This window comes from Ewingella sp. AOP9-I1-14, from assembly GCF_052375995.1.
GTDB classification, from domain to species: domain Bacteria; phylum Pseudomonadota; class Gammaproteobacteria; order Enterobacterales; family Enterobacteriaceae; genus Ewingella; species Ewingella allii.
In genome coordinates this window covers 512,447-740,369 of record NZ_JBQSVA010000002.1, presented here as the reverse complement: position 1 = coordinate 740,369, position 227,923 = coordinate 512,447, and the positions used below count along the sequence as shown (strand labels likewise).

General features: G+C 54.6%; 214 protein-coding genes, 4 tRNA genes, 4 other RNA genes and 1 riboswitch (1 of these 223 only partly in view). Of the genes, 126 read left to right on the top strand and 96 right to left on the bottom strand.

What is annotated here, in order from left to right; genetic code table 11:
- From pgm to ACT3RT_RS08605, 3 genes are all read left to right on the top strand, one after another.
- Positions 1–49, top strand: the 3' portion of a protein-coding gene (gene pgm, locus ACT3RT_RS08615) for a phosphoglucomutase (alpha-D-glucose-1,6-bisphosphate-dependent) (protein ID WP_353501351.1). It extends 1,595 nt beyond the left edge of the window; only the last 49 of its 1,644 coding nucleotides appear in the window; its start codon lies off the left edge, out of view; it ends in the stop codon at positions 47–49.
- A gap of 199 nt (positions 50–248) precedes the next feature.
- Positions 249–950: a PadR family transcriptional regulator gene (locus tag ACT3RT_RS08610; protein ID WP_353501352.1), complete on the top strand. Its 702-nt coding sequence runs from the start codon at positions 249–251 to the stop codon at positions 948–950.
- Positions 950–1,261 (top strand): DUF3861 domain-containing protein, encoded by a 312-nt coding sequence (locus tag ACT3RT_RS08605; protein ID WP_034788422.1) that lies wholly within the window; start codon positions 950–952, stop codon positions 1,259–1,261. Before ACT3RT_RS08610 ends, ACT3RT_RS08605 begins: the two co-directional genes overlap by 1 nt.
- A gap of 6 nt (positions 1,262–1,267) precedes the next feature.
- On the opposite strand, the gene kdpE is transcribed toward ACT3RT_RS08605, so the two are convergent.
- The 6 genes from kdpE to ACT3RT_RS08575 form a co-directional block, all read right to left on the bottom strand.
- Positions 1,268–1,957, bottom strand: a complete 690-nt coding sequence (gene kdpE, locus ACT3RT_RS08600) for a two-component system response regulator KdpE (protein WP_034788424.1) — start codon at positions 1,955–1,957, stop codon at positions 1,268–1,270.
- Positions 1,954–4,647, bottom strand: coding sequence for a two-component system sensor histidine kinase KdpD (gene kdpD, locus ACT3RT_RS08595; RefSeq protein ID WP_353501354.1), 2,694 nt, complete (start codon positions 4,645–4,647; stop codon positions 1,954–1,956). The genes kdpE and kdpD overlap by 4 nt, the downstream gene beginning before the upstream one ends.
- A 136-nt stretch (positions 4,648–4,783) precedes the next feature.
- On the bottom strand, positions 4,784–5,359 hold the full coding sequence (gene kdpC, locus ACT3RT_RS08590; protein WP_353503924.1) for a potassium-transporting ATPase subunit KdpC: 576 nt from the start codon (positions 5,357–5,359) through the stop codon (positions 4,784–4,786).
- Between the two features lie 63 nt (positions 5,360–5,422).
- Positions 5,423–7,489 (bottom strand): potassium-transporting ATPase subunit KdpB, encoded by a 2,067-nt coding sequence (gene kdpB, locus ACT3RT_RS08585; RefSeq protein WP_353501355.1) that lies wholly within the window; start codon positions 7,487–7,489, stop codon positions 5,423–5,425.
- Positions 7,490–7,532: 43 nt separating this feature from the next.
- On the bottom strand, positions 7,533–9,236 hold the full coding sequence (gene kdpA / locus ACT3RT_RS08580) for a potassium-transporting ATPase subunit KdpA (protein ID WP_496202816.1): 1,704 nt from the start codon (positions 9,234–9,236) through the stop codon (positions 7,533–7,535).
- Positions 9,237–9,238: 2 nt separating this feature from the next.
- Entirely contained in the window at positions 9,239–9,328 is a 90-nt protein-coding gene (locus tag ACT3RT_RS08575; RefSeq protein WP_100937756.1) for a K(+)-transporting ATPase subunit F, read from the bottom strand.
- Positions 9,329–9,781: 453 nt separating this feature from the next.
- On the opposite strand from ACT3RT_RS08575, the gene ACT3RT_RS08570 reads away from it, so the two are divergent.
- The 5 genes from ACT3RT_RS08570 (at position 9,782) to ACT3RT_RS08550 (ending at position 14,423) form a co-directional block, all read left to right on the top strand.
- Positions 9,782–9,988, top strand: coding sequence for a YbfA family protein (locus tag ACT3RT_RS08570; protein WP_100937755.1), 207 nt, complete (start codon positions 9,782–9,784; stop codon positions 9,986–9,988).
- Positions 9,989–10,172: 184 nt separating this feature from the next.
- Positions 10,173–11,126: a YbgA family protein gene (locus tag ACT3RT_RS08565; RefSeq protein WP_496202815.1), complete on the top strand. Its 954-nt coding sequence runs from the start codon at positions 10,173–10,175 to the stop codon at positions 11,124–11,126.
- 12 nt (positions 11,127–11,138) lie between these two features.
- Positions 11,139–12,578 (top strand): deoxyribodipyrimidine photo-lyase, encoded by a 1,440-nt coding sequence (phrB, locus tag ACT3RT_RS08560; protein ID WP_496202814.1) that lies wholly within the window; start codon positions 11,139–11,141, stop codon positions 12,576–12,578.
- 38 nt (positions 12,579–12,616) lie between these two features.
- On the top strand, positions 12,617–13,597 hold the full coding sequence (locus ACT3RT_RS08555) for an MBL fold metallo-hydrolase (protein ID WP_485901560.1): 981 nt from the start codon (positions 12,617–12,619) through the stop codon (positions 13,595–13,597).
- A 79-nt stretch (positions 13,598–13,676) separates the two neighbouring features.
- Positions 13,677–14,423, top strand: a complete 747-nt coding sequence (locus tag ACT3RT_RS08550) for a type 2 GTP cyclohydrolase I (RefSeq protein WP_496202813.1) — start codon at positions 13,677–13,679, stop codon at positions 14,421–14,423.
- Between the two features lie 16 nt (positions 14,424–14,439).
- Here the strand turns inward: ACT3RT_RS08550 and ACT3RT_RS08545 are convergent, their stop codons facing one another.
- Complete coding sequence (locus ACT3RT_RS08545) at positions 14,440–15,891, bottom strand: MFS transporter (protein WP_353501360.1); 1,452 nt, start codon at positions 15,889–15,891, stop codon at positions 14,440–14,442.
- A 246-nt stretch (positions 15,892–16,137) separates the two neighbouring features.
- Between ACT3RT_RS08545 and pxpB the strand changes: the two genes are divergently transcribed.
- Genes pxpB through nei form a run of 5 tightly spaced genes read left to right on the top strand, consistent with a single transcriptional unit; the run spans position 16,138 to position 19,917 of the window.
- Positions 16,138–16,794, top strand: coding sequence for a 5-oxoprolinase subunit PxpB (gene pxpB, locus ACT3RT_RS08540; protein ID WP_353501361.1), 657 nt, complete (start codon positions 16,138–16,140; stop codon positions 16,792–16,794).
- A complete protein-coding gene (pxpC, locus tag ACT3RT_RS08535; RefSeq protein WP_496202812.1) occupies positions 16,788–17,717 on the top strand; it encodes a 5-oxoprolinase subunit PxpC in 930 nt (309 codons plus the stop codon). The genes pxpB and pxpC overlap by 7 nt, the downstream gene beginning before the upstream one ends.
- Entirely contained in the window at positions 17,707–18,453 is a 747-nt protein-coding gene (gene pxpA / locus ACT3RT_RS08530) for a 5-oxoprolinase subunit PxpA (RefSeq protein WP_485901555.1), read from the top strand. The genes pxpC and pxpA overlap by 11 nt, the downstream gene beginning before the upstream one ends.
- 19 nt (positions 18,454–18,472) lie before the next feature.
- On the top strand, positions 18,473–19,123 hold the full coding sequence (pcp, locus tag ACT3RT_RS08525) for a pyroglutamyl-peptidase I (protein WP_353501364.1): 651 nt from the start codon (positions 18,473–18,475) through the stop codon (positions 19,121–19,123).
- Positions 19,123–19,917, top strand: coding sequence for an endonuclease VIII (nei, locus tag ACT3RT_RS08520; protein WP_485901553.1), 795 nt, complete (start codon positions 19,123–19,125; stop codon positions 19,915–19,917). Before pcp ends, nei begins: the two co-directional genes overlap by 1 nt.
- Positions 19,918–19,974: 57 nt before the next feature.
- Here nei and ACT3RT_RS08515 read toward each other — a convergent pair whose 3' ends face one another.
- Entirely contained in the window at positions 19,975–21,261 is a 1,287-nt protein-coding gene (locus ACT3RT_RS08515) for a citrate synthase (RefSeq protein ID WP_353501366.1), read from the bottom strand.
- An 875-nt stretch (positions 21,262–22,136) separates the two neighbouring features.
- Here ACT3RT_RS08515 and sdhC point away from each other — a divergent pair.
- From sdhC to pnuC, 28 genes are all read left to right on the top strand, one after another.
- Positions 22,137–22,526, top strand: coding sequence for a succinate dehydrogenase cytochrome b556 subunit (sdhC, locus tag ACT3RT_RS08510; RefSeq protein WP_034788669.1), 390 nt, complete (start codon positions 22,137–22,139; stop codon positions 22,524–22,526).
- Positions 22,520–22,867: a succinate dehydrogenase membrane anchor subunit gene (gene sdhD / locus ACT3RT_RS08505; RefSeq protein ID WP_034788463.1), complete on the top strand. Its 348-nt coding sequence runs from the start codon at positions 22,520–22,522 to the stop codon at positions 22,865–22,867. The genes sdhC and sdhD overlap by 7 nt, the downstream gene beginning before the upstream one ends.
- A gap of 3 nt (positions 22,868–22,870) precedes the next feature.
- Positions 22,871–24,637 carry a succinate dehydrogenase flavoprotein subunit gene (sdhA, locus tag ACT3RT_RS08500; RefSeq protein WP_034788466.1) on the top strand — a complete coding sequence of 589 codons (1,767 nt, stop codon included), beginning with the start codon at positions 22,871–22,873 and terminating at the stop codon, positions 24,635–24,637.
- 19 nt (positions 24,638–24,656) lie between these two features.
- Positions 24,657–25,373: a succinate dehydrogenase iron-sulfur subunit gene (locus ACT3RT_RS08495; protein WP_034788470.1), complete on the top strand. Its 717-nt coding sequence runs from the start codon at positions 24,657–24,659 to the stop codon at positions 25,371–25,373.
- A gap of 333 nt (positions 25,374–25,706) precedes the next feature.
- Complete coding sequence (gene sucA / locus ACT3RT_RS08490) at positions 25,707–28,514, top strand: 2-oxoglutarate dehydrogenase E1 component (RefSeq protein ID WP_353501367.1); 2,808 nt, start codon at positions 25,707–25,709, stop codon at positions 28,512–28,514.
- Positions 28,515–28,535: 21 nt separating this feature from the next.
- A complete protein-coding gene (odhB, locus tag ACT3RT_RS08485) occupies positions 28,536–29,762 on the top strand; it encodes a 2-oxoglutarate dehydrogenase complex dihydrolipoyllysine-residue succinyltransferase (protein ID WP_034788475.1) in 1,227 nt (408 codons plus the stop codon).
- 89 nt (positions 29,763–29,851) lie between these two features.
- Positions 29,852–31,018 (top strand): ADP-forming succinate--CoA ligase subunit beta, encoded by a 1,167-nt coding sequence (gene sucC, locus ACT3RT_RS08480; RefSeq protein WP_034788478.1) that lies wholly within the window; start codon positions 29,852–29,854, stop codon positions 31,016–31,018.
- On the top strand, positions 31,018–31,890 hold the full coding sequence (gene sucD, locus ACT3RT_RS08475; protein ID WP_034788481.1) for a succinate--CoA ligase subunit alpha: 873 nt from the start codon (positions 31,018–31,020) through the stop codon (positions 31,888–31,890). Before sucC ends, sucD begins: the two co-directional genes overlap by 1 nt.
- A 692-nt stretch (positions 31,891–32,582) precedes the next feature.
- Positions 32,583–34,151, top strand: coding sequence for a cytochrome ubiquinol oxidase subunit I (gene cydA / locus ACT3RT_RS08470; RefSeq protein WP_496202811.1), 1,569 nt, complete (start codon positions 32,583–32,585; stop codon positions 34,149–34,151).
- 14 nt (positions 34,152–34,165) lie between these two features.
- A complete protein-coding gene (gene cydB, locus ACT3RT_RS08465) occupies positions 34,166–35,305 on the top strand; it encodes a cytochrome d ubiquinol oxidase subunit II (protein ID WP_353501368.1) in 1,140 nt (379 codons plus the stop codon).
- A 27-nt stretch (positions 35,306–35,332) separates the two neighbouring features.
- Entirely contained in the window at positions 35,333–35,452 is a 120-nt protein-coding gene (gene cydX / locus ACT3RT_RS08460) for a cytochrome bd-I oxidase subunit CydX (RefSeq protein ID WP_072009860.1), read from the top strand.
- Positions 35,452–35,745, top strand: coding sequence for a cyd operon protein YbgE (gene ybgE / locus ACT3RT_RS08455; protein ID WP_353501369.1), 294 nt, complete (start codon positions 35,452–35,454; stop codon positions 35,743–35,745). The genes cydX and ybgE overlap by 1 nt, the downstream gene beginning before the upstream one ends.
- Positions 35,746–35,895: 150 nt before the next feature.
- A complete protein-coding gene (gene ybgC / locus ACT3RT_RS08450; RefSeq protein WP_034788497.1) occupies positions 35,896–36,300 on the top strand; it encodes a tol-pal system-associated acyl-CoA thioesterase in 405 nt (134 codons plus the stop codon).
- Positions 36,297–36,986, top strand: coding sequence for a Tol-Pal system protein TolQ (gene tolQ / locus ACT3RT_RS08445; RefSeq protein ID WP_034788502.1), 690 nt, complete (start codon positions 36,297–36,299; stop codon positions 36,984–36,986). Before ybgC ends, tolQ begins: the two co-directional genes overlap by 4 nt.
- An 11-nt stretch (positions 36,987–36,997) precedes the next feature.
- Positions 36,998–37,426: a colicin uptake protein TolR gene (gene tolR, locus ACT3RT_RS08440; protein WP_034788505.1), complete on the top strand. Its 429-nt coding sequence runs from the start codon at positions 36,998–37,000 to the stop codon at positions 37,424–37,426.
- Positions 37,427–37,554: 128 nt separating this feature from the next.
- Positions 37,555–38,829, top strand: a complete 1,275-nt coding sequence (gene tolA / locus ACT3RT_RS08435; protein ID WP_496202810.1) for a cell envelope integrity protein TolA — start codon at positions 37,555–37,557, stop codon at positions 38,827–38,829.
- 132 nt (positions 38,830–38,961) lie between these two features.
- The gene (gene tolB / locus ACT3RT_RS08430) at positions 38,962–40,254 is read left to right on the top strand and encodes a Tol-Pal system beta propeller repeat protein TolB (RefSeq protein WP_353501371.1); all 1,293 of its coding nucleotides are present in this window, start codon (positions 38,962–38,964) and stop codon (positions 40,252–40,254) included.
- Positions 40,255–40,300: 46 nt separating this feature from the next.
- The gene (gene pal / locus ACT3RT_RS08425) at positions 40,301–40,810 is read left to right on the top strand and encodes a peptidoglycan-associated lipoprotein Pal (RefSeq protein WP_140470458.1); all 510 of its coding nucleotides are present in this window, start codon (positions 40,301–40,303) and stop codon (positions 40,808–40,810) included.
- Positions 40,811–40,819: 9 nt separating this feature from the next.
- Entirely contained in the window at positions 40,820–41,614 is a 795-nt protein-coding gene (cpoB, locus tag ACT3RT_RS08420; protein ID WP_496202809.1) for a cell division protein CpoB, read from the top strand.
- 184 nt (positions 41,615–41,798) lie between these two features.
- Positions 41,799–41,874, top strand: a tRNA-Lys gene (locus tag ACT3RT_RS08415).
- 14 nt (positions 41,875–41,888) lie between these two features.
- Positions 41,889–42,010, top strand: a non-coding RNA gene (locus ACT3RT_RS08410) — RtT sRNA.
- Between the two features lie 45 nt (positions 42,011–42,055).
- Positions 42,056–42,131, top strand: a tRNA-Lys gene (locus tag ACT3RT_RS08405).
- A gap of 14 nt (positions 42,132–42,145) precedes the next feature.
- Positions 42,146–42,267, top strand: a non-coding RNA gene (locus tag ACT3RT_RS08400) — RtT sRNA.
- 45 nt (positions 42,268–42,312) lie between these two features.
- Positions 42,313–42,388: transfer RNA gene (locus ACT3RT_RS08395), tRNA-Lys, on the top strand.
- 79 nt (positions 42,389–42,467) lie between these two features.
- Positions 42,468–42,543 (top strand) — tRNA-Lys (locus ACT3RT_RS08390).
- A 14-nt stretch (positions 42,544–42,557) separates the two neighbouring features.
- Positions 42,558–42,679: non-coding RNA, RtT sRNA (locus ACT3RT_RS08385), on the top strand.
- A gap of 255 nt (positions 42,680–42,934) precedes the next feature.
- A complete protein-coding gene (gene nadA, locus ACT3RT_RS08380; protein ID WP_353501373.1) occupies positions 42,935–43,996 on the top strand; it encodes a quinolinate synthase NadA in 1,062 nt (353 codons plus the stop codon).
- A gap of 37 nt (positions 43,997–44,033) precedes the next feature.
- Positions 44,034–44,756, top strand: coding sequence for a nicotinamide riboside transporter PnuC (gene pnuC, locus ACT3RT_RS08375; protein WP_485902883.1), 723 nt, complete (start codon positions 44,034–44,036; stop codon positions 44,754–44,756).
- Positions 44,757–44,821: 65 nt separating this feature from the next.
- Here pnuC and zitB read toward each other — a convergent pair whose 3' ends face one another.
- From zitB to ACT3RT_RS08355, 4 genes are all read right to left on the bottom strand, one after another.
- On the bottom strand, positions 44,822–45,766 hold the full coding sequence (gene zitB / locus ACT3RT_RS08370) for a CDF family zinc transporter ZitB (protein ID WP_396130232.1): 945 nt from the start codon (positions 45,764–45,766) through the stop codon (positions 44,822–44,824).
- A gap of 8 nt (positions 45,767–45,774) precedes the next feature.
- Positions 45,775–48,963, bottom strand: coding sequence for an ATP-binding protein (locus ACT3RT_RS08365; protein WP_496202808.1), 3,189 nt, complete (start codon positions 48,961–48,963; stop codon positions 45,775–45,777).
- The gene (locus ACT3RT_RS08360) at positions 48,960–49,568 is read right to left on the bottom strand and encodes a response regulator (RefSeq protein WP_353501377.1); all 609 of its coding nucleotides are present in this window, start codon (positions 49,566–49,568) and stop codon (positions 48,960–48,962) included. Before ACT3RT_RS08360 ends, ACT3RT_RS08365 begins: the two co-directional genes overlap by 4 nt.
- Positions 49,569–49,720: 152 nt before the next feature.
- Positions 49,721–50,059 carry a protein YbgS gene (locus ACT3RT_RS08355; protein WP_485902877.1) on the bottom strand — a complete coding sequence of 113 codons (339 nt, stop codon included), beginning with the start codon at positions 50,057–50,059 and terminating at the stop codon, positions 49,721–49,723.
- A gap of 226 nt (positions 50,060–50,285) precedes the next feature.
- Between ACT3RT_RS08355 and aroG the strand changes: the two genes are divergently transcribed.
- Entirely contained in the window at positions 50,286–51,338 is a 1,053-nt protein-coding gene (gene aroG / locus ACT3RT_RS08350; protein ID WP_485902875.1) for a 3-deoxy-7-phosphoheptulonate synthase AroG, read from the top strand.
- 87 nt (positions 51,339–51,425) lie between these two features.
- Here aroG and gpmA read toward each other — a convergent pair whose 3' ends face one another.
- The 8 genes from gpmA to modE form a co-directional block, all read right to left on the bottom strand.
- Positions 51,426–52,178: a 2,3-diphosphoglycerate-dependent phosphoglycerate mutase gene (gene gpmA / locus ACT3RT_RS08345; protein WP_185688281.1), complete on the bottom strand. Its 753-nt coding sequence runs from the start codon at positions 52,176–52,178 to the stop codon at positions 51,426–51,428.
- 154 nt (positions 52,179–52,332) lie between these two features.
- A complete protein-coding gene (locus tag ACT3RT_RS08340; protein ID WP_353501380.1) occupies positions 52,333–52,665 on the bottom strand; it encodes a PsiF family protein in 333 nt (110 codons plus the stop codon).
- A 171-nt stretch (positions 52,666–52,836) separates the two neighbouring features.
- On the bottom strand, positions 52,837–53,883 hold the full coding sequence (galM, locus tag ACT3RT_RS08335; RefSeq protein WP_496202807.1) for a galactose-1-epimerase: 1,047 nt from the start codon (positions 53,881–53,883) through the stop codon (positions 52,837–52,839).
- On the bottom strand, positions 53,877–55,025 hold the full coding sequence (gene galK / locus ACT3RT_RS08330) for a galactokinase (protein ID WP_353503926.1): 1,149 nt from the start codon (positions 55,023–55,025) through the stop codon (positions 53,877–53,879). The genes galM and galK overlap by 7 nt, the downstream gene beginning before the upstream one ends.
- Positions 55,025–56,074 carry a galactose-1-phosphate uridylyltransferase gene (gene galT / locus ACT3RT_RS08325; protein ID WP_185688278.1) on the bottom strand — a complete coding sequence of 350 codons (1,050 nt, stop codon included), beginning with the start codon at positions 56,072–56,074 and terminating at the stop codon, positions 55,025–55,027. Before galT ends, galK begins: the two co-directional genes overlap by 1 nt.
- Positions 56,075–56,104: 30 nt before the next feature.
- Positions 56,105–57,121 (bottom strand): UDP-glucose 4-epimerase GalE, encoded by a 1,017-nt coding sequence (gene galE / locus ACT3RT_RS08320; protein ID WP_353501382.1) that lies wholly within the window; start codon positions 57,119–57,121, stop codon positions 56,105–56,107.
- 242 nt (positions 57,122–57,363) lie between these two features.
- Positions 57,364–58,833 (bottom strand): molybdate ABC transporter ATP-binding protein ModF, encoded by a 1,470-nt coding sequence (modF, locus tag ACT3RT_RS08315; RefSeq protein ID WP_496202806.1) that lies wholly within the window; start codon positions 58,831–58,833, stop codon positions 57,364–57,366.
- 124 nt (positions 58,834–58,957) lie between these two features.
- Entirely contained in the window at positions 58,958–59,740 is a 783-nt protein-coding gene (gene modE / locus ACT3RT_RS08310) for a molybdenum-dependent transcriptional regulator (protein WP_485902866.1), read from the bottom strand.
- A 192-nt stretch (positions 59,741–59,932) separates the two neighbouring features.
- Between modE and ACT3RT_RS08305 the strand changes: the two genes are divergently transcribed.
- From ACT3RT_RS08305 to ACT3RT_RS08285, 5 genes are all read left to right on the top strand, one after another.
- The gene (locus ACT3RT_RS08305; protein ID WP_485902864.1) at positions 59,933–60,109 is read left to right on the top strand and encodes an AcrZ family multidrug efflux pump-associated protein; all 177 of its coding nucleotides are present in this window, start codon (positions 59,933–59,935) and stop codon (positions 60,107–60,109) included.
- Positions 60,110–60,323: 214 nt separating this feature from the next.
- Positions 60,324–61,097, top strand: a complete 774-nt coding sequence (gene modA / locus ACT3RT_RS08300; RefSeq protein ID WP_496202805.1) for a molybdate ABC transporter substrate-binding protein — start codon at positions 60,324–60,326, stop codon at positions 61,095–61,097.
- A complete protein-coding gene (gene modB / locus ACT3RT_RS08295) occupies positions 61,094–61,783 on the top strand; it encodes a molybdate ABC transporter permease subunit (protein ID WP_278880010.1) in 690 nt (229 codons plus the stop codon). Before modA ends, modB begins: the two co-directional genes overlap by 4 nt.
- Complete coding sequence (modC, locus tag ACT3RT_RS08290) at positions 61,783–62,844, top strand: molybdenum ABC transporter ATP-binding protein ModC (RefSeq protein WP_496199605.1); 1,062 nt, start codon at positions 61,783–61,785, stop codon at positions 62,842–62,844. Before modB ends, modC begins: the two co-directional genes overlap by 1 nt.
- Positions 62,845–62,918: 74 nt before the next feature.
- On the top strand, positions 62,919–64,283 hold the full coding sequence (locus tag ACT3RT_RS08285; RefSeq protein ID WP_485902858.1) for a Fic family protein: 1,365 nt from the start codon (positions 62,919–62,921) through the stop codon (positions 64,281–64,283).
- Positions 64,284–64,298: 15 nt separating this feature from the next.
- Here the strand turns inward: ACT3RT_RS08285 and ACT3RT_RS08280 are convergent, their stop codons facing one another.
- Positions 64,299–65,120 carry a pyridoxal phosphatase gene (locus ACT3RT_RS08280; RefSeq protein WP_353501388.1) on the bottom strand — a complete coding sequence of 274 codons (822 nt, stop codon included), beginning with the start codon at positions 65,118–65,120 and terminating at the stop codon, positions 64,299–64,301.
- A 193-nt stretch (positions 65,121–65,313) separates the two neighbouring features.
- Between ACT3RT_RS08280 and pgl the strand changes: the two genes are divergently transcribed.
- Together pgl and ACT3RT_RS08270 are read left to right on the top strand one after the other, a co-directional pair.
- Positions 65,314–66,315 carry a 6-phosphogluconolactonase gene (pgl, locus tag ACT3RT_RS08275; RefSeq protein ID WP_396130247.1) on the top strand — a complete coding sequence of 334 codons (1,002 nt, stop codon included), beginning with the start codon at positions 65,314–65,316 and terminating at the stop codon, positions 66,313–66,315.
- 271 nt (positions 66,316–66,586) lie between these two features.
- A complete protein-coding gene (locus ACT3RT_RS08270; RefSeq protein ID WP_353501390.1) occupies positions 66,587–68,107 on the top strand; it encodes a methyl-accepting chemotaxis protein in 1,521 nt (506 codons plus the stop codon).
- Between the two features lie 71 nt (positions 68,108–68,178).
- Here the strand turns inward: ACT3RT_RS08270 and ACT3RT_RS08265 are convergent, their stop codons facing one another.
- From ACT3RT_RS08265 to ACT3RT_RS08250, 4 genes are all read right to left on the bottom strand, one after another.
- Positions 68,179–69,492 carry a putative acyl-CoA thioester hydrolase gene (locus ACT3RT_RS08265; RefSeq protein ID WP_496202804.1) on the bottom strand — a complete coding sequence of 438 codons (1,314 nt, stop codon included), beginning with the start codon at positions 69,490–69,492 and terminating at the stop codon, positions 68,179–68,181.
- A gap of 106 nt (positions 69,493–69,598) precedes the next feature.
- A complete protein-coding gene (locus ACT3RT_RS08260; RefSeq protein WP_396130249.1) occupies positions 69,599–70,081 on the bottom strand; it encodes a kinase inhibitor in 483 nt (160 codons plus the stop codon).
- 57 nt (positions 70,082–70,138) lie between these two features.
- Positions 70,139–70,831 (bottom strand): type 1 glutamine amidotransferase domain-containing protein, encoded by a 693-nt coding sequence (locus ACT3RT_RS08255; RefSeq protein WP_353501393.1) that lies wholly within the window; start codon positions 70,829–70,831, stop codon positions 70,139–70,141.
- A 56-nt stretch (positions 70,832–70,887) separates the two neighbouring features.
- A complete protein-coding gene (locus tag ACT3RT_RS08250) occupies positions 70,888–71,931 on the bottom strand; it encodes an NADPH-dependent curcumin/dihydrocurcumin reductase (protein WP_485902850.1) in 1,044 nt (347 codons plus the stop codon).
- 233 nt (positions 71,932–72,164) lie between these two features.
- Between ACT3RT_RS08250 and aphA the strand changes: the two genes are divergently transcribed.
- Entirely contained in the window at positions 72,165–72,878 is a 714-nt protein-coding gene (aphA, locus tag ACT3RT_RS08245) for an acid phosphatase AphA (protein ID WP_353501395.1), read from the top strand.
- A gap of 147 nt (positions 72,879–73,025) precedes the next feature.
- Here aphA and ACT3RT_RS08240 read toward each other — a convergent pair whose 3' ends face one another.
- Both ACT3RT_RS08240 and ACT3RT_RS08235 read right to left on the bottom strand, forming a co-directional pair.
- Positions 73,026–73,805, bottom strand: a complete 780-nt coding sequence (locus ACT3RT_RS08240; protein ID WP_496202803.1) for an ABC transporter substrate-binding protein — start codon at positions 73,803–73,805, stop codon at positions 73,026–73,028.
- Positions 73,806–73,823: 18 nt separating this feature from the next.
- The gene (locus tag ACT3RT_RS08235; protein ID WP_441656078.1) at positions 73,824–74,978 is read right to left on the bottom strand and encodes a methionine aminotransferase; all 1,155 of its coding nucleotides are present in this window, start codon (positions 74,976–74,978) and stop codon (positions 73,824–73,826) included.
- A gap of 135 nt (positions 74,979–75,113) precedes the next feature.
- Here ACT3RT_RS08235 and ACT3RT_RS08230 point away from each other — a divergent pair, with 135 nt between their 5' ends.
- Positions 75,114–76,076 carry a LysR substrate-binding domain-containing protein gene (locus tag ACT3RT_RS08230; RefSeq protein WP_496202802.1) on the top strand — a complete coding sequence of 321 codons (963 nt, stop codon included), beginning with the start codon at positions 75,114–75,116 and terminating at the stop codon, positions 76,074–76,076.
- Positions 76,077–76,085: 9 nt separating this feature from the next.
- On the opposite strand, the gene bioA is transcribed toward ACT3RT_RS08230, so the two are convergent.
- Positions 76,086–77,363, bottom strand: coding sequence for an adenosylmethionine--8-amino-7-oxononanoate transaminase (bioA, locus tag ACT3RT_RS08225; RefSeq protein WP_353501399.1), 1,278 nt, complete (start codon positions 77,361–77,363; stop codon positions 76,086–76,088).
- Positions 77,364–77,492: 129 nt separating this feature from the next.
- Here bioA and bioB point away from each other — a divergent pair, with 129 nt between their 5' ends.
- From bioB to bioD, 4 genes are all read left to right on the top strand, one after another.
- Positions 77,493–78,530 carry a biotin synthase BioB gene (gene bioB / locus ACT3RT_RS08220; RefSeq protein WP_185690230.1) on the top strand — a complete coding sequence of 346 codons (1,038 nt, stop codon included), beginning with the start codon at positions 77,493–77,495 and terminating at the stop codon, positions 78,528–78,530.
- A 3-nt stretch (positions 78,531–78,533) separates the two neighbouring features.
- Entirely contained in the window at positions 78,534–79,685 is a 1,152-nt protein-coding gene (bioF, locus tag ACT3RT_RS08215; protein WP_496202801.1) for an 8-amino-7-oxononanoate synthase, read from the top strand.
- Positions 79,669–80,460 carry a malonyl-ACP O-methyltransferase BioC gene (bioC, locus tag ACT3RT_RS08210; protein ID WP_485902843.1) on the top strand — a complete coding sequence of 264 codons (792 nt, stop codon included), beginning with the start codon at positions 79,669–79,671 and terminating at the stop codon, positions 80,458–80,460. Before bioF ends, bioC begins: the two co-directional genes overlap by 17 nt.
- A 159-nt stretch (positions 80,461–80,619) precedes the next feature.
- Positions 80,620–81,300, top strand: a complete 681-nt coding sequence (gene bioD / locus ACT3RT_RS08205; RefSeq protein WP_485902841.1) for a dethiobiotin synthase — start codon at positions 80,620–80,622, stop codon at positions 81,298–81,300.
- Here bioD and ACT3RT_RS08200 read toward each other — a convergent pair.
- On the bottom strand, positions 81,290–82,000 hold the full coding sequence (locus ACT3RT_RS08200; RefSeq protein WP_485902839.1) for an ABC transporter ATP-binding protein: 711 nt from the start codon (positions 81,998–82,000) through the stop codon (positions 81,290–81,292). The two genes, bioD and ACT3RT_RS08200, sit on opposite strands and share 11 nt — an antisense overlap.
- 1,149 nt (positions 82,001–83,149) lie before the next feature.
- Here ACT3RT_RS08200 and uvrB point away from each other — a divergent pair.
- Positions 83,150–85,156, top strand: coding sequence for an excinuclease ABC subunit UvrB (uvrB, locus tag ACT3RT_RS08195; RefSeq protein WP_396130259.1), 2,007 nt, complete (start codon positions 83,150–83,152; stop codon positions 85,154–85,156).
- A gap of 83 nt (positions 85,157–85,239) precedes the next feature.
- Positions 85,240–85,617 carry a VF530 family protein gene (locus ACT3RT_RS08190; protein WP_353501405.1) on the top strand — a complete coding sequence of 126 codons (378 nt, stop codon included), beginning with the start codon at positions 85,240–85,242 and terminating at the stop codon, positions 85,615–85,617.
- On the opposite strand, the gene yvcK is transcribed toward ACT3RT_RS08190, so the two are convergent.
- Positions 85,614–86,522 carry a uridine diphosphate-N-acetylglucosamine-binding protein YvcK gene (gene yvcK, locus ACT3RT_RS08185; RefSeq protein ID WP_353501406.1) on the bottom strand — a complete coding sequence of 303 codons (909 nt, stop codon included), beginning with the start codon at positions 86,520–86,522 and terminating at the stop codon, positions 85,614–85,616. The two genes, ACT3RT_RS08190 and yvcK, sit on opposite strands and share 4 nt — an antisense overlap.
- Positions 86,523–86,824: 302 nt before the next feature.
- Positions 86,825–86,994: riboswitch (molybdenum cofactor riboswitch) on the top strand.
- Here yvcK and moaA point away from each other — a divergent pair.
- From moaA to ACT3RT_RS08155, 6 genes are all read left to right on the top strand, one after another.
- Positions 86,984–87,970 carry a GTP 3',8-cyclase MoaA gene (moaA, locus tag ACT3RT_RS08180; RefSeq protein WP_496202800.1) on the top strand — a complete coding sequence of 329 codons (987 nt, stop codon included), beginning with the start codon at positions 86,984–86,986 and terminating at the stop codon, positions 87,968–87,970. (Overlaps the previous riboswitch by 11 nt.)
- 21 nt (positions 87,971–87,991) lie before the next feature.
- Positions 87,992–88,504: a molybdenum cofactor biosynthesis protein B gene (moaB, locus tag ACT3RT_RS08175; RefSeq protein WP_396130261.1), complete on the top strand. Its 513-nt coding sequence runs from the start codon at positions 87,992–87,994 to the stop codon at positions 88,502–88,504.
- A 7-nt stretch (positions 88,505–88,511) separates the two neighbouring features.
- Complete coding sequence (moaC, locus tag ACT3RT_RS08170; RefSeq protein ID WP_353501409.1) at positions 88,512–88,991, top strand: cyclic pyranopterin monophosphate synthase MoaC; 480 nt, start codon at positions 88,512–88,514, stop codon at positions 88,989–88,991.
- Positions 88,988–89,233, top strand: coding sequence for a molybdopterin synthase sulfur carrier subunit (gene moaD, locus ACT3RT_RS08165; RefSeq protein WP_353501410.1), 246 nt, complete (start codon positions 88,988–88,990; stop codon positions 89,231–89,233). The genes moaC and moaD overlap by 4 nt, the downstream gene beginning before the upstream one ends.
- 1 nt (position 89,234) lies before the next feature.
- Positions 89,235–89,687 (top strand): molybdopterin synthase catalytic subunit MoaE, encoded by a 453-nt coding sequence (gene moaE, locus ACT3RT_RS08160; RefSeq protein ID WP_353501411.1) that lies wholly within the window; start codon positions 89,235–89,237, stop codon positions 89,685–89,687.
- A 119-nt stretch (positions 89,688–89,806) separates the two neighbouring features.
- On the top strand, positions 89,807–90,517 hold the full coding sequence (locus ACT3RT_RS08155) for a Bax inhibitor-1/YccA family protein (RefSeq protein ID WP_353501412.1): 711 nt from the start codon (positions 89,807–89,809) through the stop codon (positions 90,515–90,517).
- An 85-nt stretch (positions 90,518–90,602) separates the two neighbouring features.
- Here ACT3RT_RS08155 and ACT3RT_RS08150 read toward each other — a convergent pair whose 3' ends face one another.
- Positions 90,603–91,805, bottom strand: coding sequence for a multidrug efflux MFS transporter (locus ACT3RT_RS08150; RefSeq protein WP_396130264.1), 1,203 nt, complete (start codon positions 91,803–91,805; stop codon positions 90,603–90,605).
- A 393-nt stretch (positions 91,806–92,198) separates the two neighbouring features.
- Here ACT3RT_RS08150 and rhlE point away from each other — a divergent pair, with 393 nt between their 5' ends.
- Complete coding sequence (gene rhlE / locus ACT3RT_RS08145; protein ID WP_353501414.1) at positions 92,199–93,629, top strand: ATP-dependent RNA helicase RhlE; 1,431 nt, start codon at positions 92,199–92,201, stop codon at positions 93,627–93,629.
- A gap of 70 nt (positions 93,630–93,699) precedes the next feature.
- Here rhlE and ACT3RT_RS08140 read toward each other — a convergent pair whose 3' ends face one another.
- Positions 93,700–94,350, bottom strand: coding sequence for a helix-turn-helix transcriptional regulator (locus tag ACT3RT_RS08140; protein WP_353501415.1), 651 nt, complete (start codon positions 94,348–94,350; stop codon positions 93,700–93,702).
- A 107-nt stretch (positions 94,351–94,457) separates the two neighbouring features.
- Here ACT3RT_RS08140 and ACT3RT_RS08135 point away from each other — a divergent pair, with 107 nt between their 5' ends.
- The 4 genes from ACT3RT_RS08135 (at position 94,458) to pbpG (ending at position 98,577) form a co-directional block, all read left to right on the top strand.
- A complete protein-coding gene (locus ACT3RT_RS08135) occupies positions 94,458–95,888 on the top strand; it encodes an MFS transporter (protein ID WP_496202799.1) in 1,431 nt (476 codons plus the stop codon).
- Between the two features lie 64 nt (positions 95,889–95,952).
- Positions 95,953–96,882, top strand: coding sequence for a tRNA dihydrouridine(16) synthase DusC (gene dusC / locus ACT3RT_RS08130; RefSeq protein WP_034788633.1), 930 nt, complete (start codon positions 95,953–95,955; stop codon positions 96,880–96,882).
- A 60-nt stretch (positions 96,883–96,942) separates the two neighbouring features.
- On the top strand, positions 96,943–97,368 hold the full coding sequence (locus ACT3RT_RS08125) for a VOC family protein (RefSeq protein WP_496202798.1): 426 nt from the start codon (positions 96,943–96,945) through the stop codon (positions 97,366–97,368).
- 267 nt (positions 97,369–97,635) lie between these two features.
- A complete protein-coding gene (pbpG, locus tag ACT3RT_RS08120) occupies positions 97,636–98,577 on the top strand; it encodes a D-alanyl-D-alanine endopeptidase (RefSeq protein WP_485902825.1) in 942 nt (313 codons plus the stop codon).
- A 91-nt stretch (positions 98,578–98,668) separates the two neighbouring features.
- On the opposite strand, the gene ACT3RT_RS08115 is transcribed toward pbpG, so the two are convergent.
- The 3 genes from ACT3RT_RS08115 to ACT3RT_RS08105 form a co-directional block, all read right to left on the bottom strand.
- Positions 98,669–98,752 (bottom strand): small membrane protein YohP, encoded by an 84-nt coding sequence (locus tag ACT3RT_RS08115; RefSeq protein ID WP_019105993.1) that lies wholly within the window; start codon positions 98,750–98,752, stop codon positions 98,669–98,671.
- A 76-nt stretch (positions 98,753–98,828) separates the two neighbouring features.
- The gene (locus ACT3RT_RS08110) at positions 98,829–99,491 is read right to left on the bottom strand and encodes an aspartate/glutamate racemase family protein (RefSeq protein WP_485902823.1); all 663 of its coding nucleotides are present in this window, start codon (positions 99,489–99,491) and stop codon (positions 98,829–98,831) included.
- Positions 99,492–99,562: 71 nt separating this feature from the next.
- Positions 99,563–100,603, bottom strand: coding sequence for an aldo/keto reductase (locus tag ACT3RT_RS08105; RefSeq protein ID WP_496202797.1), 1,041 nt, complete (start codon positions 100,601–100,603; stop codon positions 99,563–99,565).
- Between the two features lie 287 nt (positions 100,604–100,890).
- On the opposite strand from ACT3RT_RS08105, the gene ACT3RT_RS08100 reads away from it, so the two are divergent.
- Positions 100,891–101,481 carry a Yip1 family protein gene (locus ACT3RT_RS08100; RefSeq protein ID WP_485902821.1) on the top strand — a complete coding sequence of 197 codons (591 nt, stop codon included), beginning with the start codon at positions 100,891–100,893 and terminating at the stop codon, positions 101,479–101,481.
- Between the two features lie 70 nt (positions 101,482–101,551).
- Here the strand turns inward: ACT3RT_RS08100 and dld are convergent, their stop codons facing one another.
- Positions 101,552–103,255: a D-lactate dehydrogenase gene (dld, locus tag ACT3RT_RS08095; RefSeq protein ID WP_496202796.1), complete on the bottom strand. Its 1,704-nt coding sequence runs from the start codon at positions 103,253–103,255 to the stop codon at positions 101,552–101,554.
- A gap of 185 nt (positions 103,256–103,440) precedes the next feature.
- Between dld and phnC the strand changes: the two genes are divergently transcribed.
- The 4 genes from phnC (at position 103,441) to phnE (ACT3RT_RS08075) (ending at position 107,245) form a co-directional block, all read left to right on the top strand.
- On the top strand, positions 103,441–104,274 hold the full coding sequence (gene phnC, locus ACT3RT_RS08090) for a phosphonate ABC transporter ATP-binding protein (RefSeq protein ID WP_034788717.1): 834 nt from the start codon (positions 103,441–103,443) through the stop codon (positions 104,272–104,274).
- 90 nt (positions 104,275–104,364) lie between these two features.
- Positions 104,365–105,297, top strand: coding sequence for a phosphonate ABC transporter substrate-binding protein (phnD, locus tag ACT3RT_RS08085; protein WP_496202795.1), 933 nt, complete (start codon positions 104,365–104,367; stop codon positions 105,295–105,297).
- A 164-nt stretch (positions 105,298–105,461) separates the two neighbouring features.
- A complete protein-coding gene (phnE, locus tag ACT3RT_RS08080) occupies positions 105,462–106,325 on the top strand; it encodes a phosphonate ABC transporter, permease protein PhnE (protein ID WP_100937705.1) in 864 nt (287 codons plus the stop codon).
- A complete protein-coding gene (gene phnE / locus ACT3RT_RS08075; protein ID WP_485902816.1) occupies positions 106,325–107,245 on the top strand; it encodes a phosphonate ABC transporter, permease protein PhnE in 921 nt (306 codons plus the stop codon). The genes phnE (ACT3RT_RS08080) and phnE (ACT3RT_RS08075) overlap by 1 nt, the downstream gene beginning before the upstream one ends.
- A gap of 82 nt (positions 107,246–107,327) precedes the next feature.
- On the opposite strand, the gene ACT3RT_RS08070 is transcribed toward phnE (ACT3RT_RS08075), so the two are convergent.
- The gene (locus ACT3RT_RS08070) at positions 107,328–108,707 is read right to left on the bottom strand and encodes an NAD-dependent succinate-semialdehyde dehydrogenase (protein ID WP_496202794.1); all 1,380 of its coding nucleotides are present in this window, start codon (positions 108,705–108,707) and stop codon (positions 107,328–107,330) included.
- A 320-nt stretch (positions 108,708–109,027) separates the two neighbouring features.
- On the opposite strand from ACT3RT_RS08070, the gene ACT3RT_RS08065 reads away from it, so the two are divergent.
- Both ACT3RT_RS08065 and ddlA read left to right on the top strand, forming a co-directional pair.
- Positions 109,028–109,357: a DHCW motif cupin fold protein gene (locus ACT3RT_RS08065; RefSeq protein WP_100937941.1), complete on the top strand. Its 330-nt coding sequence runs from the start codon at positions 109,028–109,030 to the stop codon at positions 109,355–109,357.
- Between the two features lie 47 nt (positions 109,358–109,404).
- Positions 109,405–110,502 carry a D-alanine--D-alanine ligase gene (gene ddlA / locus ACT3RT_RS08060; RefSeq protein ID WP_496202793.1) on the top strand — a complete coding sequence of 366 codons (1,098 nt, stop codon included), beginning with the start codon at positions 109,405–109,407 and terminating at the stop codon, positions 110,500–110,502.
- Between the two features lie 45 nt (positions 110,503–110,547).
- Here ddlA and ACT3RT_RS08055 read toward each other — a convergent pair whose 3' ends face one another.
- The 7 genes from ACT3RT_RS08055 to ACT3RT_RS08025 all read right to left on the bottom strand — a co-directional run bounded on the left by ACT3RT_RS08055 (position 110,548) and on the right by ACT3RT_RS08025 (position 114,448).
- On the bottom strand, positions 110,548–111,765 hold the full coding sequence (locus ACT3RT_RS08055; protein WP_496202792.1) for an MFS transporter: 1,218 nt from the start codon (positions 111,763–111,765) through the stop codon (positions 110,548–110,550).
- A 186-nt stretch (positions 111,766–111,951) separates the two neighbouring features.
- Positions 111,952–112,248: a TM2 domain-containing protein gene (locus ACT3RT_RS08050; RefSeq protein ID WP_353501428.1), complete on the bottom strand. Its 297-nt coding sequence runs from the start codon at positions 112,246–112,248 to the stop codon at positions 111,952–111,954.
- Positions 112,249–112,434: 186 nt separating this feature from the next.
- The gene (gene bhsA, locus ACT3RT_RS08045; protein ID WP_353501429.1) at positions 112,435–112,698 is read right to left on the bottom strand and encodes a multiple stress resistance protein BhsA; all 264 of its coding nucleotides are present in this window, start codon (positions 112,696–112,698) and stop codon (positions 112,435–112,437) included.
- Between the two features lie 36 nt (positions 112,699–112,734).
- Positions 112,735–112,992, bottom strand: a complete 258-nt coding sequence (bhsA, locus tag ACT3RT_RS08040; RefSeq protein ID WP_353501430.1) for a multiple stress resistance protein BhsA — start codon at positions 112,990–112,992, stop codon at positions 112,735–112,737.
- 128 nt (positions 112,993–113,120) lie between these two features.
- On the bottom strand, positions 113,121–113,378 hold the full coding sequence (bhsA, locus tag ACT3RT_RS08035; RefSeq protein ID WP_353501431.1) for a multiple stress resistance protein BhsA: 258 nt from the start codon (positions 113,376–113,378) through the stop codon (positions 113,121–113,123).
- An 80-nt stretch (positions 113,379–113,458) separates the two neighbouring features.
- Complete coding sequence (bhsA, locus tag ACT3RT_RS08030; RefSeq protein ID WP_353501432.1) at positions 113,459–113,716, bottom strand: multiple stress resistance protein BhsA; 258 nt, start codon at positions 113,714–113,716, stop codon at positions 113,459–113,461.
- 477 nt (positions 113,717–114,193) lie between these two features.
- Positions 114,194–114,448 carry a hypothetical protein gene (locus ACT3RT_RS08025; protein WP_353501433.1) on the bottom strand — a complete coding sequence of 85 codons (255 nt, stop codon included), beginning with the start codon at positions 114,446–114,448 and terminating at the stop codon, positions 114,194–114,196.
- A gap of 156 nt (positions 114,449–114,604) precedes the next feature.
- On the opposite strand from ACT3RT_RS08025, the gene ACT3RT_RS08020 reads away from it, so the two are divergent.
- The 3 genes from ACT3RT_RS08020 (at position 114,605) to ACT3RT_RS08010 (ending at position 117,701) form a co-directional block, all read left to right on the top strand.
- Entirely contained in the window at positions 114,605–115,264 is a 660-nt protein-coding gene (locus tag ACT3RT_RS08020) for a TetR/AcrR family transcriptional regulator (RefSeq protein ID WP_396130278.1), read from the top strand.
- A gap of 235 nt (positions 115,265–115,499) precedes the next feature.
- On the top strand, positions 115,500–116,609 hold the full coding sequence (locus tag ACT3RT_RS08015; protein ID WP_353501435.1) for a suppressor of fused domain protein: 1,110 nt from the start codon (positions 115,500–115,502) through the stop codon (positions 116,607–116,609).
- Between the two features lie 171 nt (positions 116,610–116,780).
- Complete coding sequence (locus ACT3RT_RS08010) at positions 116,781–117,701, top strand: chitinase (RefSeq protein ID WP_485902807.1); 921 nt, start codon at positions 116,781–116,783, stop codon at positions 117,699–117,701.
- Positions 117,702–117,996: 295 nt separating this feature from the next.
- Here ACT3RT_RS08010 and ACT3RT_RS08005 read toward each other — a convergent pair whose 3' ends face one another.
- The gene (locus tag ACT3RT_RS08005; protein WP_496202791.1) at positions 117,997–119,475 is read right to left on the bottom strand and encodes an MFS transporter; all 1,479 of its coding nucleotides are present in this window, start codon (positions 119,473–119,475) and stop codon (positions 117,997–117,999) included.
- Between the two features lie 346 nt (positions 119,476–119,821).
- Between ACT3RT_RS08005 and osmF the strand changes: the two genes are divergently transcribed.
- From osmF to ACT3RT_RS07985, 4 genes are all read left to right on the top strand, one after another.
- Complete coding sequence (osmF, locus tag ACT3RT_RS08000) at positions 119,822–120,766, top strand: glycine betaine ABC transporter substrate-binding protein OsmF (protein ID WP_396130280.1); 945 nt, start codon at positions 119,822–119,824, stop codon at positions 120,764–120,766.
- A gap of 82 nt (positions 120,767–120,848) precedes the next feature.
- Positions 120,849–122,015 (top strand): ABC transporter permease, encoded by a 1,167-nt coding sequence (locus tag ACT3RT_RS07995; RefSeq protein WP_496202790.1) that lies wholly within the window; start codon positions 120,849–120,851, stop codon positions 122,013–122,015.
- The gene (locus ACT3RT_RS07990; protein ID WP_496202789.1) at positions 122,012–122,956 is read left to right on the top strand and encodes an ABC transporter ATP-binding protein; all 945 of its coding nucleotides are present in this window, start codon (positions 122,012–122,014) and stop codon (positions 122,954–122,956) included. The genes ACT3RT_RS07995 and ACT3RT_RS07990 overlap by 4 nt, the downstream gene beginning before the upstream one ends.
- Complete coding sequence (locus ACT3RT_RS07985) at positions 122,953–123,705, top strand: ABC transporter permease (RefSeq protein WP_353501441.1); 753 nt, start codon at positions 122,953–122,955, stop codon at positions 123,703–123,705. The genes ACT3RT_RS07990 and ACT3RT_RS07985 overlap by 4 nt, the downstream gene beginning before the upstream one ends.
- A 40-nt stretch (positions 123,706–123,745) precedes the next feature.
- Here ACT3RT_RS07985 and ACT3RT_RS07980 read toward each other — a convergent pair whose 3' ends face one another.
- Positions 123,746–123,919 (bottom strand): YohO family small membrane protein, encoded by a 174-nt coding sequence (locus ACT3RT_RS07980; RefSeq protein WP_185688239.1) that lies wholly within the window; start codon positions 123,917–123,919, stop codon positions 123,746–123,748.
- A 224-nt stretch (positions 123,920–124,143) separates the two neighbouring features.
- Here ACT3RT_RS07980 and yedA point away from each other — a divergent pair, with 224 nt between their 5' ends.
- A complete protein-coding gene (gene yedA / locus ACT3RT_RS07975) occupies positions 124,144–125,067 on the top strand; it encodes a drug/metabolite exporter YedA (protein ID WP_496202788.1) in 924 nt (307 codons plus the stop codon).
- Positions 125,068–125,715: 648 nt separating this feature from the next.
- Here yedA and ACT3RT_RS07970 read toward each other — a convergent pair.
- From ACT3RT_RS07970 to ACT3RT_RS07935, 8 genes are all read right to left on the bottom strand, one after another.
- On the bottom strand, positions 125,716–126,252 hold the full coding sequence (locus ACT3RT_RS07970; RefSeq protein WP_496202787.1) for a DUF3833 domain-containing protein: 537 nt from the start codon (positions 126,250–126,252) through the stop codon (positions 125,716–125,718).
- Positions 126,253–126,267: 15 nt separating this feature from the next.
- The gene (locus ACT3RT_RS07965; RefSeq protein ID WP_496202786.1) at positions 126,268–126,789 is read right to left on the bottom strand and encodes a hypothetical protein; all 522 of its coding nucleotides are present in this window, start codon (positions 126,787–126,789) and stop codon (positions 126,268–126,270) included.
- A gap of 94 nt (positions 126,790–126,883) precedes the next feature.
- Positions 126,884–128,113 (bottom strand): class I SAM-dependent methyltransferase, encoded by a 1,230-nt coding sequence (locus tag ACT3RT_RS07960; protein ID WP_496199627.1) that lies wholly within the window; start codon positions 128,111–128,113, stop codon positions 126,884–126,886.
- 3 nt (positions 128,114–128,116) lie between these two features.
- Entirely contained in the window at positions 128,117–128,833 is a 717-nt protein-coding gene (locus ACT3RT_RS07955; RefSeq protein WP_496202785.1) for a DUF1365 domain-containing protein, read from the bottom strand.
- Positions 128,830–130,143: an NAD(P)/FAD-dependent oxidoreductase gene (locus ACT3RT_RS07950; protein WP_353501447.1), complete on the bottom strand. Its 1,314-nt coding sequence runs from the start codon at positions 130,141–130,143 to the stop codon at positions 128,830–128,832. Before ACT3RT_RS07950 ends, ACT3RT_RS07955 begins: the two co-directional genes overlap by 4 nt.
- 7 nt (positions 130,144–130,150) lie before the next feature.
- Positions 130,151–130,867, bottom strand: coding sequence for an SDR family NAD(P)-dependent oxidoreductase (locus ACT3RT_RS07945; RefSeq protein ID WP_353501448.1), 717 nt, complete (start codon positions 130,865–130,867; stop codon positions 130,151–130,153).
- Positions 130,864–131,319, bottom strand: coding sequence for a nuclear transport factor 2 family protein (locus ACT3RT_RS07940; RefSeq protein ID WP_353501449.1), 456 nt, complete (start codon positions 131,317–131,319; stop codon positions 130,864–130,866). The genes ACT3RT_RS07945 and ACT3RT_RS07940 overlap by 4 nt, the downstream gene beginning before the upstream one ends.
- Positions 131,300–132,079 carry a MerR family transcriptional regulator gene (locus tag ACT3RT_RS07935; protein ID WP_353501450.1) on the bottom strand — a complete coding sequence of 260 codons (780 nt, stop codon included), beginning with the start codon at positions 132,077–132,079 and terminating at the stop codon, positions 131,300–131,302. Before ACT3RT_RS07935 ends, ACT3RT_RS07940 begins: the two co-directional genes overlap by 20 nt.
- Before the next feature lie 444 nt (positions 132,080–132,523).
- On the opposite strand from ACT3RT_RS07935, the gene ACT3RT_RS07930 reads away from it, so the two are divergent.
- Positions 132,524–133,093 (top strand): helix-turn-helix domain-containing protein, encoded by a 570-nt coding sequence (locus ACT3RT_RS07930; RefSeq protein WP_496202784.1) that lies wholly within the window; start codon positions 132,524–132,526, stop codon positions 133,091–133,093.
- A 31-nt stretch (positions 133,094–133,124) separates the two neighbouring features.
- Positions 133,125–133,661, top strand: coding sequence for a GNAT family N-acetyltransferase (locus tag ACT3RT_RS07925; protein ID WP_496202783.1), 537 nt, complete (start codon positions 133,125–133,127; stop codon positions 133,659–133,661).
- A gap of 223 nt (positions 133,662–133,884) precedes the next feature.
- On the opposite strand, the gene ACT3RT_RS07920 is transcribed toward ACT3RT_RS07925, so the two are convergent.
- On the bottom strand, positions 133,885–134,691 hold the full coding sequence (locus ACT3RT_RS07920) for a 5'-nucleotidase, lipoprotein e(P4) family (RefSeq protein ID WP_396131939.1): 807 nt from the start codon (positions 134,689–134,691) through the stop codon (positions 133,885–133,887).
- A gap of 196 nt (positions 134,692–134,887) precedes the next feature.
- Positions 134,888–135,988 carry a porin OmpC gene (gene ompC, locus ACT3RT_RS07915; RefSeq protein WP_185688226.1) on the bottom strand — a complete coding sequence of 367 codons (1,101 nt, stop codon included), beginning with the start codon at positions 135,986–135,988 and terminating at the stop codon, positions 134,888–134,890.
- A 303-nt stretch (positions 135,989–136,291) separates the two neighbouring features.
- Here ompC and dinG point away from each other — a divergent pair, with 303 nt between their 5' ends.
- The 7 genes from dinG to ACT3RT_RS07880 all read left to right on the top strand — a co-directional run bounded on the left by dinG (position 136,292) and on the right by ACT3RT_RS07880 (position 145,484).
- On the top strand, positions 136,292–138,463 hold the full coding sequence (dinG, locus tag ACT3RT_RS07910) for an ATP-dependent DNA helicase DinG (protein WP_353501455.1): 2,172 nt from the start codon (positions 136,292–136,294) through the stop codon (positions 138,461–138,463).
- Positions 138,464–138,562: 99 nt separating this feature from the next.
- The gene (locus ACT3RT_RS07905) at positions 138,563–139,204 is read left to right on the top strand and encodes an FMN-binding negative transcriptional regulator (protein WP_496202782.1); all 642 of its coding nucleotides are present in this window, start codon (positions 138,563–138,565) and stop codon (positions 139,202–139,204) included.
- Positions 139,205–139,280: 76 nt separating this feature from the next.
- A complete protein-coding gene (gene ybiB / locus ACT3RT_RS07900; RefSeq protein WP_353501457.1) occupies positions 139,281–140,243 on the top strand; it encodes a DNA-binding protein YbiB in 963 nt (320 codons plus the stop codon).
- Between the two features lie 174 nt (positions 140,244–140,417).
- The gene (locus ACT3RT_RS07895) at positions 140,418–140,759 is read left to right on the top strand and encodes a zinc ribbon domain-containing protein YjdM (protein ID WP_353501458.1); all 342 of its coding nucleotides are present in this window, start codon (positions 140,418–140,420) and stop codon (positions 140,757–140,759) included.
- A 112-nt stretch (positions 140,760–140,871) separates the two neighbouring features.
- A complete protein-coding gene (locus tag ACT3RT_RS07890; RefSeq protein WP_496202781.1) occupies positions 140,872–142,734 on the top strand; it encodes a M3 family metallopeptidase in 1,863 nt (620 codons plus the stop codon).
- A 172-nt stretch (positions 142,735–142,906) separates the two neighbouring features.
- The gene (gene rlmF / locus ACT3RT_RS07885; RefSeq protein WP_353501460.1) at positions 142,907–143,875 is read left to right on the top strand and encodes a 23S rRNA (adenine(1618)-N(6))-methyltransferase RlmF; all 969 of its coding nucleotides are present in this window, start codon (positions 142,907–142,909) and stop codon (positions 143,873–143,875) included.
- A gap of 313 nt (positions 143,876–144,188) precedes the next feature.
- A complete protein-coding gene (locus tag ACT3RT_RS07880; RefSeq protein WP_353501461.1) occupies positions 144,189–145,484 on the top strand; it encodes a methyl-accepting chemotaxis protein in 1,296 nt (431 codons plus the stop codon).
- Between the two features lie 744 nt (positions 145,485–146,228).
- Here the strand turns inward: ACT3RT_RS07880 and ybiO are convergent.
- From ybiO to rhtA, 11 genes are all read right to left on the bottom strand, one after another.
- Positions 146,229–148,388 carry a mechanosensitive channel protein gene (ybiO, locus tag ACT3RT_RS07875; RefSeq protein ID WP_353501462.1) on the bottom strand — a complete coding sequence of 720 codons (2,160 nt, stop codon included), beginning with the start codon at positions 148,386–148,388 and terminating at the stop codon, positions 146,229–146,231.
- Between the two features lie 245 nt (positions 148,389–148,633).
- The gene (glnQ, locus tag ACT3RT_RS07870; RefSeq protein WP_353501463.1) at positions 148,634–149,356 is read right to left on the bottom strand and encodes a glutamine ABC transporter ATP-binding protein GlnQ; all 723 of its coding nucleotides are present in this window, start codon (positions 149,354–149,356) and stop codon (positions 148,634–148,636) included.
- Positions 149,353–150,012, bottom strand: a complete 660-nt coding sequence (gene glnP, locus ACT3RT_RS07865) for a glutamine ABC transporter permease GlnP (RefSeq protein WP_353501464.1) — start codon at positions 150,010–150,012, stop codon at positions 149,353–149,355. The genes glnQ and glnP overlap by 4 nt, the downstream gene beginning before the upstream one ends.
- 104 nt (positions 150,013–150,116) lie before the next feature.
- A complete protein-coding gene (gene glnH / locus ACT3RT_RS07860) occupies positions 150,117–150,860 on the bottom strand; it encodes a glutamine ABC transporter substrate-binding protein GlnH (protein WP_034788847.1) in 744 nt (247 codons plus the stop codon).
- Between the two features lie 409 nt (positions 150,861–151,269).
- Complete coding sequence (locus ACT3RT_RS07855; RefSeq protein ID WP_353501465.1) at positions 151,270–151,536, bottom strand: DksA/TraR family C4-type zinc finger protein; 267 nt, start codon at positions 151,534–151,536, stop codon at positions 151,270–151,272.
- A gap of 102 nt (positions 151,537–151,638) precedes the next feature.
- Entirely contained in the window at positions 151,639–152,142 is a 504-nt protein-coding gene (gene dps / locus ACT3RT_RS07850; protein ID WP_034788867.1) for a DNA starvation/stationary phase protection protein Dps, read from the bottom strand.
- A gap of 549 nt (positions 152,143–152,691) precedes the next feature.
- Positions 152,692–153,474 carry a trans-aconitate 2-methyltransferase gene (gene tam, locus ACT3RT_RS07845; RefSeq protein ID WP_485902781.1) on the bottom strand — a complete coding sequence of 261 codons (783 nt, stop codon included), beginning with the start codon at positions 153,472–153,474 and terminating at the stop codon, positions 152,692–152,694.
- A gap of 156 nt (positions 153,475–153,630) precedes the next feature.
- On the bottom strand, positions 153,631–154,323 hold the full coding sequence (locus tag ACT3RT_RS07840; RefSeq protein ID WP_353501467.1) for an anti-sigma factor: 693 nt from the start codon (positions 154,321–154,323) through the stop codon (positions 153,631–153,633).
- Positions 154,320–154,901, bottom strand: a complete 582-nt coding sequence (locus ACT3RT_RS07835; protein WP_353501468.1) for a sigma-70 family RNA polymerase sigma factor — start codon at positions 154,899–154,901, stop codon at positions 154,320–154,322. Before ACT3RT_RS07835 ends, ACT3RT_RS07840 begins: the two co-directional genes overlap by 4 nt.
- Positions 154,902–154,966: 65 nt before the next feature.
- Positions 154,967–155,527 carry a fasciclin domain-containing protein gene (locus ACT3RT_RS07830; protein WP_353501469.1) on the bottom strand — a complete coding sequence of 187 codons (561 nt, stop codon included), beginning with the start codon at positions 155,525–155,527 and terminating at the stop codon, positions 154,967–154,969.
- A gap of 177 nt (positions 155,528–155,704) precedes the next feature.
- Positions 155,705–156,691 (bottom strand): threonine/homoserine exporter RhtA, encoded by a 987-nt coding sequence (rhtA, locus tag ACT3RT_RS07825; RefSeq protein WP_485902778.1) that lies wholly within the window; start codon positions 156,689–156,691, stop codon positions 155,705–155,707.
- 402 nt (positions 156,692–157,093) lie between these two features.
- Between rhtA and ompX the strand changes: the two genes are divergently transcribed.
- Complete coding sequence (gene ompX, locus ACT3RT_RS07820; protein ID WP_353501471.1) at positions 157,094–157,621, top strand: outer membrane protein OmpX; 528 nt, start codon at positions 157,094–157,096, stop codon at positions 157,619–157,621.
- Between the two features lie 98 nt (positions 157,622–157,719).
- Here the strand turns inward: ompX and ACT3RT_RS07815 are convergent, their stop codons facing one another.
- The 3 genes from ACT3RT_RS07815 to ACT3RT_RS07805 all read right to left on the bottom strand — a co-directional run bounded on the left by ACT3RT_RS07815 (position 157,720) and on the right by ACT3RT_RS07805 (position 159,899).
- A complete protein-coding gene (locus tag ACT3RT_RS07815; protein ID WP_396131950.1) occupies positions 157,720–158,484 on the bottom strand; it encodes a molybdopterin-dependent oxidoreductase in 765 nt (254 codons plus the stop codon).
- Positions 158,477–159,124: a cytochrome b/b6 domain-containing protein gene (locus ACT3RT_RS07810; protein WP_396132074.1), complete on the bottom strand. Its 648-nt coding sequence runs from the start codon at positions 159,122–159,124 to the stop codon at positions 158,477–158,479. Before ACT3RT_RS07810 ends, ACT3RT_RS07815 begins: the two co-directional genes overlap by 8 nt.
- Positions 159,125–159,284: 160 nt before the next feature.
- A complete protein-coding gene (locus ACT3RT_RS07805) occupies positions 159,285–159,899 on the bottom strand; it encodes a hypothetical protein (RefSeq protein WP_353501473.1) in 615 nt (204 codons plus the stop codon).
- A 188-nt stretch (positions 159,900–160,087) separates the two neighbouring features.
- Between ACT3RT_RS07805 and ACT3RT_RS07800 the strand changes: the two genes are divergently transcribed.
- The 5 genes from ACT3RT_RS07800 (at position 160,088) to ACT3RT_RS07780 (ending at position 166,157) form a co-directional block, all read left to right on the top strand.
- Positions 160,088–160,759 (top strand): heavy metal response regulator transcription factor, encoded by a 672-nt coding sequence (locus ACT3RT_RS07800; RefSeq protein ID WP_353501474.1) that lies wholly within the window; start codon positions 160,088–160,090, stop codon positions 160,757–160,759.
- Complete coding sequence (locus tag ACT3RT_RS07795; protein ID WP_496202780.1) at positions 160,756–162,204, top strand: heavy metal sensor histidine kinase; 1,449 nt, start codon at positions 160,756–160,758, stop codon at positions 162,202–162,204. Before ACT3RT_RS07800 ends, ACT3RT_RS07795 begins: the two co-directional genes overlap by 4 nt.
- Positions 162,205–162,444: 240 nt before the next feature.
- Entirely contained in the window at positions 162,445–164,112 is a 1,668-nt protein-coding gene (eptB, locus tag ACT3RT_RS07790; protein ID WP_353501476.1) for a kdo(2)-lipid A phosphoethanolamine 7''-transferase, read from the top strand.
- Between the two features lie 6 nt (positions 164,113–164,118).
- The gene (locus ACT3RT_RS07785; RefSeq protein ID WP_496202779.1) at positions 164,119–165,246 is read left to right on the top strand and encodes an endonuclease/exonuclease/phosphatase family protein; all 1,128 of its coding nucleotides are present in this window, start codon (positions 164,119–164,121) and stop codon (positions 165,244–165,246) included.
- A complete protein-coding gene (locus ACT3RT_RS07780) occupies positions 165,243–166,157 on the top strand; it encodes a LysR substrate-binding domain-containing protein (RefSeq protein WP_485902770.1) in 915 nt (304 codons plus the stop codon). The genes ACT3RT_RS07785 and ACT3RT_RS07780 overlap by 4 nt, the downstream gene beginning before the upstream one ends.
- A 148-nt stretch (positions 166,158–166,305) precedes the next feature.
- On the opposite strand, the gene leuD is transcribed toward ACT3RT_RS07780, so the two are convergent.
- Both leuD and leuC read right to left on the bottom strand, forming a co-directional pair.
- Positions 166,306–166,914, bottom strand: a complete 609-nt coding sequence (gene leuD / locus ACT3RT_RS07775; RefSeq protein WP_485902768.1) for a 3-isopropylmalate dehydratase small subunit — start codon at positions 166,912–166,914, stop codon at positions 166,306–166,308.
- A gap of 10 nt (positions 166,915–166,924) precedes the next feature.
- Complete coding sequence (gene leuC, locus ACT3RT_RS07770; RefSeq protein WP_485902766.1) at positions 166,925–168,334, bottom strand: 3-isopropylmalate dehydratase large subunit; 1,410 nt, start codon at positions 168,332–168,334, stop codon at positions 166,925–166,927.
- Between the two features lie 187 nt (positions 168,335–168,521).
- Between leuC and ACT3RT_RS07765 the strand changes: the two genes are divergently transcribed.
- Positions 168,522–169,400, top strand: coding sequence for an alpha/beta fold hydrolase (locus ACT3RT_RS07765; protein ID WP_485902764.1), 879 nt, complete (start codon positions 168,522–168,524; stop codon positions 169,398–169,400).
- A 79-nt stretch (positions 169,401–169,479) separates the two neighbouring features.
- On the opposite strand, the gene ACT3RT_RS07760 is transcribed toward ACT3RT_RS07765, so the two are convergent.
- Complete coding sequence (locus ACT3RT_RS07760) at positions 169,480–171,537, bottom strand: choline transporter (RefSeq protein WP_353501482.1); 2,058 nt, start codon at positions 171,535–171,537, stop codon at positions 169,480–169,482.
- Positions 171,538–171,773: 236 nt separating this feature from the next.
- Between ACT3RT_RS07760 and betI the strand changes: the two genes are divergently transcribed.
- The 5 genes from betI to ACT3RT_RS07735 all read left to right on the top strand — a co-directional run bounded on the left by betI (position 171,774) and on the right by ACT3RT_RS07735 (position 176,654).
- On the top strand, positions 171,774–172,373 hold the full coding sequence (gene betI / locus ACT3RT_RS07755; protein ID WP_353501483.1) for a transcriptional regulator BetI: 600 nt from the start codon (positions 171,774–171,776) through the stop codon (positions 172,371–172,373).
- Between the two features lie 33 nt (positions 172,374–172,406).
- Entirely contained in the window at positions 172,407–173,879 is a 1,473-nt protein-coding gene (gene betB / locus ACT3RT_RS07750) for a betaine-aldehyde dehydrogenase (protein WP_353501484.1), read from the top strand.
- A gap of 24 nt (positions 173,880–173,903) precedes the next feature.
- A complete protein-coding gene (betA, locus tag ACT3RT_RS07745; RefSeq protein ID WP_353501485.1) occupies positions 173,904–175,589 on the top strand; it encodes a choline dehydrogenase in 1,686 nt (561 codons plus the stop codon).
- A gap of 105 nt (positions 175,590–175,694) precedes the next feature.
- Complete coding sequence (locus ACT3RT_RS07740; protein WP_485902760.1) at positions 175,695–176,162, top strand: GNAT family N-acetyltransferase; 468 nt, start codon at positions 175,695–175,697, stop codon at positions 176,160–176,162.
- Between the two features lie 410 nt (positions 176,163–176,572).
- Positions 176,573–176,654, top strand: a non-coding RNA gene (locus tag ACT3RT_RS07735) — RtT sRNA.
- 249 nt (positions 176,655–176,903) lie between these two features.
- On the opposite strand, the gene ACT3RT_RS07730 is transcribed toward ACT3RT_RS07735, so the two are convergent.
- Positions 176,904–177,860 carry a LysR family transcriptional regulator gene (locus ACT3RT_RS07730; protein WP_353501487.1) on the bottom strand — a complete coding sequence of 319 codons (957 nt, stop codon included), beginning with the start codon at positions 177,858–177,860 and terminating at the stop codon, positions 176,904–176,906.
- 101 nt (positions 177,861–177,961) lie between these two features.
- Between ACT3RT_RS07730 and ACT3RT_RS07725 the strand changes: the two genes are divergently transcribed.
- A complete protein-coding gene (locus ACT3RT_RS07725) occupies positions 177,962–178,396 on the top strand; it encodes a DMT family transporter (RefSeq protein ID WP_034788958.1) in 435 nt (144 codons plus the stop codon).
- Between the two features lie 2 nt (positions 178,397–178,398).
- On the top strand, positions 178,399–178,848 hold the full coding sequence (locus ACT3RT_RS07720) for a DMT family transporter (protein WP_353501488.1): 450 nt from the start codon (positions 178,399–178,401) through the stop codon (positions 178,846–178,848).
- A gap of 11 nt (positions 178,849–178,859) precedes the next feature.
- Here ACT3RT_RS07720 and ACT3RT_RS07715 read toward each other — a convergent pair whose 3' ends face one another.
- The gene (locus tag ACT3RT_RS07715) at positions 178,860–179,318 is read right to left on the bottom strand and encodes an RES family NAD+ phosphorylase (protein WP_353501489.1); all 459 of its coding nucleotides are present in this window, start codon (positions 179,316–179,318) and stop codon (positions 178,860–178,862) included.
- On the bottom strand, positions 179,315–179,776 hold the full coding sequence (gene parS / locus ACT3RT_RS07710; RefSeq protein WP_496202778.1) for a type II RES/Xre toxin-antitoxin system antitoxin: 462 nt from the start codon (positions 179,774–179,776) through the stop codon (positions 179,315–179,317). The genes ACT3RT_RS07715 and parS overlap by 4 nt, the downstream gene beginning before the upstream one ends.
- Positions 179,777–180,224: 448 nt before the next feature.
- Between parS and ACT3RT_RS07705 the strand changes: the two genes are divergently transcribed.
- Positions 180,225–181,112 (top strand): nucleoside-specific channel-forming protein Tsx, encoded by an 888-nt coding sequence (locus tag ACT3RT_RS07705; RefSeq protein WP_353501491.1) that lies wholly within the window; start codon positions 180,225–180,227, stop codon positions 181,110–181,112.
- Positions 181,113–181,171: 59 nt separating this feature from the next.
- Here ACT3RT_RS07705 and ACT3RT_RS07700 read toward each other — a convergent pair whose 3' ends face one another.
- From ACT3RT_RS07700 to ACT3RT_RS07675, 6 genes are all read right to left on the bottom strand, one after another.
- Entirely contained in the window at positions 181,172–181,528 is a 357-nt protein-coding gene (locus tag ACT3RT_RS07700) for a copper-binding protein (protein ID WP_496202777.1), read from the bottom strand.
- A gap of 1 nt (position 181,529) precedes the next feature.
- Positions 181,530–184,709, bottom strand: a complete 3,180-nt coding sequence (locus tag ACT3RT_RS07695) for an efflux RND transporter permease subunit (RefSeq protein ID WP_496202776.1) — start codon at positions 184,707–184,709, stop codon at positions 181,530–181,532.
- On the bottom strand, positions 184,706–185,965 hold the full coding sequence (locus ACT3RT_RS07690) for an efflux RND transporter periplasmic adaptor subunit (protein ID WP_485902750.1): 1,260 nt from the start codon (positions 185,963–185,965) through the stop codon (positions 184,706–184,708). The genes ACT3RT_RS07695 and ACT3RT_RS07690 overlap by 4 nt, the downstream gene beginning before the upstream one ends.
- Complete coding sequence (locus tag ACT3RT_RS07685; protein ID WP_496202775.1) at positions 185,962–187,203, bottom strand: TolC family protein; 1,242 nt, start codon at positions 187,201–187,203, stop codon at positions 185,962–185,964. Before ACT3RT_RS07685 ends, ACT3RT_RS07690 begins: the two co-directional genes overlap by 4 nt.
- Positions 187,204–187,292: 89 nt before the next feature.
- Entirely contained in the window at positions 187,293–187,682 is a 390-nt protein-coding gene (locus ACT3RT_RS07680; protein WP_496199650.1) for a hypothetical protein, read from the bottom strand.
- Positions 187,683–187,756: 74 nt separating this feature from the next.
- Positions 187,757–188,902, bottom strand: coding sequence for an ankyrin repeat domain-containing protein (locus ACT3RT_RS07675; RefSeq protein ID WP_496202774.1), 1,146 nt, complete (start codon positions 188,900–188,902; stop codon positions 187,757–187,759).
- A 351-nt stretch (positions 188,903–189,253) separates the two neighbouring features.
- Between ACT3RT_RS07675 and ACT3RT_RS07670 the strand changes: the two genes are divergently transcribed.
- The 3 genes from ACT3RT_RS07670 to ACT3RT_RS07660 all read left to right on the top strand — a co-directional run bounded on the left by ACT3RT_RS07670 (position 189,254) and on the right by ACT3RT_RS07660 (position 193,096).
- Positions 189,254–190,129 carry a hypothetical protein gene (locus tag ACT3RT_RS07670; RefSeq protein WP_496202773.1) on the top strand — a complete coding sequence of 292 codons (876 nt, stop codon included), beginning with the start codon at positions 189,254–189,256 and terminating at the stop codon, positions 190,127–190,129.
- Between the two features lie 80 nt (positions 190,130–190,209).
- Positions 190,210–191,352 (top strand): SIR2 family protein, encoded by a 1,143-nt coding sequence (locus ACT3RT_RS07665; protein ID WP_496202772.1) that lies wholly within the window; start codon positions 190,210–190,212, stop codon positions 191,350–191,352.
- A gap of 1 nt (position 191,353) precedes the next feature.
- The gene (locus ACT3RT_RS07660) at positions 191,354–193,096 is read left to right on the top strand and encodes an ATP-binding protein (protein WP_496202771.1); all 1,743 of its coding nucleotides are present in this window, start codon (positions 191,354–191,356) and stop codon (positions 193,094–193,096) included.
- 319 nt (positions 193,097–193,415) lie between these two features.
- Here ACT3RT_RS07660 and ACT3RT_RS07655 read toward each other — a convergent pair whose 3' ends face one another.
- The 4 genes from ACT3RT_RS07655 to ACT3RT_RS07640 form a co-directional block, all read right to left on the bottom strand.
- Positions 193,416–193,670, bottom strand: coding sequence for a hypothetical protein (locus ACT3RT_RS07655; RefSeq protein WP_496202770.1), 255 nt, complete (start codon positions 193,668–193,670; stop codon positions 193,416–193,418).
- Positions 193,671–193,807: 137 nt separating this feature from the next.
- On the bottom strand, positions 193,808–194,200 hold the full coding sequence (locus ACT3RT_RS07650; protein ID WP_496202769.1) for a hypothetical protein: 393 nt from the start codon (positions 194,198–194,200) through the stop codon (positions 193,808–193,810).
- Between the two features lie 21 nt (positions 194,201–194,221).
- Positions 194,222–194,455, bottom strand: a complete 234-nt coding sequence (locus ACT3RT_RS07645; RefSeq protein ID WP_496202768.1) for a hypothetical protein — start codon at positions 194,453–194,455, stop codon at positions 194,222–194,224.
- Between the two features lie 128 nt (positions 194,456–194,583).
- The gene (locus tag ACT3RT_RS07640; protein ID WP_496202767.1) at positions 194,584–194,874 is read right to left on the bottom strand and encodes a recombinase family protein; all 291 of its coding nucleotides are present in this window, start codon (positions 194,872–194,874) and stop codon (positions 194,584–194,586) included.
- Between the two features lie 40 nt (positions 194,875–194,914).
- Here ACT3RT_RS07640 and ACT3RT_RS07635 point away from each other — a divergent pair, with 40 nt between their 5' ends.
- Entirely contained in the window at positions 194,915–196,510 is a 1,596-nt protein-coding gene (locus ACT3RT_RS07635) for an ABC-F family ATPase (RefSeq protein WP_072009864.1), read from the top strand.
- Between the two features lie 190 nt (positions 196,511–196,700).
- Here ACT3RT_RS07635 and moeB read toward each other — a convergent pair whose 3' ends face one another.
- On the bottom strand, positions 196,701–197,462 hold the full coding sequence (gene moeB, locus ACT3RT_RS07630) for a molybdopterin-synthase adenylyltransferase MoeB (protein WP_396131971.1): 762 nt from the start codon (positions 197,460–197,462) through the stop codon (positions 196,701–196,703).
- A 2-nt stretch (positions 197,463–197,464) separates the two neighbouring features.
- Positions 197,465–198,709: a molybdopterin molybdotransferase MoeA gene (gene moeA / locus ACT3RT_RS07625; protein WP_496202766.1), complete on the bottom strand. Its 1,245-nt coding sequence runs from the start codon at positions 198,707–198,709 to the stop codon at positions 197,465–197,467.
- Between the two features lie 242 nt (positions 198,710–198,951).
- On the opposite strand from moeA, the gene ACT3RT_RS07620 reads away from it, so the two are divergent.
- Positions 198,952–199,182, top strand: a complete 231-nt coding sequence (locus ACT3RT_RS07620) for a DeoR family transcriptional regulator (protein WP_034788997.1) — start codon at positions 198,952–198,954, stop codon at positions 199,180–199,182.
- A gap of 90 nt (positions 199,183–199,272) precedes the next feature.
- Here the strand turns inward: ACT3RT_RS07620 and tsgA are convergent, their stop codons facing one another.
- Entirely contained in the window at positions 199,273–200,472 is a 1,200-nt protein-coding gene (tsgA, locus tag ACT3RT_RS07615) for an MFS transporter TsgA (RefSeq protein WP_154147479.1), read from the bottom strand.
- Between the two features lie 397 nt (positions 200,473–200,869).
- Here tsgA and ACT3RT_RS07610 point away from each other — a divergent pair, with 397 nt between their 5' ends.
- The 5 genes from ACT3RT_RS07610 (at position 200,870) to gsiD (ending at position 207,327) form a co-directional block, all read left to right on the top strand.
- Positions 200,870–201,871 carry an isoaspartyl peptidase/L-asparaginase family protein gene (locus ACT3RT_RS07610; protein ID WP_353501500.1) on the top strand — a complete coding sequence of 334 codons (1,002 nt, stop codon included), beginning with the start codon at positions 200,870–200,872 and terminating at the stop codon, positions 201,869–201,871.
- A complete protein-coding gene (gene gsiA, locus ACT3RT_RS07605) occupies positions 201,852–203,732 on the top strand; it encodes a glutathione ABC transporter ATP-binding protein GsiA (RefSeq protein ID WP_496202765.1) in 1,881 nt (626 codons plus the stop codon). Before ACT3RT_RS07610 ends, gsiA begins: the two co-directional genes overlap by 20 nt.
- 58 nt (positions 203,733–203,790) lie before the next feature.
- On the top strand, positions 203,791–205,341 hold the full coding sequence (gene gsiB / locus ACT3RT_RS07600; protein ID WP_496202764.1) for a glutathione ABC transporter substrate-binding protein GsiB: 1,551 nt from the start codon (positions 203,791–203,793) through the stop codon (positions 205,339–205,341).
- Between the two features lie 136 nt (positions 205,342–205,477).
- Positions 205,478–206,398, top strand: a complete 921-nt coding sequence (gsiC, locus tag ACT3RT_RS07595; RefSeq protein ID WP_100937647.1) for a glutathione ABC transporter permease GsiC — start codon at positions 205,478–205,480, stop codon at positions 206,396–206,398.
- 2 nt (positions 206,399–206,400) lie between these two features.
- Positions 206,401–207,327, top strand: coding sequence for a glutathione ABC transporter permease GsiD (gsiD, locus tag ACT3RT_RS07590; RefSeq protein WP_353501503.1), 927 nt, complete (start codon positions 206,401–206,403; stop codon positions 207,325–207,327).
- Between the two features lie 680 nt (positions 207,328–208,007).
- Here gsiD and ACT3RT_RS07585 read toward each other — a convergent pair.
- Positions 208,008–208,907, bottom strand: a complete 900-nt coding sequence (locus tag ACT3RT_RS07585; RefSeq protein ID WP_353501504.1) for an SDR family oxidoreductase — start codon at positions 208,905–208,907, stop codon at positions 208,008–208,010.
- 314 nt (positions 208,908–209,221) lie between these two features.
- On the opposite strand from ACT3RT_RS07585, the gene ACT3RT_RS07580 reads away from it, so the two are divergent.
- Positions 209,222–210,145, top strand: a complete 924-nt coding sequence (locus ACT3RT_RS07580; RefSeq protein WP_496202763.1) for a dienelactone hydrolase family protein — start codon at positions 209,222–209,224, stop codon at positions 210,143–210,145.
- 193 nt (positions 210,146–210,338) lie between these two features.
- Here ACT3RT_RS07580 and fghA read toward each other — a convergent pair whose 3' ends face one another.
- Genes fghA through ptrR form a run of 3 tightly spaced genes read right to left on the bottom strand, consistent with a single transcriptional unit; the run spans position 210,339 to position 213,305 of the window.
- Positions 210,339–211,190, bottom strand: coding sequence for an S-formylglutathione hydrolase (gene fghA, locus ACT3RT_RS07575; protein WP_496202762.1), 852 nt, complete (start codon positions 211,188–211,190; stop codon positions 210,339–210,341).
- Positions 211,191–211,202: 12 nt separating this feature from the next.
- Positions 211,203–212,327: an S-(hydroxymethyl)glutathione dehydrogenase/class III alcohol dehydrogenase gene (locus tag ACT3RT_RS07570; protein ID WP_353501507.1), complete on the bottom strand. Its 1,125-nt coding sequence runs from the start codon at positions 212,325–212,327 to the stop codon at positions 211,203–211,205.
- A 57-nt stretch (positions 212,328–212,384) separates the two neighbouring features.
- Positions 212,385–213,305 (bottom strand): putrescine utilization regulator PtrR, encoded by a 921-nt coding sequence (gene ptrR / locus ACT3RT_RS07565; protein WP_496202761.1) that lies wholly within the window; start codon positions 213,303–213,305, stop codon positions 212,385–212,387.
- A 229-nt stretch (positions 213,306–213,534) separates the two neighbouring features.
- Between ptrR and ACT3RT_RS07560 the strand changes: the two genes are divergently transcribed.
- From ACT3RT_RS07560 to mglC, 8 genes are all read left to right on the top strand, one after another.
- Entirely contained in the window at positions 213,535–214,686 is a 1,152-nt protein-coding gene (locus tag ACT3RT_RS07560) for a YbfB/YjiJ family MFS transporter (protein ID WP_353501509.1), read from the top strand.
- 427 nt (positions 214,687–215,113) lie between these two features.
- Complete coding sequence (locus ACT3RT_RS07555) at positions 215,114–216,016, top strand: omptin family outer membrane protease (protein ID WP_485902892.1); 903 nt, start codon at positions 215,114–215,116, stop codon at positions 216,014–216,016.
- A 211-nt stretch (positions 216,017–216,227) separates the two neighbouring features.
- Positions 216,228–216,893 carry a GTP cyclohydrolase I FolE gene (gene folE, locus ACT3RT_RS07550; protein ID WP_034789049.1) on the top strand — a complete coding sequence of 222 codons (666 nt, stop codon included), beginning with the start codon at positions 216,228–216,230 and terminating at the stop codon, positions 216,891–216,893.
- Positions 216,894–217,011: 118 nt separating this feature from the next.
- Entirely contained in the window at positions 217,012–218,187 is a 1,176-nt protein-coding gene (gene yeiB / locus ACT3RT_RS07545) for a DUF418 domain-containing protein YeiB (RefSeq protein ID WP_496202760.1), read from the top strand.
- Between the two features lie 294 nt (positions 218,188–218,481).
- Positions 218,482–219,528: an HTH-type transcriptional regulator GalS gene (gene galS / locus ACT3RT_RS07540; protein WP_396131983.1), complete on the top strand. Its 1,047-nt coding sequence runs from the start codon at positions 218,482–218,484 to the stop codon at positions 219,526–219,528.
- A gap of 254 nt (positions 219,529–219,782) precedes the next feature.
- Positions 219,783–220,781, top strand: coding sequence for a galactose/glucose ABC transporter substrate-binding protein MglB (mglB, locus tag ACT3RT_RS07535; protein ID WP_353501513.1), 999 nt, complete (start codon positions 219,783–219,785; stop codon positions 220,779–220,781).
- Between the two features lie 201 nt (positions 220,782–220,982).
- Positions 220,983–222,533: a galactose/methyl galactoside ABC transporter ATP-binding protein MglA gene (gene mglA, locus ACT3RT_RS07530; RefSeq protein WP_353501514.1), complete on the top strand. Its 1,551-nt coding sequence runs from the start codon at positions 220,983–220,985 to the stop codon at positions 222,531–222,533.
- Positions 222,534–222,551: 18 nt separating this feature from the next.
- The gene (mglC, locus tag ACT3RT_RS07525; protein WP_034789056.1) at positions 222,552–223,562 is read left to right on the top strand and encodes a galactose/methyl galactoside ABC transporter permease MglC; all 1,011 of its coding nucleotides are present in this window, start codon (positions 222,552–222,554) and stop codon (positions 223,560–223,562) included.
- Positions 223,563–223,657: 95 nt separating this feature from the next.
- On the opposite strand, the gene sanA is transcribed toward mglC, so the two are convergent.
- The 3 genes from sanA to cdd form a co-directional block, all read right to left on the bottom strand.
- The gene (sanA, locus tag ACT3RT_RS07520; protein ID WP_353501515.1) at positions 223,658–224,596 is read right to left on the bottom strand and encodes an outer membrane permeability protein SanA; all 939 of its coding nucleotides are present in this window, start codon (positions 224,594–224,596) and stop codon (positions 223,658–223,660) included.
- A 284-nt stretch (positions 224,597–224,880) separates the two neighbouring features.
- Complete coding sequence (locus tag ACT3RT_RS07515; RefSeq protein WP_353501516.1) at positions 224,881–226,578, bottom strand: NAD-dependent malic enzyme; 1,698 nt, start codon at positions 226,576–226,578, stop codon at positions 224,881–224,883.
- A 285-nt stretch (positions 226,579–226,863) separates the two neighbouring features.
- Positions 226,864–227,748, bottom strand: a complete 885-nt coding sequence (gene cdd / locus ACT3RT_RS07510) for a cytidine deaminase (RefSeq protein ID WP_496202759.1) — start codon at positions 227,746–227,748, stop codon at positions 226,864–226,866.
- Positions 227,749–227,923: the final 175 nt, after the last annotated feature.

The following is a 227,923-nucleotide window of genomic DNA, read 5'->3' as shown; positions in this document are numbered from 1 at the left end:
AAAAGAAGCCGTGGATATCGTCAGCAAAGTGCTCGCCGACGCCAAGTAATCCCGACCTCTGCTCCAAAACAAAGCGCTGAATCTTCAGCGCTTTTTTGCTTTCTGCACCTTCTGAAATTCCCCTCGTCATAAAAAAGATATATCGAAATTGCATTTTCGACTTGCTGACGGCTGAAATTCGATCTAGTTTAGATATATCGAAAACACTTCGATATATCTAAATAACCCTATTTTTAAGGATTGAATCTATGTTTAGCAAACTGTTCGAAGGCCGCCATCGCGGCCACGGATGCCGCGAAGAGGGGCACCACCGTCACGGTCATCGCGATATGCGTCGCGGCGGGCGTCATCATTTTGGCGATCGCGATGAGCGCGGCGAAGGCCGTCGCGGTGGTCGTGGGGAAGGCCGCCACGGCGAGCGCGTACAGCGCCTGTTTGAGCACGGCGACCTGCGCCGCGTGCTGCTGGCGCTGGTGGCGAAAAAACCAAGCCACGGCTATGAGCTTATCAAAGCGATTGAAGAAGCCTCGTCTGGCCTCTACGTGCCAAGCCCTGGAGTGATTTACCCGACGCTGACCCTGCTGGAAGAGCAAGACTTTCTGGAAGCCGTCGCTACCGGCAATGGCCGCAAAAGCTACCAAATTACCGAAGCCGGTAAAGTCGAGTTGGCGCAGCATCAGGAAGTGGTCGACATCATCTTCGCCCGTCTGGCCGGGGCAACGCGTCCGCGCGGTGGCAACTTGGCGGAAGGCATTTCCGACGCCATGCATCGCCTGAAACGCGTGCTGCGCGGCAACATGATGCGCGGCGACTTGAGCGCCGAGCAGGTGGCCCGCGTTAATGCCACGCTGGTCAAAGCGGTAGAAAGTATTGAAGCCGAATTCGCCGCCATCGACGCCGAGCTGGCCGCTGCGTCTTCTAAAAATACTCATTCTGAGGAGAAAAAATAATGCCGGGTTACCGTTATCGCATCACCGTTGAACCATTAACTGACAAGCGCGGCGAGCCGCTGGAAGCCGAAACGCTGGTGTTTGAAGCTGAGAACCACGATGAGATTTTGGGCATTGTGAAGCGTTTGCAGGCGCGAGAAGATTTGGGCTTTGGCGAAGAGAAAACGGCGGCTTTTGCCGTGGGCTTGAAGCTGTTCTCAGAAACCATGATGGAGAACCGCAAGCATCCGCTGTTCGACCCTCTGCGCACCGCCTTTAAAGATTTTATGATGCTGCTGAAAACCGGCAAAGTGCGCGAGCGGGAAGAGTAAAGCAGGTTAGGGCAGGAATCGGTAGCCGACGCCCGTTTCAGTCAACAGATGGCGTGGACGGGTGGCATCGACTTCCAGCTTCTGCCGCAAATGGCCCATATAGATGCGCAGATAGTGGCTGTGCTCGACATAGTTTGGCCCCCAGACGTGGCTCAGTAATTGCCGCTGGGTGATCACTTTTCCGCTGTTAGCCAGCAGCTCCGCCAGCAGGCGAAACTCAATCGGCGTCAGGTGTAAATCTTCGCCATTACGCTGCACGCGCCGATTGACCAAATCCACGCTGACATCAGAGAAACTCACCAACGGGCTTTCCTGATGGCTTCCGGCATGGCGTCGCAACGCCACGCGCACGCGCGCCAACAGCTCGCCAACGCCAAACGGCTTGGTCAGGAAGTCATCGGCACCCGCGTCCAGCGCGGCAATTTTATCTTCTTCACTGGTTCTGGCTGAAAGCACAATCACCGGGATACTGCTCCAATGGCGCAAATCGCGGATATAATCCAGCCCGTCGCCATCCGGCAAACCGAGATCAAGAATAATCAGGTCAGGCTTGCGCGTACCGGCCTCAATCAGCCCGCGTTGCAGCGTATCGCTCTCGAAAACGCGCAAACCTTCCCCCTCCAGCGCGGTTCGAACAAAGCGCCGGATCTCTTTCTCATCTTCAACAATCAAAATATTAATGGGAGATGAAGTCACATTTCCTCAATTATGTCAGTGTCCATTTCTGGCAGTGATTCCAAAGGTAAGCGGAAGCGGAAGCGTGCGCCGCCGTTAGGGCCATTTTCCGCCCAGATCTCGCCGTCGTGTACCTCAATAATGGCACGACAAATGGCTAATCCCAAGCCCACGCCGGGGATTGCTGACTCTTTATTACCGCGAGAGAATTTGTCGAAGATGGCGCGCTCGCCGCCGGACATAATTCCCGGCCCGTTATCCCACACTTCCATCTCCAGCCACTCCTGCTGCGGCGTGGCGCGAATGCCAATGGTTGCCCCCGAACCGGCGTATTTATGAGCATTTTCCAGCAGGTTGATAAACACTCGCTCAATCAGGCTGCCGTCGCAATTGACCAGCAATAGCTCTTCCGGCAGCTCGATTTTGATTTCGTGGCTGCTGAGCACGGTTTCCAACATGCGCAGCGCGCTGCCGATGATCTCTTCCACCGACTGCCACTCTTTGCGCAGGTTAAAGCCGCCGGACTGAATGCGCGCCATATCCAGCAAATTGTTCACCAGCCGGGTGGTGCTGAGGACTTGTTGGCGAATCTGATTAGCCTGCGGCGCGTGTTTCGAGCCTTCTGACGCTAAATCTAACGTCAGGATTTCTGCCTGACCGAACAGCACGGTGAGCGGCGTGCGCAGGTCGTGGGAGAGGGCGGAGAGCAGCGAGTTGCGCAGCTGTTCGCGCTCGGCGTCCAGCCGGGCACTTTCGGCGCTGGCGGCTAAATCTAAACGCTCGAGGGCATTGGCGACCAGCACGGTGAAGGTTTGCAGCAGTCGCTGCTGCTCCGGCACCATCAGTTGTCGGGCGTTGGTCGGCTCAACCGCCAGCAGGCCGCGCGACTGGCCTGAGGCCACCAGAGGCAGCAGTTGGTAAGGCACGCCCGCCAGCGTGTCGGTGCCTGCTCCGGCGGGCATCTGCTTGTCAAAACTCCAGCGCGCAATGGCGTCATCCACCACGATGCTGGCGCCTTCATCGCTGGCCGCCGGAGCCAGACCGCCATTTTCCTGCGGCAGTAAAACCGCGGTTTTGGCGTGCAGGCTGGAAGAGATAAAGTGGCGGCTGGTTTGGGCAATGGCGTCTGGCGTCAGTGCCTGACTTAAACCTTTCGACATTTCATACAGATGCTGAGCGCGCTGTTCGCGGTGACGGGCAATGCGCGCCTGATAGCGCACCCCGGCGGTGAGATTGCCAATCAGAATGCCGACAATCAGCATCACCGCGAAGGTCACCAGATACTGCGCGTCGGTGACCGCCAGCGAACCTCGGGGTTGGACGAAGAACAGGTCGAAGCTGGCGACGTTAATCACCGCGGCCAGCGCCGACGGCCAGCGGCCATAAAATAGCGCGACGATCACCACGCCGAGCAGGTAAACCATCACCAGGTTGGCCTGATCGAAGGCCGGGATCAGCCATTGTGAGAATAGGGTGATCAGCGTACAGAGCGCCACGGCCACGGCGCAGCCCTGAAGCTGGCGGCGGAATTTCTCGGCGAAGGTGCGGGCGTCGTGCTCTTTGCGGCTCGGGATCGCCGGAGCATCTTCCAGCCCGATGATCATCAAATCTAAATCTGGCCCGATGCGCGCCAGGCGGTCGGCGAAGCTGCCGCCAAGCTTCCAGCGCTGCTCTTTGCGCCGCCCCATCAGCACTTTGCCCAGGCGGTGCTCGCGGGCATAGCGCAGAATGGCTTTCTCTTCCTGCGGGTCGGAGAGGGTGGCGGTTTCGGCGCCCAGCTCCTGCGCAAGTTTTAACGAGCGCAAAATCGCCCGCCGCTGGCCTTCTGGCAGACGATGCAGGCGCGGGGTTTCGACATACACCGCGTGCCAGATGCAGCCCAGCCGCGCCGCCAGCCGCGAGGCGACGCGCACTAATTTCTCATTGCCGCCGCCGTGACCGATGCACAGCAGCAGGGCGTCGCGAGTGTGCCAGACGCGGTGGACGCCCTGGTCATCGCGGTATTCGCGCATCTGGTCATCAACCCGGTCGGCGGTGCGGCGCAGGGCTAATTCGCGCAGCGCAATCAGATTGCCTTTGCGGAAGAAATGCTCGATGGCGCGCTCGGCCTGGCCGGGAATATAGACTTTGCCCTCTTTCAGACGCTGGCGCAGCGAGTCCGGCGGCAGGTCCACCAGCACCACTTCGGTGGCGTCATCAAATAGCCGGTCAGGGACGGTTTCACGAATAATAATCCCCGTCACGCCGCTGACCACGTCGTTCAAACTCTCCAGATGCTGCACGTTGACGGTGGTAAACACGTCGATTCCGGCATCTAAAAGCTCATCAATATCTTGCCAGCGCTTCGGGTGGCGGGAGCCGGTGGCGTTGCTGTGCGCCAGTTCATCCATCAGGATCAGGGCAGGGTGGCGGGCGAGGGCGGCGTCGAGATCAAACTCCTGCACCAGACGACCACGGTGCTGAATGCGTTTTGGCGGCAGCAGGCTCAGGCCGGGCAGCAGGGCCTCAGTCTCTTTACGCCCGTGGGTTTCCACCACGCCGACCAAAACATCGAGGCCCGTGGCGCGTAAACGCTGGGCCTCTTGTAACATGGCAAAGGTTTTTCCAACGCCCGCACAGGCACCGAAAAAGACTTTTAATTGACCGCGCGGCTTCTCATTAGCGAGCGCCAGAAGACTATCGGGGTCGGGGCGTTGTGATTCTTCCACCATGTGTTTTCCCATCATAATTTAGAAAGCCGAACGGGCGCAGCATGTTGCATTTTCCGAGGGGGAATCTCGAAAGGTGCAGCGTGTTGCGCCCTAATCACTGATCCTCTTTATCTAGAGGACATCTTTATTCGAACCCTTACTGCGCTTTCAGGTTGTCCAGCGCATGGTTTAATTCAAGCACGTTGACTACGGTTGGGCCGATAAAGCTCGCCAGCGGCGACGAGGTATTATCATCAATCAGTTTATTGACTTGCGCCAGCGTTAAGCCACGCGCCGTTGCCACGCGCTGGGCCTGCCACTGTGCGGCTTCCACCGAAATTTGTGGGTCAAGGCCGCTGCCCGATGCGGTGACTAAATCCACCGGAACCTGTGGCGAACTTTGTGGGTTCGCTTTACGCAGTGCCGCCACGCGATCCGCCACGGCTTTGTCCAGCGCCGGATTGCTCGCCGCCATGTTGCTGCCGCCGGACGCCATTGGATTATAGGGGGTATCGGACGTCGCCGACGGACGCCCCCAGAAATAGTTGTCGCGAGTGAAGTTCTGGCCAATCAGCTCAGAACCGACAATCACGCCATTGTCACGGATCAGCGAACCTTCAGCGCGGTAGTTGAATACCGCGGTGGAGATCCCAGTGGTGACGAACGGGTAGACCACCCCGGTCGCCAGCGTCAGCAGCACCGTCATCACAATCGCAGGGCGCAGATAGCTCATGCGGGTTGGCGCTGGAGCTTGGTTAGCAGACTGAGCACGTAAAACAGACATAGTCTTTATCCCTTAACTTAAGTGTAAAACGGTGAGGATCACGTCGATAATCTTGATACCGATAAACGGCACCACCAGACCACCCACGCCATAAATCCACAGGTTGCGACGCAGCAGCGACGCGGCGCTCATGGCTTTATAACTCACACCGCGTAACGCCAGTGGGATCAGGAACACAATCACCAAGGCGTTGAAAATCACTGCTGACATAATCGCCGAAGCAGGGGAGGTCAGGTGCATCACGTTCAGCGCGTTCAGCTGCGGATAGGTCGCCGCGAACGCCGCCGGGATAATGGCGAAGTACTTCGCCACGTCGTTGGCGATACTGAAGGTGGTCAGCGAGCCGCGCGTCATCAGCATCTGCTTACCGATATGCACCACTTCAATCAGCTTGGTCGGGTTGGAATCCAGGTCCACCATGTTGCCGGCTTCTTTCGCCGCTTGGGTACCTGAGTTCATCGCCACCGCCACGTCAGCCTGTGCCAGAGCAGGGGCGTCGTTGGTACCGTCGCCGGTCATCGCCACCAGACGGCCTTCTGACTGGTATTGGCGAATCAGCGCCAGCTTGGCTTCCGGCGTGGCTTCGGACAGGAAGTCATCCACCCCGGCTTCGGCGGCGATAGCGGCGGCGGTCAGACGGTTGTCACCGGTGATCATCACCGTTTTGATCCCCATCTTACGCAGCTCGGCAAAGCGCTCTTTGATGCCGCCTTTGACGATGTCCTTCAGCTCAACCACGCCCAGAACGCGCGCACCTTCAGCCACGACCAGCGGCGTACCGCCTTTACGAGCCACGTTTTCCACCAGGCCTTCGATAGCCTGCGGGAAGCTGCCGCCGTTGGTTTCCACGTGGCGACGAATGGCGTCCACCGAGCCTTTACGAATGCTGCGGTCGCCGATGTTCACGCCGCTCATACGGGTTTGCGCAGAGAACGGAACAAAGGTGGCGTTCAGCGAATGAATATCGCGTTCGCGCAGGTTAAAGCGTTGTTTCGCCAGCACCACGATGCTGCGGCCTTCCGGCGTTTCGTCCGCCAGTGAGGATAACTGTGCGGCATCGGCCAGTTCCTGTTCCGTCACCTGAGGTGCGGGCAGGAACTGCGATGCCTGACGGTTACCCAGCGTAATGGTCCCGGTCTTGTCGAGCAGCAGCACGTCAACGTCACCCGCGGCTTCTACAGCACGGCCGCTGGTGGCAATCACGTTAGCTTCCAGCATGCGGCTCATACCCGCCACGCCGATGGCCGACAGCAGGCCGCCGATGGTGGTAGGGATCAGACAGACTAACAGCGCGACCAGTACGGTGACGGTGACTGGAACGCCCATGTGGCTGGCGTCAACGCTGAACAGCGAGAACGGATAGAGCGTGGCGGTGGCTAAAACGAACACCAGCGTCAGCGCAACCAGCAGAATGGTCAGAGCCACTTCGTTTGGCGTTTTACGACGTTTTGCGCCTTCCACCATGGCGATCATCCGGTCAAGGAAGGTGTCGCCTGGGTTGGCAGTACACTCAACAATCAGCCAGTCAGACAGCACGCGAGTACCGCCGGTGACGGAGGAGAAGTCACCGCCTGACTCACGAATCACCGGTGCGGATTCACCAGTAATGGCGCTCTCATCCACTGACGCTCCGCCTACCAGCACTTCACCGTCGCACGGCACGGTATCACCGGCTTCGATCAGCACCATGTCGCCTTTACGCAGGCTGTCGGCGGCCACTTTAACCACCGGAGATTCCGGGCGCGGTTCGTAGATTTTCTTCGCCCAGCTGGTCTTCTGCACGCCTTTCAGGCTCTGTGCCTGCGCCTTGCTGCGGCCTTCTGCCAACGCTTCGGCAAAGTTGGCGAACAGCACGGTGAACCACAGCCACAGCGACACGCTGCCGGTGAAGGCGGCGCTGCCGTCAGTCTGTTTGAACAGAATAGCCAGCCAAATAATGGTGGTCAGAATACTGCCCAGATACACCACGAACATCACCGGGTTACGCCACTGGACGCGCGGGTCCAGTTTCTTCACCGAGTCGAGCAGGGCGGTGCGGATCAGGCGCGGTTCAAACAGCGCACGTTGTTTACGAGTCATTTTATTAATCTCACTCATTATCAGTTCAACGGGTTACGCGGCATTAATGGCCGGACCACACCTGCAAATGTTCTGCTACCGGACCGAGGGCCAGGGCCGGAACGAAGGTCAGCGCACCAACCAGCAGAACCGTACCGACCAGCAGGCCGATAAACAGTGGGCCGGAGGTAGGCAGCGTACCGTTGCCCGCTTTCTGACGTTTTTTCGCTACCAGTGAACCAGCGATAGCCAGCACCGGCAGAATCACCCCAAAGCGACCGAAGAACATACATACCGACAACAGCACGTTATAGAACGGGGTGTTGACGCTTAAACCACCGAAGGCGCTACCGTTGTTGTTGGCGGCAGAGGAGACGGCATACAGCACTTCGCTAAAACCGTGGGCGCCCGGGTTGGAGATACCGGCACGGCCTGCGTCAGTCACCAGTGCCAGCGCGGTACCCAGCAACACCAGCGTTGGTGTCACCAGAATCGCCAGCGCGGTCATCTTCATGTCGTAAACATCAATCTTCTTACCAAGGTATTCCGGCGTGCGGCCAATCATCAGGCCAGCGATAAACACCGTCAGCAGCACGAACAGCAGCATGCCGTACAGGCCAGAGCCGACGCCGCCGAACACCACTTCACCAATCTGCATCAACCACATTGGCACCAGACCACCGAGGGCGGTGAAGGAGTCATGCATGGCGTTCACCGCACCGCAGGAGGCGGCGGTAGTGACGGCAGCAAAGAAGCTAGAAGCTAAGATGCCGAAGCGACTCTCCTTACCTTCCATATTGATGTTGCTGGTTGCACCGAGCTGCGTGAAGTGCGGGTTACCCTGCAATTCGGCGTACATAATGACCACCACCGACACCACGAAAATCACTGACATCGCCCACACCAGCGCGTGGCCCTGACGGTTGTCACCGACCACGCGACCGAACGCAAAGCACAGTGCGCAAGGGATCAGGAAAATCGACAGCATCTGCACCATGTTGGTCATGGCGGTTGGGTTTTCGAACGGGTGCGCGGAGTTAGCGCCGAAGAAGCCACCGCCGTTAGTCCCGAGCATTTTGATCGCTTCTTGAGAGGCGACTGGGCCCATTGGCAACAGCTGCTGCGCGCCTTCCAGCGTGGTCACGTGCTGATAAACTTCGAAGTTCTGAATCACCCCTTGGCTGACGAAGTAGAGCGCCATCAGCAGAGTGATTGGCAGAAGCAGGTACATCGTGATGCGCCACAGGTCGGCCCAGGCGTTACCAATGGTATGAGCCGAAGGGCGCGCAAAAGCGCGGATCAGCGCAAAGGCCACGGCAATACCGGTGGCGGCAGACAGGAAGTTCTGCACCGTCAAACCAATCATCTGGCTGAAGTAGCTCAGCGTGTTTTCGCCGCTGTACGCCTGCCAGTTGGTGTTACTCACAAAACTGACTGCTGTGTTGAAAGCCAGATCCCAAGACAAACCGCCAAAGTTCTGCGGGTTCATCGGCAACCAGCCTTGCGCCAACAACATCACCATCAAAACGATGATGCCTAAAATGTTGAATACCATGATGGCGAGGGCGTACTGCCACCAATTCATTTCTGTTTCTGAACTTCCTGCTGTGCGTAATACCCCACGATCAAAACGTTGTAACTTTCCTCTTATAAACCCGCCTACAGGCTGATCTTCAATCAGCTGAGCAATGAAATTCCCCAGTGGTTTTGAGAGCAGCAATAACACCAACATAAAGCTGGCGATCATTAAAAAGCCCGAAGCTGCCATTTTTAAAACTCCTCCGCATTAAGCAGGGCATAAACCAAGTAGCCGAGTAACAACAGAACCAGCAGTGCGCCGCAGATTACGCCAACAGTCACAGTCCACCTCCACAGGTGTTTTTTTATGTTGCAGCGAGAATAGGGAATCGCAGGCAAAGATCCTGAAAAGAAAGCAGTCTTCAGTATAAAAATTATATAAAAATCCCGGCACCCTTGACGCTGTAGCTGCGTTGACTGCGCGCGATCCCCCGAATCACTTACTCGAGTAAGCTCATCGGGATGCTCTCGCTTGCCGCCTTGCTACAGCGCCAATGGCTGGGATTTGGGCTGGGAGAGTAAAAATCTGATAGGTGATCGAGTTGTTATGAAAATGAAATGTAAAAAGTGTTTTTATTTAACTTTTCTGTAACTCAATTACATCGATAGGCAAAATTTGGTGTTTTTTTACACTTTAAGTGGTCAGATGAGTAGTAAACTTTCAGCCATTGCGGTAAAATTTTGTTCAATTTACAGATTCTATTAATTCTTAAACATTCCGAAAGGAGCAACGCTATGTCTGATTACACGCCGTATACGCTGACCCGTATTCTTGTTCGCCGCGCTCTGGTGCTTGCCGCAGGCGTGCTGGCATTACCGGTGATGCTGTTCCGCCAGGACCGCGCCCGTTTTTATAGTTATTTACACCGCGTCTGGCTGAAAACCAGCGATAAGCCTGTTTGGCTGTCGCATGCTGAACTCGCTTCGCAAGATTTTTATTGATCTTTGCTCCTTCCCTTCCTGATAAGGAAAGAAGCTAAAAACCCCGACTGAAAAGCCGGGGTTTTTTATTACCTCAATCTAAAGTTGTACAACATTATTTTGTTGTATAACTTATACTGATTCATAACGAGGGCAGATAGCTCTTTTCCTAAGTGCCATGGCGAACATCATCAGGGAGTTGCTAATGAGTGAACACATTCCGATCGGCATCAGTGCCTGCCTGCTGGGGGAGAACGTGCGTTTTGACGGCGGCCACAAGCGGCTGGCTTTCGCCGTTGAGCAACTTGCGCCCTATGTACGCTTCGAAGCGATTTGCCCTGAGATGGCGATTGGCCTGCCGACGCCGCGTCCAGCCTTGCGTTTGGTTCGTCAGGATGACGGCGTGGCGATGCGTTTCAGTAATGATGAATCCATTGATGTGACAGAGAAAATGCAGAGCTATGCCGAGGAGCGCATTGAGCCTTTGGGGCATCTGTGTGGCTATATTCTCTGCGCCAAGTCGCCGAGCTGTGGCATGGAAAGAGTGCGGGTCTACAGCGCCAACGGCAAAGACGGCAAGAAATGCGGCGTGGGCATTTATGCCGCCGCGTTGATGAAACGCTACCCGTGGCTGCCAGTGGAAGAGGATGGGCGGCTCAATGACCCGGTACTGCGTGAGAACTTTGTCGAGCGCGTGTTTGCCTTATATGAGCTTAACCAGCTGCGGGCCAGCGGCCTGTCGCGCGGCAAGCTGATGGCTTTCCACAGCCGTTACAAACTTTCGCTTTTGGCACACTCCCAGCCACAATATCGCGAGTTAGGCCGATTCGTCGCGGGCATGGCCGAGTGGACTTCGCTGGAAGAGTACTTCGTCGAATATCGCCAGCGGCTGATGATTCTGTTGCAGCACAAGGCCACGCGCCGCAATCACACCAACGTATTGATGCACGTTCAGGGCTATTTCCGCCGCCAGCTTAATGCTCACCAGCGCCAAGAACTGACCCAGCTTATCGACCGCTATCGTCAGGGCGTTCAGCCTCTGCTGGCACCCATCACCCTGCTTAAACACTATATGGCTGAGTATCCGGACGCTTATCTAGCGGATCAGCGGTATTTTGAGCCATATCCAGAGGCTCTGCGGTTACGCTACGGCCATTAATGAAGGATCTTTATGACTACCCATCTCGTCTGGTTCCGCAACGACCTGCGTATCACCGATAACCGCGCGCTGCACGCCGCCTGCGAGGACCTGCAGGCTAAGGTGCTCGCGCTATTTATCGCCACGCCGAAACAGTGGCAACAGCACGTCATGGCGCCGCGTCAGGCGGCCTTTATTTACCAGCACGTTCAGGCTTTGCAGGCTTCCCTGGCCGAGCGTGGCATTCCGCTGTTCTACCAGCAGTGCGATGACTTCGCCGCCAGCAATGTCTGGCTGAAGGATTTCTGCGCCGAGCAAAACGTGGATGCGTTGTTCTACAACCGCCAGTATGAAATCAACGAGTTAGAGCGCGACGCCGCCCTCGAAAAAAGCCTCTCCGGCGAGGTCATTTGTCGCAGTTTTGATGACAGCCTGCTGTTACCCCCCGGCTCGGTAACTACCGGCGAAGGCAGCATGTACAAGGTCTACACGCCATTTCGTCGCGCCTTTCTTGAGCGCCTGACCGAGTCAGACAGCCGCTCGCTGCCTGCGCCGCAGGCGCGTGAAAACGGCGAGGAGGTCAAACTGCACGCGCTGACTCCCTTCGACTATCCGCAGCAGGAGATTGGCGATGACTTCCCGGTCGGCGAAGAGGCGGCGCGTGACCGTTTACGCCGTTTTTGCCGCGAGCAGGTGCAGGATTATCTCGAGCAGCGCGACCTGCCCGCCGTCGACGGCACCAGCTCGCTTTCCCCTTATTTAGCCATCGGCGTGCTGTCGCCACGCCAGTGCTTTAACCGCCTGCGCACCGAATGCCCGGACGTGCTCGAGCGCCGCGACGGCGGGGCCTTTGGCTGGCTGAACGAGCTGGTGTGGCGCGAGTTTTACCGTCATTTGTTGGTGGCCTGGCCGATGCTGTGTAAACACCGGCCTTTCATCGACTGGACCGATAATGTCCGCTGGCGGCACGCGCCGGAAGATCTTCAGGCGTGGAAAGAGGGTAAAACTGGCTATCCGATTGTCGACGCGGCCATGCGCCAGTTGAACGCCACCGGCTGGATGCACAACCGCCTGCGGATGATTGTCGCCAGCTTCTTGGTCAAAGACCTGCTGATCGACTGGCGCGAGGGCGAACGCTATTTTATGTCGCAACTGCTGGATGGTGATTTGGCGGCCAACAATGGCGGCTGGCAGTGGGGCGCGTCCACCGGCACCGACGCCGCGCCTTACTTCCGCATTTTCAACCCTACCACTCAGGGGGAGCGTTTTGACAAAGCCGGGCGATTTATCAAAGCTTGGGTGCCGGAGTTGACCGATGTCCCAGAAAAAGGAATTCACCAGCCACATCAATGGGCTGAGAAAACCCAGCGCGTGCTAGACTATCCTCAGCCGGTTATCGATCACTCCACCGCCCGGAAAGACACACTGGCGGCGTTCGAGGCGGCGAAACGAGGGAATCAGCCACAGGGCTGAGAACCAACAGAAATCTTCACCACACACGGAGCGATGTGATGAGAAACAAAATGTTGGCGCTGATCCTGGCGTGTTCCGCGAGTCAGGCATTCGCAGGTTTTGACGTGGTGGCGCTTGGCGTTCACGGCGGCGTTGAGGAGGGCAACCTGACCTCCTATCTGATTCGCAGCGATGACCAAAAAGTTTATCTCGGGCTGGATGCCGGTTCGGTTCTGCCCGGGATCAGTAAGGCGTTGGAAAAGGGCGCCTTTCCTCAGGTGACGCCAGAAAATGCCGCGCCTTACACCCCGCAGGGCGCGGTTTTCCGCAATCTGATTGGCGGCTACTTCATCAGCCACGGCCATCTCGACCACCTTGCCGGGCTTATCATCAGCTCTCCCGAAGACAGTAAAAAACCGATTTACGGCACCGCCGATACCATCGGCACCCTGCGCCAGCACTACTTCAACGGCAAAGTGTGGCCGAACTTCACGGATGCCGGCAGCGGCCTGCGCATCGGCACCTATCGCCTGAATGCGCCGCGCCCGGCCCAGCGTTTTTCCGTCGGGCTTACCGGGCTTGATGGCGTGATTTACCCCCTCAGCCACGGCGGTACGCCGTCGAGCATGATCCTGCTCAGCCGCAATAAAGAGTCTTTTGCCTACTTTGGCGATACCGGCCCGGACGCGGTGGAGAAGTCGAACAATCTGGCGGCGGTGTGGCAGGTGCTGGGTGCTGAGGTGAAAGCCAAGCGGCTCAAGGGCATCATCATCGAAACCTCTTATCCCGACGACGTGGCCGACGGCAAGCTGTTTGGTCATCTGACCCCTGAATGGCTGCTCAAAGAGCTGAAAGTCTTGGAAACCGCCAGCGGCGGCAAAGGCTCTCTCGACGGCCTGAGTGTGATCATCAGCCACATCAAGCCCAGCCTGAAAGCCGGTGAAAATCCAGAAACCGCAATCATGCAGCAGTTGGAGAAAGGCAATGACCTTGGGGTGAAGTTTATCAGGATGCAGCAGGGCGACCACTTAACCTTATAGCCAGCCGTGTTGAAGGTTGGGTGTTAGCGGCTTGTCAGTTATCATCACCCTAAATATTCAGACGCAATGAGAGACCGATATGATCACCAACCTTCAGCTTGAATCCTTGATTAATCAGAAACTTGATGTCAGTAGCTTCCATGACTATGCGCCGAACGGCTTACAGGTGGAAGGGCGCAAGGAGATCAACCGCGTCGTGACCGGCGTGACGGCTTCTCAGGCTTTACTGGACGCGGCGGTGGAGCACAAGGCCGACGCTATCTTGGTTCACCACGGCTATTTCTGGAAAAACGAGCCATCGGTAGTGCGCGGCATGAAGCGCAACCGGTTGAAAACTCTGCTACTTAACGACATAAACCTCTACGGCTACCACTTGCCCCTTGACGCCCACCCGGAGTTAGGCAACAACGCGCAGCTGGCCAAGATGTTCAGCATTGAGGTGCTGGGTGAAGTGATGCCGCTGGTGCCTTTCGGCGAGCTGAAAACGCCACTCAGCGGCGAAGCTTTGCGCCAGCGCATTGAAGTGCTGCTGGACCGTAAGGTGCTGCACAGCGGCCAGGGCGGCCCGGCTGAGATTCGTCGCGTGGCCTGGTGCTCCGGCGGCGGTCAGGGCTTTATCCAGCAGGCGGCGGAGTTTGGCGTTGATGCCTTTATCAGCGGCGAAGTCTCCGAGCAGACCATCCACATTGCCCGCGAGATGGGCCTGCACTTCTACGCCGCAGGCCACCACGCCACCGAGCGCTATGGCGTGAAAGCGCTGGGGGAGTGGCTGGAGAAAGAACACAAATTAGAAGTCACATTTATAGATATCGATAACCCAGCTTAAAGGCTATTTTTAGCCATTAAAGCACGCGCCGCTCTTTCTCTTCGGGCGGCTCTTCCGGCGCGCTATCTTCCAGCAGGGTGAAGGCGCGCTGTAAGCCGGTATCGGCGTCGGGGTCTGCCCCCTGTGGCGCGAAGGCGCTCGGCTCCTCCTCTTCTTCCTTCTCAATATCATCATTGGCGGCCGCGTCTTCATTGGCCATTTCCGGTGCGGGCATGGTTTCCTGAATCAGCTGCTCATCAAAGGCTGGGTTCAAGGCTGGCGACAGCGGCGAACTGCTCAAGCTGTCCGGCATGGCGATATGCGGCAGTGGCGCATCCACCGCCATCACCGTCTCTTCCTCTTTGGCCGAAGTTCGGCTCAGGGCCACAATCCCGCCGCCGCACAGGGCAAAGAAGGCATACAGAATGTTGCCGCCCAGAGGTTCAATCAGCGCACCCACCGCCAGCGGGCCTATACAGGCACCTACGCCAAAGGCCATCAACAGACAGGCGGAAAGGGAAACGCGCCGCTCCGGCTCAATCATATCATTCGCTAACGCCACCACCAGTGGATAGAGGGTGAACTGCATCAGGCTGACCACAAAGCCGACGCCCAGTAGCACCGGGAAAGAGATATGGGTGAAGATCGCCAGCGGCAGCGCGGTTACCGCCAGCAGCACGGCGTTAATGCGCATCAGCATGTTGCGGTTGTAGTGGTCCGACAGCCAGCTCAGCGGGAACTGCGCCAGCAGCCCGGCGAAAATCGCCAGCGCCATAAACAGGCCGGTTTGCTGAGTGGTTAGCTCTTGCTGGCTGGTGTAAATGGGCGCCAAACCGTAGAACGACCCGACCACCATGCCAATCAGCAGGGTAGTGGCGAGCACCTTAGGAATAGCGCCAATAAAGAACTTCAGCTCCATCGGCGCGGGGGACATATGGCTGACATTGGTGCGGGTGGTTAGAGCAATCGGCACCAGACAGAGGGCGAAGCAGAGCGCGATGATAATCAGCGTGCTGACCCCCAGCCCGTCGTTAATCATCAGCACCACCTGCCCCAGCGCCATGCCGAGATAAGAGGCGACCATATAGAAGCCAAACACCACGCCGCGCTGGGCGGCTTCCGCCTGATCGTTCAGCCAGCTTTCCAGTACCATGTATTGGCACATCATGCACAGGCCGATGATTAAACGCAGCACCACCCAAATCGGGATCATCTCAGTCAGACCGTGGCCTAGCACGGCGGCGGTGATGATCCCCGAGCAGGAGACATAGGCGCGAATATGGCCGACGCGGGCGATAAGGATATGGCCGATTTTGCCGCCAATCACCAGCCCGATGTAGTTGGCGGCGATGATGGCACCAATCATTGCGCCGCTGACGTGGATAGCCGACAGCCGCAGAGAGATGTAAGTGGTGAGCAGGCCCGAACCGAGCAGCATCAGCAGGGTGGTGGTGTATAGCGGAAAGAATAATGCCAGCGGCTTTTTCAAATCATCTCCCTTGGTGTTTCTAAAAAGGCTTTATCCGAAAGCACAAAAATAAAGCAATAGATTGAGAGTAGCAGTAGAACACGGGAGGCGAAACCTGAAAGGGGTCCGAAACTGGCGGTTGTTGAGTTGACATCCTCCGTCCGTTTCACGCATAACTGTTTCCAGTCTAACGATTTTCTTTCTGCAGTTTATTTAACAGCTGCTTTTGCGGCTGCATCAACAACGGCTTTTTTGAGGAGTGTTTGAGTGCAACGAGCACGGTGTTACCTGTTGGGCGAACGCGCGGTGGTTCTGGAGCTTGAACCGCCAGTTTCATTAGCCAGCCAGCAACGCATTTGGGGACTTGCCCAGCGTTTGCAGGACTATCCCGGCGTGCGGGAAGTGATCCCCGGCATGAATAATCTCACAGTATTACTGACCGACCCGGAAAGCTTTGTGCTGGACGCCATTGAGCGTTTACAGCAGTGGTGGGAAGAGAGTGAGTCGGTGGAGCTTGAGTCGCGAGTGGTTGAAATCCCAGTGATTTACGGCGGCAAGCACGGTCCCGACTTGGAATTTGTTGCCCAGCACACTGGCATGAAACCGCGCAAAGTGGTGGAGTGCCACGCCAGCGCCGAGTACATCGTCTACTTCCTCGGCTTCCAGCCCGGTTTTCCTTATCTCGGCGGCATGCCGGAGAAGCTTAATACCCCGCGCCACGCGGAGCCTCGGCTGGCGGTACCTGCCGGCTCTGTGGGCATTGGCGGCAGCCAAACCGGCATTTACCCACTCATCACCCCCGGCGGCTGGCAAATTATTGGCCATACGCCGCTGGCGATGTTTGACGCGCGCCAGTCCCCGCCAAGCTTGTTGCGTCCCGGAGATAAAGTGCGCTTTGTGCCGCAAAAGGAGGGGGTATGTTAAGCATTATTCGCGCAGGTATTTTTACCACGGTGCAGGATTTAGGCCGCAGCGGCTACCGCCAACTGGGCGTCAGCCAGACCGGCGCGCTGGACGCTCCCGCGCTGCGCATCGCCAACCTGCTGGTGGGCAATGACCAAAACGCCGCCGGGCTGGAAATCACCCTCGGGCAGTTCAGCGCCGAATTTAAACGCGCGGGCTGGATAGCCCTGACTGGTGCAGGCTGCCACGCCGAGCTGGACGGCAAAGTGCTGTGGACCGGCTGGCGTTATCCGGTAAAAGCCGGGCAGGTCATCACCCTCAAAACCCCCGCGCGCGGCATGCGCAGCTATCTGGCGGTGTCCGGCGGTATCGACGTGCCGGAGGTGCTCGGCTCGCGCAGCACCGACCTTAAAACGGCCTTTGGTGGCTTAGAGGGCCGCCCGCTGCGCGACGGCGATAAGCTACCGATCGGCAAGAAAGGCCAGACTCCGCGGCAGTCGACTGGCATCAAACAGCTGCTGTTCGGTAATCGCATTCGCGCGCTGCCGGGGCCGGAATATCTGGAATTTAGCGAAGAGGCGCGCGAGGCGTTTTGGCGCACCTCTTGGCAGCTTAGCCCGCAGAGCAATCGCATGGGGTATCGCCTGCACGGCCATAGTCTGAAACGGGAAAGCAATCGCGAAATGTTGTCCCACGGCCTGATCCCAGGCGTGGTGCAGGTGCCGCACGGCGGCCAGCCCATCGTGCTGATGGCTGACGCGCAGACCACCGGCGGCTATCCGCGCATCGCCTGCGTGATTGAAGCTGACCTCTATAACTTGGCGCAAATCCGCCTCGGCGAGCCGGTGCATTTCGTCAAATGCTCGCTGGAAGAGGCGCAGCTGGCGTCGAAAGAGCAGGAACGCTTTATCGAACAGATTAAGTGGGGGCTGCATGGCCGCTGATCTCAGGGTGGATTTAAACGCCGATCTTGGCGAAGGCTGCGACAACGATCAGGCCCTGCTGCAGCTGGTGAGTTCCGCCAATATTGCCTGCGGCTTCCACGCCGGTGACGCCCAAACCATGCTGCAATCGGTGCGCTGGGCGCTGCAATACGGCGTGGCGATTGGTGCGCACCCGAGCTTCCCTGATCGCGAAAACTTTGGCCGCACGGCGATGCAGCTTCCGCCGGAAACGGTCTATGCGCAGGTGGTGTATCAGCTTGGGGCGCTGGCGGCGATTGCCCGCGCCGAGGGCGGCAAGATGGTGCACGTCAAGCCGCACGGCATGCTCTACAACCAGGCGGCGACTGACCCGGCCTTGGCCGACACCATTGCCCGCGCGGTGCACAGTGTAGATCCTGCTTTGAAGCTGGTGGGGCTGGCGGGCAGCGAGCTGATTCGCGCCGGATCGCGTTTGGGGCTGGCGACGTCGCAAGAGGTGTTTGCCGATCGCCGCTATCAAAGCAGTGGCAATTTGGTGCCGCGCAGCCAGCCGGATGCGCTGATTGAAAGTGACGAGTTGGCGCTGCAACAGACCCTGATGATGGTTCAACAGCAAAAAGTGGTCAGCCGCGAGGGGGTCGCAGTGCCGGTGCAGGCCGATACTGTCTGCCTGCACGGCGACGGCGAGCACGCTCTGGCCTTCGCCCGCCGTCTGCGCGAGGCGTTTCGTCAGCAGAATATTCAGGTTTCAGCCTGAAACAATAAAAGGATCTCTTATGCGTAAAGTTCTGGTAACCGGTTTTGAGCCCTTTGACGGGGAGCGCCTTAATCCTTCGTGGGAAGTGGTGAAGAAGTTAGAAGATCTGGAGATCTCCGGCGCGCGCATTGTGATTCGCCAACTGCCTTGCGTGTTCGGCAAAGCCATTGACGCGCTGAATGCCGCGATTGATGAAGTGGATCCGGCGATGGTGATCGCGGTGGGGCAGGCGGGCGGTCGGGCTGACTTTAGCGTCGAACGTGTGGCTATCAACGTCGATGATGCAAGAATTCCCGACAATGACGGCAACCAGCCGGTTGACCTGCCTATCGTCGCCGACGGCCCGGCGGCCTACTTCTCACTGCTGCCAATCAAGGCGATTGTCAGCGGGTTGCGCGAGGCGGGCATTCCGGCCTCGGTGTCGCAGACGGCGGGCACTTACGTCTGTAACCACATCATGTACGGCCTGCTGCATCGTCTGGCGCAGCCGGGCTGCAAGGTGGTGAAGGGCGGCTTTATTCATATCCCATATTTGCCCGAACAAGCGGCAAAACATCCCGGCCAGCCGAGTATGTCGGTGAAAACCGTGCTTGAAGCGCTCGAGCTGACCATCGCTATTGCCCTGCATACTGAGGAAGATTTGAGGGTGGCGGGAGGCGCGACGCACTGATGCCTGAAGGTCCTGAAATTCGCCGCGCCGCTGACCAGTTAGTGCGCGCGGTGGTCAATAAACCGCTGACCGACGTCTGGTTTGCCTTTCCCGAGTTACAGCCCTACCAGTCGGCGCTGATTGGCACGCAGATTACGGCGATTGAAACGCGCGGTAAGGCGCTGCTGACGCATTTCTCCAATGGCTTAACCCTCTACAGCCATAATCAGCTGTACGGCGTCTGGCGGGTGGTTGAGGCGGGGCAGCAGCCGAAGGAGAGCAAGCGTTCGCTGCGGGTGAAGCTGCAAAGCACCGACGGCACTATTTTGCTCTACAGCGCGTCTGAGATTGAGATGTGGTCGAGCGATGAGATAGAAAATCATCCGTTCTTGCAGCGTATTGGCCCCGACGTGCTGGATGAGACGCTGACCGTGGAGCAAGTGCGCGAGCGGCTACTCTCTGCCAAATTCCGCAATCGCCAGCTGGGCGGCATGCTGCTCGATCAGGCATTCTTGGCTGGGCTAGGCAACTATTTGCGGGCGGAAATTCTCTGGCAGGCCAAGCTGCTTCCCACGCATAAACCCAAAGACTTGAATGAACAGCAGCTAGATGACTTGGCTGACGCCTGTCTGTCCATTGCACGCTTGTCTTATGCTACGCGCGGGCAGGTGCAGGAGAACAAACACCACGGCGCGCTGTTCAGCTTTCGGGTATTTGGTCGGGCAGGCAAGGCCTGTAAGCGCTGTGGCGAAACCATCGTCAAAACCTCGGTGTCTACCCGGCCCTTTTTCCACTGTCCCGGCTGTCAACACTAGGTTTTGAGCAATAAAAAAGGCACTCAATGAGTGCCTTTTTCTCGTCTGCTGACAGACTTATTTCTTTTTCACCTGAGAGCTGAAATCACGTTTGTCATAGCCGGTGTACAGCTGACGTGGACGAGCGATTTTGATGCCGTCCTGGTGCATTTCGTTCCAGTGTGCAATCCAGCCCACGGTACGCGCCATCGCGAAGATAACGGTAAACATGGAAGAAGGAATACCCATGGCTTTCAAGATGATGCCTGAGTAGAAGTCTACGTTCGGGTAGAGTTTCTTCTCGATGAAGTACGGGTCGTTCAGCGCGATGTGCTCAAGTTCCATCGCCACTTCCAGCAGGTTGTCTTTCAGATCCAGCTCTTTCAGTACTTCGTGGCAAGTGTCACGCATTACGGTGGCACGAGGGTCATAGTTTTTGTAAACACGGTGACCGAAGCCCATCAGGCGGAACGAATCGTTTTTGTCTTTCGCACGTTTGATGAATTCTGGGATGTGATCGACGCTGCTGATCTCTTCGAGCATTTTCAGCGCAGCTTCGTTGGCGCCGCCATGAGCCGGTCCCCACAGAGATGCGATACCCGCCGCAATACAGGCAAATGGGTTAGCGCCAGAAGAGCCTGCGGTACGCACGGTAGAGGTTGATGCGTTCTGTTCGTGGTCAGCGTGCAGGATAAGAATTCGGTCCATTGCGCGTTCCAGCACTGGGTTCACCACATACTCTTCGCAAGGGGTTGCGAACATCATGTGCAGGAAGTTGCCAGCGTAGGAGAGGTCATTGCGCGGATAAACGAACGGTTGGCCAATGGAATACTTGTAACACATGGCGGCAACGGTCGGCATTTTGGACAGCAGACGGTAAGCAGCGATTTCGCGGTGACGCTCGTTTTCCACGTCGATAGAGTCGTGGTAGAACGCCGCCAGAGCACCGGTCACGCCGCACAGCACGGCCATTGGGTGCGAGTCACGGCGGAAGCCGTGGAACAGGCGAGTGATCTGCTCGTGAACCATGGTGTGGCGTTCAACGATTTTTTTGAAATCTTCGTATTGAGCCTGAGTTGGCGCTTCGCCGTACAGCAGCAAATAGCTCACTTCCAGGAAGGTTGACTCTTTCGCCAACTGATCAATCGGGAAACCGCGGTGTAACAGAACGCCTTCGTCACCGTCGATGTAAGTAATTTTGGATTCGCAAGATGCGGTAGAGGTAAAGCCGGGGTCAAAGGTGAACAAGCCTTTGGAGCCGAGGGTACGAATGTCAATTTCGTCCTGACCCAAGGTGCCGGATAGCACGTCGAGTTCAATTGGGTCTTGACCTTGTAGGGTAAGTGTCGCTTTCTTATCAGCCATTTACAGTCTCCTTAGCGCCTTTATTTTAAAAATCGTCAACAACTGAACAGCCTAAAATATCACCTCAATCCCCGTCATTATTATTTCGGCGGACTCTGCGATCGATTTTAGAAAGGGAACGTAGAGCCAATCGGCTGTGACCTTGGATCACGATTTGACGGACAGGCGACACTTCATCGTTGTTAAAGATTCGATAGATCTTACAATTCTGTTACTCAGCTTTCGGTGGATCAGTACTTACGACAAGGTTATGGATATAACACAATCCCCACTTTTGCATAACTTGGCGTAACAGGGAAGGGTGGATGTGTCTGTCGTAGTCATCACGGATGTGAGCGAATGGCTAATATGTAATGGAAATGTTGATCCAATGTCAAACTACATAATTTATTTTGTTTGGATTGTGAAAAATGGGAGCCTAATCACTGTTTCGCAGAAATGTGACCAAAGCGTTTGTAGGGGAATTGTAATAGGAATGTGATCAACCTATACTTTGCGCCAGGTCTCCGGGTAACCCGAAGTAGGAGCACCCAGCATCACCTTCTTTTGTCTTTCAGGTTAATGGAAAAGCACTGAAGGAATTCATTTTTGCGCCGTTTAAGCACATCGGATGTCGTTGTTTGAGCGCGGGAAATGTGGAGCTTAAGCTCTAATATATCCAAGTAATTGGAATTGTGGGAAGGCGGCAATTGAGCGAGTCACGATGAGCTTACGTCGGTAAGTGATTCGTGCGAGTGAAAGCGGCCAACGCATCCACAATTTCAAGAACGCAGGATAGATGCTGTCTGAACACCGCCAAGGCCGGAGGAAGGAAAATAATAAGACCTTCGTCATCAACGCGATTGCCGCGATCACGAAAAGGTTCTATGAGGTGTGTGGGCAAAACCGTGAAAAAACAAAGACCTGTCAATCTGGATCTGCAAACGATCCGGTTTCCCGTAACTGCAATAGCGTCCATCTTACACCGTGTCTCCGGCGTCATTACCTTCGTCGCTGTCGGTATCCTCCTCTGGCTGCTCGGCATGTCACTCTCTTCGCCTGAAGGGTTTGCACACGCAGCTGAAATCATGAATGGCTTCATTGTGAAATTCATCTTCTGGGGAATACTCACCGCACTGGCCTATCACGTCTGCGGTGGCATTCGTCACTTGCTGATGGATTTCGGCTATATCGAAGAGAGTTTAGCTGTCGGTACCCGTTCAGCCCAAGTGGTGATCGGCCTTACCGTCGTGCTGTCAATTCTGGCTGGAGTCTTCGTATGGTAAACAATGTTTCGGCATTAGGACGCAATGGTGTCCACGACTGGCTGCTGCTGCGCGCATCGGCGATCGTTATCACGCTGTATATCCTTTATATTCTGGGCTTTGTTGTGATGGCTCAGGACATTACTTTTGATGTCTGGCAAGGCTTCTTTGCTTCCTCCATTACCAAAGTATTTACCCTGCTGACGCTGCTTTCGATTCTGATCCACGCGTGGATTGGCATGTGGCAGGTGTTAACGGACTACGTCAAGCCTCTGGCTGTGCGACTGGTGCTGCAACTGGCTATCGTCGTGACGTTAGTGGTTTATCTACTTTATGGAACAATTGTTGTTTGGGGAGCGTAGTCAATGAGTCTGCCAGTCAGAGAGTTTGATGCTGTCGTTATCGGTGCAGGTGGCGCCGGTATGCGTGCCGCATTACAGATTTCACAAACGGGCCAAACTTGCGCCCTGATTTCTAAAGTATTCCCAACCCGCTCCCATACGGTGTCAGCGCAGGGCGGTATCACCGTAGCCCTCGGTAACACCCATGAGGATGACTGGGAATGGCATATGTACGATACCGTGAAAGGCTCCGACTATATCGGTGACCAGGACGCGATTGAATATATGTGTAAAACCGGCCCGGAAGCGATTCTCGAGCTGGAACATATGGGTCTGCCTTTCTCCCGTCTTGACGACGGCCGAATTTATCAGCGTCCGTTTGGTGGCCAGTCGAAGAACTTCGGCGGCGAGCAGGCGGCACGTACTGCGGCAGCGGCTGACCGTACAGGTCACGCCCTGTTGCACACCCTTTATCAGCAGAACCTGAAAAACGGCACCACTATCTTCTCCGAATGGTATTCACTGGATTTAGTGAAAAACCAAGACGGCGCGGTAGTCGGTTGTACTGCCATCTGTATTGAAACCGGCGAAGTTGTTTACTTCAAAGCAAAAGCCACCGTGCTGGCGACCGGCGGTGCAGGCCGTATTTATCAATCCACCACTAACGCACATATCAACACCGGCGACGGCGTAGGTATGGCACTGCGTGCAGGCGTTCCAGTGCAGGATATGGAAATGTGGCAGTTCCACCCGACGGGTATTGCGGGCGCGGGCGTGCTGGTGACCGAAGGTTGCCGTGGTGAAGGTGGTTACCTGCTGAACAAAGACGGCGAGCGCTTCATGGAGCGTTACGCACCTAATGCTAAAGACCTGGCGGGTCGTGACGTGGTGGCGCGTTCCATCATGATCGAAATCCGCGAAGGCCGTGGCTGTGACGGTCCTTGGGGCCCACACGCCAAGCTGAAACTTGACCACTTGGGCAAAGACGTTCTGGAATCACGCCTGCCGGGCATCCTTGAGCTGTCTCGTACCTTTGCTCACGTTGACCCAGTCAAAGAGCCAATCCCGGTTATCCCAACCTGTCACTACATGATGGGCGGCATTCCGACCAAGGTGACCGGTCAGGCGCTGCGCGTGAATGAGAAAGGCGAAGACGTGGTGATCCCAGGTCTGTTCGCAGTAGGCGAAATTGCCTGCGTATCCGTTCACGGTGCTAACCGTCTCGGGGGGAACTCACTGCTCGACCTGGTGGTCTTCGGCCGCGCGGCGGGTCTGCATCTGCAAGAATCCATCAACGAGCAGGGCGACAGCCGCGATGCATCGCAAGATGATATCGACCACGCCCTTGAGCGTCTGAACCGTTGGAACAACACCCGTTCCGGTGAAGATCCGGTGGCGATTCGTAAAGACCTGCAATCCTGTATGCAGCACAACTTCTCGGTATTCCGCGAAGGCGATGCGATGGCGAAAGGTCTGCAAGAGCTGAAAGAGATCCGTGAGCGTCTGAAAAATGCCCGTCTGGATGACACTTCAACAGAATTCAACACCCAGCGCGTTGAATGTCTGGAGCTGGATAACCTGATGGAAACCGCATTCTCCACCGCCGTTTCTGCGAACTACCGTACTGAAAGCCGTGGCGCGCACAGCCGCTTCGACTTCCCAGATCGTGATGATGCTAACTGGCTCTGCCACACGCTTTATCAACCGGAAACTGAGAGCATGACTCGCCGTGAGGTGAACATGCAGCCTAAGCTTCGCGCGGCGTTCCCGCCGAAAGCGCGTACTTACTAGGGCGTTGCGGAGACAGATTATGAAACTCGAATTTTCGATTTATCGCTATAACCCAGATGTTGACGACGCGCCGTACATGAAAGATTACGTACTGGAAGCGGAAGAAGGGCGCGACATGATGGTGCTGGACGCGTTAATCCAGCTGAAAGAGCAGGATCCAACCCTCTCTTTCCGTCGCTCCTGCCGTGAGGGCGTGTGTGGCTCAGACGGTATTAACATGAACGGTAAAAACGGTCTGGCTTGTATCACGCCAGTTTCGGCTTTACAGAAAGGCAGTAAGAAGATTGTTATCCGTCCTCTGCCGGGTCTGCCAGTGGTGCGTGACTTGGTTGTGGACATGGGGCAGTTCTATAAGCAGTATGAGAAAATCAAACCTTACCTGTTGAATGATGGGAAGAATCCCCCGGCGCGCGAGCACTTGCAGATGCCGGAAGAGCGCGAAAAGCTGGACGGATTGTACGAATGTATTCTCTGCGCCTGCTGTTCGACTTCTTGCCCGTCGTTCTGGTGGAACCCGGACAAATTCGTTGGTCCGGCCGGTTTGCTGGCGGCTTATCGCTTCCTGATCGACAGCCGTGACACAGAAACTCAATCTCGTCTGGATAATCTGGACGACGCTTTCAGTGTATTCCGGTGCCACAGCATCATGAACTGTGTCAGCGTGTGTCCTAAAGGCCTAAACCCTACCAAGGCTATCGGTCACATCAAATCGATGCTGCTTCAGCGCGGTGCCTGAGTCAGTAAGATGATGTTCAATAGCGGGAACTCAGGTTCCCGCTAACATTAAGTGAGTTATTGGTAACATATTCGCAACAAGGTGCAACAAAGTTGCCCCCGATTGGAGTAGTATAAGAACAGGAGAAAATAATAAGGTCGGATAACGCAGGGTAGCGCCAAAAGCCAACATGCAACACGAGGCAGCAAGTTGATTTTTGGAGGTTCCTTGACAGAGCCGCAGGCTCCAGACCAATGAACTGAATATGTATGGAAAACCGTCTTACCACGGTGTATCACGGTCAATATTATTAACCACGGCGAAAACTAAAGCTTCAATGCTTAAGGGATCACGATGCAGAACGGCGCAATGAAGGCCTGGCTGGATTCCTCCTATCTGGCGGGTGCAAACCAGTCTTACATAGAACAACTCTATGAAGACTACTTAACCGATCCTGGTTCCGTTGACGATAGCTGGCGTTCAATTTTTAAACAGCTTCCGACAGTGGGTGTCAAACCAGAGCAACTCCATTCTCAAACACGCGATTATTTCCGACGTCTGGCAAAAGACGCTTCTCGCTATAACTCCGCTATCAGCGATCCGGAAACGGATGCCAAGCAAGTTAAAGTGTTGCAGCTGATTAACGCCTTCCGCTTCCGCGGCCACCAGAATGCAAATCTTGATCCTCTCGGCTTGTGGAAACTTGACGACGTGCCTGATTTGGATCCGGCTTTCCACAATCTGACTGAAGCTGATTTCCAGGAAACCTTCAATGTAGGTTCTTTTGCCATTGGTAAAGAAACCATGCAGCTCGGCGAGCTGTACAAAGCACTGAAGCAAACCTATTGCGGCTCTATCGGCGCTGAGTACATGCACATCACTAACACTGAAGAGAAACGCTGGATCCAACAGCGCATCGAATCCGTGGTAGGGCGCGCTAACTTCAGCGATTCAGAGAAGAAAACCTTCCTGAAAGAGCTGACCTCTGCTGAAGGTCTGGAACGTTACCTCGGCGCTAAATTCCCGGGAGCAAAACGCTTCTCGCTGGAAGGTGGCGACGCGCTGGTTCCGATGCTGAAAGAGATGATTCGTCACGCCGGTAAAAACGGTACGCGTGAAGTGGTGCTGGGTATGGCACACCGCGGTCGTTTGAACGTGCTGATCAACGTGCTGGGTAAAAAACCTCAGGACCTGTTCGACGAGTTTGCTGGTAAGCATAAAGAACATCTGGGCACAGGTGACGTTAAGTACCACATGGGCTTCTCCTCCGACGTGGAAACCGAAGGCGGCATGGTTCATCTGGCGCTGGCGTTTAACCCGTCGCATCTGGAAATCGTTAGCCCGGTGGTTATTGGTTCTGTTCGAGCCCGTCGTGACCGTCTGGACGAAGCGCGCAGTAACATGGTTCTGCCAATCACCATTCACGGTGACGCTGCTATCACTGGCCAAGGCGTCGTTCAGGAAACCCTGAACATGTCACTGGCTCGCGGTTATGAAGTGGGCGGTACCGTGCGTATCGTTATCAACAACCAAGTTGGTTTCACCACCTCTAACCCGAAAGACGCGCGTTCTACTGATTACTGTACTGACATCGCGAAAATGGTGCAGGCACCTATTTTCCACGTCAACGCAGATGACCCGGAAGCCGTGGCTTTTGTGACGCGTCTGGCACTGGATTTCCGCAACACCTTTAAACGTGATGTGATGATCGACCTCGTTTGTTATCGCCGTCATGGCCACAACGAAGCCGATGAGCCAAGTGCAACTCAGCCGCTGATGTACCAGAAAATCAAAAAACATCCTACGCCGCGCAAACTGTATGCCGATATTCTGGCTGAGCAGAATGTCGCCAGTGCGGAAGATGCGACCGAAATGGTTAATCTCTACCGTGACGCGCTGGACGCGGGCGACTGCGTGGTTGAAGAGTGGCGTCAAAATGACATGCACACTTTCACCTGGTCTCCGTACCTGAACCACGAGTGGGATGAAGAGTACCCGAGCAAGGTTGATCCTAAGCGTCTGCAAGAACTTGCTCGCCGCGTCAGCCATGTGCCAGAAGCGATTGAAATGCAGGCTCGCGTGGCGAAAATCTACGCCGACCGTATTGAAATGGCCGAAGGCAACAAGAAGTTTGACTGGGGCGGCGCCGAGAACCTGGCTTACGCAACATTGGTCGACGAAGGTATTCCTATCCGTATTTCCGGTGAAGATACCGGCCGTGGCACCTTCTTCCACCGCCATGCTGTTGTTCACAACCAGAAAAACGGTTCTGTCTACGTGCCGCTGTCTAACATTCATAACAGCCAGGGCGAGTTCAACGTCTGGGACTCCGTGCTGTCTGAAGAAGCGGTTCTGGCATTCGAATATGGCTACGCCACGGCTGAGCCGCGCACCCTGACTATCTGGGAAGCGCAGTTCGGTGACTTCGCCAACGGTGCTCAGGTGGTTATCGACCAGTTCATCAGTTCCGGTGAGCAGAAGTGGGGCCGCATGTGTGGTCTGGTGATGCTGCTGCCACACGGCTACGAAGGGCAGGGTCCAGAGCACTCATCCGCACGTCTGGAGCGTTATCTGCAACTCTGCGCTGAGCAGAACATGCAGGTTTGTATCCCGTCGACCCCGGCGCAGGTTTACCACATGATCCGCCGTCAGGCGCTGCGCGGTATGCGCCGTCCGCTGGTGGTGATGTCGCCTAAATCTCTGCTGCGTCATCCTCTGGCCGTTTCGACCATGGATGAGCTGGCAAACGGTAGCTTCCTGCCGGCAATCGGTGAGATTGACGAGCTGGATCCGAAGCAAGTTAAGCGCGTCGTGATGTGTTCCGGTAAGGTCTACTATGACCTGTTGGAGCAACGTCGTAAGAACGAGCAAACTGATGTCGCCATCGTTCGTATCGAGCAGCTGTATCCATTCCCGCACAAAGCAATTCAGGAAGTGCTTGAGAAATTCTCACACGTTCATGATTTCGTTTGGTGTCAGGAAGAGCCGCTGAACCAGGGTGCCTGGTACTGCAGCCAACACAATTTCCGTGAAGTGATTCCTTTCGGGGCTTCTTTACGTTACGCAGGACGTCCGGCGTCTGCCTCTCCGGCAGTTGGCTATATGTCCGTTCACCAGAAGCAGCAGCAAGATCTGGTCAATGACGCGTTAAACGTTAATTAACGAATTTTAGAAGGATTGAGAATGAGTAGCGTAGATATTTTGGTCCCTGACCTCCCTGAATCCGTAGCAGACGCCACGGTTGCCACCTGGCACAAAAAGCCGGGCGACAGTGTAGAACGCGATGAAGTTCTGGTTGAAATCGAAACTGACAAAGTGGTTCTGGAAGTGCCAGCAAGTGAAGCCGGTATTCTGGACAGCATCCTCGAAGACGAAGGTGCAACCGTTGTTTCTAAACAGATTCTGGCGCGCCTGCGTCCGGGCAACAGCACCGGCAAACCAAGCCAGGAGAAAGCGTCTGATAAAGAATCGACGCCTTCACAGCGCCACACTGCGGCACTGGATGACGAAAGCAGCGATGCACTCAGCCCGGCTATTCGCCGCCTGATTGCTGAGCACTCCCTTGACGCCAGCGCTATCAAAGGCAGCGGTGTGGGTGGTCGTCTGACTCGCGAAGATATCGAAGCGCACTTGGCTAAGTCTGGCAAAGACGCTAAGTCTGACGCGGCGCCGGCGAAAGCTGAAACTGCGGCTGCTCCGGCGATCGGCGCGCGTAGCGAAAAACGCGTTCCTATGACTCGTCTGCGCAAACGCGTTGCCGAGCGTCTGTTGGAAGCGAAAAACAGCACCGCCATGTTGACCACGTTCAACGAAATCAACATGAAGCCAATCATGGACATGCGTAAGCAGTACGGCGAAGCGTTCGAGAAACGTCACGGCGTGCGTCTGGGCTTCATGTCTTTCTACCTGAAAGCCGTGGTTGAAGCACTGAAACGCTTCCCAGAAGTTAACGCTTCTATCGATGGCGATGACGTGGTTTACCACAACTACTTCGACGTGAGCATTGCCGTTTCAACCCCACGCGGTCTGGTAACGCCAGTGCTGCGCGACGTTGACACGCTGGGTATGGCTGACATCGAGAAGCAAATCAAAGAGCTGGCCATCAAAGGTCGCGACGGTAAGCTGAAAGTAGAAGAACTGACCGGCGGTAACTTCACAGTGACCAACGGCGGCGTATTCGGCTCGCTGATGTCTACACCAATCATCAACCCACCGCAGAGCGCGATCCTTGGCATGCACGCCATTAAAGATCGCCCAATGGCGGTGAATGGTCAGGTTGTTATTCAGCCAATGATGTATCTGGCGCTGTCCTATGACCACCGTCTGGTTGACGGCCGCGAGTCAGTAGGCTTCCTGGTGACCATCAAAGAAATGCTGGAAGATCCGGCTCGTCTGCTGCTGGACGTCTAGTCCAAGCGGGTCAAGAAAAGAGATCGAAAAGTCTATGGCGCGGTGCGCCGTGCCATAGAGATGCCTTACTACTGAATGGATAGAACATCATGAATTTACACGAGTATCAGGCGAAACAGCTGTTCCTACGCTACGGCCTGCCAGCACCATCAGGCTTCGCCTGTTCCACTCCGCGCGAAGCGGAAGAAGCAGCATCAAAAATCGGTGCTGGCCCGTGGGTAGTTAAATGCCAGGTTCACGCTGGCGGCCGCGGTAAAGCGGGCGGCGTGAAAGTGGTTAAAAGCAAAGAAGAGATCCGCGCTTTTGCTGAAAACTGGCTGGGCAAACGCCTGGTTACTTACCAGACAGACGCACAGGGTCAGCCGGTAAACCAGATTCTGGTTGAAGCAGCGACTGATATCGACAAAGAGCTGTATCTCGGCGCAGTAGTAGACCGTAGCTCCCGTCGCGTGGTGTTCATGGCTTCTACCGAAGGCGGCGTGGAAATCGAGAAAGTGGCAGAAGAAACGCCACACTTGATCCACAAAGTTGCTCTGGATCCACTGGCAGGTCCACAGCCTTACCAAGGCCGTGAACTGGCGTTCAAACTGGGTCTGACCGGTAAGCAAGTTCAGCAGTTCACTAAGATCTTCATGGGTCTGGCGACTATCTTCCTTGAGCGCGACCTGGCGCTGATCGAAATCAACCCACTGGTTGTGACCACTGCTGGTGACCTGATCTGCCTCGACGGCAAGCTGGGCGCAGACGGCAACGCACTGTTCCGTCAGCCAGAATTGCGTGAAATGCGCGACCACAGCCAAGAAGATGCCCGTGAATCTCAGGCTGCTCAGTGGGAACTGAACTACGTTGCTCTCGACGGCAACATCGGTTGCATGGTTAACGGCGCGGGTCTGGCGATGGGGACTATGGACATCGTTAAACTGCACGGCGGCGAGCCAGCTAACTTCCTCGACGTAGGCGGCGGCGCAACCAAAGAGCGCGTAACTGAAGCGTTCAAAATCATCTTGTCTGATGAAAAAGTTAAAGCGGTATTCGTTAACATCTTCGGCGGCATCGTGCGCTGTGACCTGATTGCCGACGGTATCATCGGCGCAGTCGCAGAAGTGGGCGTCAACGTGCCAGTCGTGGTACGTCTTGAAGGTAACAATGCCGAGCTGGGCGCTAAGAAATTGGCGGACAGCGGTTTGAACATCATTGCAGCGACCAGCCTGACCAATGCGGCTCAACAAGTCGTCGCGGCAGTGGAGGGGAAATAATGTCGATTTTAATCAACAAAAACACCAAAGTTATCTGCCAAGGCTTCACCGGCAGCCAGGGTACTTTCCACTCTGAACAAGCGGTTGCTTACGGCACCAAAATGGTTGGCGGCGTAACGCCAGGCAAAGGCGGCACCGAGCATCTGGGTCTGCCAGTGTTCAACACTGTACGCGAAGCCGTGGAATCTACAGGCGCTACGGCTTCTGTGATCTACGTTCCAGCTCCGTTCTGCAAAGATTCCATCCTGGAAGCTATCGATGCAGGCATTAAGCTCATCATCTGTATCACTGAAGGCATCCCAACGCTGGATATGCTGATTGTGAAAGCTAAGCTCGAGCAAACTGACGTGGTAATGATCGGGCCAAACTGTCCGGGCGTTATCACGCCGGGCGAATGCAAAATCGGCATCATGCCGGGCCACATTCACAAGCCGGGCAAAGTGGGCATCGTTTCCCGCTCTGGTACCCTGACTTATGAAGCCGTTAAGCAGACCACTGACAACGGCTACGGCCAGTCAAGCTGCGTGGGTATCGGCGGTGACCCGATACCTGGCTCTAACTTCATCGATATCCTGAAACTGTTCCAGGAAGATCCACAGACTGAAGTTATCGTCATGATCGGTGAGATCGGTGGTAACGCAGAAGAAGAAGCAGCTGCTTACATCAAAGATCACGTGACCAAGCCTGTTGTGGGCTACATCGCGGGCGTGACGGCACCTAAAGGCAAGCGCATGGGCCACGCAGGCGCCATCATTGCCGGTGGTAAAGGTACTGCTGACGATAAATTTGCTGCATTGGAAGCCGCTGGCGTGAAGACTGTTCGCAGCCTGGCTGACATCGGCGACGCAGTAAAAGCGGTTCTGCCAAACTAAATAACTTCGCGTTATTATTTAAATTAAGGCCACTTTCGAGTGGCCTTTTTTATTGCTGCTATAATATTTAACAATTATCCATTTAGATGATTGTTTTTAACAATTAAGCGCTGGGTTAATTCGAAAATAAATAGGCGTAATTGAATTTATAATGTGGCGGAAATGATATTTGTTTCACCATAAATTCACAAATAATTAACCCATTGGCTTTCAATAAAACCGAATGAAACCAATAATTAACAATGTCTAAGATTTTTTGTAGAAAGCCTAAGAACAATATAGAAATAAATAGCCAGATAGGCTTAAATTGTTGCAGATCAATATCAGGGGATCCTGATGTTTCAGCCATTAATTGACCTGTAAATGGAAATACGATTTAGCTCACGCAAAAACCTATTTATTGTGTGGGATTAGTGGCGTAACATTGTCAACCTGTAGCATCAGTACCCAAGAACAGATCTAGGTTGCTAACTTTTCCAATCTTCACATCCCTTAGCGCTGCGGCCTTTTTTGCAGAGTTTTTGCCTACGCATGCGGTGAGATTGGGCGTCAAACGCTACAGTTATCAGTGGCGTATTTGACAGTTTTACTTGTTTGGCAGGTTTTGAAATTGGAAGTCATGAGGCGTTCCGGCAATCGGTTCGTCAGAGAGTCGCAAGTTGGAGTCTTCCTCCGAGGAGCAAGGGGTCAAGATGTTTGATATCGTTGAACTGTCGCGTTTACAGTTTGCTTTAACTGCCATGTACCATTTCTTATTTGTCCCATTAACGCTAGGTATGGCGTTTTTACTGGCAATTATGGAAACGGTATATGTACTTTCCGGCAAACAAATCTATAAAGATATGACCAAATTCTGGGGCAAGTTATTTGCAGTTAACTTTGCTCTGGGTGTGGCCACGGGTTTGACCATGGAATTCCAGTTCGGAACCAACTGGTCATATTTCTCACATTACGTCGGTGATATCTTTGGGGCCCCGCTGGCCATCGAAGGTTTAATGGCGTTCTTCCTCGAATCCACGTTAGTCGGGTTATTCTTCTTCGGCTGGGACCGTTTATCGAAAGTCCAGCACATGACGGTAACCTGGTTTGTCGCGCTCGGCTCAAACTTATCCGCACTCTGGATTCTGGTTGCCAACGGCTGGATGCAAAACCCGATTGCCTCGGACTTCAACTACGAAACCATGCGTATGGAAATGGTCAGCTTCTCCGAGCTGGTCTTAAACCCGGTTGCACAGGTTAAATTCGTTCACACCGTGGCGGCAGGTTATGTCACAGGTGCGATGTTCATTCTGGCTATCAGCTCTTACTACCTGTTGAAAGGTCGTGACGTAGGCTTCGCTAAGCGTTCATTCGCCATCGCAGCAAGCTTCGGTCTGGCTGCCACGCTCTCCGTTATCGTGCTGGGTGATGAATCCGGTTACGAAATGGGGGACGTGCAGAAAACCAAGCTGGCGGCTATCGAAGCAGAGTGGGACACCCAACCTGCACCGGCCAACTTCACGCTGATTGGCTTGCCAAATCAGGACAAGATGGAAAACGAATACTCCATCCAAATTCCTTACCTGCTCGGCCTGATTGCCACGCGCTCCGTCGATACGCCAGTGACGGGTCTGAAAGACCTGATGGCGCAGCATGAAGTGCGCATTCGTAACGGGATGAAGGCGTACACGCTGCTGGAAGAGTTGCGCTCAGGCAATACCGACCCAACCGTGCGTAGCGCCTTCGAGAGAACTAAGCAGGATCTCGGCTACGGCATGCTGCTAAAACGCTATACGCCGAACGTGGCGGATGCCACCGAAGCACAAATCCAGCAGGCGACCAAAGATTCCATTCCTCGCGTTCTGCCGCTGTACTTCGCATTCCGTATCATGGTGGCCTGTGGCTTCCTGATGCTGGCCATCATCGGTCTGTCGTTCTTCATGGTACTTCGCGGCAAGATTGGTCAGAAGCGTTGGCTGCACCGCGCGGCGCTGTGGGGCTTACCGCTGCCGTGGATCGCCGTCGAAGCAGGGTGGTTTGTTGCCGAATATGGCCGCCAGCCTTGGGCTATCGGTGAAGTCTTACCGACGGCTATCGCTAACTCTTCCCTGACTCGCGCTGACGTGTTGATGTCGATGGGGCTGATTTGCGGTCTGTACACCTTGTTCCTTATCGCTGAGATGTTCCTGATGTTCAAATTCGCCCGTCTGGGGCCAAGCAGCCTGAAAACTGGCCGCTACCACTTTGAACAACCTTCAGCACCGCTTGAACAAGCTCGGTAATAGGGAGTCTAGCTATGTTTGATTATGAAGTATTACGATTCATCTGGTGGGCATTGATCGGCGTGCTGTTCATTGGCTTCGCCGTGACCGACGGTTTCGACATGGGCGTGGGCATCTTGCTGCGCATTATTGGCAAAACCGACACTGACCGCCGTGTGATGATCAACTCCATTGCTCCGCACTGGGACGGCAACCAAGTCTGGCTGATCACGGCGGGCGGTGCGCTGTTCGCCGCATGGCCAATGGTCTATGCCGCCGCCTTCTCCGGCTTCTATGGCGCGATGATCCTGGTGCTCTGCGCCTTGTTCTTCCGCCCATTAGGTTTCGACTACCGTTCGAAGCTGGAAAACGCGCGCTGGCGTGGCATGTGGGACTGGGGCATCTTCATCGGTAGCTTCGTGCCTGCATTGGTGTTCGGCGTGGCGTTCGGCAACCTGCTGTTGGGCGTGCCATTCCACATCGACAATGACTTGCGCCTGTTCTACACCGGCAGCCTGTTCGAGTTGCTGAATCCGTTTGGCCTGTTGGCGGGTATCGTGAGCCTGACCATGCTCATCACTCAGGGCGCGACCTACCTGCAAATGCGTACCACCGGCGAGCTGCATTTACGCACTCGCACGGCATCGCAGATCTCAGCCTTGGTGATGATGGTGTGCTTCCTGTTAGCGGGCGTGTGGCTGGTGAAAGGGATTGATGGCTATCTGGTGACGTCGACGCTGGATCACGCAGGTCCATCGAACCCACTGCATAAAACCGTCGCACATCAAGCTGGTGCATGGTTGGTGAACTTCAACAATATGCCGAGCCTGTGGGCTATTCCGGCACTGGGCGTTATCTTGCCACTGTTCACCATCCTGTTCTCACGCATTAATAAAGGCGCACTGGCTTTCGTCAGTAACTCACTGACCATCGCTTGCGTTATTTTGACTGCTGGGATCACCATGTTCCCGTTCGTCATGCCGTCGATCACTAACCCTGACGCCAGCCTGACCATGTGGGATGCAACCTCGACATTGCTGACCTTGAAAGTGATGACCGTGGTGGCCTGTATCTTCGTGCCGATCATTCTGATCTACACCAGTTGGGCGTATTACAAGATGTTTGGTCGTCTCGACAAAACTTACATCGAAAACAACAAACACTCTTTGTATTAATCGTTCAACTGAACGGGAGATAACACTATGTGGTATTTTGCGTGGATCCTCGGGACTCTGTTAGCGTGCTCATTCGGCATTATTACCGCACTGGCTTTCGAGCACAGTGAAGAGAATAAAGCCGCTGCGGCGAAAGAGCGCGAATAATGAGCGCGCTCGCGGATAGAGTTTATGCCGTGACTGACAAGGGCCCCTTGCGGGCCCTTTCATTAGTGATGGCGCTCGTATTAGCTGGATGCGTATTTTGGCAACCGGGTGAATTCGCTTCTTCCACCAGTCAGCTGGAAGTCTGGCATGGGATCATTCTGATTTGGGCCGTTTGCACAGGCCTAATTCACGGCTTTGGATTCCGTCCCCATCGCTCTGTATGGAAAGCGTTCTTTTCACCACTCCCGGCGATGATTATTCTGCTGGCGGGGCTGGTTTACTTTTTTAGCTAGTTTGTTTATCTAATATTGATAGATATTTACACTACTTTTCCTATGGGCCATTCAGGCCCATAATTATTTTCGTTCCTGACTTGCAACCCATTCCCATCAAGAAATCTCTTGCGTATAGTAGGCCCGTCAAATTGCATTACGGGATGTAGAGTGAGTAATTCGTTGTTCCGATGGCCGGTCCGTGTTTATTACGAAGACACAGACGCTGGTGGGGTGGTCTATCACGCCCAGTACATCGCCTTTTATGAAAGGGCTCGCACAGAAATGTTGCGCCAACGCAATATTCACCAGCAACAGTTGTTGGATGAACACGTCGCTTTTGCTGTCCGCCGCATGACGGTCGAATACTTGGCTCCTGCTTGTCTTGATGACTTGCTGGATGTCCAAAGTGAGATAACGTCTATCCGGGGGGCCTCACTTACCTTTGCACAACGAATTCTTGATGCACGTGGCAACCTTCTGAGTACAGCAGAAGTGTTGATTGCATGTATCGATCCACACCAAAAGAAGCCAAGAGCGCTTCCTAAGTCTTTTGTCGCGGAGTTTAAGCAGTGACTGACATGAACATTCTTGATTTATTTTTAAAGGCCAGCATCCTGGTTAAGCTGATCATGCTTATTCTGGTGTGCTTCTCTGTCGCGTCTTGGGCAATCATCATTCAGCGCACTAAGGTGTTGAATGCTGCTACGCGTGAGGCAGAAGCGTTTGAAGATAAATTCTGGTCCGGTATTGAGCTTTCACGCCTTTACCAGGAAAGCCAGGGCCGTCGTGAGACTCTCACTGGCGCCGAACAAATTTTCCATTCAGGTTTCAAAGAGTTCGCTCGTTTGCACCGTGCAAACAGCCATGCGCCAGAGTCGGTCATCGACGGCTCCTCTCGCGCCATGCGTATCTCCTTCAACCGTGAAATGGAAACCCTCGAAACCCACATTCCTTTCCTCGGCACCGTTGGTTCTATCAGCCCATACATTGGTCTGTTCGGTACTGTTTGGGGGATCATGCATGCGTTCATCGGTTTGGGTTCTGTTAAGCAGGCCACCTTACAGATGGTTGCGCCGGGTATCGCCGAAGCCTTGATCGCTACAGCAATCGGTCTTTTCGCTGCAATTCCAGCAGTTATGGCTTACAACCGATTGAACCAGCGCGTGAACAAGCTCGAGCAAAACTACGACAACTTTATGGAAGAATTTACGGCTATCCTGCACCGTCAGGCTTTCTCTCGCGAAACAAGCAGTAACTAAAGGGGGATAGCATGGCTCGAGTACGTGGTCGCCATCGTCGCGAATTAAAGTCAGAGATTAACATTGTTCCGCTGCTCGACGTGCTGTTGGTACTGCTGCTGATATTTATGGCTACAGCGCCAATCATCACGCAAAGCGTGGAAGTTGATCTTCCTGATGCGACAGATTCTAAAACGGTATCTACTGATGATAACCCGCCGGTCATTGTTGAAGTTTCCGGTGTTGGTCAATACACCATCGTGGTGGATCATCAGCGTATGGAGCAGTTGCCGGAACAGCAGGTTATTGCGGAAGCAACCAGCCGTATCCAAGCCAATCCGAAGACAGTCTTCCTGATCGGCGGTGCAAAAGATGTTCCTTATGATGAAATCATCAAGGCGCTGAACATGCTCCATCAGGCAGGCGTGAAATCTGTCGGACTTATGACACAACCTATTTAACGATAGGTAATTTGTAACACTTATTGGAAACCCGGCTTTTCTTGGCCTGATAAAACAGTCGTCTGCAAAGCGATAACTGGTGCAGAAGAAATCCGGGTTTTTGGCAATCCTGTGTTGGGAAATCTATTTTGGTAAAGGCAACTGCAACTGAACAAAACGATAAGCTCAAACGCGCCGTTATTGTTTCGGTCGTTCTGCATATCATCATAATTGCCCTGCTTATCTGGGGATCGCTGGACGAAGATACCAGCATGAGTGGCGGTGGCGGCGGGAGTGACATCTCAGCCGTTATGGTTGATCCAAGCGCGGTGGTTGATCAGTACAATCGCCAGCAGCAGCAACAAGCCGATGCTCAACGCGCTGCCCAATCCCGTCAGAAAAAGTCCGAGCAGCAGGCTGAGGAACTTCAGCAGAAGCAGGCAGCAGAGCAGCAGCGACTGAAAGAATTAGAGAAAGAGCGTTTGCAAGCACAGGAAGATGCTAAGCAGGCGCAGGAAGATGCCAAAGAGCAGCAAAAACAGGCTGCTGAGCAACAAAAGCAAGCTGCTGCCGAGCAACAGAAAGAAGCTCAGGAGCAGGCGCAGAAGGCCGCCGCAGATGCTGCAGCCAAAGCGAAAGCCGAAGCCGCGAAGCAACAGGCTGATGCCGCTGCCAAAGCGAAAGCCGAAGCTGATAAAGTCGCCAAAGCTCAGGCTGACGCGCAGAAGAAAGCGGCTGCCGAAGCGAAGAAACAGGCTGAAGCAGAAGCCGCTGCCACTGCGGCAGCCGCCAAGAAGCAAGCTGAAGCGGAGGCCAAAAAGCAGGCTGAAGCTGACGCGAAGAAACAAGCTGCTGCTGACGCGAAAGCTGCCGCAGCCGCAGAAGCAAAAGAAAAAGCAGAAGCTGCTGCTCAGGCTAAGGCCGATGCTGCGGCAAAAGCGAAAGCTGATGCCGCCGCTGAGAAGAAAGCCGAAGCTGCCGCTGCTGCTAAAAAAGCGGCTGCTGACAAGAAAGCCGCTGCCGCCGCCGCGGCAAAAGAGTCTGAGTCTGTTGATGACCTATTTGGTGGTTTGGCTAACTCTAAAAACGCGCCGAAAGGCGGTGGTGGAGCCAGCGCGCCAGCAGGGCAGGGCAAGAATAAGGCGGCCGGTGCTTCTGGCGCAGATATCGCTAACTATGGCAGCCAGATTAAGGCAGCTATCGAAAGCCGGTTCTATGATGCTTCCTCGTATGCAGGCAAAACCTGTACGCTACGCATTAAAATGGAACCAGATGGCACACTGAAAAGTGTGACGCCAGAGGGGGGAGATCCGGCACTCTGTCAGGCAGCTGTTGCAGCAGCTCGACAGGCTAAATTCCCGAAACCACCTTCAGAAGCTGTTTACGAAATATTTAAAAATGCGCCATTGGACTTCAAACCATAGTAATAGTCGAAAGTTATCGTTTTTCGGATTATTACGAAGGTAAATGTGGTCGACTTATAGTTTTGTGTGCGTTGGTTTGTTAAAATTCTGCTAATTTATCGCGGGCAGATCGGTCCAGATAAGGGAGATACAATGAAGCAGGCATTTCGAGTAGCGTTTGGCCTTTTGATACTGTGGGCGTCTGTGTTACACGCAGAAGTTCGCATTGAAATTACCCAAGGGGTCGACACCGCGCGCCCAATTGGCGTGGTGCCTTTTAAATGGGCTGGTCCTGGTAATCCACCGGAAGATATCGGTGCTATTGTTGCTGCTGACTTACGTAACAGCGGTAAATTTAATCCAATTGATGCATCACGCATGCCTCAACAACCGACAAGCGCATCAGAAGTCACCCCTGCTGCCTGGACGGCGCTGGGTATTGATGCCGTAGTGGTTGGTCAGGTTCAGCCAAGTGCTGACGGCAAGTATTTGGTTTCTTATCAGCTGGTTGATACCTCTGGTTCACCAGGTACTGTTCTGGCACAAAACCAATACCAAATCACTAAGCAGTGGCTGCGTTATTCCGCACACACCGCCAGTGACGAAGTGTTTGAAAAATTAACCGGCATTAAGGGTGCTTTCCGTACTCGTATTGCTTACATCGTGCAGACCAACGGCGGTAAATTCCCGTACGAATTACGCGTTGCTGACTACGATGGCTACAACCAGTTCGTGGTTCACCGTTCACCAGAGCCTTTGATGTCTCCGGCTTGGTCTCCAGACGGTAGCAAACTGGCCTACGTAACATTCGAAAGTGGGCGTTCTGCTCTGGTTGTACAGACTCTGGCTAATGGCGCAATCAAACAGATCGCCTCATTCCCGCGTCACAACGGTGCTCCAGCGTTCTCTCCAGACGGCAGCAAACTGGCCTTCGCCTTGTCTAAAGGCGGCAGTCTGAACGTTTATGTAATGAATCTTGGCTCGGGTCAAATTACCCAAGTTACTGATGGACGTAGCAACAACACCGAACCAACCTGGTTCCCAGATAGCCAGACTCTGGCTTTCACCTCGGATCAGGGCGGTCGTCCACAGCTTTATAAAGTCGGTATTAATGGCGGTGCGCCTCAGCGTCTGACCTGGGAAGGTTCTCAGAATCAGGACTCTGATATCAGCTCGGATGGTAAGTTCCTGGTTATGGTGAGCAGCAACAATGGCTCGCAGCACATCGCTAAACAAGATCTAGTAACGGGAGCCGTTCAAACATTGACGGACACGTTCCTGGATGAAACGCCTAGTATCGCCCCAAATGGCACCATGGTGATTTACAGCGCCTCTCAAGGTCTGGGTTCCGTGTTGCAGTTGGTCTCGACTGATGGGCGTTTCAAAGCGCGTCTTCCGGCAACTGATGGACAGGTAAAATTCCCTGCCTGGTCGCCGTACCTGTGATGCATATAAAACTATGTATGGCAAAAATTATAAAAGGATCAACGAGATGCAACTGAACAAAGTGCTTAAAGGGCTGCTGCTGGCTGTGCCTGTACTGGCAATCGCCGCGTGTAGTTCTCACAAAAGCGCAGACAATGGCCAATCTGGTATGGGCGCTGGCGCTGGCACTGGTGCAGAGAGCGGCAACATGTCTTCTGAAGAGCAAGCGCGTCTGCAGATGCAAGAGCTGCAAAAGAACAATATCGTTTACTTCGGTCTGGACAAGTACGATATCGCTTCTGACTTCGCTCAAATGCTGGATGCGCATGCTGCATTCCTGCGCAGCAACCCTTCATACAAAGTGACTGTTGAAGGTCATGCGGATGAACGTGGTACTCCGGAATACAACATCGCTCTGGGTGAGCGTCGTGCTACTGCAGTTAAAATGTACCTGCAAGGCAAAGGCGTTTCTGCTGACCAGATCTCTATCGTTTCTTACGGTAAAGAGAAGCCAGCTGTACTGGGCCACGACGAAGCGGCTTACGCTAAAAACCGTCGTGCCGTACTGGTATACTAAGAGAGTCGCATGAGCAGTAACTTCAGACATCACTTGTTGGGTCTGTCGTTACTGGTTGGCGTAGCGGTCCCATGGGCCGCTACTGCCCAAGCGCCAATCAGTAATGTCGGCTCAGGCTCGATAGACGATCGAGTCACCTCTCTGGAGCGTATTTCTAACGCTCACAGCCAACTATTAACTCAACTTCAGCAACAACTCTCTGACTCCCAACGCGATATTGATTCTCTCCGTGGTCAAATTCAGGAAAACCAATATCAGTTAAGCCAGATTGTTGATCGCCAAAAGCAAATTTATCAGCAGATGGACAGTCTTAGCAGCCAGAGTTCTGGTAATGCGAATGCTGCCGCTTCAGGCGCTGCTGGTGGAGCTGCTGCCGGCGCAGCCACTGATTCATCCACTCCTGCCCCTACGCAGGCTCCTGCGAGCACGGGTGATGAAAATACTGACTACAATGCTGCCGTTGCACTTGCCCTGGAAAAGAAACAGTACGATCAGGCTATTTCAGCTTTCCAGGCGTTCATCAAGCAATACCCGAAATCGACTTACCTGCCTAACGCCAACTATTGGTTAGGTCAGTTGTATTACAACAAAGGTAAGAAAGATGACGCGGCTTATTTCTACGCCGTGGTGGTTAAAAGCTATCCAAAATCTCCAAAAAGTTCGGACGCGATGTACAAGGTTGGGGTGATCATGCAGGAGAAAGGGCAGGCTGATAAAGCCAAGGCTGTCTTCTCGCAGGTCGTAAAACAGTACCCAAATACCGATGCGGCTAAACAAGCTCAAAAACGCTTGTCTTCACAGTAATTCGTTATTCAGGCCCAGAAAACATCCATTTCGATGGTTTTCTGGGCTTGAATGCGTGAAGAACAAGCAGTCAGAGTTTTTTCTTCAATTAAACGTTGCACTGAAAAGTTATATAAGTAATATATGCCGCCGTTGCCTAGGCAACTGTAACGCGTTAAAGCAGCGAGAGATTTAGTGTTTGAGCGGGCCGTTAGCTCAGTTGGTAGAGCAGTTGACTTTTAATCAATTGGTCGCTGGTTCGAATCCAGCACGGCCCACCACTTTCGAAGTGGAACTCAGAGTAAAGCAGTGCAGGATGAGAACCTTTGGTTCGAGCCGAGCGAAGCGAGACGACAACGCAATAGCGTTGCCCGTAGGGTGAGCTCGTAGAGCGAATCAATCCAGCACGGCCCACCACTAAATCTTAAGTGATTTAACGTTGAGTATTAAGAAGTAGACCGTGGGCCGTTAGCTCAGTTGGTAGAGCAGTTGACTTTTAATCAATTGGTCGCTGGTTCGAATCCAGCACGGCCCACCACTTTTTCAGTGGGACACACGGTAAAGCAGTGCAGGATGAGAACCACTGGTTCGAGCCGAGCGAAGCGAGACGACAACGCGAACGCGTTGCCCGTAGGGTGAGCTCGCAGAGCGAATCAATCCAGCACGGCCCACCACTTCTTAGTCACTCGATAGATATTTGTAGTACCGCAACACAGCGCGGGCCGTTAGCTCAGTTGGTAGAGCAGTTGACTTTTAATCAATTGGTCGCTGGTTCGAATCCAGCACGGCCCACCACTTTTAGATAAGTGGCAGCATAGGGAGTGATTCGTTTTCAACGAATTGCGCAGCAGTAAGAAGTATCGCGACATACCGCGGGCCGTTAGCTCAGTTGGTAGAGCAGTTGACTTTTAATCAATTGGTCGCTGGTTCGAATCCAGCACGGCCCACCACTTTCTAAGTGGGACTCAGAGTAAAGCAGTGCAGGATGAGAACCACTGGTTCGAGCCGAGCGAAGCGAGACGACAACGCGAACGCGTTGCCCGCAGGGTGAGGTCGAAGACCGAATCAATCCAGCACGGCCCACCACTTCTCTGACAAGAATCTGTTAAGAGAAGCAGACTAAAACGCCTCAAGGCGTTTTTTTCGTTTCTAGCCCTCCTAAACCTCCAATCTCGTCACCTTTTTTAAGTCCCTTAAACACTTTTATCTTAAAGCACAAAATATAAGCGACTTTTCTCCACATCTGCGCTATTTTGTTTAGCATACAAAACAAATGGGTGTTTTATCCCATTATTGGTGCCTTTGTCAGACTGAGCCCCTGACGACAAGAGATGATGAGCGATGAGCGAGACTTTAGATCTGAACGCCGCGGTGTATCCATTTCCTCCCAAGCCTGTGCCTTTAAGCCAGGATGAAAAAGCCTTCTATAAAGCCAAGATTAAAACTCTGCTGAAGCAGCGCAATGCGGTGATGGTTGCGCACTACTACACTGATCCTGAGATTCAGCAGCTAGCTGAGGAGACGGGCGGCTGTGTGGCAGACTCGCTGGAGATGGCGCGCTTCGGCAGCCAACATCCGGCTTCAACCTTGTTGGTTGCAGGCGTGCGCTTTATGGGCGAGACGGCGAAGATCCTCAGCCCGGAGAAAACCGTGCTGATGCCAACTCTGAATGCCGAGTGTTCTTTAGATCTTGGCTGCCCTGAGCAGGCGTTTTCTGATTTTTGCGACAGTCACCCGGATCGCACCGTGGTGGTTTACGCCAATACCTCGGCGGCAGTAAAAGCCCGTGCAGACTGGGTGGTGACCTCCAGTATCGCGGTGGAGTTAATCGAGCATCTCGACAGTCTGGGTGAGAAAATCATCTGGGCTCCTGACCGCCACCTCGGTAACTATGTGCGCAAGCAGACGGGCGCCGACGTGCTGTGCTGGCAGGGCGCCTGCATCGTGCATGACGAGTTTAAGACGCAGGCATTGTCGCGCATGAAGGCGCTGTATCCTGACGCGGCCGTGTTGGTGCATCCTGAATCTCCACAGGCGATTGTGGATATGGCCGATGCCGTGGGTTCTACCAGCCAGCTGATTCAGGCGGCCAAGAGCTTGCCTAATAACAAACTCATTGTGGCCACCGATCGCGGTATTTTTTACAAAATGCAGCAGGCGGTGCCGGATAAAGAGTTGTTCGAAGCGCCAACTGCCGGTGAAGGTGCCAGTTGCAGAACCTGCGCCCACTGCCCGTGGATGGCGATGAACGGCCTGAAAGCCATTGCCGAAGGATTAGAACTGGGCGGTGCCCAGCACGCGATTGAAGTGGATGAAGCCCTTCGCGTGAAGTCATTGATTCCACTGAACCGCATGCTGGACTTCGCCGCGCAGCTTAAGCTGCGAGTGCAGGGTAACGCTTAAACATTTTCATTAACGAAGGCTACAGAAGGGAATCGCGATGGATTTTTTCAGCACCAGCAATATTCTGGTTCATATCCCGCTCGGTAAAGGCGGCTATGACCTGTCGTGGATTGAAGCTATCGGCACGCTGTTTGGTCTGCTGTGCATCTGGTTTGCCAGCAAAGAGAAAATCATTAACTACCCGTTTGGGCTGATTAACGTCACGCTGTTCGCGGTGATCTTCTTCCAGATCCAGCTTTATGCCAGCCTGCTGCTACAGATATTCTTCTTCGCCGCCAACATTTATGGTTGGTACGCGTGGAGTCGTCAGACTGAAGATAAGCAAGCCGAGCTGCAAATCCGCTGGCTGCCCCGTGGTAAAGCGTTGGTATGGGGCGCGGTCTGCGTGGTGGGCATTCTGTTTATGACTTTCAATATCGACCGCGTTTTTGCGGCACTCAGTCTGCTAGCCGTTAATCTGATGCAAGGGCTGGGGCTGAATGTGCATATGCCTGAACTGCAACCCGACGCCTTCCCGTTCTGGGACTCATCAATGATGGTGCTGTCGATCATCGCCATGCTGCTGATGACACGCAAATATGTGGAAAACTGGCTGGTGTGGGTGGTTATCGACGTGATTAGCGTGGCGATTTTTGCTTATCAGGGCGTGTATGCCATGGCGCTGGAATACGTGCTGTTGACGCTGATTGCCCTGAATGGCTCGTGGCTTTGGATTAAGAGCGCCGCTCAGAATGGCTCTAAGCCGCTACAGCGCGTTTAAACAGTAAGTTAATACGATTTACTCAAGAGCCTCCCTGTGGGAGGCTCTTGGCGTTTAAGGTGGGATTAATGATGGTGATGCGCGTGGCTGTGACCAAGATGGCTATGGCCGTCATCTGCAACGCTGTCGCTGATCACACAGTCTGGCGTGCTGCAGGTACCATATTCCATCTGAATCGTGGCGTGGCCGATACGGTATTTATCCAGCAAGTAAGCCTGAATCCGGCCTAACAGCGCGTCGTGGTCGTGAGGTGGCACAACCTGCACGTGCAGCGTCATCAGGCGTTTCTCGCCAATTTGCCAGACGTGAACGTGATGAACGCTGCGCACTTCGGGAATAGTGACCGACAAGTCTTTGCGCAGTTTCTCAATATCAATTTCCTGCGGCGTGCCTTCCAGCAGTTCGTGGAAACTCTCCTTCATCAAGCGCCACGCATTGCTTAGCACCAGACAGGAAACTAGAACCGACAGAATCGGGTCAATAGGCGTCCAGCCGGTTTTCATGATGATAATGGCTGCCGCCACGGCACCAATCGAGCCGAGCAGATCACCCAGCACGTGGAGCGCCGCGGCGCGCACGTTAATATTGGCTTTCTCCTCGCCCTGGTGCAGTAACCAGAATGAGAACAGATTGGCAATCAGGCCGGCAATACCAATCGCCAGCATGGTGCCGCCCATCACAGGCTGTGGGTTGGCGAAGCGGACGATGGCCTCCCACACTATCAGGATGACGATAACCAGCAGGGCGGCAGCGTTGACGAAGGCCGCCATGGTGGTCAGACGCAGATAGCCAAAGGTGTGGCTGGCGCTCGGTTTGCGTTTCGCGAAATGCACGGCCAAGAGTGCAATGAGCAGGGCCGCGGCGTCGGTGAGCATATGCCCAGCATCGGCGATCAGGGCCAGCGAGCCGGAGATCAGGCCGCCAATGACTTCGACAACCATGAAAACGACGGTAACCAAAAAGGCTAACAATAACCGACGGCTATTTTTATCCTGAGGTAAAAATGACATAGCTTTCCTTAAGTAATGATTTGCCGGTTTTCAGCAGCCGGATTGACTTGTCTATCAAGCTGCTGAAGCAAATCCTGCAACAGTTGATGCATTGTAGTATAGGCTTCGGGCGCAGTCTTGCCTTGCTGGCAGGCGTTGATCACCGCCTGAAATGCCTCTGCGGGGTGCGAATAGCCCAGAATCAGCAGGCTGCCCTTCATTCTATGGGCCGCATCTTTCAGAGTTTCCCTATCTTCCACGGCGTAAGCCTGAGCCGCGCGCTGCTGGTCGACCCGCAGGGTGTGAAGCAGCGTCTCGCGCAACTTCTCAATTAGCCTCGGGTCGTGATTGCCCGTCAGGGCCAAACGCTCGCCAATATCTTGAAATAGCGAGCTATTGCTGGGAAGCAGTTGGCGGATATCCTCCAGTAAAATCGGCTTGGTCAGGCAGTGCGGGACTTTAAGCTGTTGCAGCGGCAGGCGGGTGAACTCCTGCACATCCGCCGAGCAGAGCACGATTTGGCTGGCAGCAAGCTGTGGATGCTGGCGCTCGCGGCGGCGGATCAGCTTGGTCAGCAGCACGCCGTCGGGGCGCGGCATGTTGTAGTCAATAAACAGCAGTTCAAATGGGCGCTCGACGTGCGCCCGCAACAGCGCACGGCCATCATCAAACAGGGTCGCGGTGATGCCCAATGCCGAGAGCTGGCGCTGCATCAGTAGCAGATTGGTCGGGTGGTCATCAATCACCGCCACGCGAAGCTGGCTCAGGCTGGGAGCCGAAGGCGCTGGCGGCGGGGCGAGAGTTGGCTCGTGGGTTTCTGCCGCCGGAAGCATCACCCGCACCTCAGTTCCCGCATCCGCACGCGAGAGCAGTTCAATCTTGCCGGACATCTTATCGACAATCTCTTTGCACACCGACAGGCCCAGCCCGCTGCCCTGAACCGAGAAGCGCTGGGCACCTTTGGCGCGGTAATAGGGATGGAAAAGCAGTTCGGCCTCGTCGGGATCAATGCCGCACCCGGTATCCAGCACGCGAATATCCAGCTCATCCTGCTGCCAGCGCACCTCAACCCGGATTTCCCCTTCCGCCGTAAATTTGATCGCATTGCCAATCAGGTTATTCATCACCTGCATCAATCGGTCGGGATCAATGAGCCATCTTGCGGGCAGAGAGGAGAGGGCGATGACCTGAAAATCGACCGGTTTCTTACCCATTAGCGGCGGATAAAGGCGGCTAAGCAGGGCAATCCACTCAGTAGGCGACATCGGCTTGGGTGCCAGCGTCAGAATGCCGCTGTCGAGGCGGGCGTGGTCCTGAAGGTCATTCAGCAGGTTCATCAGCGACGACGCGGAGCTGTAAATCACCGGCAGATTTTCGCTGGTGGCGGGCTGGCGCTGAAGTTCCAGTTCGAGCAGGCCGAGAATGGCGTGCATCGGCGTGCGCAGTTCGTGGCTCAGCGTGGCGAGGAATTGGCTCTTGCTGCGGTTTGCCTCCTCCGCCTGCTGGCGCGCCAGTTCAATCATCTGCCTTTCCTGTTGCTCTTTGCGCTGCTCGCGGCGCTGTAGCCACTGGCGGCGCGCGAGGATCACCAGCAGCACCGCGACGACGCTGGCAAGCAGGCCGAGGAGCCACGTAGTTTGCGGCGGCATGCGATTGTCATTGACCGCATCAATCACATTGCGGCGATCGCTGGTCCAGTCATCGCGCAGCGATTGCAGCGTCTGCGGCGGGATCTGCTGTAGGCTTTTGTCCAAAATTGACAGCAGCAGCGGAGAGGCCGCGTCGACGCCAAAGGAGATGGGGTAGGAGATATTATTGGCGGCGAAAGCCAGCTTTATCTGGCCGGAATAGCGCGAAAGCGAGATGAAGTTGGCCGAAACAATATTATCGATCAGCGCGTCGATTTGCCCATTAGCCAGAGCGTCATACAGGGTTTGGGTATCGTCGAAGGCGATTTGCTGGACGTCCGCGGGAAGCAGAGACGCGGCGAGATCCCCGCGCATGACGCCAATCCTTTTACCAGCCAGATTCTGCCACGTGGAGACACCTTCGCTGCTTTGGCGGACATACACGCCCCACAGCGAGCGATGGAAAGGCATGCTGCTGAGGTAGTTCTCGCGCGAATTCGCCGACAGTGGCAGCACCGCGCGGAACAGCGCCTGCCCCTGACGCACCTGAGCATCGGCGCGCTGCGGGTTGCTTCCCCAAACTGGTTCGAACTTCAGCCCGGTGTTTTGCGCGATGATGTTGAGAATATCCACCACGTAGCCGTGCGGCAGCCCGTCGGATCCGCGATAAACGAAGGGATAATTGTTCTCCGTCGCGGCATAGTTGACCTGCGGATGTTGATGAACCCACTCTTGTTCCATCGCCGTCAGCGAGGCATTTCCGGCGTCCAAATAGCTAGGGATCGGCTTATTCCAGCGGCCTTGCAGGGTGTTCATCACCTCCATCGGCGTGGTGGTGATGGTCTGGTTGAGCACCTCGAGCAGGGCCGGGTTTCTACTGACGAAAACAAAGGAGAGGTTGCCAAAATCCAGCGCGCTTTCAATGCGATAGATTTGGCCGAGTTGCAGCTGATCCAAAATGAAACTGGCGCTGGCCTCATCGGCAATCAGGTAATCACTTTTGCCATTAAGCAGGGAGTAAATAGCCTGCAGGTTGTTGTCGAACAGGTGGACGTCAGGGGTTAATTTTCTAATACGATCAAAAGCCTGCATGCCGGTCATCTTACTAATGGCGATTTGGGCGTCGTGGGAATTGACCATGACCTGACGGCCGTTTTGCCGGTTGCGCAGGACACGCAGCGGGCTGACGTAATAAGGTTTTGACGCCCACATCCCCGAAGGCAGGGCGTTTAGCGGGATGCCATAAAACAGGTCGATCTCCCCCTGAGCCAGCGCGCTCTGCAAAGCGGGCAGGGAAGGGTAGCCGCGCAGGTCCAGTGTGATACCTAATGCCTGCTGGACATAGCTCAGATAGTCGGCGTTTAGCCCATAAAAATCATTGTTGATCAAAATGTTGTAGGGGCTTGTATTGTCGCTGAGAATGCCAATGCGCAGCGTTTTTCCGCGCCACGGATTGTTGACCCCGTTGAGTAAAACGTCGGTGGGCAGGCTGAGATTATTCATTAAGTGCAGGGTGGTCGGCGCAGCCTGAAGGGGAGAAGTCAGCAGCAAAAACAGCGTCAGCCACAGGCCGTGAAGAGCCTTTCTCACTGCTGTAACTCTTTATAAACGGCTGCTAGCTCGAACAGGTTCTTGGCGCCGGTTTTACGCAGAATAGTATTTTTATGGGTGCTGACGGTTTTATTGCTGATGTTGAGCATGTCGGCAATTTGCACGTTCGACAGCCCCTGCGACAGCAATCCGATGACCTGCAACTCTTTCGGCGTCAACGCCAGCGTCTCTTCCACCTCTTCTTGCAGGCAAGGGTTGATGAAGTCGGGGAAACTGCGCTCGCCCTGACTCAGCGCGTCAATGGCGGCGATAAGCTGCGGCATCGGCTGGCCCTTGCTGACAAATCCGCAGGCACCGGCGTTAAAGGCCAGGCGAGCGTAAACCTCTTCCTCCTGAGCAGTGTAAATCAGCACGGTGAGGTCGGGATAATGGCGCAGCATGCGGCGCATAAGCTGTAAACCGTCCACCTGCGGCAAGCCAATATCCAGCACCACGAGGGCAAATTGCTCCTCCGCCAGAGACGCCATCGCCTGAACGTCGTCCGAGACGCTGGTCATCTGCCATGAAAAATTCGATTTTTGCAGGGCAGCTTCCAGGGCAACCTGAACTAAGGGATGATCGTCAACGAGGAGCAAGGCTGGCATAAAATACGTTCACTGCATGTGGCCAAAAGGACTTTCAGCATAACCGAAGCCGGATCGCTTGCAAACGCCGATAAAAAAAGGGAGCCGAGGCTCCCTTTAGGCGGTTAACGAGGTGGGTTAATCACGGAATCTTTGTTTTCCGCAACTACACCTTAGTTACCGGTGGCTTTAGATTGGTTGGTACCCGGAACCTGGTCTGGGCAGCGGCCGTCTTTACACATGGCCTTTTTGTGATCTACCGTTTTCTTATGTGCTTCGCTGTGTTTCTTGGTGGTGTTCTTATGCGCTTTGTCTTTATGCACTTCGTTCACGGGCTGGTCAGTGTTGTTGATTTTGCTGTTATCAACATTGTTCGGGGCAATTTTCTGGATTGAACCCGGATCGTTCGCCTGATTCGCCGCGCCATTGTTAGAGCCTGAATCTTCTGCAAAGGCTGCACCCGTACCCATCGCCATTGAAGCAGCAAATACCATCATAATGATCTTCTTCATACCTGACTCTCCATCTCATGGTTGTGAATATTCATTTGTTGTAGGGCTGTACAAAAAACGCCATATCTAAAGATTAGCTTAAGTTAGACAGGTCGAAGGATTATTGAGACTAATCGCAATAGCCATACTGGCTTAAAGTGCATTTACACCAGCTGACATTGCAGCTAGATTGGATGCGTTCAGCATTCTGCTACGCCTTTATTTTGAAATACCCATTGGAACAGCTATGACCTATCAAAACGACGATTTACGCATCAAAGACATTAAGGAACTTTTGCCGCCTGTAGCCCTGTTAGAGAAATTTCCCGCTACCGATAAAGCCGCAAAAACGGTATCTCAGGCACGTAATGCCATTCATAAGATACTGAAAGGGAACGATGATCGTTTACTCGTCGTTATTGGTCCTTGTTCGATTAACGATCCCAAAGCCGCGAAAGAATACGCTGCACGTTTACTCAGCCTGCGCGAAGAACTGCGCGGTGACCTGGAAATCGTGATGCGCGTTTACTTCGAAAAACCGCGTACCACGGTGGGCTGGAAGGGTCTAATCAACGACCCACACATGAACAACAGCTTCCAGATTAATGATGGTTTGCGCATCGCGCGTAAATTGTTGCTGGATATTAATGACACCGGCCTGCCGGCTGCTGGCGAATTCCTCGACATGATCACGCCACAGTATTTAGCAGATTTGATGAGTTGGGGCGCAATTGGCGCGCGTACCACTGAATCTCAGGTACACCGAGAGCTGGCGTCTGGCCTGTCTTGCCCGGTGGGCTTCAAAAATGGCACCGACGGCACCATCAAAGTGGCCATCGACGCTATCAACGCGGCGGGCGCGCCACACTGCTTCCTGTCGGTCACCAAGTGGGGCCACTCGGCGATTGTCAGCACTAGCGGCAACAACGACTGCCATATCATCCTGCGTGGCGGCAAAGAGCCAAACTATAGCGCTGACGATGTGAAAGCCGTGAAAGAAGGCCTGAAAAAAGGCGGACTGCCAGCCCAAATCATGATCGACTTCAGCCACGCCAACAGCAGCAAACAGTACAAAAAGCAGATGGAAGTCTGTACTGACGTTTGCGGCCAACTGGCAAACGGCGAACAGTCGATTATTGGCGTGATGGTTGAAAGCCACTTGGTGGAAGGCAACCAGAGCCTCGACAGCGGCGAACCACTGGTTTACGGCAAAAGCGTCACCGACGGCTGCATTGGTTGGGAAGACACTGAAGTGCTGCTGCGCCAGCTGGCGGATGCGGTGAAAGCGCGTCGCGGTTAAGTTTTAACACGCTGCTCGCTGAAAAGCAGACATAAAAAACGGGGCCGATTGGCCCCGTTTTGCTATCTGAAGTTTAGCCGAGGCTAATTACTTCGCTTTACCTTGGTTAGCAACGGCCGCGGCTTTCGCTGCGATTTCGTCTGCATCACCTAAGTAGTAGCGTTTGATAGGTTTGAAGTTTTCGTCGAATTCGTAAACCAATGGAACACCGGTAGGGATGTTCAGTTCCAGAATTTCGTCTTCGCTCAGGTCATCAAGATATTTAACCAGCGCACGTAGGGAGTTACCGTGAGCCGCAACGATCACGCGCTCGCCGCTTTCAATGCGTGGTTTGATAACGTCAGTCCAGTAAGGGATAACGCGATCGATGGTCAGAGCCAGACTTTCAGTGGTTGGCAGCTCTTCAGGGCGCAGTTTTGCGTAACGCGGGTCGTGCCCTGGGAAACGCTCATCGCTCTTGTCTAATTCTGGTGGGGTTACCGCGAAGCCGCGACGCCACTGTTTAACTTGCTCGTCGCCATATTTAGCGGCGGTTTCAGCTTTATCCAGGCCCTGCAACGCGCCGTAGTGACGTTCGTTCAGTTTCCAGGATTTCTCAACCGGCAGCCAAGGCTGGTCCAGTTGATCTAATACGTTCCACAGCGTGTGGATAGCGCGCTTCAGCACGGAGGTGTAGGCGAAATCGAACTGGAAGCCTTCGTCTTTCAGCAGTTTACCCGCAGCTTTAGCTTCTTTCTGCCCTTTCTCGGACAGGTCAACATCGTACCAACCGGTAAAGCGGTTTTCTTGGTTCCACTGACTTTCGCCGTGTCTTACCAGAACCAGCTTGGTTACAGCCATAGCTAAACTCCTCAATTAACTGAATATTCAATGATAACTGTTATCATTATAGGGTCTGTGCGCCGCAGACGGCAATCTGATTGTTGCATCTCATGCTGCCTGCGGCGCGCATTGGTCACTCACCATAGCGAATTTAAGAGTTCAGTTCAGCCGCTTAGCCTGCTTTTTTCAGGCACGTGCTCATGAACGTCTTACGAGCATCACCTTTCAGCTCTTTTTTGGCTGCGTCGGCATTACAGGTTTTCATCTTGTTTTGTTGATCGGTCAACTTCTGATCCGGCTTGGTTTCAGCCTTCAAACAGTGGCTCATAAAGGTCTTACGCTCATCGCCTTTCAGCGACTGCGTGGTGGCCTGTTGATTACAATCAGTCATTTTCTGACGTTGTGCCGTCTGTGCGGCGGAAGGGGCTTTTACAGCATCAGCGGCCAGCGCAGAGCCGCCAATTAACAGCGTAGTAAGCAGAGGTAAAACCACAGATAAACGCATAACGGATTCCTTTTCAGACGTCCCCCTAACGGGACACTCCCTAAGCGTAGATCGGCCTTTGCGCTTTAGCATTAAAAAAGCGTAACAGCTGGCGCAGAAAGTGATGAAAAGGGGAGAGAGCGCAAAGAAAACAGGGCCTTGCGGCCCTGAGTGTGGAATCAATCTGGCGCTTTATAATGCGAAAAATTGATAAACCGTCTGCGAACGGTAGCCCTGGCCGGGTTTTATCCAGCAGCTAGGCTGTGGCCATTCAGGGTGATTCGGACTGTCGGGCAGAAACTCGGTTTCCAGCGCCACGCCCTGATAGTTTTCATATTCCCCGCCTGAGCGATTCGGCGTACCGCGCAGGAAATTGCCGGTGTAGACCTGTAGCGCCGGGGCTGAGGTAAACAGGCTCATTCTAACCTTGCCGTCGGCTGACCATAGGTGCGCCGCCGGATGCTCCGCGCTGTTACAGGTGCGATTGAGCAACCACGCGTGGTCATAGCCTTTCACTCGCTGCTGCTCGCGATCGCGCAGGAAATCCTCGGCCAGCGTTTTAGGCGCGCGGAAATCCAGCCCGGTGTGCTCGACAGGGGTCAGATCAGCACTGGGAATGCCGTCACTGTCGACCGGCAAGAAACGCTCGGCGAACAGTTGCAGCTTCTGTTTGCGCGCATCGTGACCTTCGCCATCCAGATTGAAATAGGCGTGGTTGGTGAGGTTAATCGGGCAGAGTTTGTCGACCGTCGCCTGATAGCGAATTTCCAGACGATGATCGTCAGTAAGGCGATAGTGAACCTCCGCCGTCATATTGCCCGGATAACCCTGATCGCCATCGGCGGAGAGCAGTTGGAAGCTCACCGCCTGCGCGCTGCGTGACAGTAGCGTCCAGCGCCGCGCGTGGAAGCCCTCAGGGCCGCCGTGCAGCTGGTTTTCACCCTGATTTGGCACCAGCGCATAAGTTTGCCCGTCAATCGTCAGCTGCGATTTGGCGATGCGATTAGCGTAGCGGCCAACGGTGGCACCCAGATAGGCACTTTGATTGACATAGCCCTGCGGTGATTCGCAGCCCAGCAGCAGCTCGCGCTTGCTGCCATCGGCGAGAGGGAATTCCAGCGAAAGCCAAGTCGCGCCCCAATCCATGAACGTGGCGGTGGTGCCCGCCGCATTCTGCAGGGTGATCAGCTCGAACGGGTCGCCGTCCGGTGCCAACGGGGTGTTTTCCGGTTTTAGCATACGCCCGCTCCCTGAGACGCGGTGCAGACGTAAAACGTCTCTTTCAGCCCGGTTTGCTCAGGGTATTCACGGGCCACCGCGCTGCGCACGTCGTCAACCAAAGATTCAGGGATAAGCGCCACGATACAGCCGCCGAAGCCGCCGCCGGTCATGCGCACGCCGCCCTGATCGCCAATCACGTTTTTCACGATGTCGACCAACTTATCGATTGGCGGAACGGTAATTTCGAAGTCGTCACGCATGGAGGCGTGGGACTCGGCCATCAGCTGGCCCATTTTCTTCAAATCACCGGCGGCCAGGGCATCTGCCGCCGCCAAGGTGCGAGCGTTTTCGGAAATCACATGGCGCGCGCGGCGGGAAACCAGCGGATCCAGCTCGTTAGCCACCACGTCAAACTGCTCTTGTGTCACGTCGCGCAGGGCTTTCACACCAAAGAAGCGGGCGGCGGTTTCGCACTGCTCGCGACGCTGGTTGTATTCGCTATCCACCAGGCCGCGTTTCACATTAGAGTTGATGATCACCACGGCGGCGTTTTTCGGCATCGACACCGCGCGGGTTTCCAGCGAACGGCAGTCAATCAGCAGCGAGTGATCCTGCTTGCCGAGGGCGGAAATCAGCTGATCCATGATCCCGCAGTTACAGCCGACGAACTGGTTCTCGGCTTCCTGACCATTGAGCGCCAGCGCCACGCCGTCCAGCGGCAGGTCATACAGTGATTTCAGCGCCTGACCGACCGCCACTTCCAGCGAGGCCGACGAGCTAAGGCCCGCGCCCTGCGGCACGTTGCCGCTGATCACCATGTCCGCGCCTGAGAAATCTTTGTTGCGTTGCAGCAGGTGTTTCACCACGCCGCGCACATAGTTGGCCCACGGCAGGGTTTTGCTGCTAAGGATTGGATCGTCGAGGGAGAACAGGTCTTCCTGATTGTCGTAATCTGCCGCCACCACGCGGATCTGGCGGTCATTGCGCTGGGCGCAGGCGATCACCGTTTCATAATCAATGGCGCAAGGCAGCACAAAGCCGTCGTTGTAATCGGTGTGCTCGCCAATCAGGTTAACGCGGCCCGGTGCTTTAATGGTGATCGTCGCCGGATAACCGAATTTCTGTTCAAAGATTTCTAAGGTTTTATTTTTCAGTTTCATCATTTCACTCCGGCTTCACGATAGTGCACATCACTGACGGCGCGCAGGCGCTCGGCGGCTTGCTCGGCGGTCAGGTCGCGTTGGGTTTCGGCCAGCATTTCGTAGCCAACCATAAATTTACGAACCGACGCCGAACGAAGCAGCGGCGGATAGAAGTGGGCGTGTAGCTGCCAGTGTGCCTGGTCGCCTGCGGTGAACGGCGCACCGTGCCAGCCCATGGAGTAGGGGAAGGAGCACTGGAACAGGTTGTCGTAGCGGCTGGTGAGCTTTTTCAGCGCCAGCGCCAGATCACTGCGCTGGGCGTCGCTCAGCTCAGTGATGCGCTGCACGTGGGCCTTCGGCAACAGTAAGGTTTCAAACGGCCACGCCGCCCAGTAAGGCACCACCGCCAGCCAGTGTTCGGTTTCTACCACGGTGCGGCTGCCATCGGCCTGCTCGCGCTTGGCGTAATCGAGCAACATCGGCGAATCCTGCTGCTCCAGATAGGCGCGCTGCAAACGGTCTTCACGCTCGGCTTCGTTCGGCAGGAAGCTGTTGGCCCAAATTTGGCCGTGCGGATGGGGGTTAGAGCAGCCCATGGCCGCGCCTTTATTCTCAAACACTTGCACCCACGGGTAGGTTTTACCCAAGTCCGCGCTCTGTTCCTGCCAGGTTTTAACCACTTCTTCTAACGCGCTGAGCGACAGCTGCGGCAGGGTTTTACTGTGATCTGGCGAGAAACAGATAACGCGACTGGTGCCGCGCGCGCTCTGGATGCGCATTAACGGATCGTCGCTTTCTGGTGCGAACGGCGTGTCGGGCATCAGGGCGGCAAAGTCGTTCGTAAACACGTGGGTGCCGTGGTAATCCGGGTTCACATCGCCCGTCACGCGGGTATTGCCCGGACAAAGGAAGCAGTCAGGATCATGCTGTGGCAGCGTCTCCTGCGACGGCGTTTCCTGCTGGCCCTGCCACGGACGTTTCGCCCGGTGCGGGCTGACCAAAATCCATTGGTCAGTCAACGGGTTATAGCGTCGATGTGGATGATCTATCGGGTTGAATTCTGACATGTTAATTCCTTTATTCGGGCATTGGCGCGATTAGTCTGGATAACCCTGCGGGTTTTTGGACTGCCATAACCAGGTATCGTTAGCCATATCTTCCAGCGTGCGGGTGACGCGCCAGTTCAGCTCATTGGCGGCTTTGTTTGGGTCAGCCCAGTAGGCTGGCAGGTCGCCGTCGCGACGCGGGGCGAAGTGGTACTTCACCGGCTTGCCGCAGGCTTTGCTGAAGGCATTAACCACTTCCAGCACGCTGTGGCCAAAGCCCGCGCCGAGGTTATAAATGTGCACGCCAGCGCGGTTATGCAGGGTTTTCATCGCGGCAATATGGCCGTCGGCCAGGTCCACTACGTGGATGTAGTCGCGCACGCCGGTGCCGTCTTTGGTCGGGTAATCATTGCCGAAAATTGACAGGGATTCGCGGCGGCCCACGGCGACCTGCGCGATAAACGGCATCAGGTTGTTCGGGATGCCCTGTGGGTCTTCGCCCATCAAACCTGACGGATGCGCACCCACCGGGTTGAAGTAACGCAGTAGGGTGATGCTCCAGTCCGGCTCAGCGCGCTGCACGTCTTGCAGAATTTGTTCCACCATCAGCTTGCTGCGGCCATACGGGCTAGAAGGGTTGCCGGTCGGGAAGTCTTCCACATAAGGCGTCTTCGGCTGGTCGCCGTAAACCGTCGCGGAAGAGCTGAAAATCAGGTTCTTCACGCCCGCGTCGCGCATGGCTTCCACCAACACCAGCGTGCCACTCACGTTATTGTCGTAATAGGCCAGCGGCTTGGCGACGGATTCTCCCACGGCTTTCCAGCCTGCAAAGTGAATTACCGAATGCACGGCGTGCTCGCTGAAAATCTTATCGAGGATGGTGCGATCGCGGATATCGCCCTGATAGAACAGCGGCGTTTTGCCACTCAGCGTAGTGATACGCTCGAGCACGCTGGCTTTGCTGTTATGCAGGTTATCTAAAATGATTGGCGTGTAGCCCGCTGCAATCAATTGCACACAGGTATGACTACCAATGTAACCGCTACCACCCGTAACTAAGACGTACATAATTGCTCCCTGAGAGTCATGTTGAGCTTAAGATACCATGCAGCGAGGCTGAAAAAGGTGATCTATGCTCAAGTTCATGGAATCGCTTACATCACAGTCTAGCACCAGTATCCGCCTTAATACAGCGAGGCGCACAGGCGGGGACAAATCAGGAAGGAAGCACAGAGGGATTGGAGTGTAATCGTTTACACTAGAAAAATTCCCCAAATATCACGACGACTATTTGGGGATTTAGGGCGTTTTTACTTCAAGGCATCGAGCTGGTAGCGGTAGATATTGCCATCCGGCACGAAGGAGAGACGGTGAGTAATGCACTCCGGCGCGTCTTCCGCGTGGTGCGAGACAAACAGCAGTTGGGTGTCGCCCTCGCTAATCAGCACGTCGACAAAACGCCGCACCAGCTGGCGGTTAATCGGGTCCAGCCCTTGCAGCGGCTCGTCGAGGATTAACAGCGCCGGGTGCTTGACCAACCCGCGAGCTATCAGCGCCAGACGCTGCTGCCCCCACGACAGGCTATGGAATGGCGTGTCGCCCTTGCTGCCGCCCAAGCCCAGCAGCTCCAGCCACTGGTTGGTGAGGAACAGTTGGCGGTCTGATACGGCCTGATAAATGCCGATTGAGTCGAAGAAGCCTGAGGTGATGACGTTGCGCACGCTGGAGCTGACGCGGTAATCCAGATGCAGGCTGCTGCTGACATAGCCGATGTGGCGTTTGATGTCCCAGATGGTTTCGCCAGAGCCGCGACGGCGGCCAAACAGCGTCAGGTCATTGCTGTAGCCCTGCGGGTGGTCGCCGGTGATCAGGCTCAGCAGAGTGGATTTGCCCGCGCCGTTCTCGCCGACGATTTGCCAGTGCTGGCCTTGATCCACCTGCCAACTCAGGCCGTGCAGGATAGGGCGATCATTATATTCCACCACGCCGTTGCGCAGAATGATCAGCGGGCCGTCGGCCGGGCGGGCGCGCTGTGCCGGGTCTTCCGGCTCAGGCAGCGCCATGCCTTGCAGGTTTTCGCTGTGCGCCAACTGGGCCACCAGCGCGTCTGCCATGACTTTCTCGCGCGGGCCAATGGTCGCTAGCGTGCAATCCGCCAGAACGCCCACGTGCTGAACAAAGGCGGGGATGTCGTCAAAACGGTTGAGCACCAGCACCAAGGTCTGCCCCTGTTGGGCAAGCCCGGCCAGTAGCTCGGCTAACTGCGCACGGGCGTTGACGTCCAGCCCGTCGAAAGGCTCGTCCAGCACCAGCAAATCGGGCTGCTGCATCAACACCTGACAGAGCAACGTCTTGCGGGTTTCCCCCGTGGAGAGGTATTTGAAGCGGCGATCGAGCAGCTTGGTAATGCCAAACTGCGCGGCCAAACTGGCGCAGCGCTGCGGGTCTTTCACCTGCTCTTGGATTATCTCGGCGGCGGTGCGGCCAGTGTCGTCTTCGTCCGGGCTGAGCAGGTCGGTGTTATTGCGCTGCCACTCTTCTTCCACCAGCTTCTGTAGTTGTTCGAATGACAGGCGCACGATGTTGTTGAAATCGCTTTGGCTTTCACCTTGCAGCTGGACCAGTTCGCTCGCCAGAGCACGCGCCAGCGCCGATTTCCCACTGCCGTTGGAGCCAACAAAGGCCCAGCTTTCGCCTTGTTGAATGCGTAAATCAGAAAGAGTAAGGGTGCGGGTGTCGCTCAGGCGAAAAACGCCCTGCGAGATATGCAACGAAGCCATGTCTCATCCATAAATTGCAGTGATATTCTTTTCCTAGGGATAATCCTGGAACAAAATGAAGTCAATTGACGATTCTGCAAACTATCAAATCTTATTGTGCAAGATTATGATAAATAAACTCTTTCTAGCATAGGGTGGCTATGATTGCTTTGTCGTCGTCGAATTCAGCAAACACATTCTGGCCCTCGACTAATGACAGTTGTGTGACAGCGGCATTGGGCACCGTGGCGCAGAGAATGTCACCACCGGCCAGGCGTAGCAGCACTTCGCTGCTCTCTTTCCCCTGTTGAATGCTCTGTATCTCGCCGGAGAGAGAGTTATCGGCGTGGGTGGCTTCAGGACTCAGGTTGACCCAAGGCGCTTTTATCAGCACCAACACCTCTTTGCCCGGCGTCAGGGCCAGTCGGTCGGCACTTTGCTCGGTCAGCGCGACGCGAATCCGGGTCTTTTCATCATTGAGCAGCACTTCAATATGCTGCTGGACGGAGAGATGGTCGCGCTCAACCACTTTGCCGAAGAACTGGTTGCGGGCGCTGGTTTGCAGGGAGAAGCGCGAAATGGCGGCCAGCAGGCTGTCGAGGGGCAGGGAGTCATCCTTCAGCACGTCAAAGGCTTTTTGCTGGATTTGTGCCAGCAGATCATAGAGTTGCAACAGCCGCTCACCGTAGCGGGTGATCAGCGCGCCGCCGCCGCCTTTGCCGCCGGTGCTGCGTTCTACTAGCACCTCGTCGGCCAGTTGGTTCATTTCGTTAATCGCATCCCAGGCGCTTTTATAGCTAATGCCCGCCAGCTTCGCCCCCTGACTAATCGAGCCTGTCACCTTGATCTGCTTTAAGAGTTCAATTCGACGCGGATCGGCGAACAGCTTTTGCTGTAATTTCAGGGTTAATAAGATTTCAGCTTGCATAAGGGTTCCTTAGAATGCGTTTCGGCTATTGTCGCCTATCCTCTAACTGACATATAGCGGTGTGAAGGCTTTTTGCGGAGCTAAGTTGGTTAAAAGCTAAAGTATTCTGCTGTTATGGCTGCTATTATCGACAACAGTTATGCTTTTAACACCGCCACTTGGGTGCGTGTCAGCCAGTTAAGTGAGGCTATCATGTTAGAACTTTTAGGAAGTTTGGTTTTCGCCGTGGTCATGGTGCCTATCTTTATTGCCTTGATTCTTGGGCTGATTTGGGGATTGGGCGAAGTGTTCAACGTGCTTTCCAATATCGGTCACTCCAAAGAGAGCCGTAATCAGCAGCAACAAGAGCAACAGCAACAGCATCGTTAAGCTGGTGGCAAGATTCTCTAAAGAACCCGATTTTAACATCGGGTTTTTTTATTCCTTATGTAAACCGCACACCCTTCTGCACCCTTTCTTTCTGTCCCAGATCAAAAACTTTTAAGTTCCTCAAAGCCCTGCCGATAAATCGAATGACAAGACTGTTTTCCACGCTATATTAACGCCTATATAACGATGCGTTCTATCAACGAGGAAACATAAAATGAGTACTTCTTGGGGTAAATTAATCGCCGGTTCCGTGCTGGTGGCGGGCCTGGCAGCTCAGGCCCAGGCTGCGGATAAAATCACCGTGTTTGCCGCCGCTTCGCTGACCAACGCGATGCAGGACATTGCCGCCCAGTATCAGAAAGAGAAGGGCGTGCAGGTCGTCTCTTCCTTTGCTTCCTCCTCGACGCTGGCTCGCCAGATTGAGCAGGGCGCGCCGGCAGACCTGTTTATTTCTGCCGACCAGCAGTGGATGGATTACAGCATCAGCAAGCAGCAAATTGTTGAAAATACTCGCTATACTCTGCTGGGTAACGAGCTGGTGCTGGTGGCAGCTAAAATCAGTAAAATCGACAACGTCGAGATTGATGACAAAACCCAGTGGACCAAGTTGCTGGGCGATAGCCGTCTGGCGGTGGGCGACCCTGACCACGTCCCGGCGGGCATCTATGCCAAAGAAGCCCTGCAAAAGCTGGGTGCCTGGAGCACCCTTGAGCCGAAACTGGCGCGCGCCAGCGATGTTCGCGGCGCACTGGCTTTAGTTGAGCGTGAAGAAGCCCCGCTGGGGATTGTTTATGGCTCAGACGCCATTGCCAGTAAAAAAGTCAAAGTGGTGGGTACCTTCCCGGCATCCAGCCACAAGCCGGTCGAATACCCAATGGCCATTGTTAAAGATCACGAAAAGCCTGAAGTTCGCGCGTTTTATGACTATCTGAAAACGCCAGCGGCCTCAGCCATTTTCAAACAATATGGATTTGCGCCCAAAGAATGATGTTGAGTGAATATGAGTGGCAGGCGGTACTTTTAAGTCTGAAGGTGTCCAGTCTGGCCGTAGTGTGCAGCTTGCCGCTTGGTATTCTGATGGCGTGGGTGTTGGTCCGCTGCCGTTTTCCCGGCAAATCGCTGCTCGACAGTATTATCCATTTGCCGCTGGTGCTGCCGCCGGTGGTGATTGGCTATTTGCTGCTGGTGGTGATGGGGCGGCGCGGCGTGGTGGGCGAATGGCTCTACAATTGGTTCGGCTTTAGCTTTAGCTTCAGTTGGCACGGCGCGGTATTGGCCTCGGCGGTGGTGGCCTTTCCGCTGATGGTGCGCGCTATCCGGCTGGCGCTGGAGGCGGTGGACACCAAGCTGGAGCTGGCCGCCCGCACCCTCGGCGCGTCGCCGTGGCGCGTCTTCTTCACCATCACGCTGCCTCTCTCGGTGCCGGGGATCATCGTCGGCATCGTGCTGGCCTTCGCCCGCTCCCTCGGCGAGTTTGGCGCCACCATCACTTTTGTCTCCAATATTCCCGGCGAAACCCGCACCATCCCATTGGCGATGTACACCCTGATTGAAACACCCGGCGCAGAAGGCGCGGCGGCGCGGCTCTGCGTGCTGGCGATTATTCTGTCACTGGCTTCCTTAATGATTTCCGACTGGCTGGCGAAACGCAGCCGCATTCGGCTGGGGGGCTGATGCTAGAACTCGACTTCAGCCAGCAGCTTGGCGACCTGACCCTTCAGGTGACGCAAAACCTGCCTGCGCAGGGGATCACGGCGATTTTTGGCCTGTCCGGCGCGGGTAAAACCTCACTGATTAACGCCATCGGGGGGCTGACAAAGCCTGAAACCGGGCGCATCGCGCTGAACAATCGGCCACTGTTCGACGCCGACAAAGGTCTCTGCCTGCCGCCGGAAAAACGCCGCATTGGCTATGTATTTCAGGACGCGCGCCTGTTCCCGCACTATCGGGTGCAGGGCAATTTGCAGTACGGCATGGCGCCTTCCATGCGCGGGCAGTTCGACAGCATTGTGGCGCTGCTCGGCATTGGGCCACTGCTCAACCGTTTCCCATTGACGCTCTCCGGTGGCGAAAAACAGCGAGTGGCGATTGGCCGTGCTCTGCTCACCGCCCCTGAAATCTTGTTGATGGACGAGCCGCTGGCCGCGCTGGATTTACCGCGTAAACGCGAGCTGATGCCTTATCTGGAGAGGCTGGCGAAAGAGGTCAATATCCCGATTCTCTATGTCACTCACAGTCTGGATGAGATCCTGCGTCTGGCCGAGAAAGTGCTGGTGCTGGACAACGGCAGCGTGCTGGCGATGGGCGATTTGGAAGAGGTGTGGGCCAGCAATATCATGCGCCCGTGGCTGCCGCGCGAGGAGCAGAGCAGCGTGCTCAACGTCAGCGTGCTGGAGCACCATCCGCGCTATGACATGACCGCCTTGGCTATCGGCGATCAGCGCCTGTGGATAGGCAAAGTTGACGCCGCCGAAGGTACATCAATGCGCGTGCGAGTGAACGCCGCCGACGTCTCGCTGGTGCTGCAACCCACCGCCAACAACAGCAGTATTCGCAACATTCTGCCCGCCAAGGTGCTGGAGTGTCTGGAGATTGGTTCACAGGTGGAAGTGAAGCTGGCCATGGCCGATCATATCATCTGGGCGCGCATCACCCCGTGGGCCAGAGACGAGCTGATGATCCGCCCCGGCCAGTGGCTCTACGCGCAGATCAAGAGTGTGTCGCTGAGTCGATAACACCCAGATTGCTTGCAAATTAAGCCAAAGCAGAACATCATTCATCTCAATAATTCAATTTTTTGAGGTGAAAGATGAAGGTCAAACGTCCTCCAGCGCTGCTCGCCGTGGGTCAAATACCCGGCGATGCGCTTACCGCCACCTTTCCCCTCGTCTCTATGGTCAATGAAAAGGGCCAATATCTGCATTGGGATGCCCTTAGGCATCGCATTCCTGCTGGGATTAACCCGCAAATCTTCTGGTCACTCACCACCATTGTGCGTCGCGCCAACGGGCGTTTGCTGACCCTTAATGGTTACGATTTCAACCAGTTGGCTTTCCTCAATATCACACCGCAAATGCAGCAGACTATCTCGATGGTCGATAGGCTGGCGACGTCGGGCGGCGAGAGCGAACTGCTGGAGCCCCTGTTCGCCTCGCGCCACTTGCTTGAGGAGCTGCGTGCTGAAGAGTCGATTTCATCCAGCCAGTTAGAAGGGGCGGCCACCACCAGCCGCGTCGCGCTAGAGATGATTAAAGTCAATCGCGCGCCGCGAGATGAGAGCGAAAAAATGATCATGGGGAATTTCCACATGATGGAATACGTCAATGCCCATTGTTCAGAAGATCTCAGTTTGGCAAATTTTAAGGAGTTACACGCCATCGCCGTGGGGGAGATTAATGACCAAAAATATCGCCCGGGGGAGTTTCGCCATTCAGACGACGTGGTGGTGGCGGATATTCAAAATGAAATCATTCATAACCCGCCGACCTATACCGAGGTCGAACTCAGGCTGTCGCTATTATTCAAATGGGCTAACCAGCCCCACGAGCGGCTGGAGGGGAAAGAGTACCTTCATCCGTTAATCAAAGCCTGCATCCTGCATTTCATGATTGGGTTTATTCATCCGTTTAATGATGGCAATGGCCGCGCGGCAAGGGCGCTGTTCTATTGGTACATGCTGCGCTGCGGCTATTCGGCCTTTCGCCATATCTCAATCAGCAAGCTGCTGAAAAATGCCTCAACGGCCTACGCCAAGTCCTATTGTTATTCCGAGACGGATGACATGGATTTGACCTATTTCGTTGATTATCAATGCAGCATTGTTGGGCGGGCTTTGAATGAGTACGTGGATTACATTCACCACATGGTGAAGGTGCGGGATGAGCTGAATAGGTTTTTGTATGAGTCAGAAATTGGCGCAACATTAAACGAACGCCAGAAAAACCTGCTCAACGTGGCTTTTGCCCGGCCGGAAAATATCTTTACCGTGGCGGAAGTAAGGGAGCGGCTGGGCGTGTCCGACAACACGGCGAGGAAGGATTTAACTGTCTTGGCTGAGCTGGGTTTATTGCGAACCCATAAAGACGGTAAAGAGACGGTTTACGTTTCGCCAAAAAGTCTGCCGCAGGTCAGTCAGTGGAAAAATCAGGCACGGCCCAAAGGCAGTGCCTGGTAATAGTCTGGAGCGGGATTAACCCAACACCTTCGTGCGAATCACCTCGGCGATACCGGGCTGTTCGTTGTCGGCGATGACCAGACCGGCACGCTGTTTGATAGCGTCGTCGGCGTTGCCCATGGCGACGCCGAGGCCGACATTTTCCAGCATGCTCAGGTCATTGTAGTTGTCGCCGAAGGCGATGACGTCGGCCATGCTCATACCTTGCGACTCCACCCACTCCTGCAAGCGGCGGCCTTTGCTGTTGCCCTGTTTCGCGACGTCTACCTGATCGTGCCACGACCATTCGCAGGCCAGACCTAAATCATCTTCTACCTGCTTGGCGAAGGCGCGCAGGGCGTCGAGATCTTCATGGGAGGTGGCGAATTTCCACACCGAGTTAGCCTGATCGGCGGCGTCACGCAGGCTGTCGACTTTGACGATATTCGGCCGCTGGCCCTGCGGCAGCGCTTCACCCCAAACGATAGAGCGGCTGACGTGGCCGTTTAAATGCTGATACAGCATGGCATCGTCCACGTAGAGCAGGCCGTGGATGCCGTGATGCTCGAGCAGATCCACCACTTTTTTGGCTTTGATTTTATCCATTGGGTCAGAGGTGATGACTTTGCGCGCGTGGTAATCGTACAGGTAAGTGCCGTTACAGCAGATGGCCGGAGTATCGAGCTGCAAGGCCTGATAGAACGGGTGGATCGCCACGTGATGGCGGCCGGTGACCACAATCACTTTCACACCCTGTGAGCGGGCTTCGGCCAGCACGGCCAGAGATTCAGGGAGAATACGTTTTTGACGGTCCAGCAGGGTGCCGTCTAAATCAAGCGCAATTACGCGATAGGTCATAGTTAGCTCGTAAGGTTTTCAGAGAATTGAAGAAATTTCACCCATGTTACACCTTAAAAACCGCTGATAAAACCTTGGAGAAGAGCATAAAGGCCACCTCCACAGGCTGGGTTATCGTGGTAACCTGAGCTACGCTTGAATGACTTAACGTATGCCCGAATAAAAATTAATCCGGTGTTAATAAGGAGATGTAATGAAGCAAGTTGTCTACGTTGCCAGCCCTGAGAGCCAGCAAATTCACGTATTTCGTCTGGGCGAAAACGGCGAGCTGAGCCCGCTGCAAATCGTTGACGTGCCTGGTCAGGTTCAGCCAATGGTTATTCATCCTGATGGTCATCGTTTATATGTCGGCGTGCGCCCAGAGTTTGGCATTCTGACCTACCGCATTGACCACGAAGGCAAGCTGGAACAGGCAGGCATGGCGCCGCTGCCGGGCAGCCCGACCCACGTCGGCACTGACCTACAGGGCCGCTTCTTGTTCTCGGCGTCTTACAGCTTCAACAATGTCAGCATTCATCCCATCAATGAAGAAGGCATCGTCACCGCGCCAATTCACGTGCTGGAAGATATTCAGGCGCCGCACTCGGCCAATATCGACCCGACCAACCAGTTGCTGATGATCCCGGCGCTGAAAGAAGACCGCATCCGCCTGTTTGATTTCAGCCTGCAAGGCGCGGCGACGCCGCACCACGTGGAAGCGCTGAAAACCAAGACCGGCGCGGGCCCGCGTCATATGGCTTTCCACCCGAATCAGCACTTTGCGTACTGCATTAACGAGCTGGACAGCAGCGTCGATGTCTATCAGAAAGACGTGACCAGCGGCGAATACCACAATGTTCAGTCACTGAACATCATGCCGGCTGATTTCAAAGACACGCGTTGGGCGGCGGACATTCACATCACGCCAAACGGCAAATTCCTCTATGCCTGCGACCGCACCGCCAGCCTGATCTCCGTGCTCAGCGTGTCCGAAGATGGCAGCGTGCTGGAGCTGTTGGGGCATCACGCCACCCAGACTCAGCCGCGCGGCTTCAACATTGACCATCAGGGCCAGTTTGTTATCACGGCAGGTCAAAAATCTAACGGCATCGAAGTGGCGAAGATTGACCAAACCAGCGGTGCGCTGACCACGCTGAAAGAGTACCCGGTGGGCAAAGGCCCAATGTGGGTGAGCATTCTTGACGTGAGAAGTTAAGCCCGCTAATGAGTCGCCATTTTTTCGGCGAAATCAAGTGCTGCAAAAAACTGCCCCGACCCTGACAAGTCGGGGTTTTTTATTACTTTTTTGTTAAAAAGACACTTCGTGCCATTGATTAGAATTATTTTCATCTCCCTCTAAACATTGTGGCCTCCTTGTCGATAACTCTTCCCGTTACCAACACCGAATGTTCCCATCATATTTCGTGTCACAGGATAGGTTGGGCGCAAACAGTTATTTATTAACAATAATAAACAGGGAGAGCAGGATGAGTTTATTTTCAGGGATCACCCGCATTTTCAATAACGCCAACATCGCTACCAAGCTAGCCGCAGGATTCACGCTGGTTCTGCTGCTCGGTTCCTCGATTGCCGCCTCAGGCATTTACCATCTCACCAGCATTAGCGAGCGAGCCGAAAAGGCCACGCTGCTCAAGAAAGTGAATGATTTACTGGCCGAAGCCAAATACACCCGGCTTTCGTATATGGCGAATCATGATCAGAAGTTTGTCGAGCAAAACCGTCAGGCGCTCGACAAGTTAGAAGTGCGACTGGCAGAAGTGGCAACCTACCACTGGCAGCCGGTCGATCAGGCGCAGGTTGACGCCATGCCGGAGAATATCCGCCGTTACCGTGAAAACTGGCAGCACACGCTGAACCCGCCAGCGGGCAGCGATCCGCAGCAAATCAGCGACAGCCTGGCGGCGGCCGGACTGGCCCTGACCTCGGCGTCGGACCAGCTTCTCAACCACGAAATGGCCTACACCCAAGAGGAAGTCAGCCGAACCATCAAAGAGATGCTGATCATCATCACCATTGCCATTCTGACCGGGGCACTGCTGTCGTGGCGCATGACGCGCCAAATCACCGTGCCGCTGCGTCACACGCTGGACGTGGCCCAGCGCATCGCGGCGGGCGACTTAACCGCGCACATCCGCAGCCAAAGCAATGACGAAGTGGGGCAGCTGACCCGCGCCGTGGAGGGGATGAACCAGAACCTGCGCGGCATCATTGGGGATATCCGCAACGGCGTGACCCAAGTGACCCGCGCCTCGAGTGAAATCGCGGCGGGCAACATTGACCTTTCTGCCAGAACGGAGCAGCAGGCGTCGGCGCTGGGGCAGACGGCAGCCAGCATGGAAGAGCTGACCGCGACGGTGAAGCAAAACGCCGATAACGCCAGTCAGGCCAGCAAACTGGCTTCTTCCGCCGCCGACACGGCAGGGCGCGGTGGCAAACTGGTTAGCGACGTGGTGGGGGTGATGAAGGACATCGCCGTCAGCTCGAAGCAGATTTCTGAAATCACCTCGGTCATCAACAGCATCGCCTTCCAGACCAATATTCTGGCGCTGAATGCCGCCGTTGAGGCCGCGCGCGCCGGAGAGCAGGGGCGCGGTTTTGCCGTGGTGGCCAGCGAAGTGCGCAATCTGGCACAGCGCAGCGGGCAGGCGGCAAAAGAGATTGAAACCCTGATTGGCCTGTCGGTGAGCAAGGTCAACAGCGGCTCGGCGCTGGTGGGCAAGGCCGGGGACACCATGGAAGAGATTGTCCAGTCGGTGAGCCACGTGACCAGCATCATTCATGAGATTGCCTCGGCGTCGGAAGAGCAGAGCCGCGGCATCGGCCAGATAGCGCTGGCGGTGGCGGAAATGGACACCGTGACCCAGCAGAACTCGGCGCTGGTGCAGCAGTCGGCCAACGCTGCCGCGTCGCTGGACGAGCAGGCGGTGAATCTCGAGGAGACGGTGGCTATCTTCCGCCTCGGCAATGAGCCGGTCGCCCAAGCCTAATTTCTTCTGAATTCTGCCAATAAAAAAGCCGCTGAGCATCTACTCAGCGGCTTTTTTCGATCCTCGCGGGCTTATTTAGCCGGCGCGGTGATCACGTTGTTGAACTGCCACAGACGGTTGAAGTTCACGTCATTCAGGTCACGCGCCTGTTTTTCATCTTTCGGCACGTTACCAGCGAAGGCGCGGCCAGACACGGCGGCATCGCCCCACGGGTTGACTTGGTTGTAGCCGCTGTCGATTTGGCTATCGCGGATAACAACCTGGCTGTTTGACGTGGTGCCCGGCACATAACCGCCGTTTTCAGCGCCTTGATCCCATGCACGGCCAAGCTGGGCTTTCGCCGCCTGACCTTCAAAACCGCGATCAGAGGTCAGGGTGCTGTTGGTCACCAGGAAGCCGTAAGGCACGTTGGCCGGGGTGTTTGGAGAGAAGATGGAGGCTTGCTTCACGCCACGGCTGCTCACGGTGTGGAACTCAACGCGATCGAATACCGCGCTTGAGCGACCAATCACGTAATCCACGTCACCTTCAATCAGGCTGTTATGCACGTAAGCACGGCTATAACGGCTGTTGTTCGGCTGGTTTTTGATGTTCGCGGTGGTCAGCATCAGGGTGTTCTGGCGGCCAATAATATGTACGTTATCCAGCACGATGTTGTCGCCGTCGGTGCGCAGAGCCACCGCCGGATGGTCACCCGCGTCTACTGTATCCAACAGGCTGTTGGTCACGGTCAGGTTCTGCAATTGCAGGCTGCTGCTCTGTGCCCAGACGGTGGCCGTACAGCCCGCGCCAATGGTTTCAGACTGCTGATCGCTACAATCTTTGAACATGTATTCGCTGCGGTTGCCCGGAATGAACTGGCCATTCGGGTTGACCGTCGCGCGGTACACCGCAGGGGTAGCCGATGCTTCCAGACCTTGCTGGATCACCACGTCGCCCGCGCTGTTGCCAGCACCGAACAGGGTGATTGGCGGTGAGCCAGCCGGGATGTAAACCGCGCCGGTGTAGGTGCCTGGCAGGATTTTGATGAACACGCGCTCGCCGTGGTTACGCACGCGCAGGGCGGCTTCTACGGCTTGCTGAATGCTGGTGTAAGCTGCGCCGTCGGTGCCCATCTGGGTGCCGACCACGAAGTTAGTTTTCGCGGCAGAGATATCGCTGACAGATGGGAACCAACCCTGCTGCTGAACCTGAAGAGAGCGCCCGCCGAAGGCCAGATAGTTTTTGGCGGTAAAGTTCGCCGCTTCGTCTGGGCTAAGAATTGGGTTGGCGGCTGTGCCCGGAGCAACTTGGGTTGAAACACCTTCGTGACTGCTGCTACAAGCGGCCAGAACCAGGCTGGCTGACAAAATAGCGCAGGCGCGCGACAGGGTAGTTAATTTCACTGGGTCTGACTCCTTGATAAAAGTTACTCATATTTTCTACCCGTCAACCTTCAAACTGCCTGATGCAACTCGAGTGATTCTGGGCAACAGCGCAATGTACCATAATTCAGCTATATAACACCGTCAGAGAAGATTTGCCTATTGTATGGAAGTGTATATTGAAGCCGAGATAGGCGCCGCTGGCGTTTTCGTCCACTTCGAGCGAGTCGACGTCTAAGGCATAAATCGTGAACTGATAACGATGGCTCTCGCCCTGCGGAGGTGCCGCGCCGCCGTAGCCCGCTTTGCCGAAGTCAGTGCGGGTTTGCACCGCGCCGTGAGGCAATTCCGCTTTGCCGGAACCCGCGCCTTGCGCCAGTTCGCTGACGTCGGCGGGGATGTTCGCCACGCCCCAGTGCCACCAGCCGGAGCCGGTAGGAGCGTCTGGATCATAACAGGTGATGGCGAAGCTTTTGGTGCCTTCCGGTGCGCCGCTCCACGCCAAGTGTGGCGAGATATTTTGTCCCTGATAACCCATGCCGTTGAACACCTGAGCTTCCGGCATTTTCTCGCCATCTTTCAGGTCGTTACTGGTTAGAGTAAAGGTCATACGTTCCTCCCGTTCTTGATGATAAAAAGCCTAAAAATGGCATGAACCGGCCTTGGCTCATTTAGCGATTTCGCCACCCAGCAGCTTCAATAGCGCCTGCGCGACACTGGCCGAGGAGGCCGGATTTTGCCCGGTGATCAGATTGCCGTCAGTCACCACGTAAGGCCGCCAGTCGGCCGCTTTGCTGTAATCGCCGCCGTTTTTCTTCAATTCATCTTCGACCAAAAACGGCACGATGTCAGTGAGGCCAACCGCGTCTTCTTCACTATTACTGAAACCGGTGACGCGTTTGTCTTTCACCAGCGGCAGCCCGTGCTGGTCTTTTACATCACGCAGCACGCCGGGCGCGTGGCACACGCTGGCAACGGGCTTGCCCGCCGCCCAAAAAGACTCAATCAGCTTCACGGAATCAGCATCTTCAGCCAGATCCCACAGCGGGCCGTGGCCGCCGGGATAAAATACTGCGTCAAAATCATCGGCTTTCACCGTGGATAATTTCACCGTATTACCCAGCGCGCGCTGGGCTGATTTATCCTGACGAAAACGGTCGGTGGTTTCTGTCTGCGCATCCGGCTCATCGCTTTTTGGGTCTAGCGGCGGCTGACCGCCCTTAGGTGACGCCAGCGTCAGCTCGGCCCCTGCATCCAGAAACTGGTAGTAGGGGGCGGTGAACTCTTCCAGCCAAAAGCCGGTTTTCTTGCCGGTATCGCCGAGCCTGTCGTGTGACGTTAATACAATCAGTAATTTCATGTTACCTCCTGCGGGTCCGGTCACGCCGTGGCCCGGCTATGGTCATTAATTCGCTATCACGCTTTATCTTTCGCGACGCGAACCACGAGTTTGCCGAAGTTTTTACCTTCCAGCAGGCCGATAAACGCCTGAGGCGCATTCTCTAAGCCATCCACCACGTCTTCGCGGAATTTCACTTTTCCGGCTTCAAACCATTCGCCCATCTGCTCGGCAAATTCTGGGTAACGATGGCCATAGTCATCAAAGATGATGAAGCCCTGCATGCGAATACGCTTTCTTAAAATCGTGCTGGCGAGCAGTGAAACGCGGTCTTTGCCATCAGGCAGCTCCGTCGCATTGTATTGGGAAACCAGCCCGCAGACTGGAATGCGCGCTTTGGTGTTGAGCAGGGGCAGTACGGCATCGAAGACCGCGCCACCGACGTTTTCGAAATAGACGTCGATACCGTCCGGGCAGGCGGCTTTCAGGCGTTTATCCAGATCCGGTGCGCGATGATCGAGGCACTCATCAAAGCCAAAATGCTCGACCGCGTAGCGACATTTATCCTCGCCACCGGCGATACCAATCACTTTACAGCCCTTAATTTTAGCAATCTGGCCCACCAGTGAACCCACAGGCCCGGTGGCGGCCGCGACGACCACGGTTTCGCCGGACTGAGGTTGGCCAATGTCCAGTAACCCCATAAAGGCCGTAAAGCCAGGCATACCCAGAACGCCCAGTGCCAGAGAAGGGTGCTTTTCTGCCGGGCCTTCGAGCTTTTTCACCTCTTTGGCTTTGACAACCGGATGGTCTTGCCAGCCGGTGCTGCCCAAAACGATATCGCCAGGTTTAAAGTCAGGACTTTTCGAGCTGACAACCTCAGATACCGCGCCGCCGGTCATTACCGCATCGATTTGTACCGGCGCGGCGTAAGAGGGGGCGTCGCTCATGCGGCCGCGCATATAGGGATCGAGAGAGAGGTAGAGGGTGCGCAGCACCAGCTCGCCTTCTTTGGCCTCAGGTACGGGTTGCTCTTCCAGACGGAAGTTCTCTGGCGTCGGGGCACCTTTCGGGCGCGAAGCCAGCACAAAGCGGCGGTTTACTGCTGAATTCTGAGACATACAAACTCCTATTCCGATGATTGTTTGGTGAAAACCACTACCAAATGGCAACAGGTCATGAGGAATAAGTATAGGCAGCTAACTGAACCTTAGGCTGAGCGGTTTATGCTTTGTTAAAATGTGCTGTCACAAAACCGTCACAATGCACTTCCGCTCTTGGCTTTTCACGCGTATGTTTTGAATCGATGATGTCGCGTTAACTCACCGATAAATAAGCATAAAAGGAAAATAAGATGCAGAAGATTAAATTGGCACTCGGGGCGGTTTGTGTACTGCTGAGTCTGAACCAGAGCGCGTTGGCGAAAGAGTCCACCCCCGCGCCGCTCTATCCGGGCGTCAATGTCGCGCAGCTGGCGCAGCAGTCGCCGGTACACTGGGTGTCAGTGGCGCAGATTGAGAACAGTCTGGTGGGTCGCCCGCCAATTGCCGTGGGTTTTGATATTGATGACACCGTGCTTTTCTCAAGCCCTGGCTTCTACCGTGGGCAGAAAGAGTTCTCTCCGGGTAAACAGGATTACCTGAAAAATCCGCAGTTCTGGGAAAAGATGAACAACGGCTGGGATGATTTCAGTATGCCGAAAGAAGTGGCGAAGCAACTGATTGATATGCATCTCAAACGCGGCGACAGCATCTACTTCGTCACCGGGCGCAGCGAGACTAAAACCGAGACCGTCACCAAGACCTTGCAGGGCGATTTCCAAATCCCACAAGACAAAGTTAACCCAGTGATTTTCGCCGGTGACCAGCCGGGTCAGAACACCAAAACCCAGTGGCTGAAAGATAAGCAGATTAAGATTTTCTACGGTGATTCCGACGGTGATATTACCGCCGCGCAGGCCGTGAGTGCCCGTGGTATCCGCGTTCTGCGCGCTTCTAACTCCAGCTACAAGCCATTGCCGCAGGCCGGGGCATTTGGTGAAGAGGTGGTGGTGAATTCGGAGTATTGATTAGTGTGAGTTTTCGCGCCTTCTCCCCTCAGCGGAGAAGGCTGGGATGAGGAGTGGTTTGAATTGTACTCAATGCGGCATACCTCGCCTCAGCCCTCTCCTTAAAAGGAGAGGGCGCAAAGACAAAACCAAAATCAAAATCAAAACTTACTTCACTGTCACATCGATATCGCCGAAATACTTCTTCGCCAGCTGCTGAATCACGCCTTCTTGCTTAATCTTGGCGATGGCGGCGTCCAGCTTCTGCTTATTGGCGGTGTCGCCTTTGCGCAGGCCGAAAGCGATGCCGCTGCCGAGAATTTTGTCATCGCGCACGGCGTCACCGGCGAAGGCGAAATCTTTACCATCCGGGCGGTCAAGGAAGCCGTTTTGCCCAGCCGGAGCCAGCACCAGCGTGCCGTCGAGGCGGCCGGAAGAGAGGTCCAGATAGACCTGATTCTGATCCTGATAAGAGACCACATCGACCCCTTTCGGTGCCCAGTGCGCCTGCGCGTAGCTCTCCTGAATCGAACCTTGCAGTACGCCAACGTGTTTGCCTTTCAGCGACTCAACCGTCGGCAGCAGGCCGGAGGACTTCTTGGCAATCAGCTGGCTCGGTACGCGGTAGATAACGTCTGTGAAATCAATGGCCTGACGGCGCTTCTCGGTAACGTTCATCGCCGAGTTAATGGCATCGAATTTACGCGCTTGCAGCGCCGGGATCAGGCCGTCAAAGGCGGTATCAAACCACTCACACTTCAGCTTGGCGGCGGCACAGACCGCGTTGCCGACGTCGATATCAAAACCCTGCAACTCGCCGCTGGCGCTTTTGGATTCGAACGGCGGATATTGCGCTTCCAGACCAAATTTAAACGCGGTGCCCTCTGCCAGTGTTGAGAAAGAGGCCAGTGCACAACCCAACAGTAATGCGATCTTCATTTTTTTCATGTCATTTCCTCGGAGAGATTAAACCCGGCTCAGGCGGCGGGCACCTTCGTACAGTGTGTCATCGTCTTTGGCAAAGCTCAGGCGAATAAGCCCAGTCGGCTGGTTGTGGCTGTAAAACGCCGACAGCGGGATGGTGGCGACCTGATAATCACGGATCAAACTCAGTACAAACTCGTCATCGGTCAGCGGGCTAAAGTGGCTAAAGCGCGCCAACATAAAGAAGCTGCCACGGCTTGGTAGCAGCTCAAAACGTGAGCCGCTCAGGGCATCGGCCAGCAGGTCGCGTTTGTGTTGGTAGAAGTCTGCCAGCCCCAGATAGCTTTGCGGATCGGCCATGGCTTCGGCGAAAGCCACCTGCATCGGGGTATCGGCGGAGAACATCATAAACTGATGTACCTTGCGGATTTCATTCATTAATTCTGCCGGAGCCAGACAGTAGCCTACGCGCCAGCCGGTGACGTGGTAGGTCTTACCGAAGGAGGAGACAATCACGCTGCGCTCGGCCAGCTGCGGGTGGCAGGCCATGCTGTGGTGGCGCTCGCCGTCGAACACCACGTGCTCATAGACCTCATCGGACAAAATCACGATATCGGTATCGCGTGTGAGGGCGGTCAGGCGCTCAATGTCCACGTCGCTGAAAATCGCGCCGGTAGGGTTGTGCGGGCTATTAATGATGATCATCCGCGTTTTGCTGTTAATGGCGCTGGCGACCTGATCCCAGTCGATGCTGAAATCTTCCAGCGAAAGGCTAATGGCGACCGGCGTCGCGCCCTGCAAACGGACAATCGGCGCGTAGCTGTCAAACGACGGCTCGAAATAGATCACTTCATCGCCCGGATGTACCAGCGCGCTGATGGCCGAGTACAGGCCTTCGCTGGCGCTGGCGGTAACCGTCACTTCTTCATTGGCGTCATAGTGGCAGCCATACAGCGCCTCGACCTTGGCCGACAGCGCGTGGCGCAGCGCGGCGACGCCGCTCATTGGCGCATATTGGTTATGACCATCGCGCATGGCTTTGGTTACGGCGTCAATCAGCGAAGGCTGGCAGGAGAAGTTAGGGGCGCCCTGAGATAAATTCAGCGCGTTATGCTCAGCACTTAACTGGCCGATGACGGTGAAAATCGTGGTGCCGACATCAGGCAATTTGGATTGAGTCGATAAAGGGCTTTTCATGCATCACCTCGGGAGGGCATAAATATTTATATATTATGAATGATTAAGCAGTAGTTTATTTGTGCAGACAATGGATAATTTGTCATACTCGCCATGATCTAGATGCATGGCTGACAGCAATTCCAAGAGGTGAACATGGCAACTCCCCCAGACCTTTCCTATCTGACGGCGCTCAATCTTCCTTCCCTTAACCTGTTGAAAACCTTCAGCGTGGTGGCGAAAACCCATAACTTGACCCACGCGGCGGAGCTGTTGCACATCACCCAGGGTGCGGTGAGTCGGCAGATCACCGGGTTGGAGAATACGCTGGGCTACCCGCTGTTTTTGCGTCAGGCGCGAGGGCTAACCCTGACCCCACGCGGCGCGCAGTTGCTGCCGCCAATTCAACAGGCGCTGGAGCAGATGGGCGAAGCGATGAAGCGCGTCGGCTCGCACCCCGATACCTTGCGCATCAAGTGCCCGACCTGCTCCATGCGCTGGCTGCTGCCACGGGTCATTCAGTTGCAGAATGATCGCCCGGAGCTGCGCATCGAGCTGACCGCCTCCATTGCTCACGGCGTGGATTTCAGCACCGAGCACTTCGACGCCGCCGTGGTGTTTGGCCGCGCGCCGGACTCGCCGCGCCGGGCGCATCATCTGTTTGATGAGATCTTAACGCCCATCTGCACACCGGACTTCTTCGGCAAGAGCGCGGAGAGCACCACGCTTGAGGATCTGGCGGAGAAAACCCTGCTGCACCCGACGCGCGACCGCCGCGACTGGCTGCTGTGGCTGCGGGAATCCGGCGTCAAAGGGCTACCGTCGGCCAAGTCTCAGCACTTCGACACGCTGGATCTGGCCATCAATTCGGCCTTGCAGGGGTATGGCATCGCGATTGGGGATTTGACGCTAATAGAAGATGACCTACAGGCCAAGCGCGTCATGGCGCCGTTCCCACTCTGCGTGGCGAGCGGCGCGTCTTACACCTTGCTCTACCCGGATAACCCGACTCCTGCGCTACAGGTCGCTATCGACTATCTGAACGAGCAGGCCAGAATCAGCCGGAAGAAGCTGAGCACGCTGCTTTCCACCTCCCACCGGCTGGTGACCAGCAATTAATTGCCGGGATTAATAGAGCGACTCGAGCGCGCTGGCAATCGCGCCGGTCAGCTGGCTGAGCTGGGCGGGGGAGATAACATAAGGCGGCATCAGGTAAATCAGCTTGCCAAAAGGCCGAATCCACACGCCCTGATTGACGAAGTGCTTCTGCAACGCCGCCATGTTTACCGGCTCGCGCATCTCCACCACGCCAATCGCGCCCAGCACCCGCACGTCGGCCACGGCGGAGTGCGCCGCCAGCGGGGTAAGCTCGTTTTGCAACTGGCGCTCAATGCCCGCCACCTGTTGCTGCCAGCGATTTTCCGCCAGTAAACTCAGGCTGGCGTTAGCCACCGCGCAGGCCAGCGGATTGCCCATAAAGGTCGGGCCGTGCATAAAGCAGCCCGCCTCACCGTCGCTGATCACCTCGGCGACGTGGCGGGTGGTGAGGGTCGCCGATAGGGTCATGTAGCCGCCGGTCAGGGCTTTGCCCAGACACATAATATCTGGCGAAATCCCCGCGTGGTCGCAGGCGAACGGCTTGCCAGTGCGGCCAAATCCGGTGGCAATTTCATCGGCAATCAGCAGCACGCCGTACTGGTCGCAAAGCTGCCGCACGCGTTGCAAATAGGTCGGGTGATAGATGCGCATCCCGCCCGCGCCTTGCACCACCGGCTCGAGAATGACGGCGGCAATGGCGGATTGATGCTGCTCCAGCAGGGCGGAAAACGGTGCGATATCTTCTTCATTCCACGCCTCGCCGAAGCGCGACTGCGGCGCATCGGCAAACAGATGCTGCGGCAAATAGCCCTGATACAGACTGTGCATCGAGTTTTGCGGATCGCACACCGACATCGCGCCGAAGGTGTCACCGTGATAGCCGTTGCGCAGCGTCAACAGGGTCTGGCGCTTCTCGCCGCGCGCCTGCCAGTACTGCATCGCCATCTTCAGCGCCACTTCCACCGCCACCGAACCCGAGTCGGCCAGAAATACGCACTCCAGCCCGGCGGGCGTCATCTCGACTAAACGCCGCGACAGCGCCACCGCCGACGGATGGGTTATGCCGCCAAACATCACGTGGGACATCTTGCCAATCTGATCAATCGCCGCCTGATTCAGCACCGGATGGTTGTAGCCGTGGATCGCCGCCCACCATGACGACATGCCGTCGATAAGCTGCCGCCCGTCTGCCAGTTGTAGCTCCACGCCCTGGGCTGATTCCACGGGATAGCACGGCAGCGGGTGAGTCATAGAGGTGTAAGGGTGCCAGATGTGGCGCTGGTCGAAATCGAGATCGGCAGGGGTCATTGCGATATCCTGAAAGCTAACTTGTAAACCAAAAAATAATTTTAACGTTGACGGTAAACTAAAACAAATGAAAAATGGTTTACAGAATAGGTAAAAAACAAAACTCAGAATATTTTGGAGATGGCAACGATGTCGACCCGCACCCACTGGACGCTGGAAAAAACCCAAGCTTTGTTCGATAAACCCTTCCTCGAGCTGATGTTCGAAGCCCAGCAGGTCCACCGCCAACACTTCGATCCGCGTCAGGTTCAGGTCAGCACCTTGCTGTCGATCAAAACCGGTGCTTGCCCGGAAGACTGTAAATACTGCCCGCAAAGCTCGCGTTACAAAACCGGGCTGGAAACCGAACGCCTGATGGAAGTGAAGCAGGTGCTGGAGTCTGCCCGTCAGGCCAAGGCCGCCGGTTCCACTCGTTTCTGCATGGGCGCGGCGTGGAAAAACCCGCACGAGCGCGACATGCCTTACCTTGAGCAGATGGTGCAGGGCGTGAAAGAGCTGGGGATGGAAACCTGCATGACGCTCGGCACGCTGGACACCTCGCAGGCGCAGCGACTGGCGACGGCGGGTCTGGATTTCTACAACCATAACCTCGACACCTCGCCAGAATTCTACGGCAGCATCATCACCACCCGAAGCTATCAAGAGCGTCTGGATACCCTGTCAGAAGTGCGCAACGCGGGGATTAAAGTCTGCTCCGGCGGCATCGTGGGTCTGGGCGAAACGGTCAAAGACCGCGCCGGATTGCTGATGCAATTAGCCAACCTGCCGGTCGCGCCGGAGAGCGTACCAATCAACATGCTGGTCAAAGTGAAAGGCACGCCGCTGGCTAACAACGACGACGTCGATCCTTTCGATTTTATTCGCACCATCGCCGTGGCGCGCATCATGATGCCAAGCTCCTATGTGCGCCTGTCTGCCGGTCGCGAGCAGATGAGCGAGCAGACACAGGCGATGTGCTTTATGGCCGGTGCTAACTCGATTTTCTACGGCTGCAAGCTGTTGACCACGCCAAACCCGGCGGAAGACAAAGACCTGATCCTGTTCGGCAAGCTGGGCCTCAACCCCCAAGTTTTCGAAACCGAAATGGGCGACAACCAGCAGCAAGAGGCGCTGGCCGAGCAGTTGGTTCACGCCGACACCGACCAGTTCTACAACGCAGCCGTCTAAACCATGAGCTGGGAAAGCCGAATTCAGGACGCCCTTCAGGCACGGCGCGAGGCGGCGGCGTTTCGCGTGCGCCTGCCGAACGCCGGAGGCAGCGCCCGCTGGCTGATACAGGGCGAGCGCCGCTGGCTGAATTTCTCCGGCAATGACTATCTTGGGCTGAGCCAGCACGAGGAGATTGTGGCCGCTTGGCGGCAGGGCGCGTCGCGGTTTGGCGTCGGCAGCGGCGGCTCGGGGCATGTTACGGGCTATAGCGATGTCCACGCCGAGTTCGAGCAGCATCTGGCGCGGTGGCAGGGCTACCCGCGCGCGCTGCTGTTTATCTCCGGTTTTGCGGCCAATCAGGCGATTTTGGCCGCGCTGCTGCAAAAAGACGACCGCGCGCTGGCAGACAAGCTGAGCCACGCGTCGCTGCTTGAGGCGGCGACTCAGTCTCCGGCCCAGTTGCGACGCTTCGCTCATAATCAGCCGGACTCTCTGCAACGCCTGCTGCAATCCTCATGCGACGGCGAAACTCTGGTGGTGACTGAAGGGGTGTTCAGTATGGATGGCGATGCCGCGCCTCTGGCTGAGATCCACCAACAGGCTCGCGATAACCACGCGTGGCTGCTGGTGGACGATGCCCACGGCGTCGGGGTGATTGGCGAGCAGGGGCGGGGCAGTTGCTGGCTGCAAGGGGTTCGCCCCGAGCTGTTGGTGGTCACTTTCGGTAAGGCGTTTGGCTGTAGCGGTGCTGCCGTGCTGTGCGACGACGACACGGCGGACTACCTGTTGCAGTTCGCCCGTCATCTGATTTATAGCACCGCCATGCCCGCCGCGCAGGTCTGCGCCCTTCAGGCCAGCCTGCGCTGTATTCAGCAAGGCGATGCGCTGCGTGATAAACTGGCGGCCAATATTGCCCGTTTTCGCGCTGGCGCGGCAGATTTGCCTTATCGGCTTACCTCCTCCGCGACCGCCATTCAGCCGCTGATTGTCGGTGAAAACCAGCCGACGCTCGACTTAGCTCAGCGTCTGCGCGAGCGCGGCCTGTGGGTGAGCGCCATTCGCCCGCCGACCGTACCGCCGGGCAGCGCAAGACTGCGCATTACCCTCACGGCTGCTCATCAGCCGGAAGATATCGATTTTTTGCTGGAGTCCCTTCATGGGTGCAGTCACTGAATTAGTGAACAAACAAGCCGTAGCCGACGCCTTTAGCCGCGCTGCCGGTCATTACGAAAACGCCGCACAGTTACAGCGTGACGTGGGCGAACACCTGCTCAGCATGGTGGCAGAGCAGCATCAAAGCGCCGGTAACCGCGTACTCGACGCGGGCTGCGGCACCGGCTATTTCAGCCGCCGCTGGCGCGATATGGGCAAACAGGTGACGGCGCTGGATTTGTCGCAAGGCATGCTGGACGTGGCCAGCGCGCTGAATTCCGCCGAAAGCTATATTCCCGGCGACATTGAACGCCTGCCGCTGGCGGATCAGTCAGTGGACATCTGCTACAGCAATCTGGCGGTGCAGTGGTGCAACGCGCTGCCGCGCGCGCTGGAAGAGATGCACCGCGTGACGCGCATTGGCGGGCTGGTGGTGTTTTCCACGCTGGCCGAAGGCTCGCTCGGCGAGCTGGCTGCGGCATGGATGAAGGTCGACGGGCGTCGCCACGTCAATCAGTTCCTCACCCCGGACAAAATCGCCGAAGCCTGCGCGCCTTATCGCCACGACGTGCAGTTCAGCCAGCAAAGCCTACTGTTTCCCGATGTCATGAGCCTGATGCGTTCACTGAAAGGCATCGGCGCGACCCACATCAAAAACGGTCGCCTTGGCGGTCTGGGCGGGCGCGAACGCCTCGCCAAGCTGGAAAAGCACTACGCCCGTCAAGACGGCATGCTGCCGCTGACCTATAAGTTGGTGTATGGAGTGCTTCAGGTCGAAGAATTAATCCCACGCTAAAATCCGTCGTCCTTGACGCTGTCTCTGCGTTGGCTGCGCGTGCTCACCCGAATCACTGACCTATGTCAGCTCATCGGGCTGAACCCGCTTGCCGCCTTGATACAGCGCCAATGACTTTGGATTTCGATTTTGTTCGAGAAAGACATTGGCTATCTAAAAATGAAAAAAACATTCTTCATTACCGGCACGGACACTGAAGTCGGTAAAACCGTGGCGACCACGGCTTTTTTGCAAGCTGCGGCGCAGGCTGGGTTTTCTACGGCGGGCTATAAACCGGTGGCGTCAGGCAGTGAAATGACCGCCGAGGGCGCGCGAAATAGCGACGCGCTGGCCTTGCAGGCCAATAGCTCGGTGGTACTGAGTTATGACGAAGTGAACCCGTGCACCTTCCTTGAGCCGACTTCGCCACACATCGTCAGCCAACTGGAACAGCGACCTATCGCGCTGGAAACTCTGTCGGCGGGGTTACGCCATCTACAGCCGAAAGCTGACTGGACGGTGGTTGAAGGGGCGGGGGGCTGGTTTACGCCGCTCAGCGAGCAGCACACCTTTGCCGACTGGGTGGTGCGCGAACAGCTGCCGGTGGTTCTGGTGGTGGGAATGCGTCTGGGCTGCATCAACCATGCGCTGCTCACCGCGCAGGCGGTGGCGCAAAGCGGCCAAAAATTGGTGGGGTGGATTGCCAATGACGTACAGGAAACGGGGAAGCATCATCAGGCCTATCTTGCCACGCTCGCGCGTATGCTGCCTGCGCCCATGCTGGGCGAGATCCCGTTCCTGAATAACACCAGCGACGCCAATTTGGGGCAGTATCTCGACCTTTCGCCTCTCACACGCTGAGATAGTCTTTCACTAAATCGTCGTTAAGCTGGGCCAGCGTGCCCTGTGCCACGTTGCGGCCGCTATCGAGCAGGCAGAAGCGGTCCGCCACGCTGCGAATAAAGGGTAGGCGGTGACCGACCAGCAGCAGCGTCAGGCCTAAATCGCGGTTGAGGCGGTGAATGATATTGCTCATGTTGGCCGCCATCGCCGGGCTGGTGTGCTCGGTTGGCTCATCAAGGATCAATAACTCCGGCTCCAGCACCAGCGCGCGGCTGATCGCCAGCTGCTGCTGCTCGCTTTCATCCAGCTCTCCGGCCTTGTGTGACCCCATCTCCTTCAATGCAGGGAAAAGTTCGTAGACCTGCTCGGGGATGCGGCGATTCTTGTTGCGCCCGGCCATCATGGCAATTTGCAGGTTTTCATCCACACTCATTTGCGAAAAAATCTGCCGACCTTCAGGCACATAGCCAATGCCGACCATTGCGCGGCCCTCGACGGGCAAATCCAGCAGATTCTGTGGCTCAGCATTCGCCGACTGCCAGGAGATGCTGCCGCTCTTCACCGGCAGGTGTCCCATGATGCAGTTAATCAGCGTGGTTTTGCCGACGCCGTTGCGGCCAATCAGGAAAGTGCACTGGCCGCGATACAGCTCCAGATTGATATCCCACAGAATATGCTTCTGGCCGTAATACTGATTTACCGACTTTATACTCAACATCAGACCTCCCTAAACTCCTGCCGCTGGCTGGCCTCATGGCTTTAGCTTGGCGGAGTCACTGTTTAACTGACCGTCACTGTCATATTTCTGACATTTATGTTTCGCAATTTCCGTAATTTCACAGAATTTTATGCGGCAGGTTAGCAAGTTTGCTAACAGCATCAATTGGCAATAAATAGCCTTTAGCCAGTGATAAAAGGCTGAAACGGCGGTTTCTTACGGCTTAAGCTAGCGAGAGCGACCCAAAAATAGCGTTTTTGTAAAAGCTGCGTTTTTAGGGCGATGCGCTGTAAACGACCGATATGAATAATATTGCAACTCTTGGGCCAAGTTTGGCGGGGTAACTCCTAAAGAGGTTGTAACCAGACTGTTAATGGTTTGAAAGAGTGCCAAAGAGGAAAAATCATTAAATTGGGCAATAAGTGTGACGGGGAAGTGGCGAAATAGTGCACTTTACCAGTGCTGAACAGAGAGTTTGTGGTGCAATACTGATGTGTGGATAAGACAAATCCGACTGCCGATATACAAATTTTTTCATTTTGCAATATCTATGGCACAGCATATCTAGGCAAAATCGGCATATATAAAGAAGTAAAAAAGGCAAAAAATAACTAAAAACCTTAGCCCGAAACCCATCGGGGGTGAAACTGCCTTTTTTGACAGGTCGCGCTGCGTGGGGCGTGCTGTGAGTTATCCACCATTCCTGTGGATAACCATGTGCATGAGAGTAAGAAAAGTTGCTACAAGCGAGTCTGGACGCGGCCTGCGCTCGGTTTGTCGTTAATCCCACCTTTTTAATCATAATGATATTTTTCAATGAATTATGATAAATCAAGCGTTGTCAAATTGTGATCTGGCGTTTGTGTCAATTTTCGTCAGTCTGTGGTCAAAAAGTTAATTCGTAAAAATAATTGGGGATAAATGTTCTCTCATGGGGAAAAGTGGGTTAATGGAATAACCTAAAAAAGTGCAGCTTTCTTCGCATCTTAGAAACCACGCTATGGCCTGCGAACAAATCAACAGCACATCGCCATTGGAAGCTGGTTTTATATCCAGTACTATATAGCTGGCAAAATTCATGGAGTCTTCCATACTGAGTCTCCGCAGCCCGTGTTATGCGATTCTTCTCTTCTGTCAGGTAGCCCGTTCATGAGCAAAGTATTCAAACTGCATTCCGACTTTAAACCGTCAGGCGATCAGCCTGAGGCCATACGCGCTTTGGAAGAAGGGCTGGAGAATGGTCTGGCGCACCAAACGCTGCTGGGGGTGACCGGCTCGGGGAAAACCTTTACCGTCGCCAACGTGATTGCCGACCTGAATCGCCCAACCATGGTGCTGGCGCCCAACAAGACGCTGGCTGCCCAGTTGTATGGCGAGATGAAAGAGTTTTTCCCGGAAAACGCCGTCGAATATTTTGTCTCTTACTACGACTACTATCAGCCTGAAGCCTATGTGCCTAGCTCTGATACCTTTATCGAAAAAGACGCCTCGGTGAATGAACACATCGAGCAGATGCGTCTTTCCGCCACCAAAGCCCTGCTTGAACGCCGCGACGTGGTGGTGGTGGCTTCGGTTTCGGCAATCTATGGTCTGGGTGACCCAGATCTCTATCTGAAGATGATGCTGCACCTGACCAAAGGGATGATCATCGACCAGCGCGCTATCCTGCGCCGACTGGCCGAACTGCAATATGCCCGCAACGATCAGGCCTTCCAGCGCAGTACCTTCCGCGTGCGCGGCGAGGTGATCGACGTGTTCCCCGCAGAGTCCGACGACATGGCGCTGCGCATCGAACTGTTTGACCAAGAAGTGGAGCGCCTGTCGCTGTTTGACCCGCTGACCGGGCAGATTCAGCAAGAGGTTCCTCGCTTCACCATCTACCCGAAAACCCACTACGTGACGCCACGCGAGCGAATCGTGCAGGCGATGGAAGAGATCAAAGTCGAGCTGGCGGATCGTCGCAAAAATCTGCTCGACAACAACAAACTGCTGGAAGAGCAGCGCATTAGCCAGCGCACCCAGTTTGATCTGGAGATGATGAATGAGCTGGGCTACTGCTCGGGGATCGAAAACTACTCGCGCTACCTGTCAGGGCGCGGGCCGGGCGAGCCGCCACCGACGCTGTTCGACTATTTACCCGCCGATGGCCTGCTGATTGTCGACGAATCCCACGTCACCATCCCGCAAATCGGCGGCATGTACAAAGGCGACCGTTCGCGCAAAGAGACGCTGGTGGAGTATGGTTTCCGCCTGCCTTCCGCGCTGGATAACCGACCAATGCGTTTCGAAGAGTTTGAAGCCGCCGCGCCGCAAAGTATCTATGTGTCCGCCACGCCGGGCACCTATGAAATGGAAAAATCTGGCGGCGACGTAGTGGAGCAAGTAGTGCGCCCAACGGGCCTGCTTGATCCATTGATTGAAGTGCGCCCGGTGGCGACCCAGGTCGATGACCTGCTGTCGGAAATCCGCAAACGCGTGGAGATTAACGAGCGCGTGCTGGTGACCACGCTGACCAAGCGCATGGCCGAGGACTTGACCGAGTATCTGGAAGAGCACGGCGAGCGCGTGCGTTATCTCCACTCTGACATCGACACCGTCGAGCGCGTCGAAATCATTCGTGATTTGCGCTTAGGCGAGTTTGACGTGCTGGTGGGCATCAACTTACTGCGAGAAGGTTTGGACATGCCTGAAGTGTCGCTGGTGGCGATTCTGGACGCCGACAAAGAGGGCTTCCTGCGCTCCGAGCGTTCACTGATCCAGACCATCGGCCGCGCGGCCCGTAACCTCAACGGCAAAGCCATTCTTTACGGCGACAAAATCACTAACTCGATGCGTAGGGCTATCGACGAAACCGAGCGCCGTCGCGCCAAGCAAGAGGCTTACAACACTGAGCACGGCATTACGCCGATGGGCCTGAATAAGAAAATCTCTGACATTCTTCAACTGGGCCAGCCTAAGACCAAGAAGAACAAAGACAAGCGCGATGCCGAAGCCTTCGAAACCGCCAAGCTGCTTACGCCAAAAGCGCTGGAGCAGCGTATTCGCGAGTTGGAAAGCAAAATGTACTCCCACGCGCAGAATCTGGAGTTTGAAGACGCGGCGAGAACCCGTGATGAGTTGCAGTCTCTGCGAGATCAATTTATCGCCTTGTCCTAATCCTTCCCGCCCATCCAACATGGTCGCGCGCAGTGAAAAGATGCTAGACTGCGCGCCCTGTAAAATCGACTTGCGAGCGAACCATGACTGACACACCTTCACCGAAACCCGCTGCGGCGAAAGACCCTCTGCACGGCGTGACGCTGGAAGCACTGCTGACTAAGCTGGTGGACAGTTTTGGCTGGCCGGCGCTGGCGGCGCAGGTGAACATTAACTGCTTCAAAAGTGACCCGAGCATCAAGTCCAGTTTGAAGTTTTTGCGTCGGACGCCGTGGGCGAGAAAGGAAGTGGAAACGCTGTATTTGGATTTCGTGGAAGGGCATTTGCGTCCTGACATGACGCGCAGCAAACGCCGCACGCCACTGTCTGCCGAGAAGCCGCAAAAGCCGAAAGTCAGCACCGCCAAACCGGCAGCGGACAGCCCGTGGAACAACCATCCGCTGGTGAACAAAAAACCTTAAATCATTTTTTGCAGGGCTTCTTCCAGCGCTTTGCGCAGTAATTCGCGGTCGTGGCGATAAGGAATGTCGCTGGCTTCGAGCTGAGTTTGAATGATCAACCGCTCGCTGGCATCGTCGATATTCACCTTCGGCCCGACAATCGCCGCATCCACCGCGCGGCGGCCAATCTGGTTTTCAATTAGCGAAAGCTTGTCATGCAGGGTCAGCGATGCCGCCGCCACGCTAAGCTCTTTGCCCAAATTACCAATGTAGACGATGTGCGCGCGGCTGCGGCGCAGCGCCTGAGTTAAGTCTTTCATCAACAGGAGAGGCATCAGGCTGGTGTAAAAGCTGCCCGGGCCAATCAGCACTAAATCCGCTTCTTTAATCGCCAGAATGGCTTCGCGCGTGGCACTCACCTCGGGTTGCAGCATCAGCTCGCGAGGGATTTGCGTCAACTTGTCGACATTCACTTCGCCATGAACCCACTCGCCATTGGCATCCAGCGCCGCCAAATCCACAGGATGCTCTGACATCGGGATCAGCTCGGCGTCTACTTTCAGCAGGCTGCGCACCAAGTTGATTGCCTCGAGAGGGCGCACGCTCAGGTGATCCAGCGCGCGCAGCATCAAGTTGCCGAGGTTATGCCCGGCCAGCTCGCCTTGCCCACCAAAGCGGAATTCGAACATGGCGGACGCCACGCTTGGCTCAGTGATCAGCTGATTGAGACAGTTACGCATATCGCCCCAGGCAATACCGCCCTCGGCGCTGCGAATGCGCCCGGTGGAGCCGCCGTTGTCGGTGGTGGTGACAATGCCGGTCAAACGCGATCCAAGGGAGGAGAGGGATGACATAACGCGGCCCAGGCCGTGTCCGCCCCCCAGTGCTACTACGCGGTCGAGATCGGCTAACGTGCGATTGCGCATAAAGATCCTTGAAGCTGTCCAGAGAAAATTAAACCTGCCACTCGCGCGGCAGCAAATTAGGGTTTTGATGTCATTTCTTCGGTTGATTTTACCCAATTTTGCAACAAGGTGTTATTCAACTTATGTCTGAAATGCGAGGTAAACCCGCAGCATTGATGAGGTTTCTTGTCGTTATCGTGCTGAGAATTGCCTTTAAAATCCGCTATATATATAAATACATAGCGAAAACCGCCTTGGAGTTCCTTCCCGCGCGGCGTTACAATAGCCCTCGTAACCACGTTTTTTCCCCTGCGCTTGCAGCTGAAAAAATCAAACTCCTAGCCTTGCCGCCTAAGTTATCTGCCCGAATTGGTGAACTTTCTCACTGATTTTGCACAATAATACGGCGTCCTGGCCGTGGCTCAGCCACCAGGGTGCAAGGTAGAAATGCCTGCATCTCCCGTATTTGGAAAGGTGTTAAGGTGCTTCAACTTACCGATGCTTTTGCTCGCAAGTTTTATTACTTGCGGCTATCAATTACTGACGTGTGCAATTTCCGTTGCACCTATTGCCTGCCCGACGGCTATAAGCCGCAGGGACACAGCAATAAAAGTTTTCTGTCGTTGGACGAAATCCGTCGTGTCAGCCGCGCTTTTGCCCATCTAGGGACTGAAAAAGTGCGCCTGACCGGGGGCGAGCCGTCCCTGCGCCGCGACTTCTGCGACATCATTGCCGCCGTGCGCGAAAACCCCACCATCAAAACGCTGGCTGTCACCACCAATGGCTATCGCATGGCGCGTGACGCTAAACACTGGCGCGACGCGGGCCTGACCGCGATCAACGTCAGCGTCGACAGCCTCGATGCTCGCCAATTCCACGCCATTACCGGGCAGGACAAATTCAACGACGTGATGCGCGGCATCGACGCCGCGTTTGAGGCCGGTTTCAGCAAGGTGAAAGTCAACGCCGTGCTGATGCGCGACGTCAACCACGCCAGCCTGAATACTTTCCTCAACTGGATCAAACATCGCCCAATCCAACTACGCTTTATTGAGCTGATGGAGACCGGCGACGGCAGCGAGCTATTCCGCAAACACCACGTCTCAGGCGAAATCCTGCGCGAACAGCTGGTGCAACAGGGCTGGCAGCTACAAATCCGTGCGCGCAGCGACGGCCCGGCCCAGGTGTTCAGCCATCCAGATTATGTCGGCGAAATCGGCCTGATCATGCCTTATGAGAAAGACTTCTGCGCCAGCTGCAACCGCCTGCGGGTATCTGCCATCGGCAACCTGCACCTGTGCCTGTTCGGCGAGCAGGGCATTCCGCTGCGTGATTTGCTGGCGGACGATATGCAGCAAGATGACTTAATGGATAGAATTCAAGGCGGCCTGCGGCAGAAAAAACAGACCCATTTCTTGCATCAGGGCAACACGGGTATTACCCAGAACCTGTCGTTTATTGGTGGTTGAAGTCATTCAAGGAGCAACAAGATGAGCAAGGCCAGCAAAGATTTCCTTCCCCTTTCTTTGGCAATTCTGACCGTTTCTGACCATCGTACCGAGGCAGAAAACACCTCCGGGCACTATCTGAAAGAGGTGGCCGAAGAGGCAGGGCACCGCGTTGCGGCGCAAACCATCGTCAAAGATAACCTGTATAAAATTCGCGCGGTGGTCTCGCAATGGATTGCCGATGAGCAGATCCAGGCCATTTTGATCAACGGCGGCACGGGCTTCACGCAGGGCGACAATACGCCGGAAGCACTCAAACCGCTGTTTGACCGCGAAATCGAAGGCTTCGGCGAGCTGTTCCGCATGGTGTCTTTTGAAGAGATTGGCACTTCGACCATTCAGTCCCGCGCCTTAGCCGGCATGGCGAATCAGACCGTAATTTTTGCCGTGCCTGGCTCGACCAGCGCCTGCCGCACCGCGTGGGAACACGTTATCGAGGCCCAGCTAGACGCGCGCAACGGCCCGTGTAACTTCACGCCTCACGTCAAGAAATAAGCCCATTATGACCACTTTTACTCACATTAACGCCTCCGGCGACGCCCATATGGTGGATGTCTCCGCCAAAGCCGAAACCGTGCGCGAAGCCCGCGCCGAATCCTTTGTCACCATGGCCGCCGAGACGCTGGCGATGATTGTTAACGGCAATCACCACAAGGGCGACGTGTTCGCCACGGCGCGTATCGCGGGGATTCAGGCGGCGAAAAAAACCTGGGATTTGATCCCCCTTTGCCATCCGCTGCTGCTCACCAAGGTTGAAGTCAATCTGGAAGCCCAGCCGGAGCACAATCGCGTGCGCATTGAGTCGCGCTGTCGCCTGAGCGGCAAAACCGGCGTTGAAATGGAAGCCCTGACGGCGGCGTCCGTCGCTGCTTTGACCATTTACGACATGTGTAAAGCCGTGCAGAAAGATATGGTGATCGGCCCGATTCGCCTGCTGGAGAAAACCGGCGGCAAGTCCGGTGATTTCAAGGTGGCGCCATGATCGACATTCTGTTCTTCGCGCAGGTGCGTGAAATCATCGGCGTCGGTTCGCTGCAACTGCCTGCCGAATTCATCAATGTTGAAGCGCTGCGCCAGTCATTGTGCCAGCGCGGCGATCGCTGGGCGCTGGCGTTAGAGTCCGGCAAGCTGTTGGTGGCGGTGAATCAAACTCTGGTCGACATCGACCATCCGGTGAAGGCCGGGGACGAAGTGGCCTTCTTCCCACCGGTGACAGGAGGCTGATATGGAAAACACGCGGATCGTGGTCGACAGCGCGGCGTTTAGCGTTGGCGACGAATACCAGTGGCTGGCCCAGTCAGACGCCGACGGCGCGGTGGTGACTTTCACTGGCAAGGTGCGCAATCACAATTTGGGCGACAACGTCAGTGCGTTGACCCTCGAACACTATCCGGGCATGACCGAAAAAGCCTTGGCGGAAATTGTCGCCGATGCCCGCCAGCGCTGGCCGCTGCAACGGGTGTCGGTGTATCACCGCGTCGGGGCGATGTATCCTGGCGATGAAATTGTGTTCGTTGGCGTGACCAGCGCCCATCGCGGCATGGCCTTTGAAGCCACCGAATTTATTATGGATTATCTCAAAACCCGCGCCCCGTTTTGGAAGCGTGAAGCCACCGAGCAGGGCGACCGCTGGGTAGATGCCCGCGACAGCGACAAAGAAGCCGCCATGCGCTGGTAAACTGCAACTAAACCTTACGCTTAGCAACCGCGCAAAGCCGTGGTTTTGTGATACTGTTATCCCACAGGCGGGCTGTGTTTACGGCCTAAATTTTGTCCTCCATGCAAGAGGTAATCATCATGGATCGATATCCACGCAGTAACGGCTCGATTGTTGAACGCGCTAACTCCGGCATTCAAGCCTACATGGCGCAGGTCTATGGTTGGATGACCTGTGGTCTGCTATTAACCGCATTTGTCGCCTGGTACGCATCTCGCTCACCAGCCATTCTCGGTTTTATTTTCTCCAGCCAAATAACCTTCTTTGGTCTGATCATCGCCCAGCTGGCGCTGGTCTTCGTAATTTCCGGCATGGTGAATCGTCTGAGCGGCACCGTCGCTACCGGCTTGTTCATGCTGTATTCGGCCCTAACCGGGCTGACGCTCTCCAGTATTTTCATCGTCTACACCGGCTCTTCTATTGCCAGCACCTTCGTGGTTGCCGGGGGGATGTTCGGGGCGATGAGCGTATTTGGTTACACCACCAAGCGCGACCTAAGCCGTATGGGCAGCCTGCTGTTCATGGGGTTGATTGGTATCGTGCTGGCGTCGCTGGTCAATATCTGGCTGAAAAGCCCGGCATTGATGTGGGCGGTGACCTACATCGGCGTGGTTATCTTCGTTGGCCTGACAGCTTATGACACCCAGAAGTTGAAAAACATGGGTGAGCAGCTGGACGTTAACGATAAAGACAGCTTCCGCAAGTACTCTATCGTGGGCGCGCTGACGCTGTATTTGGATTTCATCAACCTGTTCTTGATGCTGTTACGCATTTTTGGCAACCGCCGGTAGGGTTTTTGATTTCAAATTGAGGGGGCCGAAAGGCCCCTTTTTTGTTTTTGGGCGGCAGCGCACGACCTTGACCTTGAATTTGAATTTAAAATCTCGTCTGGCGTGTCGGAACACGCCTAAAACTCCACGCTACCTGTATTAAGTTGAACAACACCAAAATCGCCGTCACGAGGAACACCCACCGGAAGCCCATTAACGCCGAGACGCTGGAGCCGAGCAGGGGGCCGATGACGTTGCCGAGATACATAAACGATTGGTTGTAGCCGAAGATGCGGCCGGTGGTTTGGTCGCTGCTGTATTTCACTAACAATGCCTGAATCGCCGGCATCAGCGCGCCGTCGCAGAAGCCAAGCATAAAGCGCAGGATGCCGAGCTGGGTGGGTGAGCTGATGGTCGACATCAGACAGAACAGCACGAAGCACAGCACCAGCGCGGCGATAAGGATACGGTGCGCGCCGATTCGGTCGCCCAGCTTGCCCAACTTAGGCGCGGACATTAGCGCGGAAACCCCCGGCACGGCGGCAATCACCCCGCTGATAAAGGCGATATTGCTGGTGTCGGAAGAGAGATCGCGGATGAACAGCGTCAAGATGGGGCTGATCGAACCGTTGGCCAATTGCACCATTAGGGTGGTGACGAACAGGCTGACAATCAGCCACGGGTAGGGCAGCGCGGTGAAAACGGCTTTGCCGCTGAGACGGTCGGCCTTGGCGACCGGCACCACGCGCTCTTTGATTAAGAATAGAGTGATGAGGAAACTGGTAAACAACATGCCGCCGGTGACGAAGAACACCGTGCGCAGGCCGAGGTGGTCGGCCATAAAACCGCCGAGCAGCGGGCCGATGATCACGCCAGCCACTTGCCCGGTAGACAGCGTGCCGAGCGCCCAGCCGCTTTTATCGCGCGGAACCTGTGACGCCACTAAAGCCATGGCATTAGGGATATAGCCTGAGGTTAAACCCATCAGCGTGCGCAGGATAAACAGCTGCCAGACGTTAGTGGCGAAACCCTGTAACACCATCACAATCGCCATACCCAGCGCGGCGCGCAGCAGCATCAACTTACGGCCTTTGCGGTCGGCGAGACTCCCCCATAGTGGAGCCACAATGGCAGAAACCAAAAAGGTGCCGCTGAAGACTAAACCAGACCATAAACTCAGAGATGCGTGGGACGTGACGCCAAGCTGTTCAATATAAAGTGGCAGGAAAGGCAGGATTTGGCTCATCGCCATTCCGGTGAAAAAACACCCAAGCCAGACGGAGATTAAATTGAGTTTCCAAGTTTCCATTATGCTGCGGGTTTACCTTAACCATGAGTGTGTTGACTGCATAAAGCATAGCAACTCAGGGCGTTAAGGTGACGGCAAAAAGTGGGAAGGTATTCATCAAATCAATAATTGATGCTCTGTATTAGCCTTTTTACCTAAGTCCACACAATCTGTCGTCAGCATTGAAAACTCGACAGTTAATGTGCTTTTCATGCTCTTATTACACCTGCTTACACCGATGGATGGCAGATAATTTAACGCCTTGACGCGTCTTGTGTTAAAATCTCGCTAACTGGCGCACTGCAGTTTGTGCCGAATCCTCGTGGTAATGCCTCATTTGCCTCGTCTGATCATCCACTCTTGAAACTGCACCGAACCCCGTTCGGGTTAGAGTGGACTGGAGCTTTTCCCTATATGTCATTTGATACTCTCGGCTTAAGTGCCGAAATTTTGCGTGCTGTTGAAGAACAGGGCTATCGTGAACCTACGCCTATTCAGCGTCAGGCTATTCCTGTTGTGATGCAAGGCCGTGACTTAATGGCAAGTGCGCAGACTGGTACCGGTAAAACCGCTGGTTTTACTCTGCCGCTGCTGAACATGCTGAGCCACTCCAACCCGCAATTCAAAGGACGTCGCCCGGTCCGCGCGCTGATCCTGACTCCGACCCGTGAGCTGGCAGCACAGATCGGTGAGAACGTGCAGTCTTACAGCAAATATTTGACCCTGCGCTCGCTGGTGGTTTTCGGCGGCGTGAGCATTAACCCGCAGATGATGAAACTGCGCGCCGGTGTTGACGTGCTGGTTGCGACCCCAGGCCGCCTGCTGGACTTAGAACATCAGAACGCGGTGGATTTATCCAAAGTAGAAATTCTGGTGCTGGACGAAGCTGACCGCATGCTGGACATGGGCTTCATCCACGACATCCGTCGCGTACTGGCCAAGCTGCCCGCTAAACGCCAGAACCTGCTGTTCTCCGCGACCTTCTCTGACGAAATCAAAGCGCTGGCTAGCAAATTGCTGACCAACCCTGCGTCGGTTGAAGTGGCGCGTCGTAACACGGCGTCCGAGCAAATCGAACAGAGCGTTCATTTCGTTGATAAGAAACGTAAAAGAGAACTGCTATCACAGATGATCGGCGAAGGCGACTGGAAACAGGTGCTGGTGTTTACCCGTACTAAACACGGCGCGAACCATTTGGCCGAGCAGCTGAATAAAGACGGCATCACCGCCGCCGCTATTCACGGTAACAAGAGTCAGGGCGCCCGTACTCGCGCACTGGCGGATTTCAAAGACGGCGGCATTCGCGTGCTGGTGGCAACTGATATCGCGGCGCGCGGTCTGGACATCGACCAGCTGCCTCACGTCGTTAACTACGAGCTGCCAAACGTGCCGGAAGACTATGTTCACCGTATTGGCCGTACAGGCCGTGCGGAATCCACCGGCGAAGCGATTTCTCTGGTGTGCGTGGATGAACACAAGCTGTTGCGTGACATCGAGCGCCTGCTCAAGCGTGAAATCCCACGCTTCGCGCTGGAAGGCTATGAGCCAGACCCAAGCATTAAAGCTGAGCCGATCATCAATGGTCGTCAGGGCAGCGGCGGTCGCGGTGCTCCACGTCAGGGCGGTCAGCGTTCTGGTTCAGGCGCACCTCGCTCAAGCGCTCCGCGTTCTGGCGCAGCACCGCGCACCGGCGGCAATGGTCAACGTAGCGGCAACGGCGGCGGCGAAAGCCGTGGCGCAGGCGCGGGTGAAGGGCGTCCAGCACGTCCGGCGCGCGCAGCCAATGCGGGCCAACGTCGTTCAAACCCGGCTAACGCAGGACGTCGTAAACCGTCAGGCGAATAATCGCTCCGGTTGAATAAACAAAAACCGCCTCCTCGCAGGCGGTTTTTTTATGTCTATTATTCAGGAAATTCTACAGCCAGATGCGATAGGCGCAGCGCCGCGCGCCTTGCAAAATGTGCTCGGTACGTTCAACATTCGCCTCCAGCGTGGCGCTAAACACTTCCCGTTCGGCGCGACAGAAGCCCTGACAGGCGGTGGCGGCGGCGCAGATAGGGCAGTGGTTCTCAATCAGTAGATAACTGCCATCTTCTTCCTGCTGCCAGTCCGCCATATAGCCTTCGCGGGTGCGAATGGCGGTGAGCCTTTGCAGGCGCTCTTCCAGCGTTTCTGCCCCTTCCATTGCCAGATGATAGGCATTACGAGTGAGTTCTTCACGGCTGGTGATCAGCTGTTCCAGCGCATTTTCACCCAGCGAGCTGCGGATAAGTGTCAGCAGTTGTACGGTGAGATCGGCGTGGGCGTCGGGGAAACGGGCATGGCCCTGTGCCGTCAATTGCCAGAACTGCGACGGGCGGCCTACGCCCTGCGAAACGGATTTCGGCTCCACCAGACCTTCTTTCGCCAGCTTCACAAACTGCTGGCGCGCGGCTTCCCCCGTGGTGCCCAAAATATGGCCCGCGTCGCTGGCCTGCAATTCTCCACGAGTTTTAAGCAGCATGAGCAGGCGTTCGGCGACGCTTTGCTTAACCTCAGACGTATTTTCCAAGTGTTTGCTTGACATATTGCCTCGTCAGATCTTAGATTACGGAACCGTTAAGTATTCCAAGTTAATTCTTGTTTAATCTTATCACAACCTCGATAGACTTTAAAAACAAAAGGGATATACCGATGTCGGACAATGAAACGGGCTGGGGCGGCTTATTTAGTACGGAAAATCGGGGCAGCGCCATTGCCCTCAGCGCGGGTGTGGCGCTGTACGCGACCAACAGCTATATCGTCATCACCATTCTGCCTTCCGTGGTACAGGATATCGGCGGGCTGGCGTGGTATGCGTGGAACATGACGCTGTTCGTGGTCTTCTCGATTCTCGGCTCGGCGCTGTCTGCCCGGCTGATGCGCAAAGCGGGCCCACGCGGCAGCTACCTCACCGCGACTGGCATCTTTATGGCCGGTGCGGCTATCTGTGCCTTGGCGCCAAGCATGCCGGTTCTGCTGCTGGGCCGTGCCATTCAGGGGCTGGGCGGTGGCTTCCTGTTCGCGCTCTCCTACGCCATGATCAATCTGGTATTCAAAGAATCTCTCTGGCCGCGCGCTATGGCGCTGATCTCCGCTATGTGGGGGATCGCCACGCTGATTGGCCCGGCGGTGGGCGGCATCTTTGCTGAACTGCACGCTTGGCGCTGGGCCTTCGGCCTGCTGGTGCCGGTGACCTTGCTGTTTGGCCTGTTGATTTGGCGAACGCTGCCCGCCCAGCAAAAGGAAAAACGCGCCGACGAACCTCTGCCTCTCTATCAACTTCTGCTGCTGACCGGCTCCGTGCTGGTGGTATCGGCGGGCAGCTTGTCCTCCCACGGCTGGGTTAACTTCGCCGGGATTGTGCTGGCGGTGCTGATGGTGATTGCTCTGCGCCAGCGCGAGTTCAGCTCTAACGTTCGCCTGTTGCCGCGCAACTCGCTGTCGCTCTCTTCGCCAATTTGCTGGCTGTACATGACCATGGCGACACTGATGATTGCGATGGGCTGCGAAATCTATGTGCCTTATATGCTGCAACACCTGCACGGCCAGACGCCTTTGGCCGCGGGGTATATCACGGCGGCCGCTGCGGCGGGCTGGACCCTGAGCGAAATGGTCAGCGCCAGTTGGACCGGGCGTCTTGCCAACCGGGCGATTATCTCTGGCCCGCTGGTGTTAGGCGTGGGCTTGCTGCTGTTGCTGGCTTCGGTGCCGGTGGTCTTCGGCCTACACGCGCTCAATATTTCCGGCGTGGTGCTTGGGCTGACGCTGGCGGGCTTTGGTATCGGGCTGGGCTGGCCGCACATTTTGACCCGCGTTCTACAGCAGGCGGATGAAGCGGAGAAAGAGACCGCCGGGGCTTCGATTACCGTGGTGCAATCCTTCTCGGCGGCGCTGGGCGCGGCGCTATCGGGGACCATCGCCAATCTGGCCGGGATGAACACCGGGCCGGAAAATGCCAGCAACGTGGCTTTCTGGCTGTTCGTATTCTTCTTAATTCCCGTCGGTCTGGCCGTGTTAACCGCCATCCGTTCGGTACGAAAACGGCGACTGTCGCACCCAGAAACCTTGGTCTGTAAGGGATAACGGCATTGCCTTGACGCATCGTTCAACCTTATCATTGCCCGTCATTTTTTAAGGGTTGAACCACATGCGTGTATTACTGGCTCCGATGGAAGGCGTACTGGACCCTTTGGTCAGAGAACTGCTGACTGAAGTGAACGATTACGACTTATGCATCACCGAGTTTTTGCGCGTGGTAGATCAACTGCTTCCCGCCAAATCCTTCTATCGACTCTGCCCTGAATTACTCAATCAAAGCCGCACGCCGTCGGGCACGCGGGTGCGCGTCCAGCTGCTGGGGCAGTATCCGCAGTGGCTGGCCGAAAACGCCGCGCTGGCGGTGCAACTTGGCTCTTACGGGGTGGATCTCAACTGCGGCTGTCCGTCGAAAACGGTCAACGGCAGCGGCGGCGGGGCGACGCTGCTCAAAGACCCTGAGCTGATTTATCAGGGAGCCAAGGCGATGCGCGAAGCCGTGCCCGCCGAGCTGCCGGTGACGGTGAAAGTGCGGCTGGGCTGGGATTCGCTGGCGCAAAGTTTTGAAATTGCCGACGCGGTTCAGCAGGCCGGAGCCACCGAACTGACGGTGCACGGGCGCACCAAGGAAGACGGGTATAAGGCCGAGCGCATTAACTGGCAGGCGATTGGCGAGATCCGCCAGCGGCTGACCATTCCGGTGATCGCCAATGGCGAAATCTGGGACTACGCCAGTGCCCAAGCCTGTATGCAGACCACCGGCTGCGACGCGGTAATGATTGGGCGCGGCGCGCTCAACGTGCCAAACCTCAGTCGGGTGGTGAAGTACAACGAGCCGCGCATGCCGTGGTCTGGCGTGATGACGCTGTTGCAGAAATACACTCATCTGGAGAAGCAGGGCGACACCGGGCTGTATCACGTCGCGCGCATCAAACAGTGGCTGGGGTATTTACGCAAAGAGTACGACGAAGCGACCGAGTTATTTAGTGAAGTGCGCGTGTTGCAAACATCGAAAGAGATCGCCGAACGCATTAACCGCTGATCGTTTTCCCTGATTTCTCCACGCGCTGCTTCAAGCACAAAAGCAAAATGGAGAAATATCATGGATAACAAAGATAAAGGTCTGACCCACATCGCTTTTTCCGTCAAAGATCTTGATGCCAGCATCGCCTTTTATGAAAAATTTGCGGATATGCAGGTGATCCACCAGCGCGGAGAGCGCGGGACAGACGCCCGACCCGTGGCCTGGATGAGTGATATGACGCGGCCTTTTGCTATCGTGCTGGCGGAAGATCCTGACTCTACCGACACCAAGCTTGGCCCTTTCGGCCACCTCGGCGTGGCCTGTCAAAGTAAAGAGGAGATGGACGCCAAGCTGGCTCTGGCTCGCGCCGACGGCGTGTTGCGCACCGAGCCAAAAGAGAGTGGGGCGCCGGTCGGCTACTGGGCATTTCTCGATGACCCAGACGGCAACACCTTTGAGCTATCTTACGGCCAAGAAATCCGTTACCTGATTGAAAATACCTAACGTTCGCCTGTCTTTCTGAGACAAGTTTACTCAGCCACGGCATACTCCGTGGCTGATGTTGGTCACTCCCATCTCGCAGCACCCCTCTCTTTCTCAGCCTTTCGCGCAAGTGTTCACTTACTCGTCAGCCCCTGTCATCAAAGGCGTTGTGACAGACTTTGTGACAAATAGGGAGGAAAAATCCGAGTGCCAAGCCCATCAGCCTAACTTATAATTCGCCGGCAGTTTTGATGCTCCATTGATGACAACCTTCTTAAATACAGAGCAATGCATGTGAAAATTCGTCTTTTGGTTGTGAGCCTGTTGGCTCTTAATGCAGGCATGATGTCTGCCACTTCCGCCGTAGCTGGCGAAAAACATGCGCCGGTTGTCGCGCCTATCGTGCAAATTGCCTCCGGCAGCGCGATGGTGGTTGATCTTAAATCTCATGAAGTGATTTATTCCCGAAATCCAGACCAAGTGCGGCCCATTGCCTCACTGACCAAATTAATGACAGCGATGGTGACGCTCGATGCGAAGCAGCCGCTGGACGAAGTGATTTCGGTTGATATTCATAACACTAAAGAGATGCGCGGCGTGTTTTCCCGCGTGAAGGTGAACAGTGAAATTAATCGCCGCCAGATGATCCAACTGGCGCTGATGTCTTCCGAAAACCGCGCCGCCGCTAGCCTGGCCGCGCACTATCCGGGCGGCTATGAAGCCTTTATCCGCGCGATGAATGCTAAAGCTAGGCAGTTGGGAATGACCCACACCCGCTACGTCGAGCCAACCGGCCTGTCGCCGCAAAACGTCTCTACGGCGCGCGATTTAACCCGCCTGCTGCTGGCTTCGCAGAAATATCCGCTGATTGGCGAGCTGAGTACCACGCAGGAGAAAACCGCGGTGTTCAGCAGCCCGGCCTACGCCTTGCCGTTCCGCAACACCAATCATCTGGTCATGAACCCGAGCTGGAGCATTCAGCTAACCAAAACCGGCTATACCGATTTGGCGGGCCACTGTCTGGCGATGCGCACCACCATCAATGGTAAGCCTGTGACGCTGGTGGTGATGGACGCGTTCGGCAAATACACTGCCTTTGCGGATGCCAACCGCCTGCGCACATGGATGGAAACCGGCAAGAGCGTGCCGGTGCCGCAGATCGCCAAAACTTACCGTAAAGCCAAGGACCAGCAGCGCACCCAGCCGAGCGTTGAAGAGGCCGACGACTAAGGTTGCCGAAGCCCGATTAGCCATAAAAAAAAGCGGCGTTGCCATCCAGCAACGCCGCTTTTTTGTTATCAATGTCTAGCAGAACTGACGATCAGAAAATCAGTTTAAATACGCCAGTTAGGGTCAATAAGCCGACGATAAAGATAATGGCGATGATCCACAGAATAATTTTCATGCGCAGTCCCTCAAAAAAATAATGAATGTAAAGAAATCTCTAAACCGCTGATATCTTTCATTCAGTATAGACAGGATTATGAATTTTGCTCTGTTTGCGCGGTGCGTAAAAACTGAATTGCGTCACGCAGCGCGCAAATTGGGCTGGAAAGCGGCGCGCCGAGTTGAGTCAGATTCCCCGCGCCAGCCATGGAAGCCTGCGCCAACGCCACGCGCTCCACGCCCTGTTGAAAGGCCAGATCGGCCTGTGCCGCAATGCGTTGCAAATACCCGGCAATATTTCCCGCTAAAAAGATTTCCCACGCACCTTTCACCTGTTGGAATTCCACTTCGGCCTGCGGATGACGCTCCACCTGTTCGAACAGGCGCTGGGTTGGCTCGAGGGTAGTTGGCGCGGCATAAAGCACCCGGGTTTTGCCCGGTGCAGCCATGGATTGCTCTGCCAAGGCGCGATCAACGCGCCAGACGGGAATCTCGAGCAACGTATTGGCCTCGGTGGCGGCTGGCCCCAGCGTCGAGCAGGTGAGCAGGATCAGGTCGGCGCCCTCCGCCAAACTCAGCAGCATCTCGCGGGTTTGCTGCTGAATCTCTGGCGTCAGCCCACCGGCTTGTCCGGCGGCGGCCAGCAGGTCAGGGCGCGCGTGGTGTGAGAGTTGGTCGGGTGAGATCCCCAGCGCGTCGGCGGCGGCATCAAAAATAGCGATATTACTTTCGGCAGTGTGTAAGCAGGCGATGCGCAATAGAGGCTCCGGGGTAGGCAATAAAAGGGAAAACCCCACCCGCGGCAAACCACGTAGCGGGGCAGTGGGGCTTATTTATCGGACGAGGCTTGCCACAGATTCAGCTCGCCGTCGGCCACGTGCTTATCAATGGCCGCCAACTCTTCGGCGGTGAAGTTCAGGTTGCCGAGCGCGGCGACGTTCTCTTCCAACTGCTCTGATCGGCTGGCACCAATCAGCACCGAAGTTACGCGGTCATCTTTCAGCAGCCAGCTCAGGGCCATCTGCGCCATGCTTTGGCCGCGTTTTTGCGCCATGTCGTTGAGCAGGCGCAGGCTGTTGAGGTTCTCCTCGGTCAGCATTTTTTCTGACAGGCCGCGCGCCTTTTTGCCTTCGGTCTGCATCCGCGAACCGTCAGGAATACCGTTGAGATATTTGCCGGTCAGCAGCCCCTGCGCCAGCGGGGTGAAGGCGATGCAGCCAGTACCGTTCTCTTCCAGCACGTCGAGCAGCCCGCTTTTATCTACCCAGCGGTTGAGCAGATTGTAAGAAGGCTGATGGATGAGCAGCGGGATTTTCCACTCGCGCAGTAGTTCGGTCATTTTCTGCGTGCGTTCCGGCGAGTAAGAGGAGATGCCGACATACAGCGCCTTGCCGCTCTGCACAGCGTGGGCCAGGGCCGACGCCGTCTCTTCCATCGGGGTTTTTTCATCAACGCGGTGGGAGTAGAAGATGTCGACATACTCCAGCCCCATGCGTTGCAGGCTTTGGTCGAGGCTGGACAACAGATATTTACGCGAGCCGCCGGAGCCGTACGGGCCAGGCCACATGTCATAACCGGCCTTGGTGGAGATGATCAATTCGTCGCGATAGGGGGCGAAATCCTCACGCAGCAGACGGCCAAAGTTCTCTTCGGCAGACCCCGGAGGCGGGCCGTAGTTGTTGGCTAAGTCGAAGTGGGTGATACCTAAATCAAAGGCTTTGCGCAGCAGGTTGCGTTGGGATTCCAGCGCGCTGATATGCCCGAAGTTGTGCCACAGGCCGAGTGACAGCGCGGGCAGTTGCAGCCCGCTGCGGCCGCAGAAGCGATATTGCATGTTCTCGTAACGGGAAGGGCTTGCCTGATACGGCATGATGTCTCCTTATCCTGATAGGTTTTTTGTAGGGTAGATTTGAAACATTGTTCCTATCTTAACGCTCATCAAGACAACGGCAACCTGAGGACGTGATATTTCTGCCTTATCTTGTTACGGATTTGTAAAAGGATTTGTTTAACCAGCAGGCAGAAAAAACAGGGCGAACTATAATTAACTCAGGCCGCCACCTTCTTAATGCGTGTGACACGCCCTGTGACGCTGCATCCCGGAAGGTCATTATCACCCGCGCCGTTGGCGGTTTCCGGCGTTTATGGGGGTGTACCATGGTCAATCATGTCTGGGGACTGATGTCCCGTCCCGGTCCAGAATTGCAACAAATCCAGCGCGAGCGGGAAACCGTCTCACACGTCTATTTTCATCACGTATTGCTTATGGCGCTGATCCCGGTGGTGTGCTCCTTTATCGGGACCACCCAGTTGGGATGGAACTTTGGCGACGGTCAGCGACTGATTGTTTCCCTGTTCACCGCCTCTTATATTGCCGTGATTTTCTATGTATTGATGCTTGGCGCGGTGGCGCTGATGGGGCGGATCATCTACTGGATGGCTCGTCGCTATGACAGTCGACCCACGCTGAATAGCTGTATTGTTTTCGCCGGTTATGTGGCGACGCCAATGTTCCTCAGCGGCGTGGTGGCGCTCTATCCGATGGTGTGGCTGTGCCTGTTCGTCGGGCTGATTGGCCTGTGCTACAGCGGCTATCTGCTGTATCTCGGCATCCCTAACTTCCTCAATATTGACCACCGCGAAGGCTTCCTGTTCTCCAGCTCGACGCTGGCGATGGGCGTGCTGGTGCTAGAGCTGCTGCTGGCCCTGACCGTATTGATGTGGGGTTATGGCGCGAAACTGTTCTGACCTGAGTTAACGCGTTGAGGCAGGGAGAGGCGATGGCTCATCCCTGCCTTTTTTTATGGCTGCGAAATGACTACTCCCGCCAGCCTTTCAGCTTGCTGGTTTTGCCAATGCCGGGGTTGAAGCTATTGGTCGGGTCAGCTTGCTGATAGAAGGCTTTCAGATGCGGCTTGGCGATATAGAGATGCCCGACGTTGTGCTCGGCGGGGTACTCAGCACCTTTCGCGTCGAGGATTTCCAGCATCTGGTGCTTGAGCTTCTTGCTGTCCGCCCCTTTCTTGACGATGTAATCCTGATGAAAAACGTGACACATAAAGTGGCCGTAGTAGAGCTTGGCGACTAACTGATTGTCGATTTCAGCAGGCAGCGTTTCGAACCAGTCGCGGTCGTTGCGGCGCAGGGCGATGTCCAGTGCCAAAATGTCTTCCACTTCTTTTTCGTGCACCGCGTGATAGCGCACGGCGGCCCCGGCGGCAGCAAAGCGATGCAGAAAGGCCTTCTTGCCCTCTTCGTCAGTACAGACAAAGAAGTCGCCTTCGTGCTGTTTAAAGAATTCGGTGAGGAAGCTTTGCGCCTCGGCGATGCCGTCGCCGGACATTTTTAACAGCAGGTGATGCTCGTAGCGGTCGCGGAATTTTTTCATGCGCGGCGGCAGATGGTTCGGCAGCGCTTTGCTGATGCACTGCATCACGCGGTCGCTAAAGTTCTTCGGCAGGAAAGGCACTTTGCTGGCGTGGGCGTCAAACTTGCCCTTGACGCTGAACATGTCCGGCATTTTGTCGGTGCCGAGCTTGTCGATCATCATGAAGGTATCTTTGCCGTAGACTTCGGTGATATCAAAAATGTCGCGGTGCATATATTCACCGGCCACCGGCAGGTTTTTGAAATCACCCAGGATCTGGCGGCGCAGCTCAGTCAACACCGCGGTGCTGTTGGTGCCGATATAGAAAACTTGCTGCTGGCTTTCCGCCGGGAAGGTGTCCAGACGCACGGCAAAGACTGCCAGCTTGCCCGCGCAGCCGGAGGCTTCAAACAGGCGGCGCTGGTCGGCGTTGAAGCGAGAAGGGGTGTCGGCATCCACGTCACGCACGCGCTCGGCGTAGTCATGATCCGACGCCAAGCGCTGGTCGTGATGCACTTCGCTGGCGGTGAAATTGCCTTTCTCCAGCCGTGTGAGGATCTGCTCTGGCGTGTCGCCCAGCTCAATCCCCAAGTGGTTAATCAGCTGCAACTGACCTTGTTCATCAATCTGCGCGTAGAGAGCCATTTCAGTATAGGCCGGGCCGCGTTTGACCAGCGATCCGCCGGAGTTATTACAGATACCGCCGACCACCGACGCGCCAATACAGGAGGAGCCAATCACCGAATGCGGCTCGCGGCCGTAAGGTTTGAGGATTTTTTCCAGCTTATATAAGGTGCTGCCGGGGAAGCCAATCACCTGATTGCCGCCGTCGAGCAGTTCAATATGGTCGAGCTTGAGGGTGCTGAAGATGACGATATCGCGGTCATAATCATCGCCGCTCGGCGTCGAGCCTTCGGTCAGTCCGGTGTTGGCCGCCTGCATAATGACAATCTTGTCAGCCTCGACGCAGGCCTTGAGCAGTTGCCACTGCTGGAGCAGGGTCTGCGGAAACACTACCGCTAAGGCTTTACCACCGCCGGAGCGAAAACCCTTGCGGTAGCGCTCGGTGTTGCTGTCGCCGGTGAGTACATGGCGGTAGCCGACGATCTCTTTCAGACGTGTGATCAGCGTCTGATTATCCTGATGAATGCTCATGTCCTATTCCTCACTTATTACCCAGAGGGCCAAAATCGCTGCCCTGAATAATCATAGGCTTAAATGATATTAAAGGAAGGGTTCATATTTGAGCGTCATGGGATGGTTATTAAAGCATCATCAATGTGTCACAAAAGTCCCGCTTAATGATTGCCAGAATCTGTAGGCAACCGAGAGAACGCACCATGGCGCAAGCTCAACTTAAGCTGGCACAGGCCGAATATCCACAGGCCCGCACGCTGCAACAGAACAAAGTTTTAGACGTTAAAGGATTGGTGAAATCCTACAAATCAGGACAGCGCGTTCTGAATGACATCAATTTTGATCTGCACGCCGGTGAGTTCGTGGCGGTGATTGGTCGCTCTGGGGCGGGTAAATCAACCTTACTGCACGTGCTGAACGGCACCATCCCTCTGTCTGACGGTAGCGTTGTCTGCCATTACGAAAATGGCGAACAGCAGCAGTTAGCAGGTTTGACTGGCAAGGCGCTGCGCCGCTGGCGTTCAGGCTGTGGCATGATTTTTCAGGATTTCTGTCTGGTACCTCGTCTAGACGTCTTGACCAACGTACTCTTGGGCCGCCTCAGCCAGACTTCTACTTTCAAATCTTTCTTTAACCAATTCGACGACGAAGACCGCGCCCGCGCTATCTCCTTGCTGGAGTGGTTGCATATGTTGCCGCACGCCTTGCAGCGCGCGGAGAACCTCTCTGGTGGACAGATGCAGCGCGTTGCTATCTGTCGCGCATTAATGCAAAACCCCAAAATTCTGCTGGCCGATGAGCCGGTGGCCTCGCTGGACCCAAAAAACACGCTGCGCATTATGAACGCGTTGAAAAAGGTCAGCGAAGAGAATATCGCCGTGATGGTCAACCTGCACTCGGTTGAGCTGGTAAAAGACTTCTGCACCCGCGTGATTGGTATTGCCAAAGGGCAGATTATTTTCGACGGGCATCCTGATGATTTAAATGATTCGATTCTTCATCAACTTTATGGTGAAGACGGCGAATCATCTCATTGATCTAATTTATTCGTCACAATAAGTAGTTTGTAATATTCATTGTTTTTATTTATTTCAACTTTCTCTCCATCTACACAAGGTCATTATTACATGAAGAAGTTATTACGTCTGGCGGTATTGGTGGCAGGTACTTTTACCGCAATGCACAGCATGGCAGCAGATGCGCCAAAAGAATTAAATCTGGGTATTCTGGGTGGTCAGAATGCCACTCAACAGATTGGCGATAATCAGTGTGTGAAAGATTTCTTTGATAAAGAATTAAATGTAGATACTAAACTGCGTAACTCTTCTGACTATTCAGGGGTTATTCAGGGCTTATTAGGCGGGAAAGTTGACATGGTATTAAGCATGTCACCTTCATCTTACGCTTCGGTGTATATTAATAACCCGAAAGCCGTCGATTTGGTAGGTATTACTATTGATGACACCGACAAATCTCGCGGTTACCACTCTATCGTGGTGGTAAAAGCCGACAGCCCGTACAAGAAGCTGTCTGACCTGAAAGGCACGGCATTTGGTTTCGCTGACCCAGATTCCACCTCGGGTTACCTGATCCCTAACCAAGCCTTCAAGAAAGAGTTTGGCGGCAACACGGATAACAAATACAACAACTTCTTCTCTAGCGTCACCTTCTCCGGCGGCCACGAGCAGGACATTCTGGGCGTGCTGAACGGCCAATTCGCTGGCGCAGTAACCTGGGCTTCGATGATTGGCGACCGCGAAACAGGCTACACCTCTGGCGCGTTCAGCCGTATGATCCGTATGGATCACCCGGACCTGATGAAGAAAATCCGTATTATTTGGGAATCTCCATTAATTCCAAACGGCCCAATCTTAGTGCGTAGCGACCTGCCAGCTGATTTCAAAGCGAAACTGGTTGCCGCTATTAAGAAATTGGACACCAGCGACCACGCCTGCTTCGTTAAAGCGGTTGGCGGCACCCTGCATATTGGTGAAACGTCACTGGCCGAATATCAACAGATAATTGACATGAAGCGTGAACTGACTAAAGGTTCTCGCTAACAGGCTATTTTACTTGCCACTTTGAATGCGGGCAGTGCTCGGATTCCTCACGTACTTTACGTACGCTGCGGATCCTGCGCGCTGGTCGCATCCAAATTGCCTGCGACAATAACGCCTGCATATATTTTACTCTTTAATATCGATAGAAATACGGAATCATTATTTTGAATAAAGACTTCAATCGTTATTATCAGCAAATTCGCGGGAAACAAAAACGTGAAGCGCTGGTATGGTCGGGAATAATGCTGCTGCTCTATTTATGGTCCGGCAATGTTTCTGAACTCAATCTGAAAACCGTATTTTTCTCTGCTCCACACTTCTTCGATTATATTGGCGAAACCGTGCCGGTATTGCACTGGTCAAAACTATTTGCTGATGGTCACACTGAAGGTTCGCTGGCTTATTGGGGATACCGTCTGAATATTCAGCTGCCGCTGATTTGGGAAACCATTCAACTGGCGCTCTCATCGACGATTTTATCCACCGCGCTCGCCACCTTGCTGGCTTTTATGGCCGCCAGTAACACCGACTCGCCGAAATGGCTCAAATTTAGTATCCGCACTTTTGTGGCTTTCCTGCGCACCATGCCCGAGCTGGCGTGGGCGGTAATGTGCGTCATGGCGTTCGGCGTCGGGGCTATTCCGGGCTTTATCGCCTTGACCCTGCACACCGTGGGCAGCCTGACCAAACTGTTTTATGAGTCGATTGAAACCGCCTCTGACAAGCCGGTTCGCGGCTTGAAGTCTTGCGGAGCCGGGCGTTTGCAGCGCATGCGCTTTGCCCTCTGGCCGCAGGTCAAACCGATTTTCCTCTCCTACAGCTTTATGCGTCTGGAGATTAACTTCCGCCAGTCAACCATTCTGGGGCTGGTCGGGGCAGGGGGCATCGGCCAAGAGCTGATGACGTCCATCAAACTTGACCGTTACGACCAAGTCAGTATGACGCTGCTGCTGATCATTTTGGTGGTTTCCATCATGGACTTTTTATCCGGCAAGCTGCGTAAACTCGCGGTAGAGGGCACGTTCTGATGCTGACTGAAGCTCTGGCACCATCGGCTATCGCCAATATCAAGCGCGATAACCCAACACTGTTTTCCGCCCAGCGTCGCTATCTGCGCTACCTCGGCACCTTCGCCGTGCTGATCACGCTGTATTACATCTACTTTTTCACCTTCTACGGCATTCCGTGGACCGCCGTGGTGCACGGCTCATCGGAGATTGGTCGTTATTTCCTGCGCATGTTTGTGTGGCATAACTTCTCCGAATGGCCGCTGATGTATTACTTCGAGCAAATTGTGATGACGCTGGCGATTGTCTTCGCCGGGACCATCACCGCCTCCTTCCTGGCGCTGCCGCTGTCGTTTTTGGCGGCGCGAAATGTGATGTCCACGCCGGTGCTGCGGCCGATTTCGCTGGTGGTGCGCCGCATTCTGGACATCCTGCGCGGTTTGGACATGGCTATCTGGGGGCTGATTTTTGTCCGCGCCGTCGGCATGGGTCCGCTGGCCGGGGTACTGGCGATTATTCTGCAAGACCTTGGCCTGCTCGGTAAGCTTTACGCCGAAGGGCACGAAGCCGTGGAACGCTCGCCAAGTCGCGGTTTACGGGCCTTGGGCGCGAATCCGCTGCAAACCCATCGCTTTGGTATTTTCACCCAGTCATTCCCGACCTTCCTCGCGCTGTCGCTGTACCAGATTGAGTCCAACACCCGTTCTGCGGCGGTATTGGGTTTTGTTGGGGCAGGGGGGATTGGTCTGGTGTATGCCGAAAACATGCGTTTATGGAACTGGGACGTGGTGATGTTTATCACCCTGATTTTGGTGGTGATCGTGATGACGATGGATAAGATTTCCTCCATCCTGCGCGCGAAATACATTCATGGCGAAGATATCGATTTGTTCGAAGCGCCGCCGAAGCCTAAGCCGCCAATTGAGCTGTACAAACCGTAATAAAAGCCACGTCATCAAGGTCTTAGGCATAAAAAAAGCCCCTTCTCCGCGCGGAGAAAGGGCTTTTTTACTGACTACTAAACTAGGATTTTGCAGCCAGTACTACCAGTTTCTGGTTCACAAACTCTTTGATCCCCAAATCGGATAACTCGCGGCCGAAGCCCGAGCGTTTAACCCCACCAAACGGCAGTTCTGGCGCGGTGTTGGACGGCGAATTAACATACAGCATGCCGGTTTCGATTTGCGTCGCCAGTTTACGGGCGCGTTTCATGTCTTTGGTAAACAGGGAACCGCCAAGGCCGTAGTTGGAGTCATTCGCCAACTTCACTAACTCTTCATCGTTTTTTACCACGTAAATCTGCGCCACCGGGCCGAAGAACTCTTCGAAGTAGGCCGGATTGTCGCGGGTGATGTGAGTCAGAATGGTCGCTTCATAGAAGTTACCCGGATTGTTAGCCACGACTTTACCGCCGACGTGGACTTTCGCACCGTTTTTCACCGCCTGATCCACCTGCTTGGTCAGGGTTTTCAGCGCGTCGGCTGAAGAGAGCGGGCCAAGGGTGGTGCTGCTGTCGAGCGGGTCACCGATCTTCAGCGCCTTGAAGTGTTCGGTGAATTTCTTCAGGAACTCATCGGCGACTTTCTCATGGATAATAAAGCGCTTAGCGGCGGTACACACCTGCCCGGCATTGGCCACGCGGGCCTGTGCACCGGCTTCGGCGGCATGGTCGATATCGGCATCTTCCAGTACGGCGAAGACGTCATTACCGCCCAGCTCCAAGGTCGATTTCTTCAGCTTGCTAGCCGCTTTGGCGGCTACCACGGCACCGGCTTTTTCCGAGCCGGTCAAGGCAACGCCCTGCACGCGGTCATCTTCAATGATATCGGCCACCTGATCCTGAGAAATAAACAGGTTGGTGTAAGCACCTTTTGGTGCCCCGGCTTCGCTGACCAATTTCTCAAAGGTTTCGGCACAGTGCGGAACAATACCGGCATGCTTGACGATGACGCTGTTACCGGCGGCCAGGTTCGGCGCCAACACGCGCATCAGCTGGTAGAATGGGAAGTTCCACGGCTCAACCGCCATGATAACCCCAATCGGGCTATGCTCGACCCAGGCTTCGCCCAGGCTGGACTTGTAGGGAACGGGCTTGAGGAACTCTTCGGCGTTGTCGGCGTAATACTTGGCAATCTCCGCGCAGAGCTTCACTTCATCGCGGCTTTGCTCAATCAGTTTACCCATCTCAACGCTGACGATTTTCGCCAGCTCTTCCACTCGGGAAGACATAATATCGGATAATTTATGCAGCACTTTCAGGCGTTGCTGCATATCCCCTTGACCCCATTCGGACTTATACAGGTCATGAGCTGCACTCAGCGTTTGTTCAACCTGCTGATCATTATGTGTTTGATATTCTTTGATAAGCTTGTTGTTGAAAGGATTAATCGTTTGATAAGGCATAAATAGCTCCTTGTTTATAACGCTTTTGCGAACGTAACTTAAGCCTAGTCGATAAAAACGCGTTTTGGGACTGGAGTCACCTTTGGCAACACTCTAGAATCGGCGGTTTTTGCGCCAAGCCCCACAGCCCGCGCCGCGCCAGCCCTGTGGGCTGTCCTTCGGATAATTCGGCTTTACTTAACTTTGCAGCCACGGCACTGATAGACGCCATGAACTCTTTTTCAATTCATATTCACCTAGCCAATCAACATTGATTGATAAAAACCGCGCTCACTTTTATGCTGGATTTCCTTTTTGATCTGACAGATAACGAGAAGCCGATGAAGCTTGCTGCAATTCCGTTTTGTACCACCGACTGGAGCCAGATAGAGCCAACCGAGCACGCGGGAGAAACCGGCGTAGCCCTGTGGCGCACCCAGCATTTCGGCGATATTCGGGTGAGGATCGTCGAGTATTCGGCGGGCTATTTGGCGGACCACTGGTGTAGCAAAGGGCACGTGCTGTTTTGTCTCGAGGGCGAATTACAAACTCGTCTCGACGACGGCCGCACCTTCACCTTGACACCCGGCATGAGCTATCAGGTGGCGGATAACGCAGAGGCGCACCAATCCTCGACCGCGTTGGGCGCAAAGCTGTTTGTGGTTGACTGATTTTTCAGTCCTAACAACCCTTTAGATACTGTTTTTGAGGAGCTGTGGTGAGTAAATTACGCGTAGGCATCATTTTTGGCGGGAAATCGGCAGAGCACGAAGTCTCGTTGCAGTCGGCAAAGAATATTGTGGATGCCATAGATAAGCAGCGTTTTGACGTCACGCTGTTAGGCATTGATAAAACAGGCGAATGGCACATTAACGACGCCAGTAACTACTTGATCAATGCTGAAAATCCGTCACTGATTGCGCTGAATAAGTCCAACAATCAGGTGGCTCTGATCCCCGGCCAGACTGAAAACCAGCTGATTGAAACCCGCAGCGCCAGCGTGCTTTCCCAGCTGGATGTCATTTTCCCGATTGTGCACGGCACCTTGGGTGAAGATGGCTCGCTGCAAGGGCTGCTGCGCATGGCGAATATTCCCTTTGTTGGCTCTGGCGTGCTGGGGTCGGCGGTCAGTATGGACAAGGATGTGACCAAGCGCCTGCTGCGCGACGCGGGCCTCAATGTGGCGCCTTTTGTCACCGTGACGCGCAGTAACCGCGCCAAGCAGACCTTTGAGAAAGTGGCGCAAGAGCTGGGGCTGCCGCTGTTCATCAAGCCTGCTAACCAAGGCTCTTCGGTAGGCGTCAGCAAGGTCAGCGATCAGGCTGGATATGCCCGCGCATTGGACTTGGCCTTTGATTTCGACCATAAAGTGCTGGTGGAGTCGGCCATTGTCGGGCGTGAAATCGAGTGTGCCGTGCTGGGTAACGCGCAGCCGCAGGCCAGCGTCTGTGGCGAAGTTATCCTGCACGATGAGTTCTACTCTTACGACACCAAATACATCAACGAGCAAGGCGCCTCGGTGGCGGTTCCGGCGGATTTATCCCCTGAAATCAATGATCGAATTCGCGCCATCGCCTTGCAGGCGTTTGAAGTCTTAGAGTGTCGCGGTATGGCGCGCGTGGACGTGTTCCTCACCCAGCAGGGCGAGGTGGTGATTAACGAAATCAACACCTTGCCGGGATTCACCAATATCAGCATGTATCCAAAACTCTGGGCCGCCAGCGGCTTAAGCTATAGCGATTTGATCACCAAATTGCTGGAACTGGCTCTAGAACAGCACCAGCAAGACAGCCAGTTGAAAAGCTCCGCCAACTAATTTTGCAGTAAAAACCTCCCCTGATGATCGGGGAGGTTGCCCGACTTAGCGGCGATACTTCCACAAAATGCCAACCGCGGTGCTCAACCCCACCAGTGACATTACCTTCAGCGCCAAGATTGCTCCGCCATAACGAGTCAGCGCCGCCACCATCAGCGACGCCACGCCCGCCGCCACGAGCTGCCAGCGCCATGCCATGGCACTCGCCGAGGCCACGGTTTGCGCGTCAAACTCCCGCAAAATGCCGAAAGTCGCCAGCGCGAACACCACGTTGGAGGCAATGTGCGCGATAAAAATCATCCCCAGAGGCGCTAAATACCACGCGGACATGGGCGGGATCAGCAGATAGCTGGCGAGGAAAATCAGCAGGCAGGTCGCCAGCAGCCCGTTATTCCCGGCGTATTGCCGCATTCGATTTGCCGGAAGCAGTAACGGGCCACAAAGCTGGCCCAGACTGCGAGCGAACATCAGCGGTAGCGCGAAACCTGTGGCTTCATCGGGCTTAATCTGCTGGGCCAGCGCGGGCAGCAGAGACATCGCTGGCGTGCCGACGGTAGCTAGCATCGGCAGCATCAGCAGGTTGCGCCGTTGCAGCGGCGAGAGCGCCCGCCAGCTGACTTTCCCCGTGGCGCTTGTTGAGGCATCGGCCTCAGTTTCATCAGACGTCGGCACAAAACGCCGCGCAGCCAGCAGAAGCAGAACCGCCGAGGCGATAAAGCTCAGGGCGTCGAGCAGCAACATCCCTCCGGCATTAATCAGCGGGAAAATCAGCACCCCCACGCCAACGCCTAGCAGCACCTGTGCCGCGAAGATCAGCGTCTCCATGCAGGTGGCGGCGGGTAATTCTTCACTTTTCAACCCGCGTTTAAATACCAGCGACAGGGCCGGAAAGGTGACGCCGCTAATCACTGCGCTACAGGCCTGCACCGCCAGCAGCCCGACCGAATGTTGCGCCAGCAGGCTATACAGCGGAAAGACCAAGGAGAGCAGCCCCAGCGCTTCGGCCAGCAGCAGCATGGCAAAAGGTGAGTAGCGTTGGCAGAGGCGTTCACCCAGCAGACTGCCTAAAAATCCGGGCAGGGTGGCGAGCACGTAGGCAAAAATCAGGGTGGTGGCAGAGGCGCGCCATTGTAAAAGCTGGCCGAAAACCACCACTTGGGTCAGGCCGTTGCCGAGAGAGGAAAGAATAAAGGCGTAGCCGAGCAGTCTCAGCCACGAATGGCCGCGCAGCGCGCTCACCAGGGCACTCAGTAGAGTCGTCATGTAAAAGCATTCTCATAAGAAACAGGTTATGCGCGCGGCCTAAAAGGCAGCACGAAGAAAAAAGCTGTTAGTTATGAGGCTGTTCTACATTGGCGGAACCCGTAAAGGAGAGGAGGGAATAAATATAGTAGCAGAAAGCAAAAAGGCAGAAATCAGATTCTGCCTTTTCCATTTTTACCGCCGGTCTTAGCCATACTTTCTGGCAAAATCTTCGTCCGACATGCAGAGATAAATAATAAATTCTACAAATGCGACGATCGAAGGAATAAAGGTCCAGCAGAAGAGTAAGTACAGGAAACCTTGCCCGATTTTACCCAAATAGAACTTATGTACCCCAAAGGCACCGAGGAAAAAGGCCAGCAAGGCCGCCGCGATGCGGTTCTTCGAACCCGGCACGCTGTTGGTTGCGCCACAGTGAGGGCAGTTTCTGGCAGTTTCGTGGATCTCTTTGCCGCAGCCTCTACAAAAAACCATATTAGACATCGTTATTTCATCCCATGAAAATTCTTATAAATTGTGCAGCAGCATTATAGAGGCTGTTGATAGCGGCGATATAGCCTTTCTCTAAACGAGGGATGAAAATAATTACTTTAGCGGGGGATGGGCGAGAGGCAGGCATGAAAAAGGCGGCCAAAGCCGCCTCTTCTTCATATTTCTACTGCTTAACGCTTACTTGTACAACTCAGCCGTGCCGTAAGTGTGGTTATCGCCGTCACCGGAAGTGAAGATGATGCGATAAGCACTTGCCCCGCGGGCCTGGGCTTCATTAGCGAGTTCACTCTTCAGGCCAGATAAGTCGGTACCAGCCTGTGCGCTAATCACCCCGATGGACTGCGAGTTAGCGGGTGCAGATTGCACCTGAGTCGCCGCCAGCGTGGTAAAAGAGGCCGTTGCCAGTGCGATGGCTGCCAGAGTCTTTGTCAGGTTTTTCATGATGTCTTGCCCTCAGTCGTCGTATAGCTGCGACGATTATTTGTACAGCTCAGCAGTCCCGTACAGGCGGTTGTCGCCGGATGCGGAGATGATGCGATAAGAGGTAGCACCATTAGCTTCTGCTTTGGCGGCCAGTTTATTTTCCAGACTAGACAGGTTAGTGCCGGCCTGTGCGCTGATCACGCCGATTGGCTGTGAGTTAGCAGGAGCAGACTGAACCTGGGTGGCGGCCATGGTGGTGAAAGAAGCCGTTGCCAGTGCGATGGCTGCGAGGGTCATTGTCAGGTTTTTCATAATATATTGTCCTATTGATTCGTCGTTTATCAGACTTTGTTAGCTGGGCGCTCTTCGCGCGCTCTTTCTGGGCAACAAAGCCACTCTTCTGTCCGTTCGGTACCCTTTAAAACTCAATACTTCAGGACTTATTTGTACAGCTCGGCAGTCCCGTACAGGCGGTTGTCGCCGGAAGCGGAGATGATGCGATAAGAGGTTGCACCATTAGCTTCTGCTTTAGCGGCCAGCTGGTGTTCCAGGCTAGACAAGTTGGTACCGGCCTGCGCGCTAACTACGCCGATTGACTGGGCGTTAGTTGGAGCAGACTGAACCTGAGTCGCAGCCAGAGTGGAGAAAGAAGCCGTGGCCAGTGCAATGGCAGCAAGGGTCATTGTTACGTTTTTCATGATAAGTACCTTTAATTATGAATCATTATTATTAATCGTTAACTAATTTAGTGCGATAACGCTTTAAAAGCGGCTCGCTGTTATTTGTACAGCTCAGCAGTACCGTGCAGGTAGTTGTCACCAGAAGCACCGATGATGCGGTAAGAGCTGGCACCTGCTTCAGTGGCTTTGGCATTCAGTTCACGCTGCAAGCTAGACAGGTCATTGCTTGAGTTCGCGCTGATCACGCCAATTTTTTCTTGGTTAGCCGGAGCTGAATCAACCAGCGTTGCCGCCATGGAAGAGAAAGATACGGTAGCCAGAGCCAGTGCTGCGATAGTCATTTTTACGTTTTTCATGATGTTAGTTCCTTATCTCTATTTGTTTATCGTGCTGTCGAAAGTCTTTATGATTTGGTCAACGTTATTAATTAACGTTCGATAATTAAATGTTAGTCGTTGACAGAATCTTGTGCAACTTATTTTTTTAATAATCGTTAACTAAAAGTGCTGTGAGCCAGATCACGTTAACAAGAGGGATATGTATCTCAATTGTTAAATCTTCACGGCAAGCTAATTAATTAACGGTCGATAACTAAATGCTAGTGGGTTTTTATGACACAAGCAAGAATTATTTAATGAGTGATAACTTAATGGTTGGAGTGAAGGGCGAAGGATGGTAAAACCGTTGGGTGGTTTTCAGAAGTCTCGCTCTGCTGAGAATCAGAAAGGCGACCTTTATGTCGCCTTTCTATTACATCCCCTTTCTGCGTTGGCGTCTAAAGCGACGGTGCAATAAGGGGTCAGGTGATCACCTAGTAATAATCAGGTGATTACCTAGTAATAAACGGGAGGGTGATTGCCTGAGCCCGCTGGGGCAGGTGGCATGGTTGGAGAAGTTGGAATGCGCTGTTGTGACGATTTGCCGTTGACGAAGCGGGCAGGGTGACAAAAGTTACTGTCCCCAGTCACATTGACCATGGCAACTTCCTGACTCTGTGTTGGCATCATGATAACCTGCTGTGCGGCGACATTGGCAACCGGGGCAGCGGTTAAAGCCATAACGGCAAGAAGGATTTTTAAAGCACGCATGATGGTTTGTCCTGAGATTCTAGATGCTAAGAGTGATTTACTTATCGCTCGATAATTAAATAATAATCTCTGCTGGACTTGTGCGCAACTATTTTTAATAATGATCGTTAAATTATTCTGATAACCAGAACCAATAAGGTGATGGAAGGAGGGTGTATGAGCACTGAACACACGGCTTTGGTCCGGAAAAGTCGCGGTCGCCCAAAACAGTTCGATCGTGGAACTGCTCTGAGCAAGGCCCTGAATTTATTCTGGCGTCATGGCTACGAGGCCACTTCTTTAGCGGACTTGGTCGAAGCCACGGGTGCGAAAGCTCCTACCTTATATGCCGAGTTCGGCAATAAAGAGGGGTTATTCCGCGCGGCCGTTGAACACTATCTGGCAACCTTTTACGAAAAGAGTTTCTGTCTGCTGAGCAGAACAGATTTGTCCGTTGAACAGGCTATCGAACAGTATCTGCGCACCACGGCAGAGATGTTCACCGACTGCGATACGCCGAGCGGCTGCTTTATGGTTAGCGCCTCATCCGGCATGTCTTCCTCTTCGCAAGACATCGCGGAAATGCTGCGCAACCGCCACTTGTCGCAGGAACGCACTTTGTTTGAGTACTTCGAAAAGAAAAAACTCAGCAACGAGCTTCCACAAACGACTGACAGCGCGCTGTTGGCGAAATATCTGGCATGTACCGTTCAGGGGATGTCAGTGCAGGCTCGCGATGGGGCCAGCACCGAGCAGCTTAATCGCTTGATTGATTTGGTCATTCATCTGTGGCCAGAGCTGAATAAAGCCACGGCGTCGAAACCTCTGGCTCATTAAGCTCGATAGCCACGCCGTTATGCTATAAACCAACACGCCAGACGCCGAGATTCGGGTCTGGCGTTATTTTTTCCCGCTTGTTGCCTGCTGTTTACTCAATTTCGCCTCTTTTTTCCCCGCTATCACAAGGATTTTTGGGACTTTTGCCCGTTATCCTCACTTGCTAATCGTTCTACACTGACTGGAAAGCGACTCAGACGCTTCAAATCCTATTGAGGCCCACCGTTGAGGTTTTATGCGCCAGTCAGACATTCTCGTCGAAGTCAGTAACGACAAACAAACCCTGACCGCGCTGGTCGAGCAGGATGACCGCGTGGCTTATCTCTATATTTACGCCCGCGAAGATTTACGCGATCGCTTCCCGCGCATGCGCGCCTGCTGGATCCGCAATCTTTCTCCCGCCCCGCAGCACGACGACCATGCCGCCATGGAGAGCGGGAAGGCGCCGATGCTCGCCGCGCAGTATTGCCGCAGCCTGGAGGCAGAAGCACCGCTGGATCCGGCACAAATTCAAATTTTATGGAATGAAAGCGACGACGGCGCGGCCCTCTGGTATCAAGGGTTGCTGCTGGCGGTGATCCCCGGCTGGAGCCTGTATATCGACCATTCGGTCTGCTATTCGGCGGGCTGTATCAAGCAAAACCCGCTGACTTTCCCATTGGGATCGGCGTCGACCAATACGCAATATGAGTTGGCCGACAAGACGCGCCAATTCTGGCGCGACTGGCAGCAGGAAGAGCACAACCCGTGGCCGAAAATTCAGCGTAAATTCCTCGCCAGCTATGAGGAGCGCTTCGGGCCATCGGTGAAATATTACGGCATTGATCAGGGCAACTGGCCGCCAATGGCCATTTCCCAGCACGAGGATGAGGAGAATTACTACTTCTTCACGCTGGGCATGAGCATCCGCCCAATGCCGCAAATCGACATTATTTTCAATGACGAAGCCCGCGAACACCGGCGCATCGAGCTGGCTTTCGCCGTCGGCAAAGAGTATGTCACCGAAGAGAACGCGGTGCAGATGGCCAGCGCGCTTTCTGGCTATGCGCAGCTGCCGTGGACCACGCTGAGCTGGCTGGGAGAAGGGCATACGCTGATTTCACCGATGGCGCCGCTGGGCTATGAGGGACACGTGGTCTCTTCCGCGCTCTGTTCGCCTTCCAGCAAAATGACCCTGCCAGATAACTATGGTGACCCGGTAAACCAGTTCTGGATCAGCCCGATTTTCACCGCCGAACGGGAGTTTGCGCTTTCCCGCCCCAATGGCGGATACGATTTGGTGGCGGCGATGATTGAGCAGGGGGCGCGTCACGTCTTTGCACCGCGTTCACCGGTAATGGGATAAATGTTTAAATCTATCTAACTGTTTTATATCGTTTTAATTTTGATGCTGTTGTGCCAGCGGTGCTACTACCCTGATCGAATGCATCAAAAAAGGTTGTAGGAGAAGATGACTTTGCCGCCGGAGAAGGCCCCGGCGTAAACGTTCTTACCTACATAAAAAAGGATATAAAACATGGCTACTTTATATACCCCTTATATTGATGTGTCCCTGAATGCGCTGTGGAGTGACTGGCAGAATTACCCTAACGGTCGCCCAAACCCGCTTTACTCTCAACAGGCTATTTCTTACGGCGTTGACGGTCTGGTGCTGGGCTTCCTGACACTTTCCCCGTCGAATAAAGCCTGCTGGGCCGCCTCCGACGCCATGCCGCTGGAATGGGCGCTGCCGCTGGCAAACGACCTGAACGCGGCAAACCGTCAGGTAATTGTCTCCTTCGGCGGCGCGTCCAACGCCGATATCTCCACCAAGTTCACTGTTGACCAACTGGTACAGACTTACACCGACGTGGTACAGAAGTTTAAAGCCAAACAGCTGGACTTCGACTTGGAAAACGGTCAATACGACTACGGTAAAATCAGCTCAGCCCTGGCGATTTTCCAGAAGAGCAACCCATCGGTTCGCATCAGCTTTACACTGCCAACCATGCCAGCAGGTTTGGTGACTGAAGGTCTGAACATCATTCAGAGCGCCAAAAATGCCGGTGTGAAGTTCAGCGTAAACGGTATGGCGATGGACTATAACGACGGCGTTTCCAGCCAAGATATGGGTAAAGCAGCGACCAGCGCGGCAACCAGCATCAAAACCCAGCTGGGCAAACTCTATCCGGGCCAGACTGACGCGCAGCTCTACCCACTGGTAGCCATCACCCCGATGATCGGTCTGAACGACGACACCACCGAGATGTTCAAACTGCCAGACGCCACCACCGTTGCCACTTTTGCCAAACAGAAGAACATGGCGTTTATCGGTAGCTGGTCGTTTAACCGTGACAACCCATCGAGCTATACCTACGTTGATTTGCAGACCAGCAGTAACCCGGCGCAGAAAGCCTCAGGTGATTATGCGAAGACGTTCTTAGCGGGTATTCGCTAAGGGAATAGTGGGCAGGGAGGCCCACAGCTCCTTTAGATCTTTAAATTCAAAACCGTGGGCTCGCCGCCCACACTTAGGTCTTTTAAATTCAAAAACGTGGGCTCGCTGCCCACACTGGCCCAAAGGGTTTTAAACGAAACCCTTTGGAATCCTGCGTTTTTTTGCTGTTGTAAGATCGAGGCTTCGCAGGGTTCCAAGGGAGGCGCGTTTACGCCTCCCTTGGTCGGTATGGGCCGACGCCCACGACCTTGACCTTAAAAAAAAGGTTTGCTCAGCTTTCCCCAAAAGCTGCCCCCTAAAAATCTTCTGCATCAACATCATACCCTGAGGGTTCCCAGCGAATCGCCGTCAACACGATAAGCCCTGCCAGCGGCGCTAATGCGATCACCCAGAATACGCCGGTGCCGAGGGCGGCGGCTAATACGGGGAACAGGAACAGCGAAACCGTTGAGCTGCCGCGCATTAACGTTTGGTTGAAGCCTACGCCCATGCCGCGTAGCGAGGTCGGGTAGCTCAGGGAGGCGAAGGTCATGGTGTGGGAGCCGGGGCCGAAACCTTGGCCGAACAGGAATAGCGCCAACATGCCGATGGAAATCGCGGCTTCTGCGCCGTCGGTTGGGCGACCAATGGCGGCGAGGACCACCAGAGCGATCAGCTGACAGGCATATCCGGCGACGGTCATCTTCCATGCGCCGAACTTCGACACATAGCGCACCGCAATCAGCCCGCCGACAAAGGCAAACAGCAGATTAAGTGCCAGCGACACCAGGATGGTGCTGATCATCGACTGAGCCAAAAACGTCGATAGGATCACCGGCAGGCCGAAGGCCACGGCGTTATAGGCGAAGGAGGAGGCCACGGCGGTCACCGTCGCCAGCACGGTGCGGCGCAGATAAACCCCTTGCAGCAGCGTGCCGTAGTTGCGCCACGCGGCTTTGCGCACTTTTACCGCCGGTTCCAGATCGGCCTCGTCGGCCACCACGGCATTAATATTGTATGACTTACGCAAAATCGCGGCGGCACCTTGCAGGTCGCCCTGATTGGCGGCCCACACCGGCGACTCATTCATATAACGATGGCGGATGGCGATGATCAGCAGAGCCGGAACCGCGCCGAAGCCAAGGATTAAACGCCACAACCAGTCGGTGTGCGTGGCAGGCAATACCGCGTAAAGCAGCAGTACGAGCAGATAGGAGATGCTGATGGCGGCGTACCACGTCGGGCACCACATCGCCACGCGCGAGGCTTTATTGCCGCGCCCGGACAGCTTGGAGAACTCAGATAAAAACGCCATCGCCACCGGCAAATCAATGCCGACCCCAAGTCCCATCACAAAGCGTGACCCGCCCAGCACCCACTCGTTTGGGGCAAATGCACAGGCCAGCGCGGCAAAGACGAAGAAGAACATGTCGGCCATAAACACCCGGTAACGGCCAATTTTGTCGGTGAGATAGCCGCCGAACAGCGCGCCGATGATCGCCCCGAAGGTGATTGCGGAAGCCACCATGCCGGTACCCGACGGCGTCAGGCTAAATTCGCGCGTGATGTCTTTAATGCCGAAGGCCAGCGCGCCGAGGTCATAGGCGTCGAGGAAAACGCCGCCGAGTGCGATAGCAATCACGATGCGTGCGTCGCTGAGCTTCGCGGCCCCACGGTTGACGAGCTGGGTGATATCGGCGGCGGAGCGGATTAAAACCGGCGCGTCGCTGGAGGATGAACTGACTGAACCTGTATTCCCTGAACCGGCGGGAGCCGCCGCAAATGAATCTGACATAATTATTTTTACGCTTTTAGACAAAAAATCAGCATAGAAGGGGCGTGACCTCAGTCACAACTGATTTTTATTCATGAGGTAAATGAAATAGTTATAACTTAAAACATTTTCATCTGAGAGGAGGGGCGCGTCCGCTAGGCTAGCCCTGTTACTTTAGGCGCTGAGTGGCAAAGCTTTTCACAAATAAGCATTTTACTCAAAAATCCAGCCTTGGTGTGATGACCCGCCATTTTGTCCGAATTGGCAAAATTGAACTATTCTTTATCACACCGTATGTGTATACGAATTAATGTTGTTGGTGATATCAAAGCCTTAACATAAAAGTAACCCGATAAGAGGAAATAAGATGGCTTTCATGACAGGACGTGGGCGAGTGCGGGCAATAGCGGCAGCAGCGACGTTGGCAATGGTTTCTACTTTTAGTCTTTCTGCGCAAGCCGCAGACAGCGTGCGCGTCGGCTCGAAAATCGATACCGAAGGCTCGCTGCTGGGCAATCTGATTGTGCAGGTGCTGGAAGCCAATGGCATCAAGACCACCAATAAACTGCAACTGGGGACCACCAAAGTGGTGCGCGGCGCGATCACCGCCGGCGAAATCGATATCTACCCTGAGTACACCGGCAACGGCGCGTTCTTCTTCTCTGATGAGAAAGACCCGGCGTGGAAAGATGCCAAGGCCGGTTTCGAGAAAGTGAAAAAGCTCGATTATGACCAGAACAAAATTGTCTGGCTGGATGCTTCTCCTGCCAACAATACCTGGACTATCGCGGTGCGTGACGACCTCGCCAGTGCGCATAACCTGAAAAGCCTTGAAGATTTGGGCAAGTGGATTAAAAGCGGCGGCGACTTCAAACTGGCGGCCTCTGCCGAGTTCATCGAGCGCCCGGATGCTTTACCGGCGTTTGAAAATGCTTACGACTTTAAGCTGAAACAGAACCAGCTGCTTTCGCTGGCGGGCGGGGATACCGCAGTGACCATCAAGGCGGCGGCGGAAAAAACCTCTGGCGTGAACGCGGCGATGGCGTACGGCACCGACGGCCCGGTTGCGGCATTGGGTCTGGTAACGCTGACTGACCCGAAAGGGGTGCAACCGATTTACGCTCCGGCACCGATCATTCGTGAATCCGTGCTGAAGGCGCATCCCAATATTCCAGAACTGTTGAAGCCGGTCTTCGCCTCCCTCGATGGCCCGACGCTGCAAAAGCTGAATGCCAAAATCGCGGTTGACGGTCAAGATGCCAAAAAAGTGGCCGCGAAATACCTGCAAGACAAAGGTTTCGTCAAAAAATGATCCTTGCCATATCGGTGAGGAGATAACTCAAGCCCGCCCGGTTCGCCGCGCGGGCTGAACTTTTTAGATTTAGGTGACTTTTTTGACCCGGGACTTCGTTAAAAATCGCGTACTACTGACGCTGGTTATTCTGATTGTTGCCGCCGGAAGCGGCCTGGCCTTTCTGAGCCATGCCCCGAACCGACTGGTGTCTGGCAAAGGGATCTCCCTCGCCAGCCTGCTCGACGGGCAGAGCCTGTGGCTGCTGCTGCCGGTGCTGCTCCTGCTGCTGCTCTCCTTCTTTACCCCTTCGCGCCGCAACATGATTGTGGTGATGCTGCTGGCGGAAATCTTGCTGTTTGGCCTGACGGCGTTGACCGGCCACGCGGCTATTGCGCTGACCGGCGGAGATGAAGATAGCGTGGCGAGAACCTCGCTCGGCGGGGCATTCTGGGCCAGCGCGGCGCTCTCTCTGCTTATCGCCTCTGATGCCATTTCCCGCATTACCAAGAGCCCGACGTGGCGCATCCTGCTCAACGTGCAGGTGGTTATTCCGGTGATTGCGCTGATTATCACCGGCCAGCTGAGCGAACTGTCGCTGCTCAAAGAGTATGACAATCGCTCCGACGTGTTCAATGACGCGCTGTGGCAGCATCTCGGTATTCTGTTTGGCACGCTGGTTCCGGCCATTTTGCTCGGCCTGCCGCTGGGCATTATTTGCCATCGCTCGGCTCGCTGGCAGACGCCGATCCTCTCGGTGCTCAACATCATTCAAACGGTGCCTTCGATTGCGCTGTTTGGCCTGCTGCTGGCGCCCCTTGCCGGGCTGGCGAAGGCGCTGCCGTGGCTGGCGGAGCACGGTATCAGCGGCATCGGGCTGGCCCCGGCGATTATCGCGCTGGTGCTCTATTCGCTGTTGCCGCTGGTGCGTAGCGTGATTGCCGGGTTGGATTCGGTCTCTCCGGGCGTGATTGAGTCGGCACGCGGCATGGGGATGAACCGGCTACAGGTGTTTTACAAAGTACAAATTCCTATCGCGCTGCCGGTGATCCTCACCGGTATTCGCATCGTCGCGGTGCAAACCGTCGGTATGGCGGTGGTGGCCGCGCTGATTGGCGCAGGCGGCTTCGGCGCCATTATGTTCCAGGGGCTGCTGAGCAGCGCGCTGGATCTGGTTCTGCTCGGGGTGATCCCAGTGGTTCTAATGGCAGTCATCGTCGATGGCATCTTTAAATTCTTAGTCTCAATGTTGGAAACCTCACGCAGATGATTCATTTCAATCAGGTAAGCAAGCACTTCGCCGGAAAAGCGGTGGTTCGGGATCTGACGCTGGAGATGTCCAAGGGCGAGTTTACGGTGCTGATTGGCACCTCCGGCTCGGGCAAATCCACGACGCTGAAGATGATTAACCGTCTGGTGGAGCACGATCAGGGGCAGATCACCTTTGCCGGGGAGCCTATCAGCCAGTTCCGCGCGCAGGATCTGCGCCGCCGTATGGGTTACGCCATTCAGTCAATCGGCCTGTTCCCGCACTGGACGGTGGAAGAGAATATCGCCACCGTGCCGCAACTGCTCAAATGGCCGAAGGCCAAAATTCGCGACCGCGTGACCGAGCTGATGGAGCTGCTGCATCTCGACCCAAACCAGTTCCGCCATCGCTACCCGCACCAGCTTTCTGGCGGCCAGCAGCAGCGCGTGGGCGTGGCTCGCGCACTGGCCTCTGACCCCGAAGTGCTGTTAATGGACGAACCTTTTGGCGCCCTTGACCCAGTCACTCGCGCCACTTTGCAGCAAGAAGTGGCGCGAATTCATCAGCTTACTAATCGCACCATTGTGCTGGTGACGCATGATATTGATGAAGCGCTGAGCCTGGCGGACCGCATTGTGTTGCTCAATGAAGGGCAGGTGATTCAGCAGGGCACGCCGCTGGAAATGCTCACCAAGCCCGCCACGCCGTTTGTGCGTGACTTCTTCGGGCGCAGCGACATGGGCATCAAGCTGCTCTCTTTAGGGCTGGTGGGCGAGCGCACCCGTCGCGGCGAAACCTTGCCAATTTCCCTTGAGCCGATTGCCGCCTCCATGACGCTGCGTGAAGCGCTGTCGGTCTTTGTCGCCCGCCACGTCGAGCAGCTGCCGGTGATTGATGACGCCGGGCAGCCGCTGGGCGTGCTGCACTTTGGCGATTTGGTGGCCGAAAGGAGTGAAGCATGACCTTGCGTTGGCTGAAAGATCCGCTGCCATGGGTGATCCTGCTGCTGGTCGCGCTGGTGTTCGGCATGACCTCGCTCGGCGGCTTATTCCACTGGATGTTTCCAGCGCTAGACCGCCCGGTGTATCTGCAAGAGAGCTTTGCCTCGCTGGTGCGTGCGCACTTGCTGCTGGTGGGCATCTCTAGCCTGATTGCCGTGGTGATTGGCGTGGCGGCGGGGATTGGCGTTACGCGCCACGCGGGTAAGGAGTTTCGCTCGCTGGTGGAAACCATTGTGGCGATGGGTCAGACGTTTCCGCCGGTTGCAGTATTAGCCGTGGCGGTGCCGGTGATGGGCTTTAGTGAGAAACCGGCGATTATCGCGCTGGTGCTGTACGGGCTGCTGCCTATCCTGCAAGGGACCATTGCCGGGATTGAGTCAGTCCCGGCTTCGGCGCGGGAAATCGCGCAGGGCGTCGGCATGAGCCGCTGGCAAATTCTGCGCAAGGTGGAGATCCCACTGGCGGCGCCGGTGATTGTCTCCGGTATTCGCACCTCGGTGATCATCAACATCGGCACCGCGGCGATTGCCTCAAGCGTCGGTACCCAGAGTCTCGGCTCGCCGATCGTGATTGGCCTGAGTGGGTTTAACACGGCCTATGTGTTGCAGGGGGCGATCATTGTCGCCTTGCTGGCGATCATTGTGGATATGGCTTTCGAACGCTGGAGCCGTCGCCTGCAATGCTGGCAGGTGACTCCGCCGCAGGAATAGCGCGGCAGAAAAGCGGGGGAGTTTTGAATCGAAACGCGTCTTAGGACGCGTTTTGTGTAGCTGGTGCAGGAACCACGGAAGGAGCGGAGCTGGTATCTGGCGCTTTATCTTCCTGAATCACCACTGCGTAACCTGCCACCATCACGCCGCCGATTGCGCCAATAGCCATCAGGCCGAACAGGGCGATAAGACATTTTTTGCCGAACGTATTCATTTGCGAACCTCTTAAATAATTGCCCGGAATTATAAGTCGTTTGCCCCCTCCTGCAACAGTCTATTGATGCGCTTGTTACCTCGCGGAGAGGTTTTCGGTGCAAACCGCGTGCTAAAGAAACTTTTTCGTAACATCTGGACGTAATAGCACATATTTACTTGCCGCTCTGCTGAGCAATAGCGTTAACTGTTCGCCTTCTAACTAATTCTAAAAAAGTACTTACCATGACCCGAACAGCCTTTCGCTCCCTGCTGCCTTTAATCGGTGCACTTTTCGCGTTGTATTTTATCTGGGGTTCGACCTATTTTGTCATTCGTATCGGCGTAGAGAGCTGGCCGCCGCTGATGATGGCCGGCCTGCGCTTTTTCATCGCGGGCTGCGTGATGTTCACCTTTTTGCTACTGCGCGGCTATAAGTTCCCGACGCTGAAACAGTGGCTGTCGGCGGGGGCCATCGGCATTCTGCTGCTGGCGGTGGGCAATGGCCTGGTGACCGTCGCCGAGCATTTGGACGTGCCCTCCGGCATTGCCGCCGTGATGGTCGCCACCGTGCCGCTTTTTACTTTATGTTTCAGCCGCCTGTGGGGGATGCCGAACAGCCGACTGGAGTGGACCGGCGTCGCCATCGGCCTGTTTGGCATTGTGTTGTTGAATACTGGCAGCAGCCTCGGCGGAAATCCCTGGGGCGCGGTACTGATTTTGATCGCCTCCATCAGCTGGGCTTTTGGCTCGGTATGGAGTTCACGCCTGACCTTGCCAACTGGCCTGATGGCCGGTGCCGCCGAGATGATTGTCGCGGGCGTCGTGCTGCTGGCCGCCAGTTATTTGAATGGCGAAAAACTCGCTGCCACGCCGTCGCTGAGTGGTTTTCTGGCGCTCGGCTACCTGATGGTGTTCGGCTCGATGATTGCCATTAGCGCCTATATGTTCCTGCTGAAAACCGTCCGCCCGGCCATCGCCACCAGCTACGCCTACGTCAACCCCATCGTCGCCGTGCTGATAGGCATAAGCTTCGGCGGCGAATGGTTATCCCCAGTAGAGTGGGTCGCGCTGGTAGTGATTTTGTGCGCGGTGCTGTTGGTGACCCTTGGCAAGTTTGTGTTTGGGAGGAAACCGGCGGTGATTCAGGAGGTTAAGACTAACCGGTGAGTCTTTAAATCTTCAAATTCTAGTTCAAAACCGTGGGCTCGCCGCCCACACTGGCCCAAAGGGTTTTAAACGAAACCCTTTGGAATCCTACGTTCTTTGCTGTTGGAAGATCGAGGCTGCGCAGGGTTGGAATGGACGTGTTTCAGCGGCCACGGTGATCGTCGCGAAGTGCCGCCGCTTAGGCGGTTCCCGAATTTCAGGCTTCGAGCCTTTGGTCTCGAACCGTTCATTCGGCGTCACTTCTGAACGCGACCTACTGGCATTTCAACCGTGCCGTTTCAGTGGGAGGCTGGGAGGGAGCAAGGCAAAACTAACTGAAACGGCTCGGTTTAGATGCCTCAAAACCGCGCTCAAAAATGGCGCTGAGCGAATGGTTCGAGACCAAAGGCTCGAAGCCTGAAGCGAAGGCACCGCCTAAGCGGCGACATTTTGCGGTGGATAATTGAAGTACCTGAAACACGTCCGCCCAACGAGCGGAGCGCGCAGTAAAGAGCCGGGGAGTCTTGAGGGGCGCGGCGATAGGCGCCCCTCAAGGCCGGTGTGGCGGCAGCGCACGGTTTTGACTTTAAAAACGGTGTGGGCCGACGCCCACGACCTTGACCTTAAAGATGCAATTGAAAAGAAAGCGCACATGAGTCGCTCAACTCATCATTTCTTCTCAAAAAATAGAGTCACCTTCGCCACTTCCACCCCGAATTTCTTCAGTGAAGTCACATTAAACAGATGCTTATCATCCTGCTGGAAAATCCAGTCGTCGAAGGTCAGGCGATAGGTGCTGCCGCTGGCTTTCACATCCATGACGTATTTCCAGTTGAAGGCGTTGCCTGCCGCGTGGCCGGTGGCGGTGCCGATGATATCGCCCGCGGTGCCGCTGTAGCTGCCATCGTCCAGTTTGCGGATATGCCAGACGCGGGTCTGCTTCTCGCCGTCGTCATAGACGAAATCTTCATGCAATGTCAGGGTAGGGCCGACCACGTCGCCGTGAATCTTCACCGAAAAGCGCCGAGTCTGCTTGTTGGTGTAGTCCTGCACCATCCCGTAAGCCACGCTGTCGCCCTGGAAATAGCTAAAGATATCCAGCTTTGGCTGGGACTGCTGGTAATCCTTGATATCGGCGCTACAGCCGGCGAGAAAAATCAGGGTGAGCAGCATCAATCCTTTCAGAGCATTGCTTAATCTGAGCATGATAAATCCTCAAGGTTATGGCGTGGTGTCGCCAATCAGGTCTTTGCGTAAATCGGGATATTGCGTAGCGGGCGACAACCAAATGGCGAGAAAGGCGTCGCGAAAATCTGCGCTGAAATGCTCGCCAAGAGGCTCGGTCAACACGCTGTCGGGGGCGCGATAGTAAAACTGTCCGCCATCGGTATCCGCCAGAAAGGTGATTTGGCTGCCTTCGCTGACGTCAGGCCAGGTTTTTGCCACTTGTTCAGACCAGCCGTTGTGCTGCGCCTTGGGCAATAATCCGAGCTTTTCCCACTGCTCGCCCGTCGCTTTTACCAACTCTTCCCGACTTATGCTGCGCAGATATTCAATGCTCAGCGCCTGCGGCCACTGCGCCGCCTGATAATGGCCATTCGGCGTGCGCAGCTGCGAGTGATAAACGTCAAACGGCCCCCAGGTCAGGGTGGCGTGACCCACCTCCGGCCATGAGCTCCATGCAGGCGTGGCCTGCGCGGCGAACGCCATCAGCGACAGTAAACAGGCAAAAATCAGCTTCATGCGTGATCCCTGGGAAGACTTTTTCTCCTTCTCCTTTCAGAGGAGAAGGCTGGGATGAGGAGTGGTTTGAAGCGTGCTCAATGCACAGAGAGGGTTATCGCCTCTCAACCGTCATCTGTACCGTGCTAATAGTCCTCGCCCTGAACCCCGCCTCGCAGTAGCAGAGATAAAACAGCCACAGGCGGCGGAAGCGATCGTCGCTGTCGGGGACGGTTTGGCCATTCCAATAATTGACCACCCGCTCGCGCCATTCGTGCAGGGTGCGGGCGTAGTCGGAGCCAATATCGAACAGGTCGCGAACCACTAAGCCGGTGTGGCGCGTCATGGCCTCGCTCATGGCGGTGATCGACGGCAGGAAGCCGCCGGGGAAAACGTAGCGCTGGATAAAATCGACGTTGCGGCTGTAATACTTGTAGCGCTGGTCGGCGATGGTGATGGCCTGCAAGGCCATGCGACCCTGAGGTTTCAGCAGCTCGTTACAGCGTTTGAAGAAGGTCGGCAGGTAGCGTTTGCCAACGGCCTCGATCATCTCGATGGAAACCAGCTTGTCGTACTGCCCGCGCAGGGCGCGATAGTCCTCGAACAGCACGGTGACGCGGTCGCTCAATCCGGCCTGTTCAATGCGTTTCACCGCAAAATCGAACTGCTCGCGGGAAATGGTGGTAGTAGTAACCCGGCAGCCGTACTCGCGGGCGGCGAATTCGGCCATCGCCCCCCAGCCAGTGCCGATCTCCAATAAATGGTCTTCGGCACGTAGCTGTAATTGCTCACACAGGCGGCGCATTTTGGCCTGCTGCGCCTGTTCCAGCGTCATCTGCGGGTCTTGAAACCACGCCGACGAGTAGAGCATTTGGCTATCAAGGAAGCCCTGATAGAACTCATTCCCCAAGTCGTAATGGGCCGAAATGTTCTTACGCGCCTGCTTGCGGCTGTTGCTGCGCAGCAGGTGAATCAGGCCGTTGACCGGCGTACTTAACCAACTCAGGCGCGCTTCGATTTTATCCACCAGACCCAAGTTCTCAGCCAAGAGTTGCAAAACGGCAGTCAGGTTGGGCGTCGTCCAGTCGCCGTCGATAAAGCTCTCACCCGCCGCGATACTGCCACCGAGCAAAACGCGGCGATAGGCGCGCAGCCGTTGCACTTCAATCACCCCTTGTAAGGGCGCGTGCTCCTCGCCAAAGAACAGCGTCTGGCCGCCCGGCTCCTGAATAGTCAGGCCCGCGCCGCGTAGCTGTTTCAGCACGCTGAGGATCAAACCCCGCGCCGCTCGACTACGACGACTGTCTGCGCCCTCACGGGCAAGCTGCATATCTGGATGGCTCATGGGTCAGTCCTTATCAGCAGGAGGGTGAGCGTAAATAGGGGCGCGTTTCAGCCACAGTTTCAGGGCCTGCCAGTAAATGGTGACGGCGGTTTTCATCGTCATCAGCGGCAACTGCCATAGCTGTTTACGCAGAGTTTGTCGGGTCAGCGGCTGCGCCCTGAGAGTCAGGGTGGCGTCGAATTCCCGGGTTTTGCGATGGTTCTCAATATGCACCAACAACTGCTTGCCCGGCGGGGTTAGCCGCCAGTGGTACACCATGTCCATCGGGTTGAAAGGCGAAACGTGAAAGGCTTTCGCCACGGGCTGGCTGCCATCGGGTAGCACGGCGTAGGTATGGCGCTCGTTCCACGGCGTGTTGCGCACTTCGGCCAGCATCCAGCGCAGTTCACCCAGATGGTCATACAGGTAATAAAAGTTGACCGGATTAAAGTACAGGCCGAAGTAGCGCAGCTGGCAGAGCAGCATCACGCGGCCAGTCAGGCGTTCACCGGTCAGTTCGGCAATGCGTTCCTGCGCTTTGGTTTTGATGTCGCCGCCGCCCAGATAGTCGCTGCGCTTAAAGGTCGCAGAGGAGAACTTCTCCAGCCGAATCCCTACCCGATGTAGCTCATCCAGCTCATCGAGATCGATAAGCGGCATAAAGATCCCGTAGTTGAATGCGTGATCGACCGGGGTAAACCGGCGATGACGCACATTGCCAACATACAGGGTGCTGTTCATGATGCGGCCCGCTCGGCGCGAGGTTGCAGCAGCGCAGGATGGGTTTTCAGCATCTCTTCCACCACGTCTTTGGCGCTGTTGACCCCATCTTCATGGAAGCCGTTGTACCAATACGCGCCGCAGAACCAGCTGCGATGGTGGCCGTTAATCCAGCCGCGTTGCAGCTGGGCGCAGTGGCTAGCGAGGTTCAGCACCGGGTGCATATAGTGGGCGCGGAACAGGATTTTGCTTTCGTCTACTGGCGTCGTCGGGTTGAGCGACACGCAGAAGGTGTGCGGCGCGTCCAGCCCTTGCAGAATGTTCATGTTGTAGGTGACGCTGGCGCGGCGGGTGTTAGCGTCCGGGAATTCAACTGGCAATTGATAATTCCAACTGGCCCAGGCGCGTTGCTGTTTCGGCAGATGGCGGCGGTCAGTGTGCAGAATCACCTCATTTGACTGATAAGGCAGCGCGCCCAGAATGTCTTTTTCATCCTCGGTGGCATTTTCCCCCAGCAGTCTCAGGGTTTGGTCGGCGTGACAGGCGAAAATCACCTGATCAAAATGCTCGGCCCCGCGCGAGGTTTGCAGGGTGACGCCCGCCCCGTGGCGCACCACGCTGTGAACCGGCGTGGAGGTCAGTAGCTCGACGCTGGCGGGTAACTTTTGCTGCATGCGGCGGATATATTCCCGCGAGCCGCCCGGCACCACCATCCACTGCGGGCGGTTGGTGACGTCCAGCAGGCCGTGATTCTCGAAGAAGCGCAAGAACAGCGACAGCGGGAATTTGGACATGTCGTCCAGCGACGATGACCAGATCGCCGCGCCCATCGGCAGAATGTAGTGCAGGGCAAAAAAGTCGGAAAACTGGTTTTGGTCCAGCAAATCGCCGAGTGTCACTTCATCATTGGCCGGGTTATTCAGGCGCATTTTGCACAGCTTGTTGAAGCGCAGAATTTCCCGCAAGAAGCGCCAGAACTTAGGCTTAAACAGGTTGCGCCGCTGGGCAAACAGGGTGTTCAGAGTGTGGCCGTTGTACTCCAGCCCGCTGGCCGGGTTATGCACCGAAAAGCTCATTTCGGTCGGCTGGCCCTGAATACCGAGTTCGCGCAGCAGCGCGATGAAATTCGGATAGGTGCGGGTGTTGTACACGATAAAGCCGGTATCAATGGCGTAATCGCGCCCGTCGAGAGACACGTCCACCGTGGCGGTGTGCCCGCCCAGCGTGTCGGCGGCTTCAAACAGGGTGATATCACAGTTTTGGGACTGTTTGGACAGCATCCACGCGCAGCTAAGCCCGGAAATTCCGCTGCCGATAATGGCGACTTTCATCGGTTTTCTACCTCACCAGTCGTTGAGTCAGGCGCTTTTGCAGCGCCAGTGGCAGCAATGCGATAGTTTTGAGCAGCAGTGACAGGCGGGGAGGAAAAGCGATTTCACTCGCGCCTTTCGCCAGCCCTTTACGGATATAGGCCGAAGCTTGTTCAACGGTGATCATCATCGGCATTGGGAAATCATTGCGATCGGTGAGCGGCGTTTTCACAAAGCCCGGCAAAATCGTGGAAACGTGAATATTGCGCGGCCCTAAATCCAAAGCCAGCGAGCGGGAGAAGTAGGCCAGTGCGGCTTTCGACGCGCCATAGGCTTCGGCGCGAGGCAAGGGCACCAGCGAGGCGGTTGAGCCGACCAGCGCCACGCGGCTGCCCGCTGCCATGCCTGGCAAAATCGCATCCAGGCAGTTAACCGGGCCGATAAGATTAGTGTTAATAACCCGCGTCACGCTTTCGGCATCCACCACCCCGTTATCGAGATATTCGCAGGTCCCGGCATTCAGAATCACTAAATCGGCCTGCACCCATGCCATCGCCTGACGGGTGAGCGCCAGATCGGTCATATCAAAGCTCAGGGTTTCGATGTTGCTGTGCAAGCGCGTCAGGGCTTCCAGCTTTTGCGGGTCGCGCCCGCAGGCGGTGACTTTCCAGCCGTCGGCGGCGTAGTCCAGCGCAAGTTGTTTGCCAATGCCTGAACTGGCACCGGTTATCAGAACATGATTCATGCTTTTAACCTCGCCTTCAGCGCCTTAATGGCTCGCCCCAGAAGTGGCACGTGCTCATAGAGCATGGCCCCCAAATCGTAATAATCTCGCTGATAAATCACCTGATCTTCAGCCAGTTTTAAATGGCTAATGCCATCTAGATAGAGCGTCTCACCCTTTTTTAACGAGGGATGAGAGTAGGCCATACACCACACCAGCGTGGCTTCATCGCCACTCACTAAGGTTTGCTGAATATCGAAACGGCAGTCGTTAACGCTTTTTAGCAATTGGCGAAAGTAGCCCTCGAGGGCGGCAATGCCGTCGTGCTGGCCCACCGGGTCAATAAATATCACCTGCGGGTGGTAGATTTGCGCCAGTTGGGGCAGCGAGCTTTGGTCGAGCTGGCGATAAACTTCCGCCAACTGCGCTAGCGTTTTCTGTACCGATTCAGACTCAGTGACCTTCAGTGTCATGGGATTCTTCTGCCTCGTTCAATAGCACGCTGCTGCCGAGAAGTTGCACCGGGATCCCCTGTGCATGCCACTGGGCCAGCTTGTTTTTCTGCACGCGCGTCAGGCGGCCTTCCGACCACATTAAAATCTGATGCACGTTCAGGTTTTCCAGATAAGGCTCGTCCACCGGCTGCGGCAGCAGGTCTATCTGCACGCCTTCTTCGCTACGAATAATGGCTTCGAGCCACAGTTCGGTGCTGTCCATCTCGCCCCAGCCCATCAGCACTACGCGCACGCCGGGCTTTTTGCGCGCGGCGTTGAGGCACATTACCGCGTGCTCGATCAGCATGCCGTCGAGCAAATGGCGCAGCAGGTGCAGAGAAGGGCCGCCAGAGCCGAGGCGTTTTCTCAATGGGCGAATGACGTTGTTGATGAGCGCCATTGCCGGATATTCACGGCCCAGTTCGGCCAGCAGTTGGCGCACCTTATGCATGCTGCTCTCTTGCAGGGCGGTGAGCAGGCGCTGTTCCGACTGAGCCCAGCCGCTCGGCAGCGGTGCGACAGTGCCTTCGAGCAGCGCTCTGACTTGCCCGACCGGCACGCCGCGGTTAATCCAAGACAAAATGGTGCGAATGGTGTCGATGTCGTTATCGTCGAACAACCGATGACCACCTTCGCTGCGCTGTGGCTTGAGCAGCCCGTAGCGTCTTTGCCACGCCCGCAGCGTGACAGGGTTGATACCGCAGATACGCGCCACTTCCCCTATGCTGTACAGAGACATAGATCCCTCCTGAATATTCGTACTTCTTCCTTTCACTCTAGCCGTTATGGGGAAAGTTGTACAAGTTTATTATTGTTGTACAAGTTGAGGGCTGCTGCCCACACAAAACCTTGCGTTGCCACGCAAACTGGCCCAGAAGGCGCGAAAGCGCGCGCCCTCTGGACTCCCGCGCTTTTTATCGCTGCGTGTTCGAGGCTTCGCAGGGTCGGAATGGACATGTTTCAGCAACTCCAGTGATCGTCGCGAAGTGCCGTCGCTTAGGCGATTCCCTCAGTTCGGGCTTCGAGCCTCAGGTCTCGAACCACTCCCTCGGCGTCACTTCTGAATGCGACTTACTGGCTTTTCAACCGTGCCGTTTCAGGGGAGGATTTTTGCTTTATCCATATTGCTTAACTCCCATATATGGAATAAGTTCTCGATATTGAGAATTTAAGGAGCGTGGCGATGGACGATGAAAACCTAAATGATGATATGCGATTGGCGGAGCGATTGGCTTGGCTGAGGGTGAATCAGGGCTGGTCGCTGGAGGTGCTGGCAGCGCAAACGGGGATTAGCCGGGCGACGCTTTCGCGCATCGAGCGGGGCGAGACCAGCCCAACGGCGTCGCTGTTGGGTAAGTTGAGCGCGGCTTATGGCTTGACCACTTCGCGGCTGTTAATGGCGTTGGAGGATAACCCGCCGGAGCTGATTCGCCACGGGCAGCAGTCGGTGTGGTGCGACACGGCGACCGGGTTCGAGCGGCGTTCGGTGTCGCCACCGGCCCATGGCTATCGTGTTGAACTGATGACCGGCAAGCTGCAGGCGGGAGCCACTATCTCCTATGACTCGCCGCCGGTGGCGGGCCTTGAGCAACATATTTGGGTGCTGGAGGGCGTGCTGGAACTGACGCTCGACCAGCGCCAGTTCAGGCTGGAGAAGGGCGATAGCATGCGATTCCTGCTGTTCGGCACCTCGGCTTTCCACGTGCCCGGCCCTGATGACGCCCATTACCTGATCGCTATTTCCCGGCCTTAATCTTTAAACCATCCTGAGGAGGAAGCTCTGTATGTCGAAAATTCACCAAGTGGCAGTGAAGGAAGTGTTTGATGGCGCATTGAGTGAAACGGACCTCGACCAATTGGCGGAAACCCTGAATTTGGCGGTAGAGCAGGGGGCGAGCATTGGTTTTGTTCCGCCGTTCGCACATCCGCAGGCTGTGGCGTTTTGGCACAAACTCATTCCGGCATTCATCTCCGGCGAGCGTCGGCTGCTGGTGGCCCGGCTGAACGGCAGGATTGTCGGCACGGTACAACTGGCGGTGAGCCAACCCGCCAATGGCGCACATCGGGCAGAGATCAATAAGCTGATGGTGCATCCCGCAGCCCGTCGTTTGGGGATTGCGCGTTCGCTGATGGTGGCGATTGAAGAAGTGGCACGCAGCGCGGGTAAGCAACTGCTGGTGCTGGATACCATCACCGACGGAGCCGCCGAGGGGCTTTATCGCTCGTTAGGGTATGAGGTGGCGGGGCAGATCCCACAGTATGCAATGTCAACGCAAGGACAACTTGAGCCGACCACGGTGATGTTTAAGGTATTGGGGTGAAAGAATTAACGAATGGTAGAGAACAAGCCTAAATCCAAAAGCCCACTGAAACGGCACAGCTGTAACAAGGGTGCCTGAAACACGTCCATCCCAACCCTGCGCAGCCTCGATCTACCAGCAAGAAAAAACGCAGGGTTCCAAGGGAGGCGCGTTTACGCCTCCCTTGGTCGGTGTGGGCCGACGCCCACGACCTTGAACTTGACCTTAAGGTAAACCTAAAAGGTTATTTCCCGTTCCACGCCTTCAAGTTTGTATCACGCACTTTCAGCTTCTGTTCTGGCGTCAGCTTGTTATATTCCGCAGCCAGGCCGCTTTCCCAGTCGCCGTACAGTGGGTTTGGCAACACGATGAACTGAGTGCCGAACTGCTTGTAGTTCTGGTTTACGAAGGCGCGACGCTGGGTGTTGTCTTTGTGATAGGTCGCGGCACCGAAGTCGTTCAGGTTGTCACCGGCGTAAATCACGATGTTATAACCCGCGGCTTTGATGGAGTCGAAACGCGCCTGTTTGTTCGAAGTGTCGCTGCTCAGTAACAGGGTTTTCTCGTTCACGCCGGTGAAGCCCAGACGGTTCAGGTTTTCCAGCGTGGCGGCGTATTCGCTGGTTTTACGGTTTGACACATAGAACATGGTGCCGCCGTGGGAGTTAACATAGTTGGCGAAATTCACCGCGCCCGGCACGGCGGTTGCCTGCTTGGCGGCGGTCCATTCAGACCAGGTTTTGCTGTCGAATGGCTTGTTGGCTTTAACCTGCCACGCGCTGTAGGCGCTGTTATCAATCATGGTTTCGTCGAGATCGACTACCACGGCTTTAGGCTTGCCATCCAAAGGCTTAGCATTGTCAAAGGCGACGGTTGCTGCGTTGAAAGCCTGATAAGTCAGCGCCTGATATTCACCAGACTGTTGGAACCAGTTGAGGGCCATCACCGATTGGTCGTTCAGCTTCTGTTGGTCTTGGGCAGCTTTTGGCGCACAGCCCGTCAGAGCCAGCATAACCAGCGCAGCGGTGGCGCACAGCGTCATCTTTTTCATTCACTATCACCTTTGATTTTTAGTATTAGTAAGAAAATCCTCCAAAACTGTAGCAGATTCATAGGATTAAGGAAGAGTGAAAAGTCAGTTACGGGAGACAGGCAATAAAAAAGCCGGGGGATGAGCCCGGCGAAGTGTTCACAGAGAATTTATGACAATGAGGTCTTATTTGATGAAGGTTACTTCTTACTACAAGTTAGAACTGGTAAACCAGGCCTAACGCAACAACATCGTCGTTGTTCAGTTTCAGTGTATTATTATCGTTCAGCTGGTTGATTTTATAATCAACAAAGGCTGACATGTTTTTGTTGAAATAATAATAGGTCGCTACGTCGATATATTTCGCCAAATCTGCATCGCCAATGCCTTCAATATCCTTAGCTTTGGTCTGAACATAACCCAATGATGGACGCAGACCCCAGTCGAATTGATATTGCGCAACGGTTTCGAAGGTCTGAGTTTTATTTGCGAAGCCGCTCACTGATGCAGGAGTACCAGCCAGGCTGCCCGGTACGGAAATAGCGTACAGGTTGCGAGTTTCAGCATAAATAGCTGCTAAATAAACGCTGTTATTGTCATATTTCAGACCGCCAGTCCACGCGTCAGCTTTATCGCCTTTACCGTAACGAACCGCAGTTTGTGCTGAAGTACGGTCAGAAGAAGAGTAGGCACCGCCGACGCTCACACCTGAATCACCGAAGGCGTAAGTGGTAGACAGCGCGTAGCCGTCGCCGTTAGCCGTGTTCAGAGAACGGCCGTCGTTTTCGTTCTTACCTTGGTACTGAACGGCGACGTTCAGACCATCAACCAGGCCGAAGAAGCCGCGGTTACGGTAGGTTGCCACGCCGTTAGCACGGCCTGTCAGGAAGCGGTCTGCCTTGGTGTAACCGTCGCCACCGAACTCTGGGAACATATCGGTCCAGGCTTCTACATCGTACAGCGCGCCGTAGTTACGGCCGTAGTCGAATGAGCCATATTGAGCGAATTTCAGACCGGCAAAGCCCAGACGCGTTTTGGTGTCTTGGGTGCCTTGAGCTTCTGAATGGTTTGCAGCGACTTGATATTCCCACTGGCCATAACCGGTCAGAATATCGTTAATTTGTGTCTGGCCTTTAAAACCGAAACGAACATAAGTCTGGTCGCCATCAACACCGGCATTATCAGAAATATAATGTTCGGCTTTAACTTTTCCGTACAGGTCCAGTTTGTTACCGTCTTTATTATAAACTTCGGCTGCGTGTGCCCCGGATGCAATCAGTAAACCAGGAATTAATAATGCCAGAATCTTATGTTTCATTTTATATACCCTGCTTTCCCATTATCTCTATTGATATAAAAAGAGACTAAAAGGGTTTTATTTAAAGGACGCGAGTCATCTCATGTACTGTGCTTTCAATGTGTGCCTGAAATTTTCACAGCGAGGATTTTTTACCTTATGTTTGTGATCGATTTATGACAGAAAAAAATGAACTTTCTTTTTGTTTTACAAATGCACCTAGATTTACATCTTCCGAAACAGGATTTGCAGGCTGATCCGCAGGCCGGTCTGTGGGACAATGGGTAGCAGAATTTCTCGATAACTCAATTTTATAAGGGATGAATGGCGCTTTCCCCCGCAGTAAAAAATCAGATAAGCCAGTGGTACAAAGCCCTGCAACAACAAATTCCGGATTTTATCTCCCGAGCGCCACAGCGACAGATGATCGCTGAGGTTGCCAAGGCGTTTTCTGGCGATGCTGCACGTCATTTGGCGATTGAAGCGCCCACCGGCGTGGGCAAAACCCTGTCCTATCTGATCCCCGGCATTGCTGTAAGCCGTGAGGAGGAGAAGCCGTTAATCGTCAGTACCGCTAATGTGGCGTTGCAGGATCAGATCTACAGCAAAGACCTTCCGCTGCTGAAAAAGATTATTCCTGACCTCAAGTTCACCGGTGCCTTTGGCCGCCGACGTTACGTCTGCCCGCGCAACCTGTCGATGATGAGCAACGAGAATGCGCAGGGCGATTTAGGGCTGTTCCTCGGCGACGAGCTGGCACCTTCAAACTCAGAAGAGCAGAAGTTTTCCAAGACGCTGGAAACCGCGCTGGCGCGCTACCAGTGGGATGGCCTGCGCGACCACTATCAGCAGATGATTCAGGACTCCTTGTGGGAAAAAATTAGTACCGACAAGGCTAACTGCCTGAACCGTAACTGCCATTACTATAAAGAGTGCCCCTATTTTGTGGCGCGAAAAGAGATTGAAACCGCCGACGTGGTGGTGACCAACCACGCGTTGGTGATGGCCGCGCTGGAGTCAGACATGGTGCTGCCCCCGGCCAAAGACCTGCTGTTAGTGCTCGACGAAGGCCACCACCTGCCCGACGTCGCCCGCGACGCGCTGGAGGTTGAGGCCAATATCTCGGCGGTGTGGAACCATCTGCAACTCGATAACTTTGTTCGCCAGATTGAGCAGTGCCTTGGGTTATTCACCCCGAAAAACCCGCCGCCGCTGACCAACGCCGAGCGGCTGCACAACCACTGCGCCGAGATGCGCGAGCTGTTGTTGTCGATTGAGCAGCAGATTAGCCAATATCTGCCGCCCGACGCGCCGGAGGCCGAGCACCGTTTCGAGATGGGCGCGCTCTCTCCTGAGCTGACCGAGCAGTGCGCGCGGCTGTTTAAACTGACCGACGCGCTGCGCGGTTTGGCCGAGTTCATGCTCAATGATCTCAGCGAAAAGACTGGCAAACACGACATTGGCCGTCTGCATCGGGCGATTTTGCACATGAGCCGCATGCTGGGTTATCTCGAAACCATGAGCAAGCTCTGGCGGCTGGCGGCGATGGAAAAAGCCTCCAACGCGCCAATCAGCAAATGGGTGACGCGGGAGTTTTTCGACAATCAAAGCCATCTGATGCTGCACTGCGTGGGCATTCGCGTCAGCGAACAGTTGGAAAAACTGCTTTGGCGCAAGGTGCCTCACGTGGTGATCACCTCCGCCACGCTGCGCTCGCTGAACAGCTTCTCCCGCCTGCAAGAGATGACCGGTTTGAATGAAAAGGCGGGCGATCGCTTCGTCAGTCTGGATTCGCCGTTTAACCATATTGAGCAGGGCAAGCTGGTAATTCCGCAGATGAAAAACGAGCCGATGATGGCCAATGAGGCGGCTCATTTGGAAGAGATGGCCGACTTCTTCCGCGCCGAGTTAGCCAAAGGTGAACACAAAGGCCAACTGGTGCTGTTTGCCAGCAATCGGGCGTTGCAGCAGTTTGTCAGCCTGATGCCCGACCTGAGACTAATGCTGCTGGTGCAGGGCGATCAGCCACGCTACCGTCTGGTGGAGGAGCACCGTCGGCGGGTCGAGGCGGGCACCACGAGCGTGCTAATTGGTCTGCAATCCTTTGCCGAAGGCTTGGATCTCAAAGGGGATCTGCTCACTCAGGTGCACATCCATAAAATTGCCTTTCCGCCAATCGACAGCCCGGTGATTTTGACCGAGGGCGAGTGGCTGAAAACCCTGAAACGCTATCCGTTTGAAGTACAGAGCCTGCCGAGCGCGTCATTCAACCTGATTCAGCAGGTAGGGCGTCTGATCCGCAGCCACGAATGCCGGGGCGAAATCGTGATTTACGACCGGCGGCTGATCAGCAAAAACTATGGCTCGCGGCTGCTGGCGGCGCTGCCGATTTTCCCTATTGAGCAGCGAGAAATGCCCGCGCCCGGCTCGGTTAAACGCCCGGACCGACTAAAAAGCACCACTAAAATGGTCAAACGCCGCCGCAAAGCGCGCTAACCAAGCTGTACCACGCCTTTTCCGCAAAACTGTGTCTTTACTGTTCTCTTAATCGTCGTTATCAATAGATTCATAACTGACGGTTAAGAGACTTCATCAATGTATTTACCCGCTGCATTTAAACAACAAGACGTTCAGGCTCAGGCGGAGCTTATCCGCCAGTATCCACTGGGACTGTTGATTTCCAACGGGCCTGAGGGTTTTGAAGCCAACCCGATCCCTTTTTTGGTGGATGTCGACGCCGACGGCCAGCTGACGCTGCGCGCCCACCTTTCGCGCGGCAATGCCCAGTGGAAGTCGCTGGCCGAAAACGGACATTGCATGGTGGTGTTTCAGGGCGTTGAGGGCTATGTCTCGCCGTCCTGGTATCCTTCGAAGCAGCAAAACGGCGGAAAAACGGTGCCCACCTGGAACTACGCCACGGTGCAGGTCAGCGGCGAAGCCAAGATTATCGACAGTCCCGGCTGGTTGCTAACCTTACTCAAAGCACTGACCACCCAGCATGAAGAGGGGCAGCGAGAGCCGTGGGCGGTGAGTGACGCCCCTGATAACTTCATCGCCGCGCAGTTGAAAGGCATCGTGGGCTTTGAGCTGGTGGCGCGCAAAGTCGAGGGGAAATGGAAGCTGAGCCAGAACCGTAGCGCCGAAGACGTTAATGGCGTAATCGATGGCCTGAAAGAGCTGCAAGGCGACGCCAGCCCGCTGGCGCAGGCGATGGTCAACGCCAAATCCGACAAATGACCGGCGCGTTGCCGTTTTCCCTGATTGCTGGCTGAGTTATGCTGGCCTTATTCGATTTTCATCACATGGCAGACCAATGGATTACACCAAACTGATTAAAGAAGTGGGCCGTGGAAAGAACCACGCCCGTGACTTGGACCGCGAGCAGTCGCTGGCGCTGTATCGCGAGATGCTGGCGGGCGAAGTGCCTGATTTACAGCTCGGCGGCCTGCTGATTGCTTTGCGCATCAAGGGCGAGTCGGAAGAGGAGATGCTCGGTTTCTATCAGGCGATGGAAGAGCAGGTGATGCAGCTGCAAGCCCCTGCCGACAGGCCGATGCCGATTGTGATCCCCACTTATAACGGTGCGCGCAAGCAGGCCAACCTGACGCCATTGTTGGCGATGCTGCTAAGCAAGCTGGGCTTCCCGGTGCTGGTTCACGGCGTCGATGAAGACCCGACGCGCATCACCAGCGCGGAGATTTTCCACCAGCTCGGTGTCGAGCCCGCGCAGGACCAGCAGCAGGCGCAGCAGCAGTTGGATGCAGGCCAGCAGCCGGTTTTCGTGCCGGTTTCCGTGCTCTGCCCGCCAATGGACAAGCAGCTGGCACTGCGCTGGCAGATGGGCGTTCGCAACAGCGCTCACACCCTAGCCAAGTTGATCACGCCTTTCGGCAAGCAAGATGTGCTGCGGCTGTCGAGCGTGTCGCACCCGGAATATATTCAGAAAGTTTCATCGTTTTTCCGCCAGGTGGAAGGGCGCGCGCTGCTGTCGCAAGGCACCGAAGGCGAGGTGTACGCCAACCCGCAGCGCTGTCCGGCCATCTATCTTCTCGCTAACGGCGAGCAGCAGGTGCTGGCCGACAAGCAGGAGTTCACCGATGTCGATCTGCCTGACAGTAAAGACGTCGCCACCACCGTCGCCTTCACTAACGCGTGTTTGCGAGGGGAGCGTGCTATCCCGCAGGCATTGCTCAATCAGCTTATCTGTTGTCTGGTCGGGGCGGGGGTCTCGGCAGATATGGCGGAGGCCAAGATGATTATTGAACAGGTGTTTTAGGGGGCTTTTCTCCTTCCCTAATTAGGGGAGGAGCAGAACAGCTTTCGACTTAGATTTTGCGTTTCTGCCCATAAATCTACCCATCTCCATCCTGAAAAGGTAAAATACTCGTTATTAATCATTTCTCTTATGATTTTACTCATTTTTTTAAAAATAATTTAACGAGATAAATACATGGAAAAGTTACCCAATTGCCCGGCTTGTAGTTCTGAATTCACATGGCAGGACGGCGCGATGCTCAATTGCCCTGAATGTGGACATGTTTGGTCTTTGGAAGGGGATGCCGATGCTCAGGACGACGCGCTGGTGGTAGTTGATGCCAACGGTAACACGCTGGTGGACGGCGACTCGGTGACCGTCATTAAAGATCTCAAAGTAAAAGGCAGCTCGTCGATGCTCAAGATTGGCACCAAAGTGAAAAGCATCCGTTTGTGCGAAGGTGACCACAATATTGACTGCAAAATTGACGGATTTGGTCAGATGAAACTCAAATCTGAGTTCGTGAAGAAAAACTAAGCTTTCCTGCCTCACATCCTCGTAACAACCGCGGTTCTCTCATGTCGACAGAACCGCCGTCTAAACATACACTCAATGCATAATCTCGTTACCTATCAATAGAGAAGACTGCATGAAAAAGGCTCAAGACTATTTTAATGCCCTAAATCACGATTATCTGCAGGTGCATAAGGCCAAAGAAGAACTTTTCTGGCAGAACTACATGGGAACTGGCGACGAAAACGTGTCGGCAGACTTCGCGGCAGCAGAGACTGCTCACAAGCGTTTTATCTCTGAATCCCGCCGGTTGGGTGAATTGCGCGAGCACATTGCCTCGCTGGAAAAGCTGACCCTCGACGAAGAGGGCAAGGCGCTGCTGCACGGCCTGCAGGGCTGGTATCGCTTCTTTGACTGCAACACCATTGAAGACCCACAGGCGCAGGCGCTGCTGGATGAAATCATTCAGGCCGAATCCGCGCTGTTCGCCAAGCGCAAGGCGCACCGCCTGACCCATATCAATGCCAAAGGCGAGCGGGTGAATGCTTCTCTCGGCGAGCTGCTGACCAATCAGGCTAACAACGAAAATGAGGCTTACCGCCGCAGTTCCCAGACCGCGCTGCGCGAGTTGGAAGAGTGGCTGCTGCACAACGGCTTCCCAGAGCTGGTTGGCCTGCGTAACCGTTTTGCCCGCCAGTTGGGCTACCGCAACTATTTCGATTATAAGGTGAACAAAACCGAGCGTATGACGCCGGAACAGCTGTTCGCCATTCTGGATCGCTTCGAAGAGCAGACCCGCGAAGGCAACGTGCGCAGCCTGAATGAGCTGGTCGCGCGTAAGGGCGATGGCGCCCTGCTGCCGTGGAACATTCGTTTTGCCAGCGCCGGAGACGTCACTCGCCAGCTTGACCCTTATTTCCCGTTTGCCGACTCGCTGCGCCGCTGGATTGATAGCTTTAAACGCCTGCATATCGACTTCCAGGGTGCCGAAATGCAGCTCGACCTGCTGGTGCGCGAAGGCAAGTATGAAAATGGCTTTATGCACAGCCCGGTGCCAACCTTCTATGACAACGGCGACTGGGTTTCTGGCGTGATCAACTTCACCAGCCTCGCCAAGCCAGACCAAGTGGGCAGCGGCAGCAGCGGCCTGAACACGCTGTTCCACGAGGGCGGCCACGCGGCGCATTTCGCCAACATTCGCCAGAACGCGCCGTGCTTCTCGCAAGAGTTCCCGCCGACCTCCATGGCCTACGCCGAAACCCAGTCTATGTTCTGCGACAGCCTGCTGGAAGATGCCGACTGGCTGAAGCGTTATGCGAAAAATGCTCAGGGCGAGTCGGTGCCAGATACCCTTATCCACGACAGCATCGCGGCCCGCCAGCCAATGCGCGCCTTCAATGAGCGTCACATTCTGCTGGTGCCCTATTTTGAATGGCAGCTCTACCAGTGGCCGGACGAAAAGCGCACGCCGGAAGCCATTCTGGCGCTGGCGCGCGATGTCGAAACTCACATTTTGGGTGTCACCGGCAGCCCGCGGCCTACCATGGCTATTCCTCACTTGTTATCGATGGAATCTGCCTGTTCCTATCAGGGCTACCTGTTGGCGCTGATGGCCGTCGAACAAACCCGCGCCTTCTTCCTTAAACGCGATGGTTATCTGACCGACAACCCGGCCATCGGCCCGGATTTAGCCAAGCACTACTGGACGCCGGGCAACAGCATTAGCCATGACGAAACCCTGCGTAACCAGACCGGCGAGGGTTTCAACCCTGATTATCTGGCTGAAGCTTGCAACCAAACCGTGGCGGCGGCGTGGGAAGAGGCGCAGCAGACCATGAAAGCCGCGGCGCAGCGCGAACAGCCGGCGGCGGATTTCGATCTGAATGCGCATATTCGCGTAGTGGACGGCAAACGCGTGTTAGCTGACAGCGCCGACGGCGACGAAGCCATGTGCCAGGACTTTGCCGATTTCGTGCAACAGACCTATTTTCATAAGTAAGGCTTCGCGATAGACAACCGCTATCGGTCGCTCGGCTGATGGCGGTTTTTTTACGTCCGGCAGAGAGGGGCAGTTTGTGGTATCTTACGCGCCAGAAATTTTTAATTCTTTGTGAAAGCCATTCGTTTTCAGAAATAGTTCGTTTATCAAACAATACCGGAGAGTCATTCAGGTGGAACAAAAGAAAATCTTCCCGCAGGAAAAAAGCGGCCTGCACCCGCGTAACCGCCACCGTAGCCGCTATGACTTCCCGGCCCTGATTGCCAGCAGCCCGGAGCTTGGCCCGTTCGTTTCTGAAAACAAATGGGGCGATTTGTCAGTAGACTTCGCCGATCCGCAGGCAGTCAAAGCGCTCAACCGCGCGCTGCTGCGTCACTTCTATCAGATTGAAAACTGGGATATCCCTGCTGATTATCTCTGCCCGCCAATCCCAGGCCGCGCGGATTACATTCACCATTTGGCTGATTTGCTGGCAAGCAGCAACAATGGCGAGATCCCGAAAGGCAAGGATCTGGCGATTTTGGATATCGGCGTGGGTGCCAACTGCATCTACCCAATCATTGGTTTGCGCGAATACGGATGGCGCTTTACTGCCAGTGAGATTGACGCCACTTCCATGGCCGCCGCCAAGAAGATTGTTGCTACCAACCCGCAGCTGACCAATCAGGTGCGTTTCCGCCTGCAGTCTAAGCCGCAGCGCATTTTCGATACCATTATTCGTCACGACGAGCGCTACGACGCGGTGCTGTGCAATCCGCCATTCCACGGTTCTGCCGAGGAAGCCGCAGGTAGCAGCCAGCGTAAACGCCAAAATCTTGGCCTCGATCGCCGCGCCGGAAACAAAGCTGAACTGAACTTCGGCGGCCAGCACAACGAGCTGTGGTGCGAAGGGGGCGAAGAAGCTTTCGTGGTGCGCATGGCGGAAGAGAGCGCCGAGAAGCGCACTAACTGCCTGTGGTTCACGGTCTTAGTGTCGAAGAAAACCACCTTGCCACTGCTGTATGAAGCTTTGGAAGAGCTGGAAGCGACGGACGTTCGCACCATAGAAATGACTCAGGGGAATAAAATCAGCCGCTTCGTGGCCTGGACTTTCCTCACCCCTTGGCAGCAAAAAAGCTGGGCAGGAAAGCGTTGGGGCTAATCTAACGCCTTGTTTCTTCCCCGCATTTAATTAGCCTGATACGGATTAATGTGTCAGGCTAAAAAAAATCCTAGCGACCCCTTCCTTTTTTAGTAGTTTAAATTATGATTAATTCATAATAAGAACAGTTCACTTTGTCACCAGTGAAATTATTCATCGCGTTAGGTTTTTACTTTTATCTTTTTTTCTAGCAGCCTCCCAATACACCGACCCAGGGCGAAGCTAAATGTAAATTTACAATCTTTGTAGATTTTAACGTTCAGCGCACGTGTTATTTCCTTATTCACGTAATCAGCCACAGGGTCTCTGCACTATGCAACTTTTCACTCATCAATTCAGCACGGCATGGCGTGATAAATTCTCTGCACTCTCGCAAGCCGTTCCCATGATCGTCTTCACCCCGCAGGGTATTGTTACCGAGGCAAATAGCCTATTTCTCAACACCATAGGTTATACCCGTGATGAGGTGGTTGGGCAGCCCCACAAGATATTCTGCACCCCGGAGTTCGTTGCCAGTGATGCTTATCGGCTGCACTGGCAAGGGCTACAGCAGGGCAAGTCTGTCAGCGGCAATATTAAACGCCTGCATAAAAACGGCTCTCTTATTTGGTTAGAAGCGACGTACGTCCCCGTTTTAAATAAACAAGGGAAGGTGGTTGAGATAATTAAAATAGCCAGTGATGTGACTGATCGTATTAACGAATCGCACGATCATCATGGCTTATTAGAAGCAATCGACCGCTCCATGGCTTTGATAACCTTTACCCCTGAAGGCAATATTCTTTCCGCCAATGCCAACTTTATAAAAGTCATGGGATATTCACTGAACCATATTCAGGGAAAATCCCACGCGATGTTTTGCCTGCCCGATTGGCGAGACTCCAACGATTACCGTTCACACTGGCAGCGCCTGAAAAAAGGTGAGTTTATCCTCGGCCGTTTCGAGCGAGTGAATAGCCGTGGGCAGAGCGTATGGCTGGAAGCCAGCTACAACCCGGTGATGGACGATGAAGGCAAAGTGGTGAAAGTGGTAAAAATCGCCCAAGACATCACGGTGCAAATGAACCAGCAGCGCCAGCAGGAAAATATGATGACTCACGTCCACGAGTTGTCGCTAAATACCGATAAAACGGCCGCGCAGGGCGTGACTATCGTGCAAAAAGCGGTAGAGGATATGCAGGAAGTTGAAGCACTTGCCAAGCGCACGGCGGACATTATCAGCCAGCTGGGTCAAACCTCTGAACGCATTGGTGAGATGGTCGATACCATACGCCGAATCTCTTCACAGACCAATTTATTGGCGATTAACGCCACTATCGAAGCTGCCCACGCCGGGGAACAGGGCCGCGGATTCGCCGTGGTAGCAGGCGAAGTCCGTTCGCTTGCCGACCAATCACGCAAAGCCGCCGTTGAAATTGATCAACTCACGCAAAGCATCCGCGACGGCGTGATGGCCGCCATCGACGGCATGGGGAACTGCGTGAGTCGCGCAGGTGGCGGAGTAACGCTAAGCCGCAACGCCGGTGAGGTCATCAATCAGGTGAATCTCGGCATGCAGGATTTGGTAAGGATGATGGCGGGAGTGGGGGCAAGCCCCAAAGCCCACTAATACCTCGTGTTGCCACACGATCTCAAGGTCAAAACCGTGGGCGTCGGCCCACACCTGCTTCTTAAATTCAAATTCAAAACCGTGGGCACCGGCCCACACCGGCAAGGGGGCGGCCAGTCGCCGCCGCCCCCTTGACCCCCGGGCTTTTCAACTGCGCGCTCCGCTCGCTGGGCGGACGTGTTTCAGGGATTTCTGTTATCCACCGCAAAATGTCGCCGCTTAGGCGGTGCCTTCGCTTCAGGCTTCGAGCCTTGGGTCTCGAACCGTTCGCTCAGCGCCATTTTTGACTGCGGTTTTGAGAAATCTCAACCGTACCGTTTCAGTGGAGTGCTGTTCTGCTCCTCCCCCTGGCAAGGGGGAGGCAGGGAGGGGGTATTGCCGAAAAAATCAGTGGTTTATGTGAGAAATGCCCCACCCCAACCCTCCCCTAAATAGGGGAGGGAGCAAGGCAAAATAACTGAAATGGTACGGTCGAAATGCCAGTAGGTCGCGTTCAGAAGTGACGCCGAATGAATGGTTCGAGACCCAAGGCTCGAAGCCTGAAATTCGGGAACCGCCTAAGCGGCGGCACTTCGCGACGATCACTGAGGTAGCTGAAACACGTCCATCCCAACCCTGCGAAGCCTCGATCTACCAGCAACAAAAAAACGCAGGATTCCAAAGGGTTTCGTTTAAAACCCTTTGGGCCAGTTTGCGTGGCAACGCAAGGTTTTGGCGGTGTGGCGGCAGCGCACGGAAAAGTTTCTATGGCTTTTCAAAGCCATCCCCCACAGCTTTAGGAGGCTCCTCCGTAAACACCCTCATTGCTTGCTTCGGCATGCTAATCCCCGCCTTCTGGAAGTGGATCTTCACCAGCCGGTCCAGCGCATACTGCACGTTCCACTGCTCCAGCGCTTTAGTGCGGATCAGCACGCGGACGCTGAATGATTGGTCGCCTAGCTCGACTACGCCCTGATAGATTGGCTCGCCGAGCAGGGAGCCTTTAACACTCTCATCCTGCTTCAAGGCTTCTACGGCTTCGGCCAGTACGGCATTGACCTGGTCGACATCTTCATCGCGGCCTACGCGGTAGCTGGCGCGGTATACGCCGAACTCGCGCTCGTAGTTCGACAGCGTGGTTATCGAAGAGTAAGGGACAATGTGGTACACGCCATAAATGTCGCGCAGGCCGATGGAGCGAATGGTCATGCGCTCCACCGTGCCGCTAATCCCCATCACCGTGACGTATTCCCCAGTATTCATCCCATTCTCGAACTGAATGAATACGCCGGTGATCACGTCTTTCACCAATGTCTGGGCACCGAAGCTGATGGCTAAGCCGAGTGCCCCAGCACCGGCAAGCAGGGGCGCGATGTTTAACCCTATTTGCGACAGCATGATCATAATGGTGATGGTGCAAATCACGATGGCCAGCACGTTGCGGAACAGCGTCAGCAGGGTGCGTTCGCGGGCGCTTGGGCGTGAGCCGTTACTCAGCTCCAGCGCCAGGCGGTGCTCGATAATACTGGCGAGCAGGGTCCATGACACGATGGCGAAGAACAGAATAAACAGAATATGGGTCACGCCACCCACCACTTGTTGCCCGCCCTCGGTGGCCAGCCAGTGGTGAAGATTGAATATCTGCCACGCATCCAGCAGGGAGAGGGTGACGGACAGTACCACCAGAACGCGGAGGATTTTCAGCCCGCTGGGAATATAGGAGTTGATGCGCTTTTGCAGCATCGGGTAGCGGCGGTTGATGTCATCGGGCAGGGTGATACGTTTTAAAATCCAGCGCGACAGCAGGCCGGAGATTAAGGCACCCAGCGCGATGATAATCAGGCTCTTCACCGTGGCGGCCATCATAAAGGTCAGGCTGCCAGCGAAGTCGAACTGCGACAGGAAGAACAGCACCAAAAAGTAGCTGACGGCCAAAATATGCCAAATATGGCCCAGCGTTCTCAAGATCACGCTGAAAAAGGCCATCGAGCGTTCGGCCAGCAGGTTGAATTCCTGATGAATATTTTTGCGATTGTGCAGAATCAGCCAGCTGGCGTAGAGAGTTAGAGCCAGCATCACGACAAAGTTCACCACGGCGGCGGCCGGGTAGTTAATCTGCGTGGCAACAATCGGCACGGCCACCATCAGAGCGTAACCAATCAGGCCGCTGACCCACGCCAGGCGGGTGTTCCAATAGCTGGCAGTCTTGTCGCGCAGCGGGAAGGGGCGCAGATAGTCGAAGTTGGGCGCGAAGAGTAAACGCAGTACCGCCTTGAAGAATTCAATTACCGCGAAGGCGCTGAGGAACAGCGCCTGCTGGCGAGCAATCAGCGCGCTGCCGCCATTCACATATTGAGTGAACAGGTTTCCGGCGGCCACGGTGAGCAGCAAAATGGCAATATCTATCGCAAAGGCACTCAGAATACTGGCAGGCAGTTGATACCAGTGCGCCTCTTTCAGACGAGCGTGGTGCCCCCATCGCCCCAGCCTTTTATACAGCGGGCTAACCAGAAAACGGATTAAGTGGAACAGGGCGAAGGTCACCACCACGGTCATCAGGAAATAGGAGAGCGCGTGAATAAAACGTTCGGCGTTGAAGGTGCGCTTTGGCCCGGAATCGATGGTTTCTTTGAGCTGCTCCACGCGCTGCATCACCTGTGAGGCATAGCGCTGGCTGGTGTCCACCAGACCATCAACCAGCGACACTTGCTCGGATTTTGGCTCGGCGGCGGGCTGTTGCTGCTCGCCAGACTGAGGCTTGGCGGCGTCGCGCAGGTGAGCAATCAGCTCGGCGCGAGATTTATCATCTTGCAAAATATCCGCCAGCGCAGCATAGGAGGCTTTCTGTTTATCAGCATCGCTGTTGGCAGCAGGCTGCGGGGCGGCGGCTTGTGTGGCGCTGCTGAACAGCGTCAACATCAGCATTAAGAAGGGCAAGACAAGCAATAAAGGGTTTTTATGTCTCTTGGATAATGGTCGTTGCGATAACGCGTTCCAGTCGTTATTCGGCATTGTTCCTCACTTTTAAAGCTGCGGTTTATCGATGGATCTCATACAAGGAGCCGTTGGTGTTACAACAGTGTAGGGAATTTATGTCGCAGAGGGGGAGAAAGGGGGTAAAAAAAACGGATATCCGAGGATATCCGTTTATTCATTGAGCTTTGGTTGAATCAGGAAACGTGCTGCAGGAACTCGCGCAGACGTTCGCTTGGCGGATTGTTCACCAAGTCAGCAGGTTTGCCATCTTCAGCAATGCGCCCTTTGTCGATGAAGATCAGGCGTGATGCCACTTTCTCGGCAAACCCAACTTCGTGGGTCACGATAACCATGGTCATGCCTTCGTCCGCAAGCTGCTTCATGACGGTCAGAACTTCATGACGCAGCTCTGGGTCCAGCGCCGAGGTTGGTTCATCAAACAGCATCAGCTTAGGTTTGACCGCCAGCGCACGGGCGATAGCCACGCGCTGTTGCTGACCACCGGAAAGCTCGGAAGGGTAGTGATGGGCGCGCTCGGACAGGCCGACCTTCGCCAGCAGCTCTTTTGCCAACTTGTTAGCTTCTTCCTTCTTCGCACCACGCACGCGGATCGGGCCAAAGGCCACGTTTTCCAGCGCGGTCATGTGCGGGAACAGGTAGAACTGTTGGAACACCATGCCCGCTTCTTGGCGGATCAGGCGCTCGTCGACTTTCGGATCATTGACCTTCAGGCCGTCGACAATCAGGTCGCCGGAGGTGATCTCTTCCAGCTTATTGATGCAGCGCAGCAGGGTAGATTTACCGGAGCCTGACGGCCCGATGATCACGACCACTTCACCCTGAGAAATCTGCAGATCGATGTCGTGGAGCACTTGGGTTTTACCAAAGTGTTTTGAGACGTTCTTAAATTCAATCATATAATTTTCAGTTTGCGTTCGAGGCGGCGCAGAACAAAGCTCAGAGCCAGCGTGATAATCAGATAAATAATGGCAACCGCACTCCAGATTTCCATCGCGCGGAAGTTACCGGCAATGATCTCCTGGCCCTGACGGGTTAGCTCGGCCACGCCGATAACGATGAACAGTGAGGTGTCCTTGATGCTGACGATCCACTGGTTACCCAGCGGTGGCAGCATGCGACGCAGTGCCAGAGGCATGATGATGTAACGCAGCGTGTCACGACGCGAAAGACCCAGCGCCAGACCTGCTTCGCGAAAGCCGTTGTGAATCGACAACACGGCGCCACGAGTAATTTCAGCGATGTACGCACCGGAGTTGATGATGATAGTCACCACCGCGGCGGTAAAGGGATCGATACGTAAATCAGGAACCATCATTGGCAGGGCGAAGTAAATAAACATCACCTGCACGACAATCGGGGTGCCGCGAATAAGCTCAATAAATACCAATGCAATGTGGCTGCTGAACCAGCCGCCAAACGCGCGAGCAAAGCCCGCAATCACACCGATAATCAGACCGCCAACCAGACCGAGGACCGAGATCCACAGGGTCATCTTGGCGCCTTCGAGCAGGATTGGCAGAGCGGGCCAAATAACGCTCCAATCAAACTGCATGTAATCTCTCCAGATAAATCTATTACTTTTAACGCCTGCTCAGCCTGTTGTGCTGGCAGGCGTTAACTTCTCAATCACTTAACGTCTGTTGCGCGCAACAGATATTATTTTGGCTCGGTATCAAACCATTTTTTGTAGATTTTCGCGTAGGTGCCGTTCTCTTTAATGGTTTTCAGAGCGGCGTTGGCTTTTTCACGCAGGTCGCTCCCCTGTGGGAAAGCGATACCGTATTGCTGGCCAGCCAGCGAGTCACCCACGGCTTTGAACTGGCCGTTACCGGCAGTTTTGATGAAGTACAGGATGTTTGGCGTGTCGTGCATGACCGCGTCAGCGCGGCCAGTGCCCAGCTCCATGTAGGCGCTGTCGATGTTCGGGAACTGGCGCAGATCTTTGGTCTGTACGTTGGCTTTCATGTAGTCAACGGAGCTGGTGCCGCTCTTCACTGCCACAGTTTTCCCTTTCAGGTCAGCGACGCTTTTGATGCTGTCGTTGTCTTTCTTAACCATTACCATCAGGCCGCTGTTGTAGTAGCCGTCAGAGAAGTCGATCGCTTTCTTACGCTCAGGGGTGATGGTGATACCCGCCAGCGCCAGATCGATGTTGTGAGTTTGCAGAGCAGGAATGATACCGCCAAAGTCCATTGGTTTCAGTTCGTAGGAGACTTTCATCTCTTTGGCGACGGCGTCCCACAGGTCAATATCGAAACCGACATATTTATCGCCTTGTTTGAATTCAAAAGGAACGAATGCGGTGTCAGTTGCAACGATTAATTTTTTGTCTGCAGCGTGGGAGCTAACGGCAAAGGCCAGCGTCATCGCGGCCAGGGAAACTTTCAACAGTGACTTCATCAGTTAATTTCCTTTATACGTATTATGGGAACGGCATTTGTTGCGTCGATTTTAATGCAATTAGCGTGCCACAGAGCAAGTCGTATAGAATTCAGTGGGTTAATATCTTGCTGAACCGTTAAGACTTGCTTAATAACTCGGATCGCACTTTTTTGGTGCGTCGTTACAAATTGACATGGATCGTTATGGTGCAACGGTTCATCATTAACCAATTGGCGGCTGTTAAACAATCGCTAATTAACAGTTACGCTGCGTTATTGCTATCAAACTCTAACTTTTACAACTAAGTTCTGAAACAGTTGCCTAATAATGAAGCAATCGGTTGCTTGCTGGGGGGTAAATATGGCGGAGAAAAGGGGCGGGTTGTTCCAATTTGGTGCAATGCAATTGTGAGGCGATATATAAGATATTACCGCAGCTGGCTATCTTTACTCCCCCGACGGTTATAACCCGCACTGGCCTGATGTTTTTTGTCGAGCGCTGTCTGGCAGGCAATGCAATATTGCACTCCAGGCAGGGCTTTGCGACGCGCCTCGGGAATAGGTTCGCCACATTCGTGACAGAATTCTGCACTTTCGCCGTGGCCCAGTGCCTGACGCGCGCGGTTTACAGCGTCTTCGACGGTTGAGTCAATTTGATCTTGAACGGCGCCGTCTTGTGCCCATCCACTTGCCATAAATCCTCCAAATCAATAGAAAACGGGCCAATGATTTTCACCATTGGCCCGTTACGTTCTACAAGGCTAGAAGTTGATTAAGTCGAAAGCTGGACCCTGATGTTATTCAATATTGGATTCAATGAACCACAGGAACTTATCCAGATCTCGTGATGCCGCAGTCAGAATATCTGCAGTATCTTCATCTTCTACTTTGGTTGCCGCTTTGCGTGTGTCGTTGGCAACTTGCCCATAACGATCGGCCAAGGCTTTCAGATGCTCTTGAACGGTGTGAATGTTAGTTGGGTAGCTTTTCAGCGGAGTTTTGTCATTAACCACTTGCACTGTACCCAGTGCTACACCACCTAATTGCACCACGCGTTCTGCGATGTTGTCTTGATGCTCAGTGATGGCAGTGCGGAAACCGTCCAACATTTCGTGAACTGCGATAAAGTTCGCGCCGCGCATGTTCCAGTGAGCTTGCTTAGTGATCAGCGACAGGTCGATGTATTCAGCTACCAAAGGGTTCAGCACTTTGATGGTGTCCAGCTTCACGCCTTCTTCAACATCATTACGTGTGTAGAGAAGCTCAGAAGATTTCGTTTTTACCAATTTAGCGGTACTCATAATAGATATCCTCTTTAGTTATCTTTAGTTTAAGCGTTATACGAATTCGGTATGGGAATAAGTATAGCAACCTTTTTACATTCTGCCTTAAATCATCAGCTATCAATGAAATCGTTAAAATCTAATGGTGATAGCCAGCGTTTTAATATTTTTTTCTCTGTGTGTGCCTCATGCTTTTTACATGACCAGATATACACAAAGATAATTAACGTCGCATTGTCTCGTTGCTGTTAAATACACTAGGGGCGAGCAGGGGTGATTTCAACCCTAAAATTTTATTTAAATCACAACTTATTGTTTTAAATGGATTTTAATGGTGATTATTTGCGATGTAGCAAACTGATAATATTTATCATTTACATTTCCATTGCAGTTTTATGAGATTTTTTAAGAGCTATCTTAATTATCCATTCAGTTTTACTTATCAGTGATAATAACCCCGAGTGACAGTTCGCCATTAGCCGGTGAATGGCGGAAAAGGAATTGGTAATATTTTATTTCACGGCTGAGTGAATATATTCTCAGCCGTGAAAGGAAAGGAGTGAAAAATTAATGGCGCGCGCTTTTACGGGCGATTAAAAATAGCCGTGGGAAGGCCAGAAGCACGCTGCGGTCGGCGCGTGGCAGGTAGACCTTCTCCAGCTCTTGCAGGTAGCTGGCGAGAAAAGCTTCTTGCTGGGTTTCATCCAGCGGAGCCAGAAAAGGCCGCAGCCCGGTGGCACTTAGCCAATCGACAATCGCCTTGGCCGAAGGCATCACGTGGTAATAGGTGGTGCGCCAGATATCCACCAACGCCCCCTGACTTGCCAGCAAATCATAATATTGTTCGGTGGTGAGCAGCTGCTTGCGCGAGTTATCCACCCCGGCAATCGCATTCCTCCACTCCGGCTGGTCGGCCACCTTTTGCATTAACTGGTGCGAGGGCTGGGACAGGTTGTCCGGCATCTGCACGGCAAATACGCCTTCGGGCGCGAGCTGCTGCATCAGATGGGGGATCAGCTCCTCGTGCCCTGTCACCCACTGTAGTGAAGCATTGCCATAGATAATGTCTTGTGGCTGGGTCGGCTTCCATTCGCGAATATCCACCTTTTCAAAGCGGCAGGAAGGCAGGCGTTCGCGCGCTTTTTCCAGCATGGCTTGAGAAGTATCGAGGCCGGTAAGCAGGGCTTGAGGGTAGGCGTGTTGCAGCAGTTCGGTGCTATTCCCCGGCCCACAGCCCAAGTCGGTGATGAATTTGGCGTTAGGATGCAGTACACGGGCAAGGAGTTCAGCGGCGGGGCGTGTGCGTTCGGCTTCGAATTGGCGGTAGAGATCAGGATTCCAGTCTTTCATGGCGGTTCCTTAACAGCGTAGTCGGGGTGTTGCCCATAATCCTAGACCGAGTTGATGACGCTGGCGAGTCAGAGCGCAAAGATAAAAAAACGCCGGGCAAGCCAAGCCGCCCGGCGAAAAATGATGAAGACTTCTTTTCAAGCTAGAGGGTACTGATTAAAGCGCAATCGCGCCGCTGTAGAGAACAGCGCCGGTCGGTTGCCCGGTTGGGGAGCCGCCCTGAGGTTCAAGGCTGATAGCCAGCGTCGAGCCGGGGTCAGGCATTCTTGCCGCCAGTGAAAGCTGGGTTGGCGACGCCACATTTAACAATCCGAGCGAGCGCGGTTTGCCGTCCGCCGGAATGGTCCACAATTCCAAGCTTCGGTCCTTGGCTATCTCCTGCAAATGCAGCGGAGTGAGGGTCAACCGGTTGGCGTCTTTATCTACGCTGACCACCCATTGTCCGCTTCCAGCGCTGCTGTTAGCCAAAATGGCCACTGGCGTGATAGGCGAAGGCTGCACCAGCAGCTTAGGTACCAGCAGTAATGCAGCCAGCCCCGCCGCCAGCGCCCAGCCAAGATAGCCGCGCCACGGCATTTTGCTTGGTGTTGGAGCGTTGTCGGTATGCTCCGCTGCCTGAGGCACAGGCCCCAGTTGCAGCTGAATGCGTTTCCACACTGATGACGGCGGGCTGACCGGCGTGAGCCTGTTGTCGAGCTGGGTAAAGGCTTCCTGCCAGCGAGCCACTTCGGCCTGCAGCGCCGAATCATTTTGCATGGCTATCTCAAACTGGCGGCGCGCCGCACCGCGTAAGGTCCCCAGCGCATATTCCGCCGACAGAGCGGCATGGTATTCCCGTCTGTTTTTCATAGGCCCACGCAGCTCTTTAAATGCTCAAGGGCGCGACGGATCCAGCTTTTGATCGTGCCAAGAGGTTGTTGTAAATGGTCTGAGACTTCGCCATGCGAAAGTCCCTGATAGTATGCCAGCACCAAACTTTGCCGCTGTTCATTCGGCAGGTGCGCCATGCAGTCGGCAAGCACTTTGGCCTCGGCGTTGTGCTGCAAATGGCGCAGCGGCTCGTCATTATCCTCGGACAGGCTCTGTTGCAGGCTGTCGTCCAGTTCATCAAGTTGGTTGTCGCTGCCGCGCATCCAGTCAATGGCGCGGTTACGCACGATATGGGTCAGCCAGGTCATCGGGGAACTGAGTGCGGCATTATAAGACGCAGCGCGATTCCACGCGGTGATAAAGCTGTCATGCAGTACCTCTTCGGCCCACGCGTGGCGTCGCAGCATGCGAAGCGCGACGGCAAACAGGCGCGGCGAAGTTAAACGGTACAGTTTTTCGAAGGCCTGACGATCCCCGCCAGCCATGGCGTGCATCAGGTCGCGCAGGGGATCCTCGGACGGATCCGGCATCGTTTTTATTGTTAAATTCTCATGCATTCGCCAGCCCCAAAACCGAAAGTGTGCAGTGGGATTTTTCGCCACTGCACCCAGTATAGACGGTTTTATTTCGGCATCAGCACGGTATCAATCACGTCGATCACGCCATTTTTCTGCTGCACATCATAGGTACTGATGTTGGCCACGTCGCCCTTGGCATCTTTCAACTGAATATTGTGCGGACCATTGCCAATCAGCCACAGCGCCTGACCATTCACGGTTTTCAGCTCGGCTTTACCGCCACCTTTTTTGATCAATTTCTCCAGATCTTTCATCTCATATTTCCCGGCCACCACGTGGTAGGTGAGGATGCTGGTCAGCGTGGCCTTGTTCTCCGGTTTTACCAGATTAGCCACAGTACCTGCTGGAAGCTTGTTAAAGGCGGCATCGGTGGGAGCAAACACGGTAAACGGCCCTTTGCTTTGCAGAGTATCTACCAGACCTGCGGCTTTCACTGCCGCCACCAACGTGGTGTGGTCTTTAGAGTTCACGGCGTTCTCGACGATATTTTTCGACGGGTACATGGCCGCGCCGCCCACCATGGTGGTGTCGGACATCATTGCTGCCATTGACGCGCTGCTGAAAAGAATCGAAGCACAGATTGCGGTACGAATAAGCGTTTTCATGATGTGGTCCTTTTAGGGTAAGTAGACAAGGTCTTGTCTCACATCTGTACATACGAACCAGGGCGGGATTTGGATGCAGAAAAATCAAAATAAAATGCAGATATTTTTAACTGGCTGAATTTAGGCATAAAAAAACCACGCTCGGCGACGTGGTTTTAATGTGAAAGGGTCAGGAAGTCACTTCCCCGAGGGATTATTGCCCGGCACTTCTACCGTCTCCAGCTTGGTTTTGCGCTGAATAGTCAGCGTGGAGCCCGCCGATGCGGCAATAATCGCCGCCAGCGCCAGCCACTGTGTGCCGGTGAGGAACTCGCCGAGGAAGATAATGCCGGACAGCGCGGCCATCGCCGGCTCCATGCTCATCAGCGTGCCGAAGGTTTTGGCGGGAAGCTTGGTCATGGCGACCATTTCCAGCGAATACGGCACGGCGGAGGTTAGCAGGGCAATCAACAGGCCCAACGGCAGGATGGACAGCGAGAAGATTGAGCTATGAGCCTGAAACGCGCCAATCGGAAAGAAGATCAGGGCGCCAATCAATGAACCTAGCGCCGCCGTGCCGGGGCCGTAGCTGCTTCCAGCGCGCTGGCCCGCCAGAATATAGATGGCCCAGCAGGTGCCGGCAAACAGCGCCAGACAGGCCCCTTTCAGGTCGATGCTGTCAGTCGATTGCCCGAGCGGCAACAGGAACCACAGGCCGATCACCGCCAGAATCACCCAGACAAAGTCCACCGGGCGGCGCGAAGAGAACATCGCCACGGCCAGCGGCCCGGTGAATTCTAGCGCCACGCCGACGCCCAGCGGGATAGTTTGGATAGCCAGATAGAAGCTGTAGTTCATGCTGCCAAGCGCCAGCCCGTAAATCAGCAAGGCTTTCAGGTTGCCGCCGCGCATTTTAATCCGCCACGGCCGGAACCACGCCAGCAGGATCAAAGAGCCGATACCCAGACGCAGCGCGGTGACGCCCTGCGGGCCAACCACCGGAAATAAGGTTTTCGCCAGCGACGCGCCACCCTGTAACGAGAGCATGGCAATTAACAGCAGCAGTACAGCAACGAGTGGCGAAGCTGACTTAGCAATCGCGGGCAGGGCAGGTGCCGGGTCTGCAGAAATATGATGAGATGCGGTGTTTCCGTCCGCAGGTGAATTTTTATCTGACTCGGTCATCCTTCGCGCCTTAAATGTGATCCCGATTCCGCGGAATTCTTGTTTTATCACTAAAAACTGTGAGCGATGTGTTGTTGTGGGTTCAGTGTAGAGGGAAAAGAGGGGCGAAAAAATCCAAAAAAAATAATTTTTCGGGTCAGCTTTCGGAAAATCCTGCACTTTTTTGATTGAAAAGTGCACAAAACTTTAGGAATTTTCTGCTAATCAGAAAAAGTTCAATAAGTTTCACTTATACTTTTAGGGTCAAAAAATCATTAATAATCATTAGGATATGTCGTTGTGGAAACTTCTTGTTACACCATATGATGCTTTGGACATCTTATATCAGGCAGAGTTTCACACTGCTTTTTGTTATATTTTCGTGGTGAAGGTTACTTTTGTTTCCCATTTGAGGTGGTTGTTATGAAAAAAATTGCATGTCTTTCCGCATTAGCTTGCGTAGTAGCACTGGGCGCTTCTAGCGCATTCGCAGACACCAGCACCGTAACTGCAGGTTACGCGCAGGGTGATATGCAAGGCGTTGCTAACAAAGCAAACGGCTTCAACCTGAAATACCGTTTCGAGCAAGATAGCAACCCACTGGGCGTTATCGGCTCTTTCACTTACATCGAGAAAAACAGCTACCCAAGCGCTGACAACTACAACAAAGGTCAGTACTACGGTGTGACTGCTGGTCCAGCTTTCCGTCTGAACGACTGGGCTTCCATCTACGGTGTAGTGGGTGTGGGTTACGGTAAATTCGAAGGCACCAACGGTGTTAGCACTGTTGACCGTCAGAAATCTGACACTAGCGACTACGGTGTTTCTTACGGCGCTGGTATGCAGTTCAACCCAATGGAAAACGTTGCAATTGACGTTTCTTACGAACAGTCTCGTATCCGCAGTGTTGACGTTGGCACCTGGATCGCTGGCGTGGGTTACCGCTTCTAATTATTCGAAAAAGTTAGCGTTCAATCGCTACACGGTTTCGAAAATAAAAACCGCCTCTCGGGGCGGTTTTTTTATGCCTGCTTTTTAGCCATTCCTCGTCAAATCCCGCTATACCAGTTGTAACCCTGATCTTCCCAATATCCCCCCGGATATTCATTGGTGACGAATATCGCCCCGATGTGCTTGGCGTTCTTGAAACCGAGCTTGGTAGGCATGCGCAGACGCAGCGGATAGCCAAAGTCTGGGGGCAGGGGCTTACCGCCGAAATCCAGCGCCAGGATGGTCTGCGGGTGCAGCGCCGTGGCCATGTCGATGCTCGAGTAGTAACGGTCGTCGCACTTAAAGCCGACATATTTGGCCGTCAGATCCGCGCCGACGTGCTGCAAGAAGACTTTTAGCGGCACGCCGCTCCACTGGCCAATGGCGCTCCAGCCTTCGATACAGATTAGCCGGGTGATTTGGCTCTCCTGCGGCAGGCGCTGTAGCTGCTCTAACGTCCAAGGCGCTTTCTTCTGCACTAAGCCCGAGACTTCCAGCCGATAGTTGGGAATGTCGATTTCCGGCACATTGTATTCAGGATAATAGGCATTGAAGCGGAACGGCGTGGTAATTTGGTCCGCGCGATAGGTCTGCGCCAGCTTCTGCCCGCCAAACAGCCAACCCTGCACGCGGTCATTCCAGCGCGACATGGCCCACAGCACCTTGTCCACATTGTCGCCATCCTGCAAGTTACAGCCGGTGAGCATCGACACCGCGCCAAGGGTCAGACCCGAGCGCAGCAGCATGCGGCGCTGGATATTCACCAGCTGCTTGCGCTGATCTGGCTCGAGAATAATTTTGGGTTTGTCAGCGTTGTCACTCATCGGCGTGCTCCTTTAAGGCCGTTTTTTTGCCGCCGGTGACCATGGCGACAAAGGTTTTAGGCACCAAAAGCACCATCAAAACGTGGATCACCACAAACAGCATCACGCCGCTCATGGCAAAGAAATGCACATAACGGGCGATGTCGAAACCGCCGAACAGCCAGACCAGCCCGCTAAACTGCACCGGCTTCCAGATAGACAGCCCTGAGAGCACCAGCAGCGCGCCGAGCAGCAGCACCCCGACATACATCACTTTCTGCACCGCGTTATATTCACCCAGCTTATGAGGCAGCTTGAAGGTGATGGCTTTGACGATGTCACGCCAGATGGAAGCTGGCGTAAAAGGGAAAAAGTCGTGCTTGAAGTGTCCGCTAAAGGCGCCCCAAAGCAGATAAATCAGCGCATTGACGGCCAGCAGCCACATCACCGCCAGATGCCAGGCAATATTGCCACCCAGCCAGCCTCCCAGCGTGCTTTGCTGCGGGAAGGTAAGAAATTCGAACAGGGGGTCGGCGTTATAGATACCCCAGCCGCTCATCACCATGCCAATCATCGCCAGCAGATTAATCCAGTGGCAGAGGCGCACAGGCCAAGGGTGGATTTTTCGTGGCTTAGGTTGGGCTGACGAGAGAGGTTTCAGCGAAGGTTGATGGCTCACAAGAAAGCTCCTGTGCTATCAAGCAGAGTGAAAAAGAGTGAGGCCAAACGGCGCGAAAAGAGGGAGTTTCGCACCGCCTGGCCTCTTAGTATGGCGTTATCGTCAGTAAAAAGTTAGACACAGGAGACTGACGAAATCGCCGTTACATTGGTGGCGCGACGCCGTCTTTGCCAGCGGCGATACCACGAGCAACCAGGTTGCCTTTATCGTCTTTGGCGGCGAACAGCACGATTTTCACGCCTGGTTTCAGCAAGCTGCGGTCGCCCGGCGCTAACAGCACCACGGGTACATCATCTGGCACCACTACGGTTTTCTGTGCGTCGTGGTACTTCACGGTCAGCGTGCGGCCATTGCTGTTGACCAGCTTGCCGACGGTGCCGTTGGTCATGGTGTTGATTTTGCCATCGGCAGATTCAAACGGGTTGAAGCCTTCGCCGCTGCCGCGCAGGCTTGGTGCGAAGACGTGAACTTCCAGCGCTTTCAGCGTGCCGTCGGCCTGTGGAACGGCGGCGGTACCGATAAAGCTGTCAGCTTTAATATCGGAAATCTGGCCTTTAGACACGCTGTTAACTTTGGTTTGGTCATTGATTTGCACATCAAGCTTGTCACCTTGACGGGTGGTGATTTGCATGGATGAATCATTCACCGAGTCGATGGTTCCGCGCGTCGGTTTAATCACGTTATCTGCTGCGAATGCGCCGGTACACATCAGAAGCGAGCTGAGGACTAAGCCCGCCAGGCGTGTTGAAGTCGTCATGTTAACTCTCCATATTTTTGCAGGTTGATCAAAGTGATAGTGTTATTGCTATAGGGTATAGCTTAGTTAAGAGTGGACGATAAACCCGAACAGTGAGATGACAACTTGATGACAAAATTGTCATCAAACATGACAAACAAAACTGCTAAAGTATTCGCCCAAGAGTCTCTCATTGATAGGTAGCCCGCATGCGTATACTGGTAATTGAAGATGACGTCAGCACCGGCGACTACCTGAAAAAGGGGCTGGGCGAGGCGGGATATCGCGTCGATTTAGCCCGCAACGGGGCCGACGGCCTGTTTCTGGCGCTGGAAGAAGAGTATGACGCGGTGATCCTCGACGTGATGCTGCCGGGGCTGAATGGCTGGCAGGTGATGGAAGTGCTGCGTAAGAAAAGCGACGTGCCGGTGCTGTTTCTCACCGCCCGCGATGAAGTGCAGGATCGCATTCACGGGCTGGAACTGGGCGCCGACGACTACCTAATTAAACCTTTCTCTTTCACCGAGCTGGTGCTGCGCATTCGCACCCTGCTGCGCCGCCCGTCGGCCCGCGAGGCGGACACCTATTCGCTGGCAGATTTGCATCTCGACGTGCTGCGCCGCCGGGTCACTCGCCAAGAGCAGGTCATCCCGCTAACTAATAAAGAGTTCATGCTGCTGCATTTATTGATGCGCCGCGAAGGCGAAGTGCTGTCGCGCAGCATGATCGCCTCACAGGTGTGGGATATGAATTTCGACAGCGACACCAATGTGGTCGACGTGGCGGTAAAACGGCTGCGGGCCAAAGTCGATCGCACCTTCGATCTCAAGCTGATCCACACCGTGCGCGGCATTGGCTATGTGTGCGAAGCACGTCCATGAATTTGAAAACTAATGCCAAAAGGCCGAAACGCCCGACCTCGCTAACCCTGCGCGCCACTCTGCTGTTTGGCCTGATTGCCGCGCTGGTGGTCAGCGCGGTGGGGTTCTACCTCTATTATTCGATTGAAAAAGAGCTGATTCGCCGCGCGGATTATCAAGTCAGCGGTCGCGTTCAGTATTTTCGCCAGCTGCTGGCGACAGACTTCCCGCTGACCCAGCTCAGCCATAGCCCGCAATTGTTTGAAAACATGCTCGGCAATGAGCAGGACGTGTTGCAATTCCGCCTGCAAAACAGCGCGCCGATCATCAACGTCAATCCGTCCCATCTGGCGCTTCCTGACACACCGCCGGTGGCCGACGGCACCCAGCTGACGCTGGCTGATATTCAGCGACTCACGGCGGCCGATGGCACGCCGGTGCGCTATATTTCTGCGGCGGTGCGCATGCAGGATGGTCGAACCGTCATCATCTCTGCGGCGCATTTTATGGATGCCGAATCGCAGATGCTGGCGGCGTTTCGCCTCGAAATCATGGGTGCGGTGCTGCTGGCTTACCTGCTGATTGCCGCCTTGGGTTATAGCGTGATCCGCCGGGGCCTGCGGCCGCTGCGTAAGATGGCGCAGGAGGCGGCCAGCATCCATCCGACCAGCCTGGACACCCGTCTGAGTCGAGAGGGCGCGCCGCAAGAGCTACAGCCGCTGATCCTGTCGTTCAACGCCATGCTAGACCGTCTGGCTGACGGCTATGAGCGCCTGACCCAATTCTCCGCCGATTTGGCTCATGAAATCCGCACCCCGGTGGGCGCGGTGATGGGGCATTGTCAGGTGGCGCTGTACCAGCCGCGCAGCACCGAAGAGTATGAAACCCTGCTGGCCAATAACATGGAGGAGCTGGAGCGCATCTCGCGCATGGTAGAAAACATTCTGTTTTTGGCCCGCGCTTCTCATGCCCATTCCGTCCTCAACATTACGCCGCTGGCGCTCTCCTCCGAGACGGAGCGAGTGGCGGATTATTTCGAAGGTTTGGCCGAAGAGCGCGACATGCGGCTGGTGTGTCAGGGCGGGGGCACACTCTACGCCGACGCGATTCTGTTCCAGCGCGCCTTAAGCAATCTGGTGGCGAACGCCATTCGCTATGGCGACGAAGGCACGGAGATCCGCGTGCAGGTGGAGCAGGTGGCGGCCAATACCCTAATCCACGTCGATAGCCAGGGGGAGCCGATCCCCGCCGAAAAACGCAGCAAGCTGTTTGACAGGTTTTATCGCGCCGATGCGTCGCGCAGCGAAGGGGGAAGTTCCAACGGGTTAGGGCTGTCTATCGTGCAAGCCATTATGGCGTTGCATCAGGGAAGTGTGTCAGTCAGCAGTATGGCCCAGGGCAAAACGCGGTTTACATTGCAATTTCCGACGGAATATCAGGAGAAAAAAGCACCACTTTCTCAATAATTCCTCAATAAGGTGAAAAAAATACGAAAAATATTTCTTTTCATCTTATTGAAATACATGGATTTAACTAATATTGTTACGTTATTACATTCACTGAAATGATTGAATCTGAACTAAAAGCATTTTTTGCCGGTCAGATTTAGTTATCGAAGTGCACTCTAACGCGTCATTTTTACTCTTCACTTCGGCACGCGCGGGCAGCATACGCATTTGATTATCTAAAAAGAGCTTCACAGACTGATGCAAAAACTACGTTCTCTTTCGCAACAGAAAATTTCACTGTTTATTGCGCTATACCTGGGGATACTACTTAACCTTCCTATTTTCTTCCGACGCTTTGGCCAACTCCATTACGACAATGTGCTATCCATTGCCGTCGAAATGGTGGCGTGTTTCGCGCTGGTTTACTTCCTGACTCAATTGCTCTCCTTTACAGGTAAAACCGTATTCCGCGTGCTGCTCAGCGTGATTGTGGTGTCGTCCGTCGCCGCCAGTTATTACATGATCCTGTTTAATGTCGATATTGGTTACGGCATTTTGGCGGCCGCGCTGGCGTCTGATTCCATCGACCTGTCGAAAGAGTCGATTGGTACCCATTTCGCTGGTTGGGTGGTGCTGTTCAGCCTGCTGCCGCTGGTACTGCTGTGGGCGAGCAAGATGCCGGGATCGGCTCTCAAAGAGACTCGCCCTAAAGGCGTGTTGAAGAAGGTCGTGCTGCTGATTGCGGCGGGATTAATGTGCTATCTGCCGCTGCGCCTGATGGGTAAAGTGCAGGACAAGCATGATGTGATGAACAACCGCATGATGGCAAGTTATGGCGGCGTAGTGGCCGGGACTTACTCGCCGTCAAACTGGCTGTCGGCCTTTGGGCTGTTTGTTTATAGCTCTTACAGCCAGGCCGAAGACACCAAAAACCTGTTCGACCCCGCCAAGCATTTCACTTATACACCGCCAAAAGATGTCAAAGACCTGTACGTGGTGTTTGTGATTGGTGAAAGCGCCCGCCGCGACCACATGGGCGTCTATGGCTATGACCGTGACAACACGCCGAATCTGAGCAAAGAGAAGAACCTTGCCGTGCTTCAGGGCTACTCGTGCGATACCGCCACCAAACTCTCGCTGCGCTGCATGTTTGTGCGCGAAGGCGGGGCGTCCGAAGCGCCGCAGCGTACGCTGAAAGAGGCCAACGTCTTCTCCGTGCTGAAGAGCAATGGTTGGAGTTCTGAGCTTTACTCTATGCAGAGTGAGGCGTGGTTCTACAACAAGACCCGCGTCAACGACTACTCGCTGCGTGAAAACATTGCCTCTGAAAAGCGCAACGCCGGTAAGCCTGTGGACGACATGCTGCTGGTGGATGAGATGAAGGACTCGATGGACCATTATCCGCAGGGCCAGCATCTGATCATTCTGCACACCAAAGGTTCGCATTATCTCTATTCCGACCGTTACCCGCGCTCTTTCGCCAAATATCAGCCTGAGTGTATGGGCATTGATGACTCCTGCTCGACGCAAGAGATGATTAACGCTTACGATAACTCGCTGTTGTATACCGACTACTTCCTCGAGCAGGTGTTTAATCAACTGCGAGACAAGAACGCCATCGTGTTTTATGCTTCTGACCACGGCGAATCTATTTCAAAAAGCATGCATTTCCACGGTACACCGCGTGACCACGCGCCAATAGAGCAACGTACGGTGCCGATTATGGTGTGGGCTTCTGACAAGTTCCTGTCTGATGACCACAACCGTGCCGGTTTCGACCAGCTGCAAAAGCTGGCGGCAGATAAAACGCCGGTGTTCCATGAAAAGCTGTTTGATTCGATTTTAGGCTGTATCGGCTACACCTCGCCAAATGGCGGGATTGTCGAGCAGCGCAACTGGTGTCATGTGGCAGACGGGAAGGGCTAAGCATCAATGGATTCACTGCGAATTATCGTCAGCGTGCTGACCGTTATTATGGCACTGCTGACGTTACTGCCGTTGTCGAAGAATCAACGCTGGTGGGTGAGAGTTTGGGACTTCCCGCGACTGCAAATGGCAACCTTGTCATTGCTGTTTTTACTCACCGAACTGTGGGTTTTGCCATTTGGGGGCCCACTCGCCATGCTCATTATCCTGCTGTCGCTGGCCTGTATGGTTTATCAGGCATGGTGGATATTGCCTTACACCCGACTCTATCCGGTGCAGGTGAAGAAAACCGTGCCGAATGGCCATCCGCGCATCAAAATCATTAACTGTAATGTGTTAATGACCAACCGCAACAGCGCCAAACTATTGGAAATAGTCGAGAAAAACCGCCCGGACATTCTGGTGCTGTTGGAAACCGACCTGTGGTGGGAACAGCAGATGTCGCCGCTGGAAGGTGACTATCCGCACAGCATCAAATGCCCGCTGGATAACCTCTACGGCATGCACGTCTATTCTCGCTTGCCGTTGTTTGACGCGAAAATTCAGTATTTAGTGGCTGAAGGTATCCCTTCAATGCATTTCCGCGCTGAATTAACCTCTGGTCATCAGGTGGTGCTGCACTGCCTGCACCCGATGCCGCCAAGCCCGACCGAAGATGATGAATCCACCAATCGCGATGCCGAACTGGTGGCGGTGGGCCACACGGCTTCACGCGCCAGCTACCCGACCATTGTGACCGGCGACCTGAACGACGTGGCCTGGTCGCGCACCACGCGGCTGTTTATGAAGGTTAGCGGCCTGCTTGACCCCCGTCGCGGGCGCGGCATGTACAACACCTTTCATGCTAGCTATCCCTTCCTGCGCTGGCCGCTGGACCACGTTTTCCACAGTAAAGAGTTCACCCTGATTGACCTTCAACGCCTCGAGGCGATGGGTTCCGATCACTTCCCGATTATGGTGGAACTGGCATTAACGCCGGAGCAGGGGAAAGATCAGGAGAAGCTGCAAATCGACAGCGGCGACATTCAGGAAGCGCGCGAAAAAATGGATAACGCCGGTGTTAAAAGCCGCGATGTCCACCACGCCGAGCACCTTAATGGGCAACCTCAGCCTGATTTTGGGCTCTCCTCGTGACCAGCGAACGCGACAGATTGCCCTTAGCGGAAGACCTGCGAGTCTTTCTGGCGGTAGTGAATAAGCAAAGCTTTGCCGCTGCCGCCACCGAGCTAGGGCAGTCTCCCGCCTACGTCAGTAAGCGAATTCAGATCCTTGAAGAGGCGCTGAGTGCGCGCCTGCTGCACCGATCCACGCGTGGCATTCGCTTGACCGAGGAAGGGGAGCGCGCCCAGCGCTGGGCACTGCAAATCCTGGATAACTTCGACCAGTTTATCGGCGACCTGTCCGACTCCCGCACCGAGCCGCGTGGCAATGTGCATATTTGCAGCTCTTTTGGCTTTGGCCGCTGCCACGTCGCGCCCGCCGTGGCGGAGCTGGCGGAACACTATCCGCAGCTTAATTTGCGCCTCGACCTGTACGATCGGGTGATTGATCTGGTGGCCGAAGGCGTGGATCTGGAAATTCTGGTCGGAGACGACATCCCCGAGCAGCACATTGGCAAAAAGTTAGCCCAGCATCAGCGCATTCTTTGCGCCTCGCCTGACTATCTCCAGGCCCACGGCGTGCCGGAGTCGTTGGAGGATTTAACCGAACATCAGTGTCTGGTGCTCAAAGAGCGGGATAACCCCTTTGGCATCTGGTCAGTGACGGCAGAGGGTGAAGAGCAGCGCATTCGCGTTAAAGGGGCGCTCTCGTCGAACAGTGGCGAAGTGGTGCTGCAATGGGCGTTGAAACACCACGGTATCATTCTGCGCTCGCAGTGGGACGTCCAGCCCTACCTCGACAGTGGCGAGCTGGTGCAGGTTTTACCAGCTTACTCGCAGCCTGCCAGCGTGTGGGCGGTCTATCCGACGCGTTTGGCGGAGTCCGCCAAGCTGCGAGTTTGTGTCGAATTCTTCCAGCAAAGATTCAGTCAGCTGCTCGGCTAGCGCCGCGATCGTCACGGCGCAAATCACCTGCTTCATTCAACATTCAACATTCAACATTAAACATTCAACATTCAACATTCAACATTCAACATTCAACATTCAACATTCAACATTCAACATTAAGAACTTAATACTCACCGAGAGTGCTTCACGCCAACCACGGATTGTTTTGCAAATGCCTCTGCTGGAACTGGCGAATGTCGTCGCTGTAGCGCAGGGTATTGCCGATAGCATCGAGACCGTTGAGCAGTGACAGCTTGCTCAATTCATCGATGTTGAAATCAATCAGCTCGCCGTTGCTCAGGCTAATTTTCTGCTCAGGCAGGTCAACGGTGATCTCATTGGTCTGCGGCTGTGCGACCCTTTCCGCGATTTTAGACCACTGCTCGGGCGAAAGTTGCACGGTCAGCACGCCGTTACGCTGGCAGTTGTCGAAGAAGATCCCGGCGAAGGTGGTGCCAATCAGCGCCCGAATGCCCAGCTGTTTCAGCCCCCACACCGCGTGCTCGCGGCTTGAGCCACAGCCAAAGTTCGGCCCAACTACCAGAAACTTGGCCGACTGCCACTCAGGCTGATTGAGAATAAACGCCGGGTCCGGCGCGCCGTCGGTCAAAAAGCGCAAATCAAAGAACACGCCTTTATCCAGGCCATTGCGGTCAATGCCCTTTAGAAACTGCTTTGGCATGATCACGTCAGTATCGACGTTGGCCGCAGTTAGCGGGGCGGCAACGGCGGTTAATACGTTAAAAGCTTGCATGGTTCTCTCCTCACTGGTCGCGAACGTCGGTCAGATGGCCGCGAATGGCGGCGGCGGCGACCATCGCCGGGCTCATCAGATGGGTACGGGCTCCGGCACCCTGACGACCTTCAAAGTTACGGTTGGTGCTCGACGCGCAGCGATCGCCCGGTGACAGCACGTCGTCGTTCATCGCCAGACACATTGAGCAGCCTGACTGGCGCCACTCGAAACCGGCCTGAATAAAGATCTCGGCCAAGCCTTCTGCTTCGGCCTGCGCCCGCACTTGGCTAGAGCCGGGGACAATCATTGCCCGCACTGTCGCTGCCACGCTTTTACCGCGAACCACCTCCGCCGCCGCGCGCAAATCTTCAATACGCGCATTGGTACAGGAGCCTATAAAGGCGTGGCTGATATTGATGCTATTGAGCGGCTGACCTGCGCGCAGGCCCATGTAGTTCAGGGCACGCTGCAAATCTTTGCGGCGAGAAGCATCCGGCTCGGCTGACGGGTCCGGCACTTGGCCGTTAATCGCCAGAGCCTGATCCGGGCTGGTTCCCCAGCTCACCATCGGGGCAATCTCAGCGGCGCTGAGTTCCACTTCGCGGTCAAACACGGCGTCGGTGTCGCTGTGTAACTCTTTCTTCCACAGGGCAACGGCGTCGAGCCACTGCTGGCCTTTCGGCGCGCGCGGTTTGTCTTTCAAATACTCGAAGACCTTTTCGTCTGGTGCCATAAATGCGCCACGCGCACCGGCCTCGACCGCCATATTGCAGATGGTCATCCGCCCCTCGACGCTGAGCATGTCGATGCCTTCGCCGCAGAACTCAATGGCGTAGCCGGTCGCACCCGCCGCGCCGATTTTCGCCACCAGCGCCATCACCACGTCTTTGGCGGTAATGCCGTTTGCCAGCCTGCCGTTCACCGTCACGCGCAGGGTTTTCAGCTTTTTGTACACTAAGGTTTGGGTCGCCAGCAGGTGTTCAATTTCGGATGTGCCGATGCCGAAACCAAACGCGCCCAGCGCGCCGTAGGTGGTGGTGTGGCTGTCTCCGGCGGCGATAACCATGCCCGGCAAGATAAAGCCCTGTTCAGGCGCCACCACGTGCTCAATGCCCTGACGTTTGTCTAAAATATCAAACAGCTCAATGCCAAACTCTTGGCAGTTTTCCGCCAAATAGGAGACCTGCCGCGCTCCGCCCGCGTCCGGCATTTGGCGGGTACGCACTGGCGCAGTTGGGTTGACGTGGTCAACTACCGCGAGAGACGTCTCAGGCCGCCACACGCGGCGCCCGGCGTCACGCAGCCCGCTAAAGGCCTGCGGGCTGGTGTACTCGTTAATCACCTGACGGTCGATGTAAAGCAGCACGTGGCCTTTGTTATCCAGCGTGCGCACGCTGTGACTGTCGATATGCTTTTCATATAGCGTTCTTGGTTTCATTTTATTGTCCTGAGAAACTATTATTGCCCTGAGAAACTCAGTGGATAACCCAGCGTCGCAACTTCCAGGTGTCCGAGCAATGGCCTAAGCGTGGTGCTTCAAAACACGATCCGTGAATAGCCGATCTCCAGTTGTGAGCTTGTTGCCAACGGGGCAAAGACTAAGATGGGTAAAAAGGAGAAAACCCATGCTTGAACATTTTACCCAAGGTCGGATTGCCGTTAACGGCACTGACATTGCCTATCGAATAGCCGGTCAAGGCGAACCCTTGCTACTGCTCCACGGACACCCGCAAACGCAGGTGATTTGGCATAAAGTCGCGCCGTACCTGACTTCACAATACACAGTGGTACTAGCCGATTTACGCGGCTACGGCGACAGTGGCAAACCTGAGCCGGACGCCGACCATTATCTCTACAGCAAGCGCGAAATGGCGCAGGACCAGTACGAGCTGATGCTGGCGCTGGGCTTCAAGCAATTTAGCGTGATAGCCCATGACCGCGGCGCTCGCGTGGCGCACCGTCTGGCCCTCGACCACCCGCAGGCCGTAAAACGCATGGTGCTGATGGATATCGCGCCGACGCTATCCATGTACCAGCAAACCAATGAAGAATTTGCTCGCGCCTACTGGCATTGGTTCTTCCTGATTCGCCCCGCGCCGCTCCCTGAAGCCTTAATCTCTCATGATGCTGACCTGTACCTGCGCAGCGTAATGGGTAGCCGCAGCGCCGGTATGCAGCCCTTCACCGACGAAGCATACGCAGATTATTTGCGCTGTCTGCAATTTGATGGCACGGCGCGTGGGATTTGCGAGGACTATCGAGCCTCGGCGTCGATTGACCTGCAACACGACCAGATTGATCTCGAGGCGTCTCGCAAAGTGCAATGTCCGCTGTTGATCCTGTGGGGCGAGCAGGGCACCGTCGGCAAATGTTTTAAGCCGCTGGAGGAATGGGCGAAGGTGGCTGAACAGGTAACAGGCGAGGCGCTGCCCTGTGGACACTACATTGCAGAAGAACAGCCGGAGCTTCTGCTGGAGAAGGTTTTGCCTTTCTTGCGCCAATAAACGGAGCAGGTTTTTGGATAGCCAACAAAAAACCCGCCGAGGCGGGTTTTTATTATCGTACTAACTGAGCGATTGAGGATTAAATCGTCTGCTCAGGGAAGGTCAGGGTGTTGCCCGGCGCTTCGCGATTAATGTGCAGGAAGTTCAGATGACGTTCGTACTGATCCAGAATGTCATTGATCACCTGATGCTTGGTGAAGTCCATCAGGTCATTACCCTGCGTACCTTCCAGCAGGAAGGTTTCCAGACGGTAGTAGTGCGATTTACCCGCACGAGCGCGATAGGTAAACGCCGGAACGGCATAGCGCACAGGCCAGATCTGATAGACAAAGTTCTGCTCTTCGCCCAGCGCCACGATAAGCTCGAGATGGTTGATTTTCTCATCGTCCTCCGGCTCATGCTCGCTGAACTCGACTTTGGCACCGCGCAGCTCCAGCTCTTGCGCCACGTCCAGCATTGCCGGACGGCAGACGTTATCCATCATTTTCTGCGTATGGGTGGTACCCGGATAGTTCATCACGCGTGATAAACGCTGTTTCCAGTTAAGCACCGCGTCGCCGCCGCTGACCGCAATCGGGGCCAGAGACTGCTGGGTACTGGCGCGGCGATAATCTTCCAGCCGCAGCGATTTATATAAACCGGCCATGATGAAGAAGATAACGAAGCTAAACGGCAAACCCATGATAACCGTGGCGTTTTGCAGCGCTGAGACGCCGTCGGTCATCAACATGCCTAACGTTAACACGCCGATGGTGACTGACCAGAAAATGCGTAACCAGTTCGGGGCATCGTTGTTGATGTCCGCCAGCTTCGAGGTGAAGTTACCCAGCACCAGAGAGCCGGAATCCGCCGACGTCACGTAGAACAGCAGGCCGGTAATGGTGGCAACCGAAGCACTCAGGGTAAAGCCCGGATACTGCGCCAGCAGGCTGTAAACGCCGCGCTCAGGGTGGGCGATCACTTCATTGGCGAAGCCCAGATTACCGTGAATGATTTGGTACAGCGCGCTGTTACCGAAAATCGACAACCACAGCAGGGTAAACACAAACGGAATGATCAAGGTACCCAGCACGAACTCACGGATAGTACGGCCGCGTGAGATACGCGCCAGGAACAAGCCAACAAACGGCGACCAGGCAACCCACCATGCCCAGAAGAACAGCGTCCAGCTATTCATCCACTGGGTTGGACGGTCAAAGGCAAAGGTGTTGAGGGTCATGCCCATAAAGCGATTGATGTAATCGCCAATGTTGAGTACCAGCGCGTTGAGCAAGAATTCGGTATTACCGAAGAACAACAGGAACAGGATCAGACCCAGCGCTAGCAGCACGTTCAGCTCGGAAAGAATTCGAATACCTTTGTTCACGCCAGAGGTCACAGAGACTGTCGCCATAATCACCGACAGCAGGATAAGCGAGGCCTGCACCGTCAGGTTTTCCGGGATTTTGAACAGCACGTTGAGGCCGTAGTTCAGCTGCACCACGCCGATACCCAGCGTGGTGGCGATACCAAAGATGGTGCCGACCACCGCCGCGATATCCACGCTGTGGCCGATGGGACCATTAATGCGCTTGCCGAAGATTGGATATAGCGCAGAACGAATGGTCAGCGGCAGGTTGTAGCGATAACTAAAGTAAGCCAGCGCGATGCCCATCAGCGCGTACATTGACCAGCCGGTCAGGCCGTAGTGGAACAGCGTCCAGGTCATCGCCTGACGCGCAGCTTCCAGCGTCTGGCCCTGACCTTCCGGCGGCAACATATATTGCGTTACCGGCTCGGCCACGGAGAAGAACATCAGGTCGATGCCTATCCCGGCGGCGAACAGCATCGCAGCCCAACTCATCATGCTGAATTCGGGTTTGGATTGTTCAGGGCCGAGTTTAATCGAGCCGAAGCGCGAACAGGCAATGAACACTACAAACACGATGTACAGCGTAGCAGCCAGCATGTAATACCAGCCGAAAGTTGCTGATACCCAATTCAGTGCACTACTGAGCCATTTCCCCGACAGTTCGGTATAAAAAATAGACATCAGCGTGAAGGCTAAAATTAAACCGGCGGACGTGAAAAACACCACGCCGTTCAATTTATCCCGTGGTTTCTCGGACAGTTTATCCGTCGTATCGACAGCAGCCATCGTTTCCCCTGTTAGGTTATTAATTAACTTATTTTCAGATAGTTAGCAGGTTACTTCATCCATTTATAATGCATTTCTCATACAAATTACTAACGTATTGGTAATAAAATATATGCATTTTTGATTGAACGTTCAATCAAAAAAAAGTTAAATAGAGTCAGCAACAAGGTTAAGAACGTCCGAAATCATGGTTAAAAAATAGGTTTCGGAAGACCGATTTTTCAGGAGTTGTACCCATGCCCAAAGTAGGAATGCAGCCAATTAGACGGCAGCAATTGATTGAGGCAACGCTGGCAGCAGTGAACGAAGTGGGGATGCATGAAGCATCGATTTCGCAAATTGCCCGCCGCGCTGGCGTGTCCAACGGCATCATCAGTCACTATTTCCGTGACAAGAATGGTCTGCTGGAAGCCACCATGCGTTATTTGCTCAGTCATTTGGGGGAAGGGGTGCAGGCGCGACTGGCGCAGCTGGACGACGACGCACCAACGGCACGTTTGCACGCAATTGCTCAGGCCAACTTCGACGACAGCCAGACCAATGGCGCGGCGATGAAAACCTGGCTGGCTTTTTGGGCCAGCAGCATGCATCACCCGCAGTTGCACCGCCTACAGCAAGTGAACAGTCGCCGACTCTATTCAAATTTATGTTCTGAGTTTAGGCGGTTTTTACCGAAAGACGCGGCGCGCGTTGCCGCGAAAGGTATGGCCGGATTAATCGACGGCCTGTGGTTGAGGTCAGCCCTGAGTGGCAAGCCGTTTAACCGCGAAGAAGCGCTACAAATTACTTATCGCTTCATTGAATCACAAATTTCGGCCCCCGCGCCGAAGGCCTAAATTCAGACCGCACTGACCGAGGAGAAGTTAATTATGTCCCGCTACGGCACACAAAAACTGTATATCGATGGACGCTATCAGGAAAGCACCGGCAACGAGACGTTTGACGCCATCAACCCGGCCAATGGCGAAGTCATTGCCACCTTGCCAAACGCGACTGCCGAAGACGTTGATCTGGCAGTTAACGCGGCGATTAAAGGCCAGAAAGAGTGGGCAGCAATGACCGCGATGCAGCGTTCGCGCATTTTACGTCGTGCAGTGGATATTCTGCGCGAGCGGAATGACGAGCTGGCTGCTATCGAAACCGCAGACACCGGAAAGCCGCTGTCTGAAACCACCGCCGTGGATATCGTCACCGGCGCTGACGTGCTGGAATATTACGCCGGGCTTATCCCTGCGCTCGAAGGCCAGCAGATCCCACTGCGCGACTCTTCCTTCGTCTACACCCGCCGCGAGCCGCTGGGCGTAGTGGCAGGCATTGGCGCATGGAACTACCCGATTCAAATCGCACTGTGGAAGTCTGCTCCGGCGCTGGCTGCGGGTAACGCGATGATTTTCAAACCGAGCGAAGTGACTTCGCTGACCGCGCTGAAACTGGCTGAAATCTTCACCGAAGCGGGCGTGCCGAATGGCGTGTTTAACGTGGTAACCGGCAGCGGCGCGAGCGTCGGCCAGGCCCTGACCGACCATCCGCACATCGCGAAAGTATCCTTCACCGGCGGGGTAGCGACCGGCAAGAAAGTGATGGCCAGCGCATCGGCCTCCACGCTGAAAGACGTGACCATGGAGCTGGGCGGTAAATCTCCGCTGATCATCTTCCCAGACGCTGATCTCGATAAAGCCGCAGATATCGCCATGATGGCCAACTTCTACAGCTCCGGTCAGGTCTGCACCAACGGCACCCGCGTGTTTGTGCCCGCAACCCGCAAAGCTGAGTTCGAAGCCAAAATTCTGGAGCGCGTACAGCGTATTCGCCTCGGCGACCCGACTGACGAAAACGTCAACTTCGGGCCACTGGTCAGCTTCGCACACATGGAATCCGTGCTGCGCTACATCGAAAGCGGCAAAAGCGAAGGCGCGCGTCTGTTAGCGGGCGGCGAGCGCATCATCATCGGCGATTACGCCAAGGGCGCTTACGTCGCACCGACGGTATTCACCGACTGTAAAGACGACATGAAAATCGTCCGCGAAGAGATCTTCGGGCCGGTAATGAGCATTTTGTCTTACGAGAGCGAAGAAGAAGTGGTGCGCCGCGCCAACGATACCGAATACGGTCTGGCAGCGGGCCTGGTGACACAGGATCTGAACACCGCACACCGCGTTATCCACCAGTTGGAAGCCGGTATCTGCTGGATCAACACCTGGGGCGAGTCTGACGCTGCCATGCCAGTGGGGGGCTACAAGCACTCTGGCGTAGGCCGCGAAAACGGCGTGAGCACCCTTGAGCATTACACTCAGATTAAATCCGTGCAGGTTGAGCTGGGCGAATACAGTTCGGTCTTTTAATCCGCCACCGCATAGGAGAATTGAATGGATTACGATTACATCATCATTGGTGCCGGTTCAGCCGGCAACGTATTAGCGACCCGTTTAACCGAAGACAGCAGCGTCAACGTGCTGCTGCTGGAGGCGGGCGGCCCAGATTATCGTCTGGATTTCCGCACGCAGATGCCTGCGGCGCTGGCTTTCCCCCTTCAGGGCAAGCGTTACAACTGGGCCTACGAAACTGACCCAGAGCCATTTATGAACAACCGCCGCATGGAGTGTGGCCGTGGTAAAGGGCTGGGCGGCTCGTCGCTGATTAACGGTATGTGCTACATCCGTGGTAACGCGATGGACTTCGACAACTGGGCGAAAGCGCCGGGTCTGGAAGACTGGAGCTACCTCGACTGCCTGCCGTACTTCCGCAAAGCTGAAACCCGCGATATCGGGCCAAATGATTTCCACGGCGGCGATGGTCCGGTGAGCGTTGCGACGCCGAAAAATGGCAATAACCCGCTGTTCCACGCCATGATTGAAGCTGGCGTGCAGGCCGGTTATCCGCGCACTGACGATTTGAACGGCCACCAGCAGGAAGGCTTCGGCCCGATGGATCGCACAGTGACGCCAAAAGGCCGCCGCGCCAGTACCGCGCGTGGTTATTTGGATCAGGCGAAATCGCGCGCCAACCTGACGATTGTCACTCATGCGATGACCGACAAGATTCTATTTGAAGGCAAGCGCGCCGTGGGCGTCAGTTACTTCAAAGGCGACGAGTACAATGCCAAAACGGCGAAAGCCAAACGCGAAGTGCTGCTGTGCGGCGGGGCGATTGCTTCTCCACAGATTCTGCAACGCTCCGGCGTCGGCCCGTCCGAACTGTTAAATAGTCTGGATATTCCCGTGGTGCATGACTTGCCGGGCGTTGGCGAGAACTTGCAGGACCATCTGGAAATGTACTTGCAGTACAGCTGTACTCAGCCGGTGTCACTCTATCCGGCGCTGCAATGGTTCAACCAGCCGAAAATCGGTGCCGAGTGGCTGTTCAACGGTACTGGCGTGGGTGCCAGCAACCAGTTCGAGGCCGGCGGCTTTATCCGCAGCCGCGAAGAGTTTGAGTGGCCGAACATTCAGTACCACTTCCTGCCGGTTGCCATTAACTACAACGGCAGCAACGCGGTGAACGAGCACGGCTTCCAGGCTCACGTTGGCTCAATGCGCTCGCCAAGTCGTGGCCGCGTGCAGGTGAAGTCGAAAGATCCGCGCCAGCACCCGAGCATTCTATTCAACTACATGTCGAGCGAGCAGGATTGGCACGAGTTCCGCGATGCGATCCGGATCACCCGTGAGATCATGGCCCAGCCAGCGCTGGACCCGTACCGTGGCCGAGAAATCAGTCCGGGCGCAGATGTTCAGACCGACGAGCAGCTCGACGCCTTTATCCGTGAACATGCCGAGACGGCGTTCCACCCGTCTTGTTCATGCAAAATGGGTAGCGACGAGATGGCCGTGGTAGACGGGCAGGGGCGCGTGCACGGTATGCAAGGCCTGCGCGTGGTGGATGCGTCAATCATGCCGCAAATCATCACTGGTAACCTGAATGCGACCACCATCATGATCGCCGAGAAAATCGCTGATAAGATCCGTGGACGCGAAGCCTTGCCGAAGAGCACGGCGGATTATTATCAGGCCAACGGCGCGCCGGTAAGAAAAGAAGCGGCTAAACCATTACTCTGATAAATAGCTAGACTGTCTTTATCGTCTGGACATGATAAAAAGAGATAATCTTCGGGTTATCTCTTTTTTTTGGCTACGGCACTGTGCGGCAGGAGCGGGAATTTTATGACGGATTCAAACAAGGACATTCTTTGGCAGGATGTACACCACAGTAAACTCAATGTCGCCCAGCTTTACGCCATTCTGGCCCTGCGCAGCGACGTGTTTGTGGTGGAGCAAAACTGTATTTATCAGGATATTGATGGCCGCGATTTGGTGGGCGAAAACCGCCACATCATTGGCTGGCAAAATGGCCAGCCGGTGGCATATCTGCGCATCCTCGAACTGGACGGCGAAGTGGCGATTGGCCGCGTGATCATCGCCCCCGCCGCCCGAGGCCTGAAGCTCGGTTATCAGCTAATGGAAAGGGCACTGCAATCTTGTAAAAAGCACTGGCCCGACGCCGAGGTTATCCTTTCCGCACAGGCGCATTTGCAGAAATTCTACGGCAGTTTCGGGTTTGTGGCTTACACGGATATTTATGATGAAGATGGGATCCCGCATATAAGTATGAGGTTAAAGGGGGCGGCCTGAGCGGTGAACTTTAAAGTCAAGGTTAAAACCGTGGGCTCGCCGCCCACACTGGCCCAAAGGGTTTTAAACGAAACCCTTTGGAATCCTGCGTTTTTTGCCACTGGAAGATCGAGGCTGCGCAGAGTTGGAATGGACATGTTTCAGCAGCCATCGTGTTCGTCGCGAAGTGCCGCCGCTTAGGCGGTATCCTCGCTGCGGGATTCCAACCCGCGTAAAAAACACGCGGTTTTCCACCTCTTGCTCGGCGTCACTTCTGAACGCGACTTACTGGCATTTAGACCGTGCCGTTTCAGGGGAGTGATGTTCTGCTCCTCCCCCAGAAAAGGGGGAGGGAGCAAGACAAAAAACCACTGAAACGGCTCGGTTGAAATGCCTCAAAACCGCAGTCAAAAATGGCGCTGAGCGAATGGTTCGAGACCTAGGGCTCGAGCCGAGCGAAGCGAGACAGCGTTGCAAAGCAACGACCCGAAGGGCGAGGCCAGAGGCCGAGTAAGCCTGAAGCGAAGGTACCGCCTAAGCGGCGACATTTTGCGGTGGATAACGGAAGTAGCTGAAACATGTCCGCTCAGCGAGCGGCAGCGTGGAGTAAAGAGCCGGGGATTCTCAAGGGGCGCGGCGATAGGCGCCCCTTGAGGCCGGTGTGGCGGCAGCGCACGGTGTTGACCTTAAGGCCCGTTTGCGTGGCAACGCAAGGTCTTGAACTTGAACTTGAAGTTGAATTTAAAAAGGCCCAGTAATTCCTCAATTACCCCCCTCCCAATAAGGCTTCTCCCCATATTTCTCTACCAGAAAATCAATCACCGCCCGAACCTTCAGCGACAGCCGTTTCCCCTGTGGGTAGAGCGCGGAGATGGTTGGAGTTTCAAGCTGGGTTGAGACTTGATACTCCTCTAGCACGCTGACCAGTCGACCGTCGTGCAGTGCCTCACCAATGAGCCATGTAGGGAACACCACCAGCCCCATGCCGTTGATGGCTGACTGAGTCAGGGTCTCGGCGTTGTTGCCCGTGAGTACCCCGCGCAGGCTGTAGGCTTGCCATTCTGTAGACGAGCGTGCTGAAGAGGACTTAGGGCGGAAGAACCAGCGCTGGGAGCCTACGTAGCCTTTAAAAACCAAACAGCTGTGTTGCAGAAGATCTTCAGGCGAGGTGGGCATCCCGGCTTTTGCTAGATAGTCGGGGCTGGCGGCGAGACAGTATCGCTGCACGGCCAAGGTCCGGGCTTGCAGCGAGGAGTCAGCCATCACGCCAATGCGGATCAGCAAGTCCGTGGCGTCATGCAGTGGGTCGATAAAATCATCGGTCTGCATCAGCTCAATCTGCAACTTGGGGTAACGGGCGCACAGCTCGTGCAGCCAAGGGGCGATGTGGCGCTGGCCGAAGACAATCGGCGCGTTAATCTTAACCAGGCCGCTCGGCTCCAGATCTTGCTCCTGCAAACCGCGCTCGGCTTGGGCGATTTGGTCCAGCACCTGTCGAGCATGGTGGCCTAACAACTTGCCCGACTCGGTGGGGCTAACGGCACGGGTATTGCGGTAGAGCAACTGGGTTTGCAGGGCTTGCTCCATCTGCTGAATAACCCGCGATACGCTTGATGGCGAGAGGGCTTCGCGTCGCGCTACTTCTGAAAAACTCCCTAAATCCAATACGGCGACAAACAGCTTTAGAGATTTGAAATTGATCTGATTAAAACCTTCCATCTGTGCGTTTCTCGCAAAGGTATTTTCGAGATTCTCCTGTTTTTTGCAATGAAATGCCACGCTATAGTCCGCATCTTTGCCAATTGATTAACAGGAAAACCATGAATCTGTTGTTAATACCGCTGGTAGTGCTGGCGGGAATGGGGTTGTCGATGGAGGCGGGGCTGATTGGCCCGCTGGGGACAGAGGTGGGGCACCTATGGGCCACGCTGAGCATCTTTGGTGTCGGCACTGTGCTGACCGGCTTGTTGGTGCTGTTCTTCGGCCCGCGCAACGCGGTGTCCTACAACCAGCTGCCGGGCTGGCAAATGCTCGGCAGCGCGCTAGGGCCGGTTTACGTCATCGTGCTGACGCTGGCGACGCCGGTGATTGGTATCGGCTTAACCATGATTGCCGTGCTTTCTGGGCAGGTGGCGAAAAGCCTGTTGATTGATCATTTTGGCTGGTTCGGCACCACGGCCAAGAAGGTTGGCGGTGAGCGCCTGCTGGCGCTGGTGTTTATTGTCGCCGCGCTAATTCTGATTGCCTGGAGCTGAAGATGACTGAATTGATTATGATTGTGTTGGCGGTGATCGCCGGTGCTGCGCTGAGCATGCAGGCGGCGGTTAATGGCAAGTTAGGCGAGCAGGTTGGAGTATTAAAAAGCGCCTTTCTGACCTTCGGCGTGGGTGCCGCCATTACCGCGTTGCTGGTGCTGTTTTTGCAAACTCCGCAATCCGCCACGCTGCTGACCGTGCCGAAGTGGCAGCTTATGGGGGCGCTATTTGGCGTGCCTTACATCATCATCATGGTGATTGCCGTTCCGCGCATCGGCACCGCCGCCGCGACGGTGGCGGTGATCCTCGGCCAGCTGGCGATGGGGATGATGATTGATAACTTTGGCTGGCTGCACAACCCCACCATTGGGCTTTCATGGCATCGTCTTGCTGCGATCCCTTGTCTGGCTATCGCGCTGTGGCTGATTTATCGCAGCGACCGTTCGCGTTAAAACCGTTTGGGTCAAATCAGGCGCGGATCGAAGGCCATCGGCTGCTTCTCAACACTCGCCAGCAGTGGCGCAAAATCAGGGTGCAGTGGATTCACAATGACGTTGAATTCGCTGGGCACGATCACCGACGGCACGCGCAAACCCACACTGCTGGCAGACTGTAGCCACGCTTCGCCGAGGCTCTGAGTGCTGTCCGGTGGCGAGGGATCTTTCCAGTCTTCGCTCAGGTTGTCGAGATTCAGCTGCTCCAGCTTTTCATCAGGAATATCAATGCTCAGCAGGGTGTAAGACTGAAGTAATAGGCTGCTTTGCAGATGGACCATGATCTCAAGGATCGCCAGTGAGATGCTGGTGGCGAGATAGACCACCGGCTTGCCGGGAGGGTTCCAGCGCCCGCCGTAAAGTTGGGCGCCGGTTCCTGACCAGGCGGTGGAGAGGTGTTTGGTCTTGACGATGCGGTACAGCCTCACCCAAAGACCCCGTATTCCAGACGGCCAATCAGGCGGTTGACTTCTAACGCGCCGGCTTCTGAAGCCAGCATCTCTACCGGCGGCACGCCGCCGAGTGCGGGAGCAGGGCGACGTATCCAATCAAGGGCGGCGCTGCGGTCGCCTTCGAAGAGATCGGTTGCTGCGTCAACGATGCGTATCAGCCGGGCTACGCGCTCACTTTCATCCGTTTTCAACAGCCCATTTTCGGCTTTACGACGAGCAAAACTGCGCTCGTTGATCCCCATTATTTCCAGTAGTGCCATTTTTGACCATCCCAGTTCGGCATTCAGACGGTTGATACTATCAACTGAAAAACCTTTCTGTATGGCGTTAATCAAACTGATTCCTCCACTTGCGGGAAGCCCCGCAGATTGCCACAAACGCATTGCAGGAAGTGGGGCGTTTTTGGGATGCAGCTCTGAAATTTTACTATCCATAACAGACTCCTTTTATCATTCGGCTAATTGTCATTACTATAGCACGACAAATGGCAGATGTACGTATTTGGCACAATTTGCGAAGCTTTCTTTGCACTCCCTTATCATCCATTTATGAACTTTGTGTGACGGCAATCACACAAAGTGTGTATGAAGATGAAACAGAAATTGACAAACATTGACCAAACCTATTTATTAGCTAACAAAATTTGAACCTGAACTGTGGCGACTGGAAATTTCAGCGCCTTTGTATTAAAGGCTCGCAATCGGTTGCGGATCACAGTTTTGAATTCTTTTTTATGCGTAGTGATGTGGCACGCCAATTACGGTTTTAAACATTTAGTCAGATATAGCAGGACAATAACCTGTAAATCCGACCTGACTGTTTCGTAAAAATTGTCTCCTTCTGGCAAAAGGAGTTGCTCTCTAACCGCTCCCTGGTAAATCAATGAACAATAAAATAATTGCAGCTGGCGCACTTTTAGCTTTGTCTTACAGCGCGACCGTACTGGCTGACGACACACAAGGCGAATTCGTTTCTGACTGGTGGCATCAAAGCGTTAACGTGGTGGGCAGCGCGGATACGCGTTTCGGACCAACCATCCGTAACGACGTCTACCTCGAATATGAAGCTTTTGCACACAAAGACTGGTTCGATTTCTACGGCTATATCGATATTCCTAAGACTTTCGGCGCGGGTAACGGTAATGACACCGGTATCTGGGATAAGAACGGTTCTCCGCTGTTTATGGAAATCGAACCTCGCTTCTCTATCGACAAGCTGACCGGCACTGACCTGAGCTTCGGTCCGTTCAAAGAGTGGTACTTCGCGAACAACTATATCTACGATATGGGCCCGAACAGCGATAACCGCCAGAACACCTGGTTCATGGGTCTGGGTACCGATATCGATACTCACCTGCCAATGAGCCTCTCCCTGAACGTGTATGCGAAATACCAGTGGGAAAACTACGGTGCGGCGAACGAAAACAGCTGGGACGGCTACCGTTTCAAAGTGAAATACTTCGTTCCATTGACCCCACTGTGGGGCGGTAACCTGAGCTACATCGGGTTCACCAACTTCGACTGGGGTTCAGATTTAGGTGACAACGACTTCGCAGACGTGAACGGCCGTAAAGCGCGTTCAAGCAACTCTGTCGCGTCAAGCCACATTCTTTCTCTGAACTACACCCACTGGCACTACTCGTTCGTGGCGCGTTACTTCCACAACGGCGGCCAGTGGCAAGATGGCGCAGAGCTGAACTTCGGCAACGGCAACTTCGACGTGAAGTCTACCGGCTGGGGTTACTACGCGGTTATCGGCTACAACTTCTAATCCGACGCCTAGCGCATAGTGTGAAAAACCCGGCCTCGCAGCCGGGTTTTTTTATGGGCTTATTTCTTGGCAGCAATCGCCACCACCACCTGATTGCCGTTCTCCGGCTTCAGGCTGAAGTCGACCTCTTCACCTTCTTTAATCGTGTTCAGCAGTGCGGGATCGGCGACTTTGAAGCCCATGGTCATGGCTTGCCACTGGATAGCCGGGATCGGACCGTGCTGCAACGTCACCATGCCATTGGCGGTGTCGATTTTCTTCACCACGCCGCTGGCGTTGGCGGTATCGCTTTTGGCGCTATTGCCTGACATATCCATTCCGACCATGTCGCCTGACATGCTGGTGGCAGAAGCCAACTGCGGCGCGGCAGCGAAAATGACGGCAGACAGTGCGAGGGTTTTGATGATTTTAGACATGTTATTTCCTTCCTTCTTTGTGTTGAATAATTGAGGTGTTTTCAGTTGGGGTGGTGCGTGCAAAGCGGCGCGCGGCAAGCAGGCGCCAGAGTGCGGGGATAATAAACATCGACAGCAGCGGGGCGGTGATCATGCCGCCGACCATCGGCGCGGCAATTCTGCTCATCACTTCAGAACCGGTGCCGCCGCTCCAAAGAATCGGCAGCAGGCCTGCGAGAATAACCGCCACGGTCATGGCTTTCGGCCTGACGCGCAGGGTCGCGCCTTCGCGGATAACTTCATCCATTTCTCGCGCTGAGATTGGCAAGTTATTCGGGTTGTGGGCCTGCATTGCTTGGCGCAAATAAACCAGCATGATCACCCCAAACTCCGCCGAAACCCCCGCCAGCGCGATAAAGCCAATGCCGGAGGCAATCGACAAGTTATAGCCGAGCAGGTAGAGCAGCCAGATACCGCCGACCATGGCGAACGGCAGGGTGAACATCAGCAGCAGGGCCTCTTCGACCCGGCGGAAAATCAGATACAGCAGCAGGAAGATGATGGCTAAGGTGGCTGGAACCACCAGCTTCAGCCGATGCACCGCGTGTTGCAGGTATTCGAATTGCCCGGCGTACTCAACGCTGACCCCCGGCGGCAGGTGCAGTTGCTGGTCCACCGCGTGGCGCAGTTTTTCGACCACCGAAGTCACGTCGCGGCTATTCGCGTCGATATATACCAGCCCCGACAGGCGGGCATTTTCAGTTTTCACCATGGTTGGGCCAGAGCTAATGCCCAGCGCGGCGACCGTGCCGAGGGTGATTTGCTGGCCGGACGGCGTGTAAATCGGCAACTCGCGCAGCCCGTTGAGCGAATCGCGGATCTCGCGCGGATAGCGCAGGTTGATGGGGTAACGCGCCAGCCCTTCGACGGTTTCGCCAATGTTCGCGCCGCCAATCGCCGAGGAGACAATCGCCTGCACGTCGGCAATGTTCAGCCCGTAGCGGCTGGCCTCGGCGCGGTTGATGTTCACGTCGATGTAGTGGCCGCCGTTCAGGCGTTCCGCCAGTGCCGAGTTCACCCCCGGCACGCTTTTCGCCAGCTTTTCGATGGCCTGCGCGGTGTGGTCGATGGCCTCCAGCGAAGGCCCCAAAATACGCACGCCGATCGGGCTTTTAATTCCGGTCGCCAGCATATCGATGCGGTTACGAATTGGCGGCACCCAGATGTTTGCCAGCCCCGGCACCTTCACCACGCGGTCCAGCTCTTGCACCAGTTTGTCCGGCGTCATGCCTTTACGCCACTGGTCGCGCGGCTTGAACTGAATGGTGGTTTCGAACATTTCCACCGGCGCGGGGTCGGTGGCACTTTCGGCGCGCCCGGCTTTGCCGAATACGCTTTGCACTTCCGGCACAGTTTTAATCAGCCGGTCGGTCTGTTGCAGCAGTTGCGAAGCCTTGGACACCGACAGCCCCGGCAGCGCCGACGGCATATACAGCAGGTCGCCCTCGTCAATGGCTGGCAAAAACTCCGAGCCAATCTTGTCTAGCGGCCATACCACGGTAAACAGCGTCAGCGCCGCCAGCAGCAGCGTCAGCTTAGGCCAGCGCAGCACCCAGTCGAGCATTGGCCGGTAGACCCGGGTCAGGCCGCGGTTAATCGGGTTGCGGGTTTCATCGGGAATTCGGCCACGGATCCAAAAGCCCATCAGTACCGGCACTAGCGTGATGGAGAGCAGAGCAGCCCCGGCCATGGCGTAGGTTTTGGTGAAGGCTAGCGGGCCGAACAGCTTGCCCTCCTGCGACTCCAGCGTGAAGACCGGAATAAACGACAGGGTGATCACCAGCAGGCTGAAGAATAGCGCCGGGCCGACTTCCGTCGCCGCGTCGCTAATCACCTGCCAGTGCGCCTGACCTTCCAGCTTCTCGCCGGGATGCTCGGCGCGCCAGTGCTCAATCTTCTTATGGGCATTTTCAATCATCACGATGGCGGCATCGACCATCGCGCCAATGGCAATCGCAATGCCCGCCAGCGACATCATGTTGGCGTTGATGCCCTGAATGCGCATCAGCAAAAAGGCAAGCATAATGCCAAGCGGCAGGGAGATGATCGCCACCAGCGCCGAGCGGAAGTGCCACAGGAACAGCGCGCAGACCAGCGTCACCACCACAAATTCCTCAATTAATTTGTGGGTGAGGTTGTCGATGGAGCGATCAATCAGCTTGCTGCGGTCATACACCGGCACCACTTCCACGCCGTCCGGCAGGCTGCGCTGCAACTCGTGCAGTTTCTGCTTCACGCTGGCAATGGTCGCCCGGGCATTTTCGCCGGAACGCAGCACGATCACGCCGCCGACGCTCTCTCCCTGACCATTAAGATCAGCCACGCCTTGGCGCAGCTCCGGCCCCACTTGCACCGTCGCCACGTCGCCCAGCGTAATTGGAATGCCGTTCTCAACGCTGAGCGGGATTTTCCTGAAGTCGTCGAGGGTCTTCAGGTAGCCCGAAGCCCGCACGATATAGTCGGTTTCCGCCAGCTCCAGCACGGAACCCCCGGCTTCCTGATTGGCCTGCTGCACGGCGTTAACCAGGGTTTGCTGAGCAATGCGATAAGCCGCCATCTTCACCGGGTCGAGCACAATCTGGTACTGCTTGACCATGCCGCCGATGCTGGCAACCTCCGCCACGTTCGGCAGGCTTTTCAGCTCGAAGCGCAGGAACCAGTCCTGTATGCCGCGCAGCTGGCTGAGGTCGTGCTTGCCGCTTTTATCCACCAGCGCGTACTCATACACCCAGCCAACCCCGCTGGCGTCTGGCCCGAGAGCCGGTTTCGCCCCCGCCGGTAAGCGCGACTGCACCTGGCTGAGATACTCCAGCACCCGCGAACGCGCCCAGTAGAGGTCAGTGCCTTCCTTGAAAATCACGTAGACGAAGGAGTCGCCGAAAAACGAATAGCCGCGCACCGTCTGCGCGCCGGGCACCGACAGCATGGTGGTGGTCATTGGGTAGGTGACCTGATTCTCGACGATTTGCGGCGCTTGCCCCGGATAGCTGGTGCGCACGATCACCTGCACGTCGGAGAGGTCCGGCAGGGCGTCGACCGGCGTGGTATTAATGGCCCAGATCCCGGCGGCGGCGATAAACAGCGTCGCCATTAACACCAGAAAACGGTTGGCGATAGACCAGCGGATCAGCAGAGCGATCATGGCTGCGTCCCTCCGTTTTGTGCCGTGTCCATCTTGTCCAGAACGCCCTGCAGGCTGGCTTCTGAATCAATCAGGAATTGGCCGGAAGCCACCACCTGCTGGCCCGCTTGCAGGCCGGAGAGCACCTGAGTGCGGCCTGCGGATTCAGCTCCAAGCTGGACTTCTACCGGCGCGAAGTGGTGGTTAGCCTCGCTGACAATCACCACGTTGCGCAGGCCGGTGCGAATAATCGCCTCGCTCGGCACTGACAGGCTGTCAGCCTGAGTGCTGCTTTGCAGGCTAACCTGCGCAAACATCCCCGGCCTGATCAGTTGCTGCGGGTTGGCAACTTCAATCCTGACGTTTAGGGTCCGGCTCGCCGCGTCGGCCACTGGGAGAATGGCGCTGACTTTGCCGCTAAAGGTTTTTCCGGGATAAGCCGGGAAGCTGATTTGCGCCATTTGCCCGTTTTGCACCTGTGCGGCCTGCGCCTCGGGAACCGCCACTTGCAGCCAGACGCTGGAGATGCCGTTGAGCTGCAACAGCGTGCTGCCGTTGGCGACCGTCATACCTTGGCGAATGTCGAGTGACTGGATCACGCCGCTGATGGGCGCGGTGAGGGTGTAGACCGGGTGGGCCTTGCCGCTGCGCGTGACCTGATTAATCAGCGAGGCGGGCATGCCGAGCAGCACCAGACGCTGTCTGGCTGCGGCGCGCAGTGCGCTGTCACCGCCGTGCAGCAGGGCCAGATACTCCCCCTGAGCGCCCGCCCAGTCTGGCATCAGTAAATCCACCAGTGGTGCACCGGCGGCCACTACGTCACCCGCCGCCAACGGGTAGCTGCGCTGCACAAAGCCGTTGCTGCGCGCCTGCACAATTGCCACGTCGCGGTCATTGAGCACCACGTTAGCCACGGCGCGAATGCTGGAGGTGATTGGCCCTTGGGCCACCGGCGCTAAACGAATCGCTAAGTTCTGCACCATGCCGCCGTCAATTTTCACGCCGCTGTCCGCAGTGGTTGCGTCTGCCGCGTCGGCGTATTTCGGCACCAGCTGCATGTCCATAAATGGCGACTTACCCGGCTTGTCGAAATGCTGGGCTGGAGCCATTGGGTCATACCAATAGAGGGCTTTCGGCTCGGCCGCCGTGGCGGTTTTGGCCGGATCTTGTTGCGCCGCCGAAGCTTGGCTTTTCGCCAGCCAATAGCCCGATGCGCCGCCAGCCGCGATGCAAAGCAGTGCCAGAGCCGCCAGCTTGAAGGATTTACTTGTCATCATTGAACTCCAGCAAAGGTGTAATAGAGGGCGGCGGCCAGCTGGTCGCGCTGGCTTTGCAAACCGGCTTTTCTCAGCTGCTGCTCAAGCACCGCGCTGCGGGCATTAATCAGGGCCGCGCCGTCGCTTGTGCCGCGCGAATAACCGGCGGTGAGCAGAGAGACTTTTTGCCGGGCGAGGGGCAGCCACTGCTGGTCGATGCGCGCGATCTGCCGTCCGAGGGTGGCGTAGTCGGCGAGATCGTTGTCCAACTGGTTGGTTAATTGGCGAATGGCGGCGTCGCGCAGTTCGCCGACTTGGGTGAGGTCGAGGGTTTTGGCGGCGATGATCGGGTCTTGGCGGCTGGCGGCAAACAGCGGCAGGCCGACGGTGAACTGCACCGACACCATGTTGCCGTACATCGGGTCGCGGCGCTGGTAATCAAGCTCCACGCCCCAGTCCGGCTTTTTCTCCGCTTCGGCGGCGCGCAGCTCGGCTTTAGCCTTGGCCGTGTCGCTGTTGAAAGCCTGAATTTTGGCGGTTTTTTGCAAGGACTTGATGTAGCTCGCGCCATCCACCGGCAGGTCCGGGGCGTGGCCGACCAGCGGCTGCTCGGCATCCTGCCCGATATAGCGGCTGAGGGTGGCGGTGGCGACCCGCAGCTCGCGGCGCAGCTGGTCTTCGCGATCCGCCAAGTCTGCCCGTTTTTCATCGGCATTCAGCGAGTCGGCAAGGCCTGTGCGCCCGGAGACCACTTGAGCCTGAAGGGCTTTGCCCAGCGCGTCATTTTCATGCTCAAGCTGCTGCAATAAGTCGAGCTGCTGCTCGAGGTAATAGCGCGTTATCCACGCCACGGCGGCGCCCTGTGCCACGTCGACTTGCAACACATTGTGTTGTGAACCGGCCTGCTGGATTTGCGCACTGGCAACATCTTCCCGCGCATCGCGCTTGGCGGCGTTGGGGAAATCCTGCATCACGCCGAGCTTCTCCATGGTCATGGACTCTTCGGTGAAGGAGTTGGCGGCAGGGCCGGAGATGGGAAAGTTGTCGATGCCGGTCACCAGTTTCGGGTCAGGCAAGGCACCGGCCGGAATAGCCGAGGACTGCGCCGAGCGCACGGCGGTTTGGCTGGCAGAGAGTTCGGGTGATTGCTGTAACGCGCTGCTCACCGCATAGCTGAAGGTCAGCGGCGCGGCGTGAGCCAAGGGCGCAAGTCCCACCAGCAAAAGCTGGGCAGGAAGATAGAACGATTTGAAGGACATCGTGGTGATCCCATGAAAGTAACGGCACGCGCGATGGCATACCTATTCCGCCAAGCCACAGGCTGGACGGCGTTAACAGTCGTTAAGAATCACGCAAGCCGAGGAGGGCGCCACTGGCCTTCAAGAGGAGGAGAAAAGGGAGTTTCCGGGGTAGGTTGAGCCTCTGCGTGGTAAGGCGCAGATAAATTCAGCGGAGCAAAGGAGGTCAAAATGGTGTTGAGGTTGCAGTTAGAACCAAACTTACAGTTTTGGCCGCTCTGCTGTTTGCCGTGCGAAGAGGACAGGGCGTTTTTGCTCGCCATGCAGTCATCAGGCATCCCCTCCATGCCGCTCATGCCCGCCATGGAGGGCATAGTCGGAGCGCTGGACGAGGTTTCCGTCATCAGATTACATTGCGCCATCAAGTTCATCGACGCCAGCCCCAGAGAGGGCAGCGTAATGGACAAAATCAGCAAAATAAGCAGACGGATCTTTTTCATGAACCGGAGTGTAAGTTAAGTGTTTGAAATTTGCATCTGCTGATAATTAACAAAACGTGACAGCAGCTACCAAACTAGATCTTCCAGTTTTTCACTTTACTCATCAACGAATTATCCTGCTTTAACATCTGGGAAATCTCCGGGTTTTTATAGCGTTTTGCCACGTCGCGGGCCGTCTCACCCTGTCGATTCTTTACATTCAGATTGATATTTGGGTGGCTGAGCAGCAGGGCAATCCCTTGGCTGTTACCGGATTTGGCGCAGATGTGCAGCGCCGTGTCGCCCTTGTGATTGTCCTGCAAATTGACGTCAACGTCGGGGCGCGACAGCAGCAGCTTCATCGGTTTCATGTCGGGCTGGGAGAGGGTTTTCACATACTGATTGTGCATAAAAGTCACGCCGCTGAACCGGCTGCGCATATGCAGCGGCGACTGGCCGCTGGCGTTCTTCTGGTTGGGGTCGAGGCGTCGGTCGTTGAGCAGGTTCTCGGTCATGCTGCGGCTCGGCAAGTCCTTACTCAGCACAATATGCAGCGGCGTGTTGCCTTGGCGGTCGCCTTTGTTGACATCAATGTTGGGTGAGTTGAGCAGCGCGCTGACGCTCTGCTTGTCCCCGCGCTGAATCGCCCGGCTCAGCGGTGGCGTCTGGTTGCTATCCGCCAGCGTATTATTGATATCCACCCCGGCGTGTTGGATGAGCGACGGAATGAGCTCATGCTTCATCTGCCCAATCGCCGAGTTGAGCAAGCCGGTGCCTTCCTTCTGTAACAGATTCGGGTTGGCGCTCAGGGCTTTGTTCAGCATGATGGGGAACAGGGATGAGTCATAATGCAGCAAAGCCTGACGCAGATTCTCCGCCGTCGGCACCGCGCCGGGGTAGGACGCCAGCATGTTGACGATCTCTTTCCGCGAGCCAGAGACCGCGCAGGCCCAGGCATTATGCGAGCCGTGCTGGAAATGCGTCGGCTTATTGATCAAGTCAGGATTAATGCGGCTGGAAAGAATAAAACGCACGGTTTTTTCATCCCGCCCCAGCACGGCTTTAAGCAACTGTTGCTGCTTCTCGCCCTCGGGGAAGGTGCTGAAGGTGTAGAGCGCATTGGCGCGGCTGTGCTTGTCCGTCTCTGACATCGCCGCCAGCGACTTAGCATCATCTTTCAGGTTTGAAAAAACGTTGTGCAGCAGCTCGCTCGGCAGATGTCCGTGTTTTTGAACTTCCATGACGTCTCGCTTAGTTGACCAGTTAATGCCAATAGAACCCCGCCTGTCAGCAGGGGATTTCCCAATAAGTGGTCTCGAAACGGCTTCGGTTCCGAAAATAACGCAAATTAGCGCCGCGTCATGCCCTTCCTCGGACAAATACCTACCACCTGCCTGAAAAATGACCACGCCAGGAGGCGATCTCCTTGTGGCGTTGTGGCATAATGCGCGCCAAATCACATTCCTAATTAAGAGCGAGCGTTGTGTTAAGTACTTACAACATCACCATGTAGTTACTTAATTACAAGCAATATTCATACTCTTTCTACAAATATAGTTTTATTGATCTGAATATCTGAGGGGAATTAGCGTATGGACATTCTGACACCAAAAGAAAGTTGTGAAATTGAAATATCCAGATTCTTCAAAAGATACTACACTTTTACTGCCTCGTCAGATGCCGATGATCTCAATAATTTACTTAACTCGCTATGTAGTTCAGTCGAAAAATTCGAAAAGGCAACTGGTGAAAATATTAGTAGATCAAACAAGCGCTATCTGGCTTTAAAAACGTTACGCAACTACGCAATACATCATTCCGAATTATTGAGTGATTCGAAAGGAATAAAGACAGAGGATTTTGGCGATCTGCGCGCAGAAGTTGGTATTTTATGCTTGTTGCCGATAGCGATAATTCAACGTGTTATAGACGATACGAAAAATGACCAAACTAAGAGATATATTCGTGAGGCATTTAACTTCTATAAACGATATGTTGACATATACCCAGTAATATTTAACTTCACTGTAGATATATATTTCCTTGCTGTAAATAATTCTTTGAATATTTTCGGTGAAGGTTTCATTAGTATGAAAAAATCAATACAATTTGAACAGCAACGTGGATTTTCTCATTACATCTCGGGACGCATAATACATTGCGATGGTTTATCAATGGATGAATTTATTGATCGATATGCAACCAGTATGGATGAGAGAGTCAAAGAACATGAGTCATGTGAAGACGCTGAAAATGGAATGAAACGTTATGTCATTCAAATGGAACGGCCAAACCTTAAACAATTAAACAAGATAAGTAAAGCTGATAAGAAATTCATTTACGATGATCTAATCTCCACAAAGGCAGTAGAAATTCACGACGGTCTAAACGAGAGAAGTTTCACCGCAAGTCGCCCACTCCTTCCCATAGAAGACTTGATTATGCGAACCTTCCTCAATAAAAGGTAAAGATCAATTGGATGATTCAAATGGTTTGTACAAATTGATCTCTCGATTCCGCTTTCAACGATAATATCTAAGGAGGAAATATGGCATTTGATACCAGTATTTTTGAGGAAAAAGAATTCAGAGGGGCGCTAAACAAGCTTGAGGAACTTCTTTCGCATTCAAAAGCTGTATTGCTTGGGGCAGGAGCCAGCGCTTGCGCAGGTTTACCTTTGACTAATCAGTTGACCGCAAAGGCGCTAGAAAGCGCAAAGCTCTCTGCGGATTCAAAGCAAATATTGAAGGCTATTCAAATTTCTTTTGATGGCGCAAATCCAACGTCACATATCGAGGATTACTTAAGTGAGTTGGTTGATTGGCTAGCAATTACATCGCGTCGTACTAATCGAAATGTTGCTATTCACAACGTAAAAATTGGCGACATTGAATATCGAAATGAACAGTTATTGCAGGCAATAGATGAAATCAAACTTGCGATTTTTGAAGTCATCAATATCGCTGTAGATTCTGAAATTCATGAGCGGTTTGTTCAGGCGCTTCATCGTCCGATCAGACCGGGAAAGGAAAGTTCTACAGGAGCTATTGATTACCTAGTGATGAATTACGACACACTAATAGAGGATGCATTGGCTTTGTCCAAACTCCGCTACGCTGATGGCTTAGAAGGTGGCGTATCAGGGTGGTGGTCTCCTTCTACGTTTGATCTGAAAGGCCTAGATGCTCGCATATTTAAATTACATGGTTCTATAAATTGGGCCGAAAACCCGTCATCGTCAACGCCTTTACGCATCGCTTCACATCTTAAACGTAGTCAATCGCAAGTTTCAAAAATTATGATTTGGCCTGCTTCGACTAAATATCGCGAGACTCAGCTCGATCCTTATGCAGACTTAATGCATAGAGCTCGGTTAGTTTTAAATCCCAAATATGGTAATCAGCGTGTTTTACTGATTGCTGGCTATAGCTTTGGTGATGCACATATCAATTTGGAGATTGAGCGAGGATTAAGAGCATCCAGTGGTAATTTGACTGTAATTGCTTTCACTAGTGATGAAAATCCGAACGGGGTTTTAAAAAAATGGCATGAAGATAACGCTATCACAGAACAAGTGCTTATTTTCGCTGACAAGGGTTTTTTCCATGCAGATAATAAAGTGATTTCTGCTCGCAGCATTGAGTGGTGGAGATTTGAAAATTTAACTGAGATTCTGGAAGGAGGTATTTGATATGGAAAATAAGTACATTAAACCAATCGATAATCTGGCTATCGGTAAAATTATCGAAGTGGATGGTTCGCGCATAATTGCAGAACTTGATCCGACCATTTCTGAACTATCTCGAGTGTTTGCTGGTGAGAATTATCCAATTGGTCAGTTTGGTTCAATTATTAAAATACACTTTGGTCGTCGTTTAATTTATGGTTTAGTTAGTCGTTTACGCATGAAAGCGGATTATCAACTCGAAAAAGGGATGCCGGTTGCTGCTTCTGATGAGCGAATTATAGAGGCTGACTTATTTGGTGAGGGAGAATGGAGAAAAAAAGGTGAAAATGAGTTTTCACTTGAATTTGAAAGAGGCGTTGCAACCTATCCGCTACCGCAGCAAACAATTTACCTTACACCAAAATCAGAACTCAGATTCATATATGGTGACGCAAAAGGTCCAGTGATCCAGCTTGGGGAGCATGTTGGCTCTGGAGGAGCCCCATGCTATGCGGAACTTAATGAGTTGCTAGGGAAGCATACAGCAATTTTAGGTTCAACGGGCTCAGGTAAATCTGGTACGGTCGCAGCGGTAATTCATAGTATTCTTGAACGTGGTGAAATAGCTAAACATTCATACTGGCATCCACAAATTATCATCCTCGATCCACATAACGAATACGGCAAAGCTTTCCAAAAACACCAAAGATTATCCACTGATGAAGGATCATTAAAACTACCTTACTGGTTACTTGATTTAGAAGAATCATTGAGCTTGTTCATTGGTAAAACAGAATTTGCAGCGACGTCTCAATCTAATATCATCAAGAATGCTCTGATTTCTGTACGGGAGAAAGCGGCGGAAAAACTCGGGCTCGATAAAAATCAGTTAACTGTTGATTCACCAATCCCTTATATTTTAGGTAGTGCAGATGGTTTAGACCATTTGGGTTTAAAAGATGGTGTACATTATGAAGTAGGGTTAATCGGAGCGATCAACGCACAGAGACCAGAAAATAAAGATAAAAAACAGCATGAGGATTTTAGCAAGGTTATTCGCAAGATAGATTCCTTATTAAAAGATGGTCGTCTTAAATTTATGATGGAAAGTTGGGATGGTGAGCAAGATCCTTTACCTGCCATCGTGAATCAATTCATGACACAGAATACAACGGTACAAATAGTTGATCTTTCTGGTGTACCAAATGAAGTAGCTGGCGTTGCCAGCGCAGCAATCGCAAGAATTGTTTTCCAGCTTAAAGTTTGGCAATCAGAAGACGAACGTCAGAACAGCCCTGTTTTATTAGTATGTGAAGAAGCACACCGATATGTACCTAATCGTGGTGAAGCGCAATACGAGGCCGCCCAATCGGCTATCCGTCGCATTGCAAAAGAAGGGCGAAAATATGGTGTCGGATTATTGTTAGTATCACAAAGACCTAGTGAGGTTGAAGCGACAGTTTTATCACAATGTAACTCATGGATTGTGCTACGAATTACTAATGATACGGATAGAGAACACGTCCGTAGCATATTGCCTGACTCAATGTCTGGTTTAACAAAGATGCTTTCAGGGTTACGGCGGCAAGAGGCCATTTTTGTCGGTCAAGCCGCAACATTGCCAACGAGGGTTATGATCCGCAGCCTAACACAAGAACAGCTACCTCGTTCAAATGATGTTGATTTCGACAAGGGTTGGCAAAAGCAGGCGATGACCTTGGAGCAGATAAATCAAGTAGTTGAGAAATGGAGATATCAAAGCAAATGATAGGTTTTATCTACTGCATAGATTAATTGCAGCTACTTAAACCAAAAAAGAAATACTTTACGGAAAATCATCTGTCTCAAATATTGTCTCTTGTATATGAAACCGATTTTTTTAATGAGCTGTATCGGTTTTCATATACACCTAACCTAACCGCCACGACTTGAACTTTAATTTTTGGATAATTCGAAGAAAAATCGTCCCTATACAGTAATGAAACCCACGCTGAAATGATGAATCATGAATTTTTAATGGACCATGCGTAAATAATTAATATGCATTTTTAATCAGGTGTATTGGATAATTATATTGTCTAGTTGGCTTAGAACTCGTCTAATAGCTTTCTCAACTTGATTGTATCCGTCACGAAACGCAACTCACCGTTGGTAAGAATAAAACCTTGGGTATCACCGGAAATATGCCCCACTTCAATTCGCCAGTTCTTACCAGTCGGGGACACCGTAATGCCTTTCAGGATGCGTTTTAACAGCACGTTAAGTTCTAGGCTATCTGTGACACTCGATAGCTTCTCGATGTCCACTGCGTCGATTCCACGCTGTTCACGTTCGGTGTTCAAAACAGCTTAGGTAACTTCTTTGAGTCTGGCATCAAGTTCCACGATTGTTTGAATAACACTCACTGGAACATCATCAACAGTCGCCAACTGATTGTTAAGTTTTGATATGCGCTTTTCTAATGTCAGTCTTTCCACATTTAGCGATTGATTAACAGTGTGTTTCTCTTGAAATCAAGCCGATCTAGAATCTTGGCTAATGCCGATTCCAAGTCTTTGATTCCTAGTTTCTGTGAGCATCTAACATCTTTTGCATTCGAGCAAATGTGATATATGTACAGCTTGTCATTAATAGGTGTCTTTCGCTTTATCAAAGCTCCGCCACAAGAACAACGTAATAAGCCGCTGTATGGGTTGTGAGTAGTGCGACGACCTCTTATAGACTTGTTCTGGTCGGATTGAAGCAGCAACCATTCTTCTTTGATGATCAAGGCTGGAAAGTAATTTTCAATCAGGTCCAAAACAATAAATTCACGGTCTTTGTTGGTTTGGCCTGTCTGATATGCACCGTACAGGGCTTGGTTCTTCAACATTTTGGTTATCGAACCATGATTTCATTGAGGTGATCGAATACCTGCAATACCTTCTTGGTTCAGAACCTTGGCGATCAGGTTGCTGCCTTTACCTTCCTGCTTGAGTCGAACAATCTTTTTGGCTACATCTGCTCGGTCACTCAATCTGTAAGCGTCTGCGCTACCAGTCAGCCAGAACAAAATAATTTTACGGCTATTCTCGTTGTTTGTTCTTGGTCTGGCGCAACCGTTCAGACTTACGCTTTGATTTAGCATGAGCAAGATCAGCGGCTAATGCGATACGAATGATGCTGGTCAAATCTTTCAGGCTGTCACGGTCTAAACGCAAATCGTCGGACAACGAAACTATCTAAACATCTTTACGAAGGATTTCTTTCAGGGTTTCAAGGGTAGCGTCGTGACAGTCGGTCTATAGCTTCAATGATGATTGTCGAACCGCTAGTAATGTAGCCTTCATCAATTGCCGTTAACATGTCAGCCAAAGAAGGGTGGGTGCCTTCACGGAAAGTACTGATACCAAGGTCATGGAAGTTTTTGCTAGACAGGTTAAGACTGTTCTTCGACGCATATTCCTCAGCCATCTGCGACTGCCTGCGTAGTCTATTGCCTTGTTCCTGACGTTTGCTTGAGAAACGTACATAACTGTACGCGATTCCATTGTTTGGTTGTGGCATAATGCGCGCCAAATCACATTCCTAATTAAGAGCGAGCGTTGTGTTAAGTACTTACAACATCACCATGCAATTCGGCAGCAAGCCGTTATTTGAAAATATTTCCGTGAAATTTGGCGGCGGCAACCGTTATGGCCTGATCGGCGCGAACGGCTGTGGTAAATCCACTTTCATGAAGATCCTCGGCGGCGACTTAGTGCCTTCCGGGGGTAACGTCGTGCTCGACCCGAACGAACGTCTGGGTAAGCTGCGTCAGGACCAATTTGCGTTCGAGAAATTCTCCGTTCTTGACACCGTTATCATGGGCCACACCGAGCTGTGGGCCGTGAAAGAAGAGCGTGACCGTATTTACGCCTTGCCAGAAATGAGCGAAGAAGACGGCTATAAAGTGGCCGATCTGGAAGTGGCTTACGGCGAGATGGATGGCTACAGCGCGGAATCTCGCGCCGGTGAGCTGCTGCTTGGCGTGGGTATTCCGGTTGAGCAACATTATGGCCCGATGAGCGAAATCGCCCCGGGCTTTAAACTGCGCGTATTGCTGGCTCAGGCGCTGTTCTCCGACCCAGAAATTCTGCTGCTCGACGAACCGACGAACAACCTGGACATCGATACCATTCGCTGGCTGGAGCAGGTGCTGAACGAGCGTAACAGCACCATGATCATCATTTCGCATGACCGTCACTTCCTGAACATGGTCTGTACTCATATGGCGGATCTGGACTACGGCGAACTGCGCGTTTATCCGGGCAACTACGACGAGTACATGACAGCGGCCACTCAGGCTCGTGAGCGCCTGACTGCCGACAACGCCAAGAAGAAAGCGCAAATCGCTGAGCTGCAATCTTTCGTGAGCCGCTTTAGTGCCAACGCCTCTAAATCTAAACAGGCGACCTCGCGTGCCCGTCAGATTGATAAAATTCAGCTCGACGAAATCAAAGCGTCCAGCCGCCAAAACCCCTTCATCCGTTTCGAGCAGGATAAGAAGCTGTTCCGTAACGCGCTGGAAGTGGAAAAACTCACCAAAGGTTTTGATAACGGCCCGCTGTTTAAAAACTTGGGTTTGATGCTGGAAGTGGGCGAGAAGGTCGCCATTCTCGGTGCCAACGGTATCGGTAAATCGACCTTGCTGAAAACGCTGGTAGGCGACCTTGAGCCAGACAGCGGCAGCGTGAAATGGTCCGAAAACGCCAAAATCGGTTACTACGCGCAGGATCACGAATATGAATTCGATGAGACGCTGAACGTATTCGACTGGATGAGCCAGTGGAAATCCGAAAAGGATGACGAGCAGGCAGTTCGCGGCATCTTAGGCCGTTTGCTGTTTGGTCAGGACGATATCAAGAAGAAAGTCAAAGTGCTGTCTGGTGGTGAGAAAGGCCGCATGCTATTCGGCAAACTGATGATGCATCGTCCAAACATCCTGATTATGGATGAGCCAACCAACCACATGGATATGGAATCCATCGAATCACTGAACATGGCGCTGGAGATGTACGAAGGCACGCTGATCTTCGTTTCCCATGACCGTGAGTTCGTGAGTTCCTTGGCAACGCGCATCATCGAGATCACGCCGAACAAGATTGTCGATTTCTCAGGTACGTATGAAGATTATCTGCGTAGCAAAGGCATTGATAACTAAATCCTCTGCATCCTTCGCGCTGCCTCGGCGTTGGCTGCCCGCGCTCGCCCCGGTCACATACTTGTGTATGCTCCCGGGGTCTCGCTTAGTTGCCGCCTTGATGCAGCACGAATGATTTTGAGGATTACAAGCTAAATGCTCCACAAAAAACCGCCCCGAGAGGCGGTTTTTTTATGCGTGAAATTAGCGTTTATGGATTGCCGCAGACTTCGCATCCGGGGTGTTTGGTCAGTTTCATCTCTCTGAACTGCATGGTCATGGCGTCAAACATCAGTAATCGGCTGCGCAGGGTTTGGCCGAAGTGGGTGAGCAGTTTGATGGCCTCCATGGCTTGCAGGCTGCCAATGGTGCCGACCAGCGGGGCCATAACGCCGGCTTCGACGCAGGTCAGGGCGTTTTCGCCAAACAGTCGGCTGAGGCAGCGATAGCAAGGCTCGTCCGGCTGATAGGTAAACACGCTCAGCTGGCCTTCCATGCGGATGGCGGCCCCTGATACCAAAGGCGTTTTGAGCTGGAAACAGGCGCGGTTTAGCTGGTCGCGAATGGCCACGTTGTCGGTGCAATCCAGCACTAAATCACAGCGAGCGATGACGTCCTGCAACTCGCTTTCGTCCAACTGGTGGTCAATCTGCGTCAGCGCCACGTGCGGGTTAATTGCCGCCAGAGCCTCGGCAGCAGAGGCTACTTTAGGCATGCCGATGCGCGCGTCGGTGTGCAGAATCTGCCGTTGCAGGTTGGAGAGCGACACGGTGTCGAAGTCCAACAGCGTCATTGAACCTACGCCCGCCGCCGCCAAATATTGCGCGGCGGCACAGCCTAAACCGCCCAGCCCAACTACCAGCACCTGGCTGGCTTTCAGCTTCTCCTGCCCGTCGAAATCAAAGCCCTTCAGCACTATTTGGCGGTTATAGCGCAGGGTTTCGGCGTCAGTCAGTTCAGGCAGTGTATTCATCGTTAGCCTCTCAGCAGGGCGTTAAAAGGTTCGACATCCACCCATTCGCCAGCGGCTACGCGGCCACGTTCGCGCTCCAATACCACAAAACAGTTGGCTTGGCTGAAGGAGCTAAATACGTGCGAACCCTGATGCCCCGTGCTGCGCACCTCTAATTCACCCGTGGCGCTGGTGGTGAAAATTCCGCGCTGGAAATCCAAACGCCCCGGCGATTTGCCAAACGGCGTCAGGGCTTTGGCTTTAAAGCGCGGAGGCAGCGACCAACTGCTGTAACCACTTAGCCCGGCGATAAACGGCTGCACCATTTGGTAGAAGGTGAGGGCGGCGGAGACCGGATTGCCCGGCAGGCCGCAGAACCAGGCATTTTTCAGTTTGCCGAAGGCGAAAGGCTTGCCCGGCTTAATCGCCAGTTTCCAGAAGCCAATCTCGCCCAGCTCGTCGAGCATCTTTTTGGTGTAATCGGCTTCGCCCACCGAGACGCCGCCGCTGGAAATCACCAGATCCGCATAGTCATCGGCCTGCTCAAACGCGTGGCGCAGCGCCTGCGGGTCATCGCGAATAATGCCTAAATCCAGCACCGCGCAGCCCATTTGCTCCAGCATCAGGCGAACCGCAAAACGGTTGGTGTCATAGATTTGGCCTTCCTGTAAAGGCGTGCCGACGGGCTGTAGCTCATCGCCGGTGGAGAAAATCGCCACTTTCAGCGGCTTGAATACCTCGACTTGCTCAATGCCCAGCGAGGCCAGCAGCGGCAGCTCCGCCGCGCCGAGACGCACGCCTTTGGCTAAGACGCTATCGCCCTGTTTGATGTCGTCACCAATCAGGCGGATGTTCTGGCCCGGCTGAACGTCGGCGGTGAAGCGCACGCCCGCATCGCTCACTTCGGCCTGCTCCTGCATGATGACGGCGTCCGCGCCTTGCGGCACCGGCGCGCCGGTCATGATCCGAATGCAGCTTCCCGCAGGCCAGTCGCCGTTAAAAGGCGCGCCGGCGAAGGCTTTGCCCGCCACCGGCAGCACCGCGTCATCGTGTAGGTCGGCGCAGCGCACGGCGTAACCGTCCATCGCCGAGTTATCAAAGGGCGGCACGAAGACCGGGGAGCGCACCGGCGCGGCGGTAATGCGGCCCGCGGCGGCGGTCAGCGGCACGGATTCAGCGTCTGACGGGGGTTTCGAGGCGATGTGCCCCTGCATTTTGTCCAGTGCGTCTTGCAGCGAAATAAGACCTTCGGTGTTGAATTCCATCATAAATTCCTTGTGTGCCTGCCGACGTGTTGACGGCTGAGTGGGGCAAAAGCATGGGATCATTATGTCAGACTACGCAAAGGAAGAGAAAATGGCGGGCAAAAAATCGATAGTTAGCGTGAATAACTTTTACAGAAAAATTGAGATCGATCCCGAAATTAATATGAAAACCTAGGTATTATTACCGACAGTTTTGTGATGTAGCGCACAAATTAATGTCTATTGCCGTTGGGAGTTGCATTGTGATGAAAAAAAACCGCCATCAAGCGATCCTTCGGTTGGTGGACGAACATGAGGTAGTTCAAGTCAGCGAATTGGCCGAATGGCTGAATGTCAGCTTAGAAACTATTCGCCGCGACCTCAGTGAAATGCAGGATCAGGGGTTAATCTTGCGCCGCCACGGCCGCGCTCGCCGCCTGATCCAGCAGCCGACCACCGGCTGGGTAAACAGCCTGCAACAGGCACCGCAGCTTTAACGCGAAAACCAAATCTGTTGCGCAGAATGCAAAAAGGGAAGACATCGCTGTCTTCCCTTTTTTTATGCTTCATCCACGGTTAGCGGGCGATCAGTGTGCCGACGCGTTGTGGTGAATCTTTTCCGCTTTACTCTTAATCCCGGCAATCACTACCGCAATCACCAGCAGCACGTAGGAGATGCTGGCGATATTCAGCGCCCAGAACAGGCCGAATTCGCGGTGAATAAAGGAGGAGAAAGAGGCGAAGATCAAGGTGCCGACTGACGCCGTGGTCAGCAGCGCCGAGGTCAGCGTCGGTGGCGATTTCTTCACTTGCAGGCTGCCGTAGCTCATCAGGCCAGAGAACATACCGGAGTTACAGAAGCCGAAGACGCCCACGCCAATCATCACCAGCGTAGTGGATTCGCTATGTGTTACGACGCTCAGGCTAATCAGGCCAACAATGGCGGAGATCAGCAGGAAGGTGCGCAGCTTGACGAAACGCACGGTGAACTGGTTGAGGAACAGGCCAATCGCCTTCACCGTCCAGTAAATGGTGATGTAAAACGCCGAGCGGTCAGCATCCAGATGGAAGTGCTCGAGCAGCCAGCTTGGCATCCACAGGGTAAATACCAGCTCGCTGAAGACAAACGCGAACAGCGCGAAGCACAGCACGTAGGCCGCGATGCCCCAAGGCTCTTTCGCCACATCTTGGTTAGAAACGCTTTTTTCCGGCTGCGGAACGGACGGGAATTTCTGCCCAACGCACAGCAAAATCATCAATAGGCTCAGCGTCCCCATGATGCCGTACATCGCCAGCCAGCTCGCGCCATGCTTGAACAGGAAACCGAGCAGCAGGGAGAGGGTCATACCGGAGAGGGCGAAGAAGAAGTCGGTGAAAATTAGGTTGGCAGAGCGCTTTTTCGGGTCGTCATTGATACGCACTACCAGATAGCTGCCAATCGACATCATCAGGCCCGCGGTGGAGCCAATCAGGAACACGCCAATGCCGAACAGAGTAATAGAAGGCATCAGGAATAGGGCGATACAGGTCAGCACGGAAATCACCGAGCCGGTGATCAGCTGCTTGCCCAAATCGAATTTACGCATCAGCAGGCCGCTGACCATAATCGGCAGGAACAGGCCGATGTTCATCAGGGAGAACATCAAACCAATAAACGCCGGATCTTTATTGAACGCGGTCGCGACCGGCCCGATAACAATACCTAGCGTAGAAACCAGTCCGCCGGTAAAAAAGTAACTCAGCCACGAGATAACGTTAATCCGGCGGCGGTTGTACACAGTATCCATAACCTATTTCCTAAGAGTACTCTTCATCCTTCGCTGTCCGGCGCGTTGCCATCCTACGAAAACTTGAGCATTTGAGTATGTAAAAGCCGTTTTAAGAGAGTGGGAAGCCTTGCCAGAGACACCTTGCACCACGAAATCCCCTCTATGCTACGCATCAGCGGGGCATTTGGCACCCAGCCGTAACGTAAATTATTTTGGGGATAGGACGTTTATTATTCCTGTTATTTAGACGTTTGTCTCGCCTGTTTATACGATCCCATTATTTAATTTTCCTAAATATTCTAAGCAATTAGCTTATTAATTCTGGTTATACATTTCTGCTTTACATACTGTAGCGGGCTAAATATAGTCAAAAAAAGCTCGATCTAACCTTTTATTAACACAGGGTACAGCGCGAATGAGTTCTACGACTCCTGCTCCTGATGCTTCTATTTTGGACAAAAAGCGTCCGGTTATTGCGATACATGGTGGTGCCGGGGCTATTACCCGATCTGCCATGAGTGCTGAAAAAGAGCAGCGCTATCTTCAGGCGCTGGAGAGCATTCTCGCCAGCGGACAGCAGATTTTGGCGGCGGGCGGCAGCGCTTTAGATGCCGTGACCGAAGCCGTGCGCCTGCTCGAAGAGTGCCCGTTATTCAACGCCGGAACCGGCGCGGTGTTTACTCATCAAGGCACCCACGAGCTGGACGCCAGCATTATGGATGGCCGCACTTTGGACGCGGGTGCCATTAGCTGCGTTAACCATATTCGTAACCCCATTCTTACCGCCCGCAAAATCCTCGAAGTCAGCCCGCACGTGATGTTCACCGGCGAAGGTGCCGAGCGTTTTGCGCGTAATCACGGGCAGGAAATGGTGGCCGCCGACTTCTTTTCGACTCAAGACCGCTATGACCAACTGACTCGCGCCATTGCCAGCGAAAGCGGCGTGGTGCTCGATCATGACGGCGCGGCGGCGGGATCTGACGATCCTCTCGATGCCGATCGCAAATTCGGCACGGTAGGTGCCGTGGCCCTCGACGCTCAGGGTAATCTGGCTGCCGCGACCTCGACCGGCGGCATGACCAACAAGCAGGCCGGGCGCGTGGGCGACTCGCCGATTATCGGCGCGGGCTGCTATGCCAATAACCAGACGGCGGCGGTGTCCTGTACCGGCACGGGTGAAGTCTTTATGCGCTGCGTTGCGGCTTATGACGTGGCGGCGTTAATGGATTACGCGGGGCTAACTTTGCAGCAAGCGACAGACAAAGTGGTGATGGAAAAGCTGGTGGCCCTCGACGGCTCCGGCGGCCTGATTGCCGTGGATAGCTTGGGCAACGTAGCCTTGCCGTTTAATAGCGAAGGCATGTATCGCGGCGTGGCTTACGTGGGAGAACGGCCAAATGCAGCCATCTACCAATAAGCCGCTGATCCTGCCGGACAATCAGGTGCTGGCCGCGCGCGACCTTAGCGTGCGTTTTCACCATGAAGGTCAGGCGATTGAAGCCGTGCGCAATCTCAGTTTTGACGTGCATCGCGGCGAAACGCTGGCGATTGTCGGTGAGTCCGGCTCGGGGAAATCCGTCACCTCGCTGGCGCTGATGCGTCTGGTGGAGCAGGGCGGCGGGCAGATCACCCAGGGGCAGGTGCTGTTTCGGCGGCGCAATGGCGAAGTGGTGGACACCACCGCGGCGTCGCAGTCGGCGATGCGCTCGCTGCGCGGCGCTGATATCGCGATGATTTTTCAGGAGCCGATGACCTCCCTCAATCCGGTGTTCCCGGTGGGCGAGCAGATTGCCGAATCTATCCGTTTGCATCAGGGGAAAGATCACCGTACCGCGCGCGCCGAAGCCCTGCGCATGCTGGATTTAGTGCGTATTCCCGAAGCGAAAAACATTCTCGACAGCTACCCGCACCAGCTCTCTGGCGGGATGCGCCAGCGCGTAATGATTGCCATGGCGCTGTCGTGCAAACCGGCGCTGCTGGTGGCCGATGAGCCAACCACGGCGCTGGATGTGACCATTCAGGCGCAAATTTTGCAGCTAATCCGCGTGTTGCAAAAAGAGATGAATATGGGAGTGATTTTTATCACTCATGATATGGGCGTGGTGGCGGAAATTGCCGACCGCGTGCTGGTGATGTATCGCGGTAATAAGGTGGAAGTCGGGGATGTCAGCACGGTTTTCCGCGCGCCCCAGCATCCTTATACCAAGGCGCTGCTCTCCGCCGTGCCTAAGCTGGGGGCGATGACCGGCAAAAACCTGCCGGCCCGTTTCCCGCTGCTGGTTCACGACGAGGCGGCTGGCGAATCGCCGGCGGATTTAACCCAAGATACGCTGAAGCCGGGCGCGCAGCCTGTGTTGCAAGTTCGCGACTTAGTCACCCGTTTCAACCTGCGTGGCGGCATCCTCAACCGCGTCACGCGTCAGGTTCACGCGGTGGAAAAAGTCAGTTTTGACCTCTATCCGGGCGAAACGCTGGCGCTGGTGGGCGAGTCCGGCTGTGGCAAATCCACCACCGGGCGCTCTCTGCTGCGGCTGGTGGAAAGTCAGGGGGGAAGTATCACCTTTAACGGCCAGACCATTACCGACCTGAAAGGCCCGACGCTGCAACATTTGCGCCGTGATATACAATTTATCTTTCAGGACCCTTATGCCTCGCTCGACCCGCGCCTCACCGTCGGCTACTCCATTATGGAGCCGCTGCTGGTGCACAACGTGGCGCGCGGCAAAGAGGCCGAGGCGCGAGTGGCGTGTCTGCTGGAGAAGGTGGGGCTGCTGCCGGAGCACGCGCAGCGTTACCCGCACGAGTTTTCTGGCGGCCAGCGGCAGCGTATTTGCATTGCCCGCGCCCTGGCGCTGAACCCGAAAGTGGTGATTGCCGATGAGTCCGTCTCTGCGCTGGATGTGTCGATTCAGGCGCAGATCGTCAATCTGCTGATGGATTTACAGCGCGAGTTTGGTATCGCTTTCCTGTTTATTTCCCATGACATGGCGGTGGTGGAGCGCATTAGCCACCGCGTGGCGGTGATGTATCTTGGGCAAATTGTTGAAATTGGCCCAAGACGCGCGGTGTTTGAGAATCCTCAACATGCTTACACCCGCAAGCTGATGGCGGCCGTGCCGGTCGCCGATCCTGCCCACCGCAGCAAAGAACACGCGCTGCTGGTGGATGATATTCCAAGCCCGATCCGCGCACTGCATGATGAGCCTGTGGTTTCGCCATTAGTGCGAGTCGCAGAAGGGCATTATGTTGCAAGGCACGCCGTTGGCGGCCTGTACTGATTCTGGTGTAGTCATAAAGATAAGTCACTTTGACAGCAATTATAAAAAGGAAAATTGGATGCAAACATTGAAGGGTAAGGCAGGGCTTCGCAAAGCCATCCTCGCGGTCGCCGTGGTTGGCGGACTGGCTTCCGGCTCTGCATGGGCAGCAAAAGACGTCACTATCGCCGTTGGGTCGAACTTCACTTCTCTTGACCCGTATGATGCTAACGACACCTTGTCGCAGGCCGTGGCGAAATCATTTTATCAGGGCCTGTTCGGCTTTGATAAAAACCTAAAACTGGTCAACGTGTTGGCCGAAAGCTACACCGTGAGCAAAGATGGTCTGGTTTACACCATCAAACTGCATCCGGGGATTAAATTCCAGGACGGCACCGACTTCAACGCCGAAGCTGTAAAAGTAAACCTTGATCGCGCCAGCAATCCTGACAGCCACCTCAAGCGTTATAACCTGTTCAAAAACATCGATAAGACCGAAGTCGTTGACGCCAACACGGTGAAAATCACCCTGAAGACGCCATTCTCGGCCTTCATCAACAACCTGGCTCACCCGTCTGCGGTGATCATCTCCCCGGCGGCGCTGACCAAGTACGGCAAAGACATCGGCTTCCACCCGGTGGGTACTGGCCCGTACGTGCTGGACCAGTGGAACCAGACTGATTTCGTGAAAGTGAAGAAATTCGACGGTTACTGGAAGAAAGGTGAGCCGAAGCTCGACTCCATTACCTTCCGCCCGGTGGTGGACAACAATACCCGCGCCGCGATGCTGCAAACCGGTGAAGCTGATTTCGCCTTCCCGGTGCCTTATGAGCAAACCGCGCTGTTGGAGAAAAACACCAAGCTTGATGTCGTGACCGCGCCGTCAATCCTGCACCGCTACATCAGCTTTAACGTGACCCAGAAGCCGTTTGATAACCTGAAAGTTCGTCAGGCGATCAACTACGCCATCAACAAAGACGCGCTGATTAAAGTCGCCTTTGCCGGTTACGCCGTGCCGTCTGAAGGCCCGCTGCCGCACGGCATCGAGTATGCTGCCAAATTCAAACCTTGGCCTTACGACCCGGCTAAGGCTAAAGAGCTGCTGAAAGAAGCGGGCTACCCGAACGGTTTCACCACCACTTTGTGGTCTTCGCACAACAGCAGCACCGCGCAGAAAGTGATTCAGTTTGCTCAACAGCAGCTGGCTCAGGTGGGTATCAAAGTGACCGTGACCGCGTTTGACGCCGCGCAGCGTGCTGCTCAGGTGGAAAACGTCGGCCAGAAAGATGCGGGTGTTCGCCTGTTCTACACCGGCTGGTCAGCCTCTACGGGTGAAGCAGACTGGGCGTTGACGCCGCTGTTCGCCACTCAGTCAGCACCGCCTAAGCAGTTCAACACCGCGTTCTATAGCAACCCGGCGGTGGATAAAGACTTGGCCGATGCCCTGAAAACCACGGATAAAACCGAGAAAGCCAAGCTGTATCAAGATGCGCAGACCAAAATTTGGGATGACGCACCTTGGGCCTTCCTGGTCACCGAGCGTCTGGTTTCTGCTCAGAACAAGCGCCTGAGCGGCTTCTACGTGATGCCGGATACCTCATTCAACTTTGACGATGCGGACGTGAAGTAATCACTTTCGACTAGCTTAGTTCATTAGGGGAAGCAGGGAGTGGGGTGCTCAAAGAGGGCCTCACGTCAGGCTTCTCCGTGAATTTGTTTCTTGCTAACGTCTCAGAGGTTTTTTTAATGGGCGCAGTTAATCTGTCATGCTGAATTACTTCCTAAAACGATTACTCGGATTGATACCAACCCTGCTCATTGTGGCGGTGTTGGTTTTTCTGTTTGTACATTTGCTACCAGGCGACCCGGCGAGACTGGCGGCGGGGCAGGATGCTGACCAGAGCGTTGTTGAACTGGTTCGCAAAGATCTGGGCCTCGATAAGCCGCTTTACCAGCAATTTTTCACCTTCTTCAGCCACGCTCTGCGCGGCGACTTCGGCCACTCAATGGTGTCGAAGCGCCCGGTGATTGATGAGATTGGCTCGCGATTCCTGCCTACCCTGTGGCTGACGCTCACCAGCATGGTCTGGTCGGTGATTTTCGGGCTGGTGATTGGCGTGGTGTCTGCCGTTTGGCGCAATCGTTGGCCTGACCGCGTGGGCATGGCGCTGGCGGTCTCCGGCATCTCCTTCCCGGCGTTTGCCCTCGGTATGCTGCTGATGCAGGTGTTCTCGGTGCAGCTCGGCTGGTTGCCGACTATCGGCGCAGACGGCTGGCAGCACTACATTCTGCCTTCTATCACGCTAGGCGCGGCGGTGGCGGCGATCATGGCCCGCTTCACTCGCGCCTCTTTTGTCGAGGTGATGCAAGAGGACTATATGCGCACCGCGCGTGCCAAGGGCGTGCGCGAAACGCTGGTGGTGGTGAAACACGGCCTGCGTAACGCGATGATCCCGGTGGTGACCATGATGGGCCTGCAGTTTGGCTTCCTGCTCGGCGGCTCTATCGTGGTGGAGAAAGTCTTCAACTGGCCGGGGCTAGGGCGTCTGCTGATTGATTCGGTAGAAATGCGCGATTACCCGGTGATTCAAGCCGAAGTGCTGCTGTTCTCACTGGAGTTCATCCTGATCAACCTGTTGGTCGACATGCTTTATGCAGTCATCAACCCTTCAATTCGTTACAAGTGAGCATGCGCATGAAAAACTGGCGGCGTAATGCCGTGCTGGCCTCGATGCCGGTGATAACCGCGGAGTCGGTGCAAAAGCAGCAGGTGCGCACACCCTGGAAGGCTTTCTGGCGGCGTTTTCGCCAACAGCACATTGCCTTGGCGGCGGGTGTCTTCATTTTATTGATGATTGCGGTGGCTGCGCTGGCCCCGTGGATTGTGCCATTTGATGCTGAAAACTATTTTGACTACGACCGCCTGAATGAAGGTCCTTCACTGATTCACTGGCTGGGCGTTGACTCTCTCGGGCGGGATATTTTCAGCCGTATTTTGATGGGTGCCCGTATTTCTCTGGCGGCGGGCGTGCTGTCGGTGGTGCTGGGCGGCATTATCGGCACGGTATTTGGGCTGCTGGCGGGCTACTACGAAGGCTGGTGGGATCGCATCACTATGCGCGTCTGCGACGTGCTGTTTGCTTTCCCCGGTATTCTGCTGGCGATCGCCGTGGTAGCCGTAATGGGCAACGGCATGTCGAACGTGATCATCGCGGTGGCGATTTTCAGCATACCGGCCTTTGCCCGTCTGGTGCGCGGCAATACGCTGGTGCTGAAACGCCAGACCTATATTGAGTCGGCGCGCAGCATCGGCGCTTCTGACTTCACCATCCTGTTCCGCCACATTCTGCCCGGCACGCTGTCAGCCATCGTGGTCTATTTCACCATGCGCATCGGCACCTCAATCATCACCGCCGCCAGCCTGTCGTTCCTCGGCATGGGCGCCCAGCCCCCGACGCCAGAGTGGGGCGCAATGCTCAACGAAGCCCGCGCTGACATGGTCATGGCCCCGCACGTGGCGATTTTCCCCAGCCTGGCGATATTCCTGACGGTGCTGGCGTTTAACCTGTTAGGGGATGGGTTGAGGGACGCGTTAGATCCGAAATTAAAAGGGTAAGAAGGGAGGGCTTTTGGAAAAGCCCTTCAAAACCGTGGGCGCCGGCCCACACCGGGCAAAGGGGGCGTAAACGCGCCCCCTTGTGCAATCCCGCGTTTTTTCTGTTGGGAGATCGAGGCTGCGCAGGGTCGGAATGGACATGTTTCAGTAGCCACAGTGTTTGTCGCGAAGTGTCGCCGCTTAGGCGGTTCCCTCAGTTCGGGTTTCGAGCCATAGGTCTCGAACCACTCCCTCGGCGTCACTTCTGAACGCGACCTACTGGCTTCTCAACCGTGCCTTTTCAGTGGGTTTTGGTTTGGTTTGTTCCTCCCCCTGAAAAGGGCTGGGAGCAAAGCAAAATCTATTGAAACGGTACGGTCGAAATGCCTCAAAACCGCAGTCAAAAATGGCGCTGAGCAAGAGGTTCAAGACCTGAGGCTTGAATCCCGCAGCGAAGGCACCGCCTAAGCGGCGACATTTTGCGGTGGAGAACAGGTGTAACTGAAACACGTTCGCCCCACGAGCGGAGCGCGTAGTAAAGAGCCGGGGATTCTCAAGGGGCGCGGCGATAGGCGCCCCTTGAGGCCGGTGTGGCGGCAGCGCACGGTTTTGACCTTAAAACGGTGTGGGCCGACGCCCACGGTTTTGAAGTTGAATTGGAATTTAAAAGGCGAATCTGGGTCGCCCAACCCATTAACCCATCAACTAATAGGTTTGCCGCCTGTTACCCCTATCACCTCGCCAGTAATGTAACTCGACTCCTGCGAGGCAAGGAAAACGTAGCTTGAGGCCAGTTCGGCGGGCTGCCCGGCGCGTTTGAGTGGGGTATCTGAGCCAAAGTCGGGGATGTTCTCCTGAAGCTGCCCGCCGCTGACTTGCAGCACTGACCAGATTGGGCCGGGAGCGACGACGTTGACGCGGATACCTTTCTCGGCGACCTGCTTCGCCAAGCCTTGGCTGTAAGTGATGATGGCGCCTTTAGTCGACGCGTAGTCGAGCAGGAACTCACTCGGCTGATAGGCCTGAATTGACGAGGTGGTGATGATCGTCGAGCCAGCGGGCAGATGCGGGATAGCCGCTTTGGTTATCCAGAACATGGCGAAAACGTTGGTTTCGAAGGTCTTTCTGAACTGCTCGGTGGTTAATTCCGTCACGTCAGTGACCGCCACCTGCTTGCCCGCGACCAGTGCTAACACATCTAAACCGCCCAGCTCGGAACGGGCTTTCTCCACCAGACGTTTACAGAAATCTTCATTGCTGATATCGCCCGGGATCAGCACGGCTTTACGGCCAGCCTCAATAATGTATTTCGCCACCTCTTCGGCATCCACCTGCTCTTCGGGCAGATAGGAGAGGGCGACGTCGGCCCCTTCACGGGCATAGGCAATGGCGGCGGCGCGGCCAATGCCCGAGTCGGCACCGGTGACCAAGGCTTTACGCCCTTCAAGTCGCCCTGAGCCACGATAAGTCTCTTCGCCATGATCGGGTTTTGGCTGCATTTTGGCATCAAGCCCCGGCGCGGGTTGCTTCTGCTTAGGGAAGCCATCGCTGCTGTACTGCGTCACAGGGTTTTGCATGGTGTATTGATCGCGCTTACTCATTATTCGTCCTCTCTTCACCGGTTGATGCATTAAATGTGCATGAATCATTAAGGCTAGTTGAGTGAGGTGAGATAACAACGCAGATTCATCTGATTCAAAGCTGAGGTGGGATCGACAGTGTAATAACGAAAGAATAGAGGCGGATGTGGCGAATTTACCGCCGGTTACAATGCGGGGTTGTTAATCAATGTTTACCACTTGATCCAAAAATAACCCTCTCCTTATATAGTTGCGGGGCGTTATCTCATGCCTCACTCTGCGGCGTAAAACGCCAGCTGAAATTAATGAAAAATAATTGAGGTATAGAGCAGCTTATGGGGCCTTTCTCACCGAATTCCATCCAGCGTTTTTCTCTGACATGGCTTCCCGCCGCGGCGCTTTCTCTGGCGCTGGGCGGCTGTTCAATGGCCAGGGCCGTGCAGAGCAGCGCTGAACCGCCACTCGACGCGCGGCTTAATGAGCAGGTGGTGATGCTTGCGGCGCATCTTGGCGATCGCACGGTTGAGCTGCAAACCACTATTTTCAAACCTTCGGGGCCGGGACCTTTCCCGATGGTGGTGCTCAACCACGGTAAAAACCCCGGCAAGGCCCGAGATCAAAAACGCTCGAGACATCTGCGAGTGGCGGCTGCCTTGGTGGAGCGCGGCTATGTTGTCGCCATCCCTATGCGTGAAGGCTTTGCGGGTTCAGGAGGACGCTATCCTGACGACCACTGCGATACCTACAAGCATGGCTTAGACGAGGCGCGAGACGTTGCTGCGGCGATTAATGAATTGGTGAAACTGCCTTATGTCGACAGAACGCGCATGGTGATTGCAGGGCAGTCAGATGGCGGCCTAACCACTATCGCGCTCGGTACCCAGCAGATCCCCGGCGTGCTGGGCTTGGTGAACTTTTCCGGCGGGCTGCGGATGCGCACCTGCAGCGATTGGCCGCAAAGGCTGGTCGCCACCTACGCGGCCTACGGCAAACAGGCCCGCTATCCGTCACTGTGGTTCTATGGCGACAACGACCAAAACTGGCCACAGCCTATGCCACAGCAGATGTTCTCGGCTTATTACAGCCACACGATAGGCGCAGCGCATGAAGCGAAGATGGTCGATATCGGCGTGTTCGGTAAAAACTCCCACGTATTCTTCGACACTAAAGACGGCGTGAAACTCTGGCTGCCGCAAGCCACGGTATTCTTCCACTCTCTAGGCCTGCCGTTTGAGCCTGTGAAGCGAGGTACGGTTTAGCGCCCTCTCCTTTTTAAGGAGAGGGCTGGGGTGAAGTTTACTTTAGCTCCCTCCCTTGGCAAGGGGAGGGTTGGGGTGGGGTATTTATCACCTAACTTACTGAGTTTTTTGCAATACCCCCTCCCAGCCTCCCCCTTATCAGGGGGAGGAGCTGAAGGTTAAACCCTTATCGAAGTAGGAATAAAATCAAAACTCAACCGTGTAACCACTGCGCGTGGAACCTCAGATGCTCCTCGATAAAAGTCGCAATCGTGAAGTAGCTGTGGTCGTAGCCCGGCTGAATGCGGATCTGCAACGGCCAGCCTTGCTGACGCGCCAGCTCAACCAACTTGGATGGCTGGAGCTGATCGGCAAGGAACTGATCGTCGTCGCCCTGATCGATCAAGATCGGGAAGGGTTTCTGATCCTTGGGCAGCGTATTCAGCAAGTGGCAGCTGTCGTACTGCAACCATTGGTTCTCGTCATCGCCCAAATAGGCGCTGAAAGCTTTACGCCCCCATGGCACCTGACAAGGGTTAACGATGGGCGCGAAAGCTGATACTGAGCGGAAACGCTGCGGGTTGCGCAGGGCTAACACCAATGCTCCGTGGCCGCCCATGGAGTGGCCGCAGATTGACTGTTTATCACTGACGGAGAAATGCCCGGCGATGATTTGCGGCAGCTCGTCGATAATATAGTCATACATACGGAAATGGGCATCCCACGGCGCGCGGGTGGCGTTGAGGTAGAACCCCGCGCCCTGACCCAAATCGTAATTTTCGTCATTGGGCACATTGTCGCCGCGTGGGCTGGTGTCTGGCATCACCAGCACCAATCCCAATTCGGCGGCAATGCGCTGCGCCCCGGCTTTCATCGTGAAGTTTTCATCGTTGCAGGTTAAACCTGACAGCCAATAGAGCACCGGCGGCGGATTATCATCACGCGGCGGTGGCAGATAAATGCTGAATGTCATGCTGCAATTTAAACTGCTGGAGGTATGGCGGTAGCGCTGTTGCCAACCGCCAAACATTCGGTGTTCTTCGAGTAGTTCTATCGAGCTGCTCACCGTTAGGCTCCCTTATTTATTAAAGTGGATAACGGAACGAATGGACTTCCCATCGTGCATCAAATCAAAGGCTTCGTTAATGTCGTCCAGACCCATGGTGTGGGTGATGAAGTCATTCAAGGCAAACTCGCCGTCGAGATAACGCTGCACAATGCCCGGCAGCTGGGTGCGGCCTTTGACGCCACCAAAGGCAGAACCACGCCATACGCGGCCTGTGACCAGTTGGAAGGGACGAGTTGAAATCTCTTCACCCGCGCCTGCGACGCCGATAATTACCGATTCACCCCAGCCTTTGTGGCAGCACTCAAGCGCAGAGCGCATTACATTGACGTTGCCGATGCATTCGAACGAGAAGTCCACGCCGCCGTCGGTCATTTCAACAATTACGTCCTGAATCGGCTTATCAAAATCTTTTGGATTGATAAGATCGGTTGCACCCAGTTTGCGCGCCAGGTCGAATTTGCTGGTGTTGAGATCGATACCGATGATGCGACCCGCGCCCGCCATCACGGCGCCAATAATTGCCGACAGGCCGATACCACCGAGGCCGAAGATAGCAACGGTGTCGCCTTTCTTCACTTTGGCCGTATTCATCACCGCGCCCATGCCGGTGGTGACGCCACAGCCCAGCAGGCAGACTTCTTCCAGCGGCGCTTCTTTGTTGATTTTGGCGAGGGAGATTTCAGGCACCACGGTATATTCAGAGAAGGTGGAAGTGCCCATGTAATGGAAGATTGGCTTGCCGTCTTTGAAGAAACGGGTGGTGCCGTCTGGCATCAAACCTTTACCCTGCGTGGTGCGAATCGCCTGACACAGGTTGGTTTTGCCAGATTTACAGAACTTACACTCGCCACATTCTGGGGTGTACAGCGGAATGACGTGATCGCCTACCGCGACGCTGGTGACGCCTTCGCCCACGGCTTCGACTACGCCGCCGCCTTCATGGCCCAAAATCGCCGGGAATACCCCTTCAGGATCCTTGCCGGACAGGGTGTAAGCATCGGTATGGCACACGCCAGTAGCGACGATGCGCACCAGAACTTCGCCTTTTTGCGGCGGCATTAAATCCACTTCTTCAATGGAAAGTGGCTGGTTAGGGCCCCATGCAACGGCTGCGCGAGTTTTGATCATTTCCACGGTATTGCTCCTGTTTTATAAATTGTCGCCCTTGATACAGCTTCAATGACTGTGGGCTCATATTGCTGGTTGTTCTAACTCGCCAGCAATGGGGTGTTTGAGTAACGGCACGACGCCGCCGTTTTGCGCGATGATCAGCTCTTTAAGCGCCCGCACGTTAGGGGTGAAAGCGTCGCGTCGCCAGATAAGCCACGTCGCGGTATCGGCGAAACTGTCTTCGATTTCATGGGCTTGCACCCGTTCATTGCCCGGCAGCTGATCCAGCACGCTGCGCGGTACCATGGCAATGCCCGCCCCGCTGGCGACGCAGGCCACCATCGAATGATAGGACTGAATTTCCATAATATTGCTGACAGCCAGCCCGGTGTGTTTAATCCACGACTGTAGGCGCGTGCGATAAGAGCAGGTGGCGCGGAAAGCAAAAACCGTATGGCCGCTGCGCCCCGGTGGGGGGTCGAAAGGCGATTCTCCCTGCGGCGAGATAATTACCAGACGCTCGCGAAAGGCGATACAGCCGTTGATGTCGTCATAATCAATCGGCCCATCGACCAGCGCGGCGGCCAGTTTGCCATCGCGCACGCCATCAATGGTCTCTCCCGAGGTGGCGGTATTAAGCGACAGCGACACCTGAGGGTAATGCTGATGATAAGCCGCCAGCAGGCTGGGTAGACGGGTCGCCGCCGTGCTCTCCATTGAGCCGAGCGCAAAACCCCCGGCAGGCTCACCGGCGTGGGTGATACTCATGGCTTCATCGCTCAGTGCCAGAATGCGCTGGGCGTAATTAAGAAAATTGTGGCCCATCGCCGACAGGCGAATTCTCTGCTTCTCGCGAATAAATAAGTCACAGCCCAACTCGATTTCAAGCTGGCGCAGGCGCGTGGTCAGGTTGGAGGGCACGCGATGCAGCTGCTCGGCAGCGCGCGCCAGCGAGCCGGTTTCCGCTACGCTGCAAAACATACGCAATTGTGTCAGGTCCATCGCCACCCTCTTGATGATGAAATGCCGAGATTGCCTTCTGAGTGAATTCTCTAAGAAGAAACAACTTGGTCATTATTATTCACTTTTCGTGATTGTATCCGCAAGGCATGATGATCCACAACTTAGTTTTAACACCTATGCACAAAAGAGGGTGTTTAGTCGTTACACTTTCTCTATGTTTGTTAGATGTTGCGAAATTGTAAAAAACAATAAAACAGGGCGGAACATTATGGCATTTCGTGTAGCACTCAGCGGTTTTCTGGCATTTGTCGTCGCCATGGGGATAGGCCGTTTTGCCTTTACGCCTCAGGTGCCATTAATGATAGCTGAACATCAGTTCACGCTAACGGGCGCGGGCTTGGTCGCGGCATTCAATTATTTGGGCTACCTGTGCGGCGCTTATGACGCCATGAAGGCGAGTCGGCATCTTGAGCGCCGCCTGTGGCTTGGGCTGTGGGGCGCGGTGGCGCTGACGCTTATTTCGGCGGCGGTCACTGGTGAAGTCTTCCACAGCGTGATTCGCTTTATGATTGGTTGGACCAGCGGCTGGGCGATGGTGTTGGTGTCCGCGTGGTGCAATGAGCGTCTGCACCACTTTGGCCGTCCGGCGCTGGGCGCGGCGGTCTTCGCCGGGCCGGGGGCGGGTATCTTCCTCAGTGGGATTCTGGCCGTGGTGATTCATAGCTTGCAGCTCAGCTCGGCCGAGGCCTGGGCGGTGTATGGCGTTCTGGCCTTTGTGTTTATTGCGTTGATCAGCGTCAACTTGCCGCGAACCGGCGAGTTGCACCGGACCCACGTGGCGACTGAGCCGTTGAAAATGACGCCGACCCTGAAGCGTCTGGTGTGGAGCTACAGTCTGGCCGGATTCGGCTATATTCTACCCGCCACCTTCCTGTCGCAGATGGCCAGCGCGCGTTTCCCCGAAAGCCTGTTTGCCCAGTTCGTCTGGCCGGTGTTCGGCGGAGCGGCGGTGATTGGGATTATCATCGGCATTCTGACCCGTCACTGCCTGACCACCCATACTCGTCTGGCACTCACCCTGTGGGCACAGGGGTTAGGGATTCTCTCTGCCGAAGTGATCCCAGGCGTCAGCGGACTGGTGATAGGTGCGGTGCTGGTGGGCGGCGGCTTCCTGAGCGTGGTGCAGCTGAGCCTGCAATATGGCCGCGAATTGGCGCCAGACCACAGCCGTTATCTGGCAGGGCTGTTAACCACCGGCTACGCGGTGGGGCAGCTGTGCGGGCCGATTCTTTCTGCTATTTCGACTGCGATGACTCACCGTCTTGAACCTGCGCTGTATGTCGCGCTGGTAGGCTTTATTATTGCTGGTGCATTAGTGGTCGGGCGTCCGGGGCAACGCGTTGCCAGCGCCAAAGCATAATATATATTAGGGGAATGTTTATTTATTAAATATTCCCCGTAATTATATAATTAGCTTTATCAGTAATAATTTATAAATCAAAGATAAATGATTGAGTAAAAATATACTAAGAATATATTTAGGTTTGAGTTTGGTTGTTCTGATTTTTGAGTTTTAATAAGCGAATAGTCTAAGGTATTACCCCGGTAAATACTTTCTCGAAATAATTATCTACACATCCTCTTTTTTGTGGTTTTTCCCACACAGAAGAATCTTGGCTACTGGCTATTGAGTTGTGCCTTGGTGCCGATATAGTGATTAAAAGCCGCAAGGTTTTTAACAACGGGATATCACTATTTAGATGAATTAATAACGCGTTTGTTTATTTAATCTAATGCAAGGAGCAACAATGAAAAAGGCCACTTATTATACAGCTTGTGTTCTGTCTATGACTGCCGCCCCCTCTTTGGTGCTGGCAGAAACCGACCCTTCTTGGTTTACCCCGGAGAAGGTCACTGTTGGGCTTTCATTAGGCCAGCTACAAGGGGAAGCCAAAGAGCGGGTGTATGATCCAGAAGAGGGGGGACGCAAAGTGAGCCAACTGAATTGGAAATATAATAATGCCGGCATTGTTAAAGGGGATTTTGCGTGGGACTTCTCGCCATGGGCCTCTCTCGGCTTTAACGGCTGGACCACGCTGGCCTCTTCCGGCGCGTCAATGGATGACTATGATTGGCTGGATACCTCTAAATCACAGTGGACCGACTGGTCAAGCCACTCGAATACCAAGCTTAATTATGCCAACGAATTTGATATCAATATTAAAGGTTGGTTGTTAAATGAAGAGCAATATCGGCTGGGGCTGCTGGCGGGTTATCAACAAAGCGCATTTAGCTGGCTGGCGAAAGGCGGCAGTTACAATTACAACAGTGGTAAGGACATCGGCAATTGGCCTCGTGGAGAGCTCTCTATTGGTTACAAGCAGAAGTTTAAACTGCCTTATATCGGGCTGGTGGGCCGGTACCAATATGAGAAATTCGAAACTAACCTGGTGTTTAAATACAGCAATTGGGTCAGTGCCAATGCCAATGACGAACATTATTCAAGAAATACAACATTCAAAGATGATGTCAATAATGCGCGCTATTACGCCGTCGTGGCAGATGTCGGCTATTACGTCACGCCACAGGCAAAGGTTTATCTGGAAGGAAGCTGGAATCAGTATCAAGAGAAGCGCGGCTCCGTGAATTCCCACGATCGCTCTGACGGGACCTACACGACATATAAAGATTCAGGCAGTATGGAAAACGAGTTTTATACTGTGACTCTGGGAGTAAAATACAGCTTCTGAGTTCCCAGTCCGTCCGGCTTCCCCTCTGGGTGCCGGACGGAATGCCTCGTCCTGCCCCCATTTGTGCAATATTGATAAGTTGCAGCTATTTCACTCATCATGAATCACAATCACTGGATTATGAATCCGCACTCCACTACAGTAAGCCACCTCATTTTGGTGTGATCTGCGTCAACTTGACGACACTTGCGGGACCTGCTGGAGAATAACTATGTCAACTTTGAGTAAAGAAGCCATTCTGGTACACGAGGCATTGCTGGCCCGTGGACTGGAAACCCCCCTGCGTGAGCCTCTGCCAATCGATAATGAAACGCGTAAACAGCGAATCAAAGAGCATATGACCGGCATCATGCAGCTGCTCAATCTTGACCTTGCAGACGACAGTTTGGCGGAAACGCCGCACCGCATCGCCAAAATGTATGTCGATGAGATCTTCTCCGGCCTGGATTACGCCAACTTCCCCAAAATCACCGTCATCGAAAATAAGATGAAAGTGGATGAAATGGTGACCGTGCGCGATATCACCCTGACCAGCACCTGTGAGCACCACTTTGTGACCATCGACGGCAAAGCCACCGTGGCTTATATCCCGAAAGATAAAGTGATCGGTTTGTCGAAAATCAACCGCATCGTGCAGTTCTTCTCCCAGCGTCCGCAGGTTCAAGAGCGTCTGACCCAGCAGGTGTTGTTAGCCCTGCAAACCCTGCTTGGCACCAACAACGTGGCGGTGTCGATTGATGCCGTGCACTACTGCGTTAAAGCGCGCGGTATCCGTGATGCGACCAGCGCCACTACCACCACGTCACTCGGCGGCCTGTTTAAGTCGAGCCAGAACACGCGTCAAGAATTCCTGCGCACCGTGAGACACGCCAGCTAATCGCGTTTTTACTCATTCGAAAGACAGTTGAAAGCTTTAAGTTGCGGCACCTTTTAGGTGCCGCTAGTCTATCTGGCATACTCATTTTCTGATGTCATCCACTTTGCAGCCAACTTTCATGACAAAACCTTCAGGAACCCACCCGCGCATTGCCACCCTCGATTTTGCCCGTGGCATCGCCATCCTTGGCATTTTATTGCTCAATATCAGCGCGTTTGGGCTGCCGAAGGCGGCTTATCTCAATCCGGCCTTTAACGGCCAGCCGTCGAGCAGCGACGCATGGACCTGGGCGGTATTGGATCTGCTGGCGCAGGGCAAATTCCTCATGATGTTCGCCATCCTGTTTGGCGGCGGTCTTTACTTGCTGCTGCCTCGCGGCAAACATTGGATTCAGGCGCGGTTGTCACTGTTGCTGCTTTGCGGCCTGTTACACGCGGCGTTCTTTTGGGATGGCGACATCCTGCTCTCCTACGGATTGATTGGTCTGGTGTGCTGGCGTCTGGTCAGAGAAGGGCGCAGTAGCCAGTCGCTGATTAATACTGGCATTATGCTCTATTTGATTGGCGTCGCGGTGCTGCTGATGCTGGGGTTTATCAGCAATCCACAGCCTGGCAGCTTCTGGTTGCCCGGACCGGCGCAGCTGCAATATGAGCAATATTGGAAGTTAAAAGGCGGGATGGAAGCTATCACTAATCGCCTCGACCTGTTGTCATCAAGCCTGATCGCCATTGCCGTACAGTACGGCTGGGAGCTGGCAGGCGCTATGCTGCTAGGGGCAGGGCTGATGCGCAGCGGCTGGCTGCGCGGAGCCTATAGCCAGCGTCACTACCGCCACCTTTCGGCGCTACTGTTACCGTTTTCATGGCTGATTCAAATCCCGGCCATCACCTTGCAGTGGCAGTTGCAATGGGACTATCGCTGGAGCGGCTTTTTGCTACAGGCCCCGCGTGAAGTGGGCAGCCTGATACAGGCGGTGGGCTATTTGTCACTTTGTTACGGCTTCTGGCCGCGGCTTTCTCGCTTGCGCCTGGCGCACTGGATTTCACAAATTGGCCGCATGGCGCTCACCAACTACCTGCTACAAACTCTGATCTGCACCACTTTCTTCAACTTATTTGGCTTCTACCAGCACTTCGACCGCCTACAGCTGGTGGCGCTGGTGCCTGCCGTGTGGGCCATTAACCTGCTAGTGACCTTAGCCTGGCTGCGGTATTTCAAGCAGGGACCGATAGAGTGGATCTGGCGCAAACTGACGGTTCGCGCCTCCGGTGTTGAGGAGAACAGCCTGAGTTGATATTCACACAAATTATAAATATGAGAGAAACGTTGCAAAATTGTATGTAAACGTTTTCTTTCCTGTGACGAGATTCACGCAGGTGTTTTCACAAAATGTTTAGGATATCGCTCGTGCAGCGTTAGCCGATAAAAACAGGAAACACCATGATCACTGTACTGCTGTCTGTTTTCACCTCTTTGTTCTCCACCTGGGCACGAACTTTTTCATTTCCTCCTTATTCTTTTCAATCAGTTAGCTCAATTAATCTGCCCACGCAGGCGCAGCCATTATTGCCACAATCTGGAGCGACCCATGGTCACCATTCGTGATGTGGCGAAGCTGGCCGGTGTGTCAGTGGCGACCGTTTCCCGCGTGTTAAACAACCCCGCGATCGCCAGTAAAGAGGCGCGTGAGTTGGTATTACAGGCCGTGGCTGCGTTGGGTTACAGGCCGAATGCCAATGCGCAGGCGCTGGCAACTCAGAGCAGCGACACTATCGGCGTGGTGGTGATGGACGTCTCCGATCCTTTCTTCGGCGCGCTGGTTAAGGCCGTCGATACCGTGGCGCAGCGCCACCAAAAATATGTGCTGATTGGCAACAGCTATCATGAGGCGGAGAAAGAGCGCCACGCGATAGAAGTGCTGATCCGCCAACGCTGTAATGCTCTGGTTGTGCACGCGAAAGCGCTGGGTGACGACGAGCTGTCCCACTTTCTCAATCAGGTGCCGGGCATGGTGCTGATTAATCGGGTGATCCCCGGCTATGAGCACCGCTGCGTGTCGCTCAACAATGTCACCGGTGCTGAAATGGCCACGCGATTACTGCTATCGCAGGGGCATAAGCGCATCGGTTACATCGGTTCCAACCATGGGATTGAAGATGATTTGCAGCGCCAGCAGGGCTATTTGACGGCGATGATGCAGGGCACGTCAGCCGCCTTGACGCAGACACGTCAACCGCCGCCGGAAAGCTGGCGTGCGCAGGGCTCACCTGACCTGCAGGGCGGTGAAGCTGCCATGGTGGAGCTGCTGGGGCGCAACCTACAGCTGAGCGCGGTGTTTGCTTATAACGACTCCATGGCCGCAGGCGCGCTGGCAGTGCTGAAAGAGAACGGCATCAGCGTTCCGCAAGATTTCTCATTGGTCGGCTTCGACGATATTCCCATTGCGCGCTACACCAGCCCAAAACTCACCACGGTGCGCTATCCCATTGTTTCCATGGCGACATTGGCCACTGAGCTGGCCTTAAAAGGGGCAGCCAACCAGCTTGAAACCGGCGTGTCGCACTGTTTTATGCCGACGCTGGTCCGGCGCCATTCGGTGGCACCTTGGCAAAATGTGGCACCGGTCACTTATTGACTAATTAGCGCTGTGTAACCGTTTTCAATCTGTGAGAACTTTCACAGATTATTAACATTGACGCCATTATGATTCATTCGTTTTCGACATGATTCATTTTGTGTCCTTGCTACAGGACAGGTTTTCACAGCGAGTCAGGAAGTCATACGTCAAGGAAGGCAGGCACCGTTTCATTGTTGAGGCGCGGACGCACTGCTCCCGCAGGATTGCCGGTGCCACACTCTGTACCACCCTACACAAAACCGGAGATATAAATGAATAAGAAGGTCTTCACCCTGGCTACTCTGGCTGCAAGCATGATGTTTGGCGCTGCTGCTCATGCTGCTGATACCCGTATCGGTGTCACCGTTTATAAATATGATGACAACTTCATGTCCGAAGTTCGCAAAGCCATTCAGGAAGATGCGAAGAAAGCGCCAAACGTACAGTTGCTGATGAATGACTCACAAAACAGTCAATCCACGCAAAACGATCAGGTTGACGTCATGGTAGCAAAAGGCGTGAAAGCGCTGGCTATTAACTTGGTTGACCCAGCCGCGGCTCCGGTGATCATTGCTAAAGCCAAAGGTGCTGGCATCCCGGTGGTGTTCTACAACAAAGAGCCATCACGTAAAGATTTGGACAGCTACGACAAAGCCTATTATGTCGGTACTGACTCTAAAGAGTCTGGTGTGATTCAGGGCGAGTTGATTGCTAAACACTGGAAAGCGACTCCAGCTTGGGACCTGAACAAAGACGGCGTGATCCAATACGTGCTGCTGAAAGGCGAGCCGGGCCACCCGGATGCAGAAGCTCGTACTAAGTATGTAGTGAGCACGCTGAATGACAAAGAAGGTCTGAAAACTCAGCAATTGCAGCTCGACACGGCCATGTGGGATACCGCTCAGGCTAAAGACAAAATGGACGCGTGGTTATCTGGCCCAAACGCTAACAAAATCGAAGTGGTTATCGCCAACAACGATGCAATGGCAATGGGTGCTGTAGAAGCGCTGAAAGCTCATAACAAAACCAGCATTCCTGTATTCGGCGTTGACGCCTTGCCAGAAGCTCTGGCTTTGGTGAAATCAGGCGCAATGGCCGGTACCGTGCTGAACGATGCTAAGAATCAGGCTCAGGCGACATTCGATCTGGCGAAGAACTTGGCTGACGGCAAACCAGCCGCCGACGGCACTAAATGGAAAGTTGAAAACAAAGTGGTACGTATTCCTTACGTAGCCGTAGACCAATCTAACTTGGCTGACTTTACTAAATAATCCAAAGATTACGGACAGACGAGTAAATAGCTAAATATATAGCTAAGCAGTGGCATTAATTAGCAGTGAAGTAATATCACGTTAATACCTGCATAACAGGAAGTGATGTCTTTATACCGCCGGTCTATTACTGACCGGCGGTATTCATGACGTCAGGTATTAATATAATCAGTTTCTCTTAATATTTAGCCAGGTATAATTATGGCCGATATTCCAAAGCCTGACATCACGCAGACTGACGCCGTGGCTCCCCAGCCGCGTGAGTTTCTGCTGGAAATGAGCAATGTTAATAAATCATTTCCCGGCGTTAAGGCATTAGATAATGTGAATTTGAAAGTTCGACCGCACTCTATTCACGCGCTGATGGGCGAGAATGGGGCGGGTAAATCCACCTTATTGAAATGTCTTTTTGGCATCTACAGCAAAGATTCCGGCACCATTCTTTTCCAAGGTCAGGAAGTTAATTTTAAAAGTTCTAAAGAGGCACTTGAGCAGGGCGTGTCGATGGTTCACCAAGAGTTAAACCTGGTGTTGCAGCGCACGGTCATGGACAACATGTGGCTGGGGCGTTACCCAACCAAAGGCTTCTTCGTTGACCAGGACAAAATGCTCAAAGACACGCAGGCTATCTTCGATGAGCTAGATATTGATATCGACCCGCGTGAGAAAGTCGCCAAGCTTTCTGTGTCCCAGATGCAGATGATTGAGATTGCTAAGGCTTTCTCCTATAACGCGAAAATCGTGATTATGGATGAGCCAACCTCGTCTCTGACTGAGAAAGAGGTGAATCATCTCTTCACCATTATCCGCAAGCTGAAAGATCGCGGTTGCGGCATTGTTTACATCTCTCACAAGATGGAAGAGATTTTCCAGCTGTGTGACGAAATAACCATTTTGCGCGACGGTCAGTGGATCATGACCCAGTCACTGGAAGGTCTCGACATGGATAAAATCATTTCCATGATGGTAGGGCGTTCGCTGAGTCAGCGTTTCCCAGACCGTCAGAATGTGCCGGGAGAGGTCATTCTGGAAGTCCGCAACCTGACCTCGCTGCGCCAGCCTTCAATCCGCGATATCTCCTTCGATTTGCACAAAGGTGAGATTCTGGGCATTGCCGGTCTGGTGGGGGCGAAGCGTACTGATATCGTCGAAACCCTGTTTGGTATTCGCGAAAAAGTCGCCGGAACCATCAAGCTGCATGGTAAGAAAATTAATAATCACAGCGCCAACGAAGCCATTAATCACGGTTTTGCTTTGGTGACTGAAGAGCGCCGTTCCACCGGTATTTATGCTTATCTCGATATCGGTTTTAACTCACTGATTTCAAATATTCGTAATTACAAAAACAAGATTGGCCTGTTGGACGTCAACCGAATGAAAAGCGATACCCAGTGGGTTATCGACTCCATGCGGGTGAAAACGCCGGGGCATCGCACCAGTATTGGTTCGCTGTCCGGGGGCAATCAGCAGAAAGTTATTATTGGGCGCTGGTTATTAACACAGCCGGAAATATTAATGCTTGATGAACCTACGCGCGGTATTGACGTCGGGGCCAAGTTTGAAATTTACCAGTTAATTACCGAGCTGGCGAAAAAAGAGAAGGGGATCATTATTATCTCCTCTGAAATGCCAGAACTGTTGGGAATTACAGACAGAATATTAGTTATGAGCAATGGGCAGGTTGCGGGTATTGTTGAAACAAAAAATACTTCGCAGAATGAAATTTTACGCCTTGCATCCTTGCACCTCTAATTTTTAAGGGTTCTTATTATGAAAGCATTAAATAAGAAAAGTATGCTCACTTATTTAAAAGAGGGCGGGATTTACGTTGTGTTGCTGGTGTTACTAGCAATTATCATTATTCAGGACCCGACCTTCCTCAGTCTGGTCAACTTGAGTAATATTTTAACTCAGTCTTCAGTACGCGTAATTATCGCCCTCGGCGTGGCGGGGCTGATTGTGACTCAGGGCACTGACTTGTCAGCGGGTCGTCAGGTCGGCTTGGCGGCGGTGGTTGCAGCCACCCTGTTGCAGGCGATGGATAACGTTAACAAGGTGTTCCCGCATCTTGAAGTCGTGCCTATTCCAGTGGTTATTCTGACCGTGTGCGTGATTGGCGCGCTGATTGGTTTGGTGAACGGTATTATCATCGCCTACCTCAACGTGACGCCATTTATCACCACCTTAGGCACCATGATTATCGTTTACGGTATTAACTCACTGTATTACGACTACGTTGGCTCCTCGCCGGTGGCAGGGTTTGACCCAGGATTCTCCAGCTTTGCGCAGGGCTTTATTCAGCTGGGCGGCCTGAAGATCTCCTACATCACCTTCTACGCGTTGATTGCCATTGGCTTCGTTTGGATCCTGTGGAACAAAACTCGCTTCGGTAAAAACATCTTTGCTATCGGCGGCAACCCAGAAGCAGCCAAGGTTTCCGGCGTAAACGTGCCGTTAAACCTGATTATGATTTACGCGCTGTCCGGCGTGTTCTACGCCTTCGGCGGCTTGCTGGAAGCCGGGCGTATCGGCAGTGCTACCAACAACCTCGGCTTTATGTATGAGCTGGATGCCATCGCGGCCTGCGTGGTGGGCGGGGTATCCTTCGCCGGTGGTGTAGGGTCAGTGGCGGGCGTGGTGACGGGGGTGCTTATCTTCACCGTGATCAACTACGGCCTGACCTACATCGGGGTGAACCCGTACTGGCAGTACATTATCAAAGGTTCGATTATTATCTTCGCGGTGGCGCTGGATTCACTGAAGTACGCCAAGAAGAAATAAGAGTGGGGAGCAGGAAGAACCAACAACTAAAAAATCAGCAGTAAATAAATCAATAGTACTAACAAGGGCGCTTCGGCGCCCTTGTTGTTTTATAGTCAATGAGATTCCCGCGACTGCGAGAACGGGTTGCGGCCCGGCACCATTGGCCGCGAAGGCGGTGGTGGAGGTGCGTCACCATCCACACTCTGTTCCTCGGTGTCGTTAGCTTCTTGCTCGGCTTTGAGTCTGGCGGCTTCATCGGCCGCCGCTTTGTCCGCCGCGGCTTTCTCTGCGGCTGCTTTAAGCTGGGCGGCTTTCTCTTCCGCCGCTTTCTTCTCATCGGCCAATTTCTGTTGCAGTACCAGCAGCTGCTCAGGCGTTACGGCCGGGTAGCCCTGCGCGTCATCCGGGATGTGATGGACGGCGGGGATCGGGATCAGCGGGCCAAGGAAGCGCGGCTCGCGTTTAAGGATATACAGGTCAGTCAGCGCACCAAGGCGGGCGAAGATTTCACGCACGCGAACGGTCATGATGTCTTTCGGCGACGGCACGGCGAAGCACTGGGCCTGAATCCCCATGTGCAGCGCAATATACAGGGCGCGCTCGCAGTGGAAACGCTGGGTGATGATCAGGAAATCATTGGTGTCGAACACCTTGCGGGTGCGCACGATAGAGTCCAGCGTGCGGAAACCGGCGTAGTCGAGCACGATATCGCTGGCCGGAATGCCCGCTGCCATCAGGTCACGGCGCATGGTCATTGGCTCGTTATAGCTTTGCTGGGCATTGTCGCCGCTCAACAGCAGGTATTTTACTTTGCCGCTGTTATAGGCATTGATGGCACCCTGAATGCGGTAGAGATAGTACTGATTGGGGACGCCGGTGCGGTAATACTTGGCCGTGCCGAGCACCACGCCGACCTGACGATGCGGCAACTCTTGCACTTCGTCATAGACATAATCTTTGGTTTTCCAGCTGATCCACCGGTCAAGCCCAATAGCGACAACCAACATCAATACTATGATGCTGATGAAGCCTACTATCAGTCGCTTAATCATAAACTCGTCATCCTTCAGGTTGCAGCGGCCTTAGCGGCTAACGCTATGCTCTTTCGCTTCCCTGAGTCGCTGCTGGAAATCAGGAATTCAAGGCTACTTGACCTATCGAAACCATGCAATAAGCACGGCTCCGTATCTCGGGGCTTCGCGGAATATTTCAGCAACAATGGGGTAATTACTTCGTGCTGTGGAAGCTGTATTCCAATTTTGGTGTAAAACAGCATAAAAAAGGGCCAGTGCAGAAGCTGCCTGGCCCGATGATCTCTAGCGTGAGTCCGCGAAGATTAGAACGACGTGCGTTTGTAATCGCGGTACTGCGGTGACCAGAAGTTATGCTCAATGGCTTTTGACAGCGCATCTTCAGAGGTCACCATCGCCACACCTTGCAACTGCGCGGCTTTACCCACTTCCATGGCGATGCACTTAGACACGCCCTGAATGTCATTGACGTCTGGCAGCAGGGAGCCTACGCCATCCGTCGCCAGCGGCGAACACTCTGCCAGCGCGCGGCTGGCGGCCATCAGCATCTCGTCAGTCACGCGGGTTGCACCCGATGCCACGACACCCAGGCCGATGCCAGGGAAGATGTAGGAGTTGTTGCACTGGGCAATCGGGTAGACAGTCTCTTTGTAGGTCACTGGAGAGAACGGGCTGCCGGTCGCGACCAGCGCGTTGCCGTCGGTCCAGGTGATGATATCCACCGGCTGGGCTTCCACGCGAGAGGTCGGGTTGCTCAGTGGCATCACGATTGGGCGCTCGCAGTGCTTGTGCATTTCGCGGATAAGCTCTTCGGTGAACAAACCAGGCTGGCCGGAAACGCCAATCAGCACGGTAGGTTTTGCATGGCGAACCACGTCCAGCAGGGAGATGCTGTCGTTATCCAAGCCCCAGCCGGAGAGGTCGGCGCTTTTTTGCGTCAACTTGCTCTGGAAATCTAACAGGTTTGGCAGTTTGTCGGTCAGCAGGCCGAAACGGTCAACCATGAAGATGCGCGCACGGGCTTCTTCGTCGCTCAGGCCTTCGGCTTTCATACCGGCGATGATCTGCTCGGCGATACCGCAACCGGCAGAGCCTGCACCCAAGAAGGTGACAGTCTGGTCGCGCAGGCGGCAGCCTGCGGCTTTACTGGCGGCAATCAGGCTGCCCAGCGTTACGGACGCGGTGCCCTGAATGTCATCATTGAAGCAGCAAAGCTCGTCGCGGTAGCGCGTCAGCAGCGGCATGGCGTTTTTCTGCGCGAAGTCTTCGAACTGCAACAGCACGTTCGGCCAGCGCACTTTTACGGCTTCGATGAACATGTTAACGAATTCGTAGTACTCGTCACCGGTGATGCGCGGATGACGCCAGCCCATGTACAGCGGGTCGTTCAGCAACTGCGGGTTGTTGGTGCCCACGTCGAGAACCACCGGCAGGGTGTAAGCCGGGCTGATACCGCCACAGGCGGTGTACAGGGAGAGTTTACCGATTGGAATACCCATGCCACCGATGCCCTGATCGCCAAGGCCCAGAATGCGTTCGCCGTCAGTCACTACTACCACTTTTACGTGCTGTTTGGTGGCGTTCTGCAACATATCGTCGATGTGAGCGCGGTTTGGGTAGGAGATAAACAGGCCGCGGGCGCGACGGTAGATATCAGAGAAATGCTCGCAGGCTTCGCCAACGGTTGGGGTGTAAATCACCGGCATCATTTCACTGAGGTGGGAATCAATCAGGCGGTAAAACAGGGTTTCGTTGGTGTCCTGAATGTTGCGCAGATAAATGTGTTTATCGATATCGCTTTTGAAGTCTTGAAACTGGCGGTAAGCACGTTCGGCTTGTTCTTCTATGGTTTCAACGGCTTCCGGCAGCAGTCCATGCAAGTTAAAGTTGTTACGTTCTTCTTCTGTGAAGGCACTACCTTTATTCAGCAGCGGGAATTCAAGCAGGATTGGGCCAGCATGTGGAATATACAGCGGGCGTTTACTCTCGTATTCAAGTTCCATTGATTTTACTCTTCGGCTATCGGAGCGGGTTGCTGTTTTCTTATTATTTACTATCTCAGGGAGCTGATCCTAAAAGATAAAGTAAATATGTACAGTATTTGTTATCAGCCTATGACGAAAGGCAGAGGAAATGTGATTTGTGTCCTATTTCTGCACAGAAGGGTAACAACGGAAAATAACTATTTCAAATGCCAGACGGGGAAAGGGAATTAGGTAACTAAAAAAAGTGATTTCCGACGACAGAGGGTGGGTTTAATCCCTGCCGTCGGGGGAACAAATAATAATTTACAGCGTAATTGCCGTTAATTGCTGGCAGCCCAACGCGGCGAGGGTGGCGCGGGTGGCATCGTGCTGACTGACCAGCGGCTGGTGGCGTTCGACGATCACCGCACGGCGGATTTTCAGGCAGTCTTCACCGGACAGATTCAGCAAAATCAGCGCCCCTTGCAGCGGCGGCAGGCTCGGATTAAATGCGGCGTTCTCCGCGTAGCGCCCGGCGAAAATCTTGCCAGTTTCCGTTTCCAGCGCGACGCCGCTGTGTGACTGGCTATAAGGCGCGTGGCTCTGGTTACACGCATCTAAAGCCTGTTGGCTGAGGGCGTCTTGCTCGGCAATCTGATAACCGTGATTGACCTTGTCCATCAGCAGCGTGGTGATATCCAAGTCTTTCGGGCCGAAGGAGTAGGGCAGGTAGTCGCCCAGCGTGGCGACATCGCGGTCCGGCAGATGGATATTCAACTCAGTGCCGCTGTTCAGCTCATTCATAAACTGACGGCAGTGACCGCACGGCGTGTAGTTGACGGTGATCGACGCCAGTTTGGCCTCTCCGCGTAACCAGGCGTGCGTCACCGCAGACTGCTCCGCGTGCACGGTTTGCTGCATGGAAGCGCCACTGAACTCCATATTGGCACCGAAGTACAGGTTGCCAGAAACACCTCGCGCTACGGCACCCACGTGGAAATGGGAGATAGGCGTCAGGGAGCAGGCGGCGGCCAGCGGCAGCAGTGTAAACGCCAGTGCATCATCATCCAAGCCCGTCTGCGCTTTGACGTTCGCGACCTGATCGGCTGTCAACATGGCCGGGAAGTCGTCACGGCTGAGCAACGGTTCGAGTGCGGTCTGAAGAGTGGCGGGCAGTGTGGCGAATGCGTCGAGGAAACGAGAATGCATGGGTGTGATCCTTCAGGATTTACGGGAAATCATTCTATGAGTCTTTTGGGGAATATTGTGTGACTTTCGTCACTATTTTTATGAAATGAGGTGATGTTGTTGCAGTAATGCGAGATATCTCGCAAGTTTCGGCTATGCCCACGAGGAATTGCATTGCATTCGGCATAAAAAAAGC

What these genes read in the sequence shown, in the direction of transcription:
- ACT3RT_RS08570 (WP_100937755.1), top strand. Translation starts at nt 9,782, where the DNA reads ATGTCTGATTACACGCCGTATACGCTGACCCGTATTCTTGTTCGCCGC.
- ACT3RT_RS07955 (WP_496202785.1), bottom strand. Translation starts at nt 128,833, where the DNA reads ATGAACAGCACCCTGTATGTTGGCAATGTGCGTCATCGCCGGTTTACC.
- ACT3RT_RS08230 (WP_496202802.1), top strand. Translation starts at nt 75,114, where the DNA reads ATGGCAACTCCCCCAGACCTTTCCTATCTGACGGCGCTCAATCTTCCT.
- ACT3RT_RS07920 (WP_396131939.1), bottom strand. Translation starts at nt 134,691, where the DNA reads ATGAAAAAGATGACGCTGTGCGCCACCGCTGCGCTGGTTATGCTGGCT.
- ACT3RT_RS08280 (WP_353501388.1), bottom strand. Translation starts at nt 65,120, where the DNA reads ATGACCTATCGCGTAATTGCGCTTGATTTAGACGGCACCCTGCTGGAC.
- rhtA (WP_485902778.1), bottom strand. Translation starts at nt 156,691, where the DNA reads ATGACCGAGTCAGATAAAAATTCACCTGCGGACGGAAACACCGCATCT.
- cpoB (WP_496202809.1), top strand. Translation starts at nt 40,820, where the DNA reads ATGAGCAGTAACTTCAGACATCACTTGTTGGGTCTGTCGTTACTGGTT.
- yeiB (WP_496202760.1), top strand. Translation starts at nt 217,012, where the DNA reads ATGACAAAACCTTCAGGAACCCACCCGCGCATTGCCACCCTCGATTTT.
- ACT3RT_RS07515 (WP_353501516.1), bottom strand. Translation starts at nt 226,578, where the DNA reads ATGGAACTTGAATACGAGAGTAAACGCCCGCTGTATATTCCACATGCT.
- ACT3RT_RS07765 (WP_485902764.1), top strand. Translation starts at nt 168,522, where the DNA reads ATGCTTGAACATTTTACCCAAGGTCGGATTGCCGTTAACGGCACTGAC.
- bioB (WP_185690230.1), top strand. Translation starts at nt 77,493, where the DNA reads ATGTCGACCCGCACCCACTGGACGCTGGAAAAAACCCAAGCTTTGTTC.
- pnuC (WP_485902883.1), top strand. Translation starts at nt 44,034, where the DNA reads ATGGATTTTTTCAGCACCAGCAATATTCTGGTTCATATCCCGCTCGGT.
- ACT3RT_RS08235 (WP_441656078.1), bottom strand. Translation starts at nt 74,978, where the DNA reads ATGAAAAGCCCTTTATCGACTCAATCCAAATTGCCTGATGTCGGCACC.
- rhlE (WP_353501414.1), top strand. Translation starts at nt 92,199, where the DNA reads ATGTCATTTGATACTCTCGGCTTAAGTGCCGAAATTTTGCGTGCTGTT.
- bioD (WP_485902841.1), top strand. Translation starts at nt 80,620, where the DNA reads ATGAAAAAAACATTCTTCATTACCGGCACGGACACTGAAGTCGGTAAA.
- ACT3RT_RS07925 (WP_496202783.1), top strand. Translation starts at nt 133,125, where the DNA reads ATGTCGAAAATTCACCAAGTGGCAGTGAAGGAAGTGTTTGATGGCGCA.
- ACT3RT_RS08055 (WP_496202792.1), bottom strand. Translation starts at nt 111,765, where the DNA reads ATGACGACTCTACTGAGTGCCCTGGTGAGCGCGCTGCGCGGCCATTCG.
- ptrR (WP_496202761.1), bottom strand. Translation starts at nt 213,305, where the DNA reads ATGGACCTGACACAATTGCGTATGTTTTGCAGCGTAGCGGAAACCGGC.
- ACT3RT_RS07645 (WP_496202768.1), bottom strand. Translation starts at nt 194,455, where the DNA reads ATGCTAAATCAAAGCGTAAGTCTGAACGGTTGCGCCAGACCAAGAACA.
- gsiD (WP_353501503.1), top strand. Translation starts at nt 206,401, where the DNA reads ATGCGCATGAAAAACTGGCGGCGTAATGCCGTGCTGGCCTCGATGCCG.
- mglC (WP_034789056.1), top strand. Translation starts at nt 222,552, where the DNA reads ATGAAAGCATTAAATAAGAAAAGTATGCTCACTTATTTAAAAGAGGGC.
- moaC (WP_353501409.1), top strand. Translation starts at nt 88,512, where the DNA reads ATGACCACTTTTACTCACATTAACGCCTCCGGCGACGCCCATATGGTG.
- betB (WP_353501484.1), top strand. Translation starts at nt 172,407, where the DNA reads ATGTCCCGCTACGGCACACAAAAACTGTATATCGATGGACGCTATCAG.
- ACT3RT_RS07640 (WP_496202767.1), bottom strand. Translation starts at nt 194,874, where the DNA reads ATGCCACAACCAAACAATGGAATCGCGTACAGTTATGTACGTTTCTCA.
- moaD (WP_353501410.1), top strand. Translation starts at nt 88,988, where the DNA reads ATGATCGACATTCTGTTCTTCGCGCAGGTGCGTGAAATCATCGGCGTC.
- ompX (WP_353501471.1), top strand. Translation starts at nt 157,094, where the DNA reads ATGAAAAAAATTGCATGTCTTTCCGCATTAGCTTGCGTAGTAGCACTG.
- ACT3RT_RS07665 (WP_496202772.1), top strand. Translation starts at nt 190,210, where the DNA reads ATGGCATTTGATACCAGTATTTTTGAGGAAAAAGAATTCAGAGGGGCG.
- ACT3RT_RS08255 (WP_353501393.1), bottom strand. Translation starts at nt 70,831, where the DNA reads ATGAAATTACTGATTGTATTAACGTCACACGACAGGCTCGGCGATACC.
- galS (WP_396131983.1), top strand. Translation starts at nt 218,482, where the DNA reads ATGGTCACCATTCGTGATGTGGCGAAGCTGGCCGGTGTGTCAGTGGCG.
- galE (WP_353501382.1), bottom strand. Translation starts at nt 57,121, where the DNA reads ATGTACGTCTTAGTTACGGGTGGTAGCGGTTACATTGGTAGTCATACC.
- sanA (WP_353501515.1), bottom strand. Translation starts at nt 224,596, where the DNA reads ATGATTAAGCGACTGATAGTAGGCTTCATCAGCATCATAGTATTGATG.
- galK (WP_353503926.1), bottom strand. Translation starts at nt 55,025, where the DNA reads ATGAAACTGAAAAATAAAACCTTAGAAATCTTTGAACAGAAATTCGGT.
- ACT3RT_RS07795 (WP_496202780.1), top strand. Translation starts at nt 160,756, where the DNA reads ATGAATTTGAAAACTAATGCCAAAAGGCCGAAACGCCCGACCTCGCTA.
- ACT3RT_RS07705 (WP_353501491.1), top strand. Translation starts at nt 180,225, where the DNA reads ATGAACAATAAAATAATTGCAGCTGGCGCACTTTTAGCTTTGTCTTAC.
- ACT3RT_RS08010 (WP_485902807.1), top strand. Translation starts at nt 116,781, where the DNA reads ATGGCTACTTTATATACCCCTTATATTGATGTGTCCCTGAATGCGCTG.
- moaE (WP_353501411.1), top strand. Translation starts at nt 89,235, where the DNA reads ATGGAAAACACGCGGATCGTGGTCGACAGCGCGGCGTTTAGCGTTGGC.
- ACT3RT_RS08115 (WP_019105993.1), bottom strand. Translation starts at nt 98,752, where the DNA reads ATGAAAATTATTCTGTGGATCATCGCCATTATCTTTATCGTCGGCTTA.
- ACT3RT_RS07830 (WP_353501469.1), bottom strand. Translation starts at nt 155,527, where the DNA reads ATGAAAACGCTTATTCGTACCGCAATCTGTGCTTCGATTCTTTTCAGC.
- zitB (WP_396130232.1), bottom strand. Translation starts at nt 45,766, where the DNA reads ATGTCATTTTTACCTCAGGATAAAAATAGCCGTCGGTTATTGTTAGCC.
- dps (WP_034788867.1), bottom strand. Translation starts at nt 152,142, where the DNA reads ATGAGTACCGCTAAATTGGTAAAAACGAAATCTTCTGAGCTTCTCTAC.
- ACT3RT_RS07880 (WP_353501461.1), top strand. Translation starts at nt 144,189, where the DNA reads ATGCAACTTTTCACTCATCAATTCAGCACGGCATGGCGTGATAAATTC.
- ACT3RT_RS07940 (WP_353501449.1), bottom strand. Translation starts at nt 131,319, where the DNA reads ATGACACTGAAGGTCACTGAGTCTGAATCGGTACAGAAAACGCTAGCG.
- tolR (WP_034788505.1), top strand. Translation starts at nt 36,998, where the DNA reads ATGGCTCGAGTACGTGGTCGCCATCGTCGCGAATTAAAGTCAGAGATT.
- ACT3RT_RS08555 (WP_485901560.1), top strand. Translation starts at nt 12,617, where the DNA reads ATGAGAAACAAAATGTTGGCGCTGATCCTGGCGTGTTCCGCGAGTCAG.
- ACT3RT_RS07895 (WP_353501458.1), top strand. Translation starts at nt 140,418, where the DNA reads ATGGAAAAGTTACCCAATTGCCCGGCTTGTAGTTCTGAATTCACATGG.
- cydB (WP_353501368.1), top strand. Translation starts at nt 34,166, where the DNA reads ATGTTTGATTATGAAGTATTACGATTCATCTGGTGGGCATTGATCGGC.
- ACT3RT_RS08025 (WP_353501433.1), bottom strand. Translation starts at nt 114,448, where the DNA reads ATGCGTGCTTTAAAAATCCTTCTTGCCGTTATGGCTTTAACCGCTGCC.
- ACT3RT_RS07905 (WP_496202782.1), top strand. Translation starts at nt 138,563, where the DNA reads ATGTATTTACCCGCTGCATTTAAACAACAAGACGTTCAGGCTCAGGCG.
- ACT3RT_RS07720 (WP_353501488.1), top strand. Translation starts at nt 178,399, where the DNA reads ATGACTGAATTGATTATGATTGTGTTGGCGGTGATCGCCGGTGCTGCG.
- glnQ (WP_353501463.1), bottom strand. Translation starts at nt 149,356, where the DNA reads ATGATTGAATTTAAGAACGTCTCAAAACACTTTGGTAAAACCCAAGTG.
- ACT3RT_RS08285 (WP_485902858.1), top strand. Translation starts at nt 62,919, where the DNA reads ATGAAGGTCAAACGTCCTCCAGCGCTGCTCGCCGTGGGTCAAATACCC.
- ACT3RT_RS08105 (WP_496202797.1), bottom strand. Translation starts at nt 100,603, where the DNA reads ATGCCGTATCAGGCAAGCCCTTCCCGTTACGAGAACATGCAATATCGC.
- gsiA (WP_496202765.1), top strand. Translation starts at nt 201,852, where the DNA reads ATGCAGCCATCTACCAATAAGCCGCTGATCCTGCCGGACAATCAGGTG.
- ybgE (WP_353501369.1), top strand. Translation starts at nt 35,452, where the DNA reads ATGAGCGCGCTCGCGGATAGAGTTTATGCCGTGACTGACAAGGGCCCC.
- ACT3RT_RS07985 (WP_353501441.1), top strand. Translation starts at nt 122,953, where the DNA reads ATGACCTTGCGTTGGCTGAAAGATCCGCTGCCATGGGTGATCCTGCTG.
- modC (WP_496199605.1), top strand. Translation starts at nt 61,783, where the DNA reads ATGCTAGAACTCGACTTCAGCCAGCAGCTTGGCGACCTGACCCTTCAG.
- sdhD (WP_034788463.1), top strand. Translation starts at nt 22,520, where the DNA reads ATGGTAAACAATGTTTCGGCATTAGGACGCAATGGTGTCCACGACTGG.
- ACT3RT_RS08240 (WP_496202803.1), bottom strand. Translation starts at nt 73,805, where the DNA reads ATGAAAAAAATGAAGATCGCATTACTGTTGGGTTGTGCACTGGCCTCT.
- kdpA (WP_496202816.1), bottom strand. Translation starts at nt 9,236, where the DNA reads ATGGCAGCTTCGGGCTTTTTAATGATCGCCAGCTTTATGTTGGTGTTA.
- betI (WP_353501483.1), top strand. Translation starts at nt 171,774, where the DNA reads ATGCCCAAAGTAGGAATGCAGCCAATTAGACGGCAGCAATTGATTGAG.
- moeB (WP_396131971.1), bottom strand. Translation starts at nt 197,462, where the DNA reads ATGAATACACTGCCTGAACTGACTGACGCCGAAACCCTGCGCTATAAC.
- cydA (WP_496202811.1), top strand. Translation starts at nt 32,583, where the DNA reads ATGTTTGATATCGTTGAACTGTCGCGTTTACAGTTTGCTTTAACTGCC.
- osmF (WP_396130280.1), top strand. Translation starts at nt 119,822, where the DNA reads ATGGCTTTCATGACAGGACGTGGGCGAGTGCGGGCAATAGCGGCAGCA.
- betA (WP_353501485.1), top strand. Translation starts at nt 173,904, where the DNA reads ATGGATTACGATTACATCATCATTGGTGCCGGTTCAGCCGGCAACGTA.
- ybiB (WP_353501457.1), top strand. Translation starts at nt 139,281, where the DNA reads ATGGATTACACCAAACTGATTAAAGAAGTGGGCCGTGGAAAGAACCAC.
- ACT3RT_RS08155 (WP_353501412.1), top strand. Translation starts at nt 89,807, where the DNA reads ATGGATCGATATCCACGCAGTAACGGCTCGATTGTTGAACGCGCTAAC.
- tsgA (WP_154147479.1), bottom strand. Translation starts at nt 200,472, where the DNA reads ATGGATACTGTGTACAACCGCCGCCGGATTAACGTTATCTCGTGGCTG.
- ACT3RT_RS08200 (WP_485902839.1), bottom strand. Translation starts at nt 82,000, where the DNA reads ATGTTGAGTATAAAGTCGGTAAATCAGTATTACGGCCAGAAGCATATT.
- ACT3RT_RS08065 (WP_100937941.1), top strand. Translation starts at nt 109,028, where the DNA reads ATGAAGCTTGCTGCAATTCCGTTTTGTACCACCGACTGGAGCCAGATA.
- mglA (WP_353501514.1), top strand. Translation starts at nt 220,983, where the DNA reads ATGGCCGATATTCCAAAGCCTGACATCACGCAGACTGACGCCGTGGCT.
- bhsA (WP_353501429.1), bottom strand. Translation starts at nt 112,698, where the DNA reads ATGAAAAACCTGACAAAGACTCTGGCAGCCATCGCACTGGCAACGGCC.
- bhsA (WP_353501432.1), bottom strand. Translation starts at nt 113,716, where the DNA reads ATGAAAAACGTAAAAATGACTATCGCAGCACTGGCTCTGGCTACCGTA.
- ACT3RT_RS08355 (WP_485902877.1), bottom strand. Translation starts at nt 50,059, where the DNA reads ATGAAGAAGATCATTATGATGGTATTTGCTGCTTCAATGGCGATGGGT.
- ACT3RT_RS07650 (WP_496202769.1), bottom strand. Translation starts at nt 194,200, where the DNA reads ATGTTGAAGAACCAAGCCCTGTACGGTGCATATCAGACAGGCCAAACC.
- ACT3RT_RS07695 (WP_496202776.1), bottom strand. Translation starts at nt 184,709, where the DNA reads ATGATCGCTCTGCTGATCCGCTGGTCTATCGCCAACCGTTTTCTGGTG.
- pbpG (WP_485902825.1), top strand. Translation starts at nt 97,636, where the DNA reads ATGCATGTGAAAATTCGTCTTTTGGTTGTGAGCCTGTTGGCTCTTAAT.
- ACT3RT_RS07840 (WP_353501467.1), bottom strand. Translation starts at nt 154,323, where the DNA reads ATGAAAAACAGACGGGAATACCATGCCGCTCTGTCGGCGGAATATGCG.
- gpmA (WP_185688281.1), bottom strand. Translation starts at nt 52,178, where the DNA reads ATGGCTGTAACCAAGCTGGTTCTGGTAAGACACGGCGAAAGTCAGTGG.
- ACT3RT_RS07730 (WP_353501487.1), bottom strand. Translation starts at nt 177,860, where the DNA reads ATGGAAGGTTTTAATCAGATCAATTTCAAATCTCTAAAGCTGTTTGTC.
- ACT3RT_RS08270 (WP_353501390.1), top strand. Translation starts at nt 66,587, where the DNA reads ATGAGTTTATTTTCAGGGATCACCCGCATTTTCAATAACGCCAACATC.
- phrB (WP_496202814.1), top strand. Translation starts at nt 11,139, where the DNA reads ATGACTACCCATCTCGTCTGGTTCCGCAACGACCTGCGTATCACCGAT.
- ACT3RT_RS07760 (WP_353501482.1), bottom strand. Translation starts at nt 171,537, where the DNA reads ATGGCTGCTGTCGATACGACGGATAAACTGTCCGAGAAACCACGGGAT.
- ACT3RT_RS08605 (WP_034788422.1), top strand. Translation starts at nt 950, where the DNA reads ATGCCGGGTTACCGTTATCGCATCACCGTTGAACCATTAACTGACAAG.
- ACT3RT_RS07700 (WP_496202777.1), bottom strand. Translation starts at nt 181,528, where the DNA reads ATGTCTAAAATCATCAAAACCCTCGCACTGTCTGCCGTCATTTTCGCT.
- sucD (WP_034788481.1), top strand. Translation starts at nt 31,018, where the DNA reads ATGTCGATTTTAATCAACAAAAACACCAAAGTTATCTGCCAAGGCTTC.
- ACT3RT_RS08020 (WP_396130278.1), top strand. Translation starts at nt 114,605, where the DNA reads ATGAGCACTGAACACACGGCTTTGGTCCGGAAAAGTCGCGGTCGCCCA.
- ACT3RT_RS08305 (WP_485902864.1), top strand. Translation starts at nt 59,933, where the DNA reads ATGTTAGAACTTTTAGGAAGTTTGGTTTTCGCCGTGGTCATGGTGCCT.
- ACT3RT_RS07675 (WP_496202774.1), bottom strand. Translation starts at nt 188,902, where the DNA reads ATGGAAGTTCAAAAACACGGACATCTGCCGAGCGAGCTGCTGCACAAC.
- ACT3RT_RS08070 (WP_496202794.1), bottom strand. Translation starts at nt 108,707, where the DNA reads ATGCCTTATCAAACGATTAATCCTTTCAACAACAAGCTTATCAAAGAA.
- ACT3RT_RS07980 (WP_185688239.1), bottom strand. Translation starts at nt 123,919, where the DNA reads ATGAATACGTTCGGCAAAAAATGTCTTATCGCCCTGTTCGGCCTGATG.
- phnE (WP_485902816.1), top strand. Translation starts at nt 106,325, where the DNA reads ATGCTGACTGAAGCTCTGGCACCATCGGCTATCGCCAATATCAAGCGC.
- phnD (WP_496202795.1), top strand. Translation starts at nt 104,365, where the DNA reads ATGAAGAAGTTATTACGTCTGGCGGTATTGGTGGCAGGTACTTTTACC.
- ACT3RT_RS07960 (WP_496199627.1), bottom strand. Translation starts at nt 128,113, where the DNA reads ATGAGCCATCCAGATATGCAGCTTGCCCGTGAGGGCGCAGACAGTCGT.
- sucC (WP_034788478.1), top strand. Translation starts at nt 29,852, where the DNA reads ATGAATTTACACGAGTATCAGGCGAAACAGCTGTTCCTACGCTACGGC.
- leuC (WP_485902766.1), bottom strand. Translation starts at nt 168,334, where the DNA reads ATGAAACCAAGAACGCTATATGAAAAGCATATCGACAGTCACAGCGTG.
- uvrB (WP_396130259.1), top strand. Translation starts at nt 83,150, where the DNA reads ATGAGCAAAGTATTCAAACTGCATTCCGACTTTAAACCGTCAGGCGAT.
- folE (WP_034789049.1), top strand. Translation starts at nt 216,228, where the DNA reads ATGTCAACTTTGAGTAAAGAAGCCATTCTGGTACACGAGGCATTGCTG.
- aphA (WP_353501395.1), top strand. Translation starts at nt 72,165, where the DNA reads ATGCAGAAGATTAAATTGGCACTCGGGGCGGTTTGTGTACTGCTGAGT.
- ACT3RT_RS08125 (WP_496202798.1), top strand. Translation starts at nt 96,943, where the DNA reads ATGGATAACAAAGATAAAGGTCTGACCCACATCGCTTTTTCCGTCAAA.
- mglB (WP_353501513.1), top strand. Translation starts at nt 219,783, where the DNA reads ATGAATAAGAAGGTCTTCACCCTGGCTACTCTGGCTGCAAGCATGATG.
- gsiB (WP_496202764.1), top strand. Translation starts at nt 203,791, where the DNA reads ATGCAAACATTGAAGGGTAAGGCAGGGCTTCGCAAAGCCATCCTCGCG.
- glnP (WP_353501464.1), bottom strand. Translation starts at nt 150,012, where the DNA reads ATGCAGTTTGATTGGAGCGTTATTTGGCCCGCTCTGCCAATCCTGCTC.
- eptB (WP_353501476.1), top strand. Translation starts at nt 162,445, where the DNA reads ATGCAAAAACTACGTTCTCTTTCGCAACAGAAAATTTCACTGTTTATT.
- modB (WP_278880010.1), top strand. Translation starts at nt 61,094, where the DNA reads ATGATGTTGAGTGAATATGAGTGGCAGGCGGTACTTTTAAGTCTGAAG.
- dld (WP_496202796.1), bottom strand. Translation starts at nt 103,255, where the DNA reads ATGAGCATTCATCAGGATAATCAGACGCTGATCACACGTCTGAAAGAG.
- glnH (WP_034788847.1), bottom strand. Translation starts at nt 150,860, where the DNA reads ATGAAGTCACTGTTGAAAGTTTCCCTGGCCGCGATGACGCTGGCCTTT.
- ACT3RT_RS07585 (WP_353501504.1), bottom strand. Translation starts at nt 208,907, where the DNA reads ATGAGTAAGCGCGATCAATACACCATGCAAAACCCTGTGACGCAGTAC.
- pxpA (WP_485901555.1), top strand. Translation starts at nt 17,707, where the DNA reads ATGGCCGCTGATCTCAGGGTGGATTTAAACGCCGATCTTGGCGAAGGC.
- ACT3RT_RS08190 (WP_353501405.1), top strand. Translation starts at nt 85,240, where the DNA reads ATGACTGACACACCTTCACCGAAACCCGCTGCGGCGAAAGACCCTCTG.
- ACT3RT_RS08550 (WP_496202813.1), top strand. Translation starts at nt 13,677, where the DNA reads ATGATCACCAACCTTCAGCTTGAATCCTTGATTAATCAGAAACTTGAT.
- ACT3RT_RS08005 (WP_496202791.1), bottom strand. Translation starts at nt 119,475, where the DNA reads ATGTCAGATTCATTTGCGGCGGCTCCCGCCGGTTCAGGGAATACAGGT.
- ACT3RT_RS07965 (WP_496202786.1), bottom strand. Translation starts at nt 126,789, where the DNA reads ATGAAGCTGATTTTTGCCTGTTTACTGTCGCTGATGGCGTTCGCCGCG.
- galT (WP_185688278.1), bottom strand. Translation starts at nt 56,074, where the DNA reads ATGTCAGAATTCAACCCGATAGATCATCCACATCGACGCTATAACCCG.
- galM (WP_496202807.1), bottom strand. Translation starts at nt 53,883, where the DNA reads ATGCTAAAACCGGAAAACACCCCGTTGGCACCGGACGGCGACCCGTTC.
- nei (WP_485901553.1), top strand. Translation starts at nt 19,123, where the DNA reads ATGCCTGAAGGTCCTGAAATTCGCCGCGCCGCTGACCAGTTAGTGCGC.
- bhsA (WP_353501431.1), bottom strand. Translation starts at nt 113,378, where the DNA reads ATGAAAAACGTAACAATGACCCTTGCTGCCATTGCACTGGCCACGGCT.
- leuD (WP_485902768.1), bottom strand. Translation starts at nt 166,914, where the DNA reads ATGCAAGCTTTTAACGTATTAACCGCCGTTGCCGCCCCGCTAACTGCG.
- dusC (WP_034788633.1), top strand. Translation starts at nt 95,953, where the DNA reads ATGCGTGTATTACTGGCTCCGATGGAAGGCGTACTGGACCCTTTGGTC.
- ACT3RT_RS07990 (WP_496202789.1), top strand. Translation starts at nt 122,012, where the DNA reads ATGATTCATTTCAATCAGGTAAGCAAGCACTTCGCCGGAAAAGCGGTG.
- modF (WP_496202806.1), bottom strand. Translation starts at nt 58,833, where the DNA reads ATGGCTTCGTTGCATATCTCGCAGGGCGTTTTTCGCCTGAGCGACACC.
- ACT3RT_RS07620 (WP_034788997.1), top strand. Translation starts at nt 198,952, where the DNA reads ATGAAAAAAAACCGCCATCAAGCGATCCTTCGGTTGGTGGACGAACAT.
- ACT3RT_RS08140 (WP_353501415.1), bottom strand. Translation starts at nt 94,350, where the DNA reads ATGTCAAGCAAACACTTGGAAAATACGTCTGAGGTTAAGCAAAGCGTC.
- pgl (WP_396130247.1), top strand. Translation starts at nt 65,314, where the DNA reads ATGAAGCAAGTTGTCTACGTTGCCAGCCCTGAGAGCCAGCAAATTCAC.
- ACT3RT_RS08565 (WP_496202815.1), top strand. Translation starts at nt 10,173, where the DNA reads ATGAGTGAACACATTCCGATCGGCATCAGTGCCTGCCTGCTGGGGGAG.
- ACT3RT_RS07610 (WP_353501500.1), top strand. Translation starts at nt 200,870, where the DNA reads ATGAGTTCTACGACTCCTGCTCCTGATGCTTCTATTTTGGACAAAAAG.
- sdhA (WP_034788466.1), top strand. Translation starts at nt 22,871, where the DNA reads ATGAGTCTGCCAGTCAGAGAGTTTGATGCTGTCGTTATCGGTGCAGGT.
- ACT3RT_RS08515 (WP_353501366.1), bottom strand. Translation starts at nt 21,261, where the DNA reads ATGGCTGATAAGAAAGCGACACTTACCCTACAAGGTCAAGACCCAATT.
- ACT3RT_RS07660 (WP_496202771.1), top strand. Translation starts at nt 191,354, where the DNA reads ATGGAAAATAAGTACATTAAACCAATCGATAATCTGGCTATCGGTAAA.
- ACT3RT_RS07785 (WP_496202779.1), top strand. Translation starts at nt 164,119, where the DNA reads ATGGATTCACTGCGAATTATCGTCAGCGTGCTGACCGTTATTATGGCA.
- kdpB (WP_353501355.1), bottom strand. Translation starts at nt 7,489, where the DNA reads ATGACTCGTAAACAACGTGCGCTGTTTGAACCGCGCCTGATCCGCACC.
- ACT3RT_RS08340 (WP_353501380.1), bottom strand. Translation starts at nt 52,665, where the DNA reads ATGCGTTTATCTGTGGTTTTACCTCTGCTTACTACGCTGTTAATTGGC.
- ACT3RT_RS07950 (WP_353501447.1), bottom strand. Translation starts at nt 130,143, where the DNA reads ATGAAAGTCGCCATTATCGGCAGCGGAATTTCCGGGCTTAGCTGCGCG.
- modA (WP_496202805.1), top strand. Translation starts at nt 60,324, where the DNA reads ATGAGTACTTCTTGGGGTAAATTAATCGCCGGTTCCGTGCTGGTGGCG.
- ACT3RT_RS07555 (WP_485902892.1), top strand. Translation starts at nt 215,114, where the DNA reads ATGACTGCCGCCCCCTCTTTGGTGCTGGCAGAAACCGACCCTTCTTGG.
- ACT3RT_RS07815 (WP_396131950.1), bottom strand. Translation starts at nt 158,484, where the DNA reads ATGAGTGACAACGCTGACAAACCCAAAATTATTCTCGAGCCAGATCAG.
- ACT3RT_RS07725 (WP_034788958.1), top strand. Translation starts at nt 177,962, where the DNA reads ATGAATCTGTTGTTAATACCGCTGGTAGTGCTGGCGGGAATGGGGTTG.
- bhsA (WP_353501430.1), bottom strand. Translation starts at nt 112,992, where the DNA reads ATGAAAAACCTGACAATGACCCTCGCAGCCATCGCACTGGCAACGGCT.
- ACT3RT_RS08250 (WP_485902850.1), bottom strand. Translation starts at nt 71,931, where the DNA reads ATGTCTCAGAATTCAGCAGTAAACCGCCGCTTTGTGCTGGCTTCGCGC.
- ACT3RT_RS07690 (WP_485902750.1), bottom strand. Translation starts at nt 185,965, where the DNA reads ATGATGACAAGTAAATCCTTCAAGCTGGCGGCTCTGGCACTGCTTTGC.
- aroG (WP_485902875.1), top strand. Translation starts at nt 50,286, where the DNA reads ATGACCTATCAAAACGACGATTTACGCATCAAAGACATTAAGGAACTT.
- parS (WP_496202778.1), bottom strand. Translation starts at nt 179,776, where the DNA reads ATGGATAGTAAAATTTCAGAGCTGCATCCCAAAAACGCCCCACTTCCT.
- ACT3RT_RS08100 (WP_485902821.1), top strand. Translation starts at nt 100,891, where the DNA reads ATGGTCAATCATGTCTGGGGACTGATGTCCCGTCCCGGTCCAGAATTG.
- modE (WP_485902866.1), bottom strand. Translation starts at nt 59,740, where the DNA reads ATGCAAGCTGAAATCTTATTAACCCTGAAATTACAGCAAAAGCTGTTC.
- tam (WP_485902781.1), bottom strand. Translation starts at nt 153,474, where the DNA reads ATGAAAGACTGGAATCCTGATCTCTACCGCCAATTCGAAGCCGAACGC.
- ACT3RT_RS08135 (WP_496202799.1), top strand. Translation starts at nt 94,458, where the DNA reads ATGTCGGACAATGAAACGGGCTGGGGCGGCTTATTTAGTACGGAAAAT.
- ACT3RT_RS08610 (WP_353501352.1), top strand. Translation starts at nt 249, where the DNA reads ATGTTTAGCAAACTGTTCGAAGGCCGCCATCGCGGCCACGGATGCCGC.
- ACT3RT_RS07970 (WP_496202787.1), bottom strand. Translation starts at nt 126,252, where the DNA reads ATGCTCAGATTAAGCAATGCTCTGAAAGGATTGATGCTGCTCACCCTG.
- ACT3RT_RS07935 (WP_353501450.1), bottom strand. Translation starts at nt 132,079, where the DNA reads ATGTCTCTGTACAGCATAGGGGAAGTGGCGCGTATCTGCGGTATCAAC.
- ACT3RT_RS07740 (WP_485902760.1), top strand. Translation starts at nt 175,695, where the DNA reads ATGACGGATTCAAACAAGGACATTCTTTGGCAGGATGTACACCACAGT.
- cydX (WP_072009860.1), top strand. Translation starts at nt 35,333, where the DNA reads ATGTGGTATTTTGCGTGGATCCTCGGGACTCTGTTAGCGTGCTCATTC.
- moeA (WP_496202766.1), bottom strand. Translation starts at nt 198,709, where the DNA reads ATGATGGAATTCAACACCGAAGGTCTTATTTCGCTGCAAGACGCACTG.
- bioF (WP_496202801.1), top strand. Translation starts at nt 78,534, where the DNA reads ATGAGCTGGGAAAGCCGAATTCAGGACGCCCTTCAGGCACGGCGCGAG.
- nadA (WP_353501373.1), top strand. Translation starts at nt 42,935, where the DNA reads ATGAGCGAGACTTTAGATCTGAACGCCGCGGTGTATCCATTTCCTCCC.
- ACT3RT_RS07685 (WP_496202775.1), bottom strand. Translation starts at nt 187,203, where the DNA reads ATGTCCTTCAAATCGTTCTATCTTCCTGCCCAGCTTTTGCTGGTGGGA.
- kdpC (WP_353503924.1), bottom strand. Translation starts at nt 5,359, where the DNA reads ATGAGCTATCTGCGCCCTGCGATTGTGATGACGGTGCTGCTGACGCTG.
- ACT3RT_RS07560 (WP_353501509.1), top strand. Translation starts at nt 213,535, where the DNA reads ATGGCATTTCGTGTAGCACTCAGCGGTTTTCTGGCATTTGTCGTCGCC.
- ACT3RT_RS07680 (WP_496199650.1), bottom strand. Translation starts at nt 187,682, where the DNA reads ATGAAAAAGATCCGTCTGCTTATTTTGCTGATTTTGTCCATTACGCTG.
- phnC (WP_034788717.1), top strand. Translation starts at nt 103,441, where the DNA reads ATGGCGCAAGCTCAACTTAAGCTGGCACAGGCCGAATATCCACAGGCC.
- yvcK (WP_353501406.1), bottom strand. Translation starts at nt 86,522, where the DNA reads ATGCGCAATCGCACGTTAGCCGATCTCGACCGCGTAGTAGCACTGGGG.
- odhB (WP_034788475.1), top strand. Translation starts at nt 28,536, where the DNA reads ATGAGTAGCGTAGATATTTTGGTCCCTGACCTCCCTGAATCCGTAGCA.
- ACT3RT_RS07855 (WP_353501465.1), bottom strand. Translation starts at nt 151,536, where the DNA reads ATGGCAAGTGGATGGGCACAAGACGGCGCCGTTCAAGATCAAATTGAC.
- ybiO (WP_353501462.1), bottom strand. Translation starts at nt 148,388, where the DNA reads ATGCTGATGTTGACGCTGTTCAGCAGCGCCACACAAGCCGCCGCCCCG.
- pcp (WP_353501364.1), top strand. Translation starts at nt 18,473, where the DNA reads ATGCGTAAAGTTCTGGTAACCGGTTTTGAGCCCTTTGACGGGGAGCGC.
- ACT3RT_RS08050 (WP_353501428.1), bottom strand. Translation starts at nt 112,248, where the DNA reads ATGTCTAATATGGTTTTTTGTAGAGGCTGCGGCAAAGAGATCCACGAA.
- ACT3RT_RS08015 (WP_353501435.1), top strand. Translation starts at nt 115,500, where the DNA reads ATGCGCCAGTCAGACATTCTCGTCGAAGTCAGTAACGACAAACAAACC.
- ompC (WP_185688226.1), bottom strand. Translation starts at nt 135,988, where the DNA reads ATGAAACATAAGATTCTGGCATTATTAATTCCTGGTTTACTGATTGCA.
- pal (WP_140470458.1), top strand. Translation starts at nt 40,301, where the DNA reads ATGCAACTGAACAAAGTGCTTAAAGGGCTGCTGCTGGCTGTGCCTGTA.
- ACT3RT_RS07930 (WP_496202784.1), top strand. Translation starts at nt 132,524, where the DNA reads ATGGACGATGAAAACCTAAATGATGATATGCGATTGGCGGAGCGATTG.
- cdd (WP_496202759.1), bottom strand. Translation starts at nt 227,748, where the DNA reads ATGCATTCTCGTTTCCTCGACGCATTCGCCACACTGCCCGCCACTCTT.
- ACT3RT_RS08150 (WP_396130264.1), bottom strand. Translation starts at nt 91,805, where the DNA reads ATGGAAACTTGGAAACTCAATTTAATCTCCGTCTGGCTTGGGTGTTTT.
- ACT3RT_RS08260 (WP_396130249.1), bottom strand. Translation starts at nt 70,081, where the DNA reads ATGACCTTTACTCTAACCAGTAACGACCTGAAAGATGGCGAGAAAATG.
- sucA (WP_353501367.1), top strand. Translation starts at nt 25,707, where the DNA reads ATGCAGAACGGCGCAATGAAGGCCTGGCTGGATTCCTCCTATCTGGCG.
- ACT3RT_RS07805 (WP_353501473.1), bottom strand. Translation starts at nt 159,899, where the DNA reads ATGACGACTTCAACACGCCTGGCGGGCTTAGTCCTCAGCTCGCTTCTG.
- kdpD (WP_353501354.1), bottom strand. Translation starts at nt 4,647, where the DNA reads ATGGTGGAAGAATCACAACGCCCCGACCCCGATAGTCTTCTGGCGCTC.
- bioC (WP_485902843.1), top strand. Translation starts at nt 79,669, where the DNA reads ATGGGTGCAGTCACTGAATTAGTGAACAAACAAGCCGTAGCCGACGCC.
- tolB (WP_353501371.1), top strand. Translation starts at nt 38,962, where the DNA reads ATGAAGCAGGCATTTCGAGTAGCGTTTGGCCTTTTGATACTGTGGGCG.
- ACT3RT_RS07800 (WP_353501474.1), top strand. Translation starts at nt 160,088, where the DNA reads ATGCGTATACTGGTAATTGAAGATGACGTCAGCACCGGCGACTACCTG.
- dinG (WP_353501455.1), top strand. Translation starts at nt 136,292, where the DNA reads ATGGCGCTTTCCCCCGCAGTAAAAAATCAGATAAGCCAGTGGTACAAA.
- yedA (WP_496202788.1), top strand. Translation starts at nt 124,144, where the DNA reads ATGACCCGAACAGCCTTTCGCTCCCTGCTGCCTTTAATCGGTGCACTT.
- ACT3RT_RS08495 (WP_034788470.1), top strand. Translation starts at nt 24,657, where the DNA reads ATGAAACTCGAATTTTCGATTTATCGCTATAACCCAGATGTTGACGAC.
- pxpC (WP_496202812.1), top strand. Translation starts at nt 16,788, where the DNA reads ATGTTAAGCATTATTCGCGCAGGTATTTTTACCACGGTGCAGGATTTA.
- gsiC (WP_100937647.1), top strand. Translation starts at nt 205,478, where the DNA reads ATGCTGAATTACTTCCTAAAACGATTACTCGGATTGATACCAACCCTG.
- ACT3RT_RS07890 (WP_496202781.1), top strand. Translation starts at nt 140,872, where the DNA reads ATGAAAAAGGCTCAAGACTATTTTAATGCCCTAAATCACGATTATCTG.
- ACT3RT_RS07945 (WP_353501448.1), bottom strand. Translation starts at nt 130,867, where the DNA reads ATGAATCATGTTCTGATAACCGGTGCCAGTTCAGGCATTGGCAAACAA.
- ACT3RT_RS07835 (WP_353501468.1), bottom strand. Translation starts at nt 154,901, where the DNA reads ATGCATGAGAATTTAACAATAAAAACGATGCCGGATCCGTCCGAGGAT.
- moaB (WP_396130261.1), top strand. Translation starts at nt 87,992, where the DNA reads ATGAGCAAGGCCAGCAAAGATTTCCTTCCCCTTTCTTTGGCAATTCTG.
- ACT3RT_RS07580 (WP_496202763.1), top strand. Translation starts at nt 209,222, where the DNA reads ATGGGGCCTTTCTCACCGAATTCCATCCAGCGTTTTTCTCTGACATGG.
- bioA (WP_353501399.1), bottom strand. Translation starts at nt 77,363, where the DNA reads ATGACCCCTGCCGATCTCGATTTCGACCAGCGCCACATCTGGCACCCT.
- ACT3RT_RS07670 (WP_496202773.1), top strand. Translation starts at nt 189,254, where the DNA reads ATGGACATTCTGACACCAAAAGAAAGTTGTGAAATTGAAATATCCAGA.
- ACT3RT_RS08360 (WP_353501377.1), bottom strand. Translation starts at nt 49,568, where the DNA reads ATGCCAGCCTTGCTCCTCGTTGACGATCATCCCTTAGTTCAGGTTGCC.